Genomic DNA, 165,154 nt, shown 5'->3' on the forward strand with positions numbered 1-165,154 from the left:
GGTCCGGGCCGAGCCGCCGCCGGGCCCGGACCCGCCGTACGCGGAGCTGTCATCGGGCGGTACGCCGACGGCGTACGGCGAACATCGCCCCGCCGCCCGCGAGCAGCGCGGCCACCGCGGCGCCGGCGAGCACGGCGGTGCCGGTGCCGGTGGCCGCGAGTCCGCCGGCCGGCGTGCTGCCGGATCCCCGACTCCCGCTTGTGCCTGTGCCGTTGGCGCCGCCGTCCGCCGACGCTCCGCCCGGGCCGGCGGGATCAGTGGCCGACGGCGTGGCGGATCCGTCCGGAGCGGACGGGGCGAGCGAAGAAGACTGCGATGCCGAGGCTGTGGCTGTCGGTGTCGCCGTCGGCTCGTCGCCCGTGCCCGGTGTGACGGTCGACGGGTCCACGTCCCCGACGGCCCACGCGAGCGTCTCCGTGTCGCTGACCTTCCTGCCGTCGGCGAGCGTGGCACTGACGGTGAAGGTGGTGCGGTAGACGCCCTCCGCGGCGAAGGTCCAGTTCCAGTGACTGTGCGCGTGTGTGGTGTGCGCCAGGGCGTCCGGCAGCCCGTCCCCGCTGTTGAGCCGGACGTCCACGGATCCGAACGAGCCCGAGTTGAACACGGCGACGGCACCTGGTCCCTGGACTGTGTCGAGCCGGTAGGTGATGTCCCCGTCGACCTCCGCCTTGGCGTACTCCTCGGTGCTCCAGCCGGGCCACAGGAGACCGTTGATCTGCTGCAACGGCAGCCACCACACCGGGTCGCCGACGGCGCCCAGGAACTCGTACCCCTCCGTGACCCTGCGCTTGGCGGCGGGCTTCACATGCAGGACGACCTCATCGGGCTCGTACCACTCGTACGACTGCGAGGTGCCCTCCTTGATCTGGAACTGGAGGGCGCCGTCCACTGGCCGGGCGGCCAGGTCGAGGTGACCGTCGTCGATGACATGCGTGGTGGGCGGCGTGGTGGGCGGTGTCGTACCGCCCGTGGGCGTGGGCGAGTCGCTCGGAGTGGGGGTCGTGCCGTCGCCCGGCACCACCTCGGCCGGGTCTACGTGGTCCCCCACGACCACGGCGAGCGTCTCGGTGTCGGACGCGCCCCCGGAGGTCACGGTGAAGGTGAGCCTGTAGACGCCCTCCGCGGTGAACATCCAGATCGGCAGCAGCCGTTGCTGGTCACCAGCGAGGGTGAAGGCGTGCGGAGACGTTTCCGTGCTGCCGAGGTGGATCTCCGGCGATCCGTCGGACCAGTCCGTCTCCTGTGTGTAGGTGGCCATGCCGAAGTCACCGGGGCCCTCGTAGCCGGACAGTGTCACCTCGGTGGCCACTCCTGCTTCGGTGCCCTTCCAGCCGGGCTCGGGCGCGAAAAGGCTCTCCGCCTCCCAGCCGTTGAGCTGCCAGGTGTCCTGGTCGGTGGTGCCGAGGGCGAGCGCGACCGGGTTCGGTGTGTACTGGAGCGTGGACTGCGGAGCGTGCAGCACGACACCGGACGGCTCGTGCGTCACCGCAGTGCTTTCCGAGCGGTCGTCGATCCGCAACTGAAGCTTTCCGCCGACCAGCCGGGGGGCGAAGTCCAGTGCGCCCCCGTCGAGAACGACGGCGCCGCCGGCGGCGCGAGAAGACCCGCTGCCGCCGACGACCAGCCCTGCCGCGCCCACGAGCACCGCGGTCGCCGCCGTCAGCGCCGCGGCTGTCAAGGAGCGTCGGCCGCGCGTCAGGGCTCTCATCACGAGCTGACGACGGCGGTGTACGTCTCGGTGACGGACTCGGTGACTCCGCCGACCGTGCCCTGGACGCGGAACGTCAGCCGGTAGGTGCCGGCCTCCTCGAAGGCCCAGTTGGCGTGATTGTGCGTGGCTACGCCGAAGGAGCGGGACTTGAAGGTGGTGATGGCGGGGTTGCTGTCGAACCAGCGGCTGCCGCTGCCCGCGTAGATGCTGAAGTCCTCGGTGGCGGCTCCATTCCGGGTGGCGCTCACGAGTGTGTAGGTCACGGAGTTGTTCGCGAAGACGCCGGTGGTGAGGCTCTCGGTGGAGATGCCCGGGAACAGCACCCCGGCCGCGTCGGCCTCGATCTCGGTGTCCGGCAGCAGCCAGATCTGGCTGCCCGATCCCAGGAACGCGTAACCGGGGTTGGTGACCTTCGCCGCCGCCGGGACCACCAGGTTCACGTCGGCCGGCTCGTACTCGGTGTCGGTCTCCTCGTCGTGGACGTGCAGATGCAGGTCGGTGCCGTCCCATTCGGCGTCCAGGACGTCCACGTGACCGCTGCTGAGCGGCGTCAGGGCTATCGCCGGAGTGGCGGCGAGGCCGGTCACTGCGAGCGCTGCGGCGAGCGAACCGGTGACGGTGAGTGTGCGGGTGAATGCGCGCAAGATGATCCCCCCAGGATCAGAAGACGCACGAACTTGAACGTGCGCAGACAAGTAATATGGTAATCATTTTCAACATGGATTGCAATGAGTCGTCTGTGGCCCGGGGGATGCGGGATGGGTGGGTCGCGGAACAACGGGGGCGGCCGTCCGGCGAGAGGCCGGACGGCCGTCGGGGCATTGCGGCAAGGTTGGCGCTACTCCTGGGCGTGCTTGATGGCATCGAGCGCGATGTGGCCCACATGGTCGTCGGTCAGGCTGTACCGCGTCTCGCGAGCCTGGCGCCTGGCTGTGGCGATCCGGGAGGTGCGCAGCACCCGTAGGTGCTGCGAGACGAGTTGCCGGATGGACTGCTCGGGGGTGCGCCTCGCGGGGTCGTCGCGTCCTGGTCCTCTGTGGGGGCGACGGGCAATCCCGTGGTCGGCTTTGGCTGTCGGTGGCGGTCGGCCGCGTCGCCCTGTCCCCGAGGGCGGTCTCACCGGGGGCAGCGGGGGAGGGGTCCGAGTGAGTGTGGCAAGCCAGGTGTCCGGCGCTGGAAGGATCAGTGCGGAGCGGGATCGGTGTGTGGGGGCGGGGCAGTGCGTGCTCGCCGCACCGGCCGTCTTCGATCAGGACGAGGAGGACGGTCTGGTGCTCGTCCTTGACGAGATGCCGCCCGCGTCCGAGTCGTCGGCCGTGCGTGCCGCCGTGTGGGCGTGTCCGTCCGGTGCCCTCGCCCTGCTGGAAGCCCGCTGACCCGCTTCGGCACGCCTCGCGAAGGCCGGGCGCACCGCGTTCGTCCATCCGGTGGTCGGCCGCACCGCCTTGGCGTCGGCGCCTCGCCTCTATGCGCCGAGGCGCCCTTCACCTTCCTGGAAAGTCCAGCTCAGCAGAGTCTCAAGGAGACGTATGTCCGGACAGTTCGATCGCCGTGCCTTCCTCCGCCGCGGCGCCACAGGAGCCGTGGCCCTGGCAGTGGGGCCCGGCCTGCTGACGGCGTGCTCCACCGACGAGCCCGGCTCCGGCCGGAAGACGGGATCCGGTTCCTCGCCACGCTCGGGTGGCACGCTGCGGGCCGCCTTCGTCGGAGGCGGCGCCTCCGAGACGCTCGACTTCTTCAACGGCCCCTCGGCGCTGGACCTGGTACGGGCCCGGGCCTGGCACGGCGCCCTCGGAAATCTCGACCCCAGCCGGCCCGATGGTGTGCGCTATGGCGTACTCAAGGGAATCGACATATCCAAGGACCTCTCGACATACACCCTGCATGTCCGGCCCGGCGTCCGCTTCACCGACGGCTCGAAGCTGACGTCCGCCGATATCCTGTACACACTGTCCGCCCTCGCGAGCAAGAGCATGCTCCCCGTGTACCGGCTCGCCGCCGCTAACTTCGATCTCTCGCGCGCCAGGGCGGACGGCGACCTCAAGGTCGTACTGCCCACACTCCGGCCTATCGCGGACGGCCGCACGATTCTGTGCCAGGGGAACTTCCTGATCGTCAAGGACGGCACCAAGAACTTCCGCGATGACATGCCCAGTTGCGGTCCGTTCAAGCTCAGCGAGTTCGCACCCGGCCGGGGCTCGGTGTTCACTCGCTACGACGAGTACTACGGCCATGTGCCCTTTCTCGACGGCCTGGAACTGCGGTCTGTCGCGGACTCGACCGCCCGGGCCGGGGCGCTCACGAGCGGTGAGATCGACTTCGCCCACGACCTCTCACCCGTCACCGCACGCACCGTCGCGGGCAACGCGAAGATCCAGCTCGTCCCCACGAAGAGCCCCTACCTGGTCGGGCTGTCCTTCCAGATGAACATGAGCGTCAAGCCGTTTGACGACCCCCGGGTGCGGGAGGCGTTCCGGCTCGCGGCGAACCGTGAGGCCATGGTGGAAACGGTGTTCTACGGAAACGCTGAGGTGGGCAACGACCTGCCCTCCATCGGCTTCCCCGACTATGCGGAGAGCCTGCCCCAGCGCGCCCACGACCGGCCGGGGCCCAAAAGCTGCTCAGGGCGGCCGGCGCCGACGGGATGAAGGTCGTGCTGACCACAGGTCCTGAGACGCCGGGGATGGTGGAGACGGCCACTCTCTTCGTTGAGGACCTGAAGAAGGTGGGGGTCCAGGCGTCGATCCGTGAGCTGTCCGCTGGACAGCTCTTCGCCGACTTCGCCACGTACAGCCGTCTGCCGCTGGCCGCCTCGTACCAGATGCCCATCCCCGCGCTGTCGACCCATCAGATGAACACGGCGGGCGGCTCGCCGTCCGCCTTCGGCTGGAAGCAGCCCGAGGTCGATGCCCTCGTGGCGACGGCCCGCGCCCAGAGCGACGAGGCCAAGGCGAAGGAACTGGGCACCCAGGCACAGCGCAAGCGCTGGGAGGAGGGAAACCAGGTGCTGCCCCTCTTCAAGCCGAACCTGAACGCCCAGGCCAAGGGGGTCGGCGGAATTTGCGACGACCTCTTCGAACAGTTCCCGGGCTTCTTCCAGGCTTCCTTGGCGTGAACCTGCTCGCCTTCATAGGCCGTCGCCTCGCGGGCGCGGCCGTGCTGCTGGTGCTGTTGTCGGCCGCGATCTTCGCGGCCACGGCGGTACTTCCGGGAGACGTCGTCAGCGCGGTCGCCGGTGTAGATGCCGCCGAGACGCAACGCGCCGAAGTCCGTGCCGAACTCGGTCTGGACCGGCCCGCCGCCGAGCGCTACGCGGCATGGGCGGCCGACGCCGTCAGGGGGGATCTGGGGAGCGGCTTCGTTGGGCACCGGCCGGTCACGGACGTCCTCGCGACACGGTTGCCCAACAGCCTGCTCCTCACGGGACTGACGCTCGCGGTCACCGCGCCGCTTGCCGCGTTGCTCGGCCTGTGGACCGGGTTGCGCGGCGGTGCCGCCGACCGATGGGTCTCGGCTTCCGCCCAAGTCGGCGCAGCCGTACCCGAGTTCGTCATCGCGTCACTGCTCGTCGCGGTGCTGTCGGGCTGGCTGGAGATCCTCCCGCGCGTCTCCCTCATCCCGCTGGGTGGCACGCCGCTCGACGTGCCGCGTGCGCTGATCCTGCCGGTACTGACCCTCAGCGCCGTCGGTCTGGCCGTGGCCACCAGGCTCCTGCGCGTCTCTGTTGCGGACGCGGCGGCCACGCCGTATTGCGAATCGGCGCGGCTGAACGGCGTACGGGGGGTGCGTCTCGCGGTGCGCCACATCCTTCCCAACGCCGCGGGACCGGCGGTCCAGGCACTCACCCTCACCACCGGGGCGCTGGTCGGCTCCGCCGTCGTCGTGGAGAGCGTCTTCGACTACCAGGGTATCGGCCGAGAACTGCAACTGGCCGTCGCCGCGCGGGACGTGCCGATGGTGCAGGGCATCGCCACCGCCCTTGTCGCGGTGATGCTCGCGATTCTGCTGCTGGGCGAAATCTGCGCGCGCCTGCTCGGCGCGGGAAGAAGGCACGCCGGATGACGACGGTCACGACACCGGGACAGCGGTCACGTCCGGCCGGTCACGGCGCGCGGCGGCGCCGGCCGCCCTTTCTCACCGGGGCGGGGGCACTGCTTATCGTGCTGGTCGCCCTGCTGGGCCCGCTGGCCGCGCCGCACAGCCCGACCGCGCAGCTCGCGGCGCCCTTCCAGGAGCCGGGCGGAGAGTTCCTGCCGGGGACCGACATCCTGGGCAGGGACGTGGCGAGCCGGGTGCTGAGCGGCGGCCGGACGATCGTGCTCATCGCGATGGCGGGCACGGCGGTCGCCGGTGTCTTCGGGATGTGCGCCGGGGTACTGGCGGGCATGGTGTCCCGTCGGCTGGGCGACTTCGTGGTCCGCTGCGTCGACGCTCTGGCTGTGCTGCCGGCCCTCCTGCTCGTCCTGGTGCTGGCCGCCGGCTCCCCCGACAGCGACACGGCGGTTGTGGCTGCCGTCGCTCTCGCCACGGTCTCCTTTTCCACCCGAGTGTTGCGCGCCGCGGCGGAATCCGTGCTGACCAGTGGATATGTGGAGGCTTCCGTTGCCCGAGGCGACACCAGGCGGGCCGTGCTGCGCCATCCGTTCCGTAGCCGGCTTGGTCCGGTTCCCGGTCGGCGATGAGCCCATGCAACTCGTTGCGGACCGTTGTGTGCTGGTCCGGCATAGTCCTGGTCCGCGCAGTATCGACGGTCCGGACCGTGCCGCCGTGGCCGTGCGAGCCGGGGACTCCGGTCTGGGACTTGGTCCGCTGGTCTTCCTCGCCGCTGGTCCGCGACGGTGTGTTCCCGCTGGTCCAGTCCCTGGTCCGCGCACTGCTGCAGTGACGCCGCGAGCGCCCGAGGCATCCCAGCCGCTCCCTCTATGTGCTGGCACCCGGCGGACTTCCGGAGATCGCCTTCCAGGTGATTATCTTCAGACCAAGGTCGGCGACATCCGCTCAACGAGCCGAGCGCAGCAGAGCATGAGTGGGACGCGCTCTGCTAGAGAGGTGTGTTCCAGCCCGGGCCGCTACGGTGCATGGTCATGAAGCAGTTCGTGTTCCAGCACGCCCAGGACGTGTGGCCCGAGGGCGAGACCTTGCTCCACGTCTACATCTTCCCTCATGAGCAAGACCGTGAGCTGACCGCGCTCGTCACGCGCTGTAGGTTCGCGTTTCAGGTGTCCCTCTCTCATTGGCGATGGCCTTTGTCCGGCCCAAAGGACAGCACGGTGAGACGAACTGCTGTCCTGTCGCATTGAAGCTGTCGGATTCTCACTCGTCGCGCTCTGAGCGGCGGCGTTTGCCTCGATCGTGGGGTTTGATCTCACTTCTCTGGTCTCGTTCTCACTGCACCTGTCACGGTCGCTTTCGGCATGTACGTGACCCCTGGGGGTGGCGGTGGACCTGGATCTGGTCGATGTCGAATGGGCTGATGGGGACGGTTGTGGGTTGCGGAAGCTGGCGCTCGGGGCGGCTGCTCGGGTCGCGTTCGAGTCGGTGCTCCCGGTCCGGCGCTTCGCGTCCTACCGCAGGCAGCGGCATTTCACGGGTTTCCCCCGGGGGTCTTGGGGGTGTGGCTCACTGTTGCAGTAGGTAAGAGTTCGGGCCGGTGAGCGGCAGGTCCTCTACCCGTGTCGGTTATGTGGCTGTCGTCGTTTGGACAGCCGAGATCGACAAGGGGGTTGGGATGCGAGCGTTCCCGGTACGGATGCCCTCGGGCGCGCGGTACTGGACGGTGGTCGATGACGGCCTGCGCCCGGTGCCGGTGGCGGATGCCTATCTGGGGCACACGCGGTTCGGGAGGGACGGTGCGGAGTCGACCGCCAAGAGCTACGCCGTCGCGGTGGCGCTCTTCAGCGTTGCGCCGGCAGCAAGCGGTGTTCCGCAGCTCCTTTTGTCAGCCCGCGAAGCGGGAAGCCTGGTGGTAGCAGGGGCGCCGCCAAGGCGGTGATTTCCGAGAGTTCCGAGCGGTGTCGCGGTAGCGATGCCCACAGTCGACGCTGCACTGCTGCGAACCGATCTGCCTCGGCGTTTGTGTACGGGCGCTGCCGCTCCCCTTCCAGCGTGGCTGCGGTACCGCCTTGTCGGTTCCGTAGTGCGCGAACTTCCCGGTCGGTCACTGTGACTGTGTGCACTGCCGGATGGTGGTCGAGGGTCGCTGCGAGTGCGGAGAGCGCTCGGTAGCAGCGATCGTGCCCATGGGGTGTAGTGAAGCGGGAGGGCAGGCCGTGTTCCAGGCCGAGGGCGAACCGGTGCGCGGTGCCCTGGCGGCTGTCGGCCGCACGTACCGCCAGGAGCAGCATCTCGACTCGATAGCCTGCGGCCTGGAACCGGGAGGCTGCAGCCAGCAGGTCCGTGGCGGTGGCCGGCGCCGCCTCTATCACCACATCGGTCCTCCGGTTTCGGAGCCATTCCTCTGCCGCGTTCTGCCACGCCCGGTAGTCGGCTCGCAGTAAGGCTCCCGCTGTACGCGGATGTTCGGCGAGCATCTGGGCGTAGTTGGGGTGGAATGCGCGGAAGTCTTCACTGGACACGCGGACAGCACCTCTACGCATGGCATGTATCACCTGGATGGAGGCTGCTGTCTTCCCGGCGCCGGGTTGTCCCACCACGTAGACCGCTACCGGGTGGCGTCGGGGCTCGGGATTGCCGAAATGGAACGGAACGATCAAGTCTGTGAAGATGCGTTGGTGTTCTGCGGGTGGGAGCCGGGGCCAGCTGGCTCCTCGGGGAGCGGCGGGATCGGCGCAGTCACGGCGGAGCAGTGGTGCGGCCCATCGGAGGCTGTGGCGGATGTCCTCGGCGACTGCCGTCCGGCGCGCCGACCCAGGGGTGTTGTGCGCGATTTTCCCGACGTGCCGGAGGGTGGTGCGGAAGCGGTCGGCTTCGGTGACAGTCCACGGCCGGGTCCGCTCGGCGCCCACTGCTTGGGCGGCGCGCGGTGGGCGCGACCAACTTCTGTTCGGCGTCAGCCGGTTCAGGTATTGAATGCCGTTGGCACCGATCACTGTCACGAGGTCCGCCAGTCGCTCGGATTCGATGATGCGCAAGACTTCGGGCAGTTCTCGGGAGCAGTGGTCGTGGTTCTGCGCTGACACGTAGCGTCCGGCCCCGGTGGCCTGCACCTGTTGGAGGTAGCGGTGCAGTACGGCGAGGCTGCTGAGGGCCTCCGGAACTGCGAGCACGGCCAGTTCGACTCGGTGGCCGGCGCGCTGGTAAGCGCCGACCGTGGTGCGGGCTTCCTCCGGGTCGGCCAGAGCCGTCTCGATGACGGCGTCCAGCCGGTGGTGGCGGGTGTAGTCCTCCACCTCGGCCTGCCAGCGGCGTGTGTCCGGGCGCGTTCGCACTCCGGCGCTGCGGTCGTCGATCGCCAGAAGCGCCGGATAACAGGGGTGGACCCGTTTGTAGTCGTCGCTGCCGATGCGCACGGCGCCGCCGCGGTGGGCCAGCGCGTGGTGCACCAGGTCCGCGAATGTGGATTTGCCGGCGCCGGGCTGGCCCGCCACGAATACCGCGACCGGAGAAGTCTGGGCGGTGGCCTGCTTGGCGACGACCGGCAAGATCGTGGTGACGAGCAGGTCGCGGTGTCGCTCTTCGGTCAGTGCGGCGGGGACGAACCCTCGTTCACCGCCACGTGGCCGCGTCAATCGGCGTTCCATGCTGTGGGCGCCACGGCACGACGCGGACTCAGTTCCGTAACTCGCCAGACGTTGGGGCGTCGAGGACTGCAGAGTGCGATCGCGGGAGTGCGGTAGTCATCCGGTGCCGGGATCCGCGGAGCGGATCTCGGCGCGCAACAGTCGGGGTTCGGGACCAGGGCTGCGGCCTTGCACGCTCCAGGTGTCGGCGTCGTCGAGTGCGTCCTGCACGTCGACCCAGGCGTCCTCGGAACCAATCGGGTCGATGGTGCACAGGACAAGCACGCCCTGGTTGATTTCCTGGATCCGGGTGGTGCCACCCGTGAGGTCCGCGAGCCGGGCGGCGAGTGCCGCAGCGCGCCCTGCCAGGACCGCATCCACCCCTCCCCCTCACACGATGATTACTAAACGTATCGCTAATCGATTAGCGTGCCGTTAACCGATTAGCGTGTCAAGAGCTGCAATGAGTAGCAGGGAGTAGCGAGTTCCTCTCCGGGAGTAGGCAGTGCCCACTGCGGACTATCAGCGCATCGCCGAAGACCTGCGCAGGCGACTAGCGGAAGGAGAATGGTCCCCGGGTGAGCAACTGCCGCCGCGGGCCCAGCTGGCTCGCGAGTACCAGACCAGTCCGGCCGCGATCCAGCGGGGCCAAGAACTGCTGATCGACACCGGGGTGCTGGAGGGGCGCAAAAGCGTCGGCGTCTTCGTCCGCGCTCCGCAGGCACGCATGGCGCTGCCCGTGCTGCTGCCGATTCCGGACGCGATCCGGCAGGCCGGGCTCACCCCGGGTGTCGAGTACCGGTCGGACGTCAAGGTCCCGGCTCCAGAGCCGATCGCCCGGAGGCTGTCGGTCGACATCGACACACTATGTGTCCGCACCCGCTACGAGTATCTGGGTAACGCCCGCCCTTTGGCCCTCGGCGAATCGTGGGAGCCGATGGCCCTCACCCATCGCACGCCCGTTCTTCTGCCGGAGGACGGGCCGCTGGCCGGTACCGGCGTGGCTCGCCGGCTGGCCTCGGTCGGCGTCCGGGTTGGCCATGCCCAGGTTCGTACGCACGCCCGGCACCCGAATGACCATGAGGCACTGCGGCTTGGGATCACCCGACGCACGCTGATCGTGAGGCTGGATCGGACCCACCTGGCCGACACAGGCGAGCCGGTCGAGACCGCCACCTTCCTTCTCCCGCAGACGCGCTGGGAACTGGTCTTCGACGTCCCGGTATCGGCCTGCGATCCCGTCGGCGGCGAGCATCGCTCGCAGGGAGCTGATGGTCACGATGCCGGGACCCGACGGATGAGACAGGGCGGCACCCCCCGCGCGCGGTGACCGCTGCGTGGCACGTGGTGAAGGGATGCCGGCCACGCGGACCGGCAGTCACAGGTCGGGATCGGTTGACCATCAGGGGGTTGGCGTGGCGGGTCGGGACTTGAGGGCTCTGTTCGGCTCCAACGACCATCAAGTGGGGGCGGATGAGGCGTTCACGAACCGGGAGGGCCAGTGGCGGGTGTTCGTAAGCGCCCTGGACGGGCACCTGCAGCACGTGGCCGGTCAGGGTTTCGACGCCGCCGACCTGGAGGCACCGCGACGGAACCTACTCGTCTTCCACGGTGTCGGCGGCATCGGCAAGTCGACGCTGTCACGGAGGCTGGAGGCCGCGCTGGCGAATGCCGAACGCAGGCCGGCGCAATGGGGTGAACCGGCCTGGCGCGGGCCGCGGATCGTCCCTGTCCGGCTCGACTTGGCGCGCGCGGCGAACACCGACTTCGAGCGCATCGTCGTCACGATCCGGCTTGCCATCGCATCTGCGGTCGGTCGGCCCATGCCGGCTTTCGACATCGCGCTGCGTCGCTACTGGGACCACCAGCATCCGGGCGAGCCGTTGGAGGAGTACCTGCGCGGTGACGGCTTGGTTGCCCGCTTCGGCCAGGCGCTTCCGGGGCAGATGCAGGCGGCGCTCGGCGAGGTCGCCCAAGGCTTGGCACTGCCCGGGATGCTCGGTTCTGCGGTCGGGCAGCTCACCGGGGCTCTGGTGAGGGCGCTGCGCGAACACCGTCGCTCAGTGAGCGCGTTGGCTGGCTGCGCGCGGCTGGCCGACCTGCTGGAGGCCGACACTGACCTGGAGGCGCTCTCGTACTATCCGTACCTGCTCGCCTGGGAGCTGGCCCGCTTACCCGCCCGCAAACAGATCGCCCCGGTGGTGCTGCTGGACACCTTCGAGGACATCGGAGACCGCACCCACCGTGACATGGAGCGGCTGCTGCAGCACGTGGTGTGGCTCATGCCCAACGTCTTCTTCGTCGTTACCGGACGCAACCGGCTGCAGTGGGCCGACCCGGCCCTGCACGGTCAACTCGACTGGACCGGCCCGGCAGCCTGGCCCGGGCTGGCCGACCGCGGTTTGCCATCGCCCCGCGCCGCCGCAGCCGATCCGGGCGGTCGCCGTCAGATCCTGATCGGGGACTTCAGCGACGAAGACCGCGATGATTACCTCATCCACCGCCTCACCACCGACGGCCAGCCTCTGATCGACCCAATGCTGCGACGTGTGATCGCCGAGCGCTCCCACGGCCTGCCTTTGTACCTCGACCTGGCCGCCATGCGCTTTCTCGAGATCCGCCGCACCGGTCTCACCCCGCAACCGGCCGACTTCGACGTCGACTTCCCCGCCCTAATCGCCCGCACCCTCACCGACCTCACCCCGGACGAACGCCACGTCCTGCGCTCGGTCAGCCTTCTGGACGCCTTCGACATCCCCCTCGCCACCGCCAGCGCCGGAATCAGCCGCGACGCCCCCGTCCTCCGCCTGCTTGAGCGGCCCTTCATTCGCCACACCCCCACCGGCCTTTGGCCCTACCACCTGCACCCACTCATCCGCTCAACCCTGCGCACCGCCGAAGACACCACCGACGACCGCTGGTCACCCCGAGACTGGCGAAACGCCGCCGAACACGCCCACCTCGCCGTAGGCCAACAGTGGGCCGAGCACACCGGCCCTGGCCGCCGTCTGCTGATCGCCTGCCTACGCCAAGGTCTCACCCTCGCCGCCGAGTTCCACCTCGACCTGGGCTGGGTGACCGAGGCGGCCTGGCAGTACGTCAGCGACTCGGTGTGGGAACCCGTCACCCCCGCCCTGCGGGACACCGGCGACGAGGCACATCTGCAGACGCCAGCCGACGCCCTGGCTGAACTACTCAACACGCTCGGCCGCCGGCAACACGAACACCGCCGCAGCACGGCCAACCGGCTCGCCGCCGTCATCGAGGCCGGTCTGCTGCCGGAGGAGCTGAGGCAGATGGCGCTCTACTACCTGGCCAAAGCCCACCGTGACCTCGGCCACTCCGCCGCCTCCCGAACAGGAATGCAGCAGGTCGCCGACGGAGGAGGCCGCCTCGCCCCCGCGGCCCGCCGCGGCCTGGCCCACCTCGCCCGCCTGGCCGGCGACTTCCCTACAGCCTTGACCGTTGCCGAGACCTTGGGATGGGCCGGCCGGCAAAACCGCGTACTGGGCGACATTTACTGGCCTCAAGGCGACATCACACGAGCAGCCGACGACTACGAACATGCCCGCAACGATGCCGAACAACACGGCATCGCAGGAGAACGCGCAACCGCCCAGGCACACCGCGCACTTGCACTGGCCTTCGCAGATCCCACGACCGCAGACAGCGAAATCGTCCTCGCCCACCACCTCCTGACCGACCTCACACTCCACGCCACCACCCTGACCGTTCACATCGCCAACCTCATCTGCGACGCAGGCCGCAGCATGGACATCGACGAACGCGCCCAAGCCCTGCGCACCGAGATCGAGACCGCCGGGCTGCCTTCCATCCTCCCCCTACTTGAGCTCGCAGTCTGCTTCCACCACGCCGTCCGCAGCGACGACGAACTCCTCGCCACCGCCATCCACCGACTGCGTCGGCTTACCAACGACGGCGACCACGCCTACCTCGCCAACATCGCGTACTTCATGGGCGACCGGCCAATCACACCAGACGCCTGGCCTGTCCGGTGGTTGGAGAGCCAAGAGACCATCCGCCGACGCTGGCGCACGCTCGTCACCGAAAGGCGCGGCACTTAGACCGTGTCCTATGTGGCGATGGCTCGTTGAGTTGTGTATGGGGCGGGGTGTGTGGAGTTGGATTGTTCCGGACGGCCTTTGGGAGATCGCGGAGCCGTTGATCCCGCCGTCGAAGGTGCGGCCGCAGGGCGGTGGGACACAGGACACGCCTGATGAGACGCTGTTCGCCGCGATCATCTACGTGCTGGTGAGTGGTTGTGCCTGGCGGGCGTTGCCGCCGTGCTTCGGGATCTCGAAGTCGACGGCTCACCGCCGGTTCGTGATCTGGTCCAGAGCGGGGGTGTGGGGACGGCTGCACGAGGCCGTCATCGACAGGATCGACGAGTGCGGGCTGCTCGACCTTTCCCGCGTGGTCCTCGATTCCGCGCACGTCCGGGCCAAAAAGGGGGCGAACTCACTGGTCCGAGCCCCGTGGGCCGGGGTAAGCCCGGTTCCAAGATGCATGTCCTGTCGGACGCGGCCGGACTGCCCCTCGTCGTCGGCGTCTCCGCCGCCAACACCCACGACAGCCACGGACTGAAACCCATGGTGGCCGGTCTCCGAACGAGACACGACCCCGAAAACGGCTGGCACTACAAGCCCGGCAAGCTGCACGCGGACAAAGCATACGACGTACCTGACCTGCGTAAATGGCTCCGCGGAAAACACATCGGAGTCCGCATCGCCCGCAAAGGCATCGAATCCAGCGAACGACTAGGACGCCGAAGATGGGTCATCGAACGCACGATGTGCGCCACGAGGCGCTCTGTTTGTATCCCCGGCTCAGCCGGGAGAAACTCGGAAGGAGGTTTCTGGGCCGGATGACTTACCTGGATCCGAAAGGTGAAGGGGACAAGAGCATGTCAGAAAACCAGTAACCGGGCTCAGTTGTCAGGGACGGTGTGCTGGGCGGCCCGCGCGATATGGCGAAGACTGGATTGTTTGAAGCCCAATCTCCAGAAGATGCAAGTTCCCATCCGCCGGAAACGACAGCTGAAACCGGCGCCGCACTCTGCACGGGGTTTCATTGTTGCCTGGTGCACCTCCGGGATGCGGAGCGATGTCCAACGAGGACATTCAAGGAGATGAGTGGGACGCCTAAGTCGCGCTAGAACGTACAGCCAGAGACGAACGTGGGATCGCCTACGGGACGCGAGTCCTATGGCGACGGAGGCCCCGTAGTAGTCGCCGGAGTGACGACCGGTCAGGGAGGACGGGAAAGCCGTCCGCATCGGGCGAAGGGGGCCAGGTGATTCGGACACCACAGAGTCGGGAGGTATGCGTAATGCAGAGCGCCACAACGGTGCTGGGTGTCCTGCGTGAGCGCGGCAGGCGTGGCCTGCCGTGCGATGCGCTGTATCGGCAACTGTTCAACCCGCAGTTATATCTGCTGGCCTACGGTCGCATCTACGCCAACCACGGTGCGATGACGCCCGGGGTCACGTCAGAAACCGTCGACGGCATGTCACAGCGGAAGATCGACCGGATCATCGAGACGATGCGTCACGAGCGCTATCGATTCAAGCCGGTCCGACGCATCCATATCCCGAAGAAGAACGGGAAGATGCGTCCGCTGGGGCTGCCAACCTGGTCGGACAAGCTCGTCGGTGAAGTGATCCGCCTGTTATTAGAGGCGTACTACGAGCCGACGTTCTCCGACCGCTCGCATGGGTTTCGTCCCCGCCGTGGCTGCCATACCGCTTTGCGGGAGGTGGACCACACCTGGACCGGGACATCCTGGTTCATCGAAGGGGACATCGCCGACTGCTTCGGCAGCCTGGACCATCAGGTCCTGCTCTCGATCCTCGGCGAGAAGGTCCATGACCAGCGGTTTCTGCGGCTGGTGCGCAACATGCTCAAAGCCGGATACTTGGAAGACTGGAGATGGGGTGCCACGCTCTCCGGAGCGCCGCAAGGCGGAGTGGCCTCCCCGGTCCTGTCAAATATCTACCTGCACAAGCTGGATGAGTTTGTCGAGACAGTTCTAGTTCCGGAGTACACCCGAGGGAAGCGCCGGGCCCGGAACCCGGCCTATCTGGAGTTGCAGAATCTGCTGGCGAAAGCCCGCCGACGCGGCGACCGGGTCCAGGCCCGTGCGTTGCGTCAGCGGATGGTCCGTCTGCCGAGTGCGGATCCGAATGATCCGGCATATCGCAGACTGCGCTACATACGCTATGCGGACGATCATCTCCTTGGTTTCACCGGACCGAAAGCCGAGGCCGAGCAGATCAAACAGCGTCTGGCCCAGTTCCTGCGTGACAAACTCAGGCTGGAACTTTCCCATGAAAAGACGCTGATCACTCATGCCCGCACCGGGGCAGCGAGGTTCCTCGGTTATGAGATAACGACCCAGCACAACGACACGAAGAAGACTGGCCGTTACCGTCGGGTCAACGGTCAGATCGCTCTGCGTGTCCCACGGGACGTGATCAAAGCCAAGTGCGCCCCCTATCTCGCCCGCGGAAACCCCGCGAAGAGTACGGCCCTGATCAACAGCAGCGATCATGCGATCGTGGCGACGTTTGGGACCGTTTACCGGGGCGTTGTCCAGTACTACCTGCTTGCCGGAGATGTCTTCCGACTGCACCGGCTGCAATGGGTCATGGAGACATCCATGCTCAAGACTCTCGCAGCCAAGCATCGTTCGTCAGTGTCGAAGATGGCCGCCAAGCACAAGGTCAGAATCGATACTCCTAACGGACCCCGAGTCTGCTTCGAGGCCCGAATCGAGCGGAAGAACAGGAAGCCACTGGTGGCACGGTTCGGCGGGATTCCCCTTCAACGGCAGCGAGCGGCGGAACTCGCTGACCGTGAGCCGGTTCGGGTGGACTACCCGCAGAAGGAACTCATCGCGAGACTCCTGGCGGACACCTGCGAGATCTGTGGAAGCAGGGGCAACGTGCAAGTGCACCACGTCCGCGCTCTCGCCGACCTCGCACATGCCGGATGGCAGCCTTCCGACTGGGCGCGCGTCATGCTCCACCGGCGCCGCAAAACGGTCGTGGCCTGCGACACCTGCCACGACCGTATCCATTCGGAAAGGCCGGCCAGACTGCTCACGCAGTAGTCACTGGAGAGCCGGATGACAGGGAAACCGTCATGTCCGGTTCGGCGGGAGGCCGCGCGGAACAGGACTGCCACGGCAGGCACCTCGCCGCGCGGCCGACCCAACGTCCTGGCTGACCGGCTACCGCCGACTCAACCACCGCTACGAGCGTCACCCCCGCAACTACCTCGCATTCCTCGGCCTCGCCGCCGCCCTCTGCTGCTACAAACGACTCACCCGACTCACCACATAGGACACGGTCTAAGCCCGAGGAGAGCGTAATGAGAATCAAAACCACCGTGGGATCGGCGTTAGCCGTCGGGATCCTCGCCTTGGCGGGATCGCTGGGCTCGGCCAGCTCGGCATCGGCTGCGGCGTCAACGCTGCAGGTACCGGCCCGCGGCAGCGCCGGCGGCGTCACAGCGCAGGCTCCAGGTACGTACTACGCGACGACCTGGGCCTCGACCAACAACCGGTCGTGTGCGTACACGAGCTGTGGTGTCCGATCCGTGCTGGCCGCGAACACGACCTACGTCGTGAACTGCTGGACGTACGGTCAGACCATCACGGCGGAGGGGTACACCAACAACATCTGGATCCAGGTCCGGTACACCGACAACAGCGTCGGGTACAGCAGCGCGATCTACTTCCAGGGTGACAACCGCGGGAACCTGCCGGTCAGCGCCAGCTGCTGAGCCTCCCGGCCCGCAGGGTCACGCAGGGCCGTGCGGGCTGAGGAGCACAGCCTTGATATTGATTAGGGTGCAGATCTTTCGAGGGTGTCTGGCGTGAGCGTGGCCTGCGGGTTCTTGATGCACCACGGCTACACCACGTCAGTGGCGCCGGGCGATCGTGGCCGTGTGCTGACCCGGACTCCCGGCGCTCCTGCGCCCCGGCGGCAGCCACCCACCGCCGTCGCTGAGCGCAACGAAACGTTAGAGGCCCTGAGCGGGGGCACCGCTCAAGATCGAAGACCCCTCAAACCTGAGCTCGGAGTGTTGCCATCACGGGTACAGGTCTCATCAGCGATCGAGTCACGGCGCGTCCGTCCCTCAGCAGGGGTGAACCTGGACCGTTCCCGACTCCGCCATGCACCAGGACTTGGAGCCGGTCGGCTGAATACTCGGCGACGCCGCCGAGTTGCGGCCCTCGCGTCCGCCACACACGTCGAACCTGACAGCGTGGCTGTTGTCAGGTTCGAGGTGCGGAGCCGGGGGCGGTCAGGTGTTGACGATGCCGGCGGCGAGGCCGGTGTTCGCGTCCGGAACCGGGTGCGAGCTTGACGCTGCTCGCTGTTCCAGCACGCGGGACACGGCGTTTCGAAGGGCGGTGTCGGGGCCCGTCATGAACCGTGTGCGCAGTGCCACCAGTTCGGGACCCGCGCTCTCGGGCGACCCGGCGTTGAACGGCGGCTCGGGATCGTATTCCATGACGAGCTGTGCGAACTTCGCGGCCTTCTCGCCGAGAGTGTGCGCGATGACGGTGAGGCCGAAGTCGATTCCCGCGGTCACACCGCCCCCGGAGAACCTGTTGCGGTCGATGCACACACGCTCCGTCGACACCTCGACGCCCAGCTGTGCCAGTTCTTTCCTGGACGCCCAGTGCGTGGCCGCGCGGTAGCCGTCGAGCAGTCCCGCTGCCGCGAGGACGAGCGTGCCGTTGCAGACCGCCGTGATGTAGGAGGCGGTCGCACCGCGGTCCTGCAGGAAGGCAATGGCGGCCGGGTCGAGCATCACCCTGTCCACAAGTCCGCCACCGACGAACAGGATGTCGAGCTGTCGGGGGCAGTCGTCGAAGGTGGTGGTCGGGACGATGGCCAGACCGCCGTCGTCCGAGACGACGGGGTCGAGGGTCTCGGACACGAGGTGGACCTTCATACCTGCCAGGGCGAAAGCGGTGTAGGGACCGACAAGGTCGAGTGCGGTGTGTCTCTCGAAAAGAAGGATGCCGACCTCCAGAGGCCGCGCGTCGCCTGTCAGGTGGTCGGGCCAGTCCGTCGTGTGGTCCGTCATTTTCTGGAGCCTCCGAGATGCAAACGCTTGTAGTGTTTCCTGCCGTGACACTGCGGTCCGCGGACCGGCGCACTTCCAGCACGGGTACGCTCCACCGCGCCGTTCGCCGACAAGAGTGGAGCCTGCCCCATCCGCAAGTTGCAGTCAAGCTGAAACTTTCTCGACGAGCGAGGCACCGTGACCGTCCTACCCCAACCCACCAGTACCGCCTTCCTGCTCGCAGCCCTCGGCAGGCACGTGCGCGACGACGTCGAACAGACACTGAAACCAACCGGCTACACCCTGCGCCACCTCGCCGCCATCGGGCATCTGCGTCGCGAACCCGGCCTTTCCTACAGCGAGTTGGGCCGCCGGGCGGGTATTACCGCCCAGAGCGCCCAGGCCACCGTCCGCCAGCTCGAGGAGAGGGGGGTGGTCGAGCGGCGCACCGAATCAGGTCGCGGCCGTGCCGCCGAGCTCCACGTCACCGAAGAGGGCATGCGACTGCTGGTCTCCGGCCAGGATGCCTACGCCGAGGCCGACGCGGGCCTGCGGGCCGCGCTCGGCCCCGACGCCTGCCGCGATCTCAACGGACTGCTGCTCCAGGCGCTCTCCGCCCGCACCGGCTGACCCCCGCGCACGGCCCGGCAGCAAGCCGTTCACCGCGCCGCGACCTGCTCTGAGGTGATGTTGAACACGACCTGCAAGCCGCGTCAATGTCGCCATTCCCGGCAGCAGCACCCGCCGCTCGCGCAGCCACCCCACGGCCGCGTCGAACAGCGACTTCGGGCCCTCCCCGGTCGTCCAGGCCCGCGCGTCCACCCACAGTGGACGGTTACGAGCTGGTCCCGGGGAGGCCACTGGAGGAAGCGGGTTCGCGTTTGACCCAGGCGGCGCTGTCCGGGTGGTGCAGCGTCCAGTCGGCCAGTTGACAGGTCTCGGCGGCAGCGATCGCCCGCGTGATCCATTCAGTGCCCGTGCGGAGTTCGCGTAGCGGATCGGGGCCATGGACGAGGGTTTCTTCGAGCTCTCGGTCGACGCGGAGCTGTTCCAGGGTGGCGGCCTGGCCGGGGGTGGAGACGGCGGGGGAGTTGCGGTCGATCGAGTCGTCATGTTTCCGACGGTTGATGTGGTTGTGGTTCCTGGTGCGGATGTACGTCCGGGACAGGGTTGGCGGCTTGGATGAGCTGGCGGAGTGCGCTGTAGAAGACGTCGTGGTCGGTGACGGTGGGCAGGATGTCGGCCAGGTTTCCGGTCAGTGCCGGGAACTCGTCGGGGTCGAGTGCGGCGAGTGCGGTGCGGGTGATGGCACGGGTGAGAGCCTGGCGGGCGGTGGTGATCTCAGCGCGGGTCTCCTCGGAGAGGATGAGTCACAGGTGAGGCCAAGTGGTGGCCACGTCGATGCCGTGGTCGCGTTCCAGGCGCACGGCCGCCGCGTTGAGGCGGTCGCCGCTCCAGGTCGGTCGGGCGGGTTCCTCGGTGGCGATGCGAGTCATGGCATGTTCGGCGGCATGCCGGTCAGCGGGTTCGGCCCGCTGACCGCGGGCCAAGGCGCGGGCGGCGTCTTCGCGGTGCTGGTGCCAGGTGCGAGCGGCGGTGGTCCAGCGGCAGCGTCGGCGGGTGGTGCGCCAGGCGGCGATCTGATGGAAGGGGGTTGGCCAGGTGGGCCAGTCCGCGGCCAGCCATAGCCGTTCGACCAGTGAGCCGAGGGCCTGGGCGGCAAGGCCGACTGCGGCGGCGCCGGCCAGTACGGCGGCCAGCAGCACCACCTGTCCCCTGCCGTGTCCGTGGCGGGGTGGTTGGCCCAGGTGGTGATCTGGGCAGTGAGGCGGGCCAGATTGAAGGGGTGGGTATGGCCGAGGGTGTGGGCGGTGGCAGCGACAGCGAGATAGAGGACGCCGGGCAAGACCAGCAGGGACAGCCGCCGCTCGGCGAGTTTCTGGCCCAGTGCCGTTAGCAGGCCGCCTACCGGGTTAAAGCCGTTCCCGGCGCAGCGCAGCGCCGCTGATCGTGCAGTGCGGCAAATCGGCGGTGGCCTGAGGCCACCAGTAGCGTGCGCATCGGCCGGCCGGGCACAGGTACACCCGCTCGCCCGGCCGGTCGCTGATGCCAGCGGGCCGTAGGCCGCGGATGCCCTGGCCTGTGTTGCCGTAGCCGTCCAGCCCTCGCGGATCACCGCCGGCCTGCAGGACCGCGTGCAGCACGGCCAGTCGGTCGGCGAGTTCCCCACCATCCCGCACAGTAGCCAGCACCTCTTCCACAGGGCGAGGGTGAGGTACTGCTGACCGAGGCGGATCTCCGCGACGCGGTCGCCGCCGGCGGCGTTCGAACCCGGCTTCCACTGCCACAGCGGCAGGATCTCGTCGCCGAACGTGCGGCTCACAAGGTTCAGCTCACCGAGGCCGTCGCCACCGTCCAGTCCGAGGTCGGCCTGCCGCGTGCCGCTCAGGCGCGCTCCAGGTACGGCAGAAGCCGGCAGAGGCTGTCGGAGTAGACGATCTCGGGGAATCCCTCGGACTTCAGGGTGCGGCGTGCAGCGAACATGTCCTGGTGCTGCTGAGCGACCACCTCTTGCGGCACCGTGCGGTTGGCCGACTGCGGGCCCTGCCGCTCGATGCAGACGCTGCCGGGCGTGGTGAGCATGATCGCGATGGGGAGCATGTCGTGCCGCTTGGCGGCGGCGACCAGCGGCTTCCTGGCGGCTTCCGTGACGTTGGTGGCGTTCCCTGTCAAGTCGTTGTGTTCACTGAGCTCATTCAGCTTGGTTGCGTGGAAGAGGCAGAGACGGTCCCACAGCTCGTCCCACGTCTCCGGTGCTTCCTCTCGCTCCACCTGATCCAGGAGCAGTGGCACTCGCCCAACCGACCCGTGAGCATCGACCACCTGCGTCCAGTCCGTCACGAGGGCATTCAACTGTTCCCACAGCCTCGCTGCCGACCTGCAGAAAAGGCAGGGCCACGAGCTCCCGAATCATTGCGGGGCAGCCCTTAGGTATCCGTTACATGCCACACCCGTTACATTGGGTCTCCGAGCGTAATGGGTGGTCGCGTCGGCCCAATGTGGTTACGGCGTGATCACATGCCGCAACCTTGCCGCCCGTGATCACCTGGCGGTCGTTCTGGTGAAGGTCGTCCGGTCGAGTAGCGGTGCTTCTGGGGGGAATGCCAGGTTGGACGAGATGGCTACCGGTGCGGAGTCCGCAGGTACAGATGGTCGCCCTGCTTCGACGCGAACTCAGCACGCCATTCGATTGCTAGTTCTGCTCGATGGATGTGGTACGCCGAGTGTGGATGGAGACCCACCCGGAACGATCAGGTCGGTACGAAGCGAGCTGCGGCTCCAAGCGATGGACTTCTGGCTGCGAAACCCGGACTACCTCGCCGATGAGCTGGTGTCGATGGTGGAAGCCAGCACGGCCGACGCTGGTCACCTGAACACAGCGCGGTCGCTCTTGGACGATCCAGAACCTGACCTGCGCTGGTACCCGATGCCGCGCTGGTTCTTCGGCGCATACGAGCAGCTCGATGATGCTTTCTCCATCCTCGAAACGTACGGCCTCGCCACGTTGCGCCGTGCCGGGCAGCCAGGCAAAAAGAGCAAGCGCAACCAGTTCTTCCTGACGCAGGCCGGGGCCGCTGCGGTCGCTGAGCTCGCGAAGGATCCGACTCTGGGCTGGTACGCCAAGCAGGTGAAGCTGGTCGCATTGGTCGCGGGGGACGACGGTGGGCAGGCACTGAAGGACCGGCAATACCGGCAGGCCACGTACGCGGGGACGGAGCTGGGGGTGGCCATTGCGCCGATCGCTCCGCGGGTGCGCGAACGGCTGGATGCGCTGAGCGCCTCCGCGCCGGTATCGGCTACTGGAGGAGTAGGTCAGGAAGGAGACCAGACGTGAGTGCTCTCGGCAAGGAGGTTGTTGACATCCTGGCCAGGCGACGGGCAGGCGGTTCGCTGAGCCTCACTGTTGACGAGGTTGACAAGATCCTCAGCGGACTCGGCGTGCCGCTCGGCGGCACCAAGGCAGTTCCCGTGCCGCTACGCGCGACCCGGATGCACTTCCGTGGGACGAAATGGCTCGAACCGGATCACCCCGGCGCCCATGGACACCCGTTGGTTGATGTAACCGATCTCCCTGAGTGGATCCGACCGGTCGTCGACAAGTACTCACCCGCAGCGATCTCGGCCGGAGAGGGCGAGGCGGCGGAGGTCGATGAGCAGGCAGGACCGAAGGCGCGGGTCCCATTTGACTTCGAATGGTCGCCGCAGCCCGGTGTCAACGGGATTGGCTCGGGCCGGAATCTACGCGGCAAGTCAACCCTCTTGAACGTTCTCATGTGGTCGCTGACCGGCCGGTGCCCGCAGTTCCAGAACGATGTCCGCAGCTGGATCGAGCACGTTGAAGTCGATTGGCAGGTGGGCGCGGAGCGGCTGCGGGTGGCTTTCGATGCGGTGGACGGGGCGGCCACCGGACAAGTGATCAGGATCATGGGGGTGGACTCGGACTCCAGATCCACGGTCCTCGGGCAGTTCGACGGCGCGGACTTCGAGGGCGTCATGGGCTCGCTGATGATGACTCGGCTGAGGTTGGAGAACATCCCGGTCTGGACGGACACGGCGGCTCGGGTGCACGCGTGGCCTTCGTACTCCAGTTCGTTCGTGGTCCGCGCGAACCAGCTCGATCCGATCGTCGGCAACGAGCAGACCATCGGCCTCCGAATGATGCAGATGTTCATCGGTACGGACTGGGCACCGGTGCAGGCTGCGGCAATGACGGCGCGGCGCGGCATGGACACGGCACGAGACGCCGCGAAGGGCAAGGCGCAGGCGGCTGGCGAGGCGGTGGAGGCGAGCCGAATCGCGGCGGAGAAGCAGGTCCAGGATCTTCGAACGAAGATTGGGAACCTGCCCGCCGGGACGCCGGACATGCAGGTGGTGCTCGACGCCGCAACCCGCGCATCCGACCTCGCACGAGAGAATCACAGGCTTGAGACAAAGCTGATCGCGCAGACTTCGCTGGCCGGAACAGCACGTCAACAGCTCAAGGCGGCGAAGGCTCGGGTGCATACCAACTACGAGGACGTGCTCGCCGCCAGGTTCTTCCATCACATGCGTCCGTCGGTGTGCCCACGCTGCGCGGCGCAGGTCACTCCAGAGCGACAGGCAGCGGAACCGGACAAACATGAGTGTTCGGTGTGCACCAGTGAACTGAATCTGGAGGCCCTCCAGTCCGATGTCATCGTGGCCGCGTCCGCGCCGGATGAGTTCGTGACCGGCCTGGTTGCGCGGACGTCCGGAAGTGACGGCGACGACGCGGATGCCGAAGAGGGCCCCCTGGACGAAGTTGAAGCGGCGCAGGCCGCGGTGGCCGCGGCCGAAGCCGCGGTGGCGGAGTTGACTGCCGAGATCACGGCGCTGACGACGGAGCGGGAAGAGGCGGCGGCGCGGGCAGAGGTGGGGAGCGAACTTCTCACGGTCGCGGGTGAGCGTCGCGTGCTCGAACTCGACTTGGCCCGCGCCGAAGGCGCCCTGGGGGCGTTGACCCGGTCAAGCGACCCGGAGGTGATTGACCCGGTCGATTCGACGCACCTCGCCGTCGTGGAAGCAGCCGAGCAGGTGCTGAAGAAGTGGGTGAAGAACGACCAGGATCCGATGCTGGTCCAGATCTCCGCCGACATCGAACGCCTGACGCAGAGCTTCGGCGCCGATAACCTCAGTGGCTTTACCCTCAGCGGCGCAGCGAACATGACGCTTCGAGAGAACGGCGTCAAGCAGACCTACTCCGGGCTCACAGCCGGCGAGAAGCTGCGGGTCAAGATCGCGACCGCCATCGCCCTCATCCAGCACGGTTACGTCGAGGGGATCGGCCGCCACCCCGGGTTCCTCGTCCTGGACTCGCCCTCCGCCGAGGAAATGCCGGAGGAGGACCTCGCCACCATGGTCAGGGCACTGCGGGAGGTCGCAGGCGAGGCCGAGATGCAGATCTTCGTCGCTACCCGCAACGCCGCTCCCCTCCTTGATCTTCTTCCGCAAGCCAACCGGGTTGTCGCGGAGGGTAACTCCTACGTGTGGTGAGAAGCTGAACGGTGGTTGCTGACGAGAGGAAAGCCATGAGCGGCAGTGCGGCGGTCGAGCTGGAGAAGGACCTCACCGCGCTCCTCTCGGCAAACGCTGGAGGCCCGCCGGTCGAGGGCGCTTTCGCGGCGCTTGGTGGCTGGGACCGACTGGCTCGGGAAGCCTCTGACCTCACCGACAGTCCGGTGCTTCCGCCTCTCGTCCACCTGGTCGCGCACGAGGCAGCCAACTCCGGCAGCCGAACCGACAGCTATCCGGCAGCTTTGCGCCGCGTATCAGCTGCTGTCACATCCACCACGAGTCCGGCCATCCTCACCGACAGCTTGGAGGCTCTGCTCACCAGTGGACCCGCGCTGAACGAGGTCGGCGCGGGTCTGGCCAAGGCCCTGGAGGATGCTGTCCAGGAATTCCTTGACGTGCCGGATCCGGACAGCCGTGCCGCCCTGAGAACGGCAAGCGCACTGGAGGCCCGCACCCGACTTGCCCTGTGCGGGATCGGATCACCATTCGCACTGCTGGCCCTTCTGGAACGCTTCGATGCACCGGTGCCGAAGCCGCTCGGCACCGCAGTTGTCCGCGCCGTCGGTGTTGCCGTCGACCACTGGCCGCACGCCGCGAGCCTCGCCAGCGTTGTCCGCCTCGTCGCTGGCATCGACCCCCCAGCTGGCCAGCCGCGCCCAGGTGCCGACCCCGAGGGCGTCGCCTCCGACGCCGCATGGGTGCTGGCGGGTATCGAACTGGTCAGCGCACTTCGCGCCGCGGACCTGCCGCTCATGCTGAACAACCTCGAAGCCTCCGCAAGGTACTTGCAGGTCGCCTGGGACACCTACGAGCGTGAGGACGCGAGCATCCTCTTGACCGTAGTCGAAGTGCTGTGTGCGCTCCTCGCCGAGTCCTCGCCGAGGCTGCACGTGGCGGCCCTGTCGGCCCCTCGGCTCGAACCACACGCATTGGCCGACCTGGCTGAGCGGATTCGCCGGCTCAACGTGACGTCGATTGGGCTGAACCACTGGTACGGGGATCCGAAGCGAGCGGCGCTGCTGGCGTGGACTCAACTGGCCGACGACCTGGGAAGGCTCCGGGAAGAGTTTCAACGGGATAGCTTCTACAAGGCCGAGGTCGTTGTCGACGACCTACTCCAGATATACCTGGGCTCGCGCTCTGCGGCTGTCGTCTCTCACAAGGAGGACATTGACGGCCTGCTCAGGCTCGTTCAGCCGGTCATCGAGTCGGGGTTCGCCAGAACGGCGGGCCTTCTGTGCAACCTCGAAGATCATACCCACGCCTTGGAGCAGGAAGCCGCGACCGCGGCGGGCGACCGTGAACGCGAGGTCACCGAGAAGCTCGCCGCCGCGCAAGCGGTCCTTCGAGGGGCGAAGGCGCAAGCATTGGCAGGTGCAAGGCCGGGAAAAGGCCATAGTGGCACGGCGACCGAGTCGCTGCCGCAACCCCTCAACCAACTCGTCCTGCCCGGATCCGCAGCAGCGATCGAACTTGCCGAGAAAGTGTCGCCCGAGACCCTGGCTGAACTCGCTAAAGCGGTCAGCGACAAAACCATCGGCAGGCACAGCCTCAACCTGATCGAGGCCGACGTCTACTCCGGGATCCGAACTTGTCTGGAGACGAGCCCCGACTACGTCGGGGATCCGAAGGATGCAGTGGACGACGTTCTTCGGCTGATCATCCAGTTCGTCAGCTCACGGACCAATGCCCAATCGGACCTGTACCCGTATCTGTTCGACCCGAAGGCCGTCGAAGGCCACATCCACAAGGACCTCCTCGACTACTTGAAGTCCAGTAACCTCGGCGCGATCGTTGAGTTCGAGGTCCAGCACGTCGGCGGCGGGCGAATCGACCTGCGACTCAAGTTCAGCGGATTCAGCATCTGCATCGAGATGAAGGTCGATTCGATGAAGCAGCCCTTGAGTGACAAGCAGGCGTACCTCAAGCAGGCGGTCACATATCAGACCACGGACATCCGAATCGGATTCCTGGTTTCACTGCGCCACAAGGCGTTCGATCCCACCGGGGCGCCGCCACACCTGAGCGCGCTCATCGGGCATACGGCTTTCGATGTGCCAGGCGACGCGGTCCCGAGGCACATCGTCACCGTCGGCGTTCCTGGCAGCCGGACCAGACCGTCGGACATGAAGTAGGGCCGGCTCGGTCCAGTCGGTGGAACCAGTCGCATCCTCCGCGACTGCCGCCTGAAGGGCGACGGCGTGCACCACGCCACGCTCGGCATCGCCCGCTTGTACAACCTCGCCCTCACGGGCTGAGCGAGCGCCCCGCCCAACAGACAGCCGCACTCATGCCGCCCGGAAGATCATTTACGGGACAACCCTTAAGTGAAGGCTCAGGGCCGGTCCCGGTTAGCCTCGGGATCAGGCCCGGCAATACCAGACCTATCGGGCCGTTGGTGAGCGGAAGGAGACGACGTTTTCCGATGCGGGTGCGCCGTCTTCGCGACTCTCGCTCCTTTGAGTGAGCACGGCGCTGGCGAGGGCGAGTCTCGCGACCTGCTGCCGCAGCTCTTCGATCTCAACCTTCTGGTTGGCGATGGTCTTCTTCAGCTTGGTGACGGTTTCCCGGAGTCGTTTCTCGGTCTCCGGAACCTGTCGGGTTTCTGTGCGGACGCGCTCGTAGAACTCGTTCTTCAGGTCGACGTGTCGTTTCAGGATGGCCATGCGGTGGACGTCGGCCTCGGCGGCGAGGGCGACGACGGTGAGGCTGCCGTTGGAGGCGGTGGCCTGTCCGGCCAGAAGTCGGTCCATGGCCTCGCGGATGCGGGCGCGTTCGTCGTGGTGCTGTTGGTTCATGTGAGGGCCTCGGCGGAGTGAGCGGTGGCGTCATGGGTGTCGGCCGTCTCGCGGAGGCGGATGGCGTTGCCTCGCAGGCGTTTGCTGACCGGTTCGGGAGCGTGGGCGGCGAACTTGTTGAGTTCGTCGGCGCGTTCGCGGAGTTGTCGGGCGTGGGCGTCGGTGCGGACGGTGTTGCCGCAGCCGGGTCGGCAGTCGTACTGCCGTGGGGCGGTCGCGCCGGGTTCTGGTTCGCAGAGCGCGTTGTCGTGTTTGAAGGCGCAGATCAGGAACGCATCGGGGTTGTCGAAGAGCACGATGCCGTCGCGGGCCAGAAAGGTGCTGGCCTTCCTGGCGAAGGTGCGGGGGACGATGCGTCCCTCGAATCGAGGGGTGTGGGCGGCGACGGTCAAGGCTCGGCGGGCTGCGGGCCCGGAAACCTTCTCTCCGGCGGCGACGCGGTCGCGGAGTCGGGCGGCGGTGTCGGCGGCGGCGAGGGCTGTTTCGACGTCGAGGATGGCGTGGATGCCGCGGCGGCCGCGGGCGCCGTAGCCGCTTGAGGTGCGGGCGTCGAGGACGGTCCGCATGTGCCCGTACTGGATGGCGAGCGCGATCAGCCCTCCGGGACGTCGGGCAATGTGCCAGGCAAGAGATCTTCTGAACCGCCCCAGACCGATCGCGCCGTGGGGATCGTTCGGGATGGCCTGGTTGGGCAAATCCTGCGCCCTGGTCTCGTGGTTCACCCAGGTCACGAAGGCTTCGATGCGCAAGGCCAGCGTGGACCTCTTCAGCGCGCCCCCATATCCGTGGCGCGAGTGGAACTCGTGGTGGGCGGTGCCGAGGAGGAGTTCCCCTTCGGGAACCATCCGCTCCAGCACGCGGATGGCGTGGACCACCGGCGTGATCGCGACCCAGGGCACTTGGCGTACTTCACCGGCGGAGATGTGGTTGCCGTCGTCGTCGGTGACGGTCTTGTAGTGATGGCTGTGGATCAGGTGCTGTCCCTCGGCGCCGTCAACGCCTGGTTCGGGGTCGGGGCAGCAGCCGGAACGCAGTCCCTGCACCTCCTGCGGGCGCATCCCTGTTAGGTAGAGCAGGACGATCGTCGCGGCCGTACCCAGGTTGCGCATCAGATCGGCAGCCTCGTTGAAGTCCACATGCTCACGCCATGGCTTGCCGTTGATCTGCCCGGTGACCGGCACCCGCAGCGGACAGGGACCTGGCCGCGATGCGGCGATCTCCGCGAGTCCGTGCTGCTTGACGAACCTCCAAACCTGTCCGCGGTTAGAGCCGGTGAGCGCGGCGATGTAGGTGGCGGCCACCTGGATCTCGCGTTTGCTAGAGCTCGCGGGCAGCGGGTGACCGGCCCGCGCGATGGGCAACAACCACTCCTCAAGCCCAGCCCATCCGGCTGGCGTGGCCTTCGTGGCGGCGGCAACGGCGATCAGTCGGCGGCGCTCGGCTCAGGCCGCCAGGATGTCGTCGGCGAAATCGTCGACGAAGCGGATGGCCCAGGTCAACAGTGGCCCAAGAACAAGCGGGTCCAACGGCTCCGTTGTGTTCTCCCCGCCCGCGGCCGTCCCGGCTGGGGGCAGGAAGTCGTCGACTCCTTCGGCCTCCCATGGAGGTCGGGTGATGCCCGTGGGACAGGCGCTGAGCTGGTCGAATGCCCACAGGTTCGTCAAACGGATAGCGATGATCGCTGCGGTGTCACGGGATACCTGGGCCATGCGCTCGCTTGCATAGGCCCGCCACTGCGTGTCGGTGCAAGCGTGCAGGCTCGTGATCTGGCGTTCGTGCAGCCAGCGGGCGAGACGCATCCACTCCAGGCAGGTGGCGAGCTGGTCGGTGCCGCCTGAACGGGGTCGCGCCTGGACACCTCGGGTTTGGAGGTAGGTGGGCCTCAACTGGCCGTTGATCATTGTCCAGGCCGCCAGTTTCACCTGGCCCCGAAGGGGCCCCGGGCAGTTCTTCCAGTGGAGGTTGACCAGACCGGTGCCAGGATTATCGATGAGCGGCGCCATGGACCAAATTTCGTCCTGGTAACGCGAGTTCGGGTGCGTGTTGCCGGGGCTGATCCACTCAGGCAGCACCACGAGGCTGTCCGGGCCGGGCATGGCCAGCACGTAAGTATCGGTCTCGGCAGCGGTGCCGACGGCACTCATGGGGTGAGCTCTCCCTTCAACAGAAGGTTGACCAGGGTTCGGTCCTCGTCGTTCACGCGGGCGAGCGCCGCGTTCCAGGCCACCGGGCCGACCTTGTCGCGCAGGTCCTCAAGACGGAGCACATGTTCGCTCCACCGCTCGTGCCACGAGCGGTCGGGCAGGACGGAGCGAAGACTGTTCAGCTCTTGGTGCAGGTGGGCGAGCCTGGGGTGATGACCGGGATGGACACGGGCATTGGGGCAGGCCAGGCAGAGCATGAAGTCCGCTCCGCAGCCGCCATGCGCGTCGGGCCAGGGGCTGGACGTCTCGTCCGCACAATCCGCGGCCACGGTCTGTCCGTGGCCCGGGTCCGGGGCGTCTGCGATGTCGCCGGCGAACATCACGGCCTGGGCCTGGGCGAGGGCGTCTTTGACACCGTCCTCGAAGACGCTCCGCGAGGCCCTCTGAACATGCTCGTCGGGCAGCACGTAGATGCTCTCGTGAGTGCCCTGCGCATGTTGAAGGGGACGCCCCTCCCGCGTCACCGCAGTTCTGCGGGTCCGCTGGAACGGCGCCCCTCCCAGACCGTGCCTGATCCCCCACTGCTGTGCGTCGCCGTTTGCGATGCCGAACGACAGAGGGCCCACCGGGCGGGGCCGTTCCGTGTGCTGGTGTCGCTTGCTGGGGTAGTGCATGCGCGCGACCATCAGAAAGTCCGTTCCGGGCTCCAGTCTGGCGGCAAGAGCTCGTCCGTGTGCGGTGGCCTCCAGCGCCTTGGTGATCAACCTGCCGGCAGAGTCGGCTCCGGAGTCGGTGGCGTTCTCCGTCCCGCGGGGCAGCCGAGTGGACGGCACGGTTCTCGTGGCCGCTATGTCAGGGGCCGGGTCAGCCAGTGGCCCGTCTGTCTAGGCGGGCAGACGGCGAGGAGATACATGAGGGCATCGTCGAACTGGCCCTCGTCCGAGCTGAGATCCATGGTCATCAGTGTGTAGCGGAAGGACGCGGACGCTCCCGTGGCCGCCCACGTGCAACCAACGCATGACCCGCGCTCCAGTGGGGGCAGGACCACACTCACGTTGTGGTCGACACGCCCCGCACGAAGACCCCCGCCCACTCCCGGGACGGGGGTCTTCGGCGTTTCGGCGCGGCTACCGCATCGCTGCGTAGTCCTGCGGCGCCCTGCGCAGGATCTCGACCATCTCGACCTCAGTGAGCTTCCGGAAAGCCACCGAAGACGCACTCGCGATTTTCCGGAACAGGACATCGGCCGGGATCGGCGGCAGGCCGGCGAAGAGAGGGTGATGCTCCGCCCCAGCACCGCCGCTGAACTCGCCGTGCAGCAACCACACCGCCTCGGCAAACATCGCGTAACTCGTCTCGTATTTGCCCCACAGGCACCGCAGCGCGTCGCCGCCGAAATCCCGCTTGATGAATCCCCAGACGTACGCCATCTCAGTCTTCTTGTCCGGGTGTGTGTCGTCGTTCAGATACCGGACCCAGTCGTTCAGGACGTCCCAGCGCAACGCGTTGACGATCACCCCGGTCGGCGCCTCGCTCTGCCGTAAGTCAGCCATGAGTTCATCATTCAATGCCATCCCGCGACGGTAGCGAAAAACGCCCCCGCCCCGCCACGGCACACTCTCGCCGACCAGAGACACTCCAGACTGCTGGTGCCGTTCGACGACCGCGGCCCCTGGCTCATCCTGGCCGGGACCGGCTGGCTGCCGGCCATGTTCAAGGTCGGCATGGACAACGTGCTCGGAGTCAGTCCTCGCCAGCGGATGACCGCGCACTCACTCCTCGGCCGTATGAACGCCGCCTTCCGCTTCCTGCTCACCGGCGCGCTCGCCGTCGGCGAGGCGGAACTGGGCCGGGCCCCGCCCCTAGTCCCCGGCTGAACCTGTGCTCGGGGCGCTGGCCGTGAGCTTCACGGCCGAGCCCGCTTCAGGCGGTGACGATCAGCGTCTGCGGCTTTGAGCGTACGAGAGCCCTGGGAGCACGGTCCCTGCCCGGCGGTTGGCCGCGTCCCAGGTCCCGTGACTAATTGCTCAGCGCCTCCATGCGCTTGATCGTGTCTTCGGTGGTCCACAGGCCGTGTGCCAGGTAACGCCAGTTGACCATGGCCGCCTCGTACCCGTCACCCTCCTCGTTGACTCCGCCACCCACGGCGTCACGCACCATGGCTACCTGGAATCCCATGTCGAGGATGTCGCGCATGTGTGCCTCGAGACACATGTTTCCAGCCGGGCCGGCCATGATCACGGTCTCGATTCGCCGCATCCGCAGCTGCAGCTCGACGTCGTTGTGCCGGGTGGAGAAGAGCCTGTGCGGTGATGTGTTCGCGGTCTTGCCGTCCTTGAGGTAGGGCTTGAACCGCTCCGGGAAGTCCGCACTGGAGTCGGCGAACCCGTCCAGTTCGATCGAGTCCTGGCGGAACACGAAGTGGTTCGGTGACTTCAGGAGGTAGTCCCCGATCTCGCTGGCGGGAGCGACCCACTGACCGTCGGGCGTGTAGAAGAAGTGCGGCGAGTGGATGACGTAGATGTCGTTCTCCTTCGCCGCCTTCAGCAGGTCCTCGATGTGGTCGGGAACGTTGCGCTTTTCAAGCGATTCAGCGATGAGCTCGTAGTAGGTCGTCCCCTCCGGACGGAAGAACTCGTTCTGAAGGTCGGTGAAGAGGAGAGCGGTCTTCCCCTTGACCAGCTCCATTTCAGGCTTGTGATGGGTGAACGGCTTGGTCTTCGACATCAGTGTCAACTCCTACGCTGTTACGTGGTCGGTCGTTGATGGCGGAACGGTGAGATCCATTGCAGGGCACAATATTCCGGGTTGCGCCGGGGCTGGCTTCACCTGTTCCGGCAGCCGCGGTGCGAACATCGGTGATGTCCATGGCCTGTCCCACTCTGCATTCACCCGGATTCATGAGCGCAGTCCCACACGTTCGCACGCGCTACCAGTGTGATGACTCTGACATTCAGACGCCATGTGAGCGGCGGCCAATAATCGTCGAATTGAGGCCACGACGGCATTGGTTAAAAGCACACTCGGGCATGCTCTCACCGGCCGTGGCAGCCACAGTGGCCGACTGTCCTGGTCTGTGGACTTTTATCAATTCTGGAGCCGGCAAGGCTTTGCTGAGCGCATTCCCCCGAGTTGGCTGCAGCAGTGTGCGGTAGCTCGGCTGCCCCTTCCAGGGCGGAGGTGGTGCTCGATGCTCAGCAGCAGAAACGTGGGCAGACGCGTTCCGTTCGCATTGGATGCACCAGACGGAGCGCGGACGTTGCGTTCGGGCGGCGGCAGGCGGTGCGTTCCCTTTCCTGCCTGCCGCTATCGATGTTCGTGATTGTGCCGTCGTCGGTGGACCGGTCGGGGTTGAGTTCCGGCACGTTGGGCAGCCTGCGGACCTCTCAGCCTCGCAGGGAAGCTGAATGCGGTACTGCCGTCGTCGTGATTGCTGCCGAGCCTCAGTCCGCGGACAGCGGCTTGTCGGAGCACGAGGTGCGGGCGGCTCTCGCGTTGACGCCGTAGATCCGGCGGTCCCTCAGTGCTTGAGGATCTTGGAGTGCCGATTGATCCGGGCGCGGGGGAGCGGCGGTGAACCACCCGGCCCCGCATCTTCCTTGTCCCATTTCATTTTCCGGACATTGACGTGAGAGGGATCCGCCAGTGGCGGCCTCCGCCGGGTGCGGGGATACGTCCGTACGTCGGAGCCGTCGTTCAGTCTCCGATGCCGTCGGCGGCGAAGACGGTGACGGCACTGGTCAGGTGGTGCGGGGTGTGCTTCCCGCCAGGCGTCGGCCGGGGTCCGGTGGCCGGCTGCCGCGCGATGAGCCGAGCCCACCGCTGTCCTTGCGGATCTGCTTAATGTGTGCGCCCTATCCAGAGTGGGGGCCGGAATTCGCTCCCGGCGTGCTGGTTCAGACGGTGTAGCCTCCGTCGACATTCCATAGGGCGCCGGTCACAAATCCGGATTCTGGACCTGCGAGATATGCGATTACACTGGCAATGTCGTGCGGCTTGCCATACGACGGATTGGCCATCAAGCTCTTTGAAAAGCTGGCGAACTCTGTCCCGTCGGGATTCATGTCGGTGTCGGTCGGGCCGGCCTGTACGGTGTTTACGGTGATGCCGCGGCCGGACAATTCGCGGGCGAGCCCGCGGCTCAGCCCGGCGACGGCGGCTTTGGTCATCGCGTAGACGGAGATTCCCGCGACCGGTACACGTTCCGCGTTGATGCTCCCTACGGTGATAATGCGCCCGCCTTCACTCAGCAGGGGAACAGCAGCCTGGACCGCGGCGAACACTCCCCTTACATTGACAGCTACCATTCTGTCGAAGTCGTCGAGCGGGAAGGTCTCCACCTCCCCGACCACTGCCACTCCGGCATTATTGACCAGAATGTGGAGGCCGCCCAGTTCTGAAGCTGCCGCCCTGACCGCTGCCTGTACTGATGACACGTCTGCACTGTCGGCCTGAATGGCCAGAGCCGACCCTCCGGACGCGGTAATGTCCTCGACAAGGGCCTCGGCAGCGGTCTTCTCCTTGACGTAAGTGAACGCGACGCGCGCGCCATCCTGGGCAAGGCGCCGGACGACTGCGGCTCCGATTCCCCTGGAGCCTCCGGTGACAAACGCGACTCTGCCTTCCAAAGGAGCTTCTATCTGTGACCTCATTTGAGTCCCCTTCCTAGGTTGCGAAAACTGCGCAGCTTACCATCTGGGTGACGCAAAGTCACCGCATGTCCAGGCTGTTACCGGCGGGTAAAAGAGCGCACCCTCGTGGAGCCGCCGAACTCGTATGGCACAAAAAGGCCCCGACTTCGCCGCCTGTCATTTGCCCGCATACTGCAACGGAGTGCAAGCGCCGAGCTTGCGGTGCGACTGGCATAATCGGCAGGCTTAAACGCTCTTGCCTTATGTGCTGGAGGTCTGATGACGCATCATTCTCCGGCAGTCGGATGCTATCCGAAGAAGGACGTCAGCTCTCGGGCAAGGTCATCGGGGCGTTCCTCGGCGAGATAGTGGCCTGCGCCTTCGAATTCAACGAAGTGCGCGTCGGCAGCTTTCCCCTCCAGGAGGGCCGGCACGAACGGGTAGTAAATACCCCCGAGGCCGAGCAGGGGCATGGTGAGTACCGGGTACGTCTTGCCGTCTTCGATGTCTTGCCCGAAAGTCTGGTACCAGGCGTTCGCCGCCCGAATGGCATCAGGAGTGTCGTACGCTTCGGCGTAGAGGGCGCGGTCCTTCTCGCTGAAGGCGTCAGGGTTTTTTGCCTGGTAATCGATGAGCCAGTCGACAAGGAACCTGAAGCGGCCTTGAAGAAGTTGCTCAGGAAGCAGCCGGAGCTGGTTGAACGCAAACCACCAAGGCGCAGTCGGCCGGCCGGGCTGGGGAAGCACGCGAAGGTCGTTGAAGGGCTCGCCGGGGTGGCCTACTTCCCACAGCGCGACCTTCCGCGTCGCTTCGGGATGGTTCGCTGCGAAGCTGTAGGCGACCATGGATCCAATATCTTCGCCCGCAATATTCACCGAGGTGTACCCGAGGTCCTTGATCAGGCTGTATATATCGTGCGCCATGGTCTTTTTGTCGTACCCGGACGCCGGCTTGTCGGAATCGCCCATGCCTCGCAGGTCTACTGCGATCACGCGATAAGATTGTGCCAGGGTCGGCATCATCTTGTGGAACTGATACCACGTCCTTGGCCACCCGGGAAGCAGGACGAGAGGCTCACCTTGGCCTCCAGCCACATAGTGGATCCGGATTCCGTCGACCTCGGCGTATGCGTCCACAAATTCTTCAAGCATTATTACCCTCAAACGTGACAAGAGCACGGCAGCGACATCGCCGACGTGCCCACTTTCAATGTGAGTGATCACTGCCAAAGCGACAGTACCAGTATGAGAATGATCGCTCAACTATCGGGTCTGGTCGGCTGTCGGCACCGGCAGGGGCCGGTCTCCGGGGGGCCCGCGGGGGAGGGGTGTCCGCTGTTTCGTGCCGGAGGCGAGCGGTGGGGCATGGGCCGATGAGGGGCCGCTGGGCGGGAGGCCGCAGTGGCGCCGGCGGCTGTCGTGGACGGCCCTCCGGCTGGTGGCGGGCCTGTCGGGTGCAGGCGCACGCGGGTGCGGGTGTTTAGGGATCGTGTTGTTGAACGGCCGGTACGCTATGAGGCATGGGACGACCGCGTACCTTCGACGAGCAGGACATCCTCGACCGCGCCATGGAGCTGTTCTGGACTCGCGGCTATGCGGCGACGTCCATCTCCGATCTCACCGACGAACTGGATATTCATCCGGGGACCCTGTACCGGACGTTCGGTGACAAGCATGGGCTGTTCCTTAAGGCTCTTGCTCACTACCGTGACAGTAAGGCGCACACGCTTCCGTCGCTGCTGTTGGCGGGCGGGCCTGTCCTTCCCCGTGTCCGGACTGTTCTGGTGGGCTGGATCGAGCTGGCTGCCGAAGAGTGCCGCCGCGGATGCCTGGTTGCCAACGCGGCGGGGGAGTTGCTGCCGGGGGACGTTCAGGTCGCTGCGGCTGTCCACGATGTTTTCTCCGTTATCGAAGGTGGATTCCTGCAGGGTCTGGAGGCGGCCGCGCTTAACGGTGAAGTGCGTGCTGATGTGGACCTTCCCGCGGCCGCCGCCATGCTGACGATGCTGCTTGAAGGGTTGCAGCTGCTCGTCAAGGGGGATCCTGACCCTCGGCGGCTCATTCCTGCCGTAGATACTGCGCTCAACTCGATAGCGGCGGGCAGTTCACGGGAGTACAGCGTCTCCAGGTAGGTGAAGATCCGTCATGTCCGGTGGTGCTTCACGGCAGTTGGCCCTGGTGTGGGTGCGGCGTGGTTTCGCTGGATTTCCTGTATTCGCGACGTCATCGGTCGATGCCTGCAGGGAGCGCGGGGGCGGCTGGTACGTGTCGGCGGGGCCGGTTCACCAGGTTCGGCGGGCGGCACCTGTCTCGTGGCGGCCGCCGTGGGTGCAGGCGGGCGGTCACGCCGGCGGCCCGCGCGGCGCAGCGGGGGGTCGGCTCAGGTATCCCTCGGCGTCGTCCGGATCCTGGCTGCGCTGGGCCCGGCTCGGTGCTGCCTCAGCGGGGTGAGCGCTGTTGCGCTCATGCCGGGAGGCGGTTGATCGGGTGGGTGTCGTCCACGGCCCACAGGTACTGAACGGCGTATGCCCTCCACGGGCGCCAGGCTTCGGCTCGCCTGGTAAGGGCTCCTGGGGTGAACGGCAGGCCTATCTCCTTGGCGGCGCGTTTGACGCCGAGATCCGTCACAGGGAACGCGTCGGGATCACCGAGTGCCCTCATCGCGATCATGTCGACGGTCCACGGTCCGAACCCTGGCAGTGCGAGCAGTGTGGCCCGGGCCTGTGCCCAGTCACACTCCACGCCCAGCTGGAGGCGTCCCTCGACGATTTCGGCGACGAGGGTGGTGAGAGTCGTACGGCGGGTTCTGGGCATGGCGAGGGATTCGGGATCGACGTCGCTGAGCGCGCCGGCGGTCGGGAAGAGGCGGGTGAGGCCGCCTTCCGGGTCGTCGATGGCGTCGCCGTGGGCGGCGACCAGGCGGGCGGCGTGTGTACGTGCGGCCGCGGTGGACACCTGCTGCCCCAGTACCGCGCGTACCGCGAACTCGGCTTCGTCGACCGTGCGCGGTATCCGTCTGCCGGGTGCCTTGTCGACCAGGGGGCGGAGCGGGTCTTCTTTGCGCAGGTGGTCGTCGATGGCGGCGGGGTCGGCGTCCAGGTCGAGCAGGCGCCGGCAGCGGCTGATCGCAACGGGAAGATCACGCAGATCGGTGAGGGTGAGCCGGCATGCGATGTGGTCCGGCATCGGTTTCAGAGCGGCGATGCCATGCCCGTAGGGCAGCCGCAGTGTCCTTCGGTAGGCGCCGTCACGCCACTCCTCCACTCCGGGCACGCCTGTCTCGACGAGGTGTCCGAAGAGGCTGTCCGGGTTCAGCGGAGCGCGGAATGGCAGCCTGAGACTGAGGGATCCTGGTGTGTGTGTCACTTCTGCGGCACGCTTCGCCTGTGCCTTGGACAGCCGGCCCCGCAGTTCGCTCGGTGTCGAGGCGAAGACCTCCTGCACGGTGTCGTTGAAGGTGCGGATCGAGGAGAAGCCGGCGGCGAAAGCGATCTCCCCCAGGGGCAGCGCTGTTGTTTCGATGAGCAGCCGGGCTGTCTGGGCTCGTTGTGCACGGGCGAGGGAGAGGGGACCCGCCCCCAGTTCGGCGAGCAGGAGCCGTTCGATCTGCCGGGTGCTGTAGCCGAGGCGGGAGGCGAGGCCGGGCACGCCTTCCCGGTCGACGATGCCGTCGCTGATCAGCCGCATCGCTCTCGCGACGAGGTCCTCCCGCTGGTTCCACTCGGGGGAGCCCGGGGTGGCGTCCGGGCGGCATCTCTTGCACGCGCGGTAGCCGGCTTGCTGGCAGGCTGCCGCGCTTGGGTGGAAGGTCATGTTCTCAGGTTTCGGCGGGACCACGGGGCAGCTGGGCCGGCAGTAGATCCCCGTGCTGCTGACGGCGGTGAAGAACCACCCGTCGAAGCGCGCGTCCTTCGACTGCACAGCTCGCAGGCAGTGCTCGGTGTCGGCATGCATTCCGTTCCGCATGCTGGCAAGTGTCTGGCCGGGGCACGCGTACCGCTGGCGAGAATTCGACATCAACGGCACTTCCCGTCCACAGGGGAACAGCGGGCCTCAGCAGCGTGAGGCGTGTCAGAACAGCGCGGGCTGATCGGTTGCCGGCGGGGTCAGGGTTGTCTGCCCGTTGAGGGCGAATTTGTCTTCGATTGTTTCGTCGGGGGCGGGGAGGCCGTGCTCGGCGATGATCGGCAGGATCCGGCTGCCCAGCCAGTCGCGGTACTGCTGTGAGGTCTCGGACCCGTTCGAGTAGGCCTGGACGTACCGGGCCGCGAGATCCGGCCGGCTTTCGCGCAGCCAGGACAGGAACACGTCTTTCACGCCGGTGGCAAGGTACAGGGGCGTGTAGAGGACGCTGGTCGCGCCGGCCTGGGTGACAGCGCGCACCAGTTCGTGCAGCTGTGCGGGTGAGTCCGTCATCAGCGGCAGGATCGGGGACATGAACACGGTGCAGTCCAGGCCTGCTTCACGGATCGCGGTGACGGTGGCCAGCCGCGCGGCGGTGGTGGCCGTGCCTGGTTCGACCGACTGCTGGAGCTGCTCGTCCAGGATGGAGATGGACAGGCCGAGGTTGACGTTGACGCTCTGGCTGGCGCGGACGAGCCGGCCGAGGTCGCGGCGTATCAGCGTTCCCTTCGTGAGGATGGAGAACGGCACTTTCGCCGCCGCGAGTGCGTCGATGATGCCCGGCATCAGCTGGTAGCGGCCCTCGGCCCTCTGGTACACGTCGGTGTTGGTGCCGAACGCGACCCGGGGTGGCAGCTTTCTCTTCCGTCTGAGCTCCTCGCGCAGAACCTCGGCGATGTTCGTCTTGACGATGATCTCGCGGTCGAAGTCTTCGCCGATGTTCAGCTCGAGCCGTGTGTGGGTGTTGCGCGCGAAGCAGTACTGGCAGGCGTGGGTGCAGCCGCGGTAGGGGTTGATCGTCCACTCTCCCGGAAGCATGCGCGCCGTGGCGGGAACGTGGTTCAGGGCGCTCTTGGCGAGGACTTCGTGGAAGGTGACGCCCTGGAATTCGGGCGTCTTGACACTGCGCACGAGGTTCGACAGGCGCGCCAGTCCGGGCAGGGCGCTGTGGTCGGTGACGTCGAGTCTCTGTGAGTCCCAGCGGGTCGCGGCCTGCTGTCCGACGCTCCGTGTCTGCCCGGCACGCTCGCCTGGTACAGGCGGCCCGCCGTCCTGCGGGCTGGTCCGGGTGTGGGGGAGGTGTCGGCCCGCCTCATTCATGACTTCTCTTCGTTCTTTCCCGGGCGTACTGCCCGTACGTGTGCTTTCTGCGGTCCGTGCGGGCGGGGTCAGGGGATCAGCTGCTCTCCTCCGTCGATGTCGTAGACGGCTCCGGTGATCGCCGTGTTGGCCATGATGTGGACCGCGAGCGAGGCGACGTCGGCCGCTGTGACGACCCGGTGGATCGGGAGCCGCTCGCGCAGATCGGCCCGGCGAGTGCCGAGCTGGTCCTTGAGCAGTGCCGCTGACAGCGGCGTGTCGACGAAGCCCGCCGCGATCAAGTTCACGCGTACGGGGGCCAGTTCGACGGCCAGGACTGCGGTCAGGGCGCTCAGGGCGCCGCCGATCACCGACAGGACACCGGCGCCGGAGCTGATCCTGCGGGCGCCTGTCCCGCCCAGTGCCGTCAGTGTGCCGCCCGCCCTGATCTTTCCCCGGGCGCTGCGGGCCACGTCGGTGATCACCAGTGAGTGCTTGCTGATCGCGGATTGGAGGTCTTCGCGGCTGCGCTCCATCACGGGCCCGTACTCCGGCTTCCCGGCCGTGAGCAGGACATGGTCGACCGGACCGGGCAGGTCGGCGAAGAACTGCCCGAGCGCCACATGGTCGGCGACGTCGAGGGCGGCGGCGTACTGTGCGCCCACATGGGCCGCGGCTGCCGAAAGCCGCTCCGCGTTGCGGGCCGCGAGCACGATACCGGCGCCGGCGGCCCGGGCCCTGCGGGCCGCCTCGAGGCCGATCCCGCTGCTGCCTCCGAGAACGACGACGGTCTGGCCGATGAGCTCCTGGAAAGGCGATGCGGGGTTTGAGCCGGTCACGGTTCCTCCAAGAAATTGAATGCGAACAGAGAGCGGTGCGAGGCGCGGACCCGGGAAGGAGCGCTCGCTCCCTCGGCCCGCAACAGCCCGCGCCGCGCCTGGGGCGGGCACCCCTCGCCGCTCGTGTGCGGCCGGCCCGGTTCCAGGGAGACGGGGTCCGCCCTGTTGTGCCCGACCGTGCGCGGCCACCGCATGCGGAGTCCTCGCTGCCCGGCCACGGGCTCCCACCCCTCACCGCTCGTAACCGGTAATCTTGGTATTGACAGGTTACATGTGTCAAATTAGCCTCGCAACCAGACGAGGGCGGGCTGCCGCGGCCGCGTGGCGGAAGCTCTTCCGGCCCTGCGGCCGCAGACAGCTCCTGGCCGCGGGCGTCCGGGCCGCGGGGCGCGTGCCGCTCGCACAGGGCACGGAGCGCGCAGCGGACCGGGGCACGCACCTTCACCGCCAGGGCGCGGTCCTCCGCGAACTGCTACCGAAGAGGAGCGAAAAATGGCAAGTGCGGTCATTGTCGACGCGGTTAGGACACCTGTTGGCAGGGGGAAGCCTGGAGGCGCCTACGCGGACATCCATCCGGTCGAACTCCACGCGCACGCACTCCGGGCGCTGGTCCGTCGAACCGGCATCGCCCCTCACATCATCGACGACGTGATCAGCGGCGCCGTCGGCCAGATCGGGGAGCAGTCGGGCAACACTGCCCGCTGGGCAGCCCTGGCGGCCGGCTTTCCCGAGTCAGTTCCGGCCGTCACGGTCGACCGCCAGTGCGGATCCAGCCAGCAGGCCCTGCACTTCGCGGCGCAAGGGGTGATGAGCGGTTCGTACGACATCGCCATTGCCTCGGGTATCGAGTCGATGTCGCACGTCCCGATCGGAAGCCAGTTCCAGGGCCGCGACTTCGCGGGCCCGAGCGTGAACGCCCGGTACGCACCGTCGCTGATACCCCAGGGTGTCAGCGCCGAGCTGATCGCGGTCAAGTGGAACCTCTCACGTGCCCGGCTCGACGAGTTCGCCGCCGAATCGCACGAACGCGCCGCACGCGCATGGAAGAGCGGCCTGTTCGACTCTCAGGTGACCTACGTCAACGATCTCCGCACCGACGAGAGCATCCGGCCCGGCACCACGGCCGAAACACTCGCCGCACTCCGCGCGGCCTTCCGGAACGAACTGTGGGAGCAGCGGTTTCCCGGTCTCGACTGGCGGATCACGGCGGGAAACAGCTCACCCGTCAACGACGGGTCCGCCGCGGTCCTCGTGGCCGGCGAAGAGGCGGCCAGACGCAACGGGCTCACCCCCCGGGCGCGGATCCACGCGCTCGCTGTCGCCGGCGACGACCCGGTCTACATGCTGACCGGCATCATCCCGGCCACCAGGGCGGTCCTCGCCCGTTCCGGCCTGAGTCTGGACGACATCGACGTGTTCGAGGTCAACGAGGCATTCGCATCCGTCGTCCTCGCCTGGCAGCAGGAGTTCGGCGTTGACCTGTCGAAGGTGAACATCAACGGCGGGGCCACAGCGATCGGACACCCCCTCGGCGCCTCCGGAGCACGGCTGACCACGACTCTGCTCAACAACCTGGAACAGGTCGAGGGGCGCTACGGTCTGCAGCTCATGTGCGAGGCCGGAGGCCAGGCCAACGCGATGATCATCGAACGCGTCTGACCCGACGCCGGACAGCCCCCGGACGCAGACTTCCGCGAAGTGGCTTTGTCCACGAGTTTGGACAGCAGTTGCTCACCGTTGTCCGATCTCAACGAAGTTAGTCGTCCGCATGCGGCTGATCTGTGTGGACTGAATTGGGTGAGACGGGTGTACTCGGTCGTCGAGACAGACCGCAGGTTTTGTATCTGCCGTCGACGTATGGGGCCGGTCTGCCGCCAGAGGGGCGTGACAGCATTCGGCCATGCCCGTCCCGCACCCCAACGGGGGTTACACGATCACCACGGTGTATTCCGTACCCGATGACGCCTGGTACTTGGAACTGGACCTCGTTGCCGAGCAACGAAACCTTGTGACCGCGATCGTCCCCGACGAGGACCCGTCACGGGAGCCGACGGTGTGTTTCAACCCTCACGGGCGTCACCTGGACGTCCCGTACGAGGTCATGCGCTGGTTCATGGACCAGGTCGAGGAGGAGATCCGCACGTCCCGCGCCTGGATGCAGCTGCGGCCCGAACTCGTCGAGGTCATTTACCGGTTGCGCCAGGAGTACATGGGCGCCGTTGATGACGACTTTCCTCACGTTCTGGAGGAGGTGCGCGCTGCCGTCCCCGAGGCCGACCTCTCCTCCGTTCTTGTGGCTGCCTTCGGACGGAAGCCTGACGGAACCACGGCGGACCATGTACAAGTCCTCCGGCCCGCAGATGACCAAGGAGACAGGACCTAGGTTCGCTGGGACAGAAACCCGAACGACTTCGGTTCGTAGAGAAACGACTCGGTTGAGTGGGACGGGACAACCGTCCCGGAAGGCGGTTGGATTGGGGCGGGGTCGATGTTCACGAGAACGGGAGGCACCTGATCCGGAGCCTGTTTCGGGTGCCGGTCGGTGGGTGTTGAGGGGATTGTCGTGGACTGGTCGACGGGGTTGCTCGGGTTCGCCGCCGGACTCCTGATATCGGTCACCACCGCGCCTGCGGGCGTCTCCGGAGCGGTCTTCCTGCTGCCCGTTCAGGTCAGCGTGCTGGGTGTGCCGAGTCCGGCCGTGACACCCACGAACCTGCTCTACAACGTCGTGGCCGGCCCCGGTGCCCTGCTGCGCCACTGGCGGGCCGGGCGACTGGGCGGGCCGCTGACCCGCCTGCTCGTCGCGGGCACCGTCCCCGGCGTCGTCATCGGCGCCGTGATCCGCGTTTTCGCCGTTCCCGGCCCGCGCGTCTTCCGCCTCCTGGTCGCCGCGCTGCTGCTACCGCTCGGACTGTGGCTGTGGCTGCGGACCGTACGCCCGGCACTCCCGAGCACCCGCGACCAGCCTTCGCCTCGGGCAACGACGTTGCTGGCCTTGGCCGTCGGGGTCGCCGGCGGAATCTACGGAATCGGGGGCGGCTCCCTGCTGGGCCCGATCCTCGTCGGCCGCGGCACCCCCGTCGCCACCGTCGCACCCGCGGCCCTGGCCTCCACGTTCGTGACCTCCATCGTCGGCGCGGCCACCTATGCGCTGCTCTCTCTGGTCGCCACGGGCGACGTCGCCCCCGACTGGACGTTGGGCCTGTCCTGCGGAGCCGGTGGCCTGGTTGGCGGATACCTCGGCGCACACCTCCAGCCGCACCTGCCCGAGACCGCGCTGCGGCTTCTCCTCGGCGCCCTCGCCACCAGCGTCGGCGCGCTCTACGCAGTCCAGATCCTTCACTGACCGCGCCGCGTACGGTTGCCGCACAGAACTTGGGTGCTGTCGGAAACTCGTGAACATTCCGGCCTGGCGGTCTCCTTCCCACGCCTCCCGAGATGGTGAACAACTGCTGTCAATTCTGGCTCTGGCTCAACTTCTGTGACGTGGCCACTTTGAGTGACATCCGGACACCTTCGAGCCGTGCGCGATGTCGCCCGAAACTGGTCCGTGGACAAGACAGTTGGGCCGACAGTTCGAGGCCGTGGAAGAGGTCACGCGCTGGCTGAAGGAGTTGTTGTTCCCGTCGATCGCGGACGTCGCGGTGCTGTCGGTGGACGTGAACATCGAGATAGTGCGCGTTGACGCGCAATGCATCGCGAACGGTGCCCTGTGCCCGGTCTGCGGAGTCTGGTCGAACCGGGTTCATGGTTCCTACCTGCGGTTTCCCGCTGATGTGCCGAGCGGTGGCCGAAGCGTTGTTCTCCAGCTGAGGGTCCGTCGGTTCACCTGCGGGAACTCTGGCTGCGCACGCCGTACCTTCGTCGAGCAGATACCCGGCTTGACACGTCGGCACGGTCAGCGGACCGAGCAGTTGCGCTCCACCCTGGCTGCGGTCGGTCTGGCCCTCGCGGGCCGGGCCGGGGCCCGCATCGCCCGCGTTCTCGGGGTGTCCGTCAGCCGCAGCACGGTGCTCCGGCTGGTCGATGCGCTGCCCGATCCCGATGTCGCCGCGCCGCGGGTGGTCGGCGTCGACGAGTACGCCACCCGCAAGGGCCGCCGCTACGGCACCGTCCTCGTCGACATCGAGACCCGCCGCCCCGTCGATCTGCTGCCGGACCGGGAGGCGTCCAGCCTGGCAGCCTGGCTCGCCGAACGGCCGGGCACTGAGGTCGTCTGCCGCGACCGTGCGCCGTTCTTCGCCGAAGGCGCCTCCGCCGGCGCCCCGCAGGCCGTCCAGGTCGCGGACCGGTGGCACCTCTGGCACAACCTGAGCGAGGCCGCAGAACGGACCGTCGCCCAGCACCGCCGCTGCCTGCGAGCCCTTGTCCTGGCCACCCCCGAACCCGAGCCTGAGCCCGCCCCGGAAGAAGAACCGTCCGGTTCGCCATGGCCGACCGGGCACCGGTTCGCCGACCGCACCAGGTCCCGGCACGCCGCCGTTCACGCACTCCTGGAGGCAGGACACAGCCTGCGTTCGGTCCAGCGGCAGCTCGGCATGGCCTGGCACACCGTCAAACGGTTCGCCGATGCTGCGAAGCCGGAGGATCTGTTCACCGGCCAGTGGCAGAACCGGACCTCGGTACTCGATGACTACAAGCCCTACCTGGACGACCGCTGGAACGAGGGCTTCACCAACGCCTGGAAGCTGTGGGAGGAGATCGTGACGCTCGGCTACAAGGGCAGCTACCAGCGCGTTCGCGCCTACCTGTACAAGAAGCGCACCTCACCGCGACCGGTGACCGCCCGGCCGCCGTCGCCCCGAACGGTCTCCGGATGGATCCTCAGACGCCCGGAAACCCTCACCGAGCCCGAACAACTCCAGCTCAAGACCGTCCGTACCCAGTGCCCCGAACTCGACGCACTCACCCGACACGTCCGGTCCTTCGCGGTCATGCTCACCGACCGCCAAGGCGAGCGTCTCCCGGACTGGCTCGACGCCGTCCGACAGGACGACCTGCCCAGCCTCCACACCCTCGCCGCTGGCATCGACCGCGACCTCGACGCCGTCACCGCCGGACTCACTCTGTCCTGGAGTTCAGGTGCGGTCGAAGGCCATGTCAACCGGATCAAGATGCTCAAGCGCCAGATGTTCGGGCGGGCAGGCTTCCAACTTCTGCGCAAGCGCGTCCTACTGGCATGACGGAGGGGCGCCGCGTCAAGGACGACGAGCCAGAGTCTTCGACGCGAACAAGACCGATGGGGTCAGGTGTCGGCGCATTCGTCGATGACGGCGCAGCCGAGGCGGATGCCGCCCAGGTAGGTGGAGATGCCGTCATCGCCGTGCATGTGGGGCGCGTCCTGGAACCACTGCCGCCACAGGCCGCCCTCCTGGAGGAAATGGCCGGCCCGGTCGCTGTGCAGGACGGAGTCGGTGTACGCCAGGGCGCCCATAGCTGTCGGCTGGTCGTAGGCGAGGTCGGGCCGATGCAGGTAGCGATCCAGGTAAGCGCCGAGCAGGTCGGCGTCCCGTGCGGTGCCGAAACTCGCCAACGCCAGGCAGTAGGCCCCACCCGCGCAGCAGACCTCGCTCTCCAGCAGCAGTGCTCCCAGACGCTCGCGGAAGTGGTCACGGCGCGAGACGGCGGCGAGCCATGCCGCGGTGCGCCGCTCGCGCCAGCTGCCCTCGAAGAGAATGGTGAGCTCGGCGTTGGTAACAGCCCTCGCATCACGGGCCAGAGCATGAACGAACGGCTCGTATTCCTCGCGCGACATGCGAAGTACCGCTCCGCCAAGCCTCAGGTAGCGGCGCGCCGGGAGGCAATAGCGGCGGTACAGAGCCTGTATCTCGGGGTCGTGGCGGATCACCACCCCATCCTCTCGCGACGAGCACGCAGCTGAGGGCGTGGGGCGGAATACGTCTGCAGTGTCCCCGAGACGGGTGGGACGCCACCTGGGACCCAGGTCGGGTGAGTAGGGTTTCGACAGCACGCAGCGTTACTGCTCCACAGAAGATGAGCCAGAGCCAATTCTCATGCACACAGCCAGCGAAGGAAGGCTGCCCCCGGCAGCGCCAGGGCTTCACGCGTGGGGGCCGTGCAGGGCCTCGGTTCCACCAACGAGTGACTCTGACCTCCGTAGATGCTTCGGCGGCACCGGCTATCGGGCACTCACGCGTACGACGACGGGTCCGGCGGATGTGTGCTGCCGCCGCCGGCGGCCGGACACGTGCCGCCCCGTATGGGGTGGTGCGGTGCGGCCGGCCCGTTCGTGTCCGGGCAGGCCGCACCGGTGTGCGGCGGGCGGAGTCAGTCGACGGGGTGGAGGGGGACGTCGAGGTAGGACTCGGCGCCCGTGGGCGAGGTGATGTCGATGGTGGACACCGGGGCGGTGGTGCTGGGCGCGGTGAAGAGGGGGTCGTGGGTGTCGATGACCAGCTGGAGCTGGTGGCCCTTGGCCAGGACGTAGTCGGCGGGCTGGAGGGGGAAGGTCGTGGTGGTGGCCTGGCCCGCCTGTTCGGCGGTGAAGGTGTAGGGGGCGTGGGTGACGATGTGCGCCCTGCCGGTGGCCGGGTTGTGGTCGAGCAGGTAGGCGACGATCGTCGCGTCCGTCTGCTGCGGCTTCACGGTCACCCGCAGTTCCAGGTCACCCCGTACGCGGGCGGCCTGTTCCAGCGGCGTGGTGGCGAAGACCGCTGCGAGGCCGCGGTCGATGTCGGTCGTCTTGTATACGTGGGGCAGGCCCAGGCGTTCGGCCAGGCCGGTCTGGACGAGCTTCGGGGCGACGACGATGTCGGTGCCCGTGCCGGTGGCCTTCAGCGAACGGGTCCAGCCTGCCGCCGCGGTGCCCTCGGCCAGTTGTCCGTCGCTCTGCCCGGAGGCAGCGTCGGCGAGGTGGAACCGCTTCTTCGGCAGTGCGTAGTCGGCCCAGGAGGGGTGGCGGAGGTCGGAGAGGGGGTTGAACATGTACTCCGAGCGGACGTCGAACCGTGGAGTCTCCCCGTCGCCGGCGCTGCCGCCGAGGTGGTGGTCCATCCACCGGTAGGCCATGTCCGTGGGCTTGGCGGGGAGGCCGGCCAGGCCCGGGAGTTCGGCGTTGCCGTGGTCGCCGACCTGGACGAGGAGCGCCTTGGGTCCGGTCAGACGGTTGTGGAAGTCGATGACGGCGGGCACCGAGAAAATGGTCTCGTGCCAGGTGGTGGTCAGGAGGATGGGCGTCGCGGCGTCATTGAACGCCCTGAGGTCGTTCTTGGGCGACCGCGCTTCGGCGAACCTCCTGACCTCGTCGTCGATGGTATTGGCGCGGATCTTCTGGATGATCTCGCGGAACTCCTTCGAGCATCGCTCCTCGCCGAAGAGCCCCACGAGCGCCTCGAACGCCGCGAGGTGGCGGGTGCCGTTCTCGTAGAGGGAGGCGAACAGGTCGGTCCAGGCGCTGGCGCCCGCGACGGCCTTGATCCGCCGGTCCTTCGCGGCCGCGAGCAGGCTCGTACCGGCACCGTAGGAGGCGCCGAAGAAGCCGATCCGGTCCGCGTCGACCCCATCCTGCTGGATCAGCCAGTCGATCACCTCGGTGGCGTCGGCGACGTCCTGCGGACCGGCAACGTGGATCTCGCCCGTGGACTTGGCGAGACCGCGCTGGCTGTAGGCCAGGACGGCGTAGCCGCCCAGCGTCCAGCGGGAGATCATGCCGAGGTAGGCACGGTGCCCGATGCTGATCAGCGGGGCGGGCAGGACGACCGCGGGGCAGACCTGCCCGGGAGCGAGGTTCTTCGGGACGCTCAGCGACGCGTCCAGGAGCGTCCCGTCGGCCATCGTGAGGGAGACCTCCGAGTACCCGGCGGTCTCCGCGTACACCTCGTACTCGTCGGCCAGACCCCACTGGTCCAGACGGCCGATCCGGCGCGGCGACGGATCCAGCAGCGCCTCACGGATCGCATCCAGCTTCGCGAGATCTTCGGCCCCGAGCTCGAACGGCGTCTCCGCGGTTCCGTCAACGGACATGGCTGTACCCGCCTTTTGTGAAAGGGATGGCGACGAAGTGTCGGACACATGCTCACATCGCCAAGATCACCCCGGGGAAGCGTTCCACGCCGGCCACCCGAACGGATGAAGGGCACCGTGCAAACCACCAGGCGGACAACAGTCCAAAGCCTGATCGGGTACGGCCGCGCGCAGCCGCCCGGCCCCGGCGGGCGATGACCGGCTTGACGCCGAGGTCCCGGACGAGGCGGCGGTACGTGTCACGCGGTCGCCGAGCACGGCGCCGGGCGGCGCCGAGGCTGCCCGTGTCCGCCCCGCACGGGCGGCACGGCCTGCGGCAGCGGGATGACCTGGGTGACGCCGTCGCGGCCGCCGCCGGTCAGGGTGACGGCGAGCGGGGCGCCGGTGGCATCAGTGATCAAGCGGTGCCTGCCGCCTGCCTGCCCCGGCCGGGCAAGGCGTCGTCCCGGGAGGCGTCCGAGTCCGCGCCCTCGTAGCCCCCGAGCACGTTCCCGGTCTTGGAACAGCTGCTCGGTCCGCTACTTCAGCCGGCTGGTGAAGGTCCGTCTGTAGGCGGTCGGGGTCGTGTGGAGCCGCCTGCTGAAGTGGGCGCGCAGCGCGGCGGAGTTGCTGAATCCGGTGCGCTGGGCGACCTCTTCCACAGGGCTGGCGGTGGTCTCCAGGAGCGACTGTGCCGCCCGTAGTCTCTGCTCCAGCAGCCACTGGGCCGGGGTTGTCCCCATCTCGTCCCTGAAGCGCCTGGCGAAAGTCCGGCGAGTCATGCGGGACTGCTCGGCCATGTCCTCCACTGAGATCGCCTCGTCAAGATGGGACATGGCCCAGGCGCGCGCGGGCTGTGTCGCGCTCGCGGGCGAGGAGCCCTCGGTTGCCTGGACCGGCAGAGGAATGTACTGGGCCTGCCCCCCCTCGCGGTACGGTGCGATCACCGTCCAACGCGCCACATCCGCGGCTGCTGCCGCGCCATGGTCCATGCGAACCACGTGGAGGCACAGGTCGAGGCCGGCGGCGACGCCCGCGCTGGTGAGGATCGTTCCCTCGTCGACGTACAGGACTGCGGGATCAACGTCGATCTTCGGATACCGGGAGGCGAGTTCTTCGGCCGCAGACCAGTGCGTGGTGACGCGGCGGCCATCGAGCAGTCCGGCTTCGGCGAGCACGAACGCACCGGTGCAGATGGACATGATCCGTGCACCCCGGTGATGTGCTTGCAGGAGGGCTTCGGTGACTCCGGGGTAACTTGCCGTGGAGTACCGGTCGAGGCCCGGGACCACGATCGAGTCAGCGTCCTGGAGCGCTTCCAGTCCCCGTTCGGTCATGATTTCCGCGCCCGTCGAAGTCATGACGCGCCCTTTGCGAAGGCCTGCGAGTTCGAACCGGTATCGGCCGCCCCCGAGTTGCCCGAAGATCTGTGTGGGTGCGGCCATGTCGAGCATGAGCACGGTCGGGAGGATCAAAGTGACAATGCGATGTGGTGATGGCACAGAACCAGCGTAGTCGTTAATGCGGCACACTCAGCGACCGTAAGTCGACTTTCCGGACTTGACGGCTGAACCTACCTCCTTTGGCAGCGGAGGCGGTGCCGTTGAATGCGTGCGGTGACGTTTTCCTCTGACCGGGGAAGCCTCCGGAATAGGCCTTACCTGAATCCGCGTGCTCATCTCATGGCCGCAATTCGATGGATACTGGCCGTGTATCACCTGGTGGATCGCCTTTTCTTTGTGCATTTTTGGGACTGGTGCCGTCGGCCGTTTCGGCTATCGGTGCGCGAACCGCGAGTAGGAGGCGGCCGGAGGCGGCGTAAGCGCCCGTCGTGAATCCGCAGCTCTCCCGGCACATGGCAGCCGGGCGTCCGGTGTCGGCAGCGCGGGCTCGTGGCCCAGCGGCGGCCCGTCAGCTTCTGGCTGGCGGGACCGGCAGAGAGGAAGCAGCGTGATGAGTGACCAGACCCTGTTCTCGGCCGGAGGCGCCGACGAACCCGACCTCGAGCGCACTGGCGGCCTGAGGGTCTCAGTCGACGAGGCATTCTCCACGGCGGTGCGCATCCACCTGGACTCCACTTCGTGGGTCGACTACGTCCAGGGCTGGCTCGCCGGTGACGACCAGCTCATGAACATGCTGATGCAGCGCACCGATTGGGAGCAGCGCTCCCGCTGGATGTACACCCGCAGGATGGAGGAGCCGCGGCTGACGGCGGAGTACCCGGTTATCGCTGATGCTCCGCATCCGGTGCTGAGGTACCTGGCCGGGACTCTGACGGCGCACTATGAACGGCCGTACACCCGGTTGTGGATGAACTGGTACCGCAACCACAGCGACGGCACTGGCTGGCATGCCGACCGGCCTGCCAACAAGCTGGACGAAGCGGTCATTCCCGTCCTGAGTCTCGGTGCTACCCGCCGGTTCCTCATCCGTCCTGACGGCGGAGGGGCGAGCAAGCCGCTCGTCGTGCACGGCGGTGACCTGGTTGTCATGGGCGGCAGATGCCAGAAGGACTACCAGCACATGGTGCCCAAGCAGAAACGGCCTGCCGGTGCTCGTCTCAGCCTGAACTTCTCGGGCCCGGTTCCGACGGCCTGAACGCACGCCGTGCGGGAGGCGAAGTCGAGCCGGCCGCCCGGCGGCCGCGGCCGTGGCGGGGGCCGTCGGCGCCGTGCTGCCGGGCGGCTGGCGGCCGGACTGCCCTTCTCAACTCTCAGCGGGCGTTGTCGCGAGCGCTCGCCATTACGCGACCGTAGCTTCGATGGCCGACACGATTCCCGAGCCGGAAACGATTTGGTCGAGCCAGAAGCCGCTTTCGGCGAGCAGGGCGTGCCACTCCTCCTCGGTACGCTCACGGCCGCCCAGCATGGCGAGCATCGTGAGGTCGAGCATCTTTGCGTAGTGGGGCCCGTCGTCGTTCGGCAGTACGGTCTCCACCAGGACGAGCTTCGTTCCGGGCGCGGCGACCTTCGCGATGTTGCGCAGGATGCGGATCGCGGAGGGAGTGTCCCAGTCGTGCAGGACGACCGACATGATGTAGACGTCGGCGGCGGGTACGGCCTGCTGGAAGAAGTCGCCGGCGACGACCTGCGTGCGGTCGCTCAGGCCCGCGGCCTCGAGGAGGTCGTCGGCTTTGGCCACCACGCCGGGGAGGTCGAAGACGATGCCCTGGCGGCTGGGATCTTTCGCGAGCAGTTCGCTGAGGAGGGAGCCGTCCGCGCCGCCGATGTCGGCGATCGTTTGCCCCTGGGGGATCTGGTAGACATCCAGGAGGTTTCCTCGCACGGCCCGGCCGCCGCCAGCCATCGCGGAGTTCTGCAGCGCGGTGAGGCGGGGGGACTCGGAGACCCAGTCGAAGAGGGGCTTCCCGAGGACCTCGACCGCGCCGGTCTCTCCGGTGCGGGCGGTGTGGAGGAGGCCGCTGAAGGGGGCGTAGTGGGTTTCCATCCAGTAGCGCGCCAGCCCGCGGACGGAATCTGCGGGTCCGTCCGCCAGGGTCCGGCCGAGGTCGGTGACTGCCACGCCTTCGGGAGTGTTGCGGAAGACCCCGAAGGGTGTGAGGAACCGGATGATGCGGGCGAGCGCGTCCCTGTCCGCCCGCACGTGGCCGGCGAGGTCCTCGACGCTGCGGGGCCCGTTGAGCAGAGCTGTCGCCACGTCGAGTTCGGCTATGACGTACAGGGCCTGCGAGACCTCAAAGCCGGTGAGAAGGTTCTGCATCTGCACTGCCGGGGGAAGTGACGTGCGTGTGTCGGTCACGGTGGATTCTCCGAAATGACTTCGTGATCAAAAAAGGGGGTCTTGTGAGCCTTCTCTCGCGCCTGCCTGGCGGAGGTTTTGCCCGTAGGCGCCGCGCACGCTTCGTCTCGCGGGGCCCGGCGGCCCTGCACCGGGTGCAGAGCCGCCGGGACCGGCCCGGTGCGGCGGCGTGCCAGTTGGCGCGTCGTGCGACGTTCGGGGGCACCCCGTTCGGCGGGGCGCCCGTCGGATGCCGGGTCGGAGACTGCGTGGGCCGCTAGGGCCGGCCGTTGGGCCTGAAGATGACCTTGCCGCGGTACTTGCCGGCGAGGGCAAGGGCATCGGCGTACTGCTCCAGCCCGAACGTCGCTTCGACCGGGATGGCCAGGGCGCCCGACGCCATCAGGGGTGCCAGTTCCTCGTAGATGGCGGTGACCTTGTCGAAGCCGGTCTGGGCCTGGAACCAGTTCACGAGCCAGAACCCGCAGATCGTCTGGCTGGTGAATACCAGCGGCGGCCCGGCCACGGCGGACGGTTCACCGCTCATGCCGCTGTAGACCATGAGCGTCCCGTACAGGCCGATGCTGTCGAGCAGCCGCTGGGTCGCTGCGCCGCCGACACCGTCGATCGCGAGGCCGATCTTGGCGTTGCCGGTGGCCTCGGCGATGCGCTGCGGGAGGTCGGGGCCGTCCAGCAGGACGACGTCGCCACCGAGCTCGCGCAGTTCGTCGACGAGCTCGGGGCGTCGCACCACGTTGACGGTGCGAATGCCCTTGGCCCTGGCGATCGCCACGACGGCGCGTCCGACGCCGGAGTTCGCCGCGTTCTGGATCACCCAGTCACCGGCCTCGAGATCCACGAACTCCGTCAGGAGCAGGTACGCGGTCGGCGGGTTGATGCCGAGCATGGCGAACTGGTCGGCGTCGCCGTCCGGGAGCGGACGCAGCCAGGGCGCGTTGGTCTTCACGCGCTCCGTCCACGCGTTGCTCAGCGGCGGGATCAGCGTGCGGTCGCCGACCTTGAGGTGCTTCACGTCCCGGCCGGCGGCCGAGACCCGGCCGACCCCCTGCGCGCCGAGGAGGTGCGGAAGGGGCGGCAGGTAGCCGTAGCCGCCCGCGATGATGTAGAGGTCGGTCGGTTCGACGGGTGACGCTTCGACATCGATGACGACCTCGTCGGGCGCGGGGGCGCCGACATCAGGGACGTCGACGAGCTGGACCACGGCGGACGGATCGCCGTAACCGGTGAGTTGCAGAGCCTTCATGGACACTCTTTCGCTGTCACCAGGTCCGGCGGCCGGCCGCGCGGGGATACCGCATGCCGCCGCCGGAGCCTGACAGATGGATCCGGGTCAGTGCCCGGCGGTACGGCCACCGTCGATGTAGGAGATCTCGCCCGTGACGAAGCCGGAGTCCTCCAGGTACAGGACGGCCCGGACGACGTCGGCGATCTCACCGACGCGGTTGAGGGGAGCGAAGGACCTCTTGCCCTCAAGGGACTCGGGCTCGTGCAGCGGTGTCCGGACGATACCGAGAGACACGGCGTTGACCCGGATATTGTCCGCGGCGAGCTCCATGGCCAGACCGCGGGTCGCAGCGACGCACGCGCCCTTGGACATCGAGGCGAGGACAGCGGGTACGGACTGCAGCGCGTGCTCGACCAGGCTGGTGGTGACCTGGATGATGTGCCCGCCGCCCTGGCGCTGCATGGCCGGCACGGCTGCCTGGGTGGCGAAGAAGACACTGTCGAGGTTCGTCGCCATCACGCGCCGGTACAGTTCCTCCGGGATCTCCGCGATCGGGCCCGGGCGCCATATGCCCGCGTTGTTGATCAGCGTGTCGATCCGGCCGAAGCGCTCCAGCGCGGTCTCCACGACCCTGCGCGCAACCTCGGGTTCCCCGACGTCTCCGGCTACGGTGACGTAATCGGGGTCCTCAGAGGGCTTGATGGACCGGCCGTTGCCGACCGCACGCCACCCGTGTTCCCGGTACGCCTGAACGAATGCCTCGCCCAGACCTTGGGACGCGCCGGTTACGACGACCACTTTCTGTTCTTCAGTCATGACTGTCATCTCTCTTGCTGTTCGCTCTGTGGGACATCGGAAAGGGACGTCCCGCGACGCTGTATCAGGTCCCGTCGTCAAAACGGAACACCGCTCACTGCACTGCGTTTATCTCCGCGCCGGGCCAGAAGCACGGGACGTATCCGCTGCCGGGCAACTGCTGCTCGCATGCAGCGAGTCACCAATGGTGCGGTTCCTCCCAGCGAATGCCGACGCCGGACGCCCGCACATGGGACCTCCGCTTGGCGGCCGCGTGACCAAGAGCGCACCGACGGTCTCGGATCGACGTGCCCGTGCTTTCTCAATACACGCTTTCCGCATTGACATGGCGTCACTTTCCAGCCACTTCGGGCGGACCCGTAATAAGGAAAGAATCGCTCCGGGCGGACCTGCACGCGAGAGGCGAGAGGGACATTATTCGTCGTTTTCGTGCCACGGCGTGGCCGGGCTGGGGCCACGGGCCAGGTGGTCCGCGCTCAGCGTGGCAGTTCAGGCAGTGCCGTCCGACAGGTGATCGCCCGAGGTGTCCCGTGCCTGCCCGGTGAGGCGGGAACCTGTCGCTCGGGCATGCCACGGCGCGGGTGCCGGCTGTCTGTGCGATGCGGGAGCGGGCCGGGCGCCGGCCGGGGCGGGGCCGGGGGGCGGATGCCTCCGGCGTCGCCGCCGCTCTGGCGGTGCTACTTCACTGGCTGGGTGAAGGCGCGCCGGTAGGCGGTGGGCGATGTGTGGAGCCGGCGGGTGAAGTGTGTTCGCAGTGCGGCCGCGCTGCCGAACCCGGTCCGCAGGGCGACGTCGGGGATCGCGTCCCCGGTGGTCTCCAGCAGGGACTGGGCGGCTCGCAGTCTCTGCTCCAGCAGCCACTGGATCGGCGTCACCCCCGTCTCGTCGCGGAACCGCCTGGCGAAGGTCCGTCGGCTCATACCGGCCTGCCCGGCGAGATCCTCGACTTTGATCGGCTCGCCGAGGCGGGACAGTGCCCAGTCACGGGATACCTGGATCCTGTTTTCCGGCGAAGAGTTGAGAGTGCCGTGTGAGGGCAGGGGAATGTACTGGGCCTGCCCGCCTTCACGGAACGGCGCGGTCACCGTCCAGCGGGCCACATCGGCGGCGACCGCGGGGCCGTGGTCCGTGCGGACCACGTGCAGGCACAGATCCAGGCCCGCCGCGACGCCCGCACTCGTCATGATCTGGCCCTCGTCGACGTACAGAACGGACGCGTCCACCTCGATCCGCGGGTAGCGCACACCGAGTTCACCGGCCGCGGACCAGTGTGTCGTCGCGCGGCGCCCGTCGAGGAAACCTGCCTCGGCGAGCACGAAAGCACCCGTGCAGATCGACAGGATGCGCACGCCGCGGTGATACGCCTTCCCCAGGGCGGCACTCACCTGCGGAAAACGCAGCGTCGAATACTCGCCGAGGCCGGGAATGACGATCGTGTCGGCGTCCTGGAGGGCCTCCAGCCCACGTTTGACGACCACTTCCGCACCGGTCGAGGTCCTGACCCGCCCCTTGCGCAGGCCGGCGAGCTCGAACCGGTAACGGTCGCCTCCGAGCTGCCCGAAAACCTGCGCAGGCGCGGCTATGTCGAGCAGGAGCGCAGAGGGAAGGGTCAGAACGACGACAGTATGCGGCGAAGACACAATGCTGAGAATAGACACATCAACGGGGGGCGCGTCCAGCGGAATCCGCACCTCACACATAAACGGCCTCGTACGCAGAACGCACGGCCCGCTCCCGGCCGAATACGGCCCTGGCCGCAATTCGACGGCAACTGGCCGCCCTGCATCTGGCAGCGGCCCGGACCATGGGGCACTTTGGGTTCCATGATGTTTCCGGCCCAAGGCACAATCCCAATTCGCGGAGCGGCCCGCCATATCGAGGGCGCCCGCGGCGGGGGTGTGCCGGCATGAGGCCGGGAACGGTGCTGGTGTGCTTCGACGGCTCCGGGCCGGCGGTCCGCGGACTGGGCGCGGCCCTGGAGACCATGCCGTCCTCGGAACTCGTCGTTCTCGCCGTCTGGCAGTCCCCGGCGACGTGGCTTGCCGAGGGCGGCAGCATCGGAGCCGTCGAGGACTACACGGCAGTCGAGCAGGCCGAGAAGAAGACGGCCGACGAGTCGGCTTCCGCGGGTACGCAACGGGCTCTCGCCGCCGGCCGCCAGGCGACTGCCCGGGTCGAAGAGGCGTCGGAATCGGTATGGGAAACCATCCTCGGAGTCGCGGATGACATTCAGGCCGCAGTGATCGTCATCGGGTCGCGAGGACGCGGCGCCCTCAAAGGGGCAGTGCTGGGTTCGGTATCACGAGAGGTCCTGGCGCACTCGACGTGGCCACTATTGATTGTGCCTCCGCACGATGACTGACTGAGGACCGGTCACCGCACACTATTCCCTGTCGAATTCGGCCTGTCCGGCGTACACGCAACGGAACGCAGTCGATGAATGTACGCGAAGGAAAAAGATGATGGCTCCGGTTCTCGGCAACCGTAATCGCCGGATTCAGCTACCTGATTCCGTGGCTTTCTGGGGGATCGGGGCGATACTCGCGGTCTTCATGTTCGCGGCCAGCGCACCGGCCCCCCTGTACAAGGTCTACGAGGCCCGCTGGCACTTCTCGGCGCTGACGCTGACGATCGTGTTTGCCTTCTACGCGCTCGGGCTGCTGGTCGCGCTGCTGGTCACCGGCCGGCTCTCGGACCACCTCGGACGCCGCCCCGTCATCCTGGCGTCGATCATCGCCGAGGTCACGGCGATGGCATGCTTCATCGCGGCGGACTCGACCCTGCTTCTGTGCGTCGCCAGGACCGTTCAGGGACTTGCGACCGGCTGCGCCCTGGGGGCGCTGTCCGCGGCGCTCGCCGAGCTGTCCGCGGGCAGAAGTCCGCTGCTGGGGTCGGTGGTTGCCAGTGCCGCGCCCCCCTTCGGGCTGGCGGCAGGAGGGCTGGGATCGGCTGTCCTGGTGCAGTACGGACCGTCACCACTGCGGCTCGTGTACTGGCTCATCATCGGTGCGCTGCTGGCAGGAGCCGCCGCTGTCGGCGCCACCCGTGAAGTGGCCGGCAAACGCCCCGGCGCTCTCGCGTCGTTGAGGCCGGCCGCCAGGATCTCTTCCGAAGTGCGCCCCACGTTCGTGATGATCCTGCCGAGCCTGGCCGCCCTGTGGGCCCTGATCGGCTTCTACCTCTCGCTGGCGCCGGGACTGGTCCAGGCCATCGAAGGGTCGTCGAACCTCGTGTGGGGCGGCGGCGCGGTGTTCTGCATGTGCTTCAGCGGCGGGCTCGCGATCGTCATCGGCCGGGAGGCCGCGGCGCGCAGTGCCATGCTCATCGGCTGCATCGCGCTGTTCACCGGCGTCGGACTGACGTTCCTGGCGATCGTCCTCAGCAGTGTCGCGCTCTTCCTGACCGGCAGCGCCGTCGCCGGCGCCGGCTTCGGCCTCGCCTTCCTCGGCAACGTCCGCGCTGTCATCCACGTCGCCGCACCCGCACAGCGTGCGGGGGTCCTCGCGATTCTGTACGTCGTCTCTTACCTGATGTTCTCCATCCCGATCGTGATCGCCGGCATCGCCGAGGCGCACTTCAGCGCGCACGACGTGGCGCTGGCGTTCTCAGGAACGGTCACGGTACTGGCGGCCGTCGGAATCGCCGCATCCGCAAAGGGCCGCAGGCACTCCCCCCACCCCGCGGCCGCACATTCCGATCCGCCGCCCCCTGTTCCCCGCAAAGACCCCGCCCCGCCCCGTTCGACCTGACCCGGCCACCGCCGGCAGGCCACGTTCCGACCGTGCCGCAACCTCACTCACGGAGACATGATGAGCACCACGACCTACCGGGCCGTACGAGCCACCCCCGGCAGCACCTTCGAACTCGTTCAGCTCCCTCTCCCTCAGCCGGGCCAGGGGCAGGTGCGCCTCACGGTGGAGGCCTGCGGTGTCTGCCACAGTGACGTATTCGCCGTGGAGAACCTCTTCGGCCTGCACGCGCAGGGCGCGTCCACCGTCCCCGGTCACGAGGTGATCGGCCGTATCGAGGCCGTCGGGGACGGCGTGGACGGCTGGAATGTCGGGCAGCGCGTCGGACTCGGCTTCCTCGGCGGGCACTGCGGGATCTGCGCGATGTGCCGCCGCGGCCGCTTCGTACACTGCACCGACCAGCCGGTCGTCGGCGACAGCCACGACGGCGGATACGCAGAGAAGATGGTCGCCCGCGCGTCCGGGCTCGTGCGTCTGCCCGAGGACATCGACGCGGCCACCGCAGCACCCCTGATGTGCGCCGGGCTGACCATGTTCAACGCCCTGCGCAACACCCACCTCAGGCCAGGAGACCTCGTCGCCATCCAGGGCATCGGAGGACTCGGCCATCTGGGCATCCAGTACGCCCGCAAGATGAACCTGCAGGTGGCAGCCATCGCGCGCGGCGACGACAAGCGCGCCCTCGCCGTCCAGCTCGGCGCGCACCACTACATCGACAGCACTAGCGTGGATCCCGGCGAGGCCTTGCAGAAGCTCGGCGGTGCCCGCGTGATCGTCGCAACCGCCACCAGCGGCGCGTCCATGTCCGCCCTGCCCGGAGGCCTTGCCGTCGAGGGCCGGCTGATCATCGTCGGGGCCACGAACGATCCCGTCGAGGTGGACACGGCGACCTTGATCCTGGGCGGCCGGTCCGTCCACGGAGCTCTCACCGGCACCGCGGCCGACAACGAAGAAAACCTGGCTTTCAGTGTCGCGCACGACGTCCGCCCCGTGATCGAGACGATGCCACTGGAGCTGGCCGCCGACGCATACGCGCGGATGCTCGCGGGAGACGCCCGGTTCCGCGTCGTGATCACGATGAACTGACGGACTGATCCAGCAGCACTCCAGCAGCCACGCGCCGCACGCCAGCCGAACAGAGGAGGTGCCATGACCAGCCAGCTGCAGATGACGGCCATCAGAAACAGGCTCGGCCCGGTCGGCGTGTGGCTGAAGGCCCTTCGCACGACCGGAGCGGACGCCAGCCGGTACACCGCCCAGCGCGTCGAAGAACTCGGCTACGGCTCACTGTGGACAGGTGAACGCCTCGGCGGCAGAGAACCATTCACAGCGTCGGCAGTCCTGCTCGCCGCGACGTCCACAATCGTGACGGGTATCGGCATCGCCAACATCTGGACCCGCCACCCGACGGTCATGCAGCAGGGAGCGGCAACTCTCCACACCGCCTGGCCGAACCGGTTCATCCTGGCAGTCGGCGTCGGCAACGCCGCGGCGGTCAACCGCAGCGGCCTCGAGTACGAGAGGCCCCTCGACCGCATGAGCCGCTATCTCGCGGACATGGACGCCGCGTCCGGCGACGGGATAGCGTGCGAGACGGCACCGCCGCGCATGGTGGGCGCCCTGCAGCCCGGGATGCTGGGCGTCGCGCACGACCAGTCCGACGGCGCACAGACCTTCTTCATCCCGCCCGCACACACCCAGCGGGCACGGGCCGCAGTCGGGCCGGACCGGCTGGTTATCCCGGAGCAGGCCGTCGTCCTGACCTCCGACGCGGCACAAGCCCGCCGCACCGCCCGCGAACACATGGCCGCCTTCCTGAAGCTGCCCAACCTGACGAACAATCTCCGCACATTCGGCTACCGCGACGACGACTTCGCCGACGGCGGCAGCGACCGCCTGGTCGACGCTCTCGTGGCGTGGGGCGACGAGGCCGCGATCGCACGCCGGGTCAGCGAGCACCTCGACGCGGGCGCCGACCACGTCCTGCTGCAACCGCTCGGTGAGGTGGGCGACATCGTCGAACAGCTCGACCGCCTCGCACCCGCAGTCCTCGGAGGCTGACCGCCATGGCCTTCCGCGATACCCAGCGCCTCTCAGAGCACGGAGTCCGCCCGGTCAGCCGTCCGGGCGCGATGAGCCCGCACCTTGGTCCGGTTGCCGCACGTGTTCATCGAGCACCATCGACGCCGGTGCGATTTGGTGCGGTCGTAGAACCACAGGTCGCAGGTCTCGCCGGCACACTGGTGCACCAGATCGGAGTCCCCCTCAAGAAGCAGGCTGGCCGCGGCCGCGGCCACGGGCGCAACCAGCGACCTCCAGTCACCCCAGATCACCCGCTCACGCAGACCAGCGCCGGCCTCCGCCCACGCCACCTCACGGTAGGTGCCGCCGGCGCGAAGAAAACCATTCAGGTAGGCCGCTGTGCCGCCGTCCACCGACACGCCGCTGATCCACGCGTCGACCACGGGAAGCAGCCTCGTACGCAGCTCCCTGGCCGCCTCGGCGGCGAGTTCCAGATCCTGCTCCTTGAAACGGGCCCGCAGCGCGTCGAGATCGTCGGCCGCCACCAGTTCCACACCGGCAAGCCACTCGACGTACCCGCCGCCGTCCGCGATCAGGTCCGTGACCACGTCCGGGGTGAGGACAGCGCGGGTATTGAGCAGTTCCAAGGCCGGGTGCCCGGCGAGTCCCACCGTCGCCAGGGCGACCTGTATCTCCCTGTCTCCGGCCATCTTTTACTCCTAACCATGTAATCGACGTATTGGAGGTTACACCCACAACAGACCCCCTGTAACCTGTGATAAGTTCGTTCACAGGTTACAGGGTGGGGATTCCGCCCCGAAGACACGAACAGTTCTCCAGGAGCACAGAGACATGACCACTGACACGCAGCGCACGAACGCCGCCGTCCTGCGATCGCTGACCGACAACGGCGCTGTCCTCGTGCTGCCCAACGCCTGGGACGCGGCCAGCGCCACGCAGATCGCCGCCGCGGGCGCCAAAGCAATCGCCACCACCAGCGCAGGAGTGGCGTGGGCCCTCGGCCGCAACGACGGACAGGGCATGAACCGGGAGCTGGCCGTCGAGGCCATCGCCCGCATCACCGCGAGCGTCGACCTCCCGGTGAGTGCTGACATCGAGGGCGGCTACGGCCCCACTCCCGAAGACGTCGCAACGACGGTCCGTGCGATCGTCGCCGCCGGCGCCGTCGGCATCAACCTGGAAGACTCGAAAGCCCCGGGCGGCCCGCTGTTCGATACCGAGGAGCAGGCAGCCCGGATCCGCGCCGCCCGTGAAGCGGCGACCGAGGCCGGTCTGCCCGAACTCGTGATCAACGCCCGTACCGACGTGTTCCTCTTCGGGATCGGCAAGGAAGCCGGACGCCTGGAAGACGTCACCGAGCGGGCCGCGGCCTACGCCGAAGCGGGAGCGGACAGCCTGTTCGTACCGGGCCTGCTCGACCTGGAAACGATCGCCGAACTCGTCACGCGGACCGAGCTGACTGTGAACATCATGGCCGGCCCCGGCGCTCCCAGCATCAGCGAACTGCGAAAGGCCGGAGTCCGCCGCATCAGCGTCGGCTCGGCCATCCCGCAGGCCGTCTACGGCCTGGTCAAGAAGGCCGCAGCGGAGATCCTCTCCAACGGCACCTACACCGCCCTCAACGACGCCGAGGACTTCGGCAACCTCAACGCATTCCCCACCCGCTGACACCCCATCGGCAACAGGCTCCCCGCGGAGCTGACGGCCCAGCGACAGGGGCCCGGCAAACTGCCGGGCCCCTTCCCTGTAGCCGCAGCACGCGTCAGCCGACCAGTTCACATGGGCGCGGCCGTCCTGCCGCCCTGCCACCGCGTGACCGCCGTTGCCACGGCCCCGCCGACATCCGCTGTCTGGACACGCAGATTCCAGACACGCCGAAGCCGACGGACCGCCCTGCCCCGATGCAGGTCTCCCCGTGCGCGACCGACGCGGTGCTCCAGTGCCGCCTTTTCCCAGCACCGCCGCACGACGCGGAGAACGGTTACCTGCCGGCTGGCCGCTGGCACCGCCGCCACAAGGCCGTACCTCTCCAGCTGCCGCCTTACTCCGGGCGTCGCAGCGGGGAGCTGCTCGTGGGGGAGCGGTCGCCTCCCTGCTCGGACCGCCGCGCACCTGTCGGTCTGCGGGCGCTGTCGGCTTATGGTGCCCGGACGGATCCGGTACGTGATGCCCGGAGGGTGTCGATGATCGGGCGTACGTCGAGGTAGTAGCGCAGCCGCACGCCGGTGTCCATCTGTCTGGCCGTGCGGTCGGCGATGGCGGTTTCCCAGCAGGCGGCGATGGCGTCTTTGAAGGCGGACGCGGATTCGGCGTCCGCGGCCGCGACCTCCACGAGCACGCGCTCGGGTACCTGGACGCACTCCTCGTCCGGGCTGTCGTCAGCGGGATCGAGCGGGGGACGGGCGGGCAGGGCCGTGGACGATGGGCGCCTTTGACGGGAGGATCCCGGCTCGGCCGCGGTGGCGGCGAGGATGATCTCGATCTGTTCGGCGAAGTCCGGTCCGGGCAGGGGGATTTCGTAGTCGGGGTGATACGTGTAGCCGGCGGTGACGGCGGCGGCGACGTATTCCATGACGGCGACGGTTGCCTCGCTGTGCCCGCGGCCTGCGGCAGGGGTGAGGCGGCTGAGGATGCGCAGGACGGTGGGGATGCTGGTGTCGGCACTGAGGCTGTCGGCCGGTGTGCCGTGGCCGGGGGGACTGGTGGTGTCGATGCCGGTCTGCTCGCGCCAGAAGATGGCCGCGTGGCGGTCGCCGCATGTGAGGTGGTGCAGGTAGAGGCAGTAGGAGGCGGCGGCGTCACCGGCGCCGGCGGCGTACTGCCACCAGAAGCGTGCCCCGTCCTCGGCGTCGGCGAGCTGCAGAACGCAGCCGAGGATCCAGGCGCCGCGGGGAGAGGGCAGCTGTTCGGTGATGAAGTCGGCCAGCTGGTCGGGGTGGGCGTGGGTGACAGCCACCTCGCACAGCGCCCTCAGGTTCCTGGCGGCGGTGTCGTCCGCCGGATCGCGGCCGTAACTGTCCCACAGGGGCGTGCCGTCGGGTGTGAAGGCGGGGTAGGCGGTGTCTTCGTAGGGGACGGTGTCCGAGGGAACTCGGGGGTCTTTGAGGAGGAGGGAACGGGCGAGGAGGCGGTCGATGGAGGTCATTACGGGGTGATCACTCCCGGGTTGTCGTGGCGGTGGCGGGTGTCTTCCAGGGCCCCTCGGGCGTGGTGGTCCATGGCGTGGGTGATGGCGGGGGAGAGACCGACGACGGCGGGGACGGTGTGCTGGCTGATGCCGCAGAGGTAGCGCAGGACGGTGACGTCCAGCTGGTCCTGGGGCAGGCGGCCGACGCGGTCGAAGAAGTCTTCCTGCTCGCCGATCTGGGCGAAGCGGGCCGTGAGGTCGCCGATGCGGCTCTGTGCGACGGTGAAGAACGCCGCGGCGCGCAGGTCGGGGTGTCCGTCGGGGTGGTGGTGGGCGCGCAGCATGACGCGGGAACGGAGCAGGCGCCAGGCGTGGCGGCTTACATGGGGGCTTGTGGTGGCTTCGTCCCAGCCGAGCCAGAGGATGTCGAAGACCTCCGCGACGACCCAGCGGGCGCGCCGGTCGTTCTGGAGTAAGGCGCGGGCGTAGGCGGTGTAGGGCTCGCGCATGGTCTCGGTGAATCCCCGGTGGGCCAGCGGCGGCTGTTCGGGCTGCAATGGCTGGACCTCGTGTATGCGGCTTTCGATCCACGCGTTGTCCTTGTCCGCTTCACGGGCGGCGGCCGTCCAGAGCCGGCGCAGCGGCCAGATGGGGATGTCCAGCGCGCGGACCACGCTGTAGGTGATCTCCCAGCCGGGGTAGTAGCCCTTGCCGCGCAGGAGTTCGGAGATGCGGGTCTTGGAGTACCCGGAGCGGTTGACGAGGTCATCGAGGGTGAGGCCGCTGTGGAAGAGGCGGCTGCGGACCGGCTCCAGCCACGCGCGGTGGGAGGCGCCGACCTGCTCCCCGATCGACTCCGGCTTGCGGCCGCGCCTACTCGGCGGTTCCCCGTCAGGCTGCTCCGGCACGGTGGACGGTGTCATCGGGACGACTCCTCAAGCCCGGCCGTACTGGCTGCTGCGCCGGCCGGCGGGGTGTCCGCGGCAGCGGTGTGTCCCCTCTCCGTGCCGTTGAGCGCGGTGGTGATCTGCTGCACCAGCAGTCCGAGCGAGGGCAGCAGCGCGGCCACGGCCGCCAGCTGTCCCAGCACGGTCATCACCGTGCTCCACGCGAGAACCGCCACCAGCGCGGCAACGGTCAACACCTGTTTTGTGGACATCGCACCATTTCCCTGGAGTAGACGTGTCTGCAAGGCCCTTCCGGCGGCGGTGCTGAAGCGCCGCCGGAAGGCTGGACGCCAGCATGGTCCGCGAGCCGCCCGCCACTCAACGTGATCATGGGATTACGGAACAATGCTCCTGGGGCCAAAGGTGCCGCAGGGCGCACGCAATACGACATCACGGTCAACCACGAGGCCACATCGTGACTTTATGAACACTTTTGACGGCGAAAACGTACTTCTCCTTGCAACACCTCGGGCAGGGCGCACCATGGAACACGGACGCCTCCCGAGCGTCGGACCTTCCCGTCTGGAAGGCTGCGCCGTCCCCTTGTGCTGAGAACAACCGGAGGGGACCGCACCGCTCCCGCCCAGCCCCCGTGCTGGGCGGGAGCCGGCCCGTCCAGCAGCTGCACCGGACCAGACGCCGTACGAGCAACCCGCCGCGCCAGGGCGATGTGAACGGCCGTCACACGGCGCGGTCCAGTCGGCGCGGCCGACGCGCTCGTTGGCGAGCCGCAGAGGATCCAGGCTCGGGCCGGCACCGACCGGCGGCGTCTCGCGACGGCCCACTCGTGTAGTTGCTCCAGGGCAATTGGGTGTCACTGAACCGTTGTCCCGATTCGCGGGCCGGTTCGCGGGTCAGCCGCTTGGCGTCCGACCGGTACCACGATTCCCCTCCCCGGGTGACACCTACGCCGTATCGCCCCCGCCAGGACCGCGGTTGCCGGTATTCCGGAGCCCCGACTGCGCTGGGTCCAGGACCAGACCGTCACCCGCCCCGGCGCCGACCGGCCGCTCAGGCGACTGCACCTCATCCACCTGATCAACCTGCCCCACCCGCTCAGGCACACCCTCGCGACTGCGGAGAATGACGCCACCGACCACAACGACATCGTCTGGATGCACTACCGCCACGCGGCCTCCGCCCACCTGTATCCCGCCGTCGGACCCGCACTCCACGCCATACACCCATCGCATGACCAGACCGGCCCGATCCTCCTGCCCGCCATAACAGACCAGACATACCGATGGCGCTGAGACCGCCACGACGGCCCGGAGCAGACGGACAGGAGAGCCTTCGCATGGATCCCGGCGACTCGCAGGCCGCGGTCGAGGCCGCCGCCGGACGGGTCAATGACGGCCCACGGTCCGCAGCGGACGAGCGCGGTCGCCATCCCTGCGGCTGCGGCGGGCCGGATGTCACTGTCCACCCGGTCCCCGATATACAGGGTCTCATCCGCCGCGCAGTGAACAACGTTCGCCCCTCAAACACCAGGGGCTGGAGCCCAGACCGGCGGACGCGTAGTGACACCACCGCAGGGCAAGTTGCATCCGCGTCGGGCACGACACCGCCCACTTCAAGAATCGCCGAGGATTCGCCCACGGCAGACAAGAAGTGCGCCCAAAGGACTGGAACGTTCTTCGGGACTATGCCAACGTACAACGTCCCCAGGAAGACTAGGTCGGTGAAGGGCTCTCGGCCCCTGAGTCCGGCACCGCAACCTTAGCCTCAGCGGCCCGTGTCGTTCGGCGCTCTCACGTCTGTGCCTGTGCGTCCGCATCTGAGCGATCGGCCTCTTCGCCGAGGGCCTGCCGCAACTCGATTCCAGCGCTGACCACGTGGCTCTCTCGTCTCGTAGGTCAACTCCCACCCTGGCCTCTGCCCGCTGGCACATCGCCCACGGCCTCGGAGCCCGTGAGCAAACCGTGGTCCGCGACCTGAGCCACCCCACCAAAAGCGGCTCTCTCACCGCGGACACGGGCGACGCCACCCCATCCCTCCGCACGTACCGGTCGGCCTTCGGAAACCCATCGACCTAGGTACTGAAGCGGCCTCTGGCGCGAGTGCGCTTCCCTACATAGCCGACGATCCCCGGTTAGCCAAACCGGGGATTGTCCAGACCATAGATGTTGTTCGGATGCGGCCGTGTTTGGCGGTGGAGCCGCAACGGATGTAGTGGACAGCGGTGCAACGATTTGTAAGGAAGTGACGAGCGGCTCCTGTCTGCTTCCGCCCCAAGACCGGCATTTCGTGTTCCCTGTCAAGCCAGCGAGGCCCGCGCTGAATCGTTGAGGGAATCCTGGTACTGCCCGTCCGGCCCACTCGCCCAGCGTCCTACCGCAAGGAAACCCATCTATGCCCAGACTTACGAAGGCTTTCGCCCCCTATCGGAGCAGTCAGCGCTGTCCGACGGTGGTTGTTGACGTTATTCAGCACGCTCGTCCCTGCGAGGTGGTGTTGTGGCAGTGACGGAACGTTCAGCGCAGAACCGGCCCACCCGGCTCTCCGCCGCTGCCCGCACACCGGATGCTGCCGACGTGACGCGTAGGGCGTTTGTGAACGTGCGAGACGCTGCCGAGTACCTCGGTCTGTCGCCCCAGACCCTCTATGTCTGGCGGCACCGCCGACAGGGACCGCCCAGCTTTCGCATGGGACCACGTGGCCGCGTCATGTACCGGCTCGAAGCGCTCGATGTCTGGGTCCGCGAACAGGAGCAGGCCGACTCGCGCTCCAACGCAGTCGTGAGCCCCCTTGGCGCGGCACCGCGGATGCGCTCCGCCTACACCGAGCGCGCCTGACACGTCGCTCGATCCTGCTCCAGGAGATCGAAATCTATACAGCGAGGGAAATATTTGGCTGGCTACATAGAAGACCGCTGGCTCAAGAAGAAGAAGGACCTGACTACCGGCAAGCGGGAACGCACCGCCCGCTATGGTAAGGGTTCCCGTTACCGAGTGGCCGGCATCCCAGGCGTCCGGGACATGTCGTTCGACACGCTTGAAGATGCCAAGGGGTGGCTGCGCAGGGTCAGTACCGACAGCGAACGGGGGGAGTTCGTCGATCCCCGTGATGGCTCCATCACGCTGGACGACTACGTGACACGCTACTGGCAGGCGGGTGTTCGCGGGGCGCCCGGAACGGTCAAGCGGGTCGACGAACGGGTTCGCCTTCACATTCGGCCCCAGCTTGGCACCGTGCCCCTGCGGGACATCAGCCCGGCGGTGCTGCGTGGCTACATCGCCGCGCTCGAAGGAGAATGCTCTCCACGCTACGCACGGCAGATTCTTACATCGCTCTCGAACATCTTCGAGACCGCCATCGACGATAAACGGCTGGTGCGCAACCCCATGCGGGCCAAATCGGTGCGCTGGCCCAAGATACCCGAGGATCAGCGTGAAGCGTGGCCGTGGGTGACCGCGCAGCGGGTGCGGGAGGCGATCAACCGGCGTTACCGTATCTCGGTCGTCCTCGCACTGGGCTGCGGGCTACGGCAGGGCGAGGTGTTCGGGCTGTCTCCGGAGGATGTCGACTTCGCCCGGGGAGTCCTGCGTGTTCGTCGGCAGGTACAGCTCCTTCGTGGTCGGCTGTACTTCACGCTTCCCAAGGGTGGCAGGACTCGCGTCGTCGACATGCCTCCCTCGGTCGCCTCGGAGCTGGTCGACTACTTCGCGGAGTTCCCGGCGGTAGAGGTCGAGTTGCCGTGGGGCGGTCCGGAGCCGGACCGGGAGAGGAAGAAGTTCCCGCTTGTCCTCGCCACGACGTACGGCAATGCCATCCGTGCGAATGTCTTCAACGTGGAGGTGTGGAAGCCTGCGCTGGCCGCTGCCGGCGTTATCCCTGTGCGGGAGAAGGGTGAGAGCTGGAAGGTTTCCCGCAAGGACGGCTTCCACGTACTTCGGCACACGTATGCTTCGATCATCCTCGAAGCGGGCGAATCCGTCGTCACCCTCGCCCGCTGGCTCGGCCACTCAAGTCCGACCATCACCCTCGACTTCTACGCTCACTTCATGCCCGAGGCCGGCGGCAAAGGGCGCGGTGCCATCGACGCCTTGCTCGGCAAGCCTGCCGACGCCTACACGACCGCATAGTCTCAACCATCCACGACACGGAGGGGCAAGCAGTCCGCTACGCCCCTCCGTGGTTCGTGTTCAACCAGATCGGGGACCGTAACCCGGACCGCACGGTCCCACGCCCGGCTGAGGTTACCTGCCAGTATTGGCGGGCGTTCCCGGCAAGTGGCGGCTACCACACCTACGAGGGCCAGATGCCGATCGTGGCCACCTCGCTCAATCTGCTGCGCGAACACGGCCCGGCCGGGTGGATCTTCTGGCGCTTCGGCCGCGGGCCTTGGAGCCGTGAGTTGTTGCAGCCGCTGCTGGACGCGATCGGCAACTCCCGCCAGGTCGAGGCAGAAGCCGCGCGGGAAGCCCGCTGGAAAGCCGAACGGGAGGCGTACCAGGCCGAACAACGACGCCGGGCTGAGCAGGAGGCTGCCGAGAGGGAAGCCCGCCGCCCCGTCTGCGCCGACTGCGGGGTGAATTCACCGACGAACGGTGGAAGGCCAGCGTCGCGGTCGACTGGGGACGCGGGGACGGTGACCCGCACCCGTGCGACGACTGCAAGGCGCGGGCGCTCGAAACGGAGCGGCAGGCGGAACAGGCCGAACGCGAACGCCAGGAGCAGGCGGCGCAGGCTTCGAAGGCCGGCGGCTGGCTCGGACGCTGGCGCAGCTGACCCGGGCAAGCAACCCCCGGTATCGCGAGGGCTTGCCCAAAGCACTCCTTGGGCAAGCCCGCGTTGTCGGTGGCGGCTGCGCGGCCGGATCTACGGAGCCGACCACCCGGGCCCGAAGCCGGGACAGAGCTACGCTGAACTGGCGGGCGGGCCGCTGGACAAACTGCTGCTCGACATCACCGGCTGGAGGCCGGAGGAGATCGACGACGGTGTCTCCCTGCATACAGAGTTCGGGCAGTTCGGCCCCGGGGGCAGAGCGCCGTATGACCCGCGCCCCGGCGACCCGGCCCACGGGGACTGGGGCGGCGACAGCCTGTGACCGCCCGCCACTCGGTCGGGTAAAGACACGGCAGCGGCGGAACTCTCTTGAGGCGCCCGGGCGTAGTGCCGTACATGAACCCGATCAACGAGGTGCATGTCAGTCGGCCGGGCCTGGTCGTCGTCGATGTCGCGGCCGCCGCCGACGCCACCACGCTCGCCTTCCAGCAACTTGTCGCCAGCCGGTGGGCAACGGCGACAGCGGATACCACGACCCGAGACGCGGGCGAGCCCGGCGTACGGCTGCGCTGCTACCTGGACCTGAACCAGCCGCCCGACTCGTAGCGTGTGCCGCTGGCGCTCCCTCAGCTACTTCTTCCGGATGCTGCCGTTGGAGATCCAGTGGACCAGGATCGCGGCGGTGTGCACGGCCGTTTCCGCGGCCGCCTGGGTCACGGGGGCGCTGGTGGGCCCTCCCTCATGGCGGTCGCGCTGTCCGTGCCAGAGCAGGCTGATCATCGCGACGGCTGCATCAATGTCTGCGGGCACCCCGGTCTTGTCGGCGATGACCATCTCGTACTTGTGCCGTCCCTGATCCAGATGGGCGCGCACCTTGCCGAGGGTGGGCTCCGGTGCGTTGGGAAGGAAGAGAGGGTTGGCGACGGCCTCAACGGCCTTGATGGCGCGGGAGTAGGCGGCGCTTGGGTCGGGCTTGAGCCCGTACGCCTCGGTGAACGCCGCACGGAGGTGATCGGCGGCCGTCTCTGCCTTCGAAGCCCCGGCTTCTACGGCCTTGTTGTAGGTAGCGTGGAGTATTTCGTCCATCCGGCGTTCGAGTCCGCTGGCGTCTTCGGCGACTGTGAAGGCGGAGTCGCCCTCACGCAGGATGCCGTCCAGTTGGCGGGCGTACGATGCGGCTGTTTGGATGTGCTGCCAGCCAGCCCCCTGGAGCGCTTGCTGCACGCAGCCCAGCGTCGCGTCGATGACCTCCAGGCGCAGCATCGGATTCTTCGGGTCGTCCAGGACGGCCAGTTCGGCGTGTGGGTCGCGGCTCTTGAGTATCCTGGACGGCAGCTTCAGCCGCACCGCTACGGGAGTCGCCATGTCGTAGTGGCGCAGAACCTCGTACATCCATTCGCGGATGGGTACATCGAGGTGATCCGGAACACCTTCTGCCCAGAGGGGCTCCGGTTCGGTCTTTCCCGTCAGACGGTCAGTCAGCCGTCGCCATGTGCTTGTCACAAGGTCGACTGTATGACGGGATATGACGAGATCACGACCGACTTATTCACGGGGTCGAACGCATGAAAGCGCCCACCTCCACCCGGCTTGGGCTTGTGGCGGTCTGGCCACCATGGGCCTGTCGCGAGTCAGCGTAGGCGGACCACGGTGACGACCGCGTGCCGTTTCGTATCCGCCCCGCCCTTGGCGCACCACCGCCCCTCGCCCGGCTCCGGATGCCCCGGCGCAGGGGACGCTCGATTTCGACATCCGCTCGTTCCTGGCCAGGACGGTCGCCTAGAGTTCGACCGCTATATCTGGAGTCAGGAGTCGAGATGGATGCTCAGGCAGCAGTTCTCAGCGCGGTGAACAGCGGAGTCGACTCCTGCGAACCACTGCGCAAGGCCGGGCGGGAACTGCGCGCTGGCTGGTCGCACACGAACCCGGGCGAGGAGGAGCACGAGCACTTCGCGGCCCTGTGGGCGGCCATGGAGTTCCGGCTGCAGGACGGCACCTGGGGCGTCGTCCTCGGACCGTTCCGCAGCACCGACGACAACGGTGACCTGGTTTCGAGGGCCGTGGGCGAGATGCCGCCCGCGGTCTTCGAGGCCTGGGCCGTCTACGCCCCCAAGACTGCCCACCCCCTGGTCCGGGCGCGGCTTCACCACCTGCTCTGGGTGGCCCAGCACGGGACACGGCCCATCGAGGACCTCCGCTCCGCGGTGCACAGCTACCGGGATGCTGCCGGCGCGCTGCTGACGAAGGCCGAGGAACACCTGGAGGCGTTCGTCCCCCCTCCGGAGCCGGGCGGGGCGGCATTTTTCGAAGTCGAGGTGGCCCGACTTGCTGCAGCGGACGCCCTGGTGCTCGCCTACGGCCTGGCGGCCGCTACGCGGCAGCCGGAGCGTACCGACATCGTCGGCGAGATGATCACTCTCGGCCAGGCCGCGCTCGCCTGGAAGCCCCCGTCGCCGGGCGTGCTCGGCCTCATGACCGCCCCGCTCGTGGTCAGCACGCACGACAGGCCCGCCGTGCGCCCCCTGCTCGAACGTGCCGTCGACGAGTACTGCGGGGAGGTCCAGTTCTACTACCGGGTGGAGTTCCTCGAAGAGCTCCGCCGCGTGGTGGGCGCCGACGAGCACCGCGACGTGGACGAACAGATCCACCGCGCCCGTATGGAACTGGCCGACAGCAGCACGGGACTCCGGAAACTCCTCGCCCTGGAAGAAGCTGCTCGACATGCCCGCGACAGCGGACTGACCGAAGCCCTTGACGAGGTGCGCCGAACGCAGCAGAAGATCGGTCTGGACGAACTTCCCATGGATACCATTGGCACACCGGTTGCCCTGCCGGCGGGCTACCTGGAGGCAGCGAGCGCGGCCATCGACGCCGCCGACAGCATGGAGCACGCACTTCACTTCATCGCCACCACCCCTCCCACGATGAGTGACTCCGCGGCCCTGCCGCCCGGGCTGCTGTCCCTGCCGACGATGTACATCAACCCCAACGGCCCCGTCGTGACGCGCACCGTCGGGAGCGACAGCACCGGAGGAGAGAGCTTCTTCTTTCGGCAGCACGTCTTCGCCCTCAACGTGCACGGCCTGGTCGTCGAAACCCAGCTGGACCGAGTCTGCGACCGGTTCCGCCCGACGGCGGAGGACCTCGTGCCGTTCTTCGCCGGCCCGAAGCATGCTCCGGAGACTCGGATGCGCGGTCTCGCCCGCGCCTTCGAGGCGTTCTGGGAGGGCGATGTCGACACGGCCCTGGCCCTGGCGCTGCCGCGCCTCGAAGGCACGCTGCGCCGCCGACTCCAGGCAGCCAACATCGCGGTGATCACGCACGCGAAAGGGGAGACCATCGGACAGGTCCAGCAGCTTGGCCCCCTCCTCGACAAGCTGGATGAACTCGGCTTCCCCGAGCCGTGGCCCCTCGTCCTCCGGACGGTACTGGGCAACGCCGAGGGCCAGATGAACCTCCGCAACAACGTCCTGCACGACCTGGTCGACACGCCCTCCCGGCACAGGGCAGCGCTCGTGCTCCAGATCGCTCTGGCTGTGCTCTTCCTCGGGGAGGAGCCACCTGCCCGGACGGGGTCTGCCGACAGCGGCACGCGGATGCCGTTGCCGTGGAACGCCGCCGCCGATCAGCGCCTGCCGTTCCCCGTGCCCGACCCCCGGGCCCATCACTTCGTCACCCAGTACGCCGACATGCACGACGTCGTCGCCGGCTTGACGGTGCCCTCCGGTATCCCGCAGCCCGCGGCAACAGTGCTGCACACCTCCCGCGAGCTCCTGCGCCACTCCTACTTCTGCTATGAGTTCTCCACCGTGGCCCTCCTGCACGCCCTGATCGCGATGGAGATCGTCCTTCGGGCCAAGATCCCTGACTCCGGCACGAAGCCGCTCCACGCCCTCATCAAGCAGGGTAAGGAGAGTGGCCTCCTGACCAAGCGGCAGACGGAGTTCCTCCACGAGGGGCGCAAGCTCCGCAACCGCATCGCCCACGGCCAGAGGACTCATTCCGTCATGCCCCCACGCTGGGCGGCCAGGATGCTCACCACGTCCTTCACCTTGATCAGCGAGGTATGGGCGGCCCAGCCGACACCACCGGCCACAACTGACACAGATGAGGGCACAGGTATCTGAGATGGACGAGCTCGTCGCGGGGCCTGGTTTCTCCGGCGGGGAGCCGTCCGTGGTCGGGCAGCGCCTGCACGCCGTTCTGGATGCGGAGCGGGTGGTGGACGACCTGCGCCGCTACTTCGGGATCGGCCTGCCCCCGGGTGCCGGCGCGTTCACGGGAGGCCGGTTCGAGCACCTGACGGGCGGGGGTGACCGTCGGCAGGTCGCGGACCGGTTCACCGCAGAGGACCTGGTGGCGGTGCAGACCCTGTCGGTGACCGTCCCCGCGCCCGTCGCCCTCGACCTGCTGGAAGGCCCGCTGGGCACCCAACTGTCCGAACTGCTGCGAGGCATCCCTTCCGACACCGATCTCTCCGACGCCGATGCCTCGGTCGTCGCGGACGGCTCGCCAGCGTACCGGGCCTGGTCTCGTACCGGGCCGCAGATCTCTTACTCTCTGTGACTGAGGGCAATCCCGGGCTCGACATATCGAGGGAGCAGTCCGCATGCCAATGCCCGCAGTCGCGCGAGACCGCCCGGAGCGGAGCGCGTTTCATTCTCCCCAGATTCTCCCCAGCCGCTTCTGAGACGCCCACGACGCCTGCGGTCTGGAGGCGTCGGCTGGTAGAGCTGTCGCCTCTGGAGGGATTACTCAGAGCCAGTTCCGTCGCTTGAAGATGACGAACAAACTGGTGCATACAACCGCCATCAGGGCGATGGCGAAGGGGTATCCGAGTACCCAGTGCAACTCCGGCATGTGTCTGAAGTTCATGCCGTAGATGGTCCCGACCAGGGTCGGGGCGAAGAGGATCGCCGCCCAGGAGGAGATCTTCTTGATCTCCTCGTTCTGCGCGTGGCTGGCCCGAGCCAGCAGTCTCATCTCCTCGTTCTGCTGCTGGGTGACGAGGGTGGCGTTGACGGCGAGGATGTCCTGGAGCGCCAGCCGGAAGCCGTCGACGCGTTCGGTGACGTGCGTGGCGTGGTCGGCGACATCGCGCAGGTAGCGGCGGAGCTCCTCGTCGATGCCGTACTTCTCGAATCCGGCGGTCAGCCCTTCCAGGATCCTCGTCAGGGGGCGGGTGGCGCGCTGGAACTCCACCACCTCCCGGGAGAGTTCGTAGATACGGCGGGACACCTTCGGGTCGCCGCTGAAGACCTCGGTCTCGATCTCGTCGACATCGTTCTCCACACCGGCCACCACCGGCGCGTAGCCGTCGACGACCGCGTCGAGGATCGCGTACAGCACCGCTTCGGCGCCGCGCTTGAGCAGATCCGGGGTGTCCTCCATACGGCGGCGCACCGACGCCAGATCCGGAGCGGCCCCATGGCGGACGGTGATCACGAAATCGGGTCCGACGAAGAGGTGCAGCTCGCCGAAGTCGACCTCTTCGGCGTCGTCCAGATAGCGGGCGGCGCGCAGCACCACGAACAGGGTGTCCCCGTAGCGTTCCAGCTTGGGACGCTGGTGTGCCTCCAAGGCGTCCTCGACCGCGAGGGGATGCAGATCGAACTCTTCGGCGACGGAGAGCAACTCGGCCTCGCTCGGCCGGTGCAGGCCGATCCACGCCATGCCGCCGTCCGTCTCACGGAGCTCCTGGAAGGTCTCGGCGAGCGAGTCGTACGTGTGGGTACGGCAGCCGTCGCAGTAGACGGCGGCGGCGATCACGCTGCTTCCACGGGGCGACGGTTCCCCGTCCGGCGCGGATGTGCCCGGCTTGTCGGTGGCGGGACCGGGCTCGTCGGGGTGCTTGGCCGGTTTCTTGAACGCGCGCAGGGCGCGCAGACGACGTTCGGACATGACGGAATCCTCCGCAGGCGGAAAGGAGAGGGCGCCGGGGAACGCGCGCGGGCACTCCGCGGACGCCGCCTGCGGATCCGGACACGGCGAAGCTTGCCGGGAGAGGCACTAGAACAGCCCGGTCGGGGCGGCGTCCCACGGGGCGCGACGGGGAGGTTCACCACTCATCGTGGTCTCACCTGCCTTTCGGTACGCGAGGGACGGGGCCTCTGAGCAGGCTATACCCGCCGGACCGCGCCGGGGCCGTCCGGCCGCGGGACGCCGAGTAGGGGCCGGACAGGCCGCCGGGGCAGGGTGCCGGGCGGGGCGCCGGGCCGGGGCGGCCGACGGAGGTCGGGCAGGGGTGCCGGACGGGGTGCGGCCGGGGCGGTGGCTGGAGTGGCGCCCTGAAGTCCGGCGTCGTTGACTGGTGGGAAAGTGCCCGTCGGCGTACCGGGCCCCGGGGCAGCACACGCGCGGCCCGGCCGGAGCCGGCCGGCATCCCGTCCGGGACGTTCACAGCGCTCTCCGCCTTTCCGCCTTCCGCCCACCGCTCTCCGCACCAACCGACAGAGCGGTGACCACAACTGACAGAGGGAGAACGCAGTGCGGGCGACATTCTCACTGGGACGGATCGCCGGGGTCCGGATCGGGGTCCACTGGAGCGTCCTGGTCATCTTCGTACTCATCGCACTGGGCCTGGCGGAGGGGCGTTTCCCACAGGTCTATCCCGGCCACGCGGTGGGGCTGTACTGAGTGGCCGCGCTGATCACCTCCCTGCTCTTCTTCGCCTCACTCCTCGCCCATGAACTCGCCCACGCCATCGTGGCCCGGCACAACGGCGTACAGGTCGACGACATCGTCCTGTGGCTGCTCGGCGGTGTGGCACGGCTCAGGTCGGAGGCGTCGGACCCCGGGGCCGAACTCCGTATCGCCGGGGTCGGCCCGCTGGTGAGCCTCGTGCTCGGCGGTCTGTTCGCGCTGTGCACATGGCTCCTCCTTGTCGGGGACGTCCCGCGGCTGATCGTGGAGGCGGCGGCCTGGCTGGCGGCCATCAACGTTCTTCTCGCCGTCTTCAACTCCATCCCCGCCGCCCCCCTGGACGGCGGACGTCTGCTGCGGGCGCTGCTGTGGTGGCGTACGGGCGACCGGTTGCGGGCGACGGCGGGAGCCACCGCGGCCGGGCGGGTCTTCGGCTGGCTGCTCGTGGTGGCGGGGTTCGTCCTGTTCATCGCGACCCGGGCCTTCGACGGCCTCTGGCTCGCGCTGATCGGCTGGTTCCTGATCACGGCCGCCACCGCCGAAGGCCGGCAGGCGCAGGTGAGGGGCGTCCTCTCCGGCGTTCCCGTACGACAGGCCATGACACCGGATCCCGTCACCGCGCCCGCCGGGCTGACCGTGGCGCGGTTTCTCACCGACCCCCGTTACCGCTACCGGTACTCGGCCTTCCCGGTGACGGACGCGGCGGGTGACGCGGCGGGACTGATCACCCTGGAGCGCGCCCGCCACACACCGGAGGAGCAACGGGAGTCCGCGACCGTCAAGGAGGTGATGCTGCCCCTGACGGACGTCACCACCGCGGGAGCGGACGACGCGCTGGCGGATCTGCTGCCCCGTATGCGGCCCGGCGCCGAGAACCGGGTCCTGGTGCTGGACGGCCGCAGACTCCTCGGCATCGTCTCCTCCTCCGACATCAGCCGTACGGTCTCGCGGCTGATCGCCGCGAAGCACCACCGGGTGGACTGGGGTGACCGTCGATGAAGCCTCCGCGGCACCCGCTGGACACGGACACCCGTGCCCCGGTTGCCGCGGGTGCCGCGGTGCCGGAGCCTCGTAGTGGACCGCGCGTACCGGTTGGCGGACCGCGCATACCGGCCGATCGATTCTGAGCCGAAGGCCGGTCCGACGACGGAGAGCGAGAGTCCGCGGGTCCGTCACCCCTCCACCCCCTCCACCCCCTCACCCCCCGTCACACCGATTCGCCAGGGAGGGCACATGGCTGTACGGCACCAGCTCGTCCACAGCGAGCCGTCCGCGGTCTGGGCGGTTCTCGAAGATCCGTCGCGCTACGCCGACTGGGTCGTCGGCACGGCCTTTTCCGCCCCCGGGGAAGGCCCGTGGCCCGAGGTCGGTTCCTCCCTCTCCTACACCGTGCGTGTGGGCCCCAAAGAGTTTCACGGCAGCACCGTCGTCCGGCGCTACGAACCGCCCCGCTGGCTGGAGTTGGAGGCACGCAGCGGACCGTTCGGCACGGCGCGTATCGCCTTCGACATCCGGTCCTGGGGCGACGAGACGCTGCTGATCGTCGACGAGCATCCGCTGCGCGGCTTCGCCGGCGCGGTCCACAACCTCGCGATCGACGCGCTCCTCCAGATCCGCCACCGCGACATGCTCGCCCGGCTGGCGAAAGTGGTGGAACGGGAGAGCGCGGCGGACGGGCAGGAGATCCGGCGATGACCGACGCGGTGGTGATCGGAGCCGGGCCCAACGGCCTCGTGGCCGCGAATCTGCTCGCCGACGCCGGGTGGAGCGTGGAGGTACTGGAGGCACAGGACGAGCCCGGCGGTGCCGTACGCAGTGACCGAGGGGTCCACCCGGACTATGTGAGCGACGTGTTCAGCGCCTTCTATCCGATGGCCGCCGCCTCTCCCGTACTCGCCGGGCTCGATCTGTACGGGGAAGGACTGCGCTGGAGCCATGCCCCCCATGTGGTCGCGCACCCGCTGAGGGACGGGCGGTGCGCCGTACTCGACCGCGACCGCCGGGTGACGGCGGCCGGGCTGGAGACCTTCGCCCCCGGTGACGGCCGGGCGTGGGACGGCCTCTGCCGGATCTGGGACGGTCTGCGGGAGGACCTTCTCGCGACGCTCTTCACTCCCTTTCCGCCCGTCAAGGCCTCGGTCAGGCTCGCGGCCCGGCTGCGCGCGGCGGGCGGACTGCGGCTCGTACGGAGCATGCTGCTGCCGGTACGGCGCCTCGGCGAGGAGGAGTTCGACGGCGAGGGCGGCCGGCTGCTGCTCGCGGGCAACGCGCTGCACGCCGATCTGGCCCCGGAGTCGGCGATCAGTGGCGGATTCGGCTGGCTGATGTCCATGCTCGGACAGACCTACGGGTTCCCGGTCCCGGTCGGCGGCTCGGGAGAGCTGACGGCGGCGCTGGTGCGGAGGCTGAGCCGGCGCGGAGTCACCGTCCGCTGCGGCGAGCGGGTCACGGAGGTCGTCGTACGGGGAGGCAGGGCGGTGGGGGTACGTACCGCCACGGGCGGCGCCGTCGCCGTACGCAGAGCGGTCCTCGCGGACGTGTCGGCGCCGGATCTGTACCGCGGACTCGTCGGCGCCGAGCATCTGCCGTCGCGCGTCATGGACGATCTGCGCCGCTTCCAGTGGGACTGGGCCACCTTCAAGGTCGACTGGGCCCTCGACGGACCCGTGCCCTGGGACGCTCGCGCGGCCGGCTCGGCCGGCACCGTCCATCTCGCCGACGGGATGGACGACCTCACCCGGTTCGCGGCCCAGCTCGCCATGGGCCGGGTCCCCGACCGGCCCTTCGCCCTTCTCGGCCAGATGACGACCGCGGACGCGACGCGCTCTCCGGCCGGTACCGAGTCGGCGTGGGCCTACACCCACGTACCGCACCATGTCCGGGGGGACGCCGGTACGGACGGTCTGACGGGCCGGTGGGATCCGTTCGAACAGGAGGTCATGGCCGACCGGATCGAGGAACGGGTCGAACGGTACGCACCGGGCTTCCGCCACCGGATCCGGGCCCGCCGTATCCTCGCGCCGCCCACGCTCCAGGCCGCCGACAGCAATCTGCGCGACGGAGCGGTCAACGGCGGTACGACCAGCCTCCACCAGCAGGCGGTCTTCCGGCCGCTGCCCGGCACGGGCCGCCCCGAGACCCCGGTGCGCGGGCTCTATCTGGCCTCCGCGTCCGCCCACCCGGGCGGTGCGGTGCACGGCGCGCCGGGCGCCAACGCGGCCCGCGCCGCGCTCCGGGCGCACTGTACGGGCCGGGTGCTCGCCACGGCGCAGCGCGTGCTCGCGCGGCGGGGCCGGAGCGGCGAGACGGACGGCCCGTGACCCCGTGCGGGACGGTCGGCCCGTGACCCGTACGGTTGGCCCGTAACTCCGTGTCGGCTCGTGACTGCGTACCGGACCCCGTCAGGGCGTGTGCGGGGCGGGGTAGAGATCGAGGGCCAGGAGCGATCTCATGAGGCCGTCCCGGGTCCTGGGGTCCCAGCCGGTGAGTGCCGTCCAGCGGTCCAGCCGGTACACCACCGTGTTCGGGTGTACGTGCAGCGCGCGGGCGGCGGCGGTCGGGATGAACCCGTGGTCCGCGTAGGCGATCACGGCGGCCGACAGATGCGGGTACGCCTGGGCGGTACGGGCACCGGCGCCGAGGAGATCGCTCAGCCTGCGGGACTGCTCCGCGAGGCTCGACTGGAGCCAGGCGACCGCGTAGCGGACGGTCCCGCCGTCCCGGCGCAGCGCGAGCGACAGCGCGCCGTCGGCGTCCTGGAAGCTGTCGGCGGCCCCGGACAGCCCGGTCCTCGGCAGTCCGACGCCGAGCGGCGGAGCCGCAGGGTCCTCCCGGTCCACCGCGCGGTCCACCGCCTGGCCCACCGTCCGGTCCACCCTCCGGCCTGCCTCCCGGTCCACGGTCCGGCTCACCGCCCTGCCCACCGCCCGGTCGAGTGAGCGCAGGATGGCGTCGTCCGGCACTCCCTGGCTCAGGACCGACAGCGCGCCGCCGTGAATGGTGGCCACCACCACGCCCGGCCCGGTGGCGGTATGTCGGCGGAAGCGCTCCAGGCCGCCGCTCGGCAGGTCGGCGGAGCGCCCGCGGAACGCCTGGAACGCGCCGACCGGGTCGTACCCCAGGGAACGGGCCAGTGTCACCGTCGCCTCGTCGGCCGGGTCGGCGGCGGCCATGGCCTCGATCAGCCGCCGGTACCGGTCCTCCTGCGCCGACAGCTCCGAGCGGAGGACCGTCTCGTACGCGACGGCCACCGCGTCGGTCAGCTCCTGGATCCAGGTCCAGAACGTGGTGACCTGCCCGGCCAGTTCGGCGACCGCCTCCTGTCCCCGGCGGACCGCGCCCCGCATCAGAGCGTTCCAGGTCTCCCGATAGCCGATGTGATACGCGCCGAGAACGGTCTCGACCGGCAGACCCTGCGCCGCTCGCGCCGCGCCCAGCCGCGAAGCCGCCTGGAGATATTCGGCCGAGGGCGCGATTCCGCGGTCCAGTGCGTCCAGCAGCCCATGGAGCTGGATTGTCACAGCGCGAATGTGCTCCTGTTCCGGCACGACCGAGTACGGGGGAATCTCCGTACGGATCATTTCCGTGACTCTCGGTGCGAAGACCGGCAATTCCTCGATCATCTCCCGGAACAATGAATCGATCATGGGTCGCCCCCGAACACTCGCGAACCGGCTCCGGTCACGGTCTCCCTCGCGCCTGTGGAATCACCGTACATCTCCTGTCACGGGCCCGCGTCCCTATCGGCTCACCCCTCCTCACCTTGAGGTTTCCCCAAGAAAAAGGCGCGCCAATTCTCGCTTCCTCCCCTACCGGGAGCGGGCGCGCCCATGGATGGTTGAGAGTGGGACCAGAACCGCGGGTTGGAGCGGAACCGATGACTTCACGTGACATCACGATCGCCGAATACTTTCTCGACCGTCTCGCGTCGCTCGGGGTGGACCATGTGTTCGGTGTTCCCGGAGATTACAATCTCGCTTTTCTCGACAAGGTGATGGAGCACCCCAGGATCGATTGGGTGGGAAACGCCAATGAACTGGGAGCCGCGTACGCGGCGGACGGTTATGCGCGCGTCCGGGGGATCGGGGTCCTGCTCACGACCTTCGGGGTGGGGGAGCTGAGCGCCATCAACGGAGTGGCGGGCGGCTACGCCGAATACGTGCCCGTCGTCCATCTCGTCGTCGGTCCCTCCACCGCGGCGGAACGCACCGGCGCGCTGGTCCATCACACCGCCGGGGACGGTGACTTCGAACGCTTCGAGCGTGCCCAGCGGAGCGTCAGCGCCGCCATGGCCACCGTCACCCGCGCCGACGCCGCCGAGCAGATCGACCGTGTCCTGGTGGCGGCCCTCCGGGAGAAGCGGCCCGTATATCTGCGGATGGCCTCCGATGTCGCGCTCGCCCCGATACCCGCGCCGGTCCGTCCGTTGCCACGGAAGGGACGTTCCTTCCCGGTCGACCCCGGCTCCCTGGAGCGGTTCGCGGACGCCGCGGGCAGGGCGCTGGCCGGTGCGCGGAGCGTCACCGTGCTGGCCGATTTCCTGGTGGACCGGTTCGGCGCGCGGGAGGCACTGGCCGAGCTGCTGGATACGGGCGGGCTGCCGTTCGCCACGCTCTGCATGGGCAAGACGGTCGCCGACGAGAGCCGCTCCACCTCGCTGGGGGTGTACTCGGGGGCCTTCGGCGACCCGCGCGTCCGGCGGACCGTCGAGGACGCGGATGTCCTCATCCGTGCGGGGGTGCGGCTGACGGACACGACGAGCGGCGGCTTCAGCCACCGTATCGATCCCGGCCGGGGGATCGACCTCCAGCCGGAGTCCGCCTTCGTCGACGGCACGGAGTACCCGGGGGTGCCGCTGGGCGTCGCGCTGTCGGCGCTGACGGGAGTGGTGGCGGGGAAACCGCTCGTCGACGCCTTCACCGGTGGCGCGGGAGATCACCCTGCCGGAGCCTCCGCCACTGGAGCTTCGGCCATTGGGCGGAGCCCGCGTCCCGACGAGCCGCTGACCCAGTCGTATCTCTGGCCACGGATCGCCAGGTCGATCCGGGAGGGACAGACGGTGGTCGCCGAACAGGGCACGTCCTACTTCGGTCTGTCCACCCAGCGCTTCCCCACCGGATCGCGGTTCATCGGACAGCCGTTGTGGGGCTCCATCGGATACAGCCTGCCGGCCCTGCTCGGCGCGCAGCTCGCCTCCCCCGGCCACCGCTGTCTGCTCGTCATCGGAGACGGCTCGGCGCAGATGACGGCGCAGGAACTCGGGACCATCGGCCGCTACGGCCTCACACCGGTCATCGTCCTCGTCAACAACGCGGGTTATACGGTGGAGCGCGCCATCCACGGCCCCGAGGCGGCGTACAACGACATCGCCCGGTGGGACTGGCAGCGACTGCCCGCCGTCCTCGGCGTCCGCGACGCGCTCTGTCTGAGCGCGGACACCCCGGCAGGACTGGACCGGGCCCTGGCGGCGGCCGACGAGGCCACGGACCGGCTGGTCCTGCTCGAAGTCCACACCGGCACGCACGACGCGCCCGGTCTGCTCCGTGACATCGCCGCGGGAATGAGCGGCCGCAACGGCGAGAGCTGACCGCGTACGCGAGAGCCGACCGCGTACGCGAGGGCTGACCGTGCGCGCGAGAGCCGACCGCGTACATCCGGGCACGTCATCGGGACGGCGCGGCGGCCCGGACGGCATCTCACATTCGTACCGTGGCCCGCACGTTGTTCCCGATTTCCCTGACCTCTGTTCATGTTCCGTTCGGTTTGGCCCTCAAGACTCGGTCGCCGCCCCCGACGAGTCGAACGAGAGGCTTCACGTGAAGAACAAGAGCAGCGAAGATCCGGAGTACTCGGCCATCTCGCGGCGCAGACTGGTCAAGTACGCCGGTGTCGGGGCGACGCTGGCGGCGGCGAGCCCGCTGGTGACCGGCGGCCCGGCATGGGCGCACGACGACGACCGCAAGCAGGAGAAGTCCGGTGACTCCGGCAAGCGGGTGTGGCGTGCCGGTGACCACCATGTGCACTCGGAGTACAGCGGTGAGTTCGACACGTCGACGACCCCGCCGACGTTCCACAAGGGCGCGGACGCCGTCTACCCGATCGTCACCAACGCGATCATGGCCAAGCACTTCGGTCTCAACTGGGTGATGTGCACCGACCACGGCGGGCCGACGCACTCCAAGGTGAACCTTGAGCAGGCCTACCCCGATCTTCTGCGCTCCCGTGTGCTCGTGCCCGAGGTGCTCCAGTTCTGGGGGATGGAGTTCGACGCCCCGGCGCTGGACCACCACACGCTGATGATCCCTCACCACAGCGACGAGGCACAGCAGCTCTACGAGCTGGAGCGCCGCTTCGCCAAGAACGACGCCTTCCCCGCCGATCCGGGCCGTGACACCGAGGCCAAGATGATCGAGTTCCTGAAGGCCGCGAAGGACATGAGGCGCAAGCCGCTGGTGATCGCCCACCACGCCTCGCGGTCGGCGACCGGCCTCGGTGTCTACGGGCAGGACACCCCGCGCGAGTTCCGCAACGGCAACAACGCCGCGCCGGAGATCTACGTCGGCTTCGAGGGCGCGCCCGGTCACCAGGCGGGCCCCCTCAACGGAGGCGCGCGCGGCGGCTACGGCAACTACCCGACCCACGGCGGCTTCGACCAGATGACGGCCCGTGTCGGCGGCCTCTGGGACTCGCTGCTCGGTGAGGGCCGGCGCTGGTGGATCACGGCGACCTCGGACTCGCATGTGCACTGGACGCGCGGTGGCTCCGACTTCTGGCCGGGCGAGTACAGCAAGACCCATGTGCTGGCCAGGCAGGACTACGCCGACATCATGGACGGACTCCGCAACGGGCGGGTCTGGGTCGGGACCGGCGATCTGATCACCAGCCTCGACCTCACGGCGGGCAGCCGAGGTGACGAGGCCGCCATGGGCGAGACGCTCACCGTCAGCCGCCGCAACCGCACGGACGTCGAGATCGAGATCAGGTTCCGTCCGCTGGAGGGCAAGAACGGCAACGGCGACCGGCCCGAGGTCCGGCGTGTGGACCTGATCGTCGGCGAGATCACCGGCCCGAGCGCCAGCCTCGACACCGACACCAACCCGACCACCAAGGTGGTGGCGCGGTTCGGCCCGCGCGACTGGCGCAAGCAGGGCAAGGAATACGTCATCAAGCACACCCTGCGCAATGTGGAGAGCGACCTCTACGCCCGCGTGCGCGGTACGAGCACCGACGAGGTCGAGCCGCTGGCGGACGGGCTGGAGAGCCCCTGGGACGACCTGTGGTTCTACTCGAACCCTGTCTTCGTCCACGTCCGCTAGGACCTGCCCCGCACGAACCTCCGAGCCATGGGAGACGCCCCGGACCAGGGGTGTCTCCCATGGCTTCACACGCGGCCGGGGACGAGGGCGAGGAGACGCCCTCAGCGGCCACCGGACACGGCGATGTCGCTGCCGGTGACGAACGACGCGGCGGGTGAGATCAGCCAGGTCACGGTGTCCGCGATCTCCCCCGGACGGCCGAATCGTCCGATCGGGCTGTGGGCCACGGCTTCCTTGGTCTCCGGATTGTCCAGATCCGCTGTCATATCGGTGGCGATGATGCCCGGTGACACACTGTTCACCCGGATGCCCTCCGAGGCGACCTCGTTGGACAGTGCCCGGCTGAAGGAGATCAGGGCGCCCTTCGTGGCCGCGTACGGCACGAGTCCCGGCAGACCGCCGGTACGGGCGGCCACCGAGGCGATATTGACGATCGACCCGCCCCGGCCGCCATGACTGGTGGACATCGTGTGCACGGCGTGCCGGGCACACACCATCGGGCCGAGGACATTGATCGCCAGCAGCCGCGACAGCCCGGTCGGCTCCTGGATGTCGAAGGGGGCGGGCGCGCCTGTGGTTCCCGCGTTGTTGACCAGCGCGGTCAGCGGGCCCAGTTCGCGCTCCGCACGCTCGAACATGCCCGCCACCTCGTCCGGTTCCGACACATCCGCGTGCATGGCGCTCGCGCGCCCGCCGTGCGCACGGATGTCGGCGGCCACTTCCTCGGCGGGTTCCGGGTGCGAGGAGTAGTTGACGACGACGCCGTATCCGGCCTCGCCCAGCTCTGTGGCGATGGCCGCGCCGATACCCCGGCTCGCGCCTGTCACGATCACCGTGCCGTGCTCGCCCTCAGCAGTGTTCGACATCGCTGTCTCCGCCTCCTCGTGGAGCTGGTCCCTCGTCGGTCCCTGTGCCCCACGGTGGGAACGCTCCCTGCCCCGTGTCCGTACACGGACTTCGGGTCACGGGTGGAGACTCGGCTCGCTGCGTGGTCGGTTCGGCCTTCCCTTCCAACGTACTCGCACATTCCGAAGCGCGACGGCACGGCGGTGACAGCGCGGACGCCCGTCCCGTCCCGTCCCGCCGCGTCTATTCCCGCGCGGTGGGGGCACCTGGCGGATATTGGTGCGATCGACTGCCAGGACGAGGACGACGGACGAGGAGGGAAGCGATGGCGACACCTGCCCGACCGGGGCCGGGAACCACACCGCCGACCGGTGCGACGGGGACCATCACCACGGCCGTACCGGCCCGGCTCGACCGGCTTCCCTGGTCGCGCTGGCACTGGATGATCGTCATCGGTCTCGGCACGGTGTGGATTCTCGACGGTCTCGAAGTGACGATCGTCGGCAATATCGCGGGCCGTCTGTCCGAGGACGGCAGCGGACTGTCGATCACATCCGCGCAGGTCACGGGCGTTGCCGCAGCGCTGTATGTGGCGGGCGCGTGTGCGGGCGCGCTGTTCTTCGGCCGGCTCACCGACCGTTACGGCCGCAAGAGGCTGTTCATGGTGACCCTGGCGGTGTACCTCGCGGCGACCGCGATGACCGCGCTGTCCTTCGAGGCCTGGTGGTTCTTCGTCTTCCGTTTCCTCACCGGGTTCGGTATCGGCGGTGAGTACGCGGCCATCAATTCGGCCATCGACGAGCTGATCCCCTCCAAGTACCGGGGACGGATCGACCTGATCATCAACGGCAGCTTCTGGCTGGGCGCCGTCGCCGGTTCGCTGCTGTCCGTCCTGATGCTGAACACCGCGCTCCTCCCCAAGGACCTGGGCTGGCGCATCGCCTTCGGCCTCGGCGTCGTCCTCGGCCTGGTCATCCTTCTCGTACGACGGCATGTGCCGGAGAGTCCGCGCTGGCAGCTCATCCATGGACACAGCGCGGAGGCGGAGAAGCTCGTCGACTCCGTCGAACGCGGTGTCGAGAAGGAGAAACACCGGAAACTACCTCCGCCGGCCGGTGAGATCACCGTTCGCGAGCACCAGAGCATCGGCTTCGGACTCATCGCCAGGACGGTCTTCCGCCGCTACCCCAGGCGGGCGGTGCTGGGGCTGTCGCTCTTCATCGGACAGGCGTTTCTCTACAACGCGATCACCTTCGGTTTCGGCACGATCCTGATCACCTTCTTCGGTGTGCACACGGGACACACGGGCTACTACTTCGCGGTGATCGCCGCGGGCAACTTCCTCGGCCCGCTGCTGCTCGGCAGGTTCTTCGACACCGTCGGCCGCCGGATCATGATCTCCTCGACCTATCTGCTGGCGGGGGTCCTGCTCTTCGGTACCGCCTGGCTCTTCGACAGGGGCTCGCTGACGGCCACGACCCTCACGGCGTGCTGGTGCGTGGTGCTCTTCTTCGCGTCGGCGGGAGCCAGCAGCGCGTATCTCACGGTCTCGGAGATCTTCCCGATGGAGACCCGCGCCATGGCGATCGCGTTCTTCTACGCGCTCGGCACGGCGGCGGGCGGTATCAGCGGCCCGCTGGTCTTCGCTGACCTCACGGCGTCCGGGGTGGTCGGCGACACCGTGCTCGCCTTCCAGATCGGCGCGAGCCTCATGTGCGCGGCCGGTCTGGTGGCGGCCTTCCTGGCCGTACGGGCCGAGGGCCGGGCGCTGGAGGACATCGCGGCACCGCTGTCGTCGGTGCCCGGTACGGGCCGCGACGGCGGCGGAGCGGGCGGCCGGGGCTCGGGCGGTGTACGTGCGTGACGTGTCCGCCGCCATGACGTGCCGGCCGCACGGGGCCCGATCGTGTGCGCGTGTACACGACCGTGCGTGACGCCGCCTGTGCGTGTGTACGTGACCTTACGCACGCCGCATGCGTACGTGACCGGGCGTGGCGCGCTCAGTCCGTGCCGTCCCCGGCCGTGCTGTCACCGCTGTGCCGCGGTGGCGCGGGGAGGACGACGGTGAACTCGGTCCGCCCGCCTCCGCTGACCGCGTCCACCGTGCCGCCGTGTGCCGTGACCACCGCGTGGACGATCGCCAGACCGAGTCCGGTGCCGCCGTCCGTGCGCGACCGGCCGCCGTCCGCCCGTACGAAACGGTCGAAGACTTCGGCGGGCAGGAGCCGCGCGGGAATGCCGGGGCCGTCGTCCGCCACGGTCAGCCGGACGGCGCCGGGGCCGGCCGACAGCCGTACGGAGACCTCGGTGCCGTCCGGGGTGTGGGAGCGGGCGTTGGCGAGGAGATCGCCGACCACCCGGCGCAGCCGTCGCTCGTCACCCGTCAGGGTCACCGCCTCCTCGGGCAGGTCGAGCAGCCACCGGTGACCGGGGCCCGCCGCCCGCGCGTCCTCCGTGGTGTCGAGGACGAGCCGCGTCAGATCCACCGGACCCCGGTCGAGGGCCCGGCCCGCGTCGATGCGGGCGAGCAGGAGCAGATCGTCCACGAGCCGGCTCAGACGCTCCGACTCGGACAGGATGCGGGTGAGCGCGCGCCGGACGTCGGCCGGTACGGGGCTCCGGTGGCGGAGCGCCAGCTCCGCGTGTCCGCGTACGTTCGCGACGGGGGTACGCAGTTCATGGCCGGCGTCGGCGGTGAAGCGGCGCAGACGGTCCTCGCCGGTCCGCTCCCGCTCCAGGGCGTTGCCGACCTGCCCGAGCAGACGGTTGACGGCGGTGCCCACCTGACCGGCCTCGGTGTGCGGGTCGCCGACCGGCACGGGACCGGGCAGCGTGGCGGCCTTTCCGCCGGCCAGGGGCAGCTCGGCGACGCCCGCCGCGGCGGCGGTGACCGTGCGCAGCGGCCGCAGGGAGAGCCGTACCCACAGCGCTCCCACGGTGCCGGTGGCCACGAGAGTCACACCGAAGACCGCCGCCTCCACACCTTCCAGCCGGTGCACCGTCTCCTCGACGGGACGCAGTGGCAGACCGGTGACCAGGATGTCCTTGCCGTCGCCCGCCACGGCGGTGACGCGGTACGCCCCCAGGCCCGACAGCCGCAGATCGTGGCCGTTCCCGTCGGCGCGGAGCGCGGCGAGCGCCCGGCGGTCGCCGGGGGTCAGCGGCACCTTCACGTCCGTACGGTCCTTGACGACGGCCGCCCGGGTGGGGGTCCCGTCCAGCAGCCGCGCCCCGAACGTACCCTCCGGCTGGCCACGGGTGTCGGGCGGATCGCCGGCGTCCGATGTGCCCTCGTCGTCCGGACCGGCCGCGAAACGTCCGTCGGACGCGGAGAGTTGCTGGTCGAGGCGGTCGGTCAGGAAACCGTCGAGCGCGAACGCCGTGGTGAGGCCGACCGCCAGACAGGCCAGGGCGACCAGGACGAGCAGCCCGGCGGTGAGCCGGCCGCGAAGAGTGCGGGGCGGATGGGGACGGTGATGGGCCCGAGTGGGGGTCCGTCGCATCAGGGCTCCGGCTTGAGTATGTAGCCCACACCGCGCACGGTGTGGATCATCGTGCTCCCGCCCATGTCCAGCTTCTTGCGCAGATAGCTGATGTAGAGCTCGACGACATGCGCGTGGCCGCCGAAGTCGTAGGACCAGACGTGATCGAGGATCTGCGCCTTGGACAGCACACGGCGTGGGTTGCGCATCAGAAGACGGAGCAGTTCGAACTCCGTACGGGTCAGTTCGACGGGATCACCGCCGCGGGTGACCTCCCGGGCGGCCTCGTCCATCACCAGATCGCCCACGGCCAGGCGGTCGGCGCCCGTCCCGCCCGTCCCGTGCGCCCCGTGTGCCATGCCCGCCCGGCGGAGCAGACCGCGCAGCCGGGCCAGCAGTTCGTCCAGGCTGAAGGGCTTGGTCACATAGTCGTCACCGCCCGCGGCGATCCCGGCGATACGGTCCTCGACGGCGTCGCGCGCGGTCAGGAACAGGACGCACACCTGCTCCAGGTCCCCGCGCAGCTGACGCAGGACGCGCAGACCGTCCATGTCGGGCAGCATCCGGTCCAGTACGACGGCATGCGGACGGAAGATACGGGCCGCGGTGACGGCGGACGCGCCGTCGGCCGCCGTGCGGACACGCCAGCCCTCGCCGGAGAGCAGACCGGAGAGGATCTCGGTCAGATCGGGCTCGTCGTCGACGACGAGGACCCGCACGGGACCGCCGTCACCGCCGTGCGTGCGCGTGCGTGTATGCGTATGCGTATGTGCGGAGGCGTGCGCGTACGCGCGGTGGAGTCCGCCGCCGCCGTACGGATGGAGTGGGTGGCTGTGACTGTCCATGGTGTGTTCCAGGATCCCCTCTGACAGCGAGCGCCGGAGCGGCTGCCCGCTCTGAGTTCTCTCTGAATCGGGCGCCGGCGACGGTGTTGAGAGGTTCGTCACAGGTTGCGCTGCGAGGCTCACGACTCATCGGTCATCGGCATCGGTCATCGGCGAAGAGAGGGCCCATGAGCAGCACCGCGACACAGGCGCACGGGGAGGCGGACACCCGGTACGGCGCCGTGCGGGGCTTCGCCACCGCCAGGGCCGGGGCCGGTCCTACGCGCCAGGGCCCTGTCCGGATCCGGTCCCTCCGGAGGGTGTCGGAGGGGGCCGGTGGCTGACTCCGAGCGGTCCGAGGCCACGCGGTCGGAGACCATGCGACCAGAGGTGCGGGGCTCCGGCTTCAGACAGGGGCTGCGCCATGTCGAGCAGGTGATGGGCACCGTCTTCTCCTTCGACATACGCGACGCGCGTACCCCCGCCATCGAAGCGGCGCTGGCCGAGGCGGTGGTCTGGTTGCACCATGTCGACGAGGTGTACTCCACGTACCGGCCGGACAGCGTCGTCTGCCGGCTCGCACGGGGCGACCTCACGCTCGACCAGTGCTCCGCGGAGGTACGTGAGGTCCTCGCCCTCTGCAAGAGGGCCGTACGGACCAGCGGCGGCTGGTTCAGTCATCTCGCGGGCGGCATTCTCGACCCCTCCGCGCTGGTCAAGGGATGGTCCGTGGAACGGGCCTCGCAGATCCTGCACGAGGCGGGCGCCCACCACACCTGTGTCAACGGCGGCGGGGATCTGCGGCTGCGGGGCGAGGCGGCTCCAGGGGTGCGCTGGCGCGTCGGTGTCGCACACCCCCTGCGCCCCGGCCATCTGTGCTCCGTCGTCACCGGCCGCGGTGATCTGGCCGTGGCGACCTCGGGCACCGCGGACCGCGGCGCCCGCGTCATCGATCCCCACCGCGGTACGCCCGCGGAGTGCTACGCGTCCCTCACCGTCGTCGGCACCCATCTCACGATGACCGACGCCTACTCGACCGCGGCCTTCGCCATGGGCCCGACGGCACGGGAGTGGCTGGAGTCCCTGGAAGGGTACGAGGGCTTCGCCGTGACGCCGGACGGCCGCTCCTGGCGCACGACGGGATTCCCCGGCGAATCGCCCTCCGCGGCCAGGATCCACCGGTGAGGGGAATCGCCCAGGCCTTCGTCCCCCGCGATCCGGGCCACCGAGGCCCGCGGCGGTGACCGTCCCGGTTTCGCGCCGCGGCGGTCACCCGTACCCACTCCCGCTCACTCCCGCCCGCTCACTCCCGTTCGAGCACCAGATGCCGGGGGCCGCGCAGCAGGGCGCTGCGCCGGTACGGGGGCGGGTCCTCCACCAGATGGAAGTCCTCAAGATGGGGAACGAGCGCGCTCAGCGCGATCTGCGCCTCGACACGGGCGAGCGGAGCGCCGAAGCAGTTGTGGATGCCGCTGCCGAAGCCGAAGTGCTGATTGTCCTCGCGTGTCGGGTCGAAGTGGCCGGGGTCCTCGAAACGCAGCGGGTCCCGGTTGCCGGAGGCGAGCATCAGGATCAGCGGCGCGCCCTTCGGGATGGTGACACCGGCGACCTCGATATCGGTCAGCGGGGTGCGCTGCGGCAGCATATGGACGGGTGGCTCGTAACGCAGCAGTTCCTCGACGGCGTTGGGCATCAGCTCGGGCTTGCCGCGCAGCAGCCGTAGCGCCTCCGGGAGGCGCAGCAGGGTGAGCGCCCCGTTGGTGATCAGATTGACCGTCGTCTCGTGCCCGGCGATGAGCAGCAGGGTCGCGGTGCTCTTCAGCTCGTCCCTCGTGAGACGTCCTTCGGGGCCGGTGTCGTTGACGAGGGCGGAGAGCATGTCGTCCGTCGGACGGCCGCGCCGTGTGTCGGACAGTTCCCCCAGATAGTCCGCCATCGCGTCCCGGGCCTCCCTGCCCGCGTTGAGGCGTTCCAGGTGGCCCTCGTCCTGCTCGGGGGCGAAATCGAAGCTGGCGATGATCATGTTCGTCCAGGCGCGGATCTGCGGTACGTCCTCGAACGGCACGCCCAGGAGCCGGCAGATCACGGTGACGGGGAGCGGATAGGAGAAGTCGTCGACGACATCGATCCGGTCCTTGTCGCGGAACGAGTCGATCAGGTCGTCGGTGATCCGGGTGATGTCCGCGCGCAGGGCGTCGATCCGGCCGGGGGAGTGGGGCGGACCGAAGGGCCGCATCGCGATACGGCGGAGCCGGTCGTGCTCGGGGTCGTCGACGCCGATGAAGGCCGGCGGGTCGGACCTTCTGAGGATGTCCTCGTCGGGGTCGGCACGGTTGCGGACGTCCGAGCTGATCCGCGGGTCGTGGAGCAGCTCGGCGATCTCGTGGTAGGTGCCCACCAGATAGCTGCCGTCGCTCTGCCGTGTCACCCCGCTCTCCCGGAGTTCGGCGTAGAGCGGATAGGGGTCGGCGCGGTTCGCGTAGTCGGTGATCCGCTGGAACAGGGTGTCCGGGCGCATGGGTCGGTGGCTCCTCGTCGATGGCGGACGGCGGGTGGACTCAGTCGTGCCGTACCAGGGTCAGGCGGCGGTCCGGCAGATGGCCGGTGAGGGCCACGGTCGGACCGTGCGAGAGCGTCTGCGGGGACGGCACGTCGGAGGGGACGGGCACCCCTGAGTCGGGCGGGTCGGCGGCGCCGCGCTCGGGCGGGAACGGCGCCGCCGTCTCGATGAGCCGCTGGTAGTACTCCAGCCACTTGGCCCGGTTCACACTGACCGCCGCGGTGACCCGTCCCCGGTAGCCGTAGACCGCGACCAGCCGACGCTCCCGCAACGAGCCCTGAGCGATGACCACTTGGTCGGAGAAGGTGGGCACACCGACGGACTTGATGTTCAGGCCGAACTGGCTGGACCAGAAGGCCGGCACCGTCAGATGCGGTCGTCTGAGCGGCCCGGGGCTGACCATGTTGTGGGCCGCCACCTCGGCCTGCGCGACCGCGTTGCCCCAGTGTTCGAGGGCGAGTATCTGGTACTCGAAGAGCGGATGCGGGAAGCGGGCCACATCACCGGCGACGAAGACGTCGTCGGTGACGATCCCGTACATGTCGAAGGCGCGGCACCCCGCGTCGCAGGCCACGCCCCGGGGGCCCGCGGCCAGCCCGGCGTCGGCCAGCCATTCGGTGTTGCGTACGGCGCCCAGGGCGACCACGGCGATATCGGCCTCGATCCGGCCGCCGTCGGAGAACTCGGCGCCGGTGAGCCGGCCGCCGCTGCCCTTCAGGGCGGTGACCGTCACCCCGCAGCGCAGATCGACCCCGTGCGCGCGCTGCACGGTGGCGGCGAGGGTGCCGAGCGCTCCGCCGAGCGCGCCGACGAGGGGCGAGGGTCCGCGTTCGGCGACCGTCACCTCCAAGCCGCGCTCCCGGCAGGCTGAGGCGATCTCCGAGCCGGTGAAGCCGGCGCCGATCACCAGGACCCTGCGCGGGCCGGCGTCGAGACGTTCGGCGAGGCGGGCCGCGTCGTCGGCCGTACGCAGGGTCATGACGCCGTCGAGAGCGGCCTCGTCGGGGTTCGGCCAGGGCCTGGCCCGGGTCCCGGTGGCGATCAGCAGCCGGTCGAAGGGCAGTCGTTCGCCATCGGCGAGGAGTACCCGCTTCGCCACCGGATCGAGACCGACGGCGGCCACCCCGAGCCGCCACTCCGCGTCCACCTCGCGGCGGCTCGGCAGCCCGGCGTCCCGTGCGTCCACCCGCCCGAGCAGCACCTGCTTGGACAGCGGTGGTCTGTCGTACGGGGGCCGGGGCTCGTCCCCGACCAGGGTCAGCGATCCGGCGAAGCCCTCCTCGCGCAGCGTCTCGGCGGCCCGCAGCCCGGCCAGCGACGCGCCGACGATGACGATCCGGCCGTCGCGCCGTTCACCGGACACGGGCGCCCGCCCGCTCCCCGACCAGGATGGCCTGCACCGGACATGCCGCCGCCGCCCGCCGGACGCGTTCATGCTGATCGCCGGGAACGCTCGGCGTGTACATCAGGGCCTCCTCGCCATGCAGCTCGAACACCTGCGGGGCGAGAAACGCGCACTGCGCGTAACCCTGACAGCGATTGAGGTCGACAACGATCTGCATTCCGGTCCGCTCCTCCGTGCCGCCCGCCGTCTCCGTCCTACTGCCTGCCGGGGAGCGGCGCGAGCGGTGTTACTCCGGCGAGGGCTCCGGGCGAGGAGAAGCCACACGCCCGGACCAGCCGAGCGCTGACCAGCCGAGCGGGACCGGCCGAGTGGGACCGGCCGCTCGCCGCCGCCGGGGCGGATAGGCTCGGTGACGCTGCGGTGACACACAGTCAATGAGCGTGGGAGGGGCGGGGGATGCGGGTCCGTATCGAGGTGGAGGCCATGGACGACGCGGGCGGGGAGGGCGGCGAGTGGGAAGACGGCAGCGAGGAACTGCTGTCGCTCCACCGGTGGCTCGGCAGCGACCCGGACGTGGCGGGCGGCAGTGCGCTCTCGCTCGTCCCGCGCGCCCGGACCGGTGCGGACAGTGAAACCGGTACGTACATGGGGCCGGGGCCGGAGGTGATCGAGGCCGTGTTCAACGGGGCCGTCCAACTCGCCCAGCTGACACTGGCGGTGGCCACCTGGCGGCTCGCCCGTCCGCGCCCGCCGCGCGTCCGGATCGAGCGCGGCGGCACGACGGTGACGGTCGAAGGCGGCGACCCGGAGTCGATCGAGCGCCTCCTGAGAGCACTGGACGGTCCCGGCTCGGCTCCCCGCCCAGGCCGGGAGCCGGACGCACGTACGGCCCCCGAGCCGGGCGCCCGCCCCGAGCCCGAGCCGGAGCCGGGAGCCTGCCCCGAGCCCGAGCCCGAGCCCGAGCCCGAGCCGGAGCCCGAGCCCCGCTCCGGTTCCGGGCCCGGCGGTGATACCGGATCCCGGACCAGCCCCGGCCCCTGAAGCCCGGTCCGGTCTCCGTGGGCGATCGCTTCATACCCCCTGGGGGTATTACGTGTATAGTCGGGCCGAGCTCCGGCGTACGGACGACCACGAGGAGAGCATCATGAACACCGCGCTGAGGATCACCGTCTTCGCCGCCGCGCTCGCGGCGTCCTTCGGCGCCGCGTACGGGGTCGGGAGTGTGATCGCTCCCGTCCGGACCGATCCGGAGCCCGCCACGCGCGTGGAACACGGCGAGGGCCACGGTGACGGGACCGAAGGGGAACGCGGGCACCGGAAAGACGGCCACGGCGGACCCGTCGGCGCACCGCGAGTGCCGGAGAGCGGCTACCTCGTCGATCCGACGTAGAGCTCGCCCGGCATGTCCGGTGTGATGCCCCGCGCCGTCAGCGCGTCGGTGTAGTCGCGGCGTATCCGCGGGTCCTCGTCCTCGTACGGAAGCAGGCTGCCGCCCTCCCGGACGCTGACCAGCACGCCGGGACGGCCGTCCACGATCGGGTTGCCGGCCCGCCGGATGCCCGTCGGATGCTTCACCCCGCCCCGGAACGCGAGCTGTCTGGCGGTCCCCGGGCCGGTGTTGAAGTGCTGGTGGAACCACTTGCTCGGCGGGCTGTAGACGGAGCCCTCGCCCCACTCGACACGGACCACCTGGTCGCCGCTGCCGGCCTCGTACGGACGGCTGCCCGCCTCCTGCGGCCAGATGAGTACGTAACCCTCCGACCGCAGGCCGTAGAGAATCGCCCCGCCCAGATGGTGGTGTGCCTTGTGGTAGCGCCCCGCGGGCCAGGAGGTGATGTGCGCGGCGATGGTGTTGCCCGCCATCTCGAAGACGGTCGCGTCCACACCGCTGCCCTTGACACCCAGGGAGTCCAGCGCGATCTCGTGGATATCGGCGATGAAGTTGGTCTCGGCGATACCGCCGAAGTAGTTCTCGTACCGCTTGCTGTCCGCGTAGTACTCCGCGCCGGGGGAGAACCGGTCGGTGAAGCGGTAGTCGTTGGCGAAGACGAAGTCCTCGTTGTGGAAGAGATCCATCACCATGGGTGCGTCGTTGACGGCCATGTACACCACCGGCTCCGACCCGGTGTTGTGCAGGACATAGGCGCAGTTGAGCGGGATCGCGAAGAAGCTGCCCCGCTGCCACTCGAAGCTGGTACGGCGGGAGTCGCCCGGCAGCCAGACATCGGCCGCGCCGCGCCCGGACAGGACGGTGATGAACTGCTGGTGCAGATGCTGCTGACGCTCCAGGGACCGGCGGGCGGCGATCTCACCGATCTGCATGCCGGTGAAGCCCTCCATACCGCGCAGTTGGACGAACGCCGCCCTGCCCCCGGTGCGTGCCCAGTCGGCGCGCTCCACCGTACGGACGTCGGAGATGCCGTACCCCCGGTGGATCGGCGGCCCCTCCTTGCGCATCCAGTTGTCGTAGAAGGTCTCCCGGGCCTGGCCGGACGCTGCCATCTGTCGTTCCTCTCATGCCTCTCATGAAGGGCTGTGCCGAAGGTGAAGGGTCCGCTGAAGCGCACCGAAGTGCTCCGAGGCGCTCTGCCGCGGACGGGGCCTACGGTGTGCCGTGGAACGCCTCCATCCGTGACGTGATGCCGTTCGTGGCACACTCGTCGCGGTATGTCCGCCGGACCATCGGATCCTCGTCCGCGTAGTCGATCTGGTCACCGCCCAGCCGGGTGCTGATCGAGGACATCGGCAGTCCGGTCGCCGGGTCCCGGCGCGCGTTGAGATGGCGCAGGGCGAGATAACGGGCGGGCGAGGCACCGGTGTTGAAATGCTGGTGAAATGTCTCGCCGGGCGGGATCACGAGTGAGCCCTCGGACCAGTCGTAGCGGGTGATCGGCTCACCCTCCTTCCACATCAGGCTGTAGCCGGTGCCGCTGAGGATCACCACATGGGCACCGGGGGAATGCCGGTGTGCCTTCTTGTAGGTGCCGACCGGGAACTGCGACACATGCGCCATCATCGTGTTCCGGGCCAGCTTGAACTGGACGTTGGTGCCCCCCGCCCCGCGTTCCCGGTACTCGACGAGCGGGAAGTCGCGTACGTCGGGGACGAAGTTGGTCTCCCACAGCCGGCCGGTCAGGGTGCCCTCACCGCTGAAGTAGCCGTCCGCTCCGGAGAAGCGGGAAGGGAAGTCGTAGGGGCAGTCGAAGATGAAGCCCGCCTCGTCGAACAGGTTGATCGCCACCGGGGCGTTGGTCACCGCCAGCAGGGTCGCGGGCGCCTCGCCGCTGCTGTTGAAATGCTGGTAGCGGACGTTCAGCGGGATGGCGAACAGGGATCCGCGCTGCCACTCGAAGCTCTGCGGCCGTCCGTCCGGTCCCCACACCGTCGTGCTTCCCCGTCCGGAGAGCACATAGATCATCAGCTCGTGCAGATGCCGTACCGGGTGCAGATGTTCCCCGGGCGGGATCCGGCACACGTAGCAGTCGTTGCTGCGGTCGCTCTCCTCGTGGTTGATGAAACAGCCGTAACCGCCCATCCGCGCCCAGGGCTTGAGCGGAACCGCCCGGAGGTCCGGGATGTGGAAGCCGGGGACGATGTCGATGCCCTGGCCGCGGGACCACCGGGCGTACGCGGTCGGTGGGGTGGCGGACCGGCGCTGCGCTGTCATGAATACCTCCAGGGAAGTGAACGGAACACCGGCACCGACACCGAACGCTGATACCTGCCGTCGAAATGCCACGCTGACGTGTCACGCCGACGTGTCCCACCGATCTGTCCCACCGATCTGTCCCACCGATCTGTCCCACCGATCTGTCACACCGGCGGGCGGCGGGCCGTGCTACTGCGGACCGAGCAGGTCGATCAGCGTCTTCTGGAGCCGCTTCACATCCTTGGTCAGTACGTTCCAGCCGTAGCTGTCGTAGTACTCGCTGCCCGCCTCGGGGATGGTCGCGCCCAGATCGGCCGGCACCGGCACGTCCGCGCGGTTGCTCGGCACCTGGAGGGCCTTCGTCCATACGGTGTTGCCGTCCTTGCAGACCAGCCAGTTGACCAGCAGTTCGGCGGCCGCCGGGTGCGGAGCCTTGTTGTCGATGGCCAGCAGGCTGGACCCGCCGGTCGCCACGGGCGGAGCGCCGGTCAGTTTGAGCTGCTTCAGCGGCAGCCCTTCGGCGAGCGCGTCCTCGGTCTCCGCGGTCTGGAGCGAGAGCCCGAAGGCGAACTTGCCGCGGGCGATGTCGTCCAGCTCCTGGCGCTGGTCGGTCAGCAGGACCGGCTTCTGGTCGACATAGAGGGACTTGACGAAGTCCTCGCCGTAGGCCTGTTCGAAGGCGCCCACGTCGTAGATCGCCCCGCCGTTGGAACGCGGGTCGTCCACCACGATTTTGCCCTTCCACTTGGGATCGAGCATGTCCTCGAAGGAGGTGAGATCGCCGTCCTTGACCAGGTCGGTGTTGACGACGACGCCGGAGTCGACGTAGTTCGACAACTGGAGGATCTTCTCCTTCTCGGGATCGACCCACTTGGGCGCGCCGTCGCGCCAGTTGTCCGCGGTCAGCAGCGCCGGGTCGAGCACGTCCTTGAGGGAGCCGATCCATCCCTCGCCGTAGTAGGTGCTCGACATGGTGTTGCCACCGCCGCCGAAGACATCGTGGGTGTAGATGCCGGCCTTGCGCTCGGCCTGGAGTTTGGCCGCGATGTCGCTGTTACGGCCTCCGACATAGGTGACCTTGACGCCGTAGGTCTGCTCGAACGACTTGGGTACGTCGGTGCGCACACTGCCGTCCGGTGTGCCCGTCATGACCACCTCCCCTTCCTTCTCGGCCCGCTGGGCCAGGGCGCCGTCGGGGTCCGGACATCCCGCGGAGACGCTCTTGCCGTCGGCCTTGCCGGAACCGGCGCTCTCGGTGGAGTCGGTGGATGTGCCTCCCGCGCAGGCGCTGAGGAGCAGCACCGCGGCGGCGGGGAGGATGAGCCCGGCCTTCGTCGTCATCGACATGGCCCTCACCTGTTCTCTGTGCGAGTGAGTGATGTGGCTGGGGGGTGTCAGGACCATAGCCATGGAGTTCGCACTCCAGGAATACTCGTGTCAGATATTCCGTCACAAGGAATGGTGAGCGGCTTCCTGGAGTGCGCCGGCACCCCCCGCGCCGGGCCCGCGGCCCCCCTCAGGCCGGGCCCGCGGCCCCCCTCAGGCCGGGCCCGCGGCCCCCCTCGGGCCGGTCGGCGGCTCGCTCAGGCCGGACCGGCGTCGCCCTCGGCCAGCACCGGCAGTGTCATGGCGCCGAGCCGGCTGATCGATGTGTCCAGTACGTCGCCCGGAAGGATCGGCCCGACACCGGGAGGCGCGCCGGTGAAGATCACATCTCCGGGGTTCAGTGTCATCATGCGCGACGCGTAGGCGATGATCCGCGGTACCGGGGTGATCAGCGAGGCGGTGTTGACCGCCTGCCGCCGTTCGCCGTTGCAGGTCAACAGGATGTCGAAGTCGGCCGGGTCGCCCGCCTCGTCGCTGGTGGTGAGCCAGGGGCCCAGCGGGCTGAAGCTGTCGTAGCTCTTGCGCCGCGAACGGTCGGCGGCGCTCCGTACGGTGATGTCGAGACCGATGGTGTAGCCGAGCACATGCTCCAGCGCGTTCTCGACGGCGATGTCCTTGCCACCGGTGCCGATCACCACCACGAGTTCGGACTCGTGGTGGATCTCGCTGCCCGCCGCGAGCACATCGCGCGGCAGCACGATGGCGGACTGGGGCCCGACGATCGACGACGGTGCCTTGAGGAAGACATCGAAGTTCATCATCCAGGACTCGACCTGACCCAGGGTGCGCTCCTGCACCGAGTGCATCTCGTCGACATGTTCCTGGTAGTTGCTGGCACAGGCGATGATCTTGGTGGGTGCCAGCACCGGCGCGGCCAGCCGCACCGAGTCCAGCGGCCGGCGCGGGCCGCTTCCGGCCGCGGCCTCCAGCGCGGGCGCGAGCGTGCCGAAATCCCGGCACAGGCCACGCCACCAGCCCGCGAGCAGCGGATCGGATTCGTACGCCCAGGGCAGCGCGCCGGTGACATCCACGATGGTGTCACCGACGACGGCGCCGAGACGGTGGTCGTCGAAGATCGCGAGTCTCATACGTTCACCGTCTCTGTCGGCGGGAGTACTGCCGGGGTGAAGACACCGGTCACCCGCTGGGGTGCGTCGAGCGTCAGCTCGCGGTGGATTCCCAGAGCCCGCAGTACGGGGCTGTCGCCGATGGAGAACAGGTCCGCGCCCCCGGCGCTGGTGTGCTCGACCGCGGCCCAGGACGGGACGACGAACATGTCCCCCGCCGACCAGTCGAAGCGCTGTCCCTCGATCACCGACGAGCCCGATCCCCGGTGGACGACGAAGACCGCGTTGCCGGTGCGCCGTACGGGCAGGGTCCGCGCGCCGGGTATCAGCCGGTGCATACCGCAGCTCATGGTCGGCAGCACACTGGCGCCGGTCCCGGGATTGACGTATTCGAGGCTCACCAGAGGGTCGTCGCTCTCGGCGGCCAGCCGGGACAGTTCCCGGTCGGTGTCCGCCCATCGGTAGACCAGGAGCGGGGAGTGCTCGGTGGTGAGGACATCGCGTACGGCTCCGCTGACGAAACGCGGCCCGGGGCCGGCCTCCCTCTCCGACCGGTTGTGCGGGTCGGTGTCCGGCTGCCGGATGTCGGGGTACGGCTCGAAGAACACCGCGTCGAGCGCCTCGATCATCGGCAGATCGAGACCGTCGAACCAGAGCATCGGGCCGTCGCTCGCACTGCTGTGGTCGTGCCAGTTCCAGGACGGTGTGAGGATCAGATCGCCGGGGTGCATGTCGCACACATCGCCGTCGACCGTGGTCGCGACACCGTCCCCGGACAGGATGAAACGGATGGCGCCCGGAGTGTGCCGGTGTGCCGGTGCCGTCTCGCCGGGGCCGAGGCACTGGATGGCGCCCCACAGTGTTCCGGCCGCGTAGGGCAGTCCTCCCAGGCCCGGGTTGCCGAGGCTGAGCACCCGCCGCTCACCGCCGCGCTCCACCGGCACCAGCCGCAGCGCTCGCTCGGCGAGTTCGGTCAGTACGGGTGAGCTCCACAGCCAGGGGACCGAGCGGGGGCGCGGTGCGGGCGGAAGGAGATCACGGGTGATCGTCCACAGCGGATGCAGATCCACGGCGGCCAGATCCCCGTACAGGGACGCCAGTTGCGCGTCCTCCCCGGGCGGCGTGCCATCGGTTCGCGCGGGATCGGCCGGGGCGTCGTCGGTTCGCACACGCGGTGTCTTGTCGAGTGTCATGGGTCCTCTTTCACCTGCGCCGCGCCCGGTCCGGCCGGGCCGACGGCGGCAGTTCGCTCATGGAGTGGAGTGGGCCGCCGCGTCCATCCGGCGGCGCACCTCCTGTGGTGGCAGGCCGATCCCGAAGCGGGCCACCGATTCCAGCAGGGAGGCACGCCGGCACCAGGCCCGTGCCCGCTCGGGGTCGGCCGCGATGGCGCGCAGCTCCTGGTGGTTGGCCTCCCGCTTGGCCTCGTCGCGTTCGCTGATCCGCTCGGTGTTGCGCTTGGTGTCGGCCTGTACGTACTCGACGGCGACCCGGCGGCGCACCTCGGCGAAGGTCGCCAGCTCGGCGTCCTCGTCCGCCCCGTCGAGGACGATACGGACGAGCCGGCGGGAGAGGTCGACGGCGTCGTGGATACCGCTGTTGAGACCCACTCCGCCGAGCGGGCTGTTGATGTGCGCGGCGTCACCGATCAGCGCGCACGGCCCGGACAGGAACGAGTCCGCCACCCGCTGATGGACGTGGTAGATCTGGCGGTCGCCGATCTCGTAACCGTCCGGGAGGGGCGCTATGCCCTGGAGACGGCTCTGCATCTCCACCGGATCGGTGGCACTCTCGTATGTCTGACCGGGCGGAACGGGGTACACCGCGCGCCATGACTCCGGTGTGCGCAGCAGGAAGAGCCATTCGTCCGGGTCGGCGACATAGTTGACATCGGCGATGTCGGGGATGAGCGCGCGGAAGTCGGCCGAGGTGCTGGCGATCAGGAATCGCTCGGGGTAGGTGAAGCCCTTGAACTCCACACCCAGCAGTCCCCGGGCCGTGCTGCTCGCGCCGTCGGCGGCGACCAGGAAGCAGCCGCGCACACTCACCTCGCCCGACGGTCCCCGTCCCTCCACGACCACACCGTCGTCGCCGGTCCGGATCGCCGTGGCCTCGATGCCGTAGTGCAGAGTGGCGTTCGGCTCGTCCGCGAGCCGCTCCACCAGCATCCGGACCAGATGCTGCTGGTTGAGCTGGAGCCGGTGCGGATACTTCGTCTCCTCCTTCAGCAGGGTGAAGTCGAACTCGGCCACCAGCCCCGCACGCCGGTCGCGGTACTGGTAGCGCGGCACCGTCAGTCCCTCGGTGTGCATCTGCGCCGCGAGGCCGAGTTCGTCGAGCAGTTCGAGGGTCGGCGGATGAAACGTCGACGCACGCCAGTCGGTACGCGGCTCCGGCTCCCGCTCGATGAGATGGACCCGTACGCCGGCTCGGGCGAGGGCCCATGCCGCGGTGACGCCGACGGGGCCGCCACCGAGGATGAGCACAGGCAGCCCACGATGATTCGACACGAATGTCATAGCTCAAACCTTAATGATTATTCCGTGCGCCGAAAGAGTTGACGCTACTATTCCGATATGAAGAACTCAGTCCACGATGAACCCCACCACGCCGCTCCGTACCCCACGCAGTCCGGCCTCTCATCGGTCGACAACGCCCTCCAGTTGCTGCATCTGATCAGCGAGCGCCGTGTGCTGCGCGTCGCCGAGGCCGCGGACGACTTGGGCGTCGCCCGTTCCACCGCGCACCGGCTGCTGACCGCACTGCGCCGACAGGGCTTCGTGACCCAGGACAAGCCGAACGGTGTCTACCGCCCCGGCCGCGCCCTGCTCGAGATCGGGCTCGCCGCCATCGGCCGTGTCGATATCCGGCACGCCGCCCGACCGGTACTCGAAAAGCTGAGTGAGGACACGGAGGAGACGGTCAGTCTGCTGCTGCTGGAAGGGAATTCCGTCCGGTTCATCGACTGTGTGGAGGGCACACGATCGGTGCGCGTCGCCACCCGTACCGGGATCGTCCTGCCCGCACACTGCACGGCGGGCGGTAAGGCGATCCTGGCGGCGCTGCCGTCCACCGATCTCGGCCGGCGTTACCCCACCCGTCAGTTGGACACCCGTACACCTCACTCCATAGGTTCCTGGAGCGAGCTGGAGTCCGAACTCGACGTGATCCGTGACGTCGGCTACGCGGTGAACTTCGGCGAGGGCGAGAGCAGTATCTGCGCCGTGGGAATGGCGATCCACGACCTCATCGGCTACCCGCTCGCGGCGATCGCGGTGGCCGTGCCCCACTCCCGGCTGGAGACCGTCGACCAGGCGCGGGAACTCGCGCCCATGCTGGTCGAGGCTCAGCTCTCGGTGCACGACGCGCTCAACGAGACGGTCTGAGGCGGATCCCGGCTCCGAGCCGGACGTCCGGCGCCACGGCGGCGGTCTGGCCCACGCCGGCCCGCCGTTCACAGCGAGAACACCATCGACTTGAGCGAGACCGGTACGGTCCCGGACTTGGGCAGCACCGCGCCGATGTCGACGAAGTCGAACTCGCCGACCGTGATGCCGTCGACGGAGATCACCGGCGCCGTGACCCCCTGGTCGAGCAGGATGCCGCCGACGGTCCTGGCGATATCGCCCTCGAAGAGCAGACACAGCGGCCCGCCCGCCGCGATGCGCTCGCTCAGACCGCGCCGGATACCCTCCACGAACGCGTCGAGGCGGGGAAAGCTCGGCAGTCCGCTCCACCGGAATCCCAGGACCAGCACCTCGTCCGGGTCGGCGTCGAGGCGGGCGAGATGCTTCCCGATCGCGTCCGCGACCGCGTGCGGATCGACCGTGTCGGCCAGCTCCACCTCGGGGCGGACCACCCGCAGATTGTGCAGCGGAAGCAGGTCCGGGTCACTGATGTGGATGGTGTTCCCGCTCACCCGCACCGTGTACTGGGACGCCCCGAGCACCGTCGCCCTGATCGCCCTGCCGGTGTCCTCCACCGGGCCCGGCATCCGGCCCGACCGCTCGGCGAGCGCGCGGCCGAACAACGGCCCCAGATCGCCGAATTCCCGGGACTCGCGGCCATGGACGTACTCGGCGACTCCGCCGGAGAACACAACGGCGTCGTAGGGACCTCGCTCGGTCAGTGGTTCCGTGAGCCGGAGCCAGTCGAGACCGTCGAGCGGAGCGGGGGCTCCGTTGACCGTGGCGACGACGGTGTCGGCCATCAGCGCGGCCAGTTCGGCCAGTTCGGCCGTGTGGACCAGGTCGCCCGGCGACCAGTCCAGCCCCAGCGACCGGGCCAGCCGCCGCCCCGCGGGCTCCAGCCGGACGATCCGTCCGGTGCCGTCGACCACGATCAGCCGTGCGCCGAGATGCAGCGCCGCGATCGACCGGACGGTACCCGCCTCGGCCACGGACAGTTTGGTGGTGCCCCCGCCGATGTCGATGTTGAGCACCCGCGCGTGGTCGCGCTCGCTCCTGGCGACCGCGCCCGACCCATGGGCGGCGAGCGTGGCCTCCATGTCATGGCCGGCCGTGGCGCAGATGAAACGCCCCGTCCGGGCCGCGAACAGATCGGCGATGGCGCGCGCGTTGTGACGGCGGGTGGCCTCACCCGTGAGGATGACCGCTCCGGTGTCGACCTCGTCGGCCCGCACGCCGGCGTCCTCGAACGCCTGGTCGACCAGGGCCGTCAGGCGCTCCTCGTCGATACGCAGTCCTTCTGCGTAGGGCGTCAGAGCGACAGCCGACTCATGGACGATCTGCTTGTCCACGACGACGAAGGCGCTGGACAGCTCGCGCCCCCTGCGGCGCAGGGTCAGCCGGGAGAAGAGCAACTGGCTGGTGGCGGAGCCGATGTCGATGCCGACACTGGTCAGGACGATCTGATCGCGCTCCCACAGCGGATGGCCGGGGTCGTCGGATCGGATGGTCACGCCGTGGTCGTGGTCGTGTTCACCGTGGTGTGTGCCGGTCAGGGCGCTGTCGGGCATGTTCTCACCGCTCCCCGGCCTTCTCGGCCTCTTCGTCGGTCAGCCGGCGGTAGAAGCGCCAGGCGGAGTCGATCAGTTCGGGCCGGGTCCGGCCGGAACCGACGATCTCCTCACGCTCCGCGCGCTCGATCTCCCTCGGCTCACCGAGCAGTCTGGCCCGGTAGTTCAGCTCGGCCAGCTCGCTGAGTTTGATGACGTTCAGTGCCGCCTCCTCGGGACTCGCGCCCACGGCCGTCACACCGTGGCCGCGCATCAGACAGGCGGAGCTGGTCCCGAGCACGGCGGCCATCTCGTCCCCCAGCCGCGGGGTCGTCACCAGCACACCGCGCTCGAACGTGGGTACCCCCCGGGCCAGCAGCCGCAGGGCGTACGGGTCGTAGGCGCCGATCAGCGGCAGCAGCGGCACATCACAGATACCGAAGAGCACCGGCATCAGGGGATGGACATGCACCACACTGGTGACATCGGGGCGCGCCCGGTACACCGCGAGATGGATGGCGAGTTCCCGGGGCGGCTCCAGCCCCGGCGCCTGTGAGCGCGGTGTACCGTCCGGACCGACCACCACCACATCGGCGGCGCCGGCGAACCGGAGACCGGACTCCGAGGGGCCGCGGGCCTTGATCGCGACGGTTCCGTCGTCGAGCAGCACGCTGATGTGACCGGCCGGTTCGCGGGTGAGACCCAGCCGGCCGAGGACCCGGCAGGCCGTCGCGATGCGCTCGGCCACCGCCCCGAGCCCGGCCGGCGAGGTCATCACACCCGGCCCTCGGCCACGGCCACCCGGGCCTGACCACGGGACACGTCGAAGGTGACCACGGCCTCGGCGGGATCGCGGATCAGCGCCATCGGGTCCTCCCCGGCCTGTACCCGCTCGATCTGCTGCCGCAGCAGCCTGCGGTACATGGCGATGCCCTTGTCCTCCGCGCCGAGCATTTCCCTGGTGCGGTCGTAGATGGCGCCCTGGGTCTCCCAGGCCATCCGGTCCTGGCTGGTGAAGGTGGTCATCGCGTGATCGCCCTCGGCCGTCATCTCCGACGGGACGCGTACGACGGAGGGTTCCTCGTCGTGCACCCGCTCCTCGCCCGGCTTGTCCGGCAGCAGACCGGCCCGGATGAGCATGGTGTGCTCGTCGTCCACCGGCACCCGCCAGTGCATCGCCTGCAACGGGCCCTCGGGCAGCCGCAGGATATTGGGGAACACCAGCGGATGTCCCGTCTCCTCCTCCAGTTCACCGGCCTGGTCGCGGTAGACACGGCGCTTGATGATGCCCCACTCGAACTGCTCGAAGGAGTACTTCTCGATGGGGCGGTAGTAGTAGCTGCCGCGGTCGATGCCCTTCATCCGCATGGTGTGTCCGTGCAGCCAGAACGTGTGCACGGTGTCGACGGCGTTCTCCATCGGCTGGAGCCAGTTGCACTCCAGATCCTCCTCGACGAAGAGGGTGAGATGCCCGTCGCGCCGGTCGAGCACATCCCAGCGAGGCAGTACGGGCGGCTCGCCGGGGCCCAGATAGGCGAAGACGATGCCGCGGTAGGCCTGTACCGGGTAGGCGGCGATACGGGCGCGCTCGCGGGCCCGCCGGTTCTCCTGCTCGAAGGGCTGCTCAAGGCACTGGCCGGTACGGTCGTACTTCCAGCCGTGGTACGGGCAGCGGATCTCGCAGCCCTCGACAAAGCCGTAGTAGAGGGACACCCGGCGGTGCGCGCACGACTCCGCGACCAGCGCGTAGGTGTTGTCGTCGGTCAGATAGAGCACCAGGTCCTCGCCCAGCACCCGGATCCGCTTGGTCCGCTTGTCCGTGGAGAGATCGGCGGTGACGGCGACGGGCTGCCAGTACCGCCGCAGCAGGTCGCCCGCCGGGGTACCCGGACCGACGCGCGTGAGAAATTCGTTCTCGGCTTCACTGATCATGGTCATGCTCCTCTTGATTCCGCAGTGCCTGCCGCAGCATGGCGGCGACCCGTCGCCGGAGGTCGTCGCGCTCCCCGGTGCCCCGCGCCGCCCAGGTGTCGACGAGTCGGCGCAGATACGGTGTGGCGTCCGCGTCCGGGAGGCTCTCGATGAGCGGCTCGATGTCGCGTTCGAGTTCCTCCAGGTACTCCCAGGTCCTGTCCTCGGCGGGGGACCAGCCGAGCCGTGCCTGGAGCGCGTTGAGATAGCTCCAGAAGTCGACCGACAGCGTCGGTGTGTCCGCCGCGGGGGAGAAGTCCTCGTCGAAACTCCGTTCAAGGCTGATCATCGTCAGCCGCTCTGCCCGGCGGCCCGGTCCTGGAGCCGCCGCGCGGCCCGGTCGTAGACCTCGCCCATACGGCTCCGCGCACCGTGCCCGGCGAGCTCGGCCTCGAATGTGGCGCGTACCGACGGGTCCTCGTCCTGGTACTCGATCTGGTCGCCGCCCTCGGTGGTGGGGCGGTCGATGAGGAACTGCTTGAACAGCGGGTACTTCTTGCTGCCCCAGCGCAGTGCGAGATAACGGGCGGGCGTGGTACCGGTGTTGAAGTGCTGGTGGAACCACCGCTCCGGCGGCACCACGATCGAGCCCTGCCGCCAGTCGACCTTCCGTACCGGTTCGCCCTCACGCCACAGCAGCGAGAAGCCCGTACCGCCGAGGATGATCACATGGGCGCCCGCGTTGTGCCGGTGGGCCTTCTTGTACGTACCCACCGGGAACTCCGAGACATGGCCGCACAGGCTGTTGTCGGCGATCTCCAGCATGACGTTGCTGCCGCCCGCGCCGCGAGCGGCCCATGACTTCAGCTCGATGGCGGCCGCGTCGGGGATGAATCTGCTCTCCCACACGCGGGACTGGTAGGCCGTGCCCGTCCCGCTGAAGTCGTCCTTGTCCGACCCGAACCGGTCGGTGAAGTCGAAGTCGCAGTCGTAGATGAACGAGCGGTTGTGGAACATCCGCATCACCAGCGGCGCGCTGGTCACGGTGTAGAAACGGGCCGGCTGCGACCCGCTGCCGTTGAAGTGCTGTGCGTAGGCGTTGAGCGGTACGGAGAACACACTGCCCGCGTTCCACTCGAACGTCGTCCGTGTCCCGGCCGAGTTCCACACCGTGGTCGAGCCCCGGCCGGAGACCACATAGGTGATCTCCTCGTAGAGATGGCGCTCGGGTGCCACCTCACCGCCGGGGGCGATCTCGATGATGTGGGCGTCGTTGACGTCCTCGGTGCCTTCCAGCCGGGCGACCGCCGCCCGGCAGCCACGCCGTTCCCAGGTGCCCAGCTCGACGGTGCGGAGGTCTTCGATGAACAGCCCTTCCACGACCTTGAGTCCCTCATCGGTCAGCCACTGCTCATAGGCCGTCGGGCGCTTGATCGTGGGCAACTCGGTTTCGGCCACGGTCATCTGATGTCTCCTTGTGCGCTAGTTCGAACCGATGAGGCTTTTGATCAGTTCTGTCGCGTCCGTCACGCCCTTGGTGAGGAACTCCCAGGAGTTGGTGTTGAAGTAGTCCACACCGTCCTGCGGGACCTGCCAGGCGGGCAGCTCGGCCGGCGGCTTGACGTCGGAGCGGGCGCTGATGCTTCCGTACGCGTCGTTCCACGCCTTGTTGCCGTCCGGGCAGGCCAGCCACTGGGCCAGCACCTTGGCGGCCTCGGGGTGCGGCGGCTTGTCGGAGACGGCCAGGAAGCCGAAGCCGCTGGTGGTCTGGAGCAGGTCCGGCATGACGACCTTGACCGGCAGCCCGTCGTCCGACGCCGTGTCGACGTCGAGCTGGCCCAGCCCCAGGGCGATCGGGTACTTGCCCTTGGCCAGATCGTCGGTTCCCTGCCGGGAGTCGGTGATGAGGATCGGCTTCTGGTCCTTGTAGAGCTGCTTGACGAACGCGTCGCCGTAGCCGTCGGCCGCCTGGAACATACCCACGTTGTAGATCGCGCCGCCGGGGCTCCGCGGGTCGATGGTGGCGATCTTGCCCTTCCACTTCGGGTCGAGCAGATCCTTCCAGGAGGTGATCTCGTCCGCCTTCACCTGGTCGGTGTTGATGACGATGGGGACACTGACGTACCGGCTGATGCTGAGGATCTTCTTGTCACCGTCCACGAACGGGACGGTCCCGCCCCGCCACCCCTTCGGGTCCAGCTCCGCCGCGGGCAGTACGTCCGTCAGCGGGGCGATCCAGTTCTGTGCGTGGTAGGTGTTGGCCATGGTGTCGGCGCCGCCGAGGAACACGTCCTGGGAGTAGATCCCGGCCTGCCGCTCGGACTGGAGCCGGGCCGCGTTGTCCTTGCCGCTGGTGCCGATGTAGTCGAGGCTGATCCCGTAGGTCTGCTCGAACGCCTTGGGCAGCTGCTGCCGTACGGTGTCGGTGGGCGGGCCCGACATCACGACCGTGCCCTCCTTCTTCGCCTTGGCGACGAGCGCGCCCGAGGGATCCGGGCAGGAGCTGCTGACATCAGCGGGGGCGCTGCCCGCCGTCGTGGTGGACGAGCCGTCGCCGCACGCTGTCGCGACGAGGGCCACCGCGGCGCCCGCGCATATCAGCTTCCAGTTGTGGTGAGCGATGAATCTTTTGATGACGCACCTGCTTTCGTTGCGGAGAGGGGCGACGGCGGGGTACCGCCGGTCACCCGGAGACGGCGTCCCGGCCGCGGCTTGCGCAGCCGGCCGCCACTGAGCACCCGGGACAGCAGGGCCACCCCGACGGTGAGCGCGCTGATGAGAACGCCCAGCACGGAGGCCTGTTCGAGTACGCCGCTGGTGCTGTATTCGAGAAGAAGGATCGACAGCGGCCGGGAGTCGTTGCTGCTGAGCAGGACGACGGTGCTCACATCACTCACGGCGGAGTGGAAGGTGAGAACTCCGGCCGCGGCCACGGACGGACCGAGGAGCGGGAAGAGGATAGAGGTGTACGCGCGCACCGGACTGGCGCCGCAGATACGTGCCGCCCGGTCCAGATCGGGGCTCACCTGGAGGATCGCGGCCTTCAACTGCTGCGTACCGGTGGCCATATGGCTGATCACCAGCGCGATGATCAGGCCGAAGAGATTGCCGTAGAGCACCGTGCGCAGCGGGGTGCCGAGATAGACCCAGAGCAGTCCGAGGCCCAGCAGCATGCCCGGTACGGCGGCCGGCAGCCAGGCCATCACATCGATACCGCCCCGGGTGGGCAGTTCGCTGCGGACGATGACGAAGGAGATCACGAAGTAGACCAGCACCCCGACCAGGGTGGCGATCAGACCGATGACCAGTGTGTTGCGCACGGAGGAGGCGAACAGGTTGTCGGCGAAGAGCGCCGACCAGTGCTCCGTGGTGAAGGGATTGGTCAGCTGGAAGAACCCGAACCGCCGCATGAACGAGCCCAGGACGATCGCGCCCATGGGAAGCACCACGGTGATGATCGCGTAGAGCGAGAGCAGCCCGGCGGCCACCCAGCGGCGTACCCGGCCCAGCCGGATCGGCTCGTCGTTGTAGGTGTGCGCGCCGATCGTGACGTAACTGCGGCTGCGTACGGCGTACCGCTGCATGATCGCCAGCATGATGAGGATCGGGATGAACACCGAACCCAGCGCGGTCGCGGTGCCGAACTGCGGGGGCGACGACTGGAGCCAGTTGTAGATCTGGGTGGAGTAGACGTTCAGTCCGATCGGGGTGCCGAGCAGCAGCTCGATCTCGAAGGTCTTCAGCGAGTAGACGAAGCTGAGCAGGGTGGCGGCGATGATGGCCGGACGCATCATCGGGACGGTGACACTCACCAGGGTGCGCATCCGGCTGGCGCCGCAGATCTGCGCGGCCTCTTCCATCGACCGGCTCATCCTGCGGAACGCGGGCACCAGCAGAATCACCATGATGGGTACGGTGGTGGCGGTCAGATGGGTCCAGATGATGCCCCAGTAGCTGTAGATGTTCAGCGGGCCCTGAGTGAGGTCACCCAGCCCCGGAATCGTTCTGATCACCTGGTTGACCACACCGTTGGCAGGGTCGAGCAGCAGGATCCAGCCCAGGGTCATCGACAGCGAGGGGATGAAGAACGAGAACCACAGGAACACCTCGATGACCTTGCCGCCGGGCATGTCGGTGCGCGCGATCAGCCAGGAGACGACCGTGGCGATCACCATGCCGAGCAGCACTCTCGGTACGCCCAGACGCAGTGTGTTCCAGGCGGACTCCCACATCGCGCCGTTGGCGAAGGCCTGCCGCCAGTTGTCCAGGCCGTAGGTCGCCGGATCGCCGGGATCCGCGACATTGAGGCTGTTCAGCAGGAGCAGTGTGATGGGGACGACGGTGACCGCGGCCACCAGCAGCAGTACGACGACGCCGGTCACCCGGGAGCCGCTGGAGCGGCGCGCGCTGATCAGTCTTCTCACCGGACCCGGGAGCGGCTCGACGGCGTCCGGGGCCACCGGGGGCAGGACGCCGGTCACAGCGGCCACACCATCGCGCGTCGCGGGTCTACCTCGACGACGACCGCGTCACCGGGCTGGTGCACCACCCGGCGCGGGGCGCTGAGCAGCACATTGGATCCGGCGATGTCGAGTACGTACTCGAAGCTGTCGCCGAGGTAGACGGAGGACAGCACCCGGGCCGCCACCTGGTTCGGCGCGGGGCCGTCGGGACCGGCCGGTCTGATGTCGACGTCCTCGGGCCTGAGATACACACCCACCCGGTCGCCGTCGCCCAGTTCCGGCGGCACATCGGGGCCGTGGATCTCACCGGCCCGCTCGCCGCCGGTGCCGAGCAGGACCCGGCCGTCTCCCGTGAGTACGCCCTCGACGACGATGAGCCGGCCGAGGAAGTCCCGTACGAACGCCGTCTTCGGACGCTCGTAGAGGTCCATGGGCCGGCCGATCTGCTCGACCTTGCCCTTGTTCATCACCGCGAGACGGTCGGCCAGGGACAGTGCCTCGTCCTGGTCATGGGTGACGAAGAGCATCGTGATGCCCAGTTCCCGGTTGAGTCTGCGGATCTCGCGGCGCATCTGGATACGCAGCTTCGCGTCCAGATTCGACAGCGGCTCGTCGAGCAGGAGCAGGTCGGGGGTGTAGACAAGGGCCCGAGCGAGCGCGACCCGCTGCTGCTGACCGCCCGACAGCAGGGTGGCCGGCCGGTCCGCCAGCGCCTCCAGACCGGTGACCGTCAGGATCTCCTCGACTCTGCGCCGCCGTTCGGCACGCTTGACCCGGCGCATACGCAGCGGAAAGGCGACGTTCTGCGCGACGGTCATATGGGGCCAGATCGCGTAGGACTGGAAGACCATCGCGATATTGCGCTTCTCCGACGGCAGGAAGGTGCCCCGGCCGGCGTCGGCGAGTGATCTGTCCCGCATCGAGATCGAACCCTGGTCGATCTTCTCCAGGCCCGCGATCATCCGAAGCGATGTGCTCTTCCCGCAGCCGCTCGGGCCGAGGAGGGCGAATATCTCGCCCTGCTTGACGTCGAGGTCGATCTGGTCGACAGCGACGACGTCGTTGAACTTCCTGGTCACACCGGACAGCTGGAGCTGTACGGCGGGCTCACCGGAAGCCTGGTCCGCCGGGCCCGTGATCCGGCCCGCGAGGCGGTCCGGTGTGGTCGCCCTCATCGACATCCTGCACTCCTCGGATCAGTCCTGGTTCACGCGACCTTAACCAGGAATACCTCATAGAGAAATAGTTGTTCTCTAAGTTCTTCGATAGGGAATAGGGACCGTCAAAGGTCCAGTGTGAGCAGCTCCGAGGCCGACCGGCCGACGCAGATCATCATGGTGTCGCCGCGGTCCCGTTCCTCGTCCGAGAGCACGGTGTCGTGGTGCTCGGGCACCCCGGCGAGCACCTTCGTCTCGCACGAGCCGCAGTAGCCCTCCTCGCAGGAGAACGCCACCTCGGGGGCGGCCTCGCGGACCACGTCGAGCAGTGTGCGCTCCGGCGGGACGTCCAGGGTCAGACCGCTGCGCCGCAGTTCCACGGTGAAGTGGCCCGCGCCGGGGGACGGACCTCGCGCGTCCGCCGCGCCGCCGCCCGGGGGCGCGCCGAAGCGTTCGACATGCAGCGCGCCGGGCCTGGCCCGCGCGCAGACCTCGCTGACCGCCTGGACCATGCCCTCCGGGCCGCAGCAGTAGACCGCGGTACCGGCGGGCGCGGCGTCCACGAGCGCGGCGACCGGCAGCATGCCCTGCTCGTCCTGCGGCACGATATGGACGCGACCGGCGTCGATGGCCGACAGCGTTCCGGTGAACGCCATGCCGGCGCGGGTGCGTCCGCCGTAGTACAGCTCCCACGAGGCGCCGTCCGCGGCGGCCTGACGGGCCATCGCCAGGATCGGTGTGACACCGATACCGCCGGCGAGGAAGAGATAGTGCGGCGCGTCGACGAGGGCGAAGTGGTTGCGTGGTCCCCGGACCCGCAGCACCCGTCCGACCAGCGCGGTGTCATGCACCTCCGCCGACCCGCCGCGGCCGTCCTCCTCACGCAGCACCGCGACGGTGTACGAGCGGGGATCGTCGGGCGGACCGCACAGCGAGTACTGACGGACCGTGCCGCTGGGCAGCCGCAGATCGATATGCGCGCCCGGTGTCCATGGCGGCAGTGTGCCGCCGTCCGGATCGACCAGGGTCAGCGAGACGACACCGGCGGCTTCCAGACGAACCTGCTCGACCAGCACGTTCCGGGTGGCGAGGAGATCCAGATCGTTCATGGCGGCTCAGTCCGTGCCGGCCGGTCGGAAACCGTAGATGTCCAGGGTGAGTTCGCCCCCGGCGATCCGGCTCATATAGCCCGCCTCGGCGGCCTCGCGCGCCAGGCCGCGCTCCAGTACCGATGCGACCGACGCCTGTGGAATGACCACGACGCCGTCGCTGTCGGCCACGACGAGATCCCCGCGGCTGACGGTGGCGGTGCCCAGGGTGAGGGGATCGCCGACGGTGCCCGTGTCGTCCTTGACCGTCGTACGCACCGCGATCGAGGAGCTGAAGACCGGAAAACCACGCTCGCGCAACTGGTCCACGTCCCGCACACCGCCGTCGATCACCAGCCCCAGCACCCCGCGCGCCCGCGCGGCGGCCGTGAGCACCTCGCCCCAGTAACCGCAGGCCTCGCGCTGTCCGTCGACCACCAGCACATCGCCCGGCGAGGCGTGTTCGAGCGCGATGTGCAGCGGCAGGTTGTCGGCGGCCGCGGTGGTCACGGGAAGCGCCCGGCCGACCACGGCGGCGCCCGGCCAGACCGGTCGGATACGCGACGGAAGGAAGCAGTCCAGCTTCGACGCCTCGTACAGGGTGGCGGTTCCCAGCCGTAGGAAGACGGCGGTGTCCGTGAGATCGGACGGGGCGGTCGTCATGCCTGGTTCCTCTGCAGCAGGTGATAGCCGTGGGCGGCGCGCGCCTCGGCCAGGGAGCGGCCCGCGAGTATGTCGTCGACGATGCGCGACTCGCGTTCATGGATGGTGTGGCAGATCTCCGCCACGTCGTCCTCCACATCGGGCGGTACGGTGACCGCGCCGTCGGCGTCGGCGATGACGAGCTGACGGGCCGCGATCCGGACACCGCCGACGCTCACCGGGCACTGGACGTCCCGGACCTCGACCCGGTCCTTGCCGGTGCGCATGTACCGGCCGCGGGTGAACAGCGGATAGCCCACGTCGAGCGCCCGCCGCACATCGCGGCAGACCCCGTCGATCACGGTGCCCGCGATACCGCGGTCGTCCGCCATGGCGGTGAGGATGTCGCCCCACACCGTGCAGTCGGTACGGCCGCCGTTGTCGAGCACCGCCACATCGCCGGGCCGCATGTCGTCCAGATAGTCGCCCACCGTGCCGGCCGGGCGCCCGGCCGTGGTGTACGAGACGGTGTAGGCCCGCCCGAAGATCCGCGCGCCGTCGAACAGCGGGCCGATGCCGGGCAGACAGCCCTCCCGGCCGACGCGGTCGAGCGCGTCGGCGATCGTCGCGGTCGAGTAGCCGTACAGGGGATGGGCCGTGCCGTCGGCCGCGGCCGGCTCACGGGCGGCGGGTTGGTCGTTCACGCGCCGTACTCCTCGGTCGTGGGGAACTGACTGTCGTGCATGACCTCGGTGACCGGCCGCCCCTGGGCGACTGCGTCGGCCATGACGGCCTCGCGGGCGACGACGCGCTCGGCGAAGCCGATGACGCGCTGGACGTCGGCCCCGGGTACGAAGGCGACTCCGTTGCCGTCGGCGATGACGTAGTCGCCCGGCTCCACGGTGATGTCACCGAACCGGACCGGCTCGTCCATCGCGTACTGGACGACACGTCCGCGCGCGCTGACGGGCACCACGGCCCGCGCGAAGACCGGCAGACCGAGCTCGGCGCTCTCGCCGGCGTCCCGGCAGGCGCCGTCGACCACCACTCCCGCGATGCCCCGGGCGAGCGCGGCGCGGCTGAGTATCCCGCCCCAGCAGGACACGTCCAGACGTCCGCCGTTGGCGATGACCAGCACATCGTCCGGTCCTGAGATGTCCACGGCGGCGGCGGCGACATGGTCCGCCGGCCTGCCGGAATCGCGCGGCCCCACCGTGACGGTACGCACGCGTCCCGCGACGACATGCCGGACCGGCCAGACCGGCACGGGTCCGAGTGTCACCGTGGACAGGCCGTAGGCGTCCAGGGCGTCCGAGACGGCACAGGAGTCCAGCGCCCGCAGCCGTTCCACCGCGGTGGCGGCCGGGGCGGTCGTCCGCGCCTCGTTCTCCGTCGTCATTCCGCGTCCTTACGGGAGTCGGGCCGTGCGGCCGTGGCGTCCTGCCAGGTCATGAACGCCATCGCGCAGCCGGTGCCCGCCTCGGCCCGGTAGCACGGCTCGTAGCCGACCAGTTCGGCGCCGAGCGAGGAGGAGTGCAGCGCTCCCGCGACCACGATCCAGTTGCGCATCTCCGAGGTCCCCGACCGCAGCACCGCGTCGGGCAGGGAGCGCAGATAGTCACTGTCCCGGCTGGTCAGCGCGGCGATGAAGGCACGGTCGAGCTCCTCGTCGACGACGAAGTGACTCAGCCCGCCGGAGGCGACGATCCCCACCCGCAGCGGAGCCGGGAAGGCCCGGATCGCCTCGCCCAGGGCGACCCCGAAGTCGAAACAGCGGGCGGCGGACGGCGGGTTCGGCTCCCAGAAGGTGTTCACGAAGACCGGCACGGTCGGCGGTATCGCGTCACCGCCGAGCAGCTGCTCGAAGATGAAGCCCCAGCCGTGCGGGATCCCCGAATTTCCCCACTCACCGGGCGGCAGCGCGCGGGACGCGGCCGGGTCGAACCCCGAGGCCGAGGTCCGCTCGATCAGATGCCGGGCCAGCGCGGAGTGCCCGGGACGCACGGTGCTCGTGGCGGGCACATTGGCGACCTCGGCGATGGCCAGCCCCGGCTTCATACCGTCGAGCTGCTCCTGGGTGAAGGGCTCGTGCCGCATGGTGTCGCCCCAGTAGAAGGCGAACTGCGGCAGCAGTTCATCGCCGAACACCTCCTTGTGGTCGCTGCTCACGACCACCAGCACATCGAGCGCGGCCGCCTCGATCCGCCGGCCCAGCTCCTCGATGTCCTCACGGCAGGCGCTGTGACGCCGGCGGCGTACGTCCAACTCGCATTCGGCCGCGAACCCCGGTGCGCGCAGTGCCAGCAGGTCGTCGTACGGATACTCCACACCGCGGTAGACCAGTGCCCTGTTGGCGCGGTCCGCCTTCGCCCGCTGCCCCCAGTCCTCCGGCGGTGTGTTCAGCAGGGGGCCGTGGGAGGTGCCCACGCCCAGTACGAGGTCGCTCACGCTTCCTCACACCTCCAGCCGGAACAGCTCGACGGCGTTCGTCTCGAACAGCGCTTTCCTGTCGTCGTCGGTCAGCCAGTCGATGTCCTCGATGAGCAGATGGATGTCATCGATCCAGCGGCCGGTCTCCGGGTCCTTCACCGAGCCGGTGCCGGGCTTCTCCGTACCGAACAGACAGCGGTCGACACCGACGGTGCGCAGGAGGAACTCGATCGAGTCACGTGTATAGAGGCAGGTGTCGTAGTGGAGGCGGCGCAGGCGCTCCTCGAAGGTGGTGCCCGCCCGCAGGGCCGCCGGGTAGAAGCGGCCCTTCTGGTACGGGATGGCCCCGCCGCCGTGCGACACGACGATCTTCAGCTCGGGGAAGTCGTCGAGGACGGTGGACTGGAGCAGTCCGGCCACCGCCAGGGTCTCCTCCTGGACGAAATGGAGCGAGTAGCTCTCCCTGGCCGGCGGACGGCAGGCCGCCGAGTGGATGATGGCGGGGACGTCGAGTTCGCAGAGCGCCTCCCACACCGGGTACCAGAAGCGGTCCCCGATGGCCGGCGGCTGCCGCAGCCCCTCGTACGGGTCGGTGTTCAGGGTCGCGCCGACGAAGCCCAGGTCATTGACACAGCGGCGCAGCTCCCTGGTCCACGCGGCCGGATCGAGCTCCATCGACTGCGGCATCCCCGCGACACCGCGGAAGCGGCTGTCCGCCGCGCAGCACATCGCGATGACGTCGTTGGTCTCCTCGGTGAACCACTCGACGAGCTTGGCCGGGCTCTCGCTGTGCATCATCTGGAACGGCCGCGGCGAGATGAACTGGATGTCGACACCCGCCTCGTCGAGATGCCGCAGATGCGAGATCTTGCCGAAACTCGGATGCGGCGCGTTGAGCGCCTCCACGACATGCTGCTCGGTCACTCCCGACCGCCCGCGCCCGTGCGCGCCGCGATGGGAGAGGAGTCCGGCTTTGTACGCGTAGAGCTTGTCAGGGGCGGTGACATGCCCGTGGACGTCGATATAGATGGTGCTGCCCTCCTTGTGGCCGGAACGGGCGATGCCCGCCGTGGCCGGTGGAGCCGCTGAGAGAGCTCCTGTCCGGGTGTCCTGAACCATAGAGATGGTGTGCCCTATACGGAATAGGTCGCACGAGAATTCCGTATAGCGGCATGCGGTGGACCCGGAGGCCTTGCGTTCGCCCTGTTCTCCTGTCGGGCCTCGCGCCGGACCGGGCTCCCCGACCGAGGGCCAAACGCGCGCCAAGAGGGAGGAAAGGCGCACACCGGTGGACGGAAAGCGCCATCGATACGCGGTCACCGGCCGGTAGAACGTCACATTAGGCGAAATTTCCGTCGGTGGACCGGTCGCGTACGAACTTGGCCATCCCGGAATGGTCTCGGGCGGCGCGCCCGGTGGTCCGGCGGTGTCCCGGGGCTCCCGCGCGAGGGATCGGTTGGAATGTCAAACTCGCTGCACCGGGGTGTGCGCCGGTGTGTTCCGGACCCGTCGGCGGGCTGCCGTCGGCGAACCGAACCCGGCACCGGCACCGACACGGGAACCGGTGTACCGCGGAACCGTACGGTCCCGCGGTACACCGGCGTGGTCAGATCTCAGGCTCAGACCGGGACGATGCGGTACGTCCGGTCCACCGCCGTCTGGACGGAGATCACCCCGTTCGCCGTGGTGAACGGCACCGCCGCGCCATTGGCGTCGGTCACGGTGAAGGCGCCCGTGGACCACGGGTTCTTCAGCCGCAGTGTGCCACCGGCCTTGCTGGTGACCTCGACATAGCTGACGCGGTCACTCTCCTTCGCGCTGGACACCACGAACGCCCCCTTCTGGCGGAGCTGCCAGAAGCTCGCGTCCTTGCCCGCCGGCCAGACCGGGAACAGGGTGATGATCCCCTGGTCGCTCTGGACGAGCATGCTGTTGACCGCCTCGGTCGCCCCGGACTTCTCGATGCCGTGGAACGAGTCGGCGATCCGCAGATTCGGCGCGAGGTGCGAGTTGATCACCTGCTTGAACTTGTCGATGAGCGACTGCGCCGGATATCCCACCCGGACCGCCTGGTTGAACACCTTGGGGAAGCTGTTGTCCTGGCCCCAGGAGTTCATGGCGTCGAGGGTGTCCACACCGATGCGCAGCTTCGCCGGGTCCGAGTTGATCCCGAGCTGGTCGGCCGGCTGGACGAATTCGAGGTTGATGGTGTTGTCACCGGGGTGGATGTCCCGTGTGTCGGACCCCTGCATGGTGCCGGGGCTCACCAGCGAGTACACGGTCTTCCCGTTGAACACCGTGGTCGGCTGCGCCGGCAGGTTGTCGAGGATGTTCTGCCAGGTGGCCCGGCGGTCCGCGTCGACACCGAGCTTCTGGCTGCCCGCGATCAGGGTGGACAGCACCTGCTTCAGCAGACCGATGTCGGCGGAGGAGTTCTTGCCCCAGGTGCCCTCGTGCGGACCGCTCCACATCGAGTACTTGCCCGCGGAGTCCCGTTCGAGATAGCTCTCGAAGAACTGCGCGACCTGGCCGAGGAAGGGATACGCCTTGGTCCTGAGGAACTCGGTGTCCTGCGTGTACTCGTAGTAGGAGATGAACTGGGAGGCGGAGAAGAGGGAGTTGGAGACCTGCTGGTGGTACTGGTCGTCGGTGGTCGTGCCGTACGGGCCGATCCCCACGGGGAAGAGCACACCGGCCGGCACACCGCCGCTCGGGAAGCGCCCGCTGATGTAGTCGGACTTCACCCGGGTCAGATCCTGCCTGGCCCGGCGCTGCGCCTCGGGGACATACGCGAGGATCGTCTCGTGGAACGGCAGGGAGAGTTCCGGGCGGTTGCTGGAGTAGACACCGTAGAACGGCGCCTGCGCGTTGTAGTTGAGATGGTAGTCACCGCTGAACTGCGGGGAGTCCGTGGTGGTCCAGATCCCGTAGAGGGCGGGGGCGGTCTTCCCGGCCCGGCTGGACGCCCCGATGAAGTACTGCGCCGCGTAGTAGAACTTCTCCAGTACGGTGTCGCCCAGTTCGACGGCCGACCGCATCCAGTAGTTCTTCCACCAGTCGGCGCGCTGGGTGTCCAGCGTCGCCAGCGAGGCCGCGGTCTGGGTACGCACCTGTGTCACCGCGTCGTTGTGCGGCGCCGACGGGTTCTGTCCGCCGCCGCCGATCTGGGTGACGACACGTACGGTCGCGCCCGCGGGAAGGGTGAAGACGGTCTTCGCGGTGGCGCCCGAGACGGTCGGTGTCTGCACGGCGGACGCGCCGAGGACCGTGGTCGCCAGTGCCCCGCGCGACACCCACCTGCTGCCGGAGGCGGTGGCACGTTCGGCCCACATCACCTGACCGTCCACCCCCGCGGAGTTGCTGTAGGCGGAGTTGGGCGTGGTGGCACCCGCGTAGGTCGACGCCTGGAGCTGTACCGGCTGGCTGCCGGTCGAGGTGACGGAGGTGACCAGTACGTTCTTGTCGGCGGCCAGCCAGGTCTTCATCGACACGGGGGCGTTGGACAGTGACATCGTTGTCGCGATCGTGCCGTCGACGATGTTCTGTTCCTCGCGGAAGGACGGCGCCGGCGGGGGAGTGCCGCCGCCGCTCTGCGCGTACAGCTCGATCTGGCCGATCCGCGCCCGGGGGTTCTGCGTCGAGTCGGAGGTCGTGCTCTGTGTCGGCTCGGTGACACTGACCCTGATGTACCGGGTCTGTACGGCCGTGACGGTCCGGTCGATGACATCGGCGGTGTTGTTCTGCACCGTGTCGACACTGTTCCAGTTGGTGCCGTCCGCGCTGGTCTGGAACGCCATGTTCTTGGTGTTGAAGGCGGCGTTGCCGGGGCGCGCGGCGTTGTCGTTGCGTATGACATAGCGGGCCACGGTCTTGACGGAGCCCAGGTCGAGGGTGATCCACTGCGGCTTGCCGACCTGGGAGACCCAGCCCTCGTACCCGCTGCCCCACTGGCCGTTGACCGCCCGGTCGGGCGTGAAGGAACCCTCCGTGCTGCTGGCGGTCGCCCGTGCGCCGATGGCGAGGTTGGTGCCGGTCTGCGCGGTGGTGCCGGTGATGGTCACACCGCCGATGGGCGCCGGCTTCGGGCTCGGGTTGGCGTTCCAGAAGTCCCCCTTGGAGACATAGAACGTCTTGACGCCCGTGCTGCCGCCGGAGGTCACACCGACGTCACCGTTTCCGAGCAGGGCGGTGTTGGGCATCGCGTTCGAGACCGAGCCCGAGTAGGCCTGGTCGGTCCAGACTCCCTTGATATCGGCCAGCTTGGCCCTCAGGGTGTCCCACTGCTGGGCGGGCGTCGGCGGTCCCGCCGCCAGGGCCCGTACGGACTCGTTCCCGGCGCCCGCGGCGTTCCCGGCCACCGCGCTGCCGGGAATCGCGAGCGGTACGGCGACGGCCAGGGCCACCGCCACCGCGTACCCGCGTGGTCCTCCGAATCCGCGGATCACTCTCCGCGTCGTACTCTCCTGCCCCATTGCGGCTCTCCTTCGAGTCGGGGTCCTGTGAGTCGGGATGGTGCGAGAGGGCGGTACAGGTGTTTCCGTGCGGTGCGGCCGTGCGTTCCCACGCACGGCCGCACTGTTCCTCCGGGACCGGCCGGGGCGTGTCGCGAGAGTCCCGCCCGGCCCGCGACGGCCTACCTCGGTGATCTGGGCAGGCCGAAGCCGATGGCCCGGACGTTCTCCAGCCGTCCGTACGGGCTACTGGTCGTCCCGATGTCCTTGCTCAGGGACTCGATCCCGGCCTCGATACCGAAGAGCCCGGCGAGGACGGCCTCCGTCACGGCGACGGCGGCGTTGCTGTCCCGGTTCGCCACGCCCCGGCCCGCGACGCGGTAGCCGCCGTCCGCGGCGACCTCCATGGCCTGGCCCCACAGCCCGCCGGAAGTGGCCCGGTGCGCGCGGCGCAGCACCCCCGCCGCGATATCGGGACGTCCGAGCCGGCACAGCCCGAACGAGGTGGCGCCGGGCCAGGCAGCGAAGGCGCCGGCGGCGCCGTGGTCGGGCCGGTCCGAGAGCGGCGCGACCGGGTCCCCGGGGTCGAGGGCGCGCATCCAGTCGCCGTCCAGGAGATGTTCGGTGACGAAGCGGACCATCTCCGCGCGCTGGTCCGCCGACAGGTCCTCGCCCATGTCGGCGGCGACCAGCTCGAAGTCCAGACAGTGGCCGATGACCTCGTCGCCCTCCGGATGGGAGATCATCCACCGGCCGTCGCCGGCGTACTGCCCGAGCACGGCGGCGGAGAGCTCGGCCGCCTCGGCCTCGGCCACCTCGGCCTCCTCCTCGTGCCCGTCACCGAGCGCGCGCAGCAGCGCGGCCAGGGAGCGCAGCATGCCGACATAGCCGGCGTTCAGCGAGACCACCGCGTCGCGGTAGTTCGGCACGCACTCCAGCAGTTCCCAGGCGTCCCGGCCGAAGTCGGCCAGCACGCCCCCGCCGAACGTGGCCCGCAGTGTGTTCGGGCGGAACGCCATCTCCCGCAGATGCTGGAGCACACGGCGTCCGCCCGCGCTCTCGTCGAGCAGCCCGAGATCGCCGGTCACCCCCACATACGCCTTCACGGTCCTGAAGAGCGAGTGGTCGTTGGCCGAGTAGTGATTGCCGACCGGCAGCAGATTGCGGGTGTCGAAGGAGTGGCAGCGCTCGTACGGCTGAGCCAGCGCCGCGAGGATCCAGCGGCGCAGACCGTCGGGTTCGAGCAGGGCCGCCGTCCTGGCCCACTCCGAGATGTCCCAGAAGAAGGTGGTGGTGGCGCCCAGGCGCGGCCCGCCGGTCAGGAACACCGGACCGACCGGACTGACCTTGGTGTTGCGCAGATAGACGGCGAGCAGCGCGCCCAGATAGTACGTACGGGCGAGGTCCGCGTCCTCGGTCCGCAGGGTCGGCAGATGACCGGAGAACTCGGTGTTGCCCGGCTCGAACGCGCTGTCCCAGGTCCGGCGCCAGCGCTCGGCCACGGCGTCGAACTCCGCGGTGAAGGAGGCGGCGGCCCGCGCCGCGTCGCGTGCGACGGCCCCGGCCGAGTCCCCGATCTCCAGCACCACGCCCAGTACGGTCTCCTCGCCGGGCTGGAGTGTGATGTCCCAGCGGGCGGTGCCGCGCGCCCCCGCCGTCCCGAGGGAGCCGGGCGGGACCGAGAAGGCGTACGCGCTGCGCGCGGGCGACCGGGAGTCGGCGATCGAGACCGTGCCGCCGTCGGCCGTGGCGGTCCAGCGCTGTCCCTCCCACCAGGCGGCGGTCGTCAGCAGGGGCGCGTCGTCCAGCAGCAGTTCGGCGCCCGTGTCGGCGACCAGGACCGCCACACCGTGCCAGGTGCCGGGGGCCAGCGGCTCCGGCGCGACCAGCCGCTCGCCCGCGATCCGCAGGGCGGGACACCCGTTCTCCAGGGAGACCTGGAGCGAGTCGGGGTGGTTGCCGTGGGTGAGGATCACCCCGGTCTGCCCGGGTGTGTCCGTGCGCACCGAGAACAGGAGGACATCGCCGTTGCCGAGCCCCGCCGTGCCGATCCGCAGATCGGTGTCGGGCCGTACCGCGTACTCCGCGGCGTCTTCGCCGGTGTGCTCTCCCGCGCCCCCGACCGGTTCCGTCGCGCCGGTGGCGGCGCGGCGTACGGCGACCTCCCTGACCCGGCAGGCCGCCCCCGGCGCCCGTACCCGTCCCGAGTCCGGAGTGGAGTGGTCGGGCAGCTCCGACTCCAGCAGCATCGGCTCGGAGTCCTCGTCCCGCTGGATACCGGGGACACGGGGGCTGCCGAGACGTATCCAGCGCTCCCCGACCGGCAGGAACTGCACCTGGCGGGGCCGGTCGGCGACGGCCTCGTCGCGGATCCGCTCGGTGGTGAAGTAGTCGTGGTGGTGCCCGTCGTTCCACGGACTGCCGTAGAGCCAGCCCCAGTCCACCTCGGAGTGGGCGAAGGGAGCCAGCAACTCCTGCTCCACCGCGGCCGTCACGGGTTCGGACGTGGTGTTGCGCAGCGCGAGCCGCCACAGCAGCCGGCTCCGCTCGTACCCCATCCGGACCTCGGTGGTGACCGTCAGCGCGCCGGCCGCCGCCGCGCGCCCGACACCCCAGGGTGCCCAGCGCAGCCGCTCGGCGAGCGGTACGGAACCGTCGATCCGCAGCGCGCCCGTGTGGTAACCCCCGCTGTACGGCGGAAAGGCGAGCCAGGACAGCGAGGTGAGATCGCCGTTGACATGGCCCTGGCCCCACTGGTTGCGCAGGGACGGCAGATGGTTCAGCTCCGCGCGCTCGGTCCACCCGCCCGCGAGCTCGTCCAGGGCGGGGACGCCGTCGGTCGGCCGGTTCACTTGGACGCTCCTGACATGAGTCCGTGGATGAACTCGCGCTGGCTGACGAGATATCCCACGACGGGGATGACAGCGGCGAGGAACATGATCCCGAAGAGCTGGCTGTAGTCGGTCGAATAGGCACCGAGCGAGACATAGATGCCGGTGGTGATCGTCTGGCCCTGGAGCGGGCCGAGGATGAACTGCGGGTTGAGGAAGTCGTTCCACACCCACAGGCCCAGGAAGATCGCCACGGTCGCGGTGGCCGGGCGTACGACGGGGAAGACGATGCGCCACCACAGCCGCAGATCGCCCGCGCCGTCCATCCGCGCGGCCTCGATGACCTCGCGCGGGATCGTCCGCAGGAATCCGACGTAGACGAACACGGCGAACGAGAGATAGCCGCCGCCCACATTGGACAGGATCAGACCCGCGTACGAGTTGGCGAGACCGATCGAGCGCAGCAGCGTCACGATCGGCAGCAGCACCACCTGCGGGGGCACCATCAGCCCGAGCGCGAACACGGCGAGCAGGGCGCCCCTGATCCGGGGTGAGCGCTCGGAGATGTAGAAGGCGAGCATGGAGCTGAGCGGGACGAGGATGACCAGCGTCGCCGTGGTCACCATGACCGAGTTGAGCAGCCCTGCCTGGACCAGGTTGTCCGGCCGGCTCAGCGCGTTGACGATGTTGTCGAAGGTGAACGGAATCGGCGGGGCGGCCGGATTCGAGACGATCTGGTCCTGCTTCTTGAACGCGCTGACGAAGGCGACGTACACGGGCAGGATGAACGCCAGTGTGATCAGCCAGGCGCCGACGAGATGCGTCCTGCCGCGCAGCCGGGACCCCGGGGCCCGGCCGGAGCCGCCCGGCCCGGCCGACGGCGCGGACCCGGCGGAGGCCTTGGTCCCGGTGGGCTTCGCGGTCCTGACGGGCCGTGTGGTGGGAGCGCTCACAGGTTCGTCTCCCTTCGGCGGAGCAGTGTGGTGACGCCGTACGAGACCACGGCGGTCAGAGCCAGCAGGAACATGGCGATGGACGAGGCGTAGCCGAACCGGTTGTCGGTGAAGGCCACGGAGATCAGATAGAAAGCGGTCGACTGGGTCGACTCCGCCGGGCCGCCACCGGTGAGGACGGCGACCACGTCGTAGAGCTTCAGTGTGGTGATCAGACACAGGACGACACTGATCGTCGTACCGGGCGCGATCATGGGCAGGGTGACATGCCGGAAGCGGCCGAGGACACCGGCGCCGTCCATCCGGGCCGCCTCGTACAGCTCCTGCGGTACGGACTGGAGCGAGGCGGTGTAGACGACGGTGGCGAACGCGATGGTGATCCAGCTGACGACCGCGCAGACCGACACCACGGCCAGCTGTGAGTCACCGAGCCAGGCGACGGGTTCGTCGATCAGCCCCACCTGGGCGAGCGCGCTGTTGAGCAGGCCGTTCTGGGTGAGGATGCTGCGCCAGATGAATCCGACGATGACACCGGACAGCACCTGCGGGATGAAGATCAGGGTCCGCATCACCCGGTAGTTGGCGGAGGAGCGGTTGAGGACGATCGCGAGAAGCAGGCCCACCGCGTTGGCGATGACCGTGACCGCCACGACCACGATCATCGTGAACAGGAGGCTCGACATGAGCCGGTCGTCCGACAGCAGTTCGCGGTAGTTGGCGAGTCCGACGAAGGCGCTGCCGGCCTGAAGGGGATTCTTGTCCGTGAAGCTGAGGAAAAGGCTCTGCACCAGCGGGTACAGAAGGAACATCCCGTACAGGATGACCGCGATCCACGCGACGGGCGCCAGCCCGAGGCTTCGGCCTGTTCGTAGAGATCGTGAGGGCACAGCGTGATCCTTTCTGCCCCGGGGGCGGGAGGCGGGGCCGCGGGGTCCGATGCCGTACGGAGTCAGGGCCGTACGGCGGCGGAGGGCCGGAATGCATATGACAACGATGTCAAAGCAGCCCGGACCGCGACCCCGCCCGTCACTCCCGACGGGCGCCGGCTACTTGGCGGCCTTGTCCCAGCCGGCGTCGAACGAGGCCAGCTCATCCTTGACGTCGGAGCTGGTGAACAGCTTCTGCGCCAGGGAGTTGAACTGCTCGACCACACCGGGCGGGAGCGCGTCGTCGTTGTTGACCTGACCGAAGGCGCTGACCTTGGTGTTGTCCTCGGTCACCAGCTTGAAGCCGTCGGTGTAGACCGGGGTCACCTTCGCTCCGAACTCCTCGAAGGGGACGTTCTTCAGCATGGGGAAGGCGCCGTCGGTCTCGATGAGCGTCTTGAGATTGGCCTTCGACAGCGACCATGCCTGGGCGAACTTGGCGGCGTCGGCGACATTCGACGACTTCGCGCTGACCGCGGTCGTACCACCGGTGTTGAACGGGACGATCGCCTCGCCGGTCGCGCTCGGCAGCAGGAACGTGCCGTAGTCCTTCGCCGCCGCGGCGGGGATCTGGCCGATGAACCAGCTTCCCATCGGATACATGGCGCTCTCGCCGTCCAGGAACTGCTTGTTGGCGTCCGCGTAGCTCACGCTCAGGGCGCCCTTGTCGAAGGCGCCGGCGTCCACGAGCTGACGGTACTTGCCGACCGCGGCCGTCATACCGGGATCGGTGAACTTGACCTCGTTCTTGTACCGCTTCTGGATCCACTCGGGGTCCGCGCCCAGCACATCGGCGGTGATGATGCCCGACAGCGGGATCGCCGCCGACCAGGGCTCGCCGCCCGCCATCTCGACCGGGGTGACACCTGCCTTCTTGAGCGTGGTGACGACATCGACGAACTCGTCCCAGGTCGTCGGGGGCTGGAGACCGTTGGCCGCGAAGATCTTCTTGTTGTAGAAGATCATCGGGATGACCTGGGAGTTGGTGGGCGGTATGTAGGACTTGCCGTCGATGGCGTTGCCGTCGGGGTCGGTGAAGTTGTCGTCCAGCCACTTCTGGTCGAACGGCTTCAGCAGCCCCGCCGCGGTGAAGTCCTTCGGGTTGATGGAGGAGAGGATGTCGGGGAACTGCCCGGACGCCTGGAGCTGCTTGGCGTAGGCCGTGCGGTCCGCGTCCGGCGAGACGATCTTCTTGATCTTGGTGTCCGGGACTTCCTTCTGCGCCTCCGCGATGGAGGTGTCCCAGAAGGTGGCGGTGAGCGCCGGGGTCTCGAAGGTCATGAACGTCAGGCCGCCGCCGCTGCCACCGCCCGCCGACGTGGCGCTGGTGGAGCAGCCGGTCAGCGCCAGGGCGCCAGCCAGACCGGTGGCCGCCGTCATGAGGGCAGGTCCACGCTTCATGTCATCCTCCTTGATGCTTCACGCGGGACGTCCGGAGACCGGCCGCGCCGCGAGCCGTCGAGCGAATTACCTGGTCCTGAAAACCCGCCCGCGGAGGGGGCGGGGTGAGATGTTCCATGAGGGTGGGACGTTCCATGGGACCGGGAGTCCGGGCGGGAGGCAGGCCACCGGGCACCCCGTCCGCGCCCGCCCGCCGTGCCGCCCGGCATGGGTGTGTGTCGCTCCGCAGGCCCCGGTCGGGTCCGGCGAACACCCTTGTTTCGTATACTTTTCAGAAGAGTAGCCAGCATCATGACGCAGTCAAGACTCGTACCGCCCGTTACCGGATCGAGACCGGACATCCCGTGTCACGAAGCGGACTCCATCGATATAGACGCAGCTCGCAAGGGGTCTTGACGGCAGGGCCGGGGTGGGTTCGACTCTGCGGGGGACGAGGGCGGGCGGAAACCGTGCCGGGTACCTCGGACCAGGGAAAGAGCCGGAAAAAATAGAATCGACGGATCACGGCATCGGGAATCGGTCCGGAACCAGGAACGGGAGCGGGAGCGGCACGATGGCAGGCACGCCTCGACGACAGGCACTCGCGGACACCGCCTATGACACGATCCGTCAGCGGCTCGTCGACCACGACATCGAGCCCGGGTCGAAGCTGAACATCAATACGCTCGCCCAGGAGTTGACGATCTCACCGACCCCGTTGCGCGAGGCGCTCGCGCGACTGGAGGCGGAGGGGCTGGTGGTGAAGCGTTCGCTGGCCGGCTACACGGCCGCGACACTGCTCAGCAGCCGCAGTCTGCGCGAGCTGTTCGAGGTACGGCTGCTGCTCGAACCGGCGGCGGCCTCGGCGGCCGCCCTCCAGGTGACCGAGTCCGATCTGCGGCAACTCGCGGACCAGCTCGCGGAGATGAGGGAGACCGCGCGGGACTTCAGAAGCCGCTCGACGCTGCTGCTGTATCTGCACCACGACTCCGTCTTCCATGACCGGATCGCGGCTCTGAGCGGTAACGCGTTTCTCCGTCTGACGCTGGAGCGGCTGCACGCGCACGCGCATCAGTACCGGCTCTCGTTCCGTGAGGGCTGGGCGGAGGAGACCTGCCGTGAGCACGAACGCGTATTGGAGGCGCTCAGCGAGAACGACGACGAGACGGCGGCCGCCCGTATGCGTACGCATCTGCGCAGGGCGCAGACCCGACTGATCGAGGCGGCGACGGAGTAGGCCCGGTGTGCCTGTCCGCCGTGCCGGCGCGGGGCCGGCGCGGGGTCGACGCGCGTCCAGCGGCCCAACACTTTTCATGTCCACGTCATGACGGTGGCGGGGTGGGCGTCATCCGGCGACCGGAAAGTGGTGACCGTTCGCACACCGGACTGCCCCCGGTCGTCCGACGACCGGGTCCGACCTCTGGAGAACCCCGTGAAACTCCGGCGATCCGCCCGTGCCGCCCTTGTCGCCCTCCTGCTCTCCGCGGGACTCCTCGCCGTGCCCGTCCAGGCGCAGGCCGCCGGGCCCAGCGACGCCGATCTCGCCTATCGCTGGGCCCCGGTCCACTACCAGGACAGCGCGTCGTCCTCCTACACCGCCGACTATCTCTCGCGCGTCGACTACGACGGGGACTGGAACACCCTCAACAACTGGGAGAACCTCGACGCCAACGCCGCACGGTTGACCGGCACGGCGTACTACTCCGTGGTCGAGACCGCGACGCACTGGTACATCACCTACGCGTTCTACCACCCGCGTGACTGGAAGCTGTCCTCGCACGAGAACGACATGGAGGGGGTCCTGGAGGTCGTCGTCAAGGACGGCAGCACCTACGGCACTCTCCAGGCGGCCGTGACCCAGGCGCACAACAACTACTACTCGTACATCCCGGCGGGCAGCCCGTTCCAGGGCAACCGCGAGAACATCGACGGCACCCTGCTCACGGAGACCCATGACGGCGCCCAGCACCCCACGGTCTTCCAGGAGGCCAAGGGCCACGGGATGTACAACTGGAGCGGCGGCGGTTTCCCCGGGAGCGACGGTATCGTCTACCGCCCCAGTCGCGGCGCCGGTTCGGTGCCCACGGGCGGCAACGACCGTGCCGCGTCCTACGAGCTGGTGGACATCTTCTCCTCCGGCGGCCTCTGGGAGCGCCGCAACTCGAAGCCCCCGTACGCCTCCTGGGGCACCTTCGCCGGTGACAACGGCACGGACAACGCCGCGCACACCCCCTGGGCCTGGGACGACTCGAACGACGGCAGCGACCTCCAGGCCGGTTCCATCGCGGGCGACCCGGCCTATCTGATCAGCAAGTACTTCAAGAACACCGGGACGTTCAACCTGACGTACACCCGCAACTCGTACCTTTCCTGAACCATCCGCCCGTCCGGGCGGTGTGGACGGTACGGACACGGGCGGCGGCCGGCCGGCGGGCCGTCTGCCGCTCGTGCGTGGGTAGCCCGCCGTTGGGGTGTACGTCATGCGCTGTCTCTACCGTCCGTGTCATGAACAAGCTCTTGATCATGCTCAGTGCCGCCGCGCTGACCGTCGGCCTCGCCTCGCCCGCGGTGGCCGACCGCGACCACCACCACCGTCCCGCCGAGTTCGGCCGGGCCACCCTGACCGGATTCGCCTCCCTCCCGGTCGAGACCTATGTACCCGGCAGCCCGGTCTCCGGCACGGCCCTCGACCCGGCGCCCGTCAACGGCATCGCCGCGCCGTTCCCCGGCCAGCCGGTCCAGGGGTTCAGCGGCATCCTCAACCGTCACGACGGCACCTACGACGTGCTGTCCGACAACGGTTTCGGCAACAAGGCCAACAGCGCCGACTTCCTGCTCCGTGTCCACCACATCAAGCCGGACACACGCACCGGCAAGGTCAAGGTGCTCGGCGGCTTCAACCTGAGCGACCCCTACCGCCATGTGCCGTTCGCGCTCACGCGCGCCGACCGGGTGCTGACGGGCGCCGACTTCGATGTCGAGTCCATCGTCCGGGCCTCCGACGGCACGTACTGGACCGGCGACGAGTTCGGCCCGTTCCTGCTGCACTTCTCGTCGAAGGGCCGCCTCCTCCAGGCCCCCATCCCGCTCAAGGGCGTCCAGGCGCCGGAGAACCCGTATCTGAACGGCGCGGCCCCCAACCTGCCCAGCAGCAAGGGCTTCGAGGGCATGGCCCGCGGGGTCGACGGCCGTCACCTCTACCCGCTGCTCGAAGGCTGGGTGGCCGGCGGCACGCCCGGCGACCTGCGCATGAGCGAGTTCGACCTGCGGACGAGCCGCTACACCGGCAAGCGCTGGGTCTACCGTCTGGCATCGCCCGACAACGCCATCGGTGACGCGATCGCCCTGGACGCCCACCGCTTCCTGGTCATCGAGCGCGACGGCGGCCAGGCCGACTCGGCCAAGTTCAAGCGTATCTACCTGGCCGACAACCGCGACCGGAACCACGACGGGGCCATGGACAAGACCCTGGTCGCCGATCTGCTCGACATCGCCAACCCCAAGGGCCTCGGCGGCTTCGGGAAGACCTTCCGCTTCCCGTTCACCACGATTGAGGACGTCGTGCTGATCGACGACCGCACCCTGGCCGTCATGAACGACAACAACTTCCCGGGCTCCTCGGGCCGTACGCCCGGCAAGGCGGACAACAACGAGTTCATCACCCTCCGCCTCACGGACCCGCTGAACGCCGACAGGCGCGCCTTCCACTGAGGCCCGGCCGCTGATCCGGTCCCGGCCGACGGGTGATCCCACCCCGGCGGGCGGGCGGGCCACCGGGTGATCGCCGTGAGGTGTCCACCACCTCCGCGACCACCCGGTGGCCATGCGACGGTCGATGGAGCGGCCACGGGTTCCCCGATGCGAATCCGAGGGCCTTATGTCACCCCTTCGTTATCCCCCGACAGGTATCGATCCCCGTGGCCGGGGCACCGAGTCGGTTACCGGGGAGCACGGGGTCCCGCGTTCCGCGGCTGCGTCGCGAAGGCGTACGCAGACTCCCCCCTCGCAAGTGTTGACGCCCTCCCATTCCGTGACGGACCATCACATCAGGTGCACAACGCGGAGTTGGGCACCGTGATGTCGAAGGAGCGGCTCATGAGCGGAACCGTCAAGAGCGACAGCACCTCACGCCGCAAGCAGGCCACCATCAAGATCCGTCGACTGGACAGGAAAGAGACAACGGGCGACAGCAACTCCACCGGCTCCTGAACGGGTCACCGTGCCGGGGCGATATCCAACGGTCGATGAACTGACCTCCGGCGCCGCGGCCCTGGCCGCGGCGCACCCCGACCGGGTGGTCCTGCGGTCCATCGGGAACTCACGGGCGGGGGAGCCGATCCGGCTGATGTCCGTGGGGCGGGGCAGCCGGCACGCGCTGGTGGTCGCCGGACCGCACGCCAACGAACCGGTCGGGGGGCTCACGGTGCTGCGCCTGGCCCGGTATCTGCTGCGGCCCGGCAGGCCGGCCCGGTTCACCGACACCACCTGGCACTTCGTCCTCTGTCTCGATCCCGACGGGGCCCGCCGCAACGAGCGGTGGCTCAAGGGCCCGATGACGTTCTCCCAGCACTACCGGAACTTCTTCCGCCCCGGCTTCGACGGACAGCCCGAGTGGCTGCCCACCGAGCCCGGCGCGGAGCCCATGCCGGAGACCCGGGCCCTGCTCGCTCTCCAGGACGAACTGCGCCCCTATCTCCAGTGCTCGCTGCACGGCGTGGACGTGGGCGGCAGCTTCGTACAGCTCACCCGTGCCCTGCCCGGACTCTCCGACGAACTGGCACAGTCCGCCGCCGATCTGAGGATCCCGGTGGAACTGGGCCCGTACGACGCGTTCTTCTGGCCGAGCCCGGGACCGGGCGTCTATGACATGCCACGGCCGCAGGAGACAGATCAGTTCGTCTCGCTGCCCGCCGCCACCGCCACCTCCACCTGGTTCCATCCGCACGCGTACGGCACCGTCACCGCGGTCGTCGAAGCGCCGATGTGGGCGGCCGACGGGGTCGGCGACACCTCATCGCACCCCGATCCGCACGGCGCCCTGGAGACCATCAGCCGTACGCTCCGACAGGACGCGCGAACGCTCGCCCGGCTGCTGGAGCGGGTCCGGCCCGATCTCCTCGCCACCGTGGATCCACTGCTCGCGCCGGTCGACGAATATCTCGCCGTCAGTCCGGGACTCGCCGACGAGTGGTCGCCGGAAGCGGCCCTCGGCCGGTCCGGCGGCGCGCGTACGGGCGGCGACACCGGGGCCCGTACCGGCACCGGAACCGGCGCCCGCGGCGGCACCGGTACGGGCTCCGGCGCTCTGCCGCCGATGAACCGGGCACGGATCATGGCACTGCGGATCGCCGCGCGGCGGCTCGTCGTCCGTACGGCAGGACTGCTGCATCAGACGCTCGTTCCCGAATCCGTCGCCCAGCCCCGTTCCGCCACCGGGACCCTCCCCCCGCCCGTACCGCTCACCGGACCTTTCCCCGGCTTTCCGGCGGGAGCCCTCCCGGAGCCGCTCGCCGAAGTACGCTCCACCCTGGACCAGTTCCTCACCGAGCGCTGCGCCGCCTTCGAGGCCGACTGCCGCGCCCGCTGGATCCCGGTCCGTGACCAGGCGGAACATCAGTTCAGGATCGTGCTGGCCGCCGCGGAGCTGGCCGAGCGGTCCAGGGAGCCGAGGGCGGTACGGGCATGACACCCGACGGACGGTCGGAACCGCTGTCCGGATTACGGCGGCCACGGGTGAAGCCCGAGCACCGGGCCTACCGCACCGTGGACGGAAACGTACGGATCGGCAGCGTCGTGTACGGGATCGGCGCCGAGGTCACCGACCCCGACGGCTGGATCTGGACACTGACCGAGGCGCTCGACGGGACCCGCGCCCCCGCCGAGGCGGTCACCCAGGTGGTCACCCGCCACCCCGGAGTCGAACCCAGCTCGGTCACCGAGGCGATGGGCGACCTCTACGAGGCGGGATTCCTGGAGGACGCCGGGGCGGAGCCCTCCGCCGCGCTCACCGCGGAGGACCGTGAGCGCTACAGCCGCGGTGTGACCCTGCTGCGCTGGATGGATCTCTCACCGCGCGCGACGGCCTGGGAGCTCCAGGCACGATTACGGTCGGCCCGGGTCCTGCTGCTCGGTCTCGGCGGCACCGGGGGGTTCGCCGCCCAGGGCCTCGCCGCGTCGGGTGTGGGCCGGATGCACTGTGTGGACGGCGATGTCGTGGAGCTGTCCAATCTCAACAGACAGCCGCTCTACCACGAGAGCGACATCGGCCGGCCCAAGGCGACCGCCGCGGCGGCGGCCCTGAAGGCGGTCAACTCACGGGTGGCGCTGACCGCGGAGCGGCGCGAGGTGCGCGGTCCCGACGATCTCGCCGCACTGCTCGCGCCCGGCTACGATCTGCTGCTGCTCTGCGCCGACCGGCCGCCGGAGATCCGCCGCTGGGCCAACCGGGTCTGTCTCGCCGCCGGAATCCCCTGGCTCGACGCCGGCTACCGCGGCCCCCTGGTCACGGTCGGGGTCCATGCGCCCGGCCGTGGCGCGTGCTGGGAGTGCCACCGCGCGGGCGAGGTCGAGCGGCGCGATCTGCGGCTCGGCGCGGGCCAGGACGAGGAGGCGGCCTCGCCCCGGATGGAGTGGAACCCCGTGAACGCCGTCACCGCGGGGCTCTCCGGCCATCTCCTCGTCTACGCCGCGATCGCGCTGCTGACCGGCGTACCGGAGATGGAGCCCGGCTTCCGGTTCGGCCTCAATCTGATGGCGCTGTCCGAACCGCTGGAGGAGCGCTTCGAGCGCAGACCCGACTGCCCGGCCTGTGGCACACCCCCACGCCGGTGACGAATCCCGCCGCACCGACGGACGATGACGCCCTGTACTCCCGGCCCGGCCCGACGCGCAGTCGAACGGCCGAATTCGTGCGGATTCAGATCCACTCGGGGCACTCCGGGGCTAGGCTCGACATGTGACCTGCGCACATTGTTCGAGAGGAGGGACACCGGTGCACCGGGCTGAACACCCGATCGCCCTCCCTTTGCTGGAGCGCGAGCCCGAACTCGCGGCGGCGGCCCGCGCGGTCGACGCGCTGTGCGCGGAAGAGCCCACCGGCGGAGTGCTCGTCTACCGGGGCGCGGCGGGACTCGGCAAGACCGCGCTGCTCTCCGAAGTACGCCGGATGGCGACAGGACGGCGCGCGGTGTGGTCCGCGCGCGGCGGTGAGACCGTCACCTCTGTCCCGTTCCATGCCGTACGGCAACTGCTCCTGCCCGCGGTGACGGTGGACGGGCGGGACGGCGAAGGGGCCCCGGACGCACGGGAACTCCTCGGTGACCGGTACGAGATCGTCGGTCCCGCACTGGGCATAGCGCCGCCCGGCGAACAGCACGCCGACCCGCAGGGTGTCAGGGACGGGCTGGACGCGCTGGTCGGACGGCTCGTCGAGGCGCACGGACCGCTCGTCCTCATCGTCGACGACGCGCAGTGGGCCGACCTGGAGACACTCGCGTGGCTCGCCTCCTTCGCCGGGCGTCCGGCCGGCGGTCTGCCCGTCCTCGTCGTCATCGCGTACCGCACCGAGGAGGCCGTCGGCGAGACCGAGGGATATCTCCAGACCCTCGGCGCGGCGGCCAAACTGCTCGTCAGTCTGCGGGCGTTGACCTCCGACGCCACGGCCGGCCTGACCCGCGCCGCGCTGGGCGAGCACGCGGACGACCCATTCTGCCGCGAGGTGTGGGCGGTGACCGGCGGCAACGCGTACGAGACCGTCGAACTGCTGGCCAAGGTCAGGGACTGCGGACTCGAACCCGTCGAGGAGTCCGCCGGTGAGCTGCGCGCCCTCGGTGCCTCGGCGCGGGGCAGGGGACTGATCGCCCGGCTGGAGGAACTGGGCACGGCCACCACGAAGTTCGCCTGGGCCGCCGCGATCCTCGGTACCGACATCTCCCTCGATCTGGCCGTCTCGCTGGCGGGTATGAGCCATGAGGAGGCCGCCGAGTGCGCCGAACGGCTGAGGGCCGCGCGCATCCTGGCGGGTGTGGACCCGCTGGAGTTCGTCCACCCGCTGATCGCGGGCGCCGTCTACCGCGCCATTCCCGCCGCCGTCCGTACCGCCATGCACGGACTCGCGGCGTGGGCGGTCTCCCGCAGTGGCAGGGGAGCGGCGGCAGCGGCGCCGCACCTGCTCGAAGTGCACCCGGACGGTGACGCCGAGCTGGTCGAGCAGCTCCGCGAAGCCGCCGCCGAGCATCTCGCGGTGGGGGCGCCGGACGCCGCCCGGCGCTGTCTCGAACGCGCCCTGGCGGAACCACCGCTGCTCAGTGTGCGGGCCGAGGTGCTGTACGAACTGGGCTGTGCCACCCTGCTCACCTCACCCGCCACCACGGTCGGCCATCTGCGCGCGGCGCTCGACACCCAGCAGCTCGACGACGCCCTGCGGGTCGATGTGGTGTTCCGGCTCTCCCAGGCCCTGACCCACAACAACCAGACCGGGGACGCCGCCCATGTGGTGGCCACCGAGGTCGCCCGTACGGAAGAGACCCAGGCCAGGATGCGGCTCCAGGCCGCGCACTTCCTGTGGGAGGGAGTACAGGCCATCGAGGACGACGGCCCGGGGCGCTCCCGCCGCCTCGACCGGGTGGCCGCCGGGCTCACCGGCCGTGACAACACCGAGCGTGTGCTGCTGATGCTGCGCGCCTTCGACGGCACGGCCCGGGGCGAGAGCGCCGAGGAGATCGTCCAGATCGGCGAACGCGCCCTGCTGAACGGGGGATTGGCGGCCGGGGTCGGCTGGACCGACACGGCCTGGGGCTTCGAACCGCCGGCTCTGCTCGGACTGTCCTATGCCTTCGCCGACCGGCTCGACCGCGCGGAGAGTCTGTTCACCGAGGGACTGCGGGCCTTCGAGATCTCCGGCTGGAGCGGCGGTCATCTCGCCTTCGCCCACGCGCTGGTCGGCCATGTCCACCGCAGACGTGGCGATCTCACCGAGGCCGAGGCCTATCTGCGCGAGAGCCTGCGGCTGGCCGACCGGGTGGGGAACGGGCTGCCGATGCACTGGGACGCCGCTTCCATGCTCATCGACACACTGCTCGCGCGCGGCCATGTCGACGAGGCGCGGGAGGCCGCCGAGCGCCACGCGTTCCTCCCGCCGTACTCCTCCTCGATCGTCATTCCCGACGCGCCGTCCGTACGTGGCCGGCTGCTGCTCGCACTCGGCCGCCGGAAGGAGGCCGTCGCCGAACTGGAAGCGGCCGGGCTGGCGTTGATGGAGCGCGGCCGGCACAACATCGTGATGGCTCCCTGGGCGTGCGACCTCGCCTACGCGCTGGCGGAGGACGACCCGGCACGCGCGGCCCAGCTCGCCGCGTACGCCCGTGACCGGGCCGAACGCTTCGGCACGCACACCGCCATCGGGGTCGCGCTGTGCTGTGCCGCGTCCCTGCGGGAGGGCGCGGCGCGGACCGGGCTGCTGACCCAGGCCGTCGCGCATCTCGAATCGTCGCCCTCCCGGTACGAACTCGCCGTCGCCCGTGTCGAGTACGGCATGGCGGCGGGCTCCCCGGCCGAACTCTCCGCCGGGCTGGAGCTGGCCGAGCGGTGCGGCGCCGACGGGCTGGCGGCACGGGCGCGCCGGGCGCTGGAGGCTCCTCACGCACGACGCTGAAAACCAGTGGCCGGGGGCCGACCCGGCCCCGCAGTATCGGAACCTCAGCACCTCAGTACTTCAGCAACCGAAGCAGCAACGTCAGCACCTCGGTACGCGGGCAGCTCACGGCCGGCGCCTTGTCACCGGCGGACGACGCGCACCTCTGACAGGAGACCGGAACCCTTGCCCGTGCAGCCCGACGCCCCGCACCCGGACCGGTCCGCCGGACAGCCGGGCCCCGGGCCCGATCCCGGCCTGCGCGCCGACTGCGAGAACTGTTTCGGGCTGTGCTGTGTGGCGCTGACCCTCTCGGCCTCGGCCGACTTCCCCGTCGACAAGGCCGCCGGAGAGCCCTGCCACCACCTTCGGACGGACTTCCGCTGCGGTATCCACCAGCGCCTCAAGGAGCGGGGCTACCGGGGATGCACGGTGTACGACTGCTTCGGCGCGGGGCAGAAGGTCTCCCGGATCACCTTCGGCGGACAGGACTGGCGGCGGGCGCCCGGGAGCGCCGAGCGGATGTTCGCCGTGCTTCCGGTGATGCGACAGCTCCATGAGCTGCTCTGGTATCTCGGCGAAGCCCTGACGCTGGAGCCCGCCCGTCCGCTGTACGGCGAACTCCGTGCCGCTCTCGACACGACGGAACGTCTTACCCTGAGCGACGCCGGCACCCTGCTGGAACTGGACATGGCGGCCCGGCGAGGGGCGGTCAACCCGCTGCTGCTGCGGACGAGCGAGCTGGTACGGGCCCAGGTCCCCGGCAGGAGGAAGAACCGCAGAGGCGCCGATCTCCTCGGCGCGAAGCTCAAGGGCGCCGACCTCAGAGGCGCCGATCTGCGCGGGGCGTGTCTGATCGCCGCGGATCTGCGGGGCGCCGATCTGCGGCTGGCCGATCTGATCGGGGCGGACCTCAGGGACACCGATCTGCGGGGCGCCGATCTGACCGGAGCGGTCTTCCTGGTCCAGACACAGGTCAACGCGGCGAGGGGCGACGCCGCCACCCGGCTGCCCGCGGCGCTCACCCGGCCCGCCCACTGGTAGACCGCCGTGTCCCGCCCGGCGATCCGGGTGTGCACGGCGGTGGTACGGACGGCGGTGGTACGGACGCTCGCGGGGCGCTCCTCGTACCGGCGAGGGCGTACCCCTCGTACCTCACCCCTCGTACCTCAACCCCTCGTATCTCAGGCCGCCCGGCGCCGGGCGGCGCGGCGCAGGAAGTAGAGCGCGACGGCCGCGAGACAGGCCGAGCCGATGAAGAGCAGGGGCATGAAGTACCCGTATCCCGGATCCTCCTCGTCCGCTCGCGCGGGCGGCGCCTGGGCCGCCACCGGCTTCGGTGTCGGCCTGGGAGCGGGCGCCGGGGCGGCCGCGGCGGCGAGCGCCCGCGCGACCGGCCCGGGAACCGGCCCGTCCTTCACCGGCGGCCTCGGCGGCAGGGGCGCCGGCGGCGGCTTGAGCGAGCCCACGGGAGTCACCCGGCCCGCCGCGCGGAACCCCCAGTCCAGCAGCGACCTGGCCTCCTCGTAGACCTCGTGGACACCGCCCCACTGCGGGTTCATGACGGTGACCAGAATGGTCCGGCCGCCGCGCTTGGCCGCCGCGATCAGGGTGTAGCCGGCCTCCGAGGTGTAGCCGTTCTTGATACCGATCAGCCCGGGGTACTCCTCGACCCCGTCCTCGCCGGTGAGCAGCCGGTTGGTGTTGACGATGCCGAAGGTGCCGCCGTAGCCGGGGAACTGGGCGTCGACGGTCGAGCTGTACTCGACGAACTCGGGCAGGGCCAGGCCCGTACGGCCGAAGACCGCCAGATCGAACGCGGAGGACACCTGTCCGTCGGCGTCATAGCCGTCCGGGGACACCACATGCGTGTCGTACGCGCCCAGCAGCTTCGCCTTCACCCGCATCTGTTTGACCGTCGAGTCCCAGCCGCCGTTCATCTCGGCGAGCGCGCGCACCGCGTCGTTGCCGGAGCTGAGGAAGACGCCCCGCCACAGGTCCTCCACCGCGTATGTGTCGCCGGCGACGACCCCCACCTGACTGCTGCCCTCCCCGACGTCGTCCAGTTCGGCCTCGGTGACCTCGTGTTCGCCGTCCTTGGGGAGATGGGGCAGCGCGGTGACGGCGAACAGCGTCTTCAGGGTGCTGGCCGGGGGCAGCGGAAGGTGTGCCTCGTGTCCGGCGAGCACATCACCCGACCGGGCGTCGGCGACCAGCCAGGACAGCGCGGACACATGGGGCGGCGCCGGAGTGCCGCGCTTGGGCCGCACCTGTGTGCCCGACCGGTACAGGGTGCCTTCGACGGGGCCCGTGGCGGCGGCGGGGGCGACGGGGGCGGCCGAGGGACGGGGTGAGCGGCGCGGCGAGCGGCGCGGTGAAGGGGACGCGGAGGACGCGGCGGGCGAGGGGGACGCGGAGGCGGAGGGGGACGCGGAGGAGGTCCGTGACGTGGGGGACGCGGAGGACGCGGCGGCGACGGGCAGGCCCTCGGCCCGTACGGAGGGATCGGTCCGGGGATCCGCGACGGCCGGTGCGGGCGCGGGCGAAAGGACCAGCAAACCGGTGGCGAAGGCCACCGTCGCGGAGAACGCGGAGCGCGTCACGGATCTGGTGATCATTCCGCCACGGTAGGAACGGACCGCGCCCCGCGCATCGCCGCATGAGCCGACCGGCCGTATCTTCGCCCCCGGTCGGTGGGTGCGGGGGTCCGGCGGCTCGGGCCGGTCGGGGCCGTCCCGGACACCAGTGAGCGTTCAACGACCTCCAGGCACCCGATCGGGTGACGCCGGTGGCACCGCGGAGGCGACGCTCACCGGTCGGCGGGAGCGGCGGCGGGATCGCATCCGGCGGCCGGGTGGGAGACGGGGGCATGTCCTGGGCCCTGACCGGGGTCCCACGCCGGGTCGGCGGCCCGGTCGCGCATCGGCTCGGCGCCGATCACGTCGAGCAGCCTGAGCTTGTCCGCGGCGGCGGTCCCGGGCGCGGCGGAGTAGGCGGAGACCCGGAGATCGCACCCCGGGACGGCGAGCGTGTCGCAGTCCAGCGTCAGCGGCCCGACATCGGGATGGTGGACGGTCCTGATGCCCGTGTCGTGGAAACCGGCGATACGGGAGTTCCACAGCCCGGCGAACCGGCCGCTCACCCGCCGCAGCTCCCCGATGAGGAACCGCAGCCGTACATCGGTCGGGTAGTGCGCCGTGGCGGCCCTGAGGTCGGCGACGAGGGCCGCCTCGAACCGCGCCTCCTGCTCCTCGGTCTGGGTGATCCTGCTGGGCAGGCCCCTGAAGTGCTGCCAGACGGCGTTGCGGTCACGCCCCGGGAGCGCCGACGGATTGCCGAGGAGCGCGGCCCAGAGGGGATTCCAGGTGATCAGGTTCCAGGCCGCGTCATGGACACCGACCGGAGTCCCCGCGAGCCGGCCGAGCAGCCGCCGCACGCTGGGGGGAACGGTCTCGGGAACACGTCCGAGACCGGGTGGTGACTGCCCGGCGAGCAGGAAGAGATGCCTGCGTTCGTCCTCCGACAGCCGCAGGGCGCGCGCCAGCGCGGTCAGCACCTGTACCGAGGGGGAGGTCGCCCGTCCCTCCTCCAGTCTGACCAGATAGTCCACGGACAGCCCGGTGAGCTGGGCCAGCTCCTCGTACCGCAGCCCGAGCGCCTCGCGGGTCCCGCCCGCGGGCAGTCCGGCCTCGGCCGGTGCGATGCGGTCACGCCAGCGATGCAGAGCCGTGCCCAGCTCTCCGTGTCGGGTCATGTGGTCAGTATCAGCGCGTCCGGCGAGCCCCGCCCGACAGCGCTCCCGAGCCTCCCCGGGCGGAGCGTCAGATGTCCAGAGCGGCCTCGATCCGCTTGAGGCCGTGGCGGGCCAGTGCCAGATTCGCGCGGGAGCGGTCGAGCGCGATGTAGAGGAAGAGCGTGCCGCGGCTGGCGGTGAGCGGGCGGATCAGGTGGTACTGCCTGCCGAGAGTGATCAGGATGTCCTCGATGGCGTCGTCGATGTCCAGTGTCGCGAGGGTGCGGACCTTCGCGCGTACCACCTCGGTGTTCCCCGCGGCGGCGACCTCCAGATCGAGGCCGCGGCCCCCGCCCAGGGCGCCGAGCGACATGCCGCTCTCGTAGTCGACCAGCGCCACACCGATGGCGCCGTCGATGGTCATGGCCTCTTTGAGCGAGGTCTCCAGGTTCATGGCGTGGTCCTCTTCTTCGAACTGGCGGCGGTCGCCCGCCCTTGGCGGAAAGCCAGGGGACCAAAGGCGTCAAGATCGGTCACTAAAGCGCAAGTTGCGGATTAGGATACTGATGGATGTGGCTGAAAATGAAGGGGTACACGTGTCAGCGATCGAAGCGTCCCTTTCCCGGCTTCTGGGGACCCCGGGGGTCACGGGAGCCGCGCTGGTGGACGCGGTCACCGGGCTCACCTACTGCGTGGTCGGAGATGTGCTGGAGACCGGGGACGGTGTGGGGACGGCCGAACTGGCAGCCGTGATCACCGACCGGGTGGGCGGGGCGGGGGCCGGGAGCGAACTGGAGAGCGTGGTCGTGACGACCACGCGTCGCTATCACGTGATCCGGACCGTACGGCGCACCGGTGATCCGCTGCTCCTGGTCGCCGCGCTGGACCGGGACCGGACCAATCTGGCGCTCGCGATGCGGCATCTCGACGCTCACGCTGCGGAGGTGCTGGCATGACCGAGGACCCGGCCGGCCACGGTCCGCCGCAGCCGGACGCGTCGCCCCGGAACATTCCCGCGCTGCTGCGGCGGCTGCGGCGGGAGGGATTCAGCGGCACGGTGACGGTCTCCGCGTCGCCGGGTGGCACGATCCATCTGCGCGACGGGCTCATCGGCGCGATCGAGACCCCGGGAACGCCCTCGGCCGAGTCCGTCCTGCTGAAGTCGGGCCGTATCGACGACGCGGGCTGGGCGGCCGGGCTGACCGCTGTCCGGCACCGGGACGATCACGCGGCGGCGCTGGTCGGCGCGGGCCTGATCGGCGCCGCCGAACTCGAAATACTCTGCGTGGCAACGGTTTTCGAGGGAGCGTTCGCGATGTCCCTCGTCCGGCCCGAGGGCTGGGAGGTGGGCCCGGTGGCGCCGGCCGTGCTGGCTCCGCGCGGCATCGAACCGCGCGCCGTCGCGGAGGAGACCGCGCGCCGGCTGGCACTCGTCTCCCGGCAGTGGGGTTCGCCCGCCGATCTCGCCAGGGTGAGGATGCGGCCCTCCGCCGGCGCGGACCGGGCCGCGGGCCGGCTCACCGGCCGCTATCAGGCCCTGCTCGCCGTCGCCAACGGCCGCCGTACCCCACGGGATCTCGCGTTCACCCTGGGGCGGGGCCTGTTCGGGGTCATGGCGGACCTGATCCGTATGAACGGTCTTCAGCTCGTCCAGTGGGAGAACGGGCTCCCGGCCGACCGGCCGAGTACCGCGCCCCGCGTCCTCCCCGGCGCACAGGACGTGGCCACGGCCGCCCGGACACCGCAGGGCGCGCTGCCACGGCGTACCCCCGTCACCCGTCCGTCAGGACATTCCGAACACCCTGTTTGAGTGAGTTGTATGGAGTGGAGAACCCGGAGCCTCTGTACGGCATCCCTCGGCAGGAGCTCGGCAGGACCCCAGCCGGAACGTCATCAAGGAGCGCACATCATGTATGTAGGTTCGTCCGTCAGTTCACTTGTCGATGTTCTGGCGTCGCTGCGGGAGAACGTGATGGGAGTGTCCGAGAGCGTCCTCTCGACCACCGACGGGCTGCTGGTGGCCGCCGACGCGGACACCGTCCAGCCGGAAGCCGTCGCCGCGCTGGCGGCGGCGACGCTCGGGCTCGGTGCGCGTATGGCGGAGCAGGCCGGGACCGGCGCGCTCCGCGATGTCGTCGTCCGCTGCGGCGGCGGGCATGTTGTCGTCCTGGCGGTGGGGGAGCGGGCCCTGCTGTCGGTCCTGGGCGACGAGGGACTCGATGTGGCCGCGCTCCAGCGGGCGACCCCCGCGCTGGCCGAGGAACTGGCCGGACTCCTCGAAGGGGATGTGCCCGTCTGATCTCGTCGAGGAGAGAGACCTGAGAGCAGGGGCCGTTCCCGGCAGGGGGCGGTCCCTCGCTCGTTCCCGCGGGCCGTTCCCGCCGGGGGACGGACTCTCGCTCGTTCCCGCGCGAAATCCGTCACTCGCTGTGTGTCAGGGCGAGCGCAGCGTGCAAACGCGCGAGTCTATGCCCGGCGCGGTGGCGCGTGCAGGGGGTTACGGGAATATGCCGAAGCTCTTATCCGATCGGGCTAAGCTCACCCGGAGCGCGCCGAGTTGACACGAAATCAGGCATATGTTCGCCATGTGTAGTGATCGTGCGAATGACCCGATCTGAATCGACCGCCAGAGGGCTTACATGGTTCGTCTCGAAGCACCCCCGAATGATCAAGCGTCTCCCGCCGTCCGCGCGTTGCTGCTCCCCGCGGCCCTGATGGCGGCGGCGACGGCCGTGGCGGTGGCCCTGGCCGCGGACACCGCGCGGATGCCGCTCGTGCTGTACGGGACGGCCGCCACGGTCCTGGTCACCTGGTGCGCCGTCGAACTGTCCAGGCGGCGCAGGACCGTCGGCGTCCTCCATGAGCACTACGCCCACCGGCTCACACAGCTGGAGCGGCGTCTCGCGGAGCACGACGAGGGGACCGTACGGCTGGGCAAGGAGCTGATGCCCGCCGCGATCCACCGGCTCCGCCAGGGCGAGTCGCCCGCCGAGGTGATGCGCGCGGTCGTGGACGGCGACGAGCGGTACCGCGAACTCCCCTCCGCCCAGCGCTCCCTGCTCCGCTCCGTGCTTCAGATCGTGGACGACGAGGAGGCCATGCGCGACTCCGCGCAGCGCTCCTTCGTGAACATCGCCCGTCGCGTTCAGGCCATCGTGCACCAACAGGCGGGCGAGCTGCGGGAGATGGAGGAGCACCACGGGCGCGACCCCGATGTCTTCGACGATCTGCTGCGCATCGACCACGGCACCGCGCTCATCGGCCGGCTCGCCGACAGTATCGCCGTGCTCGGCAAGGCCCGCCCCGGCCGCCAATGGCCCAGGCCCGTACCGCTGTTCAGCGTGCTGCGCGGGGCGATGTCCCGGATCCTGGAGTACCAGCGGGTCGATCTGCACTCCATCGCCAAGGTCGCCATCGTCGGCACGGCCGTCGAACCGCTCATCCACGCCTGTGCCGAACTCCTCGACAACGCCACCCGCTACTCACCGCCCCAGACCCGTGTCCATGTCACCGCGGTCGAGGTACAGACGGGGATCGCGATCGAGATCGAGGACGGCGGAGTCAGCCTGAGCGAGGAGGCACGGGCCAGGGCCGAACGGATGCTCGCCCAGGCCCAGGCCGGTATCGACCTCAACGACCTCGGCGAGACCCCCCGGCTCGGGATGGCCGTCGTGGGCCGGCTCTGCCAGATGTACAACTTGCAGGTCTCGCTGCGGCAGTCGGCGTACGGCGGTGTCCGGGCCGTCCTCATCGTGCCGCGCGATGTCGTCACCACCGGACCCGCGCCCGGTATCGCCCATGGCATCGGCGCCGCCGCCGGACCCCGGGGCAGCTCGGTCGATCTGCCCACCAAGGACATGCTGCGCCCCGAGAAGCGGGTGCCCAGGCCGGTCACCGGACCGAGGCGGGCCGCGCCGGTGCCGTCGGCCGCGGCGGCCATGGAGGACGGGGCTCCCGTGGTGACGGAGTGGACGGAGAACGGGCTGCCGCAGCGGCGCAGCCGTGGCCGCGCCCCGCTCGGCTCCCACAATCTCGGCCTCCGCGCCCCGGGCCGGGGCGCGGCTCCCCGGAGCAACGGGCAGAGCGGCGACGTCCGTCACAACGCAGGCCGTGCCGAAGGATCCGCCGGCGGTCGTGCCGGCGGTGGCGGGCAAGCCGGAGGGGATGGTGAAGCCGGAGGGAACGGCCGCCATGGGCGGACCGGCACCCCCGGGAACAAACCCGGACCCGGCGTCTGGCTCGAAGCGTTCACCAAGGCGGTCAACGGCACCCCGAGGGAGCCTTCCGCCGAAGCGGGGGACACGCAGGCCGGGCCCGGTGACCGTGGCGAATCCGACGACGTGTGGGGCAAGGGAGAGCTGAAGTGATCCAGCAGCGGGCCGATCGGGCCAATATGGACTGGATGCTCAAGGAACTGGCCGACGGAGTACCGCAGATCCAGCAGATCGTGGTGCTCTCCGCGGACGGACTGCGGATCGCCAGACACGGCGGTGACCCCGATGTCGCCGACCGGCTCGCCGCGGCCTGCGCGGGACTCCAGAGCCTGGCCGCCGCCGTCGCCGCGGAGATCCCGCACAGCGACGGACGGATGCGGCTCGTCGTCATCGAGATCGGGGGCGGCTTCTTCTATCTGATGGAGGCCGGGGAGGGCGCGTATCTCGCGGTGCTCGCCGACGAGACGGTCGACGCGGGTCTGGTGGGCGCCCGGATGAGGGACATGGTCGTCCGTATCGGCGCCCATCTCACCAGTCCACCGCGCCATGACGGGCGGGCCGGATACGACGGGCAGGCCGGATGAGTACGCCTCCCCAGCGGGAACGCAGAAAACCCGAGGCGGACGTGGGAGATCCGGAACGGCTGTACGTGATCACCGGGGGACCGGACGGCGCCGAACGCGTACCGCTCGATCTGGTCACCATGATCATGGCACGTGACGAACCGTCACCCACGGTGCAGCCGGAACAGGCCGCCATTCTGCGGCTGTGCCGCGCACCGCTCTCCGTGGCCGAGCTGTCCGCCTATCTCACCCTCCCGTTCAGCGTGGTGACCGCGCTGCTGACCGAACTCCTCACGGCCGGACTGGCCGAATCGCGGGCGCCCGTCGTCCGCGCGGCCCTCCCCGACCGGTCCCTTCTGGAAGCGGTGATGCATGGACTTCAGAGACTCTGACACGGTCACCGGCCCCAGGAGCGAGGACATCCTGCCCACCACGGCCACCTCCGCGGTGAAGATCGTGATCGTCGGCGGATTCGGGGTCGGCAAGACGACGATGGTGGGCTCGGTCAGCGAGATCCGTCCGCTCACCACCGAGGAGACCATGACCCAGGCCGGGGTCGGGGTGGACGACAACTCGGGTGTCGAGAGCAAGACCGCCACCACCGTCGCCATGGACTTCGGCCGTATCAGCATCACCGAGCAGCTCGTGCTCTATCTCTTCGGCACCCCGGGCCAGGAGCGGTTCTGGTTTCTGTGGAACGGCCTCTTCGAGGGCGCCCTGGGGGCCGTCGTACTGGTGGACACCCGCCGACTCGAAGTGAGCTTCGACGTGATCGGACGCCTGGAGGAGCGCGGCATACCGTTCGTCGTCGCGGTCAACACCTTTCCCGACGCGCCGCACCACCCCGTCGAGGCGCTGCGGAAGGCACTGGACCTGCCCGACGAGGTCCCGATGGTCGACTGCGACGCCCGGCAGCGGGCCTCCTGCCGCGATGCCCTGCTGACCCTGACGCGCTATCTGCACTCGCTGGCCACGTCCCCCTGGAGTGACTGCCCGTGACCACCCCTTCCTCCCACCAGTCCGGGTCCGACGACCGTCCGGCGCCGCCTCCGGGCTGCCCGGCCCACACTCCGGGCACCGCCCGTCCCCGGGCCGCCGGTACGGGCGTCGACGGACTGCGCCGGCTCTACGGACCCGAGGCCGAGAACGACCCCATGGGTCTGTACGAGAAGCTGCGCGCCGAACACGGTTCCGTCGCGCCCGTGCTCCTCCACGGCGACGTACCTGCCTGGCTCGTCCTCGGGCACAGCGAGAATCTGCATATGACGCGTACGCCGTCGCAGTTCTCCCGGGACTCACGGCGCTGGAGCGCACAGCACGACGGCACCGCGCCCCCCGGCCATCCCCTGGCCCCGGTCTTCACCTGGCAGCCCATCTGTGTCTTCGCGGACGGCGCGGAGCACGAGCGGCTGCGCGGCGCGGTCACCGACTCGATCGCCCGTATCGACCACCGGGGTGTGCGCCGTCATATCAACCGCTACAGCAACAGGCTGGTCAACGAGTTCTGCCAGGACGGCAGGGCCGATCTGGTCAGCCGCTTCGCCGAGCATCTGCCGATGATGGTGATGGCACAGATCCTCGGGATGCCCGAGGAGTACAACGAGCGGCTGGTGCAGGCGGCCCGCGACATGATCAAGGGCACCGAGACCGCCAACGAGAGCAACGAGTACGTGATGACCGTGCTGCGCCGGCTCGTGGCCCGCCGGCGCGACACCCCCGAGGAGGACTTCGCCACCTGGCTGACGGAGCACCCGGCGGGACTCACCGACGACGAGGTCGGCCAGCATCTGCGGCTGGTGCTCATCGCGGCCTACGAGACCACCGCCAATCTCATCGCCAATGTGCTCCGTATGGTGCTCACCGACCCACGGTTCCGGGCGCGGTTGAGCGGTGGGCACATGACCCTGCCGGAGGCGGTCGAGCAGACGCTGTGGGACGAGCCGCCCTTCACCACGATCTTCGGCCGCTGGGCGGTCGGCGACACCGAGCTGGGCGGCAAGCGCGTCAAGGCGGGTGACGCGCTGATCGTCGGAATCGCGGCGGCCAACGCGGACCCGGTGGTACGCCCCGATCCCACCGCCTCCATGCGCGGAAACCGCGCGCATCTCGCCTTCAGCGGCGGCCCCCACGAGTGTCCGGGGCAGGACATCGGACGTGCCATCGCCGACACCGGGATCGACGCGCTGCTGCTGCGGCTGCCCGATCTCCAGCTCGCCGTGGAGGAGCACGAACTCCGCTACTCGGCCGCGCTGATGTCCCGTCAGTTGCTGGAGCTGCCCGCGACGTTCGCCCCCCGGCCGCCGCAGGATGTCACAGGACCGCCGGACGCGACGCCCGCTGCCCGGCGACCGCAGTGGCGGGTGGATTCACCGCGTCCGGTCTCCGGATCCCAGCCGCCGCCGCACTCCCCGCCCGCCGAGTCCGTCGCGGAGCGCGCGGTGCCGGCGCGGGAGGCGCCGCGCGAGGTCCCGGCCTTCACGGCGGCGAGCGCGGAGCCGCTCCCGGGCAACGCGCCTCGGCGTGCCTGGCGGGCGGTGACCCGCTGGTGGAACGGACAGTGACGGGCCGTCGTATCTGACGGCCGTCACCCAGAGCCCGTCCGGCGGTGTCCGTCACCGCCGGACGGCCGGCGCTACTGCCCGTACGGTCCGGTGCGAGCCGTACGGTCAGTACGCCGGGTCCAGTTGGTCCCACCACCAGGAGATCGTGGGAATGGGCAGCGGCTCCTCGCTGTCGTCGGCGGGCCGCTGCTTCCACCAGCCGCCGGGCGCCGCCTTCGGCCCCGACGGCACGGAGTAACGGGGGCAGATCGACGCCCAGTCGAGATGGCCCCGCACGAACTGGCCGAGCCCCTTGACGTACCGGCGCAGATCGTTGCCGGCCTCCTTCAGCACCTGTGCGGCCAGCCGGTCGAAGAGCACCATCACCCGGTCCCGCATCGCCACCACGCGGACGAGCGCACGCTTCGGATCGAGCCCCTCCTCCTGGCACAGGACATCGATCAGATTCAGATTGTCACCGGCGCGCAGCAGCTCCTTGTTCCGCGAGTAGAGATCGTTGTCCCAGCTCACCAGCGTCCAGGTGATCTCGGTGAGCGCGCGTATCCGGGCGTCCTGCATATCCTCGTCGGCCACGGAGAAGCCGCCGACGATCTCGATCATCGCGGTCGAGGGCGCCATCCCGATGGCGCGCATCCACAGGGTGATGTAGTCGTCGAGCGAGGGCAGCCGGGAGTTGCGGCGCCAGGACGCCTCCCACACCAGCCCCGAGGTGTAGACACGCATCGCCTCCGTCAGCCGGTGCAACTGGCGCGGTGACGCGAACCGCTCCGTCTCCAGCCGCAGCCGGCGCAGCGCGGCCGTGTGCGGCGAGTCGCCGGACCCCCGCGCGGCGGGCGCCTCCACGGCGCGCATGATGCGTGAGGTCTCCTGGGCGAGCAGATCCGCCGTGGCCCCGGACTCGTCGCACACACCGTCGTCGAGCGAGAAGAGCACGGCGTGGAACCTGGCCATGAGGATGAGCCGTTCGAGCTCTCCGTAGGGCATCGTCGACGCCGTCAGACCGCCGAAGTCACAGACGGCGAGACGTTCGAGCTGATGCTCGTCGCTGTCGAGCCGCTGTTTGAGCATCCACCGTACGGTCTGGTCGTTGAGCGCCTCCACCGCCGGATGCCGCGCCGGCGGGACCGGGCAGTAGAACGGCACAGCCGGAAGCTGCTGGACCGAACTCTGCTCCGAGACACAGGTCATGATCGGCCTCCTGGTACGGCGAGGGGCGGAAAAGCGACGTGCGGAAAAGCGATGTGCGAACATCCCGTGGGCCGTTCGGGTGGAGCGTATATGCCAGTGTCGGACCGCCGACATCTATGCAATTGGCCAGTGCCTGGCCGGAACTGACGGTCCGTGAGCTGATTCGGCCGACTCGAACCGGCCGTCCGGCGCGCGGGCGCCGCCGACGTGGCGAAAGTCCCGCTGTCCGGGAAGCGCTCCTGTAACGGCTTGTACAGGACAGGGAGATGTCCGGATCGCTACCGGTACGCCATTGGACGGGCCGGATACGAGACGGATGTACGGCTCCGGCCTCGAACGGCTCCACGGCCCCATACGCCGGTGGGCCCCTCAGCGTGTGAGGGGCCCACCGGACCGGGAGTCGCGCCGCCCCCGTCCCCACGGTGCGGCGCGGACCGACCGACCGTCGTCATCCGCTCGGGCGACGGTCCGCCGTTCATACGGGCGAGGTGACCTCCAGCCCGAGCACGGGGAAGACCGAGGACTCCAGGAAGCGGATCAGATACGGCTCGTCCGCGTTCCGGCTGTCCAGTATCGGCCGCGCGCGCATGACACCGATGAGCTGGGCGGCCACGAACTCGGCCGCGGGATTGTCCGCGGCGACCTCGCCGCGCTCCACGGCGCGGCGGACCATCGTCTCGATCGCCTGGATCTCCGGTTCGATGACGGCCTCGCGCAGGGCCCGCAGCAGCTCCGGATTCTGGAGCGCGGCATGGGCGAGCGCGTGCAGCAGCGCGGTGTCGCGTCCCGCCCCGGTCGCCGCCGCGCAGACCGCCGTCCGCAGATCACCCGCCAGGGTGCCGGTGTCGATGTCCGCGAGTCTCACACAGCTCGTGCCCCGGAGCGCGGCGGCGACGAGCTGGGGCTTGGTGCGCCACTGACGGTAGAGCGTGGACTTGCCGCAGCGTGACCGGGCGGCGACACCCTCCATGGTCAGCGACTCGTAGCCGCTCTCCCTGACCAGGTCCAGAGCGGCCTCGTAGAACTCCAGCTCCCGTTCCGGTGTGATCTTGGAGCGGCGCTGCGATGTCATCGTCTCTCCCTGTCCGATTACCGCCCCCGGGCTGCCCTTCAGGGGTTCCGATACGCCAGTGTACCGATACGAATCCGTATCGGTACACTGGCGTATCGATAGGGCGCGGTCCTGACCGCGTCGCCGCACCACCACGCCGTCACACGCGACGTGCTGTCCTTGCAAGGGGGTCGGGTGATACACGCCCGCACTGGGCCCGCCGAACGGGAGCAGGACACTCCCGCCCGACCGCCCCTCGTACGAGAACTGCTGCTCGTCGCCGGACTCTTCCTCGTGTACAAACTCGGCAGGCAGGCCGCGACCGGCCACACCGCCGAGGCGTTCCGCAACGCCCACCGGGTCTGGGACTGGGAGCGCGCGCTCCGGCTCCCGGACGAGGGCACCGTCCAGGGTGTGCTGCTGCACGGCGGCACGCTCGTCCAGTGGGCGAACACCTACTACACGGCGGTGCACTTCCCGGCGACGCTGCTCTTCCTCTGCTGGCTCTACTGGCGCAGCCCCGGCCACTACGTCTGGGCCCGCCGGGTGCTCGCCGCACTGACCGGCGCCGCGCTCGTCCTGCATCTGCTGATGCCGCTCGCCCCGCCGAGGCTGCTCACGGCGACCGGTCTGGTGGACACGGGCCGGGTGTACGGCCCGACGGCGTACAGCGCGGCGCCCGCGACCGACTCCATGGCGAACCAGTTCGCGGCGATGCCCTCGCTCCATGTGGGCTGGGCCCTGATGGTCGCGGTCGGGCTCATCGCCGCCACCCGCTCCCGGTGGCGCTGGCTCTGGCTGCTCCATCCGCTGACGACACTGTTCGTGGTCATAGGCACCGCAAACCACTACTGGCTGGACGCGGTAGTGGCCGTCGCCCTGCTGACCGTCGCGCTGATATGCGTACGGGCGCCGGGCCGGCGCGGTTCCCGGATCGTACGGACCGGCCCCGGTGTATCCGGCACGGCGGCGGACGCGCGGCCGGGAGCGGCGAAGGAAGCGGAACCGGCGCGGGCGTCCGGCGTCCCGGCGTCCGGAGTCCCGCTGGCCGCGTCGGGAACGGCCCGATGAGCGGCGCGACAGTGGTCGCCGTCACCCTGTCCCTGCTCTCCGCCGTCGCGTACGCCGCCGCGGCCGTGGCCCAGGAGCGGCTCGCCGCCCGTACGGCACCGAAGGCCGGACTGCTCGCCCTGCTCGGCAGCGGCGCCTGGTGGTGGGCGGTCGGGCTCAACGCGAGCGGCGGGCTGCTGCATGTGGTGGCCCTGGCGTACGGGCCGCTCACCGTGGTCCAGCCACTGGGCGCGCTCACCCTCGTCGCGGCCGTACCGCTGGGCGCGCGCCGCGCCGGGCGGCAGGTCAGCCGGAAGGAGTGGCGGGGCACGGCGTTCACCCTCGTCGGCCTCGCGGCGATCCTGCTGACGGCGGCGGGCACGGGCGCACAGCCGAACGAGTCGCTCACCCTGCCGCAGGCCCTCGGCGTGGGCGGCGTGGCCCTGACGCTGGTCGCGCTGCTGGCCAGGCCGGGAGCCCGGCCGGGGCTGCCGCACGCGGCGGCCTCGGGTGTCGCCTCGGGTGTCGCCTCCGCCCTCACCCAGACGATCACGGTCGCCGCCGCCGGGGGCGGTATGCCGGGCGGCCCTGGAGCGGGCACGGACGGACTGCCGCTCTGGCAGGTGGTGGTCGTGGCGGTGCTGGTCGCGGCCTTCGCGGTGGGCGGGCTGCTGCTCTCCCAGACCGCCTACCACGGCGGCCTGGGCGCGCCCCTCGCGGTGCTGACCCTGGCGAATCCGGTGGCCGCGGCGGTCATCGGGCTGACGCTTCTGGGTGAACGCCTCCAGGGCGGCGCGGCGGGGATCGCCGCGGCGCTCGTCGGCGCGGTGGTCGCGGCCCGCGGGGTGGTCCTGCTGACACACACACCGGCGGCACGGCTGCTGATGGAGGCGCCGGCGGGGGCGGATTCCGGACCTGCCCCCGGTCCCACCGCGCGGACCGAGGACCCGAGGGACGCCGACGTACCACTGAGCCCCGACGTACCGATGACTCCCGAGGCGCTGACGGCTCCCGAGGCACTCACGGTCCCCGACGCGCTGACGGTCCCCGACGGGCGGATCGCTCCGCTCGTGCCGGCGCCGGAAGGTGCCCTCACCCGGTCGGCCGAGCCGACGGTCACTTCCCAGCCGGTGCCGACCCCCGTGATGTTCTTCGCGGGCGGGTTCGCCGTACAGATCCCCGGTCCCCGTGGGCCCGTCGACGAGGAGACCGCCGTACCCGTACGCCGCTCCCGGCGGCGACGGCGACGCTGCCGCGCCTAGCCGTGAAGCTGTTAGCCGTGAAGCTGCTGGCCGTGAAGCTGCGCTGTCGGGCCGCTTAAGAAATCCTCGATGGACGGTGCGGCCGGTGATCGGCAGATTGGTGTCCGACCACCGAACAGTGATCACCGGCGACCGGCCGCGCCGTCGCCGATGCCGATCGCTGGTCACCGAACAGCACCAGCACGCCGGGAGCCGCGCCCATGAAGGCACTTGTGAAACAGAAGGCCGAGCCGGGGCTCTGGCTCATGGACGTGCCGGAACCGGAGGCGGGCCCCGGTGACGTACTGATCAAGGTACTCCGAACCGGCATCTGCGGCACCGATCTGCACATCCGGTCCTGGGACGGCTGGGCCCGGCAGGCCGTCACCACGCCCCGTGTCCTCGGCCACGAGTTCGTCGGCGAGGTCGCCGCCGTCGGTGCCGACGTACAGGACATCGCCGTCGGCGATCTCGTCAGCGGTGAGGGCCATCTCGTCTGCGGCAAGTGCCGCAACTGTCTCGCCGGCCGCAGACATCTCTGCCGCAGCACCGTCGGACTCGGCGTCGGCCGCGACGGCGCGTTCGCCGAGTATGTCGCCCTGCCCGCCGCCAATGTCTGGGTGCACCGCGCGGAGGTGCCCCTCGATGTCGCCGCGATCTTCGACCCCTTCGGCAACGCCGTGCACACGGCGCTCTCCTTCCCGCTCGTCGGCGAGGATGTACTGATCACCGGCGCGGGCCCCATCGGCATCATGGCCGCGGCCGTCGCCCGGCACGCGGGAGCGCGCAATGTCGTGATCACCGACGTCAGCCCGCACCGCCTCGCGCTCGCCCGCAAGGTGGGCGCCACGCTCGCCCTCGATGTCTCGGCTCCCGGCACCGGAATCGCGGACGCGCAGCGGCAGCTCGGCCTCAAGGAGGGCTTCGACATCGGCCTGGAGATGTCCGGCCGCGCGGAGGCGCTGCGCGACATGGTCGACAACATGACGCACGGCGGCCGGATCGCCATGCTCGGCCTGCCCGCGCAGGAGTTCGCGGTCGACTGGTCGAAGATCGTCACGTCCATGATCACGATCAAGGGCATCTACGGCCGTGAGATGTTCGAGACGTGGTACGCGATGACGGTCCTGCTCGAAGGCGGACTCGACCTCACGCCCGTCATCACCGGCAGCTACCGCTACCAGGACTTCGACGCCGCGTTCGACGAGGCGTCCACCGCGCGCAGCGGCAAGATCATCCTCGACTGGACCACCTGACCGCCCCCCGGGGCGCGTTGACGTTCCGGCCCCGCACGACCGCCGGCGAGTGAGCCGAAGGGGCGCGTCGGTGCCGAAAGGGAGAGCGCGCGCAGGTCCGTGAGGTACGAGCGGACCGAGCACGGTCGACCGTCGGCATCGGCAAAAAGCGCCCCGGAGGCGAACCGAGCCCAAAGAAGAAGGAGAGTGCTGTTTATGTACGCGTCCGTCCGGGACGAACTGTCCGCCACCCTCGGCGAGATCCGCGACGCCGGTCTCTTCAAGCCCGAGCGCGTGATCTCCACCCCCCAGAGCGCCTCGGTCGGCGTCACCGCGGGCGGTGGCGCCGGTGAGGTCCTCAACTTCTGCGCCAACAACTACCTCGGGCTCGCCGATCACCCCGAGGTCGTCGCCGCCGCCAAGGACGCGCTCGACCGATGGGGGTACGGCATGGCCTCCGTACGCTTCATCTGCGGTACGCAGGAGGTCCACAAGGAGCTGGAGCAGCGCCTCTCCGCGTTTCTCGGCCAGGAGGACACGATCCTCTACTCCTCCTGCTTCGACGCCAACGGCGGGGTCTTCGAGACCCTGCTCGGCGCCGAGGACGCGGTCATCTCCGACGCCCTCAACCACGCCAGCATCATCGACGGCATCCGGCTCTCCAAGGCCCGCCGCCTCCGGTACGCCAACCGTGACCTTGCCGAGCTGGAGACCAGGCTCAAGGAGTCCCAGGACGCGCGCCGGCGGCTGATCGTCACGGACGGTGTGTTCTCGATGGACGGGTATGTCGCGCCGCTGGCCGAGATCTGCGATCTGGCCGACCGGTACGACGCGATGGTCATGGTCGACGACTCGCACGCGGTCGGCTTCGTCGGGCCCGGCGGTCGCGGCACCCCGGAACTGCACGGTGTGATGGACCGCGTCGACATTCTCACCGGCACGCTGGGCAAGGCCCTCGGCGGCGCCTCCGGCGGCTATGTCGCGGCCCGCGCCGAGATCGTCGCCCTGCTGCGGCAGCGCTCGCGTCCGTATCTCTTCTCCAACTCGCTCGCCCCGGTCATCGCCGCCGCGTCGGTCAAGGTCCTCGATCTGCTGGAGAGCGCGGGCGGACTGCGGGACCGGCTGAACGCCAACACCAAGCTCTTCCGTACGAAGATGACCGAGGCGGGCTTCGAGATCCTGCCCGGTGACCACGCCATCGCGCCGGTGATGATCGGTGACGCGGCGGAGGCGGGCCGGATGGCGGAGCTGCTGCTGGAGCGCGGGGTCTATGTGATCGGCTTCTCGTACCCCGTCGTTCCGATGGGCAAGGCCCGGATCAGGGTCCAGCTCTCGGCGGCGCACTCCACGGCGGACGTGGAACGCGCGGTGGCGGCGTTCATCGACGCGCGGGAGGCGATGGGCCGACAGGCCTGACCGGGGACGCCCGGGGGAGGCGGACCGGGCGGACCGGGCACGCGCCGGACGGGCCGGGCCGAGGGGCCCGGCCGGACGGGCGGCAGATGCCCGAGACCGTGCCCGCCTGGCAGGATGGCCGGGTGATCGACGCACGGCGGCTGCGCATACTGCGGGCGGTGGCGGACCACCGTACGGTGACCGCCGCGGCCGCCGCGCTGTATCTGACTCCCTCGGCCGTCTCCCAGCAGCTCGCCGTACTGGAGCAGGAGACCGGCCACGCCCTGCTGACCCGCAGCGGGCGGGGCGTACGGCTGACGGCGGCCGGCGAGATCCTGCTCGGCCACGCGCACGCGGTACTCGCCCAGCTCGAACGGGCGGAGGCGGAGCTCGCGGCGTACGCGGGCGGCTCGGCCGGCGAGGTGACGGTCGCGGCGTTCGCCACCGGCATCGCGGAGGTACTGGCCCCCGCCCTCCAGCTCCTGGCCGGGCCGTATCCGGACATCCGGGTACGCGTACGGGACGCGGAGGGCGACGAGAGCCTGCCCATGGTGCTGGACGGTCAGGCGGATCTGGCGGTCGCGGTCGAGTACCGCGGCGCCCCGCGCGAGGACGATCTGCGGCTCTCCCGGGTGGCGCTGTACGCCGAGCCGTTCGACGCGGTCCTGCCCGCAGCGCACCCCCTCGCGCCGCACGCCGAGGTCTCGCTCGCCTCGCTCGCCGACAGCGAGTGGGTCGGTCCCTACCCCGGCAACCCCTGCCATGACGTGATACAGCTCGCCTGCGAACTGGCCGGCTTCGAGCCGCGCCTTGTGCACTCCTCGGACGACTTCCGTGCCGTCGTCGCGCTCGCGGGCGCGGGCGCCGGGGTCGCGCTCGTCCCGCGGTCGGCGCTGCGGGGGATGGAGCTGAAGGGCACGGTCGTACGTCCCGTGTCCGGACCGGCCGCGACCCGCAGGGTCTTCGCCGCCGTACGCCGTGGCGCGGAGGACCATCCGCTGATCCGCCCGGTCCTGGACGCCCTGGCGCGGGCCGCGGGCGCTCTGCCCACCGGCCGGACGGCCCCCGGAGCCTGACCGGCCCCACGGCTCGGCGCACACGTACACGCACACGTACCCGCACAGGCCCGGCGCGGCCCGGCGGGGCCCGGTTCGGCCCGGCGCGGGCGATCCGCCACGCGCCCCGCCGCACCCGTACCGCCGCTACGAGAGCAGGCTCGGCGCCGCCCGGTCCAGCACCGAGCCCACGCGCTCCCAGGTCTCCATGTCCCGCTCCACCGGGGGCAGTTCCTCGCCCTCGCCGGTCCGCCAGGACGCCGCGATCGCCACCGCGTCCTCCTCCGTCGCCGCCCCGGCGGCGAGCGCCGCCGCTCCCAGGGCGACCAGCTCGCCGCTGGCCGGGACGATCAGCCGGCGGCCGGAGAGCCTCCGAACCGTATCCACCCACATACGGCCCTGGGCACCGCCGCCGACCAGTCGCAGCGGCCGGGCCGCGACCTCCGGGTCGGCGGGGTCGAGGCCGCAGGCGCGCAGCACCTCGTCCAGTGCGCGCAGCACGGTCACGATCGCGCCCTCATAGGCGGCGCCCAGCAGTTGCTGCGGTGTGGTGTCGTGGCGCAGCCCGGTCAGCAGACCCGAGGCGGCCGGCAGATCGGGGGTGCGCTCGCCGTCCAGATACGGCAGCAGGACGGCCTCGCCGCCCGGCACCGCGTCCTCCCGGTCCAGCCGGAGCAGCGCCGCCACCTTGTCCACGGCCAGTGTGCAGTTGAGGGTGCAGGCCAGGGGCAGATACGTGCCGTCCGCCGCGGCGAAGCCCGCGAGCGCGGGGGAGTCGGGGCGGGTACGGGTGGCGGCGAACACCGTGCCCGAGGTGCCGAGACTGAGCACCGGATGGTCCAGCAGCCCGCCGCCCCCGAAGCCGAGGCCGATGGCCGCGCTCATGTTGTCGCCGGTGCCCGCCGCGACGGCGATGCCCGCGGGCAGTCCGAGCTCCGCCGCGGACCCGGCGGTGAGCGAGCCGACCCTGACGGCGCCGGTCGCGGCGACGGTGGGCAGCAGATCGGCGTCGAGGCCGAGCAGTGCCAGTAGCTCGGGGTCGTACGCCCCCGTGGCCGTCGAATACCAGCAGGTGCCCGAGGCATCGCCGGGGTCGGTGGCGGCGACGCCCGAGAGGCGCTCGGTGAGGAAGTCGTGCGGGAGCCTGATGGCTGCCGTGGCGCCCGCGATGGCGGGGTCGTGCTCGCGCAGCCACTGCCACTTCGAGGCCGTCATCGACGCCACCGGCACGGAGCCGGTCCGCGCCGTCCAGGCGGCGGGGCCGCCGAGCGTCTCCGTGAGCGCGGCGGCCTGCGGGGCGGAGCGGGTGTCGTTCCACAGCAGCGCGGGGCGCAGCGGGCGGCCCCTGCGGTCCAGCACCACCAGTCCGTGCTGCTGTCCGGCGACGGCGATGCCGACGACGGCCGAGGCATCGACACCGGACTCCTTGAGGCCTGCCGCCACCGCCTCCCGCAGCGCGTTCCACCACACCTCGGGATCCGTCTCGCGCGCACCGCCCTCACCGGTCACCCGGTGCGGGGCGCGCCCCACGGCGAGCAGCCGGCCGGTGGCGGCGTCTGTGAAGGCCGCCTTGGTGGACTGGGTGGAACTGTCCACGCCGACGACGACCGGGCCGACCACCGGGCTCTGCGACATGGACGTACCTCTTCCCTGGCTGGAGCTGTTTTTGACGTGGGAGAAACAAATTACGCGATGGCGCGGCTCACCGGAACGGGGGTGGCGGATCCTCGCCGGTGGCCGAACGTGCGCGTTCATGTTCGCCGGGTGCGCATCCGTGTTCGCCGGGTGCGCGGCCGATGAGCGGCCCCCGGGGGTTTTGCGCATCCGTGCCGACGTGCATTATTAGTCATGTCAGGAAACAAAAAGGTCGGCACGTGCCGGACCTGAGGTATCGAAGGCGGCCAGAGAATGACGGAACGCTTCACTCCCACCCCGGCGGACAAGTTCAGTTTCGGTCTCTGGACCGTGGGCTGGCAGGGCAGGGATCCGTTCGGGGACGCGACCCGCAGGGCCCTTGACCCCGTCGAATCCGTACAGCGCCTGGCCGAGCTGGGTGCGTACGGCGTGACCTTCCACGACGACGACCTCATACCCTTCGGTTCGTCCGACGCGGAGCGCGAGGCGCACATCAAGCGGTTCCGGCAGGCGCTGGACTCGACGGGTCTCGTGGTGCCGATGGTCACCACCAATCTCTTCACGCATCCCGTCTTCAAGGATGGCGCGTTCACGGCGAACGACCGGGACGTCCGCCGCTTCGCGCTGCGCAAGACGCTCCGGAACATCGATCTCGCGGCCGAGCTGGGCGCCAAGACCTTTGTGGCCTGGGGCGGACGCGAGGGCGCTGAGTCGGGCGCCGCGAAGGACGTACGGCTCGCTCTGGAGCGGATGAAGGAGGCCTTCGACCTGTTCGGCGCGTATGTCACCGAGCAGGGGTACGACCTCCGGTTCGCCATCGAGCCCAAGCCGAACGAGCCGCGCGGCGACATCCTGCTGCCCACGGTCGGCCACGCTCTGGCGTTCATCGAGCGGCTGGAGCGGCCGGAGCTGTACGGGGTGAACCCCGAGGTCGGCCATGAGCAGATGGCGGGGCTGAACTTCCCGCACTCCATCGCCCAGGCCCTGTGGTCGGGCAAGCTCTTCCACATCGACCTCAACGGTCAGAACGGCATCAAGTACGACCAGGACCTGCGTTTCGGGGCGGGCGATCTGCGGGCCGCCTTCTGGCTGGTCGACCTGCTGGAGAGCGCGGGCTGGGACGGGTCGAGGCACTTCGACTTCAAGCCGCCGCGGACCGAGGACTTCAACGGTGTCTGGGCGTCGGCCGCGGGCTGCATGCGCAACTACCTGATCCTCCGGGAGCGCGCCGCCGCGTTCCGCGCCGACCCGGTCGTCCAGGAGGCGCTGCGCGCCTCGCGCCTGGACGAGCTGGCGCTGCCCACGGCCGCGGACGGAGCGGCCGGACTGCTCGCGGACCGCAGCGCGTACGAGGACTTCGACGCGGAGGCGGCGGCGTCGCGCGGCATGGCCTTCGAGCAGCTCGACCAGCTCGCGATGGACCACCTGCTCGGCGTCCGCTGACACCGAGCCCCGACCGGGGCCGGGCCCGCCGGCCCGGCCCTGAGCCGCCCCGGAGCGGCATGTCACGCCCCACATCGGTGCCACCCACGCGCCGGAGTGGGGCGTGACGCATGTCGGGGTGGGGCGTGACGCATGTCGGGGTGGGGCGTGCCACGCGTCGTACGTCGGCCGCGTCCCGCGCCGGCTGGGCGGGCGTTCCCACCGCGGCCTTCGGGCCGTGCGCCCGTACCGAACGGCCGTGCACGACGCCCATCGCCGCCGTCAGACGCCTGCGCCGCCGTCAGGCGCCATGCGCGGCGTTCTGCGCTGCCGTCGACCGGGCCGCCCCGTACGGCTGTGGGATGCGCCACACCACCTTCGGGGCATGTCCTTCGTCACATACGGAGGCTCCGGCGCCGGTCGCCGGCTGAGCCGCGTGCCGGGCATCGGCCGCCGTCAGTCCGCGGTCCGCCGGACATAGGCCACCGGGTCCGCCAGAACCGCCCGTACCACCAGGGCCGCCGCGCCCCGGGCCGCGTCGCCCGCCGAGGAGGACGCGCGTAGGCGACCGCTGTCGCGGGGCCACAGACCCGAGACCACGCGGGCCGTGAGTTCGCGGTCCGCCGAGGGGGACAGCCAGGGCATCAGAGCCCGGTAGATCCCGCCCAGCACGACCGCGTCCGGGTCGAAGAGATTCACCGAGCCCGACAGCACCCGGCCCAGCATCACCCCGGCCTGTTCGACGGCCGCCACCGTCCGGGCGTCGCCGTCGCGTGCCCGGCGTTCCAGTTCGGCGACGCCGGGCACCCCCGAGTTCTCGTCGATGCCGGCCGCGCGCAGCAGCGCGGACTGGCCCGCGTACTGCTCCAGACAGCCCCGCGAGCCGCACCGGCACAGCGGACCCTTCGCGTCGACCACCACATGGCCGATCTCCCCGGCGAACCCGTGCGCCCCGCGCAGCAGTTCACCGTCCAGCACCAGCGCGCCGCCGACCCCGATCTCACCGGTGAGATACAGGAACGTACGCAGGGGGCCGAGCCCGCCGAACCACAGCTCGGCCAGCGCCGCCAGATTGGCCTCGTTCTCCGAACTCACCGGCAGCGCGGGCACCTCTGGCCGCAGCTCCGCCAGCGCCCGCGCGAACAGCTCCTCCGCCGGGACCCGGTTCCAGCCGAGATTCGGCGCCTGCCGGACCGTACCCCCCGACACCAGCCCCGGCAGGGCGAGTTGGACCCCCACGGGGATCAACTCCTGCTCGGCGGCGGACTCCAGCGTACGGGCCGCGATCCGGGCGCCGCGCGCCAGCACCTCGGCCGGGAGAGTGCCGCGGTTGTCGATGTGTTCGGTGAGCCGGACGCGGTCGGTGCCGGACAGATCGACCACGCACACCGACAGATAGTCGATATTGATCTCGACCCCGATGCCCGCGGGCCCGGAGCGCGTCACCTTCAGTACGGTGCCGGGGCGCCCGGCCTGTCCGCTGAACGTCTTGCCCGACTCGGAGAGGAACCCGCTCTCCAGCAACTGCTCCACCAGCGACGACACCGCGGCCCGGGTCAGTCCCACCCGCGCCGCGACCCCCGCCCGGGTCGCCTCTCCCTCGTCCCGCACCGCCCGCAGCACAAGGCTCAGATTGTGCCGACGCACCGTCTCTTTGTCGGCCTTGGGGCCGAGCGATGTGTGGTTGGTGTTCATCTCGCGGCCGAGCCTATGTGATGCGCGTCGCGTGGGGCACAGGGGCGGTCGGGTGAGGGCCCGGCCCGCCGGCTGCCGGGCCTGCTGCCGAGCCCTCACCCGGGCTCTCACCGGGCCCGCACCCCCACCCGGGCCCGTCGCGTAACAAGTCTGCTGGTGCTCTCAGTGCCTTGCCGGGACCGTGCCCGGCTCCGTCCGGGGGCCCCAGGACGGAGTCGTGCCCGTGAGCTGGCAGACCATGAGGTAGAAGGGGATCGGCGGGGTGTACGGGGTCGGCGCCTCGGGCCAGTGGATCAGCCGGGGATGCGCCGCGGGAACGGTCGTCCCCGAGACGTAGCGGGCCGGCGAGGGCCAGGTGAGATCGAGGTCGGAGCCGGCGGGCACGATCCACCACCACCACTCGGCGTCGGCGAAGACACAGCCCTTCTTGGGCAGCCGCGCCATCAGCCGGAAGCCGTGCTCGGCCGGGACTCCCACCGCGTCACAGCCCAGTGAGGCGGGCAGGGTGGGCGGCAGAGGCAGCTTGACGCGACGGGGTGCGAGGTCGCGGCCGTCGCGCAGACCGCGTGCGAGCCGGTCCAGTGCGGTCCTCAGCACGGTTGCTCCGTTCCGTGTGGCGATTCTCCGTGGGGCAGTTCGGCCCAGACCACACGCCCGGGGCCGTATCCCGATGTGTCGTGTGCCCCCCAGCCGCTGCACAGGGAGTCGACGAGGAACAGTCCCCGGCCCCCCTCGCCCTCGGTCTCGTCCCGGGCGGCGTCGTGGAGCTGCGGTCCCGTCGGTCCGTAGCCCTGGTCCTCCACGGATATCCGCAGCCGGCCCTCTCCCTCACGTATCTCGCAGATGACGCGGTCCCCGGCCGCGTGCACGATCGCGTTGGTGACCAGTTCCGAGACGACGAGCACCGCGGTGTCGCGTATCTCCTCGTCGATGTCCCACCGGGTGAGCCGGTCGCGGGTGAGCTGTCTCGCCCGAGCCACTGACTCCGCGTGAGCGGGCAGCTGGAACCCGTAACGCCGGACAACGTTGCCAGGGGGGCACACGGCTATGAGCGGGGGGGTGAGCGCGTTACCAGGTGCCACGACCGATTCCTAACGGTGGGGGAGCAGCGGCCGAGCGCGAAACTCTCCCATGGCAGAGCCCGACAACCGCGTGAGCTGGTTCACCGATCCACTCTCCACCCGTCGGCGACACTTGGCAAGGGGCACTCTGAATTTTTCAGAGTGCCGTGTTCTTCGTGGCGTAGACGTGGCAGACTGCTGGTAACCGTGCGTGGGGAGGACCCAAAGTGAGTGAACCGCGGTCCGCCCCGACCGTGGGTCAGGTCGTACTCGGCAGACGTCTGCAAGATCTTCGTGAGCGCTCCGGACTGAAGCGCGAGGAGGCCGCCAAGCTGCTCCGGGTGGCCCCCGCGACGATCCGCCGGATGGAGACGGCCGAGGTCGCTCTCAAGATCCCCTATGTACAGCTCCTGCTGCGGGCGTACGGGATCCCCGAGGACGAGACCGAGGCCTTCGTCGAGCTCACCGAGGAAGCGAACAAGCCCGGCTGGTGGCAGAGGTTCCACGACATCCTGCCGGACTGGTTCAGCATGTACGTCAGTCTGGAGGGCTCGGCCTCCCTGCTGCGTGCCTATGAACCGCACTTCGTCCCCGGGCTGCTCCAGACCGAGGAGTACGCGCGGTCGGTCATGCACGCGGGGGCTGTGGGGCAGGCGCAGCCCGAGGACATCGAACGCCATGTGGCGCTCCGTATGGAACGCCAGTCGCTTCTCGTCCGTGACAACGCACCCAGATTCTGGGTGATCATGGACGAGACCGTACTGCGCCGCCCGGTCGGCGACAGCGCGGATGTCATGCGGGAGCAGATCGACAAGCTGCTCGAAGCCTCGGTCCTGCCGAATGTCACCCTGCAGATCGCGGAATTCTCGAGCGGGCACCATCCCGGTACCTACGGGCCGTTCGTGATCTTCCGGTTCGCCGAACCGGAACTGCCGGACATGGTCTACAGCGAGTACCTGACCGGCGCCGTCTATCTGGACGCACGTCCCGAAGTGGCCACCCACCTGGAGGTCATGGACCGGATGGCGGCTCAGGCCGCAACTGCACAACGCACGAAGGAGATCCTCAAGGATCTCCGCAAGGAGCTGTGAATGGATCCCATATACAACGGCATGCCCGCCGCCCACCTCGGTGCCGAAGGCTGGCGCAAGCCGTGGAGTGGTGGCAATGGCGGCAACTGCATCGAGGCCATGAAGCTGGCCGACGGCAGAGTCGCGGTGCGCCAGTCCGCCGACCCTGACGGCCCCGCACTGATCTACACCACCAGCGAGATCGCCGCGTTCATCCAGGGCGCGAAGGCGGGTCAGGCAGACTTCCTGCTCACCTGACCGGCCTCTCACCCCCCCCACCGTCCCCCACTGTCCCTCGTCCACTCCCCTCGTCCATATCCACTCGGTACGTAGTCCCCCGTTCTTCCGCAGACACTGTGTTCCACAGACCCTGCTCATCGACCCTGAGACTCATGGAGCGCACATGACCGGGAACGACCCCATCGACACCAGCAAGCCGCATCCGGCGCGGGTGTACGACTGGTTCCTCGGCGGCAAGGACAACTACCCCGTGGACGAGGAGATGGCGAAGCAGTTACTGGCAGTGGACTCCCGGGGACCGGACATGGCGAAGGTGAACCGGGCGTTCATGCACCGCGCCACCCGCTGGCTCGGCACCACCGGCGGGGTGCGCCAGTTCCTGGACATCGGCACGGGCATCCCCACCGAGCCCAATCTCCACCAGATAGCCCAGGAGGTCGCCCCCGACTCCCGGATCGTCTACACGGACAACGACCCGATCGTCCTCCGGCATGCCGAGGCGCTGCTCCGCAGCACCCCGGGCGGTGTCACGGAGTACGTCCAGGCCGATGTCCGCGAGCCGGAGGCGATCATCGAGGCGGCGGGGAAGATCCTCGATCTGGACCGTCCGGTCGCGCTCTCCCTCGTCGCGCTGCTGCATTTCATCTCGGACGAGGACGGCGCGTACGAACTGGTGCGCCGACTGCTCGACCCGCTGCCGTCCGGCAGCTATCTTGTCCTCTCCCATGCCACGGGCGACTTCGACCGGGACAGCGCCGACCAGGCACGTGAGCTGTACCAGAAGCGGGCGCTCACCCTGGCCCTGCGGTCGCGGGAGGAGTTCGCCGCGTTCTTCACGGGTCTGGACCTGGTCGAACCGGGGGTCTCACTGGCCACCGACTGGCGCCCGGAGCTGGGTGAGGTCGTACCGGTCCCCGGCGACGAGCCCATCCCGGGGTACGCGGGAGTGGCACGCAAGCTGTAAGTGGAATACGGGGGCGCGGCGCCGCAGCACTTTTCAGGTGCGCTGCGGCGCCGCGCGTATTCACCCCCGGTGCGGAGGGGCCCGCGTTGTTCACGCCCTGTGGCCCTGTGGTCAGGCGGTGTCAGGCGCCCACCCTGCGCTTGTTCCAGACGTCGAAGCCCACCGCCGCCAGCAGCACCAGTCCCTTGATGACCTGCTGGTAGTCCGGGCCTATCCCGACCAGCGACATTCCGTTGTTGAGCACCCCCAGCACCAGCCCGCCGATGATCGCGCCGAACACCGTGCCGACACCGCCGCTCATCGACGCGCCGCCGATGAACGAGGCCGCGATGGCCTCCAGTTCGAAGTTGACGCCCGCCTGCGGCACCCCCGCGTTGAGCCGGGCCGCGTAGACCATCCCCGCCAGCGCGGTGAGCACCCCCATATTGACGAAGACCAGGAAGGTGACCCGGCGGTCCTTCACGCCGGACAGCTTCGCCGCGGCGCGGTTGCCGCCGAGCGCGTACACATGACGGCCGACGACGGCGTTGCGCATGACATAGCCGAAGCCGATGAGCAGCGCGGCGAGCAGCAGCAGAACCACCGGGACGCCCCGGTAGCTGGCCAGTGTCAGGGTGAAGGCGAGCACGGCCGCCGCCAGTCCCGCGCACTTGAGCAGGAACCCAGCGGCACGGTCACCGAGGCGTTCACGGTGACGGTCGGCAACGGCACCGGCTGGAGCCCCGACGGGCGGACGATGTACTACATCGATTCGGCGACCCGCCGTATCGACCGGTTCCGCACCGACGGCGAACGGATCATGGACAGGGGCACCCTGGCCACCGTCGAACACGGAGCCGGCGTCCCGGACGGGCTCACCGTCGACGCGGACGGCTGTGTCTGGGTGGCCCTGTGGGACGGCGCCCAGCTCCGGCGGTACACACCGCGCGGCGAGCTGGACCGTACCGTCGAACTGCCCGTACAGCGCCCCACCGCCTGCGCCTTCGGCGGTCCCGGGCTACGGGATCTCTACATCACCTCGGCCCGGACGGGCCTCGCGGCCCGCGTCCGCTGTCCGGCTCACTGCTGGTGCTGCCGGACGCCGGACAGGGAGTGCCGGGGACGCCGTTCGCGGGCTGAGGCCGGTACGGCGGCTCCACGCGGCGCGGGCGCTCAGAGGGTATGGCCGGTCGTGGCGTCGATATGGTCCGGTACGTCGTCGTGCCGGTCCCCGACCGACAGGGTGCCGCTCGGCTCGAAGAGCAGCAGCGACGCGCCCGCGGCCGACGACGGCTTGTGCCAGATACCGCGCGGTACGACGAACACCGAGCCGCGGGGCAGCGCCACGGTCCGCTCGCCGCCCTCCTCACGCAGTGCGATCAGCAGCTCCCCCTCGATGACCTGGAAGAACTCGTCCGTGTCGGCATGGACGTGCCAGATATGTTCACCGGCGACCCGGGCGACCCGTACGTCGTAGTCGTTGACGCGGGTCACGATCCGCGGACTCCAGAGCGCGTCGAAGGACGCGAGTGCCTCGGACAGCGCGACCGGCTCGGCGGGGATGGCGGGCGGGGCGGGCTCGGCGGGGATGGCGGGGATGGCGGTGGGGGTTTTGGCGGGTTCAGTGCTCATACGACGATCATGGGCGTTGGCACGAGGAGAGCGTGAGTGCTAGGAATCGCATATGGCGCAAGATTCCTCGCACCGGGTGGTGATGATCGTCGCGGACGGCTCCAATCCGTTCGAGATGGGGGTCGCCACCGAACTCTTCGGCCTCGCCCGCCCCGAGCTGGACCGGCGCTGGTACGACTTCGAGCTGTGCGCCGAGCCCGGCCCCGTCCGTATGCACTCCGGGTTCTTCCAGCTCTCCGGGGTGTCCGGGCTCGACGCGGTGGACCGGGCCGACACCGTGATCGTGCCCAACCGGCCCGACCCGGAGACCGATCCGTCGCCCGCGGTGCTGGACGCCGTACGCGGGGCGGCAGCCCGTGGCGCCCGGCTGGTCAGCTTCTGCACCGGCTCCTTCACCCTGGCCGCCGCCGGGGTGCTCGACGGACGGCGGGCCACCACCCACTGGCGCTGGGCCGAGCTGTTCGCGGCCCGCTTCCCCGCCGTACGGCTCGATCCCGATGTGCTGTTCGTCGACGACGGCGACATCATCACGGCGGCCGGCAGCGCGGCGGCGCTCGACACCTGTCTGGAGCTGATCCGCCAGGACCACGGCGCGCGGGCGGCCGTCGCGGTCAGCCGCAGGCTGGTCTTCGCGCTCCACCGGGACGGCGGGCAGCGGCAGTTCGTGGAGCAGCCGCTGCC

General features: G+C 69.2%; 140 protein-coding genes and 9 pseudogenes. 71 read left to right on the forward strand and 78 right to left on the reverse strand.

Features of this window, described 5'->3' with window-relative positions:
• Positions 1 to 49: 49 nt before the first annotated feature.
• Entirely contained in the window at positions 50 to 1,708 is a 1,659-nt protein-coding gene (locus tag ACWGDX_RS07980; RefSeq protein WP_453623342.1) for a choice-of-anchor M domain-containing protein, read from the reverse strand.
• Positions 1,708 to 2,355: a choice-of-anchor M domain-containing protein gene (locus tag ACWGDX_RS07985; RefSeq protein WP_453623344.1), complete on the reverse strand. Its 648-nt coding sequence runs from the start codon at positions 2,353 to 2,355 to the stop codon at positions 1,708 to 1,710. Before ACWGDX_RS07985 ends, ACWGDX_RS07980 begins: the two co-directional genes overlap by 1 nt.
• Positions 2,356 to 2,856: 501 nt before the next feature.
• Here ACWGDX_RS07985 and ACWGDX_RS07990 point away from each other — a divergent pair.
• The 5 genes and pseudogenes from ACWGDX_RS07990 (at position 2,857) to ACWGDX_RS08010 (ending at position 7,011) form a co-directional block, all read left to right on the forward strand.
• Positions 2,857 to 3,087: a ferredoxin gene (locus ACWGDX_RS07990; protein ID WP_453623346.1), complete on the forward strand. Its 231-nt coding sequence runs from the start codon at positions 2,857 to 2,859 to the stop codon at positions 3,085 to 3,087.
• Positions 3,088 to 3,240: 153 nt separating this feature from the next.
• Positions 3,241 to 4,826: pseudogene (locus ACWGDX_RS07995) on the forward strand (ABC transporter substrate-binding protein).
• On the forward strand, positions 4,823 to 5,773 hold the full coding sequence (locus ACWGDX_RS08000; protein ID WP_453623348.1) for an ABC transporter permease: 951 nt from the start codon (positions 4,823 to 4,825) through the stop codon (positions 5,771 to 5,773). The pseudogene ACWGDX_RS07995 and the gene ACWGDX_RS08000 overlap by 4 nt, the downstream one beginning before the upstream one ends.
• Positions 5,770 to 6,393: an ABC transporter permease subunit gene (locus ACWGDX_RS08005; protein WP_453623350.1), complete on the forward strand. Its 624-nt coding sequence runs from the start codon at positions 5,770 to 5,772 to the stop codon at positions 6,391 to 6,393. The genes ACWGDX_RS08000 and ACWGDX_RS08005 overlap by 4 nt, the downstream gene beginning before the upstream one ends.
• A 402-nt stretch (positions 6,394 to 6,795) precedes the next feature.
• The gene (locus ACWGDX_RS08010) at positions 6,796 to 7,011 is read left to right on the forward strand and encodes a hypothetical protein (RefSeq protein WP_453623352.1); all 216 of its coding nucleotides are present in this window, start codon (positions 6,796 to 6,798) and stop codon (positions 7,009 to 7,011) included.
• A gap of 594 nt (positions 7,012 to 7,605) precedes the next feature.
• Here the strand turns inward: ACWGDX_RS08010 and ACWGDX_RS08015 are convergent.
• Together ACWGDX_RS08015 and ACWGDX_RS08020 are read right to left on the reverse strand one after the other, a co-directional pair.
• On the reverse strand, positions 7,606 to 9,411 hold the full coding sequence (locus ACWGDX_RS08015; RefSeq protein ID WP_453623354.1) for a zeta toxin family protein: 1,806 nt from the start codon (positions 9,409 to 9,411) through the stop codon (positions 7,606 to 7,608).
• A gap of 96 nt (positions 9,412 to 9,507) precedes the next feature.
• Positions 9,508 to 9,771, reverse strand: a complete 264-nt coding sequence (locus ACWGDX_RS08020; RefSeq protein ID WP_453623355.1) for a hypothetical protein — start codon at positions 9,769 to 9,771, stop codon at positions 9,508 to 9,510.
• 124 nt (positions 9,772 to 9,895) lie between these two features.
• Between ACWGDX_RS08020 and ACWGDX_RS08025 the strand changes: the two genes are divergently transcribed.
• The 6 genes and pseudogenes from ACWGDX_RS08025 (at position 9,896) to ACWGDX_RS08050 (ending at position 17,195) form a co-directional block, all read left to right on the forward strand.
• Entirely contained in the window at positions 9,896 to 10,720 is an 825-nt protein-coding gene (locus ACWGDX_RS08025; protein WP_453623357.1) for a GntR family transcriptional regulator, read from the forward strand.
• Positions 10,721 to 10,820: 100 nt separating this feature from the next.
• Positions 10,821 to 13,475, forward strand: a complete 2,655-nt coding sequence (locus ACWGDX_RS08030) for an ATP/GTP-binding protein (protein ID WP_453623359.1) — start codon at positions 10,821 to 10,823, stop codon at positions 13,473 to 13,475.
• Between the two features lie 37 nt (positions 13,476 to 13,512).
• Positions 13,513 to 14,204 (forward strand): annotated as a pseudogene (locus tag ACWGDX_RS08035) (IS5 family transposase); the annotation flags it as partial.
• A gap of 535 nt (positions 14,205 to 14,739) precedes the next feature.
• Entirely contained in the window at positions 14,740 to 16,521 is a 1,782-nt protein-coding gene (locus tag ACWGDX_RS08040) for a reverse transcriptase domain-containing protein (RefSeq protein WP_453623361.1), read from the forward strand.
• Between the two features lie 106 nt (positions 16,522 to 16,627).
• A pseudogene (locus tag ACWGDX_RS08045) lies at positions 16,628 to 16,753 on the forward strand (IS5/IS1182 family transposase); the annotation flags it as partial.
• A 256-nt stretch (positions 16,754 to 17,009) separates the two neighbouring features.
• Positions 17,010 to 17,195 carry a hypothetical protein gene (locus ACWGDX_RS08050; RefSeq protein ID WP_453623362.1) on the forward strand — a complete coding sequence of 62 codons (186 nt, stop codon included), beginning with the start codon at positions 17,010 to 17,012 and terminating at the stop codon, positions 17,193 to 17,195.
• 525 nt (positions 17,196 to 17,720) lie between these two features.
• Here ACWGDX_RS08050 and ACWGDX_RS08055 read toward each other — a convergent pair.
• Positions 17,721 to 18,512, reverse strand: a complete 792-nt coding sequence (locus tag ACWGDX_RS08055) for a DJ-1/PfpI family protein (protein WP_453623364.1) — start codon at positions 18,510 to 18,512, stop codon at positions 17,721 to 17,723.
• 177 nt (positions 18,513 to 18,689) lie between these two features.
• Here ACWGDX_RS08055 and ACWGDX_RS08060 point away from each other — a divergent pair, with 177 nt between their 5' ends.
• Positions 18,690 to 19,121: a MarR family winged helix-turn-helix transcriptional regulator gene (locus tag ACWGDX_RS08060; protein WP_453623366.1), complete on the forward strand. Its 432-nt coding sequence runs from the start codon at positions 18,690 to 18,692 to the stop codon at positions 19,119 to 19,121.
• A 63-nt stretch (positions 19,122 to 19,184) separates the two neighbouring features.
• Here the strand turns inward: ACWGDX_RS08060 and ACWGDX_RS08065 are convergent.
• The 4 genes and pseudogenes from ACWGDX_RS08065 to ACWGDX_RS08080 all read right to left on the reverse strand — a co-directional run.
• Positions 19,185 to 19,316 (reverse strand): annotated as a pseudogene (locus ACWGDX_RS08065) (DUF4158 domain-containing protein); the annotation flags it as partial.
• Between the two features lie 545 nt (positions 19,317 to 19,861).
• Positions 19,862 to 20,257, reverse strand: a complete 396-nt coding sequence (locus ACWGDX_RS08070) for a hypothetical protein (RefSeq protein ID WP_453623368.1) — start codon at positions 20,255 to 20,257, stop codon at positions 19,862 to 19,864.
• A gap of 207 nt (positions 20,258 to 20,464) precedes the next feature.
• On the reverse strand, positions 20,465 to 20,752 hold the full coding sequence (locus ACWGDX_RS08075; RefSeq protein WP_453623370.1) for a hypothetical protein: 288 nt from the start codon (positions 20,750 to 20,752) through the stop codon (positions 20,465 to 20,467).
• Positions 20,753 to 20,936: 184 nt separating this feature from the next.
• Positions 20,937 to 21,392 carry an AAA family ATPase gene (locus ACWGDX_RS08080; RefSeq protein WP_453623372.1) on the reverse strand — a complete coding sequence of 152 codons (456 nt, stop codon included), beginning with the start codon at positions 21,390 to 21,392 and terminating at the stop codon, positions 20,937 to 20,939.
• Positions 21,393 to 21,837: 445 nt separating this feature from the next.
• Here ACWGDX_RS08080 and ACWGDX_RS08085 point away from each other — a divergent pair, with 445 nt between their 5' ends.
• The 4 genes and pseudogenes from ACWGDX_RS08085 to ACWGDX_RS08100 form a co-directional block, all read left to right on the forward strand.
• Complete coding sequence (locus ACWGDX_RS08085; RefSeq protein WP_453623374.1) at positions 21,838 to 22,386, forward strand: hypothetical protein; 549 nt, start codon at positions 21,838 to 21,840, stop codon at positions 22,384 to 22,386.
• A complete protein-coding gene (locus ACWGDX_RS08090; RefSeq protein ID WP_453623376.1) occupies positions 22,383 to 24,563 on the forward strand; it encodes an ATP-binding protein in 2,181 nt (726 codons plus the stop codon). The genes ACWGDX_RS08085 and ACWGDX_RS08090 overlap by 4 nt, the downstream gene beginning before the upstream one ends.
• A 35-nt stretch (positions 24,564 to 24,598) precedes the next feature.
• Complete coding sequence (locus ACWGDX_RS08095; protein WP_453623378.1) at positions 24,599 to 26,719, forward strand: hypothetical protein; 2,121 nt, start codon at positions 24,599 to 24,601, stop codon at positions 26,717 to 26,719.
• Between the two features lie 24 nt (positions 26,720 to 26,743).
• Positions 26,744 to 26,842, forward strand: a pseudogene (locus ACWGDX_RS08100) (IS5/IS1182 family transposase); the annotation flags it as partial.
• Between the two features lie 126 nt (positions 26,843 to 26,968).
• Here ACWGDX_RS08100 and ACWGDX_RS08105 read toward each other — a convergent pair.
• The 5 genes from ACWGDX_RS08105 to ACWGDX_RS08125 all read right to left on the reverse strand — a co-directional run bounded on the left by ACWGDX_RS08105 (position 26,969) and on the right by ACWGDX_RS08125 (position 31,100).
• Positions 26,969 to 27,382 (reverse strand): hypothetical protein, encoded by a 414-nt coding sequence (locus ACWGDX_RS08105; protein WP_217464880.1) that lies wholly within the window; start codon positions 27,380 to 27,382, stop codon positions 26,969 to 26,971.
• Positions 27,379 to 28,743 (reverse strand): integrase, encoded by a 1,365-nt coding sequence (locus ACWGDX_RS08110; protein WP_453623380.1) that lies wholly within the window; start codon positions 28,741 to 28,743, stop codon positions 27,379 to 27,381. Before ACWGDX_RS08110 ends, ACWGDX_RS08105 begins: the two co-directional genes overlap by 4 nt.
• Before the next feature lie 81 nt (positions 28,744 to 28,824).
• Positions 28,825 to 29,526, reverse strand: a complete 702-nt coding sequence (locus ACWGDX_RS08115) for a hypothetical protein (RefSeq protein ID WP_453623382.1) — start codon at positions 29,524 to 29,526, stop codon at positions 28,825 to 28,827.
• The gene (locus ACWGDX_RS08120) at positions 29,523 to 29,993 is read right to left on the reverse strand and encodes a hypothetical protein (RefSeq protein WP_453623384.1); all 471 of its coding nucleotides are present in this window, start codon (positions 29,991 to 29,993) and stop codon (positions 29,523 to 29,525) included. Before ACWGDX_RS08120 ends, ACWGDX_RS08115 begins: the two co-directional genes overlap by 4 nt.
• Positions 29,994 to 30,653: 660 nt before the next feature.
• Positions 30,654 to 31,100, reverse strand: a complete 447-nt coding sequence (locus ACWGDX_RS08125) for a hypothetical protein (RefSeq protein WP_453623385.1) — start codon at positions 31,098 to 31,100, stop codon at positions 30,654 to 30,656.
• A gap of 75 nt (positions 31,101 to 31,175) precedes the next feature.
• On the opposite strand from ACWGDX_RS08125, the gene ACWGDX_RS08130 reads away from it, so the two are divergent.
• Entirely contained in the window at positions 31,176 to 31,403 is a 228-nt protein-coding gene (locus ACWGDX_RS08130; protein ID WP_453623387.1) for a hypothetical protein, read from the forward strand.
• Between the two features lie 142 nt (positions 31,404 to 31,545).
• On the opposite strand, the gene ACWGDX_RS08135 is transcribed toward ACWGDX_RS08130, so the two are convergent.
• The 3 genes from ACWGDX_RS08135 to ACWGDX_RS08145 all read right to left on the reverse strand — a co-directional run bounded on the left by ACWGDX_RS08135 (position 31,546) and on the right by ACWGDX_RS08145 (position 35,308).
• The gene (locus ACWGDX_RS08135; protein WP_453623389.1) at positions 31,546 to 32,253 is read right to left on the reverse strand and encodes an isochorismatase family cysteine hydrolase; all 708 of its coding nucleotides are present in this window, start codon (positions 32,251 to 32,253) and stop codon (positions 31,546 to 31,548) included.
• A gap of 1,169 nt (positions 32,254 to 33,422) precedes the next feature.
• Entirely contained in the window at positions 33,423 to 34,178 is a 756-nt protein-coding gene (locus tag ACWGDX_RS08140; protein WP_453623391.1) for a 3-oxoacyl-ACP reductase family protein, read from the reverse strand.
• A gap of 287 nt (positions 34,179 to 34,465) precedes the next feature.
• Positions 34,466 to 35,308 carry an alpha/beta fold hydrolase gene (locus tag ACWGDX_RS08145; RefSeq protein ID WP_453623579.1) on the reverse strand — a complete coding sequence of 281 codons (843 nt, stop codon included), beginning with the start codon at positions 35,306 to 35,308 and terminating at the stop codon, positions 34,466 to 34,468.
• 368 nt (positions 35,309 to 35,676) lie between these two features.
• Between ACWGDX_RS08145 and ACWGDX_RS08150 the strand changes: the two genes are divergently transcribed.
• A complete protein-coding gene (locus tag ACWGDX_RS08150; protein ID WP_453623392.1) occupies positions 35,677 to 36,288 on the forward strand; it encodes a TetR/AcrR family transcriptional regulator in 612 nt (203 codons plus the stop codon).
• Positions 36,289 to 36,619: 331 nt separating this feature from the next.
• Here ACWGDX_RS08150 and ACWGDX_RS08155 read toward each other — a convergent pair whose 3' ends face one another.
• The 3 genes from ACWGDX_RS08155 to ACWGDX_RS08165 all read right to left on the reverse strand — a co-directional run bounded on the left by ACWGDX_RS08155 (position 36,620) and on the right by ACWGDX_RS08165 (position 40,197).
• Positions 36,620 to 38,110: a DNA-3-methyladenine glycosylase 2 family protein gene (locus tag ACWGDX_RS08155; RefSeq protein ID WP_453623581.1), complete on the reverse strand. Its 1,491-nt coding sequence runs from the start codon at positions 38,108 to 38,110 to the stop codon at positions 36,620 to 36,622.
• A 117-nt stretch (positions 38,111 to 38,227) separates the two neighbouring features.
• Entirely contained in the window at positions 38,228 to 39,379 is a 1,152-nt protein-coding gene (locus ACWGDX_RS08160; RefSeq protein ID WP_453623393.1) for a radical SAM protein, read from the reverse strand.
• Between the two features lie 68 nt (positions 39,380 to 39,447).
• Positions 39,448 to 40,197 (reverse strand): SDR family oxidoreductase, encoded by a 750-nt coding sequence (locus ACWGDX_RS08165; protein WP_453623394.1) that lies wholly within the window; start codon positions 40,195 to 40,197, stop codon positions 39,448 to 39,450.
• A gap of 492 nt (positions 40,198 to 40,689) precedes the next feature.
• Here ACWGDX_RS08165 and ACWGDX_RS08170 point away from each other — a divergent pair, with 492 nt between their 5' ends.
• From ACWGDX_RS08170 to ACWGDX_RS08185, 4 genes are all read left to right on the forward strand, one after another.
• Positions 40,690 to 41,856 (forward strand): thiolase family protein, encoded by a 1,167-nt coding sequence (locus tag ACWGDX_RS08170; RefSeq protein ID WP_453623395.1) that lies wholly within the window; start codon positions 40,690 to 40,692, stop codon positions 41,854 to 41,856.
• A gap of 241 nt (positions 41,857 to 42,097) precedes the next feature.
• Entirely contained in the window at positions 42,098 to 42,580 is a 483-nt protein-coding gene (locus ACWGDX_RS08175) for a hypothetical protein (RefSeq protein WP_453623396.1), read from the forward strand.
• Positions 42,581 to 42,760: 180 nt separating this feature from the next.
• A complete protein-coding gene (locus ACWGDX_RS08180) occupies positions 42,761 to 43,543 on the forward strand; it encodes a sulfite exporter TauE/SafE family protein (protein WP_453623397.1) in 783 nt (260 codons plus the stop codon).
• Between the two features lie 259 nt (positions 43,544 to 43,802).
• Positions 43,803 to 45,380 (forward strand): ISL3 family transposase, encoded by a 1,578-nt coding sequence (locus tag ACWGDX_RS08185; protein ID WP_453623583.1) that lies wholly within the window; start codon positions 43,803 to 43,805, stop codon positions 45,378 to 45,380.
• Positions 45,381 to 45,442: 62 nt separating this feature from the next.
• On the opposite strand, the gene ACWGDX_RS08190 is transcribed toward ACWGDX_RS08185, so the two are convergent.
• From ACWGDX_RS08190 to ACWGDX_RS08205, 4 genes are all read right to left on the reverse strand, one after another.
• Complete coding sequence (locus ACWGDX_RS08190) at positions 45,443 to 46,045, reverse strand: DUF6000 family protein (RefSeq protein ID WP_453623399.1); 603 nt, start codon at positions 46,043 to 46,045, stop codon at positions 45,443 to 45,445.
• Between the two features lie 440 nt (positions 46,046 to 46,485).
• On the reverse strand, positions 46,486 to 48,180 hold the full coding sequence (locus tag ACWGDX_RS08195) for a CocE/NonD family hydrolase (RefSeq protein ID WP_453623401.1): 1,695 nt from the start codon (positions 48,178 to 48,180) through the stop codon (positions 46,486 to 46,488).
• Between the two features lie 239 nt (positions 48,181 to 48,419).
• Complete coding sequence (locus ACWGDX_RS08200; RefSeq protein WP_453623403.1) at positions 48,420 to 48,581, reverse strand: hypothetical protein; 162 nt, start codon at positions 48,579 to 48,581, stop codon at positions 48,420 to 48,422.
• Between the two features lie 117 nt (positions 48,582 to 48,698).
• The gene (locus ACWGDX_RS08205; RefSeq protein WP_453623405.1) at positions 48,699 to 49,691 is read right to left on the reverse strand and encodes a GlxA family transcriptional regulator; all 993 of its coding nucleotides are present in this window, start codon (positions 49,689 to 49,691) and stop codon (positions 48,699 to 48,701) included.
• Between the two features lie 421 nt (positions 49,692 to 50,112).
• Between ACWGDX_RS08205 and ACWGDX_RS08210 the strand changes: the two genes are divergently transcribed.
• Positions 50,113 to 50,757: an alpha-ketoglutarate-dependent dioxygenase AlkB gene (locus ACWGDX_RS08210; RefSeq protein WP_453623407.1), complete on the forward strand. Its 645-nt coding sequence runs from the start codon at positions 50,113 to 50,115 to the stop codon at positions 50,755 to 50,757.
• 144 nt (positions 50,758 to 50,901) lie between these two features.
• Here the strand turns inward: ACWGDX_RS08210 and ACWGDX_RS08215 are convergent, their stop codons facing one another.
• From ACWGDX_RS08215 to ACWGDX_RS08230, 4 genes are all read right to left on the reverse strand, one after another.
• A complete protein-coding gene (locus ACWGDX_RS08215; protein WP_453623408.1) occupies positions 50,902 to 51,918 on the reverse strand; it encodes a methyltransferase in 1,017 nt (338 codons plus the stop codon).
• Positions 51,919 to 52,174: 256 nt separating this feature from the next.
• A complete protein-coding gene (locus tag ACWGDX_RS08220; protein WP_453623410.1) occupies positions 52,175 to 53,161 on the reverse strand; it encodes a zinc-dependent alcohol dehydrogenase family protein in 987 nt (328 codons plus the stop codon).
• A gap of 87 nt (positions 53,162 to 53,248) precedes the next feature.
• The gene (locus ACWGDX_RS08225) at positions 53,249 to 53,959 is read right to left on the reverse strand and encodes an SDR family NAD(P)-dependent oxidoreductase (RefSeq protein ID WP_453623412.1); all 711 of its coding nucleotides are present in this window, start codon (positions 53,957 to 53,959) and stop codon (positions 53,249 to 53,251) included.
• Positions 53,960 to 54,636: 677 nt separating this feature from the next.
• On the reverse strand, positions 54,637 to 55,599 hold the full coding sequence (locus ACWGDX_RS08230) for a GlxA family transcriptional regulator (protein ID WP_453623414.1): 963 nt from the start codon (positions 55,597 to 55,599) through the stop codon (positions 54,637 to 54,639).
• 266 nt (positions 55,600 to 55,865) lie between these two features.
• On the opposite strand from ACWGDX_RS08230, the gene ACWGDX_RS08235 reads away from it, so the two are divergent.
• From ACWGDX_RS08235 to ACWGDX_RS08250, 4 genes are all read left to right on the forward strand, one after another.
• Entirely contained in the window at positions 55,866 to 56,321 is a 456-nt protein-coding gene (locus ACWGDX_RS08235; protein WP_453623416.1) for a universal stress protein, read from the forward strand.
• A gap of 151 nt (positions 56,322 to 56,472) precedes the next feature.
• Positions 56,473 to 57,708 carry an MFS transporter gene (locus ACWGDX_RS08240; protein WP_453623418.1) on the forward strand — a complete coding sequence of 412 codons (1,236 nt, stop codon included), beginning with the start codon at positions 56,473 to 56,475 and terminating at the stop codon, positions 57,706 to 57,708.
• 57 nt (positions 57,709 to 57,765) lie between these two features.
• Positions 57,766 to 58,794 carry an alcohol dehydrogenase catalytic domain-containing protein gene (locus tag ACWGDX_RS08245; RefSeq protein ID WP_453623420.1) on the forward strand — a complete coding sequence of 343 codons (1,029 nt, stop codon included), beginning with the start codon at positions 57,766 to 57,768 and terminating at the stop codon, positions 58,792 to 58,794.
• A 63-nt stretch (positions 58,795 to 58,857) separates the two neighbouring features.
• A complete protein-coding gene (locus ACWGDX_RS08250) occupies positions 58,858 to 59,769 on the forward strand; it encodes a TIGR03620 family F420-dependent LLM class oxidoreductase (RefSeq protein WP_453623423.1) in 912 nt (303 codons plus the stop codon).
• Positions 59,770 to 59,801: 32 nt separating this feature from the next.
• Here ACWGDX_RS08250 and ACWGDX_RS08255 read toward each other — a convergent pair whose 3' ends face one another.
• Positions 59,802 to 60,440, reverse strand: coding sequence for a CGNR zinc finger domain-containing protein (locus ACWGDX_RS08255; RefSeq protein ID WP_453623425.1), 639 nt, complete (start codon positions 60,438 to 60,440; stop codon positions 59,802 to 59,804).
• A 142-nt stretch (positions 60,441 to 60,582) separates the two neighbouring features.
• Here ACWGDX_RS08255 and ACWGDX_RS08260 point away from each other — a divergent pair, with 142 nt between their 5' ends.
• Positions 60,583 to 61,419 (forward strand): isocitrate lyase/PEP mutase family protein, encoded by an 837-nt coding sequence (locus ACWGDX_RS08260; protein ID WP_453623427.1) that lies wholly within the window; start codon positions 60,583 to 60,585, stop codon positions 61,417 to 61,419.
• Positions 61,420 to 61,888: 469 nt separating this feature from the next.
• On the opposite strand, the gene ACWGDX_RS08265 is transcribed toward ACWGDX_RS08260, so the two are convergent.
• The 4 genes and pseudogenes from ACWGDX_RS08265 to ACWGDX_RS08280 all read right to left on the reverse strand — a co-directional run.
• Positions 61,889 to 62,896, reverse strand: coding sequence for a DUF6207 family protein (locus ACWGDX_RS08265; protein WP_453623429.1), 1,008 nt, complete (start codon positions 62,894 to 62,896; stop codon positions 61,889 to 61,891).
• Positions 62,896 to 63,801, reverse strand: a complete 906-nt coding sequence (locus ACWGDX_RS08270) for an XRE family transcriptional regulator (RefSeq protein ID WP_453623431.1) — start codon at positions 63,799 to 63,801, stop codon at positions 62,896 to 62,898. The genes ACWGDX_RS08265 and ACWGDX_RS08270 overlap by 1 nt, the downstream gene beginning before the upstream one ends.
• Positions 63,798 to 64,037 (reverse strand): hypothetical protein, encoded by a 240-nt coding sequence (locus tag ACWGDX_RS08275; RefSeq protein ID WP_453623433.1) that lies wholly within the window; start codon positions 64,035 to 64,037, stop codon positions 63,798 to 63,800. The genes ACWGDX_RS08270 and ACWGDX_RS08275 overlap by 4 nt, the downstream gene beginning before the upstream one ends.
• A 908-nt stretch (positions 64,038 to 64,945) precedes the next feature.
• A pseudogene (locus ACWGDX_RS08280) lies at positions 64,946 to 65,287 on the reverse strand (HAD hydrolase-like protein); the annotation flags it as partial.
• Positions 65,288 to 66,383: 1,096 nt separating this feature from the next.
• Between ACWGDX_RS08280 and ACWGDX_RS08285 the strand changes: the two are divergent.
• The 4 genes from ACWGDX_RS08285 (at position 66,384) to ACWGDX_RS08300 (ending at position 69,159) form a co-directional block, all read left to right on the forward strand.
• Positions 66,384 to 66,620: a helix-turn-helix transcriptional regulator gene (locus tag ACWGDX_RS08285; RefSeq protein ID WP_453623435.1), complete on the forward strand. Its 237-nt coding sequence runs from the start codon at positions 66,384 to 66,386 to the stop codon at positions 66,618 to 66,620.
• 54 nt (positions 66,621 to 66,674) lie between these two features.
• Positions 66,675 to 67,910, forward strand: coding sequence for a tyrosine-type recombinase/integrase (locus ACWGDX_RS08290; protein ID WP_453623437.1), 1,236 nt, complete (start codon positions 66,675 to 66,677; stop codon positions 67,908 to 67,910).
• A 722-nt stretch (positions 67,911 to 68,632) separates the two neighbouring features.
• Positions 68,633 to 68,875 (forward strand): hypothetical protein, encoded by a 243-nt coding sequence (locus tag ACWGDX_RS08295; protein WP_453623585.1) that lies wholly within the window; start codon positions 68,633 to 68,635, stop codon positions 68,873 to 68,875.
• A gap of 74 nt (positions 68,876 to 68,949) precedes the next feature.
• Complete coding sequence (locus ACWGDX_RS08300; protein ID WP_453623439.1) at positions 68,950 to 69,159, forward strand: DUF6207 family protein; 210 nt, start codon at positions 68,950 to 68,952, stop codon at positions 69,157 to 69,159.
• Positions 69,160 to 69,183: 24 nt separating this feature from the next.
• Here the strand turns inward: ACWGDX_RS08300 and ACWGDX_RS08305 are convergent, their stop codons facing one another.
• Entirely contained in the window at positions 69,184 to 69,945 is a 762-nt protein-coding gene (locus tag ACWGDX_RS08305; RefSeq protein WP_453623441.1) for a hypothetical protein, read from the reverse strand.
• Between the two features lie 425 nt (positions 69,946 to 70,370).
• Here ACWGDX_RS08305 and ACWGDX_RS08310 point away from each other — a divergent pair, with 425 nt between their 5' ends.
• Together ACWGDX_RS08310 and ACWGDX_RS08315 are read left to right on the forward strand one after the other, a co-directional pair.
• Positions 70,371 to 72,680, forward strand: coding sequence for a hypothetical protein (locus tag ACWGDX_RS08310; RefSeq protein WP_453623443.1), 2,310 nt, complete (start codon positions 70,371 to 70,373; stop codon positions 72,678 to 72,680).
• A 1-nt stretch (position 72,681) separates the two neighbouring features.
• Complete coding sequence (locus tag ACWGDX_RS08315) at positions 72,682 to 73,119, forward strand: DUF6308 family protein (RefSeq protein ID WP_453623445.1); 438 nt, start codon at positions 72,682 to 72,684, stop codon at positions 73,117 to 73,119.
• Between the two features lie 189 nt (positions 73,120 to 73,308).
• Here ACWGDX_RS08315 and ACWGDX_RS08320 read toward each other — a convergent pair whose 3' ends face one another.
• The gene (locus ACWGDX_RS08320; protein ID WP_453623447.1) at positions 73,309 to 74,454 is read right to left on the reverse strand and encodes a magnesium and cobalt transport protein CorA; all 1,146 of its coding nucleotides are present in this window, start codon (positions 74,452 to 74,454) and stop codon (positions 73,309 to 73,311) included.
• Positions 74,455 to 75,039: 585 nt separating this feature from the next.
• On the opposite strand from ACWGDX_RS08320, the gene ACWGDX_RS08325 reads away from it, so the two are divergent.
• The 4 genes from ACWGDX_RS08325 to ACWGDX_RS08340 all read left to right on the forward strand — a co-directional run bounded on the left by ACWGDX_RS08325 (position 75,040) and on the right by ACWGDX_RS08340 (position 78,515).
• Positions 75,040 to 75,189, forward strand: coding sequence for a hypothetical protein (locus ACWGDX_RS08325; RefSeq protein ID WP_453623449.1), 150 nt, complete (start codon positions 75,040 to 75,042; stop codon positions 75,187 to 75,189).
• Complete coding sequence (locus tag ACWGDX_RS08330; protein ID WP_453623451.1) at positions 75,190 to 76,194, forward strand: site-2 protease family protein; 1,005 nt, start codon at positions 75,190 to 75,192, stop codon at positions 76,192 to 76,194.
• Positions 76,195 to 76,428: 234 nt separating this feature from the next.
• Complete coding sequence (locus ACWGDX_RS08335; protein ID WP_453623453.1) at positions 76,429 to 76,890, forward strand: SRPBCC family protein; 462 nt, start codon at positions 76,429 to 76,431, stop codon at positions 76,888 to 76,890.
• On the forward strand, positions 76,887 to 78,515 hold the full coding sequence (locus ACWGDX_RS08340) for a phytoene desaturase family protein (protein ID WP_453623454.1): 1,629 nt from the start codon (positions 76,887 to 76,889) through the stop codon (positions 78,513 to 78,515). Before ACWGDX_RS08335 ends, ACWGDX_RS08340 begins: the two co-directional genes overlap by 4 nt.
• Positions 78,516 to 78,596: 81 nt before the next feature.
• Here ACWGDX_RS08340 and ACWGDX_RS08345 read toward each other — a convergent pair whose 3' ends face one another.
• Positions 78,597 to 79,841: a PucR family transcriptional regulator gene (locus ACWGDX_RS08345; protein ID WP_453623456.1), complete on the reverse strand. Its 1,245-nt coding sequence runs from the start codon at positions 79,839 to 79,841 to the stop codon at positions 78,597 to 78,599.
• A gap of 230 nt (positions 79,842 to 80,071) precedes the next feature.
• Here ACWGDX_RS08345 and ACWGDX_RS08350 point away from each other — a divergent pair, with 230 nt between their 5' ends.
• Together ACWGDX_RS08350 and ACWGDX_RS08355 are read left to right on the forward strand one after the other, a co-directional pair.
• Positions 80,072 to 81,781 (forward strand): alpha-keto acid decarboxylase family protein, encoded by a 1,710-nt coding sequence (locus ACWGDX_RS08350; RefSeq protein ID WP_453623457.1) that lies wholly within the window; start codon positions 80,072 to 80,074, stop codon positions 81,779 to 81,781.
• 229 nt (positions 81,782 to 82,010) lie between these two features.
• On the forward strand, positions 82,011 to 83,510 hold the full coding sequence (locus tag ACWGDX_RS08355; RefSeq protein ID WP_453623459.1) for a twin-arginine translocation signal domain-containing protein: 1,500 nt from the start codon (positions 82,011 to 82,013) through the stop codon (positions 83,508 to 83,510).
• A gap of 101 nt (positions 83,511 to 83,611) precedes the next feature.
• Here the strand turns inward: ACWGDX_RS08355 and ACWGDX_RS08360 are convergent, their stop codons facing one another.
• Positions 83,612 to 84,376, reverse strand: coding sequence for an SDR family NAD(P)-dependent oxidoreductase (locus ACWGDX_RS08360; protein WP_453623460.1), 765 nt, complete (start codon positions 84,374 to 84,376; stop codon positions 83,612 to 83,614).
• 305 nt (positions 84,377 to 84,681) lie between these two features.
• Here ACWGDX_RS08360 and ACWGDX_RS08365 point away from each other — a divergent pair, with 305 nt between their 5' ends.
• Positions 84,682 to 86,220, forward strand: a complete 1,539-nt coding sequence (locus tag ACWGDX_RS08365) for an MFS transporter (protein WP_453623461.1) — start codon at positions 84,682 to 84,684, stop codon at positions 86,218 to 86,220.
• Positions 86,221 to 86,356: 136 nt separating this feature from the next.
• On the opposite strand, the gene ACWGDX_RS08370 is transcribed toward ACWGDX_RS08365, so the two are convergent.
• Together ACWGDX_RS08370 and ACWGDX_RS08375 are read right to left on the reverse strand one after the other, a co-directional pair.
• Positions 86,357 to 87,859 (reverse strand): sensor histidine kinase, encoded by a 1,503-nt coding sequence (locus ACWGDX_RS08370; protein WP_453623463.1) that lies wholly within the window; start codon positions 87,857 to 87,859, stop codon positions 86,357 to 86,359.
• Entirely contained in the window at positions 87,859 to 88,683 is an 825-nt protein-coding gene (locus ACWGDX_RS08375) for a response regulator transcription factor (RefSeq protein ID WP_453623465.1), read from the reverse strand. The genes ACWGDX_RS08370 and ACWGDX_RS08375 overlap by 1 nt, the downstream gene beginning before the upstream one ends.
• Positions 88,684 to 89,100: 417 nt before the next feature.
• On the opposite strand from ACWGDX_RS08375, the gene ACWGDX_RS08380 reads away from it, so the two are divergent.
• Positions 89,101 to 89,847, forward strand: a complete 747-nt coding sequence (locus tag ACWGDX_RS08380) for an FAD:protein FMN transferase (RefSeq protein WP_453623587.1) — start codon at positions 89,101 to 89,103, stop codon at positions 89,845 to 89,847.
• Positions 89,848 to 89,965: 118 nt separating this feature from the next.
• Here the strand turns inward: ACWGDX_RS08380 and ACWGDX_RS08385 are convergent, their stop codons facing one another.
• From ACWGDX_RS08385 to ACWGDX_RS08395, 3 genes are read right to left on the reverse strand one after another with little or no spacing between them, the layout of a single operon-like run.
• Entirely contained in the window at positions 89,966 to 91,180 is a 1,215-nt protein-coding gene (locus ACWGDX_RS08385; protein WP_453623467.1) for a cytochrome P450, read from the reverse strand.
• A 40-nt stretch (positions 91,181 to 91,220) separates the two neighbouring features.
• The gene (locus ACWGDX_RS08390) at positions 91,221 to 92,585 is read right to left on the reverse strand and encodes an NAD(P)/FAD-dependent oxidoreductase (RefSeq protein WP_453623469.1); all 1,365 of its coding nucleotides are present in this window, start codon (positions 92,583 to 92,585) and stop codon (positions 91,221 to 91,223) included.
• Entirely contained in the window at positions 92,575 to 92,784 is a 210-nt protein-coding gene (locus tag ACWGDX_RS08395; protein WP_453623471.1) for a ferredoxin, read from the reverse strand. The genes ACWGDX_RS08390 and ACWGDX_RS08395 overlap by 11 nt, the downstream gene beginning before the upstream one ends.
• Before the next feature lie 239 nt (positions 92,785 to 93,023).
• Here ACWGDX_RS08395 and ACWGDX_RS08400 point away from each other — a divergent pair, with 239 nt between their 5' ends.
• Complete coding sequence (locus tag ACWGDX_RS08400) at positions 93,024 to 93,608, forward strand: effector-associated constant component EACC1 (RefSeq protein WP_453623473.1); 585 nt, start codon at positions 93,024 to 93,026, stop codon at positions 93,606 to 93,608.
• Between the two features lie 103 nt (positions 93,609 to 93,711).
• Complete coding sequence (locus tag ACWGDX_RS08405; protein WP_453623475.1) at positions 93,712 to 93,957, forward strand: hypothetical protein; 246 nt, start codon at positions 93,712 to 93,714, stop codon at positions 93,955 to 93,957.
• Here ACWGDX_RS08405 and ACWGDX_RS08410 read toward each other — a convergent pair.
• The 6 genes from ACWGDX_RS08410 to ACWGDX_RS08435 form a co-directional block, all read right to left on the reverse strand.
• Positions 93,936 to 95,069: a hypothetical protein gene (locus tag ACWGDX_RS08410; RefSeq protein WP_453623477.1), complete on the reverse strand. Its 1,134-nt coding sequence runs from the start codon at positions 95,067 to 95,069 to the stop codon at positions 93,936 to 93,938. The two genes, ACWGDX_RS08405 and ACWGDX_RS08410, sit on opposite strands and share 22 nt — an antisense overlap.
• A gap of 100 nt (positions 95,070 to 95,169) precedes the next feature.
• Positions 95,170 to 96,234, reverse strand: a complete 1,065-nt coding sequence (locus ACWGDX_RS08415; RefSeq protein WP_453623478.1) for a cupin domain-containing protein — start codon at positions 96,232 to 96,234, stop codon at positions 95,170 to 95,172.
• Positions 96,235 to 96,405: 171 nt separating this feature from the next.
• Positions 96,406 to 97,563: an ABC transporter substrate-binding protein gene (locus tag ACWGDX_RS08420; RefSeq protein ID WP_453623480.1), complete on the reverse strand. Its 1,158-nt coding sequence runs from the start codon at positions 97,561 to 97,563 to the stop codon at positions 96,406 to 96,408.
• Positions 97,564 to 97,799: 236 nt separating this feature from the next.
• Positions 97,800 to 98,690 carry a fumarylacetoacetate hydrolase family protein gene (locus tag ACWGDX_RS08425; protein ID WP_453623482.1) on the reverse strand — a complete coding sequence of 297 codons (891 nt, stop codon included), beginning with the start codon at positions 98,688 to 98,690 and terminating at the stop codon, positions 97,800 to 97,802.
• Positions 98,687 to 99,862 carry a cupin domain-containing protein gene (locus tag ACWGDX_RS08430; RefSeq protein WP_453623484.1) on the reverse strand — a complete coding sequence of 392 codons (1,176 nt, stop codon included), beginning with the start codon at positions 99,860 to 99,862 and terminating at the stop codon, positions 98,687 to 98,689. The genes ACWGDX_RS08425 and ACWGDX_RS08430 overlap by 4 nt, the downstream gene beginning before the upstream one ends.
• A 57-nt stretch (positions 99,863 to 99,919) precedes the next feature.
• Entirely contained in the window at positions 99,920 to 101,188 is a 1,269-nt protein-coding gene (locus tag ACWGDX_RS08435) for an FAD-dependent oxidoreductase (protein WP_453623485.1), read from the reverse strand.
• 57 nt (positions 101,189 to 101,245) lie between these two features.
• Between ACWGDX_RS08435 and ACWGDX_RS08440 the strand changes: the two genes are divergently transcribed.
• Complete coding sequence (locus tag ACWGDX_RS08440) at positions 101,246 to 102,055, forward strand: IclR family transcriptional regulator (protein ID WP_363080622.1); 810 nt, start codon at positions 101,246 to 101,248, stop codon at positions 102,053 to 102,055.
• Positions 102,056 to 102,123: 68 nt separating this feature from the next.
• Here ACWGDX_RS08440 and ACWGDX_RS08445 read toward each other — a convergent pair whose 3' ends face one another.
• The 19 genes from ACWGDX_RS08445 to ACWGDX_RS08535 all read right to left on the reverse strand — a co-directional run bounded on the left by ACWGDX_RS08445 (position 102,124) and on the right by ACWGDX_RS08535 (position 125,879).
• On the reverse strand, positions 102,124 to 103,647 hold the full coding sequence (locus tag ACWGDX_RS08445) for an ethanolamine ammonia-lyase reactivating factor EutA (RefSeq protein WP_453623487.1): 1,524 nt from the start codon (positions 103,645 to 103,647) through the stop codon (positions 102,124 to 102,126).
• A gap of 4 nt (positions 103,648 to 103,651) precedes the next feature.
• Positions 103,652 to 104,401 (reverse strand): class II aldolase/adducin family protein, encoded by a 750-nt coding sequence (locus ACWGDX_RS08450; RefSeq protein WP_453623489.1) that lies wholly within the window; start codon positions 104,399 to 104,401, stop codon positions 103,652 to 103,654.
• A complete protein-coding gene (locus tag ACWGDX_RS08455) occupies positions 104,401 to 105,558 on the reverse strand; it encodes a Rieske 2Fe-2S domain-containing protein (RefSeq protein WP_453623491.1) in 1,158 nt (385 codons plus the stop codon). Before ACWGDX_RS08455 ends, ACWGDX_RS08450 begins: the two co-directional genes overlap by 1 nt.
• Positions 105,548 to 105,886, reverse strand: a complete 339-nt coding sequence (locus ACWGDX_RS08460) for a hypothetical protein (protein ID WP_363080627.1) — start codon at positions 105,884 to 105,886, stop codon at positions 105,548 to 105,550. Before ACWGDX_RS08460 ends, ACWGDX_RS08455 begins: the two co-directional genes overlap by 11 nt.
• Before the next feature lie 2 nt (positions 105,887 to 105,888).
• On the reverse strand, positions 105,889 to 107,001 hold the full coding sequence (locus ACWGDX_RS08465) for an ethanolamine ammonia lyase-activating protein (protein ID WP_453623493.1): 1,113 nt from the start codon (positions 106,999 to 107,001) through the stop codon (positions 105,889 to 105,891).
• A gap of 18 nt (positions 107,002 to 107,019) precedes the next feature.
• Positions 107,020 to 108,117 (reverse strand): ABC transporter substrate-binding protein, encoded by a 1,098-nt coding sequence (locus tag ACWGDX_RS08470; RefSeq protein ID WP_453623495.1) that lies wholly within the window; start codon positions 108,115 to 108,117, stop codon positions 107,020 to 107,022.
• A gap of 17 nt (positions 108,118 to 108,134) precedes the next feature.
• Positions 108,135 to 110,027: an ABC transporter permease gene (locus ACWGDX_RS08475; protein WP_453623497.1), complete on the reverse strand. Its 1,893-nt coding sequence runs from the start codon at positions 110,025 to 110,027 to the stop codon at positions 108,135 to 108,137.
• On the reverse strand, positions 110,015 to 111,181 hold the full coding sequence (locus tag ACWGDX_RS08480; protein WP_453623499.1) for an ABC transporter ATP-binding protein: 1,167 nt from the start codon (positions 111,179 to 111,181) through the stop codon (positions 110,015 to 110,017). Before ACWGDX_RS08480 ends, ACWGDX_RS08475 begins: the two co-directional genes overlap by 13 nt.
• A 101-nt stretch (positions 111,182 to 111,282) precedes the next feature.
• Complete coding sequence (locus ACWGDX_RS08485; RefSeq protein ID WP_453623501.1) at positions 111,283 to 112,266, reverse strand: PDR/VanB family oxidoreductase; 984 nt, start codon at positions 112,264 to 112,266, stop codon at positions 111,283 to 111,285.
• Between the two features lie 6 nt (positions 112,267 to 112,272).
• A complete protein-coding gene (locus ACWGDX_RS08490; RefSeq protein WP_453623503.1) occupies positions 112,273 to 112,908 on the reverse strand; it encodes a 4-carboxy-4-hydroxy-2-oxoadipate aldolase/oxaloacetate decarboxylase in 636 nt (211 codons plus the stop codon).
• Positions 112,905 to 113,591 carry an RraA family protein gene (locus ACWGDX_RS08495; RefSeq protein ID WP_453623505.1) on the reverse strand — a complete coding sequence of 229 codons (687 nt, stop codon included), beginning with the start codon at positions 113,589 to 113,591 and terminating at the stop codon, positions 112,905 to 112,907. The genes ACWGDX_RS08490 and ACWGDX_RS08495 overlap by 4 nt, the downstream gene beginning before the upstream one ends.
• Positions 113,588 to 114,286 (reverse strand): RraA family protein, encoded by a 699-nt coding sequence (locus tag ACWGDX_RS08500; RefSeq protein ID WP_453623507.1) that lies wholly within the window; start codon positions 114,284 to 114,286, stop codon positions 113,588 to 113,590. Before ACWGDX_RS08500 ends, ACWGDX_RS08495 begins: the two co-directional genes overlap by 4 nt.
• Positions 114,283 to 115,335 (reverse strand): DODA-type extradiol aromatic ring-opening family dioxygenase, encoded by a 1,053-nt coding sequence (locus ACWGDX_RS08505; RefSeq protein ID WP_453623509.1) that lies wholly within the window; start codon positions 115,333 to 115,335, stop codon positions 114,283 to 114,285. The genes ACWGDX_RS08500 and ACWGDX_RS08505 overlap by 4 nt, the downstream gene beginning before the upstream one ends.
• A 6-nt stretch (positions 115,336 to 115,341) precedes the next feature.
• Entirely contained in the window at positions 115,342 to 116,436 is a 1,095-nt protein-coding gene (locus ACWGDX_RS08510) for an amidohydrolase family protein (RefSeq protein ID WP_382860146.1), read from the reverse strand.
• A 500-nt stretch (positions 116,437 to 116,936) separates the two neighbouring features.
• The gene (locus ACWGDX_RS08515; RefSeq protein ID WP_453623511.1) at positions 116,937 to 119,789 is read right to left on the reverse strand and encodes a discoidin domain-containing protein; all 2,853 of its coding nucleotides are present in this window, start codon (positions 119,787 to 119,789) and stop codon (positions 116,937 to 116,939) included.
• Between the two features lie 161 nt (positions 119,790 to 119,950).
• Positions 119,951 to 122,620 carry a hypothetical protein gene (locus ACWGDX_RS08520; protein WP_453623513.1) on the reverse strand — a complete coding sequence of 890 codons (2,670 nt, stop codon included), beginning with the start codon at positions 122,618 to 122,620 and terminating at the stop codon, positions 119,951 to 119,953.
• Entirely contained in the window at positions 122,617 to 123,552 is a 936-nt protein-coding gene (locus tag ACWGDX_RS08525; RefSeq protein ID WP_453623515.1) for a carbohydrate ABC transporter permease, read from the reverse strand. The genes ACWGDX_RS08520 and ACWGDX_RS08525 overlap by 4 nt, the downstream gene beginning before the upstream one ends.
• A complete protein-coding gene (locus ACWGDX_RS08530) occupies positions 123,549 to 124,361 on the reverse strand; it encodes a carbohydrate ABC transporter permease (protein ID WP_382860135.1) in 813 nt (270 codons plus the stop codon). Before ACWGDX_RS08530 ends, ACWGDX_RS08525 begins: the two co-directional genes overlap by 4 nt.
• A 237-nt stretch (positions 124,362 to 124,598) precedes the next feature.
• Positions 124,599 to 125,879 (reverse strand): ABC transporter substrate-binding protein, encoded by a 1,281-nt coding sequence (locus ACWGDX_RS08535; RefSeq protein ID WP_453623517.1) that lies wholly within the window; start codon positions 125,877 to 125,879, stop codon positions 124,599 to 124,601.
• 553 nt (positions 125,880 to 126,432) lie between these two features.
• Here ACWGDX_RS08535 and ACWGDX_RS08540 point away from each other — a divergent pair.
• The 7 genes from ACWGDX_RS08540 (at position 126,433) to ACWGDX_RS08570 (ending at position 136,533) form a co-directional block, all read left to right on the forward strand.
• Positions 126,433 to 127,095, forward strand: a complete 663-nt coding sequence (locus ACWGDX_RS08540) for a GntR family transcriptional regulator (protein WP_365905150.1) — start codon at positions 126,433 to 126,435, stop codon at positions 127,093 to 127,095.
• A gap of 195 nt (positions 127,096 to 127,290) precedes the next feature.
• Positions 127,291 to 128,232 carry a hypothetical protein gene (locus ACWGDX_RS08545; RefSeq protein ID WP_453623519.1) on the forward strand — a complete coding sequence of 314 codons (942 nt, stop codon included), beginning with the start codon at positions 127,291 to 127,293 and terminating at the stop codon, positions 128,230 to 128,232.
• 131 nt (positions 128,233 to 128,363) lie between these two features.
• Positions 128,364 to 129,569, forward strand: a complete 1,206-nt coding sequence (locus tag ACWGDX_RS08550; protein ID WP_453623521.1) for an esterase-like activity of phytase family protein — start codon at positions 128,364 to 128,366, stop codon at positions 129,567 to 129,569.
• A gap of 508 nt (positions 129,570 to 130,077) precedes the next feature.
• Positions 130,078 to 131,544 (forward strand): M14 family zinc carboxypeptidase, encoded by a 1,467-nt coding sequence (locus ACWGDX_RS08555; protein WP_453623523.1) that lies wholly within the window; start codon positions 130,078 to 130,080, stop codon positions 131,542 to 131,544.
• A gap of 47 nt (positions 131,545 to 131,591) precedes the next feature.
• The gene (locus ACWGDX_RS08560) at positions 131,592 to 132,689 is read left to right on the forward strand and encodes a HesA/MoeB/ThiF family protein (protein WP_453623527.1); all 1,098 of its coding nucleotides are present in this window, start codon (positions 131,592 to 131,594) and stop codon (positions 132,687 to 132,689) included.
• Between the two features lie 160 nt (positions 132,690 to 132,849).
• Positions 132,850 to 135,510, forward strand: coding sequence for an ATP-binding protein (locus ACWGDX_RS08565; protein WP_453623529.1), 2,661 nt, complete (start codon positions 132,850 to 132,852; stop codon positions 135,508 to 135,510).
• Positions 135,511 to 135,675: 165 nt separating this feature from the next.
• The gene (locus ACWGDX_RS08570) at positions 135,676 to 136,533 is read left to right on the forward strand and encodes a pentapeptide repeat-containing protein (protein WP_453623531.1); all 858 of its coding nucleotides are present in this window, start codon (positions 135,676 to 135,678) and stop codon (positions 136,531 to 136,533) included.
• Positions 136,534 to 136,673: 140 nt separating this feature from the next.
• On the opposite strand, the gene ACWGDX_RS08575 is transcribed toward ACWGDX_RS08570, so the two are convergent.
• From ACWGDX_RS08575 to ACWGDX_RS08585, 3 genes are all read right to left on the reverse strand, one after another.
• A complete protein-coding gene (locus ACWGDX_RS08575) occupies positions 136,674 to 138,107 on the reverse strand; it encodes a D-alanyl-D-alanine carboxypeptidase family protein (RefSeq protein WP_453623533.1) in 1,434 nt (477 codons plus the stop codon).
• A gap of 191 nt (positions 138,108 to 138,298) precedes the next feature.
• The gene (locus tag ACWGDX_RS08580) at positions 138,299 to 139,243 is read right to left on the reverse strand and encodes a helix-turn-helix transcriptional regulator (protein WP_453623535.1); all 945 of its coding nucleotides are present in this window, start codon (positions 139,241 to 139,243) and stop codon (positions 138,299 to 138,301) included.
• 67 nt (positions 139,244 to 139,310) lie between these two features.
• Positions 139,311 to 139,676 carry a hypothetical protein gene (locus tag ACWGDX_RS08585; RefSeq protein ID WP_453623537.1) on the reverse strand — a complete coding sequence of 122 codons (366 nt, stop codon included), beginning with the start codon at positions 139,674 to 139,676 and terminating at the stop codon, positions 139,311 to 139,313.
• A gap of 142 nt (positions 139,677 to 139,818) precedes the next feature.
• Between ACWGDX_RS08585 and ACWGDX_RS08590 the strand changes: the two genes are divergently transcribed.
• The 8 genes from ACWGDX_RS08590 to ACWGDX_RS08625 all read left to right on the forward strand — a co-directional run bounded on the left by ACWGDX_RS08590 (position 139,819) and on the right by ACWGDX_RS08625 (position 146,560).
• The gene (locus ACWGDX_RS08590; protein ID WP_453623539.1) at positions 139,819 to 140,178 is read left to right on the forward strand and encodes a hypothetical protein; all 360 of its coding nucleotides are present in this window, start codon (positions 139,819 to 139,821) and stop codon (positions 140,176 to 140,178) included.
• The gene (locus ACWGDX_RS08595) at positions 140,175 to 141,032 is read left to right on the forward strand and encodes a hypothetical protein (RefSeq protein WP_453623541.1); all 858 of its coding nucleotides are present in this window, start codon (positions 140,175 to 140,177) and stop codon (positions 141,030 to 141,032) included. Before ACWGDX_RS08590 ends, ACWGDX_RS08595 begins: the two co-directional genes overlap by 4 nt.
• Before the next feature lie 99 nt (positions 141,033 to 141,131).
• A complete protein-coding gene (locus ACWGDX_RS08600) occupies positions 141,132 to 141,521 on the forward strand; it encodes a roadblock/LC7 domain-containing protein (protein WP_453623543.1) in 390 nt (129 codons plus the stop codon).
• 340 nt (positions 141,522 to 141,861) lie between these two features.
• Positions 141,862 to 143,589, forward strand: a complete 1,728-nt coding sequence (locus ACWGDX_RS08605; RefSeq protein WP_453623545.1) for a sensor histidine kinase — start codon at positions 141,862 to 141,864, stop codon at positions 143,587 to 143,589.
• Positions 143,586 to 144,020: a roadblock/LC7 domain-containing protein gene (locus tag ACWGDX_RS08610; RefSeq protein ID WP_453623547.1), complete on the forward strand. Its 435-nt coding sequence runs from the start codon at positions 143,586 to 143,588 to the stop codon at positions 144,018 to 144,020. Before ACWGDX_RS08605 ends, ACWGDX_RS08610 begins: the two co-directional genes overlap by 4 nt.
• Entirely contained in the window at positions 144,017 to 144,391 is a 375-nt protein-coding gene (locus ACWGDX_RS08615; protein WP_453623549.1) for a DUF742 domain-containing protein, read from the forward strand. The genes ACWGDX_RS08610 and ACWGDX_RS08615 overlap by 4 nt, the downstream gene beginning before the upstream one ends.
• The gene (locus ACWGDX_RS08620; protein ID WP_453623550.1) at positions 144,372 to 144,998 is read left to right on the forward strand and encodes a GTP-binding protein; all 627 of its coding nucleotides are present in this window, start codon (positions 144,372 to 144,374) and stop codon (positions 144,996 to 144,998) included. The genes ACWGDX_RS08615 and ACWGDX_RS08620 overlap by 20 nt, the downstream gene beginning before the upstream one ends.
• Positions 144,995 to 146,560: a cytochrome P450 gene (locus tag ACWGDX_RS08625; protein ID WP_453623552.1), complete on the forward strand. Its 1,566-nt coding sequence runs from the start codon at positions 144,995 to 144,997 to the stop codon at positions 146,558 to 146,560. The genes ACWGDX_RS08620 and ACWGDX_RS08625 overlap by 4 nt, the downstream gene beginning before the upstream one ends.
• A 105-nt stretch (positions 146,561 to 146,665) precedes the next feature.
• On the opposite strand, the gene ACWGDX_RS08630 is transcribed toward ACWGDX_RS08625, so the two are convergent.
• The gene (locus ACWGDX_RS08630) at positions 146,666 to 147,748 is read right to left on the reverse strand and encodes a terpene synthase family protein (RefSeq protein WP_453623554.1); all 1,083 of its coding nucleotides are present in this window, start codon (positions 147,746 to 147,748) and stop codon (positions 146,666 to 146,668) included.
• Between the two features lie 475 nt (positions 147,749 to 148,223).
• Positions 148,224 to 148,820: a TetR/AcrR family transcriptional regulator gene (locus ACWGDX_RS08635; protein WP_453623556.1), complete on the reverse strand. Its 597-nt coding sequence runs from the start codon at positions 148,818 to 148,820 to the stop codon at positions 148,224 to 148,226.
• Between the two features lie 177 nt (positions 148,821 to 148,997).
• Between ACWGDX_RS08635 and ACWGDX_RS08640 the strand changes: the two genes are divergently transcribed.
• The 5 genes and pseudogenes from ACWGDX_RS08640 to ACWGDX_RS08660 all read left to right on the forward strand — a co-directional run bounded on the left by ACWGDX_RS08640 (position 148,998) and on the right by ACWGDX_RS08660 (position 154,796).
• Positions 148,998 to 149,870 carry a phosphatase PAP2 family protein gene (locus ACWGDX_RS08640; protein ID WP_453623589.1) on the forward strand — a complete coding sequence of 291 codons (873 nt, stop codon included), beginning with the start codon at positions 148,998 to 149,000 and terminating at the stop codon, positions 149,868 to 149,870.
• Positions 149,867 to 150,850, forward strand: a pseudogene (locus tag ACWGDX_RS08645) (hypothetical protein); the annotation flags it as partial. The gene ACWGDX_RS08640 and the pseudogene ACWGDX_RS08645, both read left to right, overlap by 4 nt.
• 461 nt (positions 150,851 to 151,311) lie before the next feature.
• Positions 151,312 to 152,346 carry an L-threonine 3-dehydrogenase gene (tdh, locus tag ACWGDX_RS08650; RefSeq protein WP_453623558.1) on the forward strand — a complete coding sequence of 345 codons (1,035 nt, stop codon included), beginning with the start codon at positions 151,312 to 151,314 and terminating at the stop codon, positions 152,344 to 152,346.
• Between the two features lie 195 nt (positions 152,347 to 152,541).
• The gene (locus tag ACWGDX_RS08655; RefSeq protein WP_453623560.1) at positions 152,542 to 153,741 is read left to right on the forward strand and encodes a glycine C-acetyltransferase; all 1,200 of its coding nucleotides are present in this window, start codon (positions 152,542 to 152,544) and stop codon (positions 153,739 to 153,741) included.
• 122 nt (positions 153,742 to 153,863) lie between these two features.
• Entirely contained in the window at positions 153,864 to 154,796 is a 933-nt protein-coding gene (locus ACWGDX_RS08660; RefSeq protein WP_453623591.1) for a LysR family transcriptional regulator, read from the forward strand.
• Positions 154,797 to 154,922: 126 nt separating this feature from the next.
• Here the strand turns inward: ACWGDX_RS08660 and xylB are convergent, their stop codons facing one another.
• Positions 154,923 to 156,410, reverse strand: a complete 1,488-nt coding sequence (xylB, locus tag ACWGDX_RS08665; protein ID WP_453623562.1) for a xylulokinase — start codon at positions 156,408 to 156,410, stop codon at positions 154,923 to 154,925.
• Between the two features lie 273 nt (positions 156,411 to 156,683).
• On the opposite strand from xylB, the gene xylA reads away from it, so the two are divergent.
• Positions 156,684 to 157,853 (forward strand): xylose isomerase, encoded by a 1,170-nt coding sequence (xylA, locus tag ACWGDX_RS08670; protein WP_363085834.1) that lies wholly within the window; start codon positions 156,684 to 156,686, stop codon positions 157,851 to 157,853.
• Positions 157,854 to 158,288: 435 nt separating this feature from the next.
• On the opposite strand, the gene ACWGDX_RS08675 is transcribed toward xylA, so the two are convergent.
• From ACWGDX_RS08675 to ACWGDX_RS08685, 3 genes are all read right to left on the reverse strand, one after another.
• Positions 158,289 to 159,527 carry an ROK family protein gene (locus tag ACWGDX_RS08675; protein ID WP_453623565.1) on the reverse strand — a complete coding sequence of 413 codons (1,239 nt, stop codon included), beginning with the start codon at positions 159,525 to 159,527 and terminating at the stop codon, positions 158,289 to 158,291.
• Between the two features lie 162 nt (positions 159,528 to 159,689).
• A complete protein-coding gene (locus ACWGDX_RS08680) occupies positions 159,690 to 160,124 on the reverse strand; it encodes a hypothetical protein (protein ID WP_383038466.1) in 435 nt (144 codons plus the stop codon).
• Entirely contained in the window at positions 160,118 to 160,609 is a 492-nt protein-coding gene (locus tag ACWGDX_RS08685) for an ATP-binding protein (protein ID WP_453623567.1), read from the reverse strand. Before ACWGDX_RS08685 ends, ACWGDX_RS08680 begins: the two co-directional genes overlap by 7 nt.
• Positions 160,610 to 160,815: 206 nt before the next feature.
• On the opposite strand from ACWGDX_RS08685, the gene ACWGDX_RS08690 reads away from it, so the two are divergent.
• The 3 genes from ACWGDX_RS08690 (at position 160,816) to ACWGDX_RS08700 (ending at position 162,862) form a co-directional block, all read left to right on the forward strand.
• On the forward strand, positions 160,816 to 161,679 hold the full coding sequence (locus ACWGDX_RS08690; protein ID WP_453623569.1) for a helix-turn-helix domain-containing protein: 864 nt from the start codon (positions 160,816 to 160,818) through the stop codon (positions 161,677 to 161,679).
• Positions 161,680 to 161,916, forward strand: coding sequence for a DUF397 domain-containing protein (locus tag ACWGDX_RS08695; RefSeq protein ID WP_453623571.1), 237 nt, complete (start codon positions 161,680 to 161,682; stop codon positions 161,914 to 161,916).
• 145 nt (positions 161,917 to 162,061) lie between these two features.
• Positions 162,062 to 162,862 carry an SAM-dependent methyltransferase gene (locus ACWGDX_RS08700; protein WP_453623573.1) on the forward strand — a complete coding sequence of 267 codons (801 nt, stop codon included), beginning with the start codon at positions 162,062 to 162,064 and terminating at the stop codon, positions 162,860 to 162,862.
• Between the two features lie 121 nt (positions 162,863 to 162,983).
• Here the strand turns inward: ACWGDX_RS08700 and ACWGDX_RS08705 are convergent.
• Positions 162,984 to 163,523: pseudogene (locus ACWGDX_RS08705) on the reverse strand (ABC transporter permease subunit); the annotation flags it as partial.
• Here ACWGDX_RS08705 and ACWGDX_RS08710 point away from each other — a divergent pair.
• Positions 163,479 to 163,981 (forward strand): annotated as a pseudogene (locus ACWGDX_RS08710) (SMP-30/gluconolactonase/LRE family protein); the annotation flags it as partial. The pseudogenes ACWGDX_RS08705 and ACWGDX_RS08710 sit on opposite strands and share 45 nt — an antisense overlap.
• A 33-nt stretch (positions 163,982 to 164,014) precedes the next feature.
• On the opposite strand, the gene ACWGDX_RS08715 reads toward ACWGDX_RS08710, so the two are convergent.
• Positions 164,015 to 164,473, reverse strand: a complete 459-nt coding sequence (locus ACWGDX_RS08715) for a cupin domain-containing protein (RefSeq protein ID WP_453623575.1) — start codon at positions 164,471 to 164,473, stop codon at positions 164,015 to 164,017.
• 52 nt (positions 164,474 to 164,525) lie between these two features.
• Here ACWGDX_RS08715 and ACWGDX_RS08720 point away from each other — a divergent pair.
• Positions 164,526 to 165,154 (forward strand): DJ-1/PfpI family protein (locus ACWGDX_RS08720; protein WP_453623577.1); only part of this gene is annotated, 629 nt, incomplete at its 3' end.

Source organism: Streptomyces sp. NPDC055025 (genome assembly GCF_053608565.1).

Bases quoted from the DNA above. Each gene is read 5' to 3' on its own strand.
- ACWGDX_RS07980 (WP_453623342.1), bottom strand. From the start codon at position 1,708: ATGAGAGCCCTGACGCGCGGCCGACGCTCCTTGACAGCCGCGGCGCTG.
- ACWGDX_RS08005 (WP_453623350.1), top strand. From the start codon at position 5,770: ATGACGACGGTCACGACACCGGGACAGCGGTCACGTCCGGCCGGTCAC.
- ACWGDX_RS08010 (WP_453623352.1), top strand. From the start codon at position 6,796: ATGAAGCAGTTCGTGTTCCAGCACGCCCAGGACGTGTGGCCCGAGGGC.
- ACWGDX_RS08015 (WP_453623354.1), bottom strand. From the start codon at position 9,411: ATGGAACGCCGATTGACGCGGCCACGTGGCGGTGAACGAGGGTTCGTC.
- ACWGDX_RS08040 (WP_453623361.1), top strand. From the start codon at position 14,740: ATGCAGAGCGCCACAACGGTGCTGGGTGTCCTGCGTGAGCGCGGCAGG.
- ACWGDX_RS08055 (WP_453623364.1), bottom strand. From the start codon at position 18,512: ATGACGGACCACACGACGGACTGGCCCGACCACCTGACAGGCGACGCG.
- ACWGDX_RS08085 (WP_453623374.1), top strand. From the start codon at position 21,838: ATGGACTTCTGGCTGCGAAACCCGGACTACCTCGCCGATGAGCTGGTG.
- ACWGDX_RS08095 (WP_453623378.1), top strand. From the start codon at position 24,599: ATGAGCGGCAGTGCGGCGGTCGAGCTGGAGAAGGACCTCACCGCGCTC.
- ACWGDX_RS08105 (WP_217464880.1), bottom strand. From the start codon at position 27,382: ATGAACCAACAGCACCACGACGAACGCGCCCGCATCCGCGAGGCCATG.
- ACWGDX_RS08115 (WP_453623382.1), bottom strand. From the start codon at position 29,526: ATGAGTGCCGTCGGCACCGCTGCCGAGACCGATACTTACGTGCTGGCC.
- ACWGDX_RS08125 (WP_453623385.1), bottom strand. From the start codon at position 31,100: ATGGCATTGAATGATGAACTCATGGCTGACTTACGGCAGAGCGAGGCG.
- ACWGDX_RS08135 (WP_453623389.1), bottom strand. From the start codon at position 32,253: ATGTCGAAGACCAAGCCGTTCACCCATCACAAGCCTGAAATGGAGCTG.
- ACWGDX_RS08140 (WP_453623391.1), bottom strand. From the start codon at position 34,178: ATGAGGTCACAGATAGAAGCTCCTTTGGAAGGCAGAGTCGCGTTTGTC.
- ACWGDX_RS08145 (WP_453623579.1), bottom strand. From the start codon at position 35,308: ATGCTTGAAGAATTTGTGGACGCATACGCCGAGGTCGACGGAATCCGG.
- ACWGDX_RS08150 (WP_453623392.1), top strand. From the start codon at position 35,677: ATGGGACGACCGCGTACCTTCGACGAGCAGGACATCCTCGACCGCGCC.
- ACWGDX_RS08155 (WP_453623581.1), bottom strand. From the start codon at position 38,110: ATGCATGCCGACACCGAGCACTGCCTGCGAGCTGTGCAGTCGAAGGAC.
- ACWGDX_RS08160 (WP_453623393.1), bottom strand. From the start codon at position 39,379: ATGAATGAGGCGGGCCGACACCTCCCCCACACCCGGACCAGCCCGCAG.
- ACWGDX_RS08170 (WP_453623395.1), top strand. From the start codon at position 40,690: ATGGCAAGTGCGGTCATTGTCGACGCGGTTAGGACACCTGTTGGCAGG.
- ACWGDX_RS08175 (WP_453623396.1), top strand. From the start codon at position 42,098: ATGCCCGTCCCGCACCCCAACGGGGGTTACACGATCACCACGGTGTAT.
- ACWGDX_RS08195 (WP_453623401.1), bottom strand. From the start codon at position 48,180: ATGTCCGTTGACGGAACCGCGGAGACGCCGTTCGAGCTCGGGGCCGAA.
- ACWGDX_RS08210 (WP_453623407.1), top strand. From the start codon at position 50,113: ATGAGTGACCAGACCCTGTTCTCGGCCGGAGGCGCCGACGAACCCGAC.
- ACWGDX_RS08220 (WP_453623410.1), bottom strand. From the start codon at position 53,161: ATGAAGGCTCTGCAACTCACCGGTTACGGCGATCCGTCCGCCGTGGTC.
- ACWGDX_RS08225 (WP_453623412.1), bottom strand. From the start codon at position 53,959: ATGACTGAAGAACAGAAAGTGGTCGTCGTAACCGGCGCGTCCCAAGGT.
- ACWGDX_RS08235 (WP_453623416.1), top strand. From the start codon at position 55,866: ATGAGGCCGGGAACGGTGCTGGTGTGCTTCGACGGCTCCGGGCCGGCG.
- ACWGDX_RS08245 (WP_453623420.1), top strand. From the start codon at position 57,766: ATGATGAGCACCACGACCTACCGGGCCGTACGAGCCACCCCCGGCAGC.
- ACWGDX_RS08250 (WP_453623423.1), top strand. From the start codon at position 58,858: ATGACCAGCCAGCTGCAGATGACGGCCATCAGAAACAGGCTCGGCCCG.
- ACWGDX_RS08255 (WP_453623425.1), bottom strand. From the start codon at position 60,440: ATGGCCGGAGACAGGGAGATACAGGTCGCCCTGGCGACGGTGGGACTC.
- ACWGDX_RS08260 (WP_453623427.1), top strand. From the start codon at position 60,583: ATGACCACTGACACGCAGCGCACGAACGCCGCCGTCCTGCGATCGCTG.
- ACWGDX_RS08265 (WP_453623429.1), bottom strand. From the start codon at position 62,896: ATGACCTCCATCGACCGCCTCCTCGCCCGTTCCCTCCTCCTCAAAGAC.
- ACWGDX_RS08270 (WP_453623431.1), bottom strand. From the start codon at position 63,801: ATGACACCGTCCACCGTGCCGGAGCAGCCTGACGGGGAACCGCCGAGT.
- ACWGDX_RS08275 (WP_453623433.1), bottom strand. From the start codon at position 64,037: ATGTCCACAAAACAGGTGTTGACCGTTGCCGCGCTGGTGGCGGTTCTC.
- ACWGDX_RS08300 (WP_453623439.1), top strand. From the start codon at position 68,950: ATGAACCCGATCAACGAGGTGCATGTCAGTCGGCCGGGCCTGGTCGTC.
- ACWGDX_RS08305 (WP_453623441.1), bottom strand. From the start codon at position 69,945: ATGTACGAGGTTCTGCGCCACTACGACATGGCGACTCCCGTAGCGGTG.
- ACWGDX_RS08310 (WP_453623443.1), top strand. From the start codon at position 70,371: ATGGATGCTCAGGCAGCAGTTCTCAGCGCGGTGAACAGCGGAGTCGAC.
- ACWGDX_RS08315 (WP_453623445.1), top strand. From the start codon at position 72,682: ATGGACGAGCTCGTCGCGGGGCCTGGTTTCTCCGGCGGGGAGCCGTCC.
- ACWGDX_RS08320 (WP_453623447.1), bottom strand. From the start codon at position 74,454: ATGTCCGAACGTCGTCTGCGCGCCCTGCGCGCGTTCAAGAAACCGGCC.
- ACWGDX_RS08335 (WP_453623453.1), top strand. From the start codon at position 76,429: ATGGCTGTACGGCACCAGCTCGTCCACAGCGAGCCGTCCGCGGTCTGG.
- ACWGDX_RS08340 (WP_453623454.1), top strand. From the start codon at position 76,887: ATGACCGACGCGGTGGTGATCGGAGCCGGGCCCAACGGCCTCGTGGCC.
- ACWGDX_RS08345 (WP_453623456.1), bottom strand. From the start codon at position 79,841: ATGATCGATTCATTGTTCCGGGAGATGATCGAGGAATTGCCGGTCTTC.
- ACWGDX_RS08350 (WP_453623457.1), top strand. From the start codon at position 80,072: ATGACTTCACGTGACATCACGATCGCCGAATACTTTCTCGACCGTCTC.
- ACWGDX_RS08360 (WP_453623460.1), bottom strand. From the start codon at position 84,376: ATGTCGAACACTGCTGAGGGCGAGCACGGCACGGTGATCGTGACAGGC.
- ACWGDX_RS08365 (WP_453623461.1), top strand. From the start codon at position 84,682: ATGGCGACACCTGCCCGACCGGGGCCGGGAACCACACCGCCGACCGGT.
- ACWGDX_RS08370 (WP_453623463.1), bottom strand. From the start codon at position 87,859: ATGCGACGGACCCCCACTCGGGCCCATCACCGTCCCCATCCGCCCCGC.
- ACWGDX_RS08375 (WP_453623465.1), bottom strand. From the start codon at position 88,683: ATGGACAGTCACAGCCACCCACTCCATCCGTACGGCGGCGGCGGACTC.
- ACWGDX_RS08380 (WP_453623587.1), top strand. From the start codon at position 89,101: ATGGGCACCGTCTTCTCCTTCGACATACGCGACGCGCGTACCCCCGCC.
- ACWGDX_RS08385 (WP_453623467.1), bottom strand. From the start codon at position 91,180: ATGCGCCCGGACACCCTGTTCCAGCGGATCACCGACTACGCGAACCGC.
- ACWGDX_RS08395 (WP_453623471.1), bottom strand. From the start codon at position 92,784: ATGCAGATCGTTGTCGACCTCAATCGCTGTCAGGGTTACGCGCAGTGC.
- ACWGDX_RS08400 (WP_453623473.1), top strand. From the start codon at position 93,024: ATGCGGGTCCGTATCGAGGTGGAGGCCATGGACGACGCGGGCGGGGAG.
- ACWGDX_RS08405 (WP_453623475.1), top strand. From the start codon at position 93,712: ATGAACACCGCGCTGAGGATCACCGTCTTCGCCGCCGCGCTCGCGGCG.
- ACWGDX_RS08410 (WP_453623477.1), bottom strand. From the start codon at position 95,069: ATGGCAGCGTCCGGCCAGGCCCGGGAGACCTTCTACGACAACTGGATG.
- ACWGDX_RS08415 (WP_453623478.1), bottom strand. From the start codon at position 96,234: ATGACAGCGCAGCGCCGGTCCGCCACCCCACCGACCGCGTACGCCCGG.
- ACWGDX_RS08420 (WP_453623480.1), bottom strand. From the start codon at position 97,563: ATGTCGATGACGACGAAGGCCGGGCTCATCCTCCCCGCCGCCGCGGTG.
- ACWGDX_RS08425 (WP_453623482.1), bottom strand. From the start codon at position 98,690: ATGAGACTCGCGATCTTCGACGACCACCGTCTCGGCGCCGTCGTCGGT.
- ACWGDX_RS08430 (WP_453623484.1), bottom strand. From the start codon at position 99,862: ATGACACTCGACAAGACACCGCGTGTGCGAACCGACGACGCCCCGGCC.
- ACWGDX_RS08435 (WP_453623485.1), bottom strand. From the start codon at position 101,188: ATGACATTCGTGTCGAATCATCGTGGGCTGCCTGTGCTCATCCTCGGT.
- ACWGDX_RS08440 (WP_363080622.1), top strand. From the start codon at position 101,246: ATGAAGAACTCAGTCCACGATGAACCCCACCACGCCGCTCCGTACCCC.
- ACWGDX_RS08445 (WP_453623487.1), bottom strand. From the start codon at position 103,647: ATGCCCGACAGCGCCCTGACCGGCACACACCACGGTGAACACGACCAC.
- ACWGDX_RS08450 (WP_453623489.1), bottom strand. From the start codon at position 104,401: ATGACCTCGCCGGCCGGGCTCGGGGCGGTGGCCGAGCGCATCGCGACG.
- ACWGDX_RS08455 (WP_453623491.1), bottom strand. From the start codon at position 105,558: ATGATCAGTGAAGCCGAGAACGAATTTCTCACGCGCGTCGGTCCGGGT.
- ACWGDX_RS08460 (WP_363080627.1), bottom strand. From the start codon at position 105,886: ATGATCAGCCTTGAACGGAGTTTCGACGAGGACTTCTCCCCCGCGGCG.
- ACWGDX_RS08465 (WP_453623493.1), bottom strand. From the start codon at position 107,001: ATGACCGTGGCCGAAACCGAGTTGCCCACGATCAAGCGCCCGACGGCC.
- ACWGDX_RS08480 (WP_453623499.1), bottom strand. From the start codon at position 111,181: ATGTCGATGAGGGCGACCACACCGGACCGCCTCGCGGGCCGGATCACG.
- ACWGDX_RS08485 (WP_453623501.1), bottom strand. From the start codon at position 112,266: ATGAACGATCTGGATCTCCTCGCCACCCGGAACGTGCTGGTCGAGCAG.
- ACWGDX_RS08490 (WP_453623503.1), bottom strand. From the start codon at position 112,908: ATGACGACCGCCCCGTCCGATCTCACGGACACCGCCGTCTTCCTACGG.
- ACWGDX_RS08500 (WP_453623507.1), bottom strand. From the start codon at position 114,286: ATGACGACGGAGAACGAGGCGCGGACGACCGCCCCGGCCGCCACCGCG.
- ACWGDX_RS08510 (WP_382860146.1), bottom strand. From the start codon at position 116,436: ATGGTTCAGGACACCCGGACAGGAGCTCTCTCAGCGGCTCCACCGGCC.
- ACWGDX_RS08515 (WP_453623511.1), bottom strand. From the start codon at position 119,789: ATGGGGCAGGAGAGTACGACGCGGAGAGTGATCCGCGGATTCGGAGGA.
- ACWGDX_RS08530 (WP_382860135.1), bottom strand. From the start codon at position 124,361: ATGTTCCTTCTGTACCCGCTGGTGCAGAGCCTTTTCCTCAGCTTCACG.
- ACWGDX_RS08535 (WP_453623517.1), bottom strand. From the start codon at position 125,879: ATGAAGCGTGGACCTGCCCTCATGACGGCGGCCACCGGTCTGGCTGGC.
- ACWGDX_RS08540 (WP_365905150.1), top strand. From the start codon at position 126,433: ATGGCAGGCACGCCTCGACGACAGGCACTCGCGGACACCGCCTATGAC.
- ACWGDX_RS08550 (WP_453623521.1), top strand. From the start codon at position 128,364: ATGAACAAGCTCTTGATCATGCTCAGTGCCGCCGCGCTGACCGTCGGC.
- ACWGDX_RS08575 (WP_453623533.1), bottom strand. From the start codon at position 138,107: ATGATCACCAGATCCGTGACGCGCTCCGCGTTCTCCGCGACGGTGGCC.
- ACWGDX_RS08580 (WP_453623535.1), bottom strand. From the start codon at position 139,243: ATGACCCGACACGGAGAGCTGGGCACGGCTCTGCATCGCTGGCGTGAC.
- ACWGDX_RS08585 (WP_453623537.1), bottom strand. From the start codon at position 139,676: ATGAACCTGGAGACCTCGCTCAAAGAGGCCATGACCATCGACGGCGCC.
- ACWGDX_RS08595 (WP_453623541.1), top strand. From the start codon at position 140,175: ATGACCGAGGACCCGGCCGGCCACGGTCCGCCGCAGCCGGACGCGTCG.
- ACWGDX_RS08600 (WP_453623543.1), top strand. From the start codon at position 141,132: ATGTATGTAGGTTCGTCCGTCAGTTCACTTGTCGATGTTCTGGCGTCG.
- ACWGDX_RS08605 (WP_453623545.1), top strand. From the start codon at position 141,862: ATGGTTCGTCTCGAAGCACCCCCGAATGATCAAGCGTCTCCCGCCGTC.
- ACWGDX_RS08615 (WP_453623549.1), top strand. From the start codon at position 144,017: ATGAGTACGCCTCCCCAGCGGGAACGCAGAAAACCCGAGGCGGACGTG.
- ACWGDX_RS08620 (WP_453623550.1), top strand. From the start codon at position 144,372: ATGGACTTCAGAGACTCTGACACGGTCACCGGCCCCAGGAGCGAGGAC.
- ACWGDX_RS08630 (WP_453623554.1), bottom strand. From the start codon at position 147,748: ATGACCTGTGTCTCGGAGCAGAGTTCGGTCCAGCAGCTTCCGGCTGTG.
- ACWGDX_RS08635 (WP_453623556.1), bottom strand. From the start codon at position 148,820: ATGACATCGCAGCGCCGCTCCAAGATCACACCGGAACGGGAGCTGGAG.
- tdh (WP_453623558.1), top strand. From the start codon at position 151,312: ATGAAGGCACTTGTGAAACAGAAGGCCGAGCCGGGGCTCTGGCTCATG.
- ACWGDX_RS08655 (WP_453623560.1), top strand. From the start codon at position 152,542: ATGTACGCGTCCGTCCGGGACGAACTGTCCGCCACCCTCGGCGAGATC.
- xylB (WP_453623562.1), bottom strand. From the start codon at position 156,410: ATGTCGCAGAGCCCGGTGGTCGGCCCGGTCGTCGTCGGCGTGGACAGT.
- xylA (WP_363085834.1), top strand. From the start codon at position 156,684: ATGACGGAACGCTTCACTCCCACCCCGGCGGACAAGTTCAGTTTCGGT.
- ACWGDX_RS08675 (WP_453623565.1), bottom strand. From the start codon at position 159,527: ATGAACACCAACCACACATCGCTCGGCCCCAAGGCCGACAAAGAGACG.
- ACWGDX_RS08695 (WP_453623571.1), top strand. From the start codon at position 161,680: ATGGATCCCATATACAACGGCATGCCCGCCGCCCACCTCGGTGCCGAA.
- ACWGDX_RS08700 (WP_453623573.1), top strand. From the start codon at position 162,062: ATGACCGGGAACGACCCCATCGACACCAGCAAGCCGCATCCGGCGCGG.
- ACWGDX_RS08715 (WP_453623575.1), bottom strand. From the start codon at position 164,473: ATGAGCACTGAACCCGCCAAAACCCCCACCGCCATCCCCGCCATCCCC.